The sequence below is a fragment of the Halopseudomonas bauzanensis genome (genome assembly GCF_900114735.1).
GTDB lineage: Bacteria > Pseudomonadota > Gammaproteobacteria > Pseudomonadales > Pseudomonadaceae > Halopseudomonas > Halopseudomonas bauzanensis.
In genome coordinates this window covers 491,500-722,185 of record NZ_FOUA01000001.1, presented here as the reverse complement: position 1 = coordinate 722,185, position 230,686 = coordinate 491,500, and the positions used below count along the sequence as shown (strand labels likewise).

Sequence of the window (230,686 nt, the reverse complement as noted above, 5' to 3'; positions counted from 1 at the left end):
GCAGCAGATCACCGGCAAACCAGCGCAGGCGCTGGTGTTGTGGCGAGTCCAGCAACACGGGCTGCGCCGCGCTGGCGTGGCGCGATAAACGCTCAAGCTGCACTGGCTGGCGGTCGAACCAACTGACCAACCCTTCGTAATAATCATCCCCGTCTACCGCCACCACACGCCATAACACCGTATTGAAGGGCGTAGGAGAGGTGAAGGTGGCTTGCGGCTGGATGCCCGCATTGGCCAGGGCTTGTTCCAGCCGGTGATCGGCCATCTGCTTGCCCGCCAGGGTGCTCGCCAGATACAGGCTGCTGAAGGCCAGCGCGGCATATTGCAGACGCAGACCGCTACGCCTGCGCAGCCCCAATACCAGCCCGGCGATAACCGCCAGCAGTAACGGCAGGGTGTACAGCGGATCGATGATGAAGATGCTGGAGATCGCCACCGGTGGCGTCGTCAGCGGCCAGAACAGCTGGGTGCCATAGGTAGTGAAGGCATCCAGTAACACATGGGTGATCAGGATCAGCCAGATGCAGAACCAGAGCCGGACGCCGCTGTACTCAGGATGCGGACGAAAACGCCGCACTGCCCAGGCCAGCAGCACACTCACGACGCTCAGCACCAGCAGGGAATGGCTGAAACCACGGTGATAGGTCATGTTGGCGACGGCATCGCCGTAGTCCAGCACGACATCCAGATCCGGCAGCGTGCCCAGTATCGCTCCATACAGCAGAGCCTTGCGGCCCTGCCAACGTCCGAGCAGGGCGCCCTGTATCGACGCGCCCAGCACTACCTGAGTGATGGAGTCCATCAGAGATTATGCAGCTTGTCTTCGGCGATCGACTGATCCAGCAACTCCAGCAGCGCCTTGCGGGTCTTCAGCTTGGTATTGCGATGGGCAGTCATGTTCAGCTTGGTCAGCTGCGCGGCCATGGCCATGGTTTCAGTCTCCAGTGCCTCGGCAGGGACCACCCGATCGAGGAAGCCTGCTGTCACCGCGTCGGTGGGCGAGAACAGCTCGGCGTTGATCACTGAACGGGTGAAGGCGCTGTGGGTCAGACGTGCCCGGGCCAGTTCAATGCCGACATGGTGCATGGTCATGCCGATGGCCACTTCATTGAGACCAATCTTGAATGGGCCTTCGACGCCGATACGGTAATCAGCTGACAGCAGCAAAAAGGCGCCTTTGGCAATGGCGTGGCCGGTGCACATTGTCATTACCGGATAGGGATGGGCCAGCAGGCGACGGGACAGTGTCGAGCCAATGGCAACCAGCCCCTTGGCCGCTTCGGGGCTGGAGGTCATGACCTTGAGGTCATAACCGCCGGAGAAGATCCCTTCCTTGCCCTTGATGACTACCACCGCACGGTCCTGCTCGGCCCGGTCCAGGGCGGCATTGAACGCCTCGAACAGCTCGGGCGACAGGGCGTTGGCCTTGCCATTATCCAGCGCCAATACGGCAACACCATCGGAAAAACTGTAGGAAACCAGCTCGCTCATCCAGGAACCCTCATCGATTATTATCAGCCAGCCACGAGCCAGCATACGTCTGGCAGTTTACCAAGTTAGCAGTGACTGGCGAGTCTCTAATACATTGCCCTTTGAGCAGGGTTTCCGCATCGTCCATTGGTGCGCTTGTCAGGCAACATCTTCGCTCCATGCGCCGAAGGGATCGGGCAACTGCTCCCAGCTGGCCAACCCGGCCGCCATTTCCTGATCATCCAGCAGGCAGGCGTTCAGCTCGGCGGTCAGTTGTTCGAAGTTGATGTTCTGGCCAATGAACACCAGTTCCTGGCGGCAATCGCCTGTCTCACCATCCCAATGAGCAAGGATGGACTGTAGTGCTTCCTCGTCCTGCGGCCATTGAGCTTTCGATACAAAGCGCCACCAGTTTCCTGCCAGGCCATGGCGCATCAGCCCGCCTGCCTGGGACCAACTACCTGCTTCACGGTATTTGCTGGCCAGCCAGAAATAGCCCTTGGAGCGCAGCAACCGACCGTTTTGCCAGGGACGAGTGAGGAAATCGTAGAAACGTTCGGGATGAAAGGGGCGACGGGCGCGGTAGGCGCAAGAAGCGATGCCATATTCCTCGCTTTCCGGGACGTGCTCGCCACGCATTTCCTGTAGCCACCCCGGAGCCTGGGCGGCACGCTCGAAGTCGAAACGGCCGGTATCGAGAATCTTCTCCAGCGGTATTCGCCCCATACTCATAGGCAAGACTTCCGCGTGGGGGTTGAGGCTATGGAGTATGGCCGACAGCTCGTTGAACTCGACGCTGGAGATCAGATCGATCTTGCTGATCAGAATCACATCGGCAAACTCGACCTGCTCGATCAACAGGTCAGTGATAGTGCGCTCATCTTCCTGGCCCAGCGTCTCGCCACGGCTGGCCAGGCTTTCCGAGTCGTGGAAGTCACGCAGGAAATTGACGCCGTCGACGACGGTGACCATGGTGTCCAGGCGTGTCAGGTCCGACAGGCTAGAGCCCTGCTCATCACGGAAGGTGAACGTCTCGGCCACCGGTAGTGGCTCGGAGATACCGGTGGATTCGATCAACAGATAGTCGAAGCGTCCCTCTCGGGCCAGGCGACTGACTTCCTCCAGCAGGTCCTCGCGCAAAGTGCAGCAAATACATCCATTGCTCATCTCCACCAGCTTTTCTTCAGCGCGATTCAGGGTCACCTCGCGCTGTACCTCGCTGCTATCGATATTGATTTCGCTCATATCATTGACGATCACCGCGACTCGGCGGTTGTCGCGATTCTTCAGTACATGGTTGAGCAACGTGCTTTTGCCGGCGCCAAGAAATCCGGACAGTACAGTAACGGGAAGTTGGTGAATCATTAGATAAATCTCGATGTCGGTTGGGAGGTGCAATCGTTCAGTGGTTATCGAATTGTTATAATGTAACATATAATTAAAGTGTTTGTAGCTGATCGATGGGAGATTTTCAGCTGGATCCTGGCTCGTTGGCGCCCGGCAGCCGTTTTATCGCCGACCTTGGTGGCTCTCATGAAACGGCTCTGGACCCAAGGGTGCGATCGCGCCGGCAGTGGGGCGGCATCTTCAAATAGCGTTTGCCAAACCGGCTTGGTTTAGGTACATTAGCGCGCCTCGGAACAGGGGAAACCCAGTACCGAGATTGCGGAGAGCTGTCCGAGTGGCTGAAGGAGCACGCCTGGAAAGTGTGTATACGTTAATAGCGTATCGAGGGTTCGAATCCCTCGCTCTCCGCCAGATAAACGTAACAAAGCCCCTTAACAGGGGCTTTGTTGTTTCTGCTCAGTTAGTCTTGTCCTGCCTGCTGCGGATTATCGGTCTGTTGCACTCTCCCTGCGCTCTTCTTCATCAGCATTCTCCACATCGCCAACTTCGCCACTCTCTGGCTCGGTAGTTTGCTCGAAGGTTTCGCTGCTGCCCTCGGTCGCCTGTGCTTCACTGCTGTCGTCTGCGGCCATATTGGCCAGAATAAACGCTTCCTGGCCCTCCAGCTCCAACGCCCGCGCGGTATTGAGTCGTACCTCGCGCAACAGCTCCGGATTATCCGCCAGTTTCATATCCAGCGAAGGGATGATTTCCTTGAGTTTGGTTTGCCATTCTGCGCTTTCGACCCGATCAGGAAATACCCGCGTCAGTAGGTTGAGCATGATCGGTGGTGCGGTGGATGCGCCAGGGGAGGCGCCCAACAGGGCGGACATGGTGCCATCCTCGGACACGACCGCTTCGGTACCAAACTGCAATTTGCTGCCATCATCGGTTTTCTTGATGATCTGCACCCGTTGGCCGGCGGTCCAGAGCTGCCAGTCGTCAGGGTTGGCCTCGGGATAATATTCACGCAGCGCGTCCAGGCGATCCTCACGGTCCTGCATCACTTCTCCCACCAGATAACGCACCAGACCGAAATTGCTCAGCCCGACTTTCATCATGGGCAGCACATTACTGAAGGTCATGGAATCGAAGAGGTTGGTCCAGGAACCTTCTTTCAGAAATCTGGTGGAAAACGTAGCGAAGGGACCGAAGAACAATGTTGGTGTTCCATCCAGGTAACGTAGATCCAGATGAGGTACGGACATGGGCGGCGAGCCCTCCGCAGCCAGGCCGTAGACCTTGGCCTGGTGGCGTGACACGACGTCTGGGTTGGTGGTGTAGAGGAAGGAGCCACCTACAGGGAAACCGCCGTAGTGCTTGGCTTCGGGGATACCGGATTCCTGCAGCAACAACAGGGCCGCTCCCCCCGCTCCGTTGAACACGTAGCGGCTGTTGACGATAGTCTCTTCGCCGCTATCGACATCCGCGACCGTGATCCGCCAGGTATTATCTTCGTTGCGCTCCAACTCGCGCACTTCGCTGCCGGTAGTCAGCGTTACGTTCGGCTGGTTGGCCAAGTGGTCTGCCAATTGACGTGTCAGCACACCCCAATTGACCTCGGTGCCGAGGTCCATACGAGTGGCCGCCATGGGGGTATTGTCTTCACGACCGTCCATGACCAGTGGCATCCACTCGGCGATAGTGGCGTTGTCTTCGGTATATTGCATGCCGGCATACAGCGGGATGCTCGACATCTTCTGGTAACGCTCGCTCAGGAAATCGATATTCTCCTGGCCCCAGACAACGCTCATGTGCGGAACTGTGGAAATAAAACTCTGCGGGTCACGGAGCGCGCCTCGTTCGACCTGGTGCGCCCAGAATTGGCGCGATATTTCGAACTGCTCGGTGACATTGATGGCCCGGGCAATATCAACGCTTCCATCTTCATCCTGGGGGGTGTAATTCATCTCGCAGAAAGCCGAGTGTCCCGTCCCAGCATTGTTCCAGCCGTCGGAGCTTTCCTGAGCGATGCCGTCCCTGCGCTCGTAAAGTCGGATATTCCAGTCGGGCTCCAGCTCGTTTAGCCAGGTGGCCAGCGTCACACTCATGGTGCCGCCGCCAATCAGGGTGATGTCGACGATCTCGCCGCCGCCCCGCGCGCCGTCCCCGCTCTGGGCAAAGGTATGCCCAGGAAGCAGGCAGAGAGAGAAGCATAGCGCTGCAACAATATTGTTTTTCATAGCAGTCTCGATTTGCTGGATGGCTGAAAACCTTCCGCTAGTTGACCTGTCCGTCGCACGCCGAGGAGAGCGGAAAGTACACGCAATACTATGGACTGCGTGAACGCTGGATCAGTTGCAAAGATTAGCCCGTGCAGGCGTCAGTGGCGCTGAATCAGTACGCAACGGCTCAGCCACCAGGGACCGTGAAATCCGGTCAGTCGCCCACTATTGTTTTGTTATAGTATAACATGGTAGTGTCTCGGCCCTTCCTCTATAGCCATAAGGACGGACCCCATGACCTACTCCCAAGCTAGGCATCTTCTATTGCTGCCATTGGCCGCGATGCTGCCAATCTCAGCCGCTGCTGATGTGCTCACCCTGCAATCCCGGGTGGTGACGGCTACCAGCACTGAACGTTCGCTGCAGGATGCGCCGGCGACTATTACGGTGATTTCCCGCGAGGAGTTGGCTAGTCGACCGGTGCAAGACCTGGAGGATGCCCTGCGGGGCGCGCCCGGCCTGCAATTCACCGGTATCGGGCTTGGGCGACGGGGAGTGAGTATCCGGGGCATGGGTGCCGAGCAGACGCTGATACTGGTCAACGGGCAGCGTATCAACACCGCCGCCAGTGCGATCGCGCATGCCGATTTTGATCTCGGTTGGGTGCCGGTAGAAGCTATTGAGCGCATCGAGGTGGTACGGGGGCCGATGTCCGCGCTGTATGGTTCCGAGGCGCTGGGCGGCGTGGTCAATGTGATTACCCGTACGGCTACTGACCACTGGCGGGGTAGTCTCGCTGTTAATGGCGGTGTACCAGATCATGGGCAGGGTGGTCAGACCCATCAACTGGGCGTATATGCCGGTGGCCCGTTGATCGAGAACGTGCTGGGGCTGAGTTTCACAGGCGAAAGCCGCAAGCGTCAGGCAACAACCGACCGGGACGACCCAGCGTTGTCCGAGCTGGAAGGGCGCGAATCGCAGAGCGGCAGAGTGACCTTGCACTGGACTCCGGACGCGGCGCAGCAGGTCGACCTCATGCTGGCGAGTGGCCGCGAGGATCGCTGGCGCAATACCAGCAGCCCGGCCGGACCGAATAGTCGGGTGGAATACGAATCGCAGGATGATATCGAGCGTGATCAGTGGTCATTGAGCCACACGGGTAACTGGAGCTGGGGCAAGACCACGGTGCGCGCCTATGGCAACACCTTGAACCGTGGGAGCAGCGATAGCCGCCCGACCTCCAGCAAGTCATGGCAGAAGATGAGCGATGATATTGCCGATGCCACCGTCAGCCTGCCCCTGGCGGGCAATCATTTGCTCAGCCTCGGTGGCGAGTGGCGTCGCGAGCGGCTGGAGGATGACAGCCTGGCCAGCGGCAAGGGCAAGGCAACGCATCGGGCAGTGTTTCTGCAGGATGAAATCCAGTTGCATGAGGACTGGTCGCTGCTGCTGGGCAGTCGCTTTGACCAACATGAGGAGTATGGCTGGCAGAAGAGCCCGCGTGCCTATCTGGTATACAGCCATAGCGACTCGCTGACCATCAAGGGGGGTGGCGGACGTGGCTTCAAGGCGCCCACCTTGAAGCAGCTGTCGCCCGGTTACTCGGCAATCGGTGGCGGCGGCCAGTTCACCATCCGCGGTAATCCCGACCTGAGTCCGGAACTCAATACCACGTATGAGTTGGCAGCCGATTACGTCGGTGATGGCTGGTCTGCCTCCGCCGGCATTTTCCAGAACAACCTGAAGGGGCTGATCCAGACCGTCTGCGTAGCCGACTGCGGCATTCGCGGGCGTGAGCTGCGCAATTACGAGAACGTCGACCGGGCGCGCATCCGTGGTATCGAGCTGGGGACGGAACTGGATCTGCCACTAAACCTGCACTGGGGCATCAACTATACCTATCTGGACGCCATCGATCGCAGCGCCGATCAGCGTCTGGCCGGCCGCTCGCGGCATCTGGCCAACACGCACCTGAAATGGTCGCCCACGCCAGGGTTCGACGCACAGCTGCGTGGCGAGTATGTCGGCAGCCAGCTCGGCTACAGTCGCAACGTCGCTTATGGATTGCCGGCCTACAGCCTCTGGCATCTGGAACTGAGTCAGCAATTGACGCCTGACCTGACCCTGCGCGGGGGTATCGAGAACCTCAGCGATGAGCGGCTGGCGGATGACAACGTGCTGTTCAACTATCCCGAGCCAGGCCGCACCTACCACGTCGGCCTGAGCATGAGCTTCTGACCATGGGCAGACTGCTAGTGATGCTGCTATTCATACTGGGCAGCAGCCCGGTATGGTCGGAGAGCGGGCCCGATATCCGTGTGCTGAGCAATGACTTCGTGTTGTCGGGCAAGCTGGCGCGGCTGCAGCGGTGGGCAGGAGACGCCGGTCTGCAACTGGACAGTCGCTATATTAGCGGCGAGGCCGAGCCAGCAGACCTGTTGACCGGTCTGTTGATTCTCGATACGCCCCGGCCCGGTGATCTGGCACAGATGCAGGCCTTTCTCGGCGACCTGCTGGAGCGCAGCGATACGCCCTGGATCCGGGTCGGCGGTGGTGCACCGGCTTTCGGTAACCTATCACCACCGGTTGCCCGGCAATTGATCGGTTATTACAGCAATGGCGGCGAGACCAACGTGCGCCACCTGTTTGATTACTGGCAGTTGCATCGCTCGGGTGAGAGCACAGCTTCGGTCCCGCCTGCTGCACCGCTGCCGGCGGCGGGCTTCTACCATCCCGATGCGCCAGCGCCATTCGAGAATGTGCGGGACTATCTGCAGTGGGGGAACGATCGCTGGCCTGAGCAGGCGCCGCGCATCGGCTTCATCACCCATGGCAGTAGCATTGCCGATGCCGAACTGGCGTTACTGGACGCGCTGATCTACGCCAGCGAGCAGCGCGGCCAGGCACCACTGGTGTTCTGGATCGACAGCCAGAATCCGCAGGCGCTGAGTGAGGTGGTCGAGCCCGCGGATGTGCGGGTGCTGGTCAATCTGACCCACATGCAAAATGGCACGGCGCGCCAGGCCGAGATACGGCAGCTCGGTATCCCGGTATTGCAGGGTTTTATCCAGCGTAGCAGCCTGGAAGATTGGCAGCAGTCCAGTTCGGGCATTGCTACCCACGCCGTAGCCACGCTGCTCGGCGTGCCGGAAACCTGGGGTCTTAGCGATCCGCTCGTGATCGGCGTGGTGGAGCAGGGCGAGCCCCGGTTGGTACCGGCACAGGCTGAAGCTCTGCTGGGCAAGATCGACCGGCTGGTACGCCTGCAGGATTTGCCGCCAACGGACAAGCAACTGGCCCTGCTCTTCTGGAACCATCCGGGCGGCGAGCGCAACCTGTCGGCCTCGAATCTGAATGTGCCGCGTAGCCTCGCTGCGTTAAGTGCGGCTCTGGCCGAGGCGGGCTACCGGGTACCGGCCACCGATGAGCAGCAGTTCATCCATCTTGGCCAGCGCTTGCTCGCCGGTTATTACCGCCCCGACACCCTGGATGCCCTTTACCGCGGCGAGTTGGCAGCGGCATTGCCTCTGGTTACCTACCAGCAGTGGCTACACAGCCTGGCCGCATCGGTGCAGCAGGAAATGCAGGAGCGCTGGGGCGATCCGGCCAGTCATTGGGCGCTGCGCCAGATCGACGGTCAACCACATTTCATCATTCCCCGGGCTCAGCTTGGCACGTTGCTGGTGATGCCGCAGCCGCCCCGGGCCGGCCGTCCGGGCGAGTCCTATCACGATACCGCGCTACCGCCGGACCATATCTATCTGGCGGCCTATCTTTGGTTGCACGACCAAGCCGATGCGTTGATCCACTTCGGCACCCATGGCACTCAGGAGTGGTTGCCGGGCAAGGACCGCGGACTGGCAGTGGAGGATTATCCATTCCTCGCGCTGGGTGATCTGCCGGTGTTCTATCCCTATATCCAGGATAATATCGGCGAGGCCATGCAGGCCCGGCGACGCGGGCGCGCAGTGGTGGTCAGCCACCAGACGCCACCCTTCGCCCCCGCCGGGTTGTATGACGAGCTGCGCGAGCTGCATGACCTGATCCACCAGTATCAGCAGCTGGAAGAAGGTGCGGTACGTGAGCAGACGGCTGAGGCCATTCTGGAACAGGTGGCCGAGCAGGGCATGCTCGCCGACCTCGGCTGGGATGAAGCAAGCGCAGCACAGGACTTTCCCGGCTTCTTTGCTGCCCTGCATGATTATCTGCATGCCCTGGCGGCAGACAGCTTGCCACTTGGCTTGCATACCTTTGGACAGCCCGCCGCTATCGAGCATCAACTGAGCACCGTGATTCAGCAGCTCGGTCCGTCCTATCTGCAAGCGGTGGCGGCTGCCAATGGTACGCCGTTCGATAGTGATGAGCCTGCTGCGCTGGATTTTGCCGAGTTGCAGGGCAGCCCTGCCTACCAGTTACTCGCACGGCATTTGCTGCATGGAGAGTCGATCCAGCAGATGGGTGGTACCGAACTGCATGATTGGTTGCTAACGGCCCGCGAGCAGCAGCAGAACCTGGCCGAAACCGGCGAGATCGAGGCGCTGCTGGCCGGATTGGCCGGTGGCTTCATCGCCCCGGGGCCGGGCGGTGACCCGGTACGCAATCCGCAGGTGCCCAGTGGCCGCAACCTGTATGCCTTCGAGGCCGACAAGCTGCCTACCGCCAATGCCTATGACGCCGGTGAGCAAGCTCTGGAGCAATTGCTGCAAGCCTATCGCGACGAGCACGATGGCCAGGCGCCAACCAAGCTCGCTTTCAGCCTCTGGTCGTCCGAGGCCATGCGCCATCTGGGTATTCTCGAAAGCCAGGTGCTGCATGCGCTGGGTCTGCGTCCGGTATGGGATAGCGGTGGCCGGGTACGCGCGCTGGAAATTATCCCGCGCAGCGAGCTGGGGCGGCCGCGCATCGATGTGGTCTTGCAGGTCACCAGTGTCTACCGCGATCAGTTCGATGGTTTCATGCTGTTGCTGGCCGACGCCATCGACCGACTCGCGCAATTGAATGAGCCGGACAACCCGCTCGCCAGCAATAACCGCGCCTTGATCGAGCGGCTGGAGATGCAGGGGCTGGATAGTGAGCAAGCCTCCCGCCTGGCCAATGTACGGATTTTCAGCAATGCGCCCGGCGATTATGGCACCGGTGTCACCCAGCTGACGCTGGACTCCACCACTTGGGAAGATGAGTCGGTGCTGGCCGAGCAGTTTCTGCAACGTCTGCAGCATGGCTACGGCAGCAGCGGGCTGGTCGCACCGCCTCCCACTGGGAACCTGTTTGCCGAACAACTCAAGGGAGTGCAAGCCGCGGTGCTGGCGCGATCCTCCACGGTCAATGGATTACTGTCCACCGACCATCCCTTCGAGTACCTCGGTGGGCTGTCGCAGGCGGTGCGGCAGATCAACGGCCAGGCGCCGGCGCTATATATCAGCGATCTGCGTCAGAACACCCCCAAGACCACCGGCGCTGCCCAGTTTCTCGCTGGCGAATTGCGCAGTCGCTATCTCAATCCCCAGTGGATCGGCGCCATGCAGCAGGAGGGCTACGCCGGCACACTGGAGCTGTTGAATATCGTGAACAATCTGTGGGGTTGGCAAGCCACCGATAGCGACATGGTGCGCGACGATCAGTGGCAGGCGGTACACGACAGCTATGTGCGGGACAGTCGTGAGCTGGACCTGAACGCCTGGTTCGAGCAACACAATCCGACGGCCCAGGCGCAACTCATCGAACGTATGGTCGAGGCGATCCGCAAGGGCCACTGGGACGCCGACCAGCAAACCCGCCGCGAACTGGTGGAGCGCTGGCAGGCCCTGATCGAAGAGCATGGCGCCGATAGCGGCGCGGCGCTGACCGTGGAATTCATCAGCGATATGGCCGCCGGCTTCGGCCTTGGTGGAGCCACGGCGAATGAGCCGCATGACCGGGCAGTCTCCGCCGAACAGGCCGCCAGTCAGCCCGCTGACAGCACCTCGGTGCGTGGTCAGGTCATGCAGGAGGTCTCGCCCCAGAGCGAGACGCAAACGCCCTGGCGTATCTGGGCCGGTCTGCTGGGCATGCTCGGTTGCATTCTCTTCGGCGCCTGGAAGCAGCAGCGGGCCAATCGCAATACCCCCATCAATACATATCAAGTGGAAGCAACATGAACGCTCTGGAAGTCGGACTATACGAACTCACCCGCTGGTTTCTCACACCGGTGCTGCTGTTGATTATCGCCGCACTGATCTACTCGCTGATTGCCTTGGGCAGCTTCGCTATGGAAGCCTGGCAGCGTCGGCGGGGTTGTTATCGACCGCTGCTTGCGAGCTGGCAGCAGAGCCATGGCGGTACCAGTGACGATCTGGAGTTGCATATCATGCAGCGCCTGGAATGGTTGCGTATCACTTCACGCAGCACTCCCATGCTGGGGCTGGTAGCTACCATGATCCCGATGGGACCGGCGCTACTCGCGCTGACCCGCAGCGATGCGCAGGGCATCGGCGATAATCTGGTGGTGGCCTTCTCCGCAGTGATACTGGCGCTGCTGGCCGCCAGTATCAGTTACTTTATCCTGACTGTTCGCCGCCGCTGGCTGTTGCAGGAATTGCGTAGCATGGAACGCGCCGGGGAAAATGTCTGATGCGCTTTCTTGAAGAAGACGAAGACGATCCGCTGCTGTCCATGGTCAACCTGATCGACCTGTTCCTGGTTGTGATTGGCATTCTGCTGGTGATCATCGTCCAGAACCCGCTTAATCCCTTCACCGAGGAAAGCGTGATAGTGATCGAGAATCCTGGGCAAAGTGATATGCGAATGACGATCAAGGACGGCGAAGAGCTGACCCGCTACGAAGCCAGCGGCGAAGTAGGAGAAGGCCAGGGCAGCCGCGCCGGTGTCACCTACCGGCTCAATGATGGACGCATGATCTACATACCGGAGGGATAGGCCGGCCGGTGAGTGTTTATCACAACGGCCCCGCTCCCATGGACGAAGCGGGGCGCATCATTGCTGCCAGCAATAGCGCCGCAACGGCCAGTATCAAGGGCGCGAACGACACCCAGAGCACCGTGTCCCAGCCATGGGCCGTCAGCAGGCCGCCGGAGGCGAACGAGCCCACGGCCATGGTGCCGAACACGATGAAATCATTGAGCGCCTGCACGCGGGTTTTCTCTTCCGGTCGGTGACATTCAAGCACCATCGCCGAGGCGCCGATGAAGCCGAAGTTCCAGCCCAGACCCAGCAAGATCAGCATGATCCAGAAGTGCGGAATATCGATACCGGCCAGGCCGATGGCCGCCGAGGCGCCGATCAGGACGAGGCCCGAGGTGACGATCCGGCCGGCGCCGAACCGGGTGATGAGCCTGCCGGTGAAAAAACTCGGCGCATACATGGCAATCACATGCCATTGCAGGCCGAGGTTGGCATGTTCCTGGGTGTGCCCGGACATGCGCATGGCCAGCGGTGCGGCGGTCATCAGGAAGTTCATCAGCAGGTAGGAAACGGCGCCGCAGATGACGGCAATGATGAAGCGCCGTTGGCGCACCAGTTCAATGAGCGGACGCCCGCCGGCTATTTCGGCGGCGGTGGGCATGGGCAACCGCACGCCGGCCAGCACCATTGCTGACAGGCCTGCCACCAGCGCCTGGGCGAGGAAGGTGGCGGCGAACATGGGCGGCTCCCACAGATGCATGGTGTAGGTCACCAGCTGCGGCCCGAACACACCGGCCGCCACACCACCGGCCATGACGATGGATAGGGCACGAGGCCGCCATTCGGGTTCGACGCAATCCGCTGCGGCAAAGCGGAAAGACAGCACCACGGCGGCATAGGCGCCGCCAAAGAACGTCGCCAGGCAAAATAGCCAGAAGGACCCCAGCATTACCGCCAGCATGGCCAGCAGACCGGCCAGTACGCCGCAAGCACTGCCGGCAAGAAAGGAGGCGCGACGGCCGTAGCGGCGGGCGATTCTGCCGGTCGGCAGGATGCAGGCAGCCATCCCGACCACGAAGATCGAAATGGGCAACGTCGCCAGCGCCTCGATGGGCGCGAGCGTGGCGCCGATAATGGCTCCCGTCGCATAGATCACCACCGAATTGGCGCCTGCCAGCGCCTGGGCTATCGCTAGCCGCCAGATAGTGTTGCGCTGTTCCTGGCGAGTGCCCAACATCGGTTAGTCTCCTTTCTCGCTTGAGCACTTCATCTGCTCACCATTCGGTGCCGCTACTATAAAGAACTACGGCTTGCCCGGCTCTGGATTATTCGATCGGACCGGCAATGTGCGGCAACAGCGAATCCGGCGCACCGGTCTGCTTGTGCAGCTTGCCGCTCTCATCCAGCCAGACCACCGCCGGTGTGGCGCGCAGACCCAGCTCGGCCATCAGGGTGTGATTGGCATCCAGTTGGGCCTGGATCGGCGCAGGAATCCCGGCCATTGGCGGCACGCCTTCGTCGCTGATGGGACGTATCCGACCATCGCCGGCTTCCATGTGCAGGCGCGCGTGCTCCCCCAACTGCTGCTCCGCATTCTCGGCGGTCAGCAGGGTGGCCGCCTTGGCGGCGCTGTTCTCGCGAATGATGCCGACCAGTACATGCCGCAGCTGCAGTTTTCCGCTGTCGATCCAGGGCCGGGCATCGACCCATAGCTTGTTGCAATAGGGACAGTTCAGGTCGGTGAAGACATAGGCCACCATGGGCGCGTCTGCTGCGCCATCGGTTATCCAGTTGCTCTGGGCCAGGCGTTCCCAGATATCCGTGGACATATGCGAGCCGACCTGCTGCTCCAGAGCGGTCTGGTTCACGTCGCGGCCTTCGGCGTCCAGGATTCTGCCGAGAATGATATGTTCGCCGTCCGGCGCTTCGTAGACCGCCAGTGGCTGGTCACCGTGATAGCCGGCCCAGGCGGTGAGACCACCCTTGGCTGGGAAGGTCCCGGTGAACTGTACGCCCATATCCCGTAGTTGCTGCAGTGCTGCCGGCTCCGGTGCGGCAGTCAGGGTTGGCGAGGCCAGCAGGCCGACCAGGAGTGCACCGGTCAGCCGGTGATTGATCTTGCCCATGGTTATTTTTCCTCCGATAGAAGTTCTGGTGTCAGGGCGTCCAGCCGTTGGGCCAGGCTGCCGCGCGACAGCTCACCCAGGCGTATGTCTTCCAGATTGCCTTCGGCGTTGAAGAACAGCGTCACCGGCAGCCCGCGTTGTCCCAGCGACTGGCCCATATCGGCCATCCGGTCCAGCAGCACGTTATCCAGGACCAGACCGGTATCGCGCAGGAAGTCCTGTACCGTTGCACCATCTTCGCCCTGATTGAGGAAGACGAAATGAATATCCTCGCGTTCTGCCTGGGCTTGCTCGAACACCGGCATTTCCCGGCGGCACGGTGGGCACCATGAGGCCCAGAGATTGATCACGGTCGGCTTGCCGGCGAAGTCGGGCAGCCTCACGCTGTCGCCATTCAAGGCAGTCACCGGCAGATTGGGCAGTGGTCGGTTGGCGCTGGTGGGCAGTGCATCGAGGGCAATGCTCAGCAACAGGATCAGACTGAAGGTCGAGATGCCCTTGAGCATGGGTTGGCGCAATGCCGGGCGTCGGTGGATGATCAGTAGGGTGCACGCCCAGACGGCGGCCAGGCCCCACCAGGCATTCCAGCCCCCGTCCCGGATATCGAGCAGGCTCAATGGTTCGGCAAGGTAGACGTCGGCGTAGTTGAAAACAAAACCCAGGCGTGCGACCACCAGGCCACTCGCCAGTGCGAGCCACACCGCCCCCTCGCTGCTGATCCCGAGACGCTTGGCATGCCGCGCGGCGATCCATGACCCCAGCACAGCCGCAATCATTACCAGTAATGCATTCAATGGCAGGGAGAAAGGGCCGATCGGGACGAACAGAGTCATTGGGAATATCCTTGAAATTCGGTGATCAGGGCAAGGCTGTCGAGCAATTTCTGCTCATCGAAGGCTCCTACCAGGCGTGCCTGTCGCTGCTCCTGCCCCTGTGGATTGAAGACCATGACCGTCGGCGGCCCGGCGATCTGGAAGTGGCGCATCAAGGCGCGCTGCTCAGCGCTGTGGTCGGTCACATCGATCTGCAGCAAGGTGATGCCATGGGTGCTCCGTAGCACGCTATCGGCGGTATAGACGTCCCGCTCGATCACCTTGCAGTACACACACCAGTCAGCCGTGAAGTCGACCATGACCGCCTGCCCCTGGGTTTGCGCCAGCTGCAACCGCTGCTGCAATTGCGGCAGGCTGGTCACCGGCTCGAACTGGAGCGACCCCGCAGGGTCATCGGCTGGTGATGCACTAGGTTGTGCCCAGCTCAGAGGGCGCAATGGATCCACCGCGCCTGCCGAGGCGCCCAGCAACTGCGCGCCACCCCAGATACCCAGCGCAACGCCCAGAGTGCGCAACAATAGCATTGATGACGGTCGCCGTGTCGTTGCCAGATGAGCCAGAGATAATCCCAGCGCGAGAAGCAAAACTCCCCACAGCGCCAGCACCAGCGGCGCTGGCAGTACCCGTTCCAGCATCCAGATGCCGGTGGCCAGCAGGGCGAAGCCGAAGGCCGCTTTTACCAGATCCATCCAGGGCCCGGGCCGTGGCAGGTAACGGGCTCCCAGAGTGCCGATCACCATGAGCGGCAGCCCCATTCCCAGGCCCATGCTGAACAGCAGGCCGGTGCCGATGCTGACATCGCCGGTTTGCGCCACATAGAGCAGCACGGCGGCCAAGGGTGCGGTCATGCAAGGGCCGACCAGCAGCGCCGAGAGCACACCCAGCAGCGCCGCGCCGATATAAGTGCCACCCTGGGTGCCGCGGCTCAGCTCATCCAGTCGCGTGCGCAGGCCGGAGGGTAACTGCAGGGTGAAAATACCGAACATGGCCAATGCCAGCACCAGGAACAGGCCCCCAAGAGTGCCGATGACCCAGATGTTCTGCAGTATTGCCTGCAATTGCGCGCCCAGCAGTGCTGCAACTGCACCCAGCAACGCGTAGGTGGCGGCCATGGGCAGCACGAAAGCGGTGGTCAGACGCAGCGCTTGGCCAGTCGATACCTGGCGACCCAGAATCAGGCTGGACAGGATTGGCACCATTGGCAGCACGCAGGGAGTGAACGTCAGTGCCACGCCGAGCAGGAAGAACACGGGGAGGGTCAACAGCAGCGAGGAGTTTTGCAGCCAGTCGAATATCCGGCTTTCACTGGCGCTGGCGAGGGTCGTCAAGGGTTGTGCAGCAGGGGCCACGCTGAGGTTGCCACTGGCAGTGGTAGCTATTCTGGCGCTGGCAAACTCGATCCGATGCTGCTGAGGCGGATAACACAGGCCACCATCGGCGCAGCCCTGCCAGATAATATCCACTGCGGTGCTGTCACGGGACTGCAATTCCCACTGCACTGCATTGCGCAGTATGCTGGTCGGGCCGAAGGTCATATCCTCGATCATCTCGCCAGCCGGCAACTCGCCGGCCTCCACCGTGCCACCAGCCGTTGGCCTTGCGGCGAACTGGTCGCGATACAGGTAGTAGCCATCGGCGATATCAAAGTGCAGCAGCAGCCGTCCGGTCTCTGCATCCTGCTCCAGCACCTGCAGGCGGAATGCCTGCTCCGGCGCAAGAAAGTCATCGCCATGGGCCAGGCCGGCCAGCGTCAGTAGCAGTAAAAGGCAGAGTCTGCTGCTCTGCTTCAGCAGTTGTCTTGAACAGCGCATACCCATGCTGCCACTCCATAACCCAGTAGAATGGGGACTGAGCTTGTCGGCGGCAGATTAACCTCAGGTTAAGCCGATTCTTAATGGCGACTTCATTTTCGGGTGCGATCTTCTACCCCTAGCCAACAAAGGTAGTGAATATGCATGTACTGCTGGTCGAGGATAATGCGCTGGTGGCCAGTGGCGTCAGCGCCGGGCTGCGGCTCCACGACTACTCCGTCACCACGGTGCACAGCGCCCGGTCGGCTGACAATGTGCTCAGGTCTACCCACGTCGATCTGGTGATTCTCGATCTCGGCCTGCCGGATGAAGACGGCATCACACTGCTGCGCCGTTGGCGATCCGGTGGTCGCGATCTGCCGATCCTTATCCTTTCCGCCCGCGACGCCGTGGCACACAGAATCGCCGGGCTGAGCGATGGAGCGGATGATTATCTGACCAAGCCCTTCGACCTGGATGAGCTGCGCGCTCGCCTGCAGGCGCTGCTGCGCCGCGCCAGCGGGCGCACGGCCAGGGAGATCCGCTGGCGGGATATTCGGCTGCTCCCCGAACAGGGGCAGGCCTGGCGCTCCGGCGAGCCGGTTGAGCTGACTCGCCGGGAATTTGCCCTGCTGCAGGTGTTCTTCCAATATCCCCGGCAGATCCTGAGCAACGCCCAGCTCGAAGACAGCATCTATGGCCTGGAGCAGAATGTGGAGAGCAATGCCCTCAGCGTCCATATCCATCATCTGCGCCGCAAGTTGGGCCAGGACATCATAGAAACCGTACGTGGGCAGGGCTACCGGCTTGGGCCGGGGGAGAGCGGGGCATGAGCCTCAGGCTGCGGTTATTGCTGGTCATCGGCATCTCGCTCAGCGTCCTGTGGAGCATCATGGCCGGGTGGCTATTCCTGGATATGCGCCGGGAGTTGCAGTCGGTACTGGATAACCGCCTGCAGGCATCGGCGCAGATGGTGGCGGGGCTGATCGAACAGATGCCGAGGGATGTGCTGAACATGGAACCCAGCCAGCCGCAGATCGATATTGCTACCCTGGACGGGTTGGCCTGCGAGGTGAGCATCATGCGCGGGCAGATCACCAGCACGCTGCTGCGCACGCAGGGCGGACCGGTCATTGCCGATGTCGAACCCGGTTTTGGCACCTATGTACGTGATGGTAATGTCTGGCGGGTTTATGTGCTGCAGCAGAGCGGCCTGCGTATCGCCGTGGCAGACCGGATGGGCGTTCGCAGTGCGCTGCTGAGGGATATGGCCCTGTCTGTTGGCTTGCCGTTCGCCTTTGCGCTGATCGGCAGCCTGATCCTGGTATGGTGGGCAACCACGCAGGGACTGCGTCCCTTCGACCGGGTACGGGCAGCCCTGGCCGGGCGTGATCCTGCCGATCTGACCCCGCTGCCGGCGATCGATGCGCCTGCCGACCTGCAACCGCTGATCGACACCGTGCATGAGTTGCTACAGCGGGTGGCCGCGGCCATACGCCGGGAAAGACGCTTCACGGATGATGCCGCCCATGAGCTGCGCACGCCGCTCACCGCCGTCCGCACCCATCTCCAAGTAGCGCGGATTGCGCTTTCCAGAGGCAATGACACCCAACTGGTCCAGGATTCCGTGGCCTGCGCCGAGCAGGGGGCTGTGCGGTTGCAGGAAACCCTTGACCAACTGTTGCTGCTGGCGCGGCTGGACAGCAACCAGCCGTCTCCCGAAGCCCAATCCACCTCCGTTGCCGATGCGGCGCGACAAGCCTTGGCGGAACTGGAGCCCCTGGAGCTGGATGCCGGCTCGCGGGTCAGCCTGGTCGAGCCGCCGGGGGGGACGGAGATCGCTGCGGTCATTCCCGCTTCGCTCTTGACCAGCGCGCTGCGCAATCTGCTGGATAACGCGCTGCGCTATTCACCGCAGGGCAGCCCGGTGACGGTCGAGTTGCATCGCGAGCCTGATTTGCGGGTCCGTATCCGGGTGCGTGATCAAGGCCCGGGATTGGCGGCGGAGGACATACCCGAAGTGGCTGCGCGCTTCTGGCGGGCGCAGCATGATGGCGCCGGCAGCGGATTGGGGTTGTCCATCGTCCAGTTGATTGCCGAGAAGCACCGAGGCAGCTTTTCCATCAGCAATCATCGCGATGGCGGGTTGGTTGCCGAACTGGTGCTACCGGCGGCCGGTGACATCACGTCAGTCCCATAGCCATCCAGAAGTGCATCATGGCCCGGTTAGCGCAGAGCGACCGACCCGCCGTCACTCAGGCGAAGCTCATCACCCGGAGAAGTGCCCCGCATAGGCGGTCAGAAAGGCGCCTTCCTGAAACTGCTTCAGCCCTGTATCAGCGAAGGGAACGGGCAGGGGATTGGCTGACAGGACACTCTTGATCTGCGTCGGCGAGAGCAGGGTGACCTCGATGTCCGAATCCGCAATCAGCTGGATTGCCGCCTCCAGCTTGAAGCTGATGGCGCCCCCGGCGAACTTGCCCTTCTGCATGCGTTCCTTGATGACCACGCGCTCCACTTTGTAATCCCTCAGAAACTGCACCAGCTCCTTCTGGAATCGCTGCAAGTCGGCGCGAGCGTGCTCCTTCTTCAATGTCAGCTTGCGGATGCGGCTGTCCGGCAGATTGAACAACCCCTGTTCCCCGTTGAGCAAGCACACCACGGCTTCATTGCCGGTCAACTCGATACCACAAATACGCATACTGATTCTCCGTTGCTGATCGCAGCACTCGCTGAATAAAAAACATCGTCATGAACAGCAGCCATTCTCGACTAAAACGCAGGCGGGTGCATCCACGCAACGGATAAGTCGCCCGAAACAGGCATGTTGTCAGCTGTCCGGTCGGCCATAGCTGCGGCTGATGAAGGTCGGCTCGATCAACCCGCGCCGCTTGTTGATAACCAGCGTCAACATAAAGAAGAAGTTGCACAGCATATTGCACATGCGCGGCAGCAGCATGGGAACTTCCTTGCCTTCCGCATCGACCCGAACCATGGCGCGGATGGCTTTCTTGCAGGCGGAGCGGGCCAGGTGCAGCTGTGGAATGGGTGGGGTGCCGCGGGGCAGAACGAAACCGCCCAGGCGGTCGGCAACTTCCTCTTTATAGTGGTTCAGGCGTGCCTGCAGCCAGGCCTGATCCTCCTCGCTGACAGCCAGCCGGCCACGGATCGAGCCATTGATATGGAAGGCCAGCGGCTGGACCTGCTCCAGATCGGCGGCGATGTCCGGCATGTCGTCCGGCAGGTGGGAAATGATGGCGCCGATATGGCCGCACAGCTCATCGGTGATGACTTCGAAGTCGCAGAGCGACGAGCTTTCGTACATGAAGGGATAACACATCTCGTCGAAGTTCTTGCCGAACTTGAAGGCCATGGTCACTTACCTCGGGATAATGATGGGTGGGTCGCTATCCAGATCGATATGCGCATCGACCTGGAACGCCTGCTGCAGATGCTGGCCGGTCAGTACCTCGGCAGGTGTGCCGATAGCAAGCAGTTGACCTTCATGGAGCAGGCACAGGCGATCACAGTAACGGGCGGCCAGTGACAGGTCGTGGATCGACAGCATCACCCCACGCCCGCTCTGGGCATAGCGGCGCAGCAGACGCAGTACGTTCTGCTGCTGGAACAGGTCAAGACTGGCCACTGGCTCATCGGCCAGCAGCACCCGCGGTTGGCCGGCCAGCACACGGGCCAGCCAGACCCTGGCCTGTTGCCCGCCGGAGAGCTGATCGATCTGGCGATCCAGCCAGTCTTGCACCTGGGCGGCGGCAGCGGCCTGGGCGATGGCCTCGGCATTGGTATCCCCCCAGGGCAACCGCCCGAGACTGATCACATCGCGCACCGACAATGCCCAGGCGCTGTGACTGCTCTGCGGCAGGAAGCCCAATTGCTGCGCTCGCTGGCGCTCGGCAATCGAGGCCAGCGGCGTACCTGCCAGCCGAATATTGCCCTGATACGGCTGGATGCCCGCCAGGCAATGCAACAGGGTGGATTTGCCTGCACCGTTGGCGCCAATGATGCCGAGCATTTCCCCGGCCACCAGGTTCAGGTTGACGTTCACCAGGCGCTGGCCGACGCTCAGGTGGCGGGTATCGATCAGATCCACCGTTTACGCTCCTTCCATACCAGCCAGATGAACAGTGGCGCTCCGAGCAGCGAGGTCAGCACACCCAGCTTGAGTTCCTGGCCCGGTGGCAACAGGCGCACGCCGATATCCGCCAGGCAGACCAGAATGGCACCGGCCAGCGCCGCCGGGATCAACAGCCGCTCCGGGCGATGCTGTACCAATGGGCGCAGCAGATGTGGCACCAGCAAACCGACAAAACCGATACTGCCGGCCACCGCCACCGAGCTGCCGACTAGCATGGCGGCACCCAGCACGATCATGATGCTGCCATTGCGGTAATTCAGTCCCATGCTGCGGGCTACCTGATCGCCCAGGCTCAGGCCGCTGAGCAGTCGGCGTTGGCTGATAATCAGCGCGCTACCTACCAGCAACGCCGGCAGCAGCAGCCATAAATGCTCCAGCCCACGCTCGGAAACCGAGCCGAGCAGCCAGAACACCAATTCCTGCATGGCGTAGGGGTTGGGCGCGAAGTTCAATACGGTAGCCAGCGCCGCACCGCACAGCGTGGAAATCGCCAGCCCGGCCATGATCACCATATGCGAGCGAGCCGAGCCGGCCAGGGCCAGCATCAACAGCAACGCGATGGCCGCGCCGATCAGGCCGGCTACACCTGGCGCGGCAGCGCCCAGACCGGGAAACAGGCCGAAGTAGAATACGCTGGCCGCGCCCAATGCTGCGCCCTGGCTGGCACCGGTCAGACTGGGCTCGGCCAGTGGGTTGCGCAGCAGTCCCTGTAGCGCTGCACCACTCAGGCCCAGTGCGGCGCCCACCGCCAGTGCAATCAGCGTGCGTGGCAAGCGAACCTCACCGATGACAATGGCGTCCAGGCTGCTTTGGCCGGTAAGGAAGTCGGCCAACCCTGCCAGTACGGCCACCGAGGTTGAGCCGACTGACAAGGAGGCCAGCGCCGTCACCAGCAACAACGCCAGCAGGGCGGGAGTGATCAGTCGAGCCATTGATTGAGTTGCCTTATCAGGTCCCAGGTCCAGGGGCCGGGACATTGCCAGCGCCAGTAGTCGGTGGTGAGCCAGCCGTCAGCCGGGATGCTGCGGCGCAGCACCGGATGTTCGGCAAAGCGGTTGGCCAGCGCCTGGTGTTCGGGGGCCGCGAACAGAATGGCGTCCGGCGGATCGCTGGCGATCTGTTCCAGGTCCAGTTGCACATGCCCCGAGTCGGTCAGATAGTTGCGCCAGCCGGCCTGTTCGATGATTTGATGCTCGAAGGTATCACGGCCAGTACCGATACCGTTGGAACCGAGCAGCAACAGGCGTTTGGCGTCGGGCTGTGGCGTGTGGCGAACGGGTGCCGGTTGCGCGAGGTCAGGGTTGCGACCGATCAGCGCCAGCAATTGGCGCTCATAGGATTCCACCTGCCCCAGCGTAGTGGGTAATGGCAGTACCTCCACTCGATAATTCAGGGTTCGCAGACGCTCGCGCAACAGCAGGGCGCTGTACTGGCCGGCCAACACCAGGTCGGGCTGCAGACTTACCACCTGTTCCAACGAACCGTCATGGGCAGGCCAGCGAGCGTCGATCCAGTGGATCGGGTAGCGCAGATGCATAGGCGACAGTGCAGCCACCCGGGCCGGATCGGCGTGATGAGCCAATGCCCAGTCCATGCATAGATCGAGGGAGACGATGCGTTGGGGTGATTCAGGCGTCGCTGCCAATGCAGGCAAGCCAACTGGCAGCAGGATCGCTGCCAGGCAGAGCACCCACCGGCGCAGCCGCCCCCCTGCCCGAACGATGAGGGCTGAGGCAAAGGAGCAGCGTTCAGCATGCAGCTGATGGCGGGGGTGTGTAGTCATTCCATTCAGAGGTCAGGGGTCCAGGTGACTCCAAGCATAGCGGTGAAGGGCAACTCCCGGTAACCGTAACCCTGTCCGGCATGGGTATACATCAAGCGGCTGTAGTCCTTGTCCATTACGTTGGCAAGCTTCATGTCGAAGGCCACTTCGCTGCTGGCCTGCCAGCTGGCACGCAGATCCAGTACGCCGTACCCGGACAGCTCGGTGGTGTTGTCACCGTTGCCGTAACTGCTGCTGACGGCGGTAAAGCTGGCACCCACACCGATATCGCCGAACTGGCGATCCAGGTTCAGGTTCAGGGTACGTCGGGCGCGGTTGGGCAAGGTGTGGCCATTTTCACGGCTGCGTGGATCGATGATGCTGATACCCAGATCACCCTGCCAGCCGAAGAGTTCCTGCTTCAGAGTGGCTTCGAAGCCATTGACGCGGGCGCGATTGATGTTGTCCACGGTGCTGAAATCGCTGGTGGTAACGATCAGGTCACGGAAGTCGGTGCGGTACAGCGAGGCTTCCAACTGGGTAGTCGGGGCAAGCTGGCTGCGCCATTGCAATTCATAGCTGCGGGATTTCTCCGGTTTCAGTTCGGGGTTGCCACCATAGAAACCATCGAAGGGCCAATAGAGATCGGCAAAGGTCGGTACCCGGAAGCCTTCGGCGTAGGACAGAATCAACTGGTTATCCGGATCAAGCCGGTAGCTCAGCGCACCGTTGAAGGTGTTTTCGTTGCCGAACTGCTGGTTGTCGTCATGCCGCATGCCCAGTTCGGTGCCAAAGCGCGCTCCCTGGAAGCTGTGCTGGGCGAATACCGCTTTGTTGTCCCGGTTGCTGACCTGGAAATCATTGCTGCTGCGTACCTTGTCATTCAGGTAGTCAGCGCCCAGACGCAGACTGTGTCCATTGCCCAGGGTCAGGGTGTTGAGCCAGTTCAGCGAATCGCGGTAACTGTTATTCACCGTGCTGCCGGGAAACAGTTTGTCGAAGTTCTCCTGCTTGTCCTCGCTGTGGCCCAGTTCGATACGGCTGCGCCAGATATCATTGATTCGCCCATCCAACCAAAGCGTGCTGGTGCTGATGATGTACTCGTCATAGGGAGCAGCTGGAGCGCCCCAGTTACCGAACGGGTTATCAAACTCGGTCTTGCCACGCTGATCCAGTACGGTGAACCCACCTTCAAATGCATCGGTGAACTGGTGACTCAGGCTCAGCGCCAAGGAGCGGTTGCGGTAACCATCATCATCCGCGTCACTGGCGAAAGAAGTGCGGGTGCGATCGATACCGGCAGTTTCCTCTAACCCGGCGGATAAATTGAAGCGCGTGCGCTCGTTGCCGCCGGAGAGACCAAGGTTGCGCTCCCAGGTACTGTCACTGCCACCGGCGATGCGCGCGTAGGGGCGCAGGCCTTCGCCCTCGCTTCGGCGGGTGAAGATCTGGATAACCCCGCCCATGGCGTCCGCGCCATGAATCGCTGAGCGCGAGCCGCGCAGCACCTCTATACGCTCGATCTGGTCGACACTGAGAAACTGCAGGGCGGCTCCGCCCATGGTGGCTGAACCGGCCCGCACACCGTCGATCAGCACCAGGGTCTGGCTGGTATTGGTGCCACGGATATACAGGCCGTAGGTCGCGCCGCGGCCCCCATAATTGGCGACCTGCACGCCCGGCACCTGGGTCAGCAGATGCGGCACGCTGGCCGGGCGCAGCCGTTCGATATCTGCACGGGTGAACACCGTACTGGCGGCGCTGCTGTCGCTGCGCTGTTCCACATCGCGGTTGGCGGTGATCAGGGTGTCGGAGAGTTTCAGCGCTTGTTCATGGGAAGCAGGCTGGGCAGCCAGTGTCAGGCTCGGGGCCAGGGCGACAGCAAGGGCAAGACGGGACAGTTTCATTATGAATCCTCAAAAGGTCGGATGACTTTCGAGGAGGGCAGATAAGCAAGTGCGGACGGGGCAGATAACAGACAAACCGGCACGGCACTTGACGGTGATGCCCTCCGCAACACCAGTCGATATTGCATGCGGGCCGGCCTCCGGACTCTCGACGCCCATCCGCTCACCTTCCCATGCCGTGGCACAGTGGTCTTGAGCGGACGCCGATCCATGATCGGGGTCGATTACCGTTGCGGGGGCAGTGCCGGGATTGCTCGACCTGAGCGAGCGCACCGGCTTTCCGTTTCATGCCTGATATCAGGCACACCTGCATGAATAGCGGCGCATCTTATGCCCCTGATCGGGGAAACACAAGCGACCGGATGGCACAGGGCTAGCTGCGGCTGGAGTGCGCCGGGCGGGCAGGGCATACTGCCCGTATCTTCGCCATCGTTGTTGGCCGCCGAGCATGCTGTTATCCGATACCGTCCCTTTTGCCGAGACCACCGTTGCGCAGCTGCGTGATTACACCGAGTGGCACCGTGGCCGCAGCCGCTATGCGATCTGGATGATCCCGATCAACTGTCCCCGGGCGCTGGCCCATATCGACCAGCTCACGGCCTCGCTGGCGGACCTGCTGCATCCCAGCCGGCGGCAGCCGCATATCACCTTGTTTGTCTGTGGTTTCGAAGGACAAAGTGTCAGGTACGACGACGATTTCACGTCAGCGCAGCTGCAGCGCCAACTGACGGGCCTCGACCGGTTGGCATTGCCGCCCTGCGAGCTACGCATAGGCGCGCCGGATAGCTTTGCCAGCGCAGCCTTTCTGACAGTGGACGACCCGCAGGGCCACCTGCCGCGCTGGCGCGAGGCGCTGGGCGCAGGCTGTAGCGAAATTCGGCAGACTAGTTACGTGCCGCACATCACCCTGGGGTTATATCGCCGAGCGATCAGTGCCACAGAGCTGCGCCAGCGGTTGCAATCATTGGTGATACCGGACACCTTACCGCTAGCGGTGGAATGCCTGGAGTATGCGACTTACAGCAGCCGTGACATGTTGGGGCCGCTGGAATGCCAATGGCGGGTAGCTGTCAGCAATAAGGAGGCCAATAGTCCATGAAACACCCTTTTTGCCTTGCCTGCCGCTTTGATTGATCCTTGACTGTTATCACCGGACCAGAAAATAAAAGGAGCAGCAGATGAGAACCGTGGCCCAGGTTATCCAGACCAAGCAGATCCAGCAGGTGCATACCATCGGGGCGGATGAGACGATGCTCAGGGCCTTGCAGTTGATGGCCGAGCATAATATCGGCGCGCTGCCGGTCACCGAGGGCGGTCAGGTGATAGGCGTGATAAGTGAGCGCGACTACTCTCGTAAATGTGTGCTCAAGGGGCGGGCGTCGGTGGGCACCATGGTACGCGAAATCATGAGCAGCCCGGTGACGACCGTGACACCGAAGCAGAGCGTGTCCGAATGCCTCTCGCTGATCACTGACCTTCACCTGCGCCACCTCCCGGTGGTGGAAGATGGGCGACTGGTGGGGCTGGTGTCGATCGGTGACCTGGTCAAGGAGACCATCGCCGAGCAGCAGGAGCTGATCCAGCAGCTGGAGCAGTACATCCGCGGCGAGGTGTAGCGCCACCCGATTGGCGCGTCCCGTTTCGGGGCTGCGGCTGCGCGGTGGGCCCGAACCTCCCGATGGGGTGACGGGCCGAACAGCTATACTGCGGATTTAAACGCCAGGGGGCTGTGTTGTGAAAAAGAACGTCGTGATATTCAATCGTCTTGCTCAGGATCTGATCGAGCGTCTGGCAGCCAACTTCAATGTCGTTCAATTGAGTGCAGCCAGCGAGCTGGCGGATGCGCTGGCTGCCGGTCCGGTACACGGCCTGATTGGTGCCGGCTGGCAGCTTGGCCGCCCACAGCTTGCTGCGGCTTCAGGCTTGGAGGTGGTTTCCAGTATTTCGGTCGGGTATGACAACTACGACCTGGATTATCTGAATGAGCGCGGCGTTCTGCTGACTAACACTCCCGATGTATTGACCGAGACCACTGCCGACCTGGGGATGACACTGATGCTGACGGCTGCGCGGCGGATCGTCGAACTGGACGGTTGGATGCGCGAGGGTAACTGGCGGGGCGGGCTGGGGCCGGAGTATTTTGGTTGCGATGTGCATGGCAAGACGCTGGGCATTATCGGCCTGGGCAATATCGGCGCGGCGATTGCCCGGCGCGGCCATTTCGGTTTCGGCATGCCGGTGCTGTACACCAGCAATAGCCGCAAACCGGAGCTGGAGCAGGAGTTGGGCGCTGAGTTTCGCGACCTTGATGACCTGCTCGGCGAGGCCGATTTTGTCTGTGTCGTCGTTCCGCTCAGCGAGCGTACCCGCAAGCTGATCGGCCAACGTGAACTGGCGCTGATGAAGTCCAGCGCCATTCTGGTCAACATCGCCCGCGGCCCGGTGGTTGACGAGGCAGCCCTGGTCGAAGCGCTGCGCGACGGACAGATCCGTGCCGCCGGGCTCGATGTCTACGAGCAGGAGCCGCTGTCCGAGTCACCGCTGTTCGCGCTGCCCAACCTGGTCTGCGTACCGCATATTGGCTCGGCCACACATGAGACGCGTCGGGTCATGGCGGAGCTGGCGGTGCAGAATCTGGAACGGGCGCTGCTCGGGCAGACGCCCCGGCATATGGTCAACCCGCAGGTGCGAACAGGCTGATCAGACCGAGCCGTTCAGGGCTCTGCCCGCGCAACGGCGCCAAGCCAGATGCCGGCGGCGGCGACCAGCCCCAGCGCCAGGCAGGACAGTACGTCATACCAGCCATCCCCCAGCAGGGCGACGATCAGCCCGGCGGCGCTGACTGTGCCGAACAATACGGGCCAGCGCCAGATTTGCATTGCCGAGTTGCCGGTGCCTTTCATGGCTGTAGCCTCGCGTCGGTCGAAGACTGGTTGGTGCGGGCCAGAGCGGACGCACCGGCTTTTCGCCTGCCGCGTTTGGCAAGCCATAGATAGAGTCCGCTGGCCAGCACGATGATGGTCAGCACATCCAGCACCGCCCAGATGATCTGCAACGCCTTGCCGCCGTAATCACCGAAGTGCAGCGGCCGGGATAACTGCAGCGCGTTGAAATACCAGGGCAGAGGCCGGCTGTCGGTCACCTGGGCAGTGCTGGCATCGACCAGCACCGGTTGCGACAGGTGGGCGGTCAATGCCTGATTGCCATGCATGAAGACGCCGTAGTGATGCGGGCTGGAGAAGCTGGTGCCGGGAAAGGCGACGAATTGGATCTGCATGTCCGGCAGATAGGCGCGGGCGGATTGCACAGCCGCTTCCAGTGAACCGCGTTCCTGCGGCGGCTGGCCGTGGTAGGGCGCCAGCATGGTGCTGAGCTGGTCGTTCTGCCAGGCCTTGACGATCAGATCGGCCCAGGCGTTGAGCACCCCGGTAGCGCCGACCACCAGAAACCATACCAGCGTAACGATGCCCAGCAGGTTGTGCAGGTCCAGCCATTTGAGTCGCTTGGTGCGCTGGCGCCGGACCTCACCGAAAGCCAGTTTCTGCATGAAGGGGGCATAGAGTACCGCGCCGGATATCAGCGAGATCAGCAGCAAGACGCCCATCAGGCCGAGAAACAACATCCCCGGCAGGCCGGCGAACAGGTCGATGTGCAGAGAATTGACGATATACATGAAGCCGCTTTCCAGCTGCGGCTCGCCGAGGATCTCGCCGGTGCGGGCGTCAATGGCCACCTGATGCAGGCCGCTGGTGGACGTCGGCGTGTCGGCCATGGTCAGGTACCAGACCCTGTCGTCATCGGGCTCGCGGGAAATGAACATGCCGCCCTGGCTGGGATGGCGTGCCTCGCCGATCTGCAGTATCCGATCCAGGCTGATATGCGGTGTATCCGCCGGCATCTCGGGCGCCTCGATTTCGGTGCCCAGCAGATGGCCAATTTCATGATGGAAGATCAGCGGCAGGCCGGTCAGACACAGCAACAGCATGAACAGCATGCAGACGAGGCTGGTCCAGGTATGCAGCCAGGACCAGACTTTCATGGATCGGACAGACATCAATAGGCTCCGGGCGGTTTCAGAAGTCCAGTGTGCTGGACAGAATGAAGGTGCGCGGTGCGCCGACAATCAGCGAGCCATCACCGGGATAGCCGCCGGCCGTGGCCCAATATTTCTTGTCGGCCAGGTTTTCCACACGGGCGCGCAGGGTCACCTGCTGATCGCCATCAAGCAACAGGCTGTAACGCACACCGGCGTCGAAGCGGGTCCAGGAAGGGACTTTCTGCTGGTTGTCGATGGCGGCATACTGGCTGCCGGTATGGATGGCTCGTGCATCCAGCGCTAGGCCACTGACGGTCGGCACCATCCAGTCGACGCCCAGATTGGCCTGCACTTTCGGTGCGCCGATGGCGTCGTTGCCTTCCACATCGCTGTCCAGCAGGCTGACCCCACCGAGGATTGACAACTGCGGTGTGGCCTGGCCGTACAGCGACAGCTCCACGCCGCGGTTGCGCTGATGGCCGATAACCCCGTAAACGCCGTTTTCCGTGCCTGCCATCTGCTTGCGACTCTGGTACAGCCCCAGACTGCCCCCGATACGGCCGCCGTCATACTTCATGCCCACTTCGTTCTGCCGGGTCTTGTAGGGAGCCAGGATCTCGCCGGCATTGTCTACCGGCTGGCCGCCGGCCTCGGTGGGTGCCACATCGCCCTTGACCAATCCCTCAATATGGTTGGCGTAGAGCGACAGCTCCGGTGTCAACCGGTACAGCACGCCGGCTACCGGGGTGATCTCACTCTCCGAGTAGGCACCCGTGCGTACGCCGCTGTTGTAGTCATAACCGTAACTGCGGATTTTCTGGTAACGCGCACCGAGGGTGATCTGCAGGCGCTCATCCATGAATGACAGTACATCGGCCAGCGCCACGCTGGAGGTCCGGGTCTTGTCGGTAAGCAATGGATGATCGAAGGTGCCGCCGATCAGCACCGGAGGTGGCGAGGGAACGTCGACCGGCTGGTAGATATTGCCTGGGAAGCCGGCGAAGTCGGAGAACTCATAGGCATTGCGCGAGTCCATGCGGTAGATCGAACTGGACAGGGTCACCTGATGGCCAACGCTGCCGGTATGAAAGGCGCTGCGTACACCGGCTTCGCCGGTCTTCACGGTATCTTCACGCACATTACTGAAACGGTTGGCAGTGCTGTCGCCGTTGGCATTGTTCACGGTCGGTTCGGAGAAGCTGCCGGACTCATCCCCCTTGCGCATGCCGGCCGCCACCCAGCCGGTGAAATACTCATTGAAATCATACTCGGCGCGCAGCGTGCCGAACGTATCCCGGGCGTTGGAGAAGGTCCAGGGCTGGGCGATGCTCTTGTCGGGATCGGGGACGGAAGGGATATCCACCCCGGGTGCGATGCTGATGGCTGGCTGGATATCATCCAGCTGGTGATCCTGATGGCCCAGGTCGGCGGAGATGCGCAGCCGGTCGCCACGGTAGTCGACACCCAGGGCAAACAGGCTCAGCTCATTGGACTCGCCGTCGACGGCGGTATCGCCATCGCGGCGGGCAAAATTGAGCCGCACCCCGATCCGGTCATCGGCCAGGCGTCTGGCGAAGTCGCCAGTAACATAGGTTTGCGTACCTGAGCGCACGCCGGCGGTGATCTGGTTGAGCGGCTGGTTGGGCGCGCGCTTGGGCACGATGTTGATCGCACCACCCAGACCACTGCCGCCGGGCGCGGCGCCATTGAGAAAAGCATTGGCGCCGCGCAGGACTTCCACGCGCTCGATCAACTCCGCGTCCAGATACTGTCTGGGCAACAAGCCATACAGGCCGTTGTAGGACATGTCGTCGGAATAGATCGGCAGGCCGCGCACCATATACACCTGCTGAAAATTGCCGAAGCCGCGGGCGGCACGCACCGCCGGATCGTTCTCGACAATATCGGCGACGCTGGCCGCCTGCTGATCCTGGATCAGCATCTGGGTGTAACTGGTGAGCTGGAATGGGGTTTCCATATTATCCTGATTACCCAGTAGTCCGACCCGACCACCCCGGGCCACCTGGCCGCCGGCATAAGCCGGTGGTAAACCGCCAGCGGAAGCATCGGCACTGGCGCGAACTTCGGTCGACGGCAGTGCCAATGGGCTATTGGCGTTGTCCTCGGCCAGAAGCGGAAGGGCATGGAGCGCCAAGGGCAATGACAAGGCGGTTAGGGTCAGCCGAAATGGGTGCATGGTGCTGGGCTCTCTGCAGTTGGCAGTATTTGTAATGCGAATCCTTATCATTGTAATTTGATTTTGTAAGTAATTGCTACAGCTGATCGAACGACGCCCAGCAACTTGGCCAAACTTTTGCCCGCCAGGGGCGTCCCAGCTAATGGGTCTATCGCAAGGGGGCGACATGTCATTTTTGCAGCTGCGCAATGCCGGTGTTTTTACCGTTTTGAAGCGAACCGCGAAGGAATTCAGCGATGATGATATGTCGACCTATGCCGCGGCGTTGGCATACCGGGCGCTGTTTTCCATTTTCCCCTTTGTCCTGTTTCTCATGGCGGTGCTCGGTTTCCTGCATTTGCCGAACTTCTTTGATTGGCTGCGAGCCCAGGCGGCGATAGTCCTGCCACCGGTGGCGCTGGATCAGGTCAACCCGGTGATCGATCAATTGCAGGAAAGCCAAGGTGGGCTGCTGTCGTTCGGCATCCTGCTGGCGCTGTGGACCGCGTCGATTGGCGTGCGCTCACTGATGAACGCGATGAACAAGGCCTACGACGTCAAGGAGGGGCGACCCAGCTGGAAGCTGTTCATCCTGTCCATTCTTTACACCATAGGCATTGCCATAATGCTGCTGCTGGCGGCCGGCTTCATGACCCTGGGGCCGCAGGTGATGGCCTGGCTTGCTTCGCAGATCGGGCTGGAGCAGGTGCTGGTCGTGGTCTGGAGCTGGCTGCGCTGGCCGGTGGCTATTCTGCTGCTGATGCTGGCCGTTGCGCTGATCTATTACGCTACGCCCGATGTCGAGCAGGAGTTTCGGTTCATCACTCCGGGTTCGGTGGTGGCGGTGATCGTCTGGCTTGCCGCCTCGGTCGGCTTCGGTATCTATGTGCAGAACTTCGCCAACTACAATGCGACCTACGGCAGTATCGGGGCGATTATCGTATTGCTGTTGTATTTCTACATTACTGCCGCCGTCCTGCTGCTGGGTGCTGAGCTCAATGCGGTGATCGAACATCTTTCCATGGAGGGCAAGGACGAGGGGGAAAAGGAAATCCCGCAATAAGGGTCTGGCGATGTTCATCTACTCCGTCATCCTCGGCTGCGCCGGGGATGACGGAAGGCGAGCCGGGTTACTTCAACGGCAGTTTCCAGCCTTGCGGTAACCCTGCTGCTGCGCTTCGGCTTCGCTGTTGAACCGCTGGATATTGCGGGCACTGACCTGACCGTAGCTCGGGCAACCCTGGGGCAAGTGATAAACCTTGCTGTTGCGGTTGCCGATGATGCGGTTGTCTGCTGACGCCGGGGCACGCTCAGTCGAGCGGGTCGAGGCGACCACTCCGGCACCGCTGTTGTGATGGTTCAGCGTCCATTGCCGCGCACCGGTGACGAAGGGATTGTCATGACCCATCAACCGGCTGATACGCTGATTGCGCTCCTGTTCCCAGATACTTACCGGCTGTTGCCGGTCCCAAGCCATCAGCAACCGTTGTTGCTGACTGGACATGGTCAGATCGTAATGATCGTGCATGTAGAACCAGACCCGGGCGATCTGCCCCTTCACTTCATTTCGCGGCTCCACGGTCCGCTCGGAAAACGCCACCTTGAAATCGCACTGACCATGTTGATAGGGCGTACCCGGTAGCATGCCGAAACGAAAGTTGCTGCGATCGGCATTGGTTTCACCGATGGCCGGCGTGAGGTTGTGCAGGTCGGCTTCCATGGCACTGAACACCGGGTCGGTCTTCTTGCAGTTGCTGCGACCGCCCTGCTGCCAGCACTGACGCTGCTGGCCGAACAGCGAAGCGGGGACGATATGCTCCCATTCGATCCGGGCGGCACGGTTGGGTTGGGCGCGGGTGCGGTAGCCGCAGCTGGCTGCATCCACTACGCCGCCGGAGCGGCCAACCCATTCCCAGCTGCAGCCGCAATAGAAGCTGCCATGGTCATTGCGGTCGTGGTACACCTGTTGGCGAGCCAGCGTCTTGGCGGACTCGAAAGTCGCCGGCGCAGCGGACAGGATGGATGGGAACAGAAAAGCGAAGAGACAGAGTGCGAGGGTACGACAGGATCTGGACATTGAACGACTTATAGCAATGAGAACCGGGGTATCCGATACAGCGGGCGCCATTGTACCGAAAGGCTAACGGAAAGTGTCCGTTCAGACGCAATCGGCTCGCATTTGAGTCAGATAATCTGCTGGCGCATATTCATATCCTGAATGCCGCCTATGGACGGGTTTCGTTTTTATTCGACGGGGCTTTTGCGTAATGTAATGGGCCGTTCAGTCCCTGCCGGTAGCCGCTGTAGTAACTGGTCCGGCGTATAAATACGATGATTTGGAGAGGAAATCATGGCTTCGTTTGAAGACATCAAGCAGGTAGGTGTAATCGGTGCCGGTACCATGGGACGTGGCATCGTCATGAACTTTGTCAACGCTGGTTACCCGGTGGTCTGGCTGGACGTGAATGGCGAGATGCTGGAGAAGGGCCTGGTCGAGATCGCCAATGTGTATAAGCGTTCGGTGGCCCAGCAACGTTTTGATGAGGCTGAGGCCCAGGCTCGCGTACAGCGCATCACCACCACTCAGGACTATGCCGCCCTGGCCGACATGGATCTGGTGGTCGAGGCCGTGTATGAAAACATGGACCTGAAGAAGACCATTTTCGCTGAGCTGGACAAGGCGGTTAAGCCATCTGGCATTCTGGCGACCAACACCTCTTATCTTGATATCGACGAGATTGCTTCCGCCACCCAGCGTCCGGCGCAGGTGCTGGGCCTGCATTTCTTCAGCCCGGCACACATCATGAAGCTGCTGGAAGTGGTGCGTGGCAAGGCCACAGACCAGGATGTGCTGGATGCCTGCCTGGCGGTCGGCAAGAAGATCGGCAAGGAAGCGGTACTGGCTGGCAACTGCCACGGTTTCATCGGTAACCGCATGCTGTCGATGTATTCGCGCCAGTCCCGTGAAGTAGTGCTGGAAGGTGCCACGCCCTGGCAGGTGGATCAGGCGCTCCAGGGCTTCGGCATGGCCATGGGCCCGTATCGTATGTATGACGTGGTCGGGGTGGACCTGGGCTGGCGTTCGCGGCAGTTGGCCGGTGTTGGCCGCGGCGAGCCGATCGTGTGGCTGGACAACCGCCTGTGTGAAATGGAGCGTTTCGGTCAGAAAAGCGGCCATGGCTTCTACCGTTACGAGCCGGGCAGCCGTCAGGCGATTCATGATCCAGAAACCGACATGATGGCCCGCGAAGTGGCCGAAGAAGCCGGTTATACCGCCCGCGACGTGGCTGATGAAGAAATCGTCCAGCGTTGCATTCTGGCACTGGTCAATGAAGGTGCGCGTATTCTGGATGAGGGCTTTGCCGAAAGCGCCGAGGATATCGATCGTGTTTACCGTTTCGGCTACGGCTTCCCGGCCGAGCGTGGCGGGCCGATGACCTATGCCGACAGCCTGGGGCTGGACGTGGTGCTACAGCAGATCCGTGAGCTGGAAGCGCGTCAGGGCGAGTTCTGGAAGCCGGCCGCTGGTCTGGTCAAGCGTGCCGAGGCCGGTGAGAAGTTTATCGGTTGAGTGTTGACCGGACACTGCCATAGCCTGAGAAGGCTATGGCACCGAAAAGCAGTACCTGCGGTAATTGAAAGCAGGGGAGCGGCAATCCGAAAGTGGTGGGATGCCGTAGGAACTGATGAGGCCGCAGGTTTCGGGGCGTAGCGCACCTGCGCTACGCCAATGGCCCTTTGGCCGCGCAGCGTCCGATCTTGCTGTCAGTCACTCTTGACCGGCGTGCCGATCACCGGCTCGCCATCCAGCGTCGCTTCCTTGAGCATGATCTGATAATGCTGACCGTCAGTCTCAATCTGGCTCAGGCGGACCAGCAGATACTGCCAATCCTTGGCGAACCACAAGGTTGTCTCCCGCTTGGCGTCGGGCTCGCGTACGCGTTCGACCTCCACGGCGTCAAACTGCCCGGCGCGGGTGGTGACGCGTTTCTCACCGGTGACGCGGAAGCGGTATTCCTCTATCTCGTCTTCATCCGCTACCCGATAACTCATCTCGGTCTTGCCTGCCATCAGATCGCGCTGCAGGGCCAGTTGATAAGTGGTGCGGTCGAGCAGTCCGGGTTCGGCCGGCAGGCTGAAGGATTCCTTCTTATGCTCGCCGGTGACTACGCCGGCTTCCCAGTCAAAGTTCTGTGTGGTCACGCGGCCACGGCCCAGGCCCTTGCGCTCGTAGCGATAACTGAGCGGGATCAACTGGTCGTTCTCCAACCGCAGCTGGCTTTCCTCGTTCAGCCTTGCGACGAACATGCCGGCATGGAAGGACAGGGTCCAGGTACCGTCGGGGTTGGCCTGCAGGCTGTGCGTGGCCTCGCCGTTGACCGGAATCTTCTTCATGTCGGCAGCGTAGCTGGCGGTAAAGGGAACCAGCTCCTGCGCGTGGACCAGGCTGCTGCCGAGAGCCAGTACCGCGGCGGCCAGCCAGCGGCCCGGGCGACGGAACAAGAGCGAACTGCTGTCAATCATGCAAATGACCTCGCGTATCTGCTTCGAATTGATCCAGCCTGAGGCCACAGGGAGCGATAGGTGTGCCATCCAGGCAAGCTTGGCCGTCCTCCAGCCGCAGGCGACCGCTGACGTACAGCATAGCAGCCAGTGGATAGAGTCGATGTTCTGTGTCCCGCACCCGTGCAGCTAGGGTGTCGGGCGTATCATCGGCCAGCACCGGCACATGGGACTGCATGATAGCCGGGCCGCCATCGAGCTCCTCGGTGACGAAATGCACCGTGGCGCCATGCTCGCGGTCGCCGGCCTCCAGTGCCCGCCGGTGAGTGTGCAGGCCGGTGTACTTCGGCAGCAGCGACGGATGGATATTCAGCAGGCGCCCCTGATAGTGCTGAACGAACTCGGAGGTGAGGATGCGCATGAATCCGGCCAGAATGACCAGGTCGGGCGCATGGGTATCGATGAGCGCGGCGAGTGCCTGATCATAGGTGGCTCGGTCGGCGAATTCTCGATGATCGAGAACGGCGCCAGGAATACCGGCCCTGGCGGCGCGCTCCAGACCGAAGGCATCGGCGCGGTTGGAAATCACCGCGACAATGTCAGCCTGCCGGGCATGCAGAGTATCGATAAAAGCCTGCAGGTTGCTGCCTGATCCGGAGATCAGGACGACGATGCGGCAGCTCATCCGCGGCCGTTACGCAGTACTACAGCCTCACCGTTGGCAGCGGCATTGTCGATGGAACCGATGATCCAGGGTTGCTCGCCGGCGTCCTTCAGTACCTGCAAGGCGTTGTCGGCCTGATCGGCCGCGACGCAGATGACCATCCCGACGCCGCAGTTGAGCACGCGGTGCATCTCGGTTTCGTCGACGTTGCCCTGTTCTTGCAGCCAGTCGAATACCGCCGGGCGCTGCCAGCTGCTCAGATCGATGATGGCGCTGGCACCTTCTGGCAGCACGCGGGGAATGTTCTCCAGCAGGCCGCCACCGGTGATGTGAGCCATGGCTTTCACTGCGCCGGTCTGCTTGATCAGCTGCAGCAGGGCCTTGACGTAGATGCGCGTTGGCGCCATCAGCAGGTCGGTCAGCGGCTGGCCATCCAACTGCACGTTCTTGATGTCGGCACCGGCGACTTCGATGATCTTGCGAATCAGCGAGTAGCCATTGGAGTGCGGGCCGGAAGAGGGCAGGGCCAGCAGCACGTCGCCGGGCTGGACCTTGGTGCCATCAATGATCTCGGCCTTTTCCACTACGCCGACGCAGAAGCCAGCCAGGTCATAGTCATCACCTTCGTACATGCCGGGCATTTCCGCGGTCTCGCCACCCACCAGGGCGCAGCCGGCCAGTTCGCATCCAGCGCCGATACCGGTGACCACCTGGGCGGCGACATCGACATTCAATTTGCCAGTGGCATAGTAGTCAAGGAAAAACAGCGGCTCAGCACCACAGACCACCAGGTCGTTCACACACATGGCCACCAGGTCGATGCCGATCTGGTCATGTTTGTTCAGGTCCATCGCCAGGCGCAGCTTGGTGCCGACGCCGTCCGTGCCCGAGACCAGTACCGGCTGGGTGTAGCCCGCCGGGATTTCACAGAGCGCCCCGAAGCCACCCAGCCCCCCCATGACTTCCGGGCGCGCGGTACGTTTGGCGACATGTTTGATGCGATCGACAAGGGCATTTCCGGCGTCTATGTCGACCCCGGCGTCCTTGTAGCTGATGGAAGGCTTGGCGGGCTTTTGGCTGCTCATGCGTGGGTCTCGAGTGATCAAAGTGGGGAACGCGCTAGTGTACCAATTCATCGCGCAGGCGACCATGCTCCGACGACTTTACACCGCTACGGTTGCTGCCGCTCCAGTGCTTGTTTAATGTATGCGCTTTAGGGCCGCTGTTTCACCGCCGTTTCGAGGCTGACAGTCGCATTCACCAGATGGAATTACCCATGCGTTTCAAGCAAAGAGTCCGGCTGCTTCTATTGTGCGTTGCTGCCCTGGCGTCGTTCAATCTCAGCGCTGCGGTGCTGGATGATCTCTATCGGGTGCAGGTCGCTCAGGCCGAGGACCAAAGCCGGGACGACGCGCTGCGGGGGGCCACCCGGGTTATGTTCCAGCGTCTGGTGGGCAGTGATGTGGAACTGCAGCGTGGCCCCTTGGCCAATGCGATGAAATCGCCACAAGACATGATGCGCCGCATTGGTACAGCGGAGGGTGGCCAGCTTCGCATTGAATTCGACTCCCAAGCGCTGACCAAGCTGGTGCGCGAGGCCGGGTTGCCCGCCCTGGGCCGCAACCGTCCGGGTATCGTGCTCTGGGCGGTAGAAGCCAACGAGCTGGGTGATCGTACTCTGAGCCCGGTCAGTGCCTGGGCATTGACCTTGAAAGAAGCGGCGGCGCATCGCGGCGTTGCCCTGAGTTTTCCGCTGGGTGACCTGCAGGACATGAGCCAGGTCGACGAGCAACTGATCCGTCAGGCCAGCCGGGACGAGCTGCTGGCGGCCAGTGAGCGCTATCCAGTAGAGGGCACCTTGGCGATGACGGTGACGGGAGAAGGGGATCAGAGCGCGCTGGACTGGACATTGTGGCTGAATGACCGGAGCGATTCGGGGCGCATCACTGGCACCGCCGAGGCCGCCGCGGATGAGCTGATGGTCGCTATCGCCAATGCGGTATTCACTCAATATGCGACACCCGCCGGCGCTGCCGACGGGGCGTCCGGCTGGCGTTTGCATGTCGAGGGCATCAATAGCGTGGCCGATTATGCCGGTCTGCTGCGTTCGGTGAATCAACTGGGCTCCCAGACTCCGCAGTTGATCGCCATCGAGGGTGACAAGGTGCAGCTGCAAGTGAGTTTCCCCGGCAGCGAAGCCCAGCTGGAACGCTTGCTCAATCTGGATATGCGTCTGCAACGCATGCCTGAGCCAATAGTTGAGCAGCCTGTTGCTACCGAGCTGCCGAGCGACCCGGCAGATGTCGGGATGGCGCCCGAGGAGGATGTCGGTCTTGCTCAGGAGCCTGGCGCCGAGCCGGCTGAAGCCCCGCTGCCGATTGCTGAGCCCGAGCAGAACCAGCCCGCGGTGCCTGCCACCCCGACGCTACCCACCTTATATTTCCGCTGGCGTGGCTGATGATGACGCATCGGCTGCTGGGCAGCGGAGCGACACATAAGGTGGAATCGGTCTGATGGCGCAACCCATGCAGCTGCCCCTGGGCGTCAAACTCCGGGACGAAGCCACCTTCGACAATTATTATCCCGGCTCCAATGCCGGCGTGCTGGCAGCGCTGCAAGTCCTGGCCGACGTCCAATCTGCGCCGGCCGAGCTGTATATCTACCTGTGGGGGGCGTCTGGCAGCGGTCGTTCGCATTTGTTGCAGGCCGCCTGTCACCGGATGGCGGAAACAGGCGGCCTGGCGATGTATCTGCCGTTGGCCGAGCTGCTGGATCACGGTCCGGGATTGCTGGAAGGTATGGAGCAGTTCGACTTGTTGTGTCTGGATGAACTGGATGCGCTGGCGGGCCGGGAGGAGTGGGAGGAAGCCCTGTTCCACCTCTACAACCGCATTCAGCAACGCCAAGGGCGGCTGCTGATTGCCGCCGCCGCCGCGCCCCGGGCGTTGCCATTGCAACTACCGGACCTGGTCTCGCGCCTCGGTTGGGGGCTGGTATTCCAATTGCAGGTGTTGGATGACGACGGCAAGCAGCAGATGCTCAAGTTGCGCGCCGAGCGGCGCGGCCTGCAAATGCCCGATGAGGTGGCGCGCTATATTCTCAGTCGTGGCGCGCGGGGCATGAGTGAGCTGTTTTCCGCCCTTGAGCAGCTGGACCAGGCATCCCTGCAGGCCCAGCACCGATTGACCATTCCTTTCGTCAAACGGGTAATGGGTTGGTAATCAGGCTCCGGCGGGGTGTAATGCACGTACCCGCTGCGCCTGGAAACTCCAGCGTACATAGCCCAGTGCAGTGATGAAATACAGCACGCTGGTACCCACCAGAATGGCGCCATAGAGTTCACGCCCCGGCTGAAAGCAGGTCTGTACCCCATAGATGAAATACAGGTTGATGGCAAAGCACAGCCAGGCATGGGCGCGCACATTACCCAGGGCAATACCCGGCAGAAAGATCAGCAGCGGTACCAGCAATACACCGATGATTACCACCGGATTGGCACCATGCAGGTCGGCGATGAAGGCGTTGTAGATGAACAGGCACAGCAACAGCCCGGCATAGCCCAGCGCTGCGAGCAGGCGGCTGATACGTATGCGCGGTTCCAGGTAATGCAGTGATGGCAAGGGTTTGTCAGCTTTGGACATGAACGGCTCCGGCCAGTAGCTGACGAGTGACCGTGGCCACGCGTTTGCCGAGTGCCCGGCACAGGGCAGTCTCGTGACTGTCCAGCGGGCGGGAGCCGTCGCCACCGGCCAGATGGCTGGCACCATAGGGTGTACCACCCCCGCGGGTCTCGGTGAGTGCGGCCTCGCTGTAGGGCAGGCCGACCAGCAGCATGCCATGGTGCAGCAGCGGCAGCTGCATGGAGAGCAGGGTGCTTTCCTGCCCGCCGTGCATGCTGGCGGTGGTGGTGAATACGGCGGCTGGCTTGCCGGACAGGCTGCCAGACAGCCACAGGCTGCTGGTGCCGTCGATGAAGTATTTCAGCGGCGCTGCCATGTTGCCGAAGCGGGTTGGACTGCCGAGTACCAACGCCGCGCAATTCTTCAGGTCATCCTCGGTGCAGTAGAGCGCGCCGCTGTCGGGGATTTCCGGAGCGCTGGCGCGAGTCTCGGTGGTTACCTTGGGAACCGTGCGCAGGCGCGCTTCCAGGCCGGCCTGCTCGATACCTTCGGCAATCAGACGGGCCATCTTGGCGGTAGCGCCGTTATGGCTGTAATACAGCACCAGAACATAGGGATCATTCATGCGTACAGCTCCAATACCCGCTCCGGCGGGCGCGCAATGATGGCCTTGCCGTCACGGATGACGATGGGACGCTCGATCAGGCGTGGGTAGTCCACCATGGCCTGAACCAATTCGGCTTCGCTCAGATCGGGGTCGTCCAGCTGCAATTCCTTGTAGACATTTTCTCCCTTGCGCATCAGCTCGCGTGCGGAGAGGCCCAGTTGCTGCAGCAGGGCGCTGAGGGTGGCGCTGTCGGGCGGTGTGTCTATGTACTGGATGACTTCCAGTTCATCGCCTTGCTGTTCCAGCAGCGCCAGTGCCTGGCGTGATTTGGAGCAGCGGGGGTTGTGATAGATGCTTACCCTGGACATGGCAATCTCCGTTCAGGTCGGATTCGATCCGCCGCGCTGTGGCCGGGGCGGGGTATGAAGGCTATTCTAAGCGCTTGAAGACCATTGACAACCACCCCGTCTCGCCAGGGAGGCAATGGACTATGAGGGTATCGTTTTTCAGGGAGTCTGAATGCCGCGTCAACTGCAACTGCTATGGTACTTCTGCCGTTATCTGTTCCGGCGGTTCGGCGAGGACAACTGCGCCAAAAATGCCGCAGCTCTGACCTATACGACCCTGTTCGCGGTAGTGCCGGTGATGACGGTTACCTATGCGATGCTGGCGGCAATACCGGCATTCAATCAGGTGGGCGGGCAGGTCGAGACCTTCATCTTCGACAATTTCGTTCCTTCCACCGGGGCGACCCTGCGTGAATACCTATCCGAGTTCTCCCAGCAAGCCCGGCAGCTGACCGGCATTGGCGTGGCGCTGCTGATGGTGACCGCGCTGCTGATGTTGCTGAACATCGAGAAAGCATTCAATGCCATCTGGCGAATACGCTACCCGCGTCGGGGCATTTCCAGTTTCCTGCTGTACTGGGCGGTGTTGAGTCTGGGGCCGCTGCTGCTGGGAGCAGGGTTTGTGGTCAGTACCTATCTGGCATCTTTGTCCTTTCTATCCGGCGATGCGGTGTTGGCATCTGCCTGGCGGCAACTGCTGGGCTGGTTGCCGCTGCTGCTGAGCATCGCGGCCTTTACGCTGATCTATGTGGCGGTGCCCAATACCCGGGTGCGGCTCAAGCATGCTTTTGCCGGGGGGCTGCTGGTGGCCCTGCTGTTCGAGGGGGCCAAGGCCAGCTTTGCTCTTTATGTGGCGTTGTTTCCGAGCTTTCAGCTGATCTATGGTGCCTTCGCGGCGTTTCCGCTGTTTCTGCTGTGGATCTACGTCAGCTGGATGATCATTCTGTTCGGCGCCGAACTGGTCTGTAATCTGGGCAGCAGCTCTGCCTGGCAGCGTCCGACCTATCCCCGGCTGATCCATCTGCTGGCGTTGCTGCGCGTGTTTCTCCTCGCGCAGCGGCAAGGGCATACAGTGGACCTGGCACGGGTGAATGCCGCCGGTTGGGGTGTGCCGGAAGATCTGTGGCTGCAGTTGACCGAGTGGCTTGAAACCCGGCGCATCATCACTCGTGCTCAGCAGGGTGGCTATGTGCTGAGTCGGGACCTCGATCAAATGGAGCTGACGGAATTGCTGGACGCATTGCCGGAGGCTGTGCCCAGCGTGGCCTCGTTGCCGCTGTTGTTGCATGGGGATGACGTCTGGTATCCGGCGGTACGCGAAGCGCTGGTCGAGCTCGAAGACAATCGCCGCCATATCCTCGCCGGCAGTGTAAAAAACTGGCTGGGTGGGGATGGCAGGGGCGCATCGATTACTGGGGAGGAATAATGAGAACTGCTTTGTTGGGCGTCATTCTGGGCGCCGGGGTACTGCTGGCTGGCTGCGGTGAGGAGCGCTGGCTGGATCATCGTGGTGAGAGCGTCAGTCGGGCAGATCTGCAGGACCGCTGGATGGTGGTGAACTATTGGGCCGAATGGTGCGCACCCTGCCGACATGAATTGCCCGAGTTCAACAGTCTGGCAAAAAGACCGAACGTGGCGGTATTCGGCGTTAACTATGATGGCATCAGCGGTAATGAGTTGCATGAGCTGGCAGATGAAATGGATATCGAATTTGCCGTGATGGGGCAGGACTTCGTCGACAGCTTTGGCCTCGAACGTCCGCAGGTATTGCCGACCACTTACGTCTTCAACCCCGATGGGAAGTTACTGCACAGCCTGGCGGGACCACAGACCGAGGAGACATTACTGGCGCTGCTGGAATAGGGGCTAGTCCTTTACATACCAGTACCGATACCAGTACTCCTGTACCTTGTCCGGATAGCGGTGACTGCCCAGGCTGCCGTTGTAGCGTGCCAGGGCTCGGCGCAGATCGCCTTTTTCCAGGTCGAGATAATATTTGAGGATGGTGCAGCCGTAGCGCAGGTTGGTCGCCAGATCGATCAGATTATCGTCGGGGCGGCCCAGCTCGTTTTTCCAGAATGGCATCACCTGCATCACACCCTGGGCGCCGACGCGGGACAGGGCGTAGCGGTCGAACAGGCTTTCCACATGGATCACCGCCAACACCAGGTCGGGTTTCAGGCCGGCCTGACGGGCTTCCCGATGCACCAGCTGCAGAAAACGCAGCCGTTCCGCTTCGTCGGGCAAATAGCGGCGCAGCCGGGTAGACATATCCAGCAACCAGACTTCGGCATCGAAGGCGTCGGCGAAGCTGTCTGCCTGGGACACGGTATGCATCAGCAGGGCCCGCAGATCGGGATCGACCGGTGAGTGCGGCTGGTTGGCCGCCGCTGCCGCCGGGGCGAGGCTCATGGCAAGGCAGAACACAATCCATGTGTAGCGTGGCATATCAGGGCTGCTTGCCGCCCTCCAGTGTTTGCAGGAACTCGGCCTGCAACTCGGGATCACCGACCGTCAACACGATGAGCATGTTCTCCAGCTGGTTGGATTCCTCTTCCAGGCCCAGGGCATCGAGACGGCGGATACGATAGACCCACTGTTCGACGCCGCTTTCCTCCAGGTTGTCATGCACCAGCATCACCGCTTCGCGCAGGACCGAACGCAGCTCACGACTGATAAGCAGCGTCTGCTCGGCAACCACACCTGGTCCGGCGCGGGCGATAAGCTGAACGGCGCGCAGGTTCTCGAAATCGAGTTCAACGAATTGCTCGTCCAGCAGGTTCAACCGCAGCACGCCATCATGGTTGGTACGCAATGCGAAACGCCGATCTTCGGCGATCATGCTGACCAGCTGATTGTCCCACGGCAGTGCCTGGTAGCTCTCATGACTGTTGGTCAGCCGATCACGGTCATCAAACTCAGTTACCCGGTGCAACCATTGCTCGGTCACCCGGATATTGCGTTGGGGAGAAGCCAACACCCGTTGTTCGCCAGCATCGATGTGCAGATTGTGGCTGACCAGCTCACGCTCCACGCGCACGGTCGCGGCCCCCGAGGGCTGCGGCTGACTGCTGCAGGCCGTCAGGGTCAGTCCGGCGCATAGCCACAGGGCCCAGGGCAGCATCGGTTGACGCATTCCAAGTGATCTCATTGGGTGCAGGTGCGTTCAAGCAGGAAGTTGAGCATCTCGGCTGCTGGCACGCTGCTTGCTTCCTGATCGCGGCGGTATTTGTATTCCAGCTGCCCTTCGGCCAGTCCGCGATCACTGATCACCACGCGGTGGGGGATGCCGATCAGATCCATATCGGCAAACTTCATACCGGGGCTCACTTTCTTGTCACGATCATCCAGCAGCACTTCGACGCCGGCTTGCTGCAGGCTCTTATACAGCTGCTCGGTGGCTTCGCGTACTGCCTCGGAGCTTTCCATCTTCATCGGCACCAGTGCCACCTGGAAAGGCGCCAGCGCGTCCGGCCAGATGATTCCGCGGGCGTCATAGTTCTGCTCGATGGCCGAAGCGACCACGCGGGATACACCGATACCGTAGCAGCCCATGATCAGGGTCGACATCTTGCCCTGCTCATTGAGCACGTTGCAGTTCATGGCTTCGCTGTACTTTTTGCCCAACTGGAAGATATGGCCGACCTCGATACCGCGCTTGATCACCAGGGTGCCATTGCCATCCGGGCTGATATCGCCTTCGACTACGTTGCGCAGGTCCGCCACTTCGTCGAAACGGGCATCGCGTTCCCAGTTCACGCCACGCAGATGCTTGCCGTCCTGGTTCGCCCCGCAGACAAAGTCCGCCAGATGGGCAGCGCTGTGGTCGGCAATGACATGCATGTTCAGGGCGATCGGTCCGATGGAGCCAGGCTTGCAGCCGATGGCCTGCTGGATCTGCGCTTCACTGGCGAAGGTCAGCGGGGCATGGATGGCAGGGTGGTTCTCGGCCTTGATCTCGTTCAGCTCATGATCGCCGCGCAGGACCAGTGCCACCAGCGGTTGCGGTGCGCCTTCTTCCTTGGCCACGCCCAGCACGATCAGAGACTTGACGGTACGCTCGGCCGGCAGGCCGAGGAACTCGCATACAGCGTCGATGGTCTGCTGGTTCGGGGTGTCCACCAGCGCCTTGTCTTCGGCGGCAGCAGGGCGCTCACCTTGCGGGGGCTGGGCCGTGGCCTTTTCTATATTGGCGGCGTAGCTGCCGGTGTCGGAAAAGACGATGGCATCTTCGCCGGAATCGGCGAGTACATGAAATTCATGGGAGCCTTCGCCGCCGATCGAGCCGTTGTCAGCCACCACCGGGCGGTAATCCAGCCCCAGACGGCTGAAGATATTGCAATAAGCCTGATACATGCGGTCGTAGGTCTGCTGCAGCGAGCCCTGCTCCAGATGGAAGGAGTAGGCGTCCTTCATGCTGAACTCGCGGGACCGCATCAGGCCGAAGCGTGGACGGATCTCATCGCGGAATTTGGTCTGGATCTGATACAGGTTGAGCGGCAACTGCTTGTAGCTGCTGATCTCGTTGCGCGCCAGATCGGTGATGACTTCCTCATGAGTCGGCCCCACGCAGAATTCACGGCCATGACGGTCCTGCAGGCGCAGCAGTTCGGGGCCGTATTGTTCCCAGCGGCCCGACTCCTGCCACAGCTCCGCCGGCTGGATCGCCGGCATCAGTACTTCGAGCGCACCGGCACTGTCCATCTCCTCGCGTACCACCTTCTCCACTTTGCGCAGTACCCGCAGGCCCATCGGCAGCCAGGTGTACAGACCTGAGGCGATCTTGCGGATCATGCCGGCCCGCAGCATCAACTGATGACTGATAACGGTCGCGTCGGCGGGAGTTTCCTTGAGGGTGGAGATCAGATATTGACTGGTACGCATGGGCGGAGAAGGTCCTGAGGGCAGAATCGAAGAATGCGGCTTATTGTACGTTCGTCCCCTGACGGCGTATAGCCTGCCACAGGGCAGACCACGGTGCTGCTGCAGCTGTTCCGTCGGACGGTCAGGCAAGAAAAAACCCGGCCAGGGCCGGGTTCTTTCTTGCAGCTGGGTTGCTTAGAGCAGATTCCAGGTGTAGGAAGCGATCAGACGGTTTTCGTCGATGTCGCCGCCGAGTGCGCTGTCCTGACGGACCGTTGCGTTACGCCATACCAGGTTGACTCCCTCCAGGAAGCCGCGCTGCACGGTATAACGGATATCGGTATCACGTTCCCAGCGAGAGTCGCTGACGCCCGGTGCTGTATCGATATTGTCACCAGTGATATAGCGGGTCATGAATGTCAGACCGGGAATGCCTACACCTTCGAAGTCATAATCGTAGCGGGCCTGCCAGGAGCGCTCATCCTTGGCGTTGAAGTCGAGCACCTGCACCGAGTTGGCCAGATAGATGCCAGAGTCGAAATATTCGAAGCCGGCATCGCCGCCCATACGCTGATAGGCCAAGGTGAGATCATGGAAGCCTGCACCCAGAGTAAATGCCAGCGACGTGGCGTCGTTGTCATATTCTTCGGCAGCGGGGCTGTCATCCGAGGTCTTGTAGTGAGACAGATCGGTGGTCAGATCCAGGCCATTACCCAGATCAAGGGTGTGGGTAATCCCTGCGTAATGACGCTTCCACAGGTCTTCAGCCTTGGAGGTGTACAGCGAGGCGCTGAGGGTGTCAGCAAACTCATAGGTACCACCCAGGTAGTCGACCTTCTGGTCCTCGTCTGCAACGAAACCGCCTTCGCGTTGGGAGGACATGCCCATTTCACCGCGATCAGTCATGCGGCCGGCTTCCAGGAACAGGCCATCGAGCGAGGTATTGGAAATGCTGTAACCGAAATAATGGTTCGGCAGCAGGCGCGCATCTTCATAGTTGATGACCGGGTTTTCGGTCAGGTGTACGCCATAACGCAGAGTAGTATCACCGGCAATATTGGCTTTCACTGCGCCGCGGATCTCGGCATATTCGGCAGCGGTATCGCCATTGGAGTCGGTCGGCAGCATGTTCAGGCGACCGTTGTGACCGCCGCTGCTGTCCAGTTTGATGCCGGCTAGCGCCAGCACGTCTGCGCCCAGGCCGACCGGACCTTGGGTGTAGCCGGACTGGAAGTTGAGAATGAAGCCAGTTGCAGTTTCTTCTGCGCGGCTCATGTTGCCGGTGTTCTGGTTGGCTTGACCAGGGTCTCGGTAATCACGGTTGAAATACAGGGTGCGGCTTTCCAGCGTAGCGGTAGCACCTTCAACGAATCCTTCGCCCTGGGCTACAGCCTGGGTGGTAACAAGCCCGTTTGCCATGGCGACAGCCAGGGCGACGGAACTCCATTTGATAGTCTCTTTCATATCCTGTGCTCCTTCCTGTAATAAAGAAATGTGCTCTGGTTACAATCCCCGGGCGCAGCTTCTTCAAATCGTATCGCCTTGATTAAAGCAGTAAAGTTCCATAAATGCGAAAGCGATACGCAAAAAAACTGTCCGGCGTTCCATCACCCGGCCTCGGCTACCATTCGGCCTGGTGTATTATTGTCATGCACAGCAAGAGCTTAGCGGCTCCCTTCGCTATTTCCTTGACCTGCCTCAGATTTCGGCAGATTTTTACGCAACTTGATCCCTGTAAGGAAGTCCTATGTACCGTCTTCATCCGCAACTCGTCAATGATGGCATTTGGGTAGGCGACTTCAGTTTGAGTACGCTGTTACTGATTAATGATGTGCAGTATCCGTGGTTTGTGCTGGTGCCCAAGCGCGAGGATGTGTCTGAAATATTTCAACTAGATCAAGCTGACCGGCAGCAATTGCTGAACGAATCCTGCTGGTTAGCCGAGGCGCTGAAAGATGCTTTTTCCGCACACAAGATCAATATCGCAGCGCTGGGTAACATGGTCAGCCAGTTGCATGTACATCATATAGTTCGATATCGGCATGATCCAGCCTGGCCTGCGCCGGTATGGGGGAAGTTGCCACCGATAGCCTATACCGAGGAACAATTAAAGGATTGTATCAAGCGTTTGCAGCGCGTACTGACATCCAACATTGTCTATGCGGAGCGGTTTAGATGAATGACCAACTGATTGCGCGGATGGATGAATTGGAAATGCGGTTGGCATTTCAGGACGACACCATACAGGCGCTGAACGATGTGGTGAGCCGTCAGGAGTCGCAGCTGGAAAGATTGCAGCGGGCGCTGGAGTTGCTGGCTCGCCGGCAGGCTGATCTGGCGGCATCCATGCCGGGGGAGACGGAGGACGATCAACCTCCGCCTCATTATTGAGCAGTTGGTCTCAATCCAGCGGCTCGACATCCTCAGCCTGCAGACCCTTCTCGCGCTGGGCTACGATGAACTCCACGCGTTGACCCTCCAGCAGAACCCGATGCCCCTCGCCACGGATGGCGCGAAAGTGCACAAAGACGTCTTCGCCTTGATCCCGGGAGATGAAGCCGAAGCCTTTGCTGGTGTTGAACCATTTGACCGTGCCCATTTCACGCGGACCGGTGTTGGTGCGTCTTGCGCCACTGGAGAGCATCGCGGTCAGTGTGAGTACAGCGAACAGGCAGACAGCGGCCACGCTGATGCCTACTGCCAGGGTCAATAGGGTGGCGGCGGCTGGGTTGGCCAGCACGCTGACCAATGGAATCAGCGCGCCGATCAGCAGTAGTACCGAACCCACTACCGCCAGGGCGTTGCGCGCCGGCGAGCGGCTGCGGTTGCCATTGCTGAATTGTTGAATGTTGATGAGGCCCAGCAGCAGGGCGGTGATTGCCGAGAGATCAATGAGACCCTGCTGGCTGAAAAAAGGCATGCTGTAGTACAGGCCGGACAGCAATGCTGCCAGACCGACGATCAAGTGAAGATAACGGATATTGTTCAAAACGATTCATCCTATTGCAACTGTGGCTATGAAGGCCGGCGATAGGCCGGGTGCGCACTCTAACCCGAAACGCGTGCAGCCACAAAGAGGATAGGAGAGGGGGCGGGAGAAGCGGAGCGGGCGCAGCCCACCCCGCCTCGGCTGTTACTTTTCCAGCAGGCTGCGCAGCATCCAGGCGGTCTTTTCATGGGCTTGCATGCGCTGGGTCAGCAGGTCGGCGCTGGGCTCGTCGCTGGCCTTCTCACAGGCGGGGAAGGCCTCGCGCGCGGTACGGGCGCAGGCTTCCTGACCTTCCACCAGCAGGCGGATCATGTCGGAGGCATCCGGCACGCCATCCTCTTCCTTGATCGAGCTCAGCTCGGCGAAGGCCTTGTAGGTGCCCGGTGCCGGGAAGCCCAGGGTGCGGATACGTTCGGCAATCTCGTCGACCGCGGTCGCCAGCTCGGTGTACTGGGTCTCGAACATGGTGTGCAGGGTCTGGAACATCGGACCTTTGACGTTCCAGTGGAAGTTGTGGGTTTTCAGATACAGGGTGTAGGTATCCGCCAACAGATGGGATAGACCTTTGGCGATTTGTTCCCGATCCTTCTGGTTGATACCGATATCAATCTTCATTTTGATCTCCAGGGTTGCAGCGGAAAATGTTCACCCAGTATATGCCGTAGCAGCCCTTGCTCAAGCCCTGTTTGCTAATGGTCGGCATTGGCAGCGGCTATGGGAGATGGACATTGCGCCGGCAACGCTCGCCTGGGACAGGTGACATCGGGTATATTATGGCGCTTTTATCTATCCGCGCTGACGGATGACCAAGGTGCTTGGTCAGGACGCAGCCGCTCTGTCGAAAACAGGATTCCACACACATGATGCGTACCCACTATTGCGGCCAGTTGAACGAAACGCTGGCGGACCAGGAAGTGACACTCTGCGGTTGGGTTCACCGCCGCCGTGACCATGGTGGGGTGATTTTTCTCGATATTCGTGATCGCGAAGGTCTGGCCCAGGTGGTGTTCGACCCGGACCGTGAGGATACCTTCGCGTTAGCTGATCGGGTGCGCAGCGAGTATGTGGTCAAGGTGCGTGGCAAGGTACGCCCGCGCCCGGCCGGTGCGGTCAACCCGAACATGGCCTCCGGCGCCATCGAGGTGCTGGGCTATGAGTTGGAAGTGCTGAATCAGGCCGATACCCCACCATTCCCGCTGGACGAATATTCCGACGTTGGCGAGGAGACCCGCCTGCGTTACCGCTTCATCGACCTGCGCCGTCCGGAAATGGCCGCCAAGCTGAAGCTGCGCTCGCGTATCACCAGCAGCATCCGCCGCTATCTGGACGACAACGGCTTCCTGGATGTGGAAACGCCGATCCTGACCCGTGCTACGCCGGAAGGCGCTCGCGACTATCTGGTGCCGAGCCGCACCCATCCCGGCAATTTCTTCGCCCTGCCGCAATCGCCCCAGCTGTTCAAGCAATTGCTGATGGTGGCCGGTTTTGATCGCTACTATCAGATCGCCAAGTGCTTCCGTGACGAAGATCTGCGTGCCGACCGCCAGCCGGAATTTACCCAGATCGACATCGAGACCAGCTTCCTCGATGAAAAGGACATCATGGGGCTGACCGAAGGCATGATCCGCGGTCTGTTCAAAGAAGTGCTGGACCTGGATCTGGGCGAGTTCCCGCACATGACCTTCGAAGAAGCCATGCGCCGCTACGGTTCGGACAAGCCGGATCTGCGCATCCCGCTGGAACTGGTAGATGTTGCTGACCAACTGACTGAAGTCGACTTCAAGGTGTTCAGTGGCCCGGCCAATGATTCCAAGGGCCGCGTTGCCGCGCTGCGCGTACCGGGCGGCGCCGCCATGCCGCGCAAGCAGATCGACGACTACACCAAGTTCGTCGGTATCTACGGCGCCAAGGGCCTGGCCTACATCAAGGTCAACGAGCGCGCCAAGGGCGTCGAGGGTCTGCAATCGCCGATCGTCAAGTTCATCCCCGAGGACAATCTCAACGTCATTCTGGATCGTGTTGGCGCGGTAGATGGTGACATCGTGTTCTTCGGTGCCGACAAGGCGAAGATCGTCTCCGAGGCGCTGGGCGCGCTGCGTATTCGTCTGGGGCATGACCTGGAGCTGCTCACCTGCGAATGGGCACCGCTGTGGGTAGTGGATTTCCCGATGTTCGAAGAGAACGACGATGGCAGCCTGAGCGCGCTGCATCACCCGTTCACCGCGCCGAAATGCTCGCCGGAAGAGCTGCAGGCCAATCCGGGGGCGGCGTTGTCCCGTGCCTACGACATGGTGCTCAATGGCACCGAACTGGGTGGCGGCTCCATTCGTATCCACCGCAAGGAAATGCAGCAGGTGGTGTTCGATATTCTGGGTATCAGCGCCGATGAGCAGCAGGAGAAGTTCGGCTTCCTGCTTGATGCGCTGAAATACGGTGCGCCGCCGCATGGTGGTCTGGCCTTCGGTCTGGACCGTCTGGTGATGCTGGTAACTGGTGCGCAATCGATCCGTGAAGTGATTGCCTTCCCGAAAACCCAGAGTGCCGCCTGTGTCATGACCCAGGCCCCGGGTGCGGTAGATGCCAAGGCGTTGCGCGAACTGAGCATCCGTCTGCGTGAGCAACCGAAGGTCGAGTAAGCTGCTCGCTGCCATGGCTGGCGAAGTTTGCGGGAGATTTGTAGGAGGCTTGCGGGAGCAAGCCCGCTCCCACAGGGTATAGGCGGCGTGGCGTGGTGCGCTGCTCAATACAGGTTTTGAAGTAAGTACGGAGGATTTCATGGCTGGTCATTCCAAGTGGGCGAATATCAAGCATCGCAAGGCGGCGCAGGACGCCAAACGCGGCAAGATCTTCACCAAGCTGATTCGTGAGCTGACGGTGGCGGCCAAGTTGGGTGGCCCGGTGCCGGCAGACAATCCGCGGTTGCGCGCTGCGGTGGACAAGGCGCTGACCGCCAACATGACCCGCGACACCATCGACCGTGCCATCGCCCGCGGTGCCGGCAGTAACGATGCCGATAATATGGAAGAGCTGACCTATGAAGGTTACGGCTCCGGTGGCGTGGCGGTGCTGGTCGAGGTCATGACCGACAACCGTAATCGCACCGTCAGCGAAGTGCGCCATGCCTTCAGCAAGTGCGGTGGCAATCTGGGTACCGACGGCTCGGTCGCGTATCTGTTTACCCGCCGTGGCCAGATCAGCTACGCGCCGGGCATCGATGAAGATGGGCTAATGGAAGCGGCGCTGGAAGCCGGCGCCGAGGATGTGGTCGGCAATGATGACGGTTCTTTCGATGTGTTTACCGCATTCGAGGATTTCGGCGCGGTGAAGGATGCGCTGGACACGGCGGGATTTGCCAGCGAGGCAGCGGAAATCAGCATGATTCCCTCGACTACCACGCCGCTGGACCTGGAAACGGCGCAGAAGGTTATCCGGCTGGTCGACATGCTCGAAGACCTGGATGATGTGCAGAACGTCTACTCCAACGCCGAGATCTCGGATGACGTGCTGGAGCAGATGGAATAATCGAGGACTTCTCGATAAAAGGGAGGCGTTGCCTCCCTTTTTCTTGTCACCCCCAGGAAGGTGGATAACATGGCATTGATTCTCGGCATCGACCCCGGCTCGCGGATTACCGGCTTCGGTATCGTCCGTGAGGGGCGCAATGGCTGCGAATATGTCACCTCCGGTTGCATCCGCCTGGGTGACGGGCCGTTTCCCGAGCGCCTGAAGCAGATCTTCGACAGTCTCGGTGAGCTGATCGGCAACTATCGACCGGAGGTGCTGAGCATCGAGCAGGTATTCATGGCCCGCAACCCCGATTCTGCCCTCAAGCTGGGCCAGGCCCGTGGCGCGGCAATCGTCGCGGCGGTACACGCCGGGTTGGAAGTGCACGAATATACCGCGCGCCAGGTAAAGCAGGCGGTGGTGGGTACTGGCGCTGCGGACAAGGCCCAGGTGCAGCATATGGTTACCCAGCTGCTGGGGCTGTCCGGTACGCCCCAGGCCGACGCCGCTGATGCCCTGGCTATCGCGCTGTGTCATGCTCACTCCAGGGTCCTCAAGGAACAGGTGGGCGGCGGTGGGTTGCTGGGATTGCGCAATGGCCGCATGCGGCGTCGCTAAGGAGTAGAGAGATGATAGGTCGGCTTACAGGTGTTCTGCTGGAGAAACAGCCGCCGCACATGCTGCTGGATGTGAACGGTGTGGGTTATGAGGTGGATTCGCCCATGAGTACCTTCTATCGCCTGCCGGCAATCGGTGAGAAAACTACCCTGCATACGCACCTGGTGGTACGCGAGGATGCCCAATTGCTGTATGGCTTCGCCGAAAAGCGCGACCGCGAACTGTTCCGCGAGTTGATCCGGCTCAACGGGGTGGGTCCGAAGCTGGCGCTGGCGCTGATGTCCGGGCTGGAGGTGGATGAGCTGATTGGTGCTGTGCATGCGGAAGACGCCACTGCGTTGACCCGCGTACCGGGCGTCGGCAAGAAGACCGCCGAGCGGCTTCTGGTCGAGCTCAAGGGTAGGTTCAAGGCCTGGGAAAGCCTGCCCGGCGGGACCGCCCCGCTGGCTGCCGGCAGTACCGCTGCGATGCCAGCCTCCGGCACTGCGGACGCGGTCAGCGCGCTGATCGCGCTGGGCTACAAACCCCAGGAAGCCAGTCGTGCGGTGGCCAACATCAAGGAAGATGGACTCAGCAGTGAAGAGTTGATTCGCCGTGCCCTCAAGGGCATGGTTTAATTCCCGTATTGATCACCCGTCAATCGAAGCACCACGGAAGCCCCATGCTGGAAGAAGACCGTTTGATCGCTGCCGCACCTCGGCAGCAGGAAGAAATCATTGATCGGGCCATCCGCCCATATCGACTGGCTGATTACATCGGTCAGCCGGCGGTGCGCGAGCAGATGGAGCTGTTCATGGCGGCCGCCAGGGGGCGTAGCGAGGCGCTGGATCATGTGCTGATCTTTGGTCCGCCGGGCTTGGGCAAGACCACGCTGGCCAACATTATCGCCCAGGAAATGGGGGTGAAGATCAAGAGTACCTCCGGGCCGGTACTGGAACGGGCGGGTGATCTGGCGGCAATGCTGACCAGCCTGGAAGCCGGCGATGTGTTGTTTGTCGATGAGATTCACCGCCTTTCCCCGGTAGTCGAAGAAATTCTCTACCCGGCAATGGAGGACTATCAGCTCGACATCATGATCGGCGAAGGGCCTGCGGCGCGCTCGATCAAGCTCGACCTGCCACCTTTCACCCTGGTCGGTGCCACTACTCGTGCCGGTATGCTGACCAATCCGCTGCGTGACCGCTTCGGTATCGTCCAGCGCCTGGAGTTCTATGGGACTGAGGACCTGGCCACCATCGTTTCCCGTTCCGCTGGCATCCTGGGTCTGAAAATCCATCCTGAAGGCGCCTTCGAGATCGCCCGGCGCTCCCGTGGCACCCCACGAATTGCCAATCGCCTGCTGCGCCGGGTGCGCGATTATGCTGAGGTGCGGGGGCAGGGCAGCATCAGTCAGGACATCGCCGACAAGGCGCTGGACCTGCTCGATGTGGATGCCCAGGGCTTCGACCATATGGACCGCCGGCTGCTGCTGGCGATGATCGACAAGTTCGATGGCGGGCCAGTGGGTATCGACAGCCTGGCCGCGGCCATCAGTGAGGAGCGGCATACCATCGAGGACGTGCTTGAACCCTTCCTGATCCAGCAGGGCTTCATTATGCGCACACCGCGCGGGCGGGTGGTCACGCGCCACGCCTATCTGCATTTCGGCATGAATCTGCCTGTGGCGATGGAACAGCAGCCCGATCGGGATCTGTTCAGCCAGTGACCCTTTATCGCACGACGGTCCCCGGATAAAAATATTTTCAATTTGGAGGCAAACCCGCTATGCAAACCACCGACTTGGCTCTACATTATGTCGCCTGACATTCCCGGGTCTGTCCAGACCCCAGGGCAGCCGTTCGAGCTCCGCGCCCGTGTCTACTTTGAGGACACCGATGCCGGCGGCATTGTTTACTACGTCAATTATCTGAAGTTCATGGAGCGCGCCCGCACCGAGCTGGTCCGTTCCCTGGGGTTTGATCAAAGCGCGCTGCAACGCGAAAACATCATCTTTGTCGTCCATTCGGTAGCTGCCCGTTATCATGCACCGGCGTGCCTGGACGATGAACTTGTGATCAGTGCTGCTGTCTTGGAACTCAAGCGTGCAAGTGTCCGCTTCGCTCAGCAGGTTCGGCGAGCGGATGGCAAGTTGTTGTGTGAAGGGGAAGTGTTGGTGGCCTGCGTCAGCGCCGATCGCTACAAGCCCAGAATGATTCCTGCTGCCCTGGGCGCCGCCTTCGGGACGCGACAAAGCAGCCAAGAAGGAGAAGTGGATAGTGCAACCTGATCAAATGTCGATGTGGCACCTGATAAGCGGTGCCAGTGTATTGGTACAGCTGGTGATGCTCACCCTGCTGGCGGCGTCTATCGCCTCCTGGGTGCTGATTTTCCAGCGTAGCGCTGTATTGCGTGCGGCGAAGAAGACGCTGGATGACTTCGAGGACCGGTTCTGGTCCGGCATCGACCTGTCCAAATTGTATCGCCAGGTTACCGGAAATCCTGATCCTGACTCGGGCCTGGAGCAGATCTTCCGCGCCGGCTTCAAGGAATTCTCGCGCATGCGCCAGCAGCCGGGTGTGGACCCCGAAGCCGTGATGGACGCCGTGCAGCGCTCCATGCGCGTGGCCATTTCCCGCGAGGAGGAGCGGCTCGATCAACACCTGCCATTCCTGGCTACCGTCGGCTCCACCAGTCCTTACATTGGTCTGTTCGGTACCGTCTGGGGGATCATGAACTCTTTCCGCGGTCTGGCCACAGTGCAGCAGGCGACGCTGGCGACCGTGGCGCCGGGTATTGCCGAAGCGCTGATCGCGACGGCCATCGGTCTGTTCGCGGCGATCCCTGCAGTCATCGCCTATAACCGCTTCTCGGCCCGCTCGGAAACCCTGATCGGTCACTACTACACCTTTGCCGATGAGTTCTCCAGCATCCTGCATCGCCGCGTGCATGCCAGCGAAGGGGAGTGAGCATGCAACCCAGAGGCAGACGGCAGAAACGCAAACCGGTAGCCGAGATGAACGTCGTGCCCTATATCGACGTGATGCTGGTGCTGCTGGTGATCTTCATGGTGACCGCGCCCATGCTCAACCAGGGGGTGAAGGTCGACCTGCCGCAGGTATCCAGCGAGATTCTGCCCTCCGACGCCAACCAGCAGGTATTGACCCTGTCGGTACTGGCTGACGGCACCTACTACTGGAACCTGGGCGAAACCGTGGATACCGAAAATCAGACTGACAGCGCCGTCTCGCTGGAGGAAATGACCGACGGTGTGACCAAGATCATGAACGCACGGCCGGACACCCTGGTTTACATCCGGGGCGACCGTGACGTGAATTACGGCGTCGTCGTCACTGCCATGGCATCGCTGCAACAAGCTGGCGTACCCAATGTCGGCCTGATTACCGAGGCACCGTGAGTAACCGCGACCGTATGCCGGAACCCGGTCAGGAGCGTTTCACTGCCTCCATTATCAAGGCGGTGGGGCTGCACCTGCTGGTATTGATCTTGCTGTTCGTGTCCTTCAGTTCGGCGCCGGAATTCGAGCCGGCCAAACCGATCGTGCAGGCCACCCTGGTGCAGCTGAACTCGAAAAGTCCGGCGACCACCCAGACCGACCAGAAGATTGCCGGCGAAGCCGAACGCACTGCTGCCCAGCGCCACGAAGCCGAAGAGTTGCAGCGCGAGCAGCAGCAACAGCAGGAGGCGCAGGAGGCGGCCCAGCGCGCGGCAGCAGAACAGCGCCAGGCTGCGGCGGCAACCGCCAAGGCCGCGGAAGAACAGGCTGCTGAGGAACGTCAGCAGGCTGAGCGGGTCGAACAACAGAAGGCCGAGGAGGCCAAACGCAAGGCTGACGCGGCGAAGAAACTGGCTGAGGAAGAAGCGGCCAAGCAGAAAGCGGCCGAGGAAGCAGCCAAACGCAAAGCGGCTGAAGATGCGAAAAAGGCCGCGGAAGACGCCAAGCGCAAGGCCGAAGCCGAGGCGGCGGCCAAGCAGGCGGAGGCCGACCGGGTCGCCAAGCTCAAGCGTGAGCAGGAAGAAGCCAAAGCGAAGGCGCTGGCAGAGCTGTTGGCGTCCGAGACACAATATCAACAGGCGCAGGCTGATCAGTTTGGTGATGAGGTGGCAGCCAGCTACGATGATGTGATCCGACGTTATGTGAGTGAGCAGTGGCGTCGCCCGCCGACCGCACGTAACGGCATGGTGGTTGAGGTGCAAATCAGTATGCTGCCATCGGGTGACATCACCGATGTGGTGGTAGTGCGCTCCAGCGGCGATGCGGGCTTCGATCAATCGGCGGTGCAGGCTGTGCGGAACGTGGGCCGTATCCCGGAAATGCAGCAACTGTCCCGGGAAAGTCCGTCGACCTTCGATCGTATGTACAGACAGCGTACCTTACGCTTCAAACCAGAGGATTTGGCATTTTGATGAAAACCATGAAGTACTGGCTGACATGTGCCGCCATGTTGCTCCTGGCCCAGTTTGCACTGGCGCAGGACGCCATCGAAATCACCCGTGGCAGCGACCGGGCCACGCCCATCGCGGTCGTTCCTTTTGGTTGGCAGGGCGGAGCGCCGCTGGCCGAGGATCTCGCCGAGATCACCGGCAATAATCTGCGCAATTCCGGTATGTTCACGCCTTTCGATCGGGCAAACATGCTGAGCCACCCGACCCGTGCCGAGGAAATCTTTCCCCGTGACTGGAAGATGCTGGGCGTCGAGTATGTATTGGCCGGCGAGGTAACCAGTACCGGCGCGGGGTATCAGGCTCAATATCACCTGTACAATGTGGCACGGGAGCAGGTGCTGCTGTCGCGCACCGTGAGTGGCAGCGAGAGCCAGCTGCGCGACATGGCACACAAGATCAGTGATGAGGTATTCGAGCACATCACCGGCATCAAGGGCGCATTCAGCACCAAGTTGCTGTACGTGGCGGCGGAGCGCTTCTCGGCTGACAACACCCGTTATACCTTGCAGCGCTCGGATTATGACGGTGCCCGCGCCGTCACCCTGCTGCAGTCGCGTGAGCCGATCCTGACACCCTCCTATGCGCCGGACGGGCAGCGCATCGCCTATGTCTCGTTCGAATCCCGGCGTCCGGAAATTTTCGTGCATTACATCCAGACCGGGCGGCGCGAACGCATCACCAGTTTTGAAGGGCTCAACGGTGCGCCAGCCTGGTCGCCGGATGGCAAGCGCCTCGCATTCGTGCTGTCACGTGACGGCAACCCGGAAATCTACGTCATGGATCTGGCAAGCAAGCAGATGCGCCGGGTAACCAATCACTATGGGATTGACACCGAGCCAGCCTGGCTCGATGACAACACCCTGGTGTTCACCTCCGATCGTGGAGGGCGGCCGCAGATCTATAAGCAGGGTCTGAATAATGGAAATACGGAACGCCTAACGTTCGTGGGCAACTATAATGCCAATGCCAAGCTATCGGTTGATGGCCGGACCATGGTCATGGTTCACCGGCAGGACGGCTACAGGAATTTTCATATTGCCACCCAGGATCTGGAACGCGGCAACTTGAAAGTATTAACAGAAACGTCGTTGGATGAGTCGCCTACTGTCGCACCTAACGGCACTATGTTAATTTACGCTACCCGTCAACAGGGACGGGGTGTACTTATGCTGGTTTCGACCAATGGTCGTGCGCGCTCGGAGATTCCGACGAAGTTCACAGACCTGCGCGTGCCATCATGGTCCCCATACCTGCCATAGGGTATACCAACACTAAACCAAACGGGGTTTATCAGGAGTCTATGATGGAAGTTATCAAGTTCGGCAAGTTTGCAGCTCTGGTTGTCGCTTTCGGCGTTGTGGTTGGCTGTTCTTCCAAGGGCGGTGATGCTGCCGGCACCGGCGCGGTCGATCCGAATGCTGGTTATGACAGCTCCACTTCTTCTTCGGCGGGTGCCGGTAGCGTCAGCAGCGAAGAAGCTGCTCTGCGCGCCATCACCACTTTCTACTTCGAGTTCGACAGCTCTGAGCTGAAGCCCGAAGCCATGCGCGCCCTGGACGTACACTCCAAGGATCTCAAGGCGCAGGGTAACCGCGTAGTGCTGGAAGGCCACACCGATGAGCGTGGTACTCGTGAGTACAACATGGCTCTGGGTGAGCGTCGTGCAGCCGCCGTTCAGCGCTACCTGGTTCTGCAGGGCGTTTCTCCCGCTCAGTTGGAGCTGGTCTCCTACGGCGAAGAGAAAGCTGCTGTGACTGGCACTGGCGAAGAAGCCTGGGCTCAGAACCGTCGCGTAGAACTGCGTAAGTAAGAGGTCGCATGAAAGGGTATCAGGGATTAGCGCTGGGTTTTCTGCTGTTGCCGGTCGCGGCCATGGCTCAGGTTCCGGTAATGGAAGGCAGTTCGGGCGGCAACGCACCGAGCTACCAAACGCAGGCCCCATCGCTGCCCGATACCCGATCGTCCTCGGCTGGCCTCTCGGTAGAGGGCCAGCTCATGCAGCAGCTGTATCAGATGCAGCAGGAAGTTTCCATGCTGCGTGGCCTGCTCGAAGAGCAGGAGCATCGACTGAAGAAACTGGAAAAGGATCAGCTTGATCGATATCAGGATATCGACCGGCGACTTTCCGCAATTTCCGCAGGTTCGCCCGTGCCGTCAGGTTCGAGCGGACCCGCCAATGGCAATAACCTGCCGCCGGTAACTCCGGCCACCCCCGGGGCGACCTCCGACACCGCGCCCCAAGCGCCGGCCGAAGCCGATCCGGCGCGCGAGAAACTGCTTTACGAGGCGGCCTTCGATCAGGTCAAGGCGCGCGACTTTGAAAAGGCCGAGATGGCCTTTAGCGCCTTCCTGCGCCGCTATCCCAACAGTGATTACGCTGGTAATGCGCAGTATTGGTTGGGGGAGGTCTACCTGGTCCAAGCGGACCTGGAATCCGCCGGCCAGGCGTTCGCCAAGGTCATCAGCCAGTACGCCGGTCATCGCAAGGAGGCTGATGCGCTCTACAAGCTGGCCGAAGTGGAACGCCGTATGGGGAATTCCAGCAAGGCAGCGCAGCTGTATCAGGAAGTCTTGACCAAGCACCCGAATGCCTCTGCGGCACAGTTGGCGCGCCGCGAGCTGAACAACCTGCAATAGAATGTCTTGCGGACAAGAAAAAACGGTGTGCAACGATCAGGCACACCGGAAAATTATTCAAAAAAATTCTTGAGTTTCGGTGATAAATCAGTAAGATATCGCGCATCCAAAGGGTCGTTAGCTCAGTTGGTAGAGCAGTTGGCTTTTAACCAATTGGTCGTAGGTTCGAATCCTACACGACCCACCATTTCCTGGATGTTCTGATTGCCTGGCGCTGCTCAGGCTGCCTTCTTCAGATTGTTTTTCTTCTCCTCCATCTGCTTTCCCAATGTCTCCAGTTGCTCTTTGCTCATCAGCTTGGCAGCATCGGTGAACATCTCCTGTTCTTCCTCTTCGATGTGATGCTCCAGCAACTCCTTCAGCACCTTGATTCGCCCCGAGAATTCGACGCTGCCTGGCTCGGTGTTCAGCAGGTCCGGTAATACCAGCGACTCCACAGCCCGATGTTCTTCCTTGGCTTCGTGATACATCTTCAGCTCATCTTTCGCCCCTGCCTCCTTGAAAGCAGGGTAGAAGTCTTCTTCTTCGATGGTGGTGTGGATGGTCAGCTCGAGCTTGATTTTCTGCAATAGCTCCTCGCGTTTCTTGACGGCACGCTCGGTGGTGGCGCTGATCTCTTCCAGCAGTTGCTTGACCGTTTCGTGGTCTGCTTTCAACAGCTCTATGGCATTCATTTTTCATTATCCTCATCAGGGTGGTACCCATGAAGTTGGACGATTGGCGGCTGCTGCTGTTCAGATTATTTGCATCGTCGACCATCGGTGAAATCAGGTTGAACCGGCTCCGCATGCGCAAGGTCACTTGTATACCACTCAGCGTAAGAGCAGGAGTTGATTCATGAATGCCATTGATTCTAAAGAAGTGATTTCCACCCTGAACGATCTTATCGAAACCAGCAAGGATGGCGAGGAGGGCTTTCGCACCTGTGCTGAGGATATCAAGCGCCCGGAGCTGAAAAACCTGTTCAGTGAGCGTGCGGCAGAATGTGCCAAGGCCGCTCAGGAGCTGCAAGCGATAGTGATTCGCCTGGGCGGTGACCCGGAGGACAGCACTAGTGTCAGCGGCGATCTCCATCGGCGCTGGGTCGATCTGAAGTCGTTGGTCACCGGCAAGGATGATGAGGCAATCCTCAACGAATGCGAGCGTGGCGAGGACGTTGCCAAGAGAAGCTATCGCAAGGCACTCGATAAAGCGTTGCCGGAAGATATTCGCCAAGTGGTCCAGCGCCAGTATGACGGCGTTCTGCGTAACCACGACCAGGTGAAAATGCTGCGCGATGCTGAACGGGCTCGCAGTTAAGCCGCATACGCCAAATGAAGCCGGCGGGCACGCAATCTCCCGACGGGTGCCCGCCGGCGTTACATTATGTGACTGACAGCGCGCCGGGTTTCAGCCGCAGAATGCTCAATGGCGTGGCTGCCTACTTCGATGAACGGGGCCGCCGCATTCGCGATAAAGCGGTAATTGAACGTATCAATGCTCTGGCTATTCCACCTGCTTACCGGGAGGTCTGGATTTGCCCAGACGCGCTAGGTCATCTGCAGGCTACCGGGCGGGACGCTCGCGGTCGCAAGCAGTATCGTTATCATCCCCTGTGGCGAGAAGTGCGCGACGCGGCCAAATACGAGCGGCTGCTCGCCTTCGGTAATGCCCTGTCACGCCTGCGCCGCGAGCTGGATCAGCGGCTCAGAACCCGCCAGCTGAGCCGGGAGAGGGTGATTGCCGCCGTCATCCTGCTGCTCGACCAGACCTGTGTGCGAGTGGGTAATCAGGAGTATGCCAGGCAGAACAAATCCTACGGCTTGACTACTCTGCGTAACCGCCATGTCACCCTGCGCGGCGACGACATCAGCTTCCACTTTCGGGGCAAGAGTGGAGTGAAGCATGAAGTCAGTCTGCGTCATCCGCGGTTGGCCCGGGTTCTACGCCGCTGCCGGGAGTTGCCGGGGCAGCCTCTGTTCCAGTATCTGGATGCCGATGGCCATTCCTGCTCGGTCAGCTCTTCGGACATCAATGAGTGTCTGCATGACATAGCCGGTGCCGACTTCACTGCCAAGGATTACCGTACCTGGGCTGGCAGTACCCTGGCGCTCGCCAGCTTGCGGGAGCTCACCGCACAGGGGCGCGCGCCGAGCAAGCAAGCGGTCGCCGAGGTGGTGAAGCAAGTGGCTGTGGAGTTGGGTAATACGCCGGCGGTGTGCCGCAAGTGCTACATTCATCCGGCCATCATGGCTGCCTATCTTCAAGGCGATCTGGACAAGGTGCGCTGGAGTGCCGGTCGAGCCAGACGGCGCTGGCTCAAGCCGGCAGAGGTCGATCTGATCGTTTTTCTGCAGACTTGCGCGTCGTCCCCGTCGTCAGGGTGACAATTGCTCGACGCGACGCTCCTCGATGCCCTGGTACTCACCGGGCGGCGAAATCGCCCGCCAGCTTTCCAGATAGAAAAGCCCGACACAGAGCATGGTCAGCAAACCCACGGCAAGAATGCAGGTGGCATAAAAATAAGCCTTTGACTTGCTCAGTTGCATGTAAATGGGCAGCCCCAGATATAGATGCAGCGCCGAATAGCCGCCTACCAGCGGAATGACCAGCAGGATCAGCCAGCGCTCCGGGAGCAGGGCTGCCAGGGCGCCTAGCATGAAGGGCACTGAAAGAAATGTGGCAAACGCCATGCCACGCAATGCCGACGGGCGTACGGGCGTCCGGAACAGTACCCAGCGGATCATCCAGCCCATGATAATGACGTTGGTGACATAGGCCAGCCACACCGCCAGCGCGAGCATGGCTGCACTGCTCTGGCTGAGAAATTTCTGTTGTTCCGAGCCGAACAATGACCACCCGGCTATCGCTGCCCCGTAATAGATACACAATGCGGGAATCAGTGAGCCGATCAACAGCAGCGGCAGGAAACCGCAGGGGCTGTGTTCAATATCATCGTGAATGCGATTCCAGGTGGCGCTTGGCGCATAGAATAGACCGGGTACGTGTCTGAACATGGGAATCCTGCCTTGTTGTATGTGCGTGTCCCAGAAGGTGCGAATGCAGCCCCTTCCTAATCCTTGACTCGCCTCGTTGCCGGGAGTTCCAGTGGGGCAATCGGTAGAACAGGACGACCGTGGTATGATATTGCCCGTTCCATTCCCGGAGGGGTTGTTAGATGTCTCAGATTTCCGAAAGGTTGCTGGTGCAGGCCCATCTGGCCGCAAAGCAGCCTGCGCCATTGAACGATGCCGAGAAAGCCGACTACAAGGCACGCATCGCTACGGCCCTGAAAGCCCACGACGCGGTACTGGTCGCACACTATTACACTGATCCGCTATTGCAGGAACTGGCAGAGGAAACCGGTGGCTGCGTATCCGACTCACTGGAGATGGCGCGCTTCGGCAAGAACCATCCGGCCAGCACCCTGGTGGTGGCCGGCGTACGCTTCATGGGCGAAACTGCCAAGATTCTCAGTCCAGAGAAGCGGGTACTGATGCCTACGCTGGATGCCACCTGCTCGCTGGATATCGGCTGCCCGATCGATGAGTTCTCGGCCTTCTGCGATCAGCACCCGGACCGTACCGTGGTGGTCTACGCGAACACCTCGGCGGCGGTGAAAGCGCGCGCCGACTGGGTGGTGACTTCCAGTTGCGCCCTGCCGATCGTCGAGAGCCTGATGGACCGGGGCGAGAAGATCCTCTGGGCCCCGGACAAGCACCTGGGTGGCTATATCCAGAGCAAGACCGATGCCGACATGCTGCTGTGGGACGGTGCCTGCATCGTGCATGAGGAGTTCAAGGCCAAGGCGTTGATCGATCTCAAGGCGGTCTACCCTGATGCGGCGATCCTGGTACACCCGGAATCCCCGGCAGCGGTGGTCGAGCTGGCCGATGTGGTGGGTTCCACCAGTCAGTTGATCAAGGCGACGCAGGAGCTGCCAAACTCGACCTTCATCGTGGCCACTGACAAGGGCATCTTCTACAAGATGCAGCAGGCGGCGCCAGGCCGTCGGTTGATTGACGCGCCTACCGCGGGTGATGGAGCTACCTGTCGCAGCTGCGCCAACTGTCCGTGGATGGCCATGAACACCCTGCCACGGGTGTTGCAGAGCCTGGAGCAGGGTGCCAACGAGATTCTGGTGCCGGAAGAGCTGATTCCTGCTGCGGTGCGACCGTTGGAGCGGATGCTCGAGTTCACCAGCAAGCTCTGATCAGAAACCCTTGAGGATCTCCCGCCGACGCGCGACTTCTTCCTTGCGCGCGTTGATGCGGGAGCTTTCCACGAAGTTGTCGGTGCGCTTGAGCGCCTGATCCAACTGTTGGTCGGCCTGATCCAGATCGCCGGCGAGCATGAAGTATTCCGCCCGGGCCTGGTGCACACCCAGGATATTCTTCGCCAGACCGCGGATCTCTGATACCAGATACCACACGTCCGGATCCTCGGGGCGCAGCCGCGCCAGCCGATCGGTCACCCGCTCGGCGCCGGTATAGTCGCGTTGGCGCAACAGGATATCGGCCTTGGCATTCAGCAGAGGGTAGCTGTCGGGTCGGGTCTTGAGCAGGTTATCGAGACGCGTCAGCGCCTCATTCTGGTGCCCCTGACTGCTGTCGAGCTCGACTTTGGCCAGTTGCACGGCGATGTTATCGGGGTGCTGTGCCAACAGCGGATCCAGCTCCTGCGCCGCCTCGTCTGCCTGGCCGCTACGGATCAAGGCCAGGGCCAAACCGTAGCGCGCCGCGGCATGCTCGCCCTGATGCTCGTCCAGCAGTGCGCGAAAGCGCTGCGCCGCCAGACCGGGGCTGTCTTCATAGAACAGCTGCACGCGGGCGCGCATCATCTGATAATACAAGCTGTCCTGGCGGCCATCATTGCTGAGTTGTCCGGCGCGGTTGCGCGAGTCGGCAATCCGTGACTGGTTGACCGGGTGCGTCAGCAGGAACTCCGGCGGGGTACGGCTGAAGCGGCTCAACTTGGCCAGCCGCTCGAACATCTCCGGCATGGCGTTGGGATCGAAACCCGCCTGTTGCAGGTTGAGCAGACCAATGCGGTCGGCCTCTTGTTCATTCTGTCGGGAAAAACGCCGCTGCTCCTGAATTGCCGCCGCCTGGGTCGAGGCCAGGGCAGCGAAGCCGGCATCGCCACCGCCACTGGCGGCGAGGATAACGCTGGCGAGCATGGCGGTCATCAGCGGGATACGGTTCTGCTGTTGATGCTGCAGACCGCGGGCGAAGTGCCGTTGCGACAGGTGAGCCAGTTCGTGAGCCATCACCGACGCGAACTCCGCTTCGGTATGGGCATGCAGAAACAGTCCGCCATTGACCCCGATGATGCCGCCGGGGGCAGCGAAGGCGTTGAGCTGCGGGCTGTCGATTGCGACGAAGGTCAGGCGCCGGTCATCCAGCTGGCTGGTTTCCGCCAGCCCGAACACGTGACCCTCGATGTAATCCTTGAGCAGCGGATCTTCCAGCGTGCGTACCGAGCCACGGAGCATGGACAGCCAGGCGCGACCGAGCTGGTATTCCTGCTCGCGGGACATGATCGAGGAACTGGTGTCGCCCAGTGAAGGCAGATTGAACTCGGACGCGACTGCCGGCATGGGTATCGGCACCGCGATGGCGGTCATCAGTGAAAACAGTAGCGCTTTGGCAGGCACGCGGGCCGCTTTGATACATTGCATGAAAACACTCTAACCCGTTTCTGTTTCAATTGTCTGCCAATCGTCCTGCGAGGGTATACTCGCTGGCTCAACGGGAGTGTAAGCATGGTTGACGAAAAAAGTGAACTGCGGGCTGACCAGTTGGTAGATGCCCGCGGGCTATCCTGCCCGCTACCGCTGCTGCGCGCCAAGCTGGCGCTGAACAGTATGCAGGCGGGACAGGTATTGCACCTGACGGCCACGGACGCGGGCTCGCAACGGGATATCACCCGCTTTGCCGAACTCGCCGGGCATGCTCTGTTGCATGCCAGCGAGCAGGAGGGGGAGTTTCATTACTGGTTGCGCAAAGCGCAAGCTTGATCAGGCCAGTTCGCGCGCCGCTTCGAGCACCTCTGCGACGTGGTCGGGCACTTTCACCTTGCGCCATTCACGGCGCAATACGCCCTCGCGGTCGATCAGGAAGGTACTGCGCTCGATGCCTTCGTATTCCTTGCCGTACAGCTTCTTCTTGCGGATCACATCGAACAGCCGGCACAGGCTCTCGTCTGGGTCGCTGATCAAGTCGAAAGGGAAGCTTTGCTTGGTGCGAAAATTCTCGTGGGTGCGCAGGCTATCGCGGGAAACCCCGAACACCAGGGTATCGGCTGCCAGAAACTGGTCATGCATGTCGCGAAAGTCCTGGCCCTGGGTAGTGCAGCCAGGGGTGTGATCCTTGGGGTAGAAGTAGATCACCACCTTCTTGCCGGCCAGTTCCGAGAGAGTGACGGTCTTGCCGCTGGTGGCCGGCACGGTGAAGTCGGGCAGGGTGGAATCCAGTTTTATGCTCATTGACAGTCTCGCGGTCGGTATCAGTGAAGGGGACGCCAGGGTTCCATCACGGCGTCCAGGTTGAGTTCGTCGCAGAAGTCGAGGAACTGCTCGCGCAACCAGCTCAGTTGGGTTTTCACCGGAATGGCAATGGTCAGCGTCAGATTCAACATGGCGGTGCCGGTGTGCTGAGCCATGTAGGTAAAGCTGAGCATTTCCTCGATGTCAATTTCCAGATGCTGGAAGAAGGCGCAGAGTTCAGCGACCAGTTCGGGGCGTTGGGCTGCCGTTACGAAGACGTTGTAGGGCAGCGCCGAGGGGCGTTCTTCCAGCGCACTGCTGCGGTACATGGACAGCGTGAAATGTTCGCGCTTGGCCAGCGGTGGCAGCAGGGTTTCCAGTCTCGCCAGGGCGTCCCAGTTGCCGCTGACCTGCAGCAGCAATGCGGTGCAGGTGCCGTGCCGGCTCATGCGGCTGCTGACGATCAGGCAGCGCTGCTCCATGCACAGGCGGGTCAGCATGCTGGCCAGAGCGGTGGTTTGCTGCCCCATGGCATTGATCACCAGGAATTGCTCCCGGGGGCTGGGCACTGTGGACATAAGATTCCTCGAAGACTGAATTGCCGGGTCGTGACGTCAGCATGATGGCGTTGCGACAAGCTGTCTATTGTCCCTGTCTGTCGTCGGCGGTTCAACCATCAGTTTTATTGCCCTGCAGCGCTTAACGAAGCCGGCCTCCCTTGTGCTGAACCCATGGCGAAAGTACCATTGCCGATTAACGTATACCTTGTGGAGCCCCTTGCATGATTTCAGGCAGCCTTGTAGCGCTGGTAACCCCCATGGACTCGCGTGGCAGCCTGGACTGGCAGGCGCTTGAGCGTCTTATCGATTTCCATCTGGAGCAGGGCACCGATGGCATCGTGGCGGTGGGCACCTCCGGTGAATCCGCGACCCTGGACATGGACGAGCACAAGGAAGTCATCCGCCGCGTGGTAGATCAGGTTGCCGGCCGTATTCCAGTCATTGCCGGCACCGGTGCCAACTCCACCAGCGAAGCGGTTGAGCTGACCGAGGCGGCGCGCAGTGTGGGCGCCGATGCCTGCCTGCTGGTCACGCCGTATTACAACAAGCCGACTCAGGAAGGGCTCTACCAGCATTTCAAGTTCATTGCCGAGGCGGTGGCCATTCCCCAGATCCTGTACAACGTGCCGGGACGTACTGCCTGTGACATGTTGCCCGATACCGTCGTGCGGCTGGCTGACATCCCCAACATCATCGGCATCAAGGAAGCCACCGGCGATCTGCAGCGCGCTCGTGAATTGATCGAACGCGTCGGTGAGCGCATGGCCATCTATTCCGGTGACGACCCGACCGCAGTTGAGCTGATTCTGCTCGGCGGCAAAGGCAATATCTCGGTTACCGCCAACGTCGCCCCCAAGGCGATGCATGATCTGTGCGTTGCCGCCTTGCAGGGCGACGCCGACACTGCCCGCCGTTTGAACGATATGCTCATGCCGTTGCACGAAAAGCTGTTCATCGAGTCCAACCCGATTCCGGTGAAGTGGGCGCTGCACGAAATGGGTCTGGTTGATGACGGTCTGCGCCTGCCATTGACCAGCCTCAGTGAAGATTGCCAGCCCGCAGTACGTGAGGCCCTGAAGCAGTGCGGCCTGTTGTGACTCCGAGGAACCATACCATCAAGGAATTCCAAATGAAGCCTGTGCTCAACGCACTGACCCTGGTAATGATCAGCGCCGGCCTGAGCGGCTGTGGCTACCTGTTCGGCGAAGACGGCTATTTCCGTGATCGGGGTTCCGATTACCGCACCGCTGTGGTGGAGCCGAGAATGACGGTCCCGGCCGAATTGAACAGCAAGCCCATCGGCGATTTGCTGCCGGTACCCGGCCAGCGCGGCGCCAGCACCAGTGAAGGTAAGTTCGAACTGCCGCGGCCCCAGGGGCTGAGCGTCGCTGCGGATTTCAGTGAATACTCCATGCAGCAGAATGGCGGCGAGCGCTGGTTGCAGGCGCAGCGCGCACCGACCAGTCTGTGGCCGCAGGTGCGTCAGTTCCTCAGTGAATACCGGGTGCCGGTTGCTACCGAGTCCACCACCATCGGCGAAATGGAAACCGGCTGGCTGGCCTTTGACCAGGATGCCGATAACCCGCTGATGCGCCGGCTGCTGCCTGCGGTCGGTGCCAATCGCCGCACTGATGGGCAGGAACAGCGCTTCCGCATCCGTGTGGAGCCGGGCGTGCAATCCGGCAGCAGCGAAATCAAGGTGCTGCACATGCAGCGCAGCCAGGGCAGCGACCGCAGCGAATGGCCTTCGGTCTCGGACAACAGCAACCTCGAGCGTGCCCTGCTGGCCGAGTTGGAAACCTACCTGAGCCAGGCCGGTGAGCTGGATTCGGCAGCCCTGTCGACAGTCGATGAAGCACCAGCGGCTCGCCGCACTACGCTGGATCAGGACGGTGCCGGCAATCCGGTGCTGAACATGTCGACCGATTTCAACCGCGCCTGGGCGGCGGTGGGTCAGGCACTGGCCAAGGCGGACGTGCAGATCGCCGATATCAACCGCAGCGCGGGTGTCTACTACGTCAATCCCGATCAGAGCGCCGAGGCGGACAAGCCCGGTTTCTTCGGCCGGCTGTTCGGCCGTGACGCCAAGCCTGAGCAGGACAACGCGCAGCGCACCCAGGTACGACTGACGCCGGTGGGCAACCGTATCCAGGTCACTGTGGAAGACAGTATCGATACCAGCACCGATTCCAGCCAGGCCAGGGAACTGCTCCGCCGGATCCACGACAACCTGAACTGAAATGCGCTATTGCTCGCTCGGGAGTGGCAGTCGGGGCAACGCCACTCTGATTGAATATGGCCGGACCCGGCTGCTGGTGGATTGCGGCTTCAGTCTGCGCGCCACCGAGCAACGGCTGGCCGCAGCGGGGCTGAGCCCGCATCAGCTGACCGCGATACTGGTCACCCATGAACACTCTGATCACATCAAGGGTGTCGAGCGTCTGGCGCAGCGCTATCGTCTGCCGGTGTACATGACCGCTGGCACCTATCTGGGCATGGGTGAGACGGCGTTGCCGGTGGAGTTGATCCGTTTTGGTCAGGAGTTGGTTATCGGCGAAATCCGGGTCACCCCGGTGCCGGTACCCCATGACGCGCGCGAGCCCTGCCAGTTCATCTTCGATAGCGGTAGTCATCGCCTGGGTGTGCTAACCGACACCGGTATGATCACTCCGTTGATTACGGAAATGTACAGCGGTCTGGATGCGCTTTTTCTCGAAGCCAACTATGATCCGCTGATGCTGGCCAACGGACCTTATCCGCCTTTTTTGCGGGCTCGGGTTGGCGGTCAGCTCGGCCATCTGAGCAATCAGCAGGCTGCGGGATTGCTCGAAGCGATCGACATGAGCGCGCTGAAATACGTCGCGATCGCCCATATCAGCGAAAAGAACAACCGACCGGAGCTGGCCCTCGGCGAGTTGTCCAGAGTACTGGATGGCTGGGAGGGCGAGCTGCGGCTGGCAGTACAGAATCATGGCCTGCCGTGGCAGGACATTACAGGTAATACCCAACCTCATTTGGCGCATATCGGGAGCCGATAATGGAAAAACGCACAGAACTCTACCGCGGCAAGGCCAAGTCGGTTTATACCACCGATGATCCGGATCGCCTCATCCTGCTGTTCCGCAACGACACCTCGGCCTTCGATGGCAAGAAGATCGAACAGCTGGAACGCAAGGGCATGGTCAACAACCGCTTCAATGCCTTCATCATGCAGAAACTGCAGGACTCCGGCATTCCGACCCAGTTCGACAAGCTGTTGTCCGACACCGAATGTCTGGTCAAGAAACTGGACATGGTCCCGGTTGAATGTGTGGTGCGCAATTACGCGGCCGGCAGCCTGGTCAAGCGCCTGGGCATTGAAGAGGGCAAAGAGTTGCTGCCGCCGACCTTTGAACTCTTCCTCAAGGACGACGCCAAAGGCGACCCCTTCATCAACGAATCCCATGTCGTCACCTTCGGCTGGGCTACAGCCGAGCAACTGCAGCGCATGCGTGAACTGACCCTGCAGGTCAATGACGTTCTCAAGCAGCTATTCGATGACGCCGGCCTGCTGCTGGTGGACTTCAAGCTGGAGTTTGGCCTGTTCAAGGGTGACGTCGTCCTCGGCGATGAATTCAGCCCCGACGGCTGCCGCCTGTGGGACAAGGAAACCCGCAAGAAGATGGACAAGGACCGCTTCCGCCAGGGCCTCGGCGGCGTCATCGAAGCCTATGAAGAAGTCGCTCAAAGACTGGGTGTTCCGCTGTCCTGACCCTTTAACGGCCGCAGCGAAGCTGCTATGATGCGCGCCGACTTGGAGAGTTGCCGGAGTGGTCGAACGGGACGGATTCGAAATCCGTTGTACCCGCAAGGGTACCCAGGGTTCGAATCCCTGGCTCTCCGCCATATGACGTGGTAATCAATGACTTCGACAGTTTTTGATTGCTATCAGACAAAAAGCCCCACAACCTGAAAACGGTGTGGGGCTTTTTTGTTTCTACTGGTGGCATAGCGCCTTGGCACAGAGGTAACAATGAACGAAAAATGGTTGGCGGCTTTACCCAAGGCGGAGCTGCATATGCATCTCGAGGGATCCCTCGAGCCAGAGCTGCTCTTTCAGCTTGCCGGGCGCAACGGTATCAAGCTGCCATGGGCGGATGTGGATGATCTGCGCCGCGCTTATACCTTTGGCAATCTCCAGGAGTTCCTTGATCTCTACTATCAGGGCGCGAACGTCCTGCGCACGGAGCAGGACTTCTACGATCTCACCTGGGCCTACCTGCAGCGCTGCCAGGCCCAGGGAGTAGTACATGTCGAGCCGTTCTATGACCCTCAGACGCATACTGAGCGGGGCATTGCATTCGAGGTGGCTCTTGAGGGGATAACCACAGCACTGCGTGATGGCAAAGAGCAGCTGGGTATCGAGGGTGGGCTGATCCTCAGCTTTCTGCGACACTTGAGTGAGGATGACGCCTTCGAGACGCTCGCCCGGGCTTTGCCGTATCGGGATGCTTTTTTTGCCGTCGGGCTCGACAGTTCAGAGCTTGGTCATCCGCCCAGCAAATTCGAACGGGTCTTTGCCAAGGCCCGTGCCGAAGGGCTCCTGGCAGTTGCTCATGCGGGCGAGGAGGGGCCGCCGGACTACATCTGGCAGGCGCTGGATCTGCTCAAGGTCAGTCGCATTGATCACGGCGTACGTGCAGCGGAAGATCCTGTACTCATTGAGCGGTTGATCGACGAGCAGATCCCGCTGACCGTGTGCCCATTGTCCAACATCAAACTGCGTGTGTTTGACGATATGCGAGATCACAATATTCTGAGCCTGTTGGAACAGGGCGTTAACGTCACCGTGAACTCTGACGATCCGGCTTACTTCGGCGGTTATGTAAATGAGAATTTCATGGCTTTGCATGAAAGCTTGAGGATGACAGAAAGCCAAGCCAAGCGCCTGGCTCAGAACAGCCTGGACGCCCGGTTGGCATAAAGCTGAACCCCAAAGGCCTGGGCAGGCTCGAATAGTGAACAGCTGGCCTGCCTGGCGGACCGGCAATGTTTATTGGACGGATATTATGCTGAGATCGAAACTGCCTGGGTTTGTTGTGTTGATGCTGGCTCTGCTGTTCATGCCGGTCGCTGCGGTGTCGGCACAAACGGCTGACCAAAAAGAGCTGGACCCGGCACAAGCGCGACAGGTGCTTGATACGCTGCAGGATGACGAGCGGCGGAATGAGGTGGTGCGGGCGCTGGAGGTTATAGCCAGCGAGGCGCCGGCCGATGATGAAGCGCCGGCTGTGGAGGAGTCGCCGTTAAGCGCCATAGTGCCGCTGGAAGCTGGTGGTCTGGTTGCGCGCACCATGGATCAAGTCGGTGATTGGGCTGATGGGCTGCATGCACAGCTGGTGCGGATTGCCCGGGCGCTGGCTGATCTGCCCGCCTGGTTCCAGGCCACCTTCCTCAATGAGGTGGGGCGCATGTTGGCGCTGCAGACGCTGATGGATCTGACTATCGTCTTTGGCGTCGGCTTTTGTCTGGAATGGCTGCTGCGCCGCGCGTTGCGCAGATCTGTGCGCAGCCTGTTGACCAGCGCCAACCAGGCAGAGTTGCGGGCGCCCGCGCCTGTATCTGTTCCCGTATCTGCTCCGGATACCACCGACCCTGTTGCCCTTGCTGCACTGCGTCCGCTGGATAACAGCACTGCGCTGGTTCAGACTCAGCGCGATGGGGTTGAGTATGTGGAAGCAGTACCGGTCGGTCCCCATGCTTCCGCTGCAGACTCGCCCGTGGAGTCTGCCAACGGGGCCGCTTCAGCGGCAGTCGCCACTGCCGCGGCCTCGACTGCTGCTTCCCCCGTCGAATCCGAACTGAAGGCATTGCGCCGATTGCCCTTTGCCCTGGCCGGCTTCGTACTGGATCTGTTGCCATTGGGGCTGTTTTTTGGCATCGCGGCGCTGGTCCTGCAGCTGTTGCCGGGACTGGATGCGCGTACCCATCTGGTGACTCGTGAGTTTGTTTACGCCTATGTGATCACCCGTGTCGTCATGGCCGTGGTGCGCCTGTTGCTGGCACCAAAGGATGCCTGCCTGCGTATCATCCAGGTGGGCGATTTCGCCGCTGAGCAGATACATCGGTGGACGCGTCGGCTGGTTGTTCTAGCGACCTTTGGTGTCGCGACTGGTAATGCACTTGGCATCCTCGGCACCGACCCCGAGGCCCAGCTGGTGATTGTCAAAACGACCTCCCTGATGGTGCATCTGGCCCTGATCTTTCTGGTGTTTCGTTTCCGCCAGCCGGTGGCCGTGTGGATCGCCGGTTCACCCGAGCGTGACGGTGCAGCATATGCGTTGCGACGCTGGCTGGCGGGTGTCTGGCCGCTGTTGATGGCGGTGTTGATCATGGGCGGCTGGGTGGTCTGGGCGCTGCGCATCGAAGATGGCTTCACCAAATTGCTGGAGTTCATCGGCATTTCCGCCGCCATCATTGTATTGGGCCGGCTGGCCGCTGTATTGGCGCTGGGGGCCCTGGGGCGTTTGGCGGGTATCAGCGAGGATGTGTCGGATGAGCCCAGCCCGGATAGTTCGGCCAATCTGCGCAGTCAGCTTGCCGAGCAGTACTACCCGCTGCTGCGTTGGTTGGTCTCGCTGGTGATTACGGTAGCCACCCTGGTTGCGCTGCTGCAGGCCTGGGGGCTGAATGCGTTGCAATGGTTTGCACCTGGCACCATTGGTAGCAGCCTGGCTTCCGCTTTTGTCACCATTGTCATTGCTGTGGCGATTGCACTGGTGGTCTGGCAAGCGACCAACGTCTCCGTTGAGCGGCGTATTGCCCGCTGGCGTGAGCAGGGCGACCTGTTACGTGCGGCGCGCCTCAATACACTTCTGCCCATGCTCCGCGCCGGGCTGTTTCTGGTTATTGCGCTGATCGTCGGCCTGACGGCGTTGAACCAGATCGGCGTCAACACCACGCCGTTGATCGCTGGTGCGAGCATCATAGGTGTAGCCATTGGTTTCGGCTCGCAGAAGCTGGTGCAGGATTTCATTACTGGGATCTTCCTGCTGATGGAGAACGCCATGCAGGTTGGCGATTCGGTGACGGTCGCCGGTGTGGCGGGTACCGTGGAAAACCTGTCGATCCGCACTGTGCGTCTGCGCGCCGGTGATGGCTCGCTGCATATTGTGCCGTTCAGCTCGGTGACCACGGTCAACAATGCGCACCGCGGCCTCGGCAATGCGGCTGTGCGTATCAGCGTCAGCTATGACACTGATATCAATCAGGCCATCGGAGAACTGAAGGCGATTGGCGCAGCACTGCGTAACGATCCGGTTTTCTCACCACGGATTCTGGCGGATATGGAAGTCTGGGGCGTGGACGCGGTGGATGGTTCCATGGTCACTTTGGCTGGCCAGATGCGCTGTACCGACAAGGGCCGTTGGGGTGTCCAGCGCGAGATCAATAGACGCATTCTGGAACGCTTCCGCCAGCTGGGTATCGATATCGCCGATCCGCGCGAACGGCCGCTGGTACCCTCTACTGTCATTCCTGAATAGTGGTTGTTATAGATAATCTTGTGTCGCAGAGTTTTCTGCAGTTTCGATCAGTGTTCATAGCTGAGTAGTCATCGGCGCATTGAAAACGCGTATTGATGTTGAAGGTCAGATATACGGTCTTGTTTTCATAGGTAAGGGTCGGATCAAAGCGGCAACAGGTCCTAACGCAAAATGATCATTCCAATAAAAATGTTATGGAGCACAGTGCATGAAGTTGACAACGAACCCCATCATGGCAGCGGTAGTTGCTGGTACTTTATTAGGCGCAAGTGCACCTGTTGTGCTGGCGAGCGAAGATTGGCAAAAATCGAAGTGGGGCGAGGAAGATACGATTGGTGCCGCTAATTACCTTTCCGCAGAGCGTACTCTGGAAGCGGCACGCCTGGTTACTGACGGCAAGACCTATTCGCTGGGTGTGGAGCTGAATCGCGACTTCCCGGCCTATGGCGCACGTTTCTTTGATATTACCGTGATGGAACCCAGAGCTGGCGGCAAGCCTCTGGGACCCACCAAGTTGACCAGCACTGATGACATTCTGCATACGTGGCTGGGCGTTGGCAGTCAGATCGACGGCTTTGGTCATATTGGTATCGATCACAAGCATTACAACGGACTGGCAGCTGAGGATATCGTGGCGGTTGATGGCCTGAAGAAGCTCGGTACTGAAGGCATTCCTCCCATTGTTACCCGTGGCGTACTACTGGACATGACTGAGCACTTCGGCCAGAGCATGTTGACCGAGGGACAGGGTTTCAATAGCGAAGAGATCCTCGCTGCCGCGAAAGCCCAGAACGTGAAAATTCAGGAAGGCGACGTGGTACTTTTCCATACCGGCTGGCTCAGCCTGGTCGGTGAGGATAACGAGCGATTTGGAAAGGCTCAGCCGGGCCTCGGCGTCGACGGGGCGAAATACCTGGCTGAACAGGGAGTCGTTGCTGTGGGGGCTGATAATTGGGGACTCGAGGTCATTCCCTTCGAGGACGGCACCGGCGTGTTCGAAGTTCATCAAACACTGCTCGCAAAGCATGGCGTTTACATCCTCGAAAACATGAACACCGCCGAGTTAGCCAGGGATAATGTTCATGAGTTCATGTTCGTCCTGGGACAACCGAAGATTAAAGGGGCCGTACAGATGATGGTGAACCCGATTGCCATCAAGTGATAACTGACTGGCACCAGCACCCTTTATCCGATTCGCAGATACCCTGAGCTGTTACTGCCAGCAATCGCTTACCGCCGAAGATGAGCCGGATCCCCTCCGGCTCATCTGCTGACCGATCTCCCACCAACGTTTGAGTTTCTTGCCTTTCTCGGGGCGAGGCGCACCAAAGGCGAGCCCTGTGTGCGCTGGGTTGCCCTGCCATGGTTCAATCAGGGGCCTCTTTCTCTGCTACGCGCAGGTCGTCCAGTATCCTCTCATCGCCTGGAAAACCCTCCAAACCCAGTGTTCGTGCGGCATTGCGGGCAGACCTGAGCCGCGATACTGCTGTCTGGCATGCCCCTTGCTCTAGTTCCTGCATAACTTGGTTTGAGCGAAGAGGGAAGGCTTATGAGCGGGGATGTCATTTCAACCCGGCGGGAAACGCTGGTGGTTATTGGCAACGGCATGGTGGGCCACCATTGCGTCGAGCAATTGATCGCGCTGGGCGCCTTGTCTCATTACGAAGTCCATATCTTTGGTGAAGAGCGCCAGCGGGCCTATGACCGGGTGCATCTGTCCGAGTACTTCGGCGGGCGCGATGCCGAGTCGCTGGCAATGGGGGAGCAAGCGCTCTACCAGCAGCCGGGTGTACATCTGCACCTTGGTACGCCGGTGTTGGAGATCGACCGTGATCATCGGCAAGTAGTCACGGCCAGCGGCCGCACTGCTTACGACCAACTCGTGCTGGCGACCGGCTCCTTTCCCTTCGTGCCACCGATCCAGGGCGCCGAAGGTACTTCAAGGCTGGTCTACCGGACCCTGGATGATCTGGATGCCATTCGGCAGGCGGCTGATGGCGCCCGTCGCGGAGTGGTGGTCGGTGGTGGTCTGCTCGGACTGGAGGCGGCGAACGCGCTGCGATCCCTGGGGCTGGAGGCCCATGTAGTGGAGTTCGCGCCGCGGTTGATGCCGGTGCAGCTGGACGCTGAAGGCGGCGCCGCGCTGCGAGCGCGGATCGAGGCGTTGGGCGTGGCGGTGCATTTGTCCCGCGCCACCAGCGCGATCATCCGGGGTGACGAGTACCGCTGGCGGATGAATTTCGCCGATGGCGAGCATCTGGAAACCGATCTGGTGGTGTTCTCCGCCGGCATCCGGCCGCAGGATGCGCTGGCACGCAGCGCGGGACTGAACATGGCGGAACGGGGCGGTGTGGTGGTGGACAATCACTGTCGCACCAGCGACCCGGCCATCCATGCCATCGGCGAGTGCGCCAGCTGGAATGGGCAGGTATTCGGGCTGGTCGCGCCGGGCTACCAGATGGCCCGGCTGGTGGCGGCGCGATTGCTTGGCCAGACCGGCGAGCCGTTCACCGGGGCGGATATGTCGACCAAGCTCAAGCTGCTCGGCGTGGATGTTGGCTCTATCGGTGATGCCCAGGGCGCTACCCCCGGATCGCGCAGTTACCGTTTTATCGACGAGGCCACCGCCGCCTATCGTCGGCTGGTGGTTTCTGCGGATGGCCAGCATGTGCTCGGTGCGGTACTGGTCGGTGATAACAGTTACTACGATACCCTGCTGCAATATGCGCAGAACGGTATCAAGCTGCCGCAGGAGCCGGCCAGTCTGATCCTGCCGCAGTCCGGGGGCAGCCCGGCGCTGGGCGTCGATGCGCTGCCGGCGGCGGCCACCATCTGCTCCTGCCACAACATCAGCAAGGGCGCGGTGTGTTGCCAGGTCGACGCTGGCGTCACCGACCTCGGCGAGCTGAAAGCCAATACCAAGGCCGGCACCGGCTGCGGCGGCTGCAGCGCGCTGCTCAAACAGGTCTTCGAGCATGAGCTGAGCGCACGGGGCGTGGTGGTCGATCGCAGCCTGTGCGAGCACTTCGCCCATACCCGCCAGGAACTCTACGACATCATCCGCGTAGAGGGTATTACCCGTTTCGAACAGGTGCTGGCCCGGCATGGCAAGGGCGAGCTCGGCTGCGACATCTGCAAGCCGGCAGTGGGCTCGATCCTCGCCTCCTGCTGGAACGAGCCGGTCATGGATCCGGCGCTGGTGCCCCTGCAGGACACCAATGACACCTTCATGGCCAACATGCAGAAGAACGGCACCTATTCGGTGGTGCCGCGCATCGCCGGTGGCGAAATCACCCCGGAAAAGTTGATCGTGCTGGGCGAGGTGGCGCGCAAGTACGATCTCTATACCAAGATCACCGGCGGCCAGCGCATCGACCTGTTTGGCGCCCAGTTGCATGACCTGCCGGATATCTGGGGCGAGCTGATCGCAGCCGGCTTCGAGACCGGTCACGCCTACGGCAAGTCGCTGCGCACGGTGAAATCCTGCGTGGGCAGCACCTGGTGCCGCTACGGCGTACAGGACAGTGTCGGCATGGCTCTGCAGCTGGAGCATCGCTACAAGGGCCTGCGCGCGCCGCACAAGATCAAATTCGGCGTATCCGGCTGCACCCGCGAATGTGCCGAGGCGCAGAGCAAGGATATCGGCGTGATCGCTACCGACAAGGGCTGGAACCTGTACGTGGCAGGCAACGGCGGCATGCGCCCGCGCCACGCCGAGCTGTTTGCCACCGATCTGGATGACCAGACCCTGGTGCGCTACATCGATCGCTTCCTGATGTTCTACATCCGTACCGCCGACCGGCTGCAGCGCACCTCGACCTGGCGCGAAAGCCTCGAGGGCGGGCTGGACTACCTGAGAGAAGTGATTATCGAGGACAGCCTGGGACTGGCCGCCGAGCTGGAAACCCAGATGCAACTGGTGGTTGACCGCTATGAATGCGAGTGGACCAACGCCATCAATGACCCGGAAAAGCTCAAGCGTTTCCGCACCTTCGTCAACGACGGGCGCGGCGATCCGGACATCCATTTCGTCAAGGAACGTGGCCAGCGCCGTCCGGCGCGCGCCACCGAGCTGACGCTCATCCCGGTTACCGAGGAGGCACTCTGATGACCCAGGCACAAGCACTCAGCATCGAACCGAACGACCCAGTCGCCCATTGGCACACGCTGTGCCATCGGCAGGATCTGGTGGCCAATTCCGGCGTGGTCGCCTGGTTCGCCGGTGCCCAGATTGCACTGTTTCATCTGCCGCAGGGCGGATCGGGTGGGCAGGTCTACGCCATTCACAATCGCGATCCGCAATCCGGTGCCAATGTTATCGGTCGAGGAATGGTAGGCCGCATCAAGGATGCGGCGGTGGTGGCGTCGCCGCTCTACAAACAGCATTACCGGCTGGAGGACGGGCAGTGTCTTGAGCAGCCAGACCAGGCGCTGCAGGTGTGGCCGGCCCGGCTCAGGGGGGATCGGGTGGAGATCTACGCGCCCGGTAATCGCAGTGCGATGAACATCTGACCCTTACATAAGGAAGCAACCCATGTCCTATCTCGTTCCTGTTGAATTCGTTACCAAGATGGTTGATGCCGGTGAGTCCAAGCTGTTCATGTCCACCCGCGACACGCTGATCCGGGCCTTCATGGCCGGCGCCATTCTTGCCCTGGCAGCGGTGTTCGCCATTACCGTGACCATCCAGACCGGCTCGCCATTGCTGGGCGCGGTGCTGTTTCCGGTTGGTTTCATCATGTTGTACCTGATGGGGTTCGACCTGCTCACCGGGGTCTTCATGCTCACGCCCCTGGCTTTGCTGGACCGGCGCCCGGGGGTAACCGCGGGCAATATTCTGCGCCACTGGGGCTGGGTATTTCTCGGCAACTTTGCCGGTGCATTGACCGTGGCGTTCATGATGGCCTTCGTCTTTACCTATGGCTTTTCCATTGAAGCGGGGGAGATCGGCGCAAAGATCTCGCATATCGGTGAAAGCCGTACCCTGGGATATGCAGAGTATGGTGCGGCCGGCTGGGCGACGATCTTCCTACGCGGCATGCTGTGCAACTGGATGGTCTCGCTGGGCGTGGTCGGTGCGATGATTTCTACTACCGTCGGTGGCAAGGCCATCGCCATGTGGATGCCGATCATGCTGTTCTTCTACATGGGCTTCGAGCATTCGGTGGTAAACATGTTCCTGTTCCCCTTCGGCATGATCATGGGCGGTGAGTTCTCGGTGATGGACTACATGATCTGGAACGAGATCCCCACCGCACTGGGCAACCTGGTGGGCGGCCTGGCCTTTACCGGACTGACGCTCTACACCACCCATATCCGCACCGCACCCAAGCGTGCGCAACTGCGCCAGGCGGCATGACACTCACCAGGCAAGCCCGACCGGATGGCGGTCGGGTGTCACCGTCGCCGCGTCTGGATATCGCCCTCGGTCAGGCTTCTGACCGAGGGCGCAAGGACATCAATCAGGACTTTCATGGCGCCTGCCTGCCGGCCGAGCCCCAGCTCAGCACCAAGGGCACGGTGGTGGCGCTGGCCGACGGCATCAGCAGCAGCGCGGTCAGTCATATTGCCAGCCAGACAGCGGTGGCGGGGTTTCTGGAGGACTACTATTGCACGCCCGATGCCTGGTCGGTACGCAAGTCGGCGCAGCGGGTGCTGGCAGCGATCAACGCCTGGCTGCATTCGCAGACGCGCCAGGGTGAATATCGGCATGACGCTGACCGCGGCTATGTCTGTACCTTCAGCGCGCTGATCATCAAGTCCGCGACCGCCTACCTGTTCCATGTGGGTGATGCGCGGATCTACCGGCTTCGGGGTCATGATCTGGAGCAACTTACCCGGGATCACCGCCTGCGCGTATCGGCTGACACCAGTTACCTGGCCCGCGCCCTGGGCGTCGGCCCGCACCTGGAGATCGACTATCTGGCGCTGCCTCTTGAACGCGGCGACCTGTTCATTCTGGCCACCGATGGCGTGCACGAGCATATCGATGCGCCGCGGCTTGGGAGCTTGATCAGTGAGCATGAAGAGGCCTTGCAGGCGGCCGCCGAGGGCATCATTGAACAGGCGCTGGCGCGGGGCAGTGATGACAACCTGACTGTACAGCTGCTGCGAATTGATGAGCTGCCGGCACCGACCGTGCTCGAACACAGCCGGCAACTGACTGAGTTGCCGCCAGCGCCCTTGCTGGAAAGCCGTGCGGTTTTCGATGGCTACACCATTGAGCGCGAGCTGCATGCCAGCAGCCGCAGCCATGTTTATCTGGCCACGGATAACGAGTGCGGCGAACGCGTGGTGCTGAAGGTGCCGTCCATCGACCAGCGCCAGGATCTGGCCTCGCTGGAGCATTTGATGCTGGAGGAGTGGGTCGCCCGGCGGCTGCACAGTCCCCATGTGGTGAGAGCAGCGCCGGCCCGTCAGCGCCGCTATCTGTATGCCGTCAACGAGTTCATTGAAGGCCAGACCCTGCATCAATGGATGCTCGACAACCCGCTGCCAGAGCTGCAGCGGGTGCGCGACATCGTCGGGCAGATCGCCCAGGGGTTGCGTGCTTTCCATCGCCTGGACATGCTGCACCAGGACCTGCGGCCACAGAACATCATGCTCGATCACGCCGGCACGGTTAAAATCATCGACTTCGGCTCGGTGCGGGTCGCCGGTATCGATGAGATTGACGGCGGGGCCCCGCAGAACCCGGTGCCAGGCACGGTGCAATACGCGGCGCCGGAATATTTCCTGGGCTTGGGTGGGTCGCCGCGCTCAGACCTGTTCTCGCTGGGTGTGATTGCCTACCAGATGCTCACCGGCACGCTGCCCTATGGCACCGAGGTGGCCAAGGCATCCACCCGGACGGCGCAGTTGCGGCTGGGCTACCGGAGCGCCTTGCAATACCGGCAGGATCTGCCCGTCTGGCTGGATGAGGTGTTGAAGAGAGCTGTGCATCCCGACCCCAGCAAGCGTTACGCCGCGCTATCCGAGTTCACCTTCGACTTGTGCCAGCCCGGCGGCGCACGCCTCGCCACGCAGCGCCCATCCCTGCTGGAGCGCAACCCCGTTGCCGTATGGCAGAGCGTTGCGCTGCTCTTATCAGTGGCGCTGCTATTGGCGCTTTCCAGGATCGCCGGCAGTTGATATCACCAGGCGATCATTGTGCCTTCTTTTGGTCTCCAAACCTTCATTCAATAGTCGTTCAGCTTTCATCTGCCGCTTGCATCCTCTAGCGATCATAACCATAGCCTGCAGAGGGAAGATCGGATGTCTGAGGAAAATCGCAACAATGTCATCATCGTCGACAACGGCAACGGTGATGAGCCGCAGCTGGATTACTCTGGTAACAGAAGCTTCGCCAGTGTCCTAGAGGCGCGGCTGGCTCGGCGCACCGTACTGAAGAGCACCGCCGGTGCCGCGGCGCTGGGTTTCATGAGCCTGGGGCTGGCCGGTTGCCTGAGTAGCGATAATGATGACGATGACCGCGCTCCGGGCGGCGGTGATGGCGGCGAAGCCGGCCCACTGCTTGGCTTTACTGCAATACCGACCAGCGAGTCTGATGACATCGTGGTGCCCGAAGGCTACAGCTTCCAGGTGATCTTGCCTTGGGGGGCGCCGATCCTGGGTGCCATGCCGGCGTTCGCCATCGACAACACCGGCGAAGACCAGGGCATGCAGATGGGTTCGCACCATGACGGCATGCACTTCTTCCCGATCGAAGGCGAAGAGCCGTTCGAAGGCAGCTCCGATGAAGGTCTGCTGGTAATGAACCACGAATACGTCGAGCCGCGTTTCATGCACGCTGACCATATCGGTGTGACTTTAAGTAGCGGCGCCGTTGTCATGCGTGATGATGGTACCCGTGACCGCGATCAGGCGCTCAAGGAACTGAACGCCCATGGCGTCTCGGTGGTACACGTGCAAAAGCGCAGTGACAACCGCTGGGAGCATGTGCAGAGCGACTACAACCGTCGCATCACCGGTCTGACGCCCATGGAGATACATGGCCCGGTGCGCGGCAGCAATCTGGTGAAAACCAAGTACAGCCCGGAAGGGTTCGCGACCCGCGGCACCCTGAACAACTGCGCCATGGGCGTTACCCCTTGGAACACCTACATGGCCGCCGAGGAGAACTGGGCTGGCTATTTCGGTAATCGCGACGAGACACTGCCCCGTGAGCACCAGCGTTATGGTATCCGTGCCAGCGACAGCCGCTACCGCTGGGCCCTGGCCAACGGCGGTGGGGAGGAGTTTACCCGTTTCGATGCCACCAGCACGGGTGCCTCCGCTGCCGACGATTACCGCAATGAGCCGAATTGCTTCGGCTGGATGGTCGAGATCGATCCCTTCGATCCGCAAAGCATCCCCAAAAAGCGCACCAGCCTCGGCCGCTTCGGCCATGAGGGTGTGGTCTTCGGCCCGGCCGTGGACGGTGAGCCGGTGGTCTGCTATTCCGGTGACGACTCGACCAATGAGTTCATCTACAAGTTTGTCAGTGAGCAGCCGTTCCAGAAAGGCGTTACTGATGGCTCCATTCTGGATACCGGTACGCTGTATGTCGGTCGTTTCAATGACGACGGTAGCGGTGATTGGCTGCCCCTGGTGCACGGCCAGAACGGCCTGACTGCACCTGAGTTTGCCGATCAGGCCGATGTACTGGTCAATACCCGCCTGGCAGCCGGCATTGTTGGCGGCACTCCGATGGACCGTCCGGAATGGGGTGCTGTCGACCCGAACAACGGTGACGTGTACTTCACCCTGACCAACAACAGCGGCCGCTCAGAGGCCAACGGTGCCAACCCGCGTACCCAGAACCGCCATGGTCATATCGTTCGCTGGGCTGAAGCCGACGGCAACCATGCCTCAACCACGTTCGCCTGGGATATCTTCCTGTTCGGCGGAGACGCCGGTCAGAGTGGCGTGGATAACCTCAAGGGTAAAGGGCCCGACGGTGAGACGCTGACCGCTGACAACCTGCTCAGCTCGCCGGATGGTCTGTGGATCGACAAGGACAGCCGCGTCTGGATTCAGACCGATATCGGTGAAGGCAGCCAGAACAGCGGCGTATTCGAGGTGTTCGGCAACAATGCCATGCTCTGTGCCGATCCCAAGACCGGTGAGATGCGCCGCTTCCTGACTGGTCCCGTCGGTCAGGAAATCACCGGCGTGATCACCACCCCGGATCAGAAAACCATGTTCATCAACGTGCAACACCCGGGCGCCACCACCACCCCGGAAGAATGGGGCGCGGGTCAGCGCTATGTGCGTAGCTCCTGGCCGGACCGCAATCCGGTTCGCGTGCCGCCCCGTTCCGCCACTGTGGTGATCTGGAAGGATGACGGTGGTGTGATCGGCAGTTGATCCAGGCATTACCTTCAGAATGGCTGCGGCGCAGTTAGGCCGCAGTCATCCCTGAATCCCCTCCCAGGTATTCTGCTTCACCTTCTTGCCACCCGATCGGTACGTTTTAGCATGATGACCGTGGCGGCGGCATGAGACATCTATCCCATTTTGTTTCACCCAAACAGGTTATTGAGCACGGTCTTGCCGGGCCGGTAGCGTGCTGGGGCTCTGCTATGCAAACAAGGGGGTTGCCGGTGTGTGGCAAATTCGTGACAATCATGCGACTGAAAGCGCATTTCAGGGATATAACAATAAAACTGCAAAGAAAGATCGGTAGCCTTTGGCGGCTGATCGTGTGGCCCTTCGGCCACTGGCTTTGCCTGGAGAACGCATGCCACTGGTAGCCCGCTTCACACTGGATTCTGTGGTCAGGTTTTCAACCTTCGTGTTGGTGGCTATCACTGCTGTTTTGCTGGGACGTTTGACCTGGGCCGTGCTGGAGCCCGCAAGCATCCTGCCGGCAGCCGACGCCCCAATGACCATGAACTTGCCTGCAGAAACCGCGCCTGTTCGCGGCGGTTTCGCTGAACTTGCCAGCCTGTCGGTATTTGGTACCGCCGCCGTCAAGGCTGGTAGCCGTGCGCTGAACGCACCGGATACCTCTCTTAGCTGGTCGCTCAAAGGGGTGCTGTCCGACCCCGATCCGAGCCGCAGCGCGGCCATTCTTCTGCCCCGCGGTCAATCTGAGAAATTGTATCGCGTGGGTGCCAGCCTGCCAGGGGACGTGACCCTGCAGGAAGTGCTGGCCGATCGCGTTATCCTCAATCGCGGCGGCCGTCTGGAAACCCTGCGACTGAAACGCCATGACACTGCCGGCTCCACTGCCGGCAGTCGCCGGGCGCCGGCGCTGCCCTCGACCCCATCCGCTGCGCTCGCTGCCGATGGCGGCGAGCCGCGTATCGACCGGAATGCCTGGATCGACAATCCCCAACGCTTCCTTGATGTGATCAGCGCCAACCCGGTGATGCAAGACGGTGCGCTGTACGGCCTGGAGGTCAGCCCGGCACGCAATGCCCGCGAATTCGAAGCAGCGGGGCTGGTTGCCGGTGATGTCATCACCGAGGTCAACGGCAGCCCGGTATCCGACATCAGCGATTACCGTGATCTGCTGCAGGAACTTGCCGACGCCAGTTCGGTATCAGTGTCTCTGGAACGTAACGGAGAACCGATGAACATAACGATTAGCATGGACTGAGACCAGGATGCCTATGTTGTTTGCGAAAAGCCGTTACACCTTGCCGCTGGCCTTGAGCCTGAGTCTGCTGAGCGGTGCCATCATGGCTCAGGCGCCGGTGGAGCGGGGAGACGGTGACGAGCTGGTACTGAACCTGAGGGATGCCGATATCAATGGCTTGATCGAGATCGTCAGTCAGGAAACCGGGATCAACTTCATTGTCGACCCGCGGGTGCGCGGCCAGGTCAATGTAGTCTCCGGCCAGGCAATCAAGCGCGACGAACTTTATGATCTGTTTCTGGGGGTGCTGAAATCCTACGGCTTCGCTGCAGTCTCCGGGGCTGAGGGCACAGTGCGTATTGTCCCCGAGGTACAGGCCAAGGAGAACGAGGTGGGCACCCTGGAACGCAACAGCCGGGGGGATGAATTCATTACCCATGTGATCAGCGTACGGCACCTCGATGCCAGCCAACTGGTGCGTATCCTGCGGCCGCTGGTGCCCAAGGGTGGGCACCTGGCGGCGGCCGCTGAATCCAACTCGCTGGTGATTGCCGATACCGCGGCCAACGTACGGCGGATTGAAGCGTTGATCCAACGGATCGATCAGGAATCCATGGAGGAATTCGAGGTGATTGCGCTGGAGCACGCCTCGGCGTTGGACCTGGTGCGTATCACCGAAGGCCTGCAAGCCTCATCACCGGAGGAAAATGCCTCCAAGCGGGTGCGCATGATTGCCGACGAGCGCACCAATACCGTGGTGCTGCTGGGCGATCCGCAGAGGCGTCTGGCCTATCGCGCGATGATCCGCCAGTTGGACGTGGCTGGGGATGAGGGCAATACCCAGGTACATTATCTGCGCTACGCCAAGGCCGAGGATGTTGCCGAAGTGCTGAGAGGGATCGCTGAAGGCCGCGATGTGGAAAACGGCGCAGTGGGTAGCAGCAGTTCATCGAGCAGCGGCACATCATCCGGCTCCTATGGGTATGGCAATCAGAGCAGCCGGGTGCGCATCCAGGCGCACGATAGCACCAACTCGGTGGTCATCTACGGGCCGGCCGAGCTGACCCGGGAGATGTCGCAGATCATTCGCCAGCTGGATATCCGCCGGGCCCAGGTTCTGGTTGAAGCGGTGATTGCCGAGGTGTCCTACGACCGCGCCAAGGAACTGGGTGTGCAGTGGGGCTTCGCCAATGAGGGTGCGGGTGTGGGCGTGATCAACTTTGCCCGCGGCGGCGGCGGTATTCTCAATCTGGCGGCTGGTATCAATGGCTTCCTGGAGGGCGATGTCACCACGCCGCCGTCGCTGTCTGATGGCGCTACCCTGGGCGGAGTGGGCACCATCGGCAGCACCCAGATCGGGCTGCTGATCAATGCCCTGCAGGGCGACAGTTCAAGCAACATTCTGTCTACCCCGAGCTTGCTGACGCTGGATAACGAGGAGGCGGAAATCGTGGTCGGTCAGAACGTGCCCTTCATTGTCGGTCGCTCGGTGGAAAACTCCGGTCAGGCCTTCGATACCATCCAGCGTGAGGACGTGGGTATCAAGCTGCGGATTCGTCCGCAGATCAACGAGGGTAACGCGGTGCGCCTGGAAATCGCCCAGGAAGTGTCGCAGATTGCTCCCGGCGCCAGCGGTGCGGCGGACCTGATCACCAACAAGCGCAGCCTCAATACTCACGTCATGGTCGATGATAACCAGCTCATCGTGCTGGGTGGTCTGATCGATGACCAGATGGTAGAAACCCGTGACAAGGTGCCACTGCTCGGTGATATACCAGGTCTTGGCCGGCTGTTCCGCTACGATACGGCCAACGTGGAAAAGCGTAATCTGATGGTCTTCCTGCGGCCGGTGATCGTGCGCGACACCGCCGTGGCAGAAAGCCTGACCCATGCGAAGTACAGCTACATCCGCGATCAGCAATTGAAAGAGCAGGGCCGCAATGACAGTCTGTTGCCGCGTAGCGACATGTCGGTACTGCCGGACTGGAACTACCTGCTGACCCTGCCGCCGCCCTTTGAGAACGCCAGCTCGGACAACCTGGCGGTGAAAGCGCCGATTCCCGCACCACCGGGGGCAAGATGACGGTGCCGGTGAGCGACGCTGATATCAGCGCGGTGCTGCCCGAGGTGGCGCTGCAGGCCGAGACCGATTACCGGTTCGCCCGGCGATTCGGCGTGCTGCCCGGCCAACTGCGCGAAAACCAGTTGGATGTGTTCGTTCGTGCCGACTGCGACCCGCAGGCGCTGCTGGAACTGCGCCGGCTGGCTGGGCACCCGTTGCGCCCCATCGTGCTGGATGATGATGCCTTTGCCGCTCGCCTGCGAGACCGCTATGAGCGTTCGGCCAACGATGCCATGCAGTTTGTCGAGGGCCTGGGCGAAGACGCTGACCTGATGTCCGTGGCCCAGTCCCTGGCCGAGCCGGAAGACTTGCTCGAATCCCAGGACGAGGCCCCGATCATCCGCCTGATCAATGCGCTGTTGTCCGAAGCGGTCAAGGAGAACGCCTCGGATATTCATATCGAGCCCTTCGAGAATCGCCTGTCGATCCGCTTGCGGGTCGACGGTGTGCTGCGTGAGGTATTGGAGCCGCCCCGGGCGCTGGCGCCGGTTATCGTCTCGCGGATCAAGGTCATGGCCAAGCTGGATATCGCCGAAAAACGCCTGCCCCAGGATGGCCGCATCGGCCTGCGACTGGTCGGCCGGGCGGTGGACGTGCGGGTGTCGACACTGCCGTCCGGGCATGGCGAGCGGGTGGTGCTGCGTCTGCTGGACAAGCAGGCCGGGCGGCTCGAACTGCGACATCTGGGCATGTGCGATGAGCATTATCAGTCCATGGAGCGGGTTATCAGCCGGCCCCACGGCATCGTGTTGGTGACCGGGCCGACCGGTTCGGGTAAGACCACCACGCTGTATTCGGCGTTGATGCGCCTGAACGACCGCAGCCGCAATATCCTCACCGTGGAAGATCCCATTGAGTACTACCTTGACGGTATCGGCCAGACCCAGATCAACACCAAGGTCGACATGACTTTCGCCCGGGGCCTGCGCGCTATCCTCCGTCAGGACCCGGATGTGGTCATGGTCGGCGAAATCCGCGACGTGGAAACCGTACAGATCGCCATCCAGGCCAGTCTCACCGGTCACCTGGTATTCTCGACGCTGCACACCAATACCGCCGTGGGTGCGATTACGCGCTTGCGGGACATGGGCATCGAACCTTTCCTGTTGTCGTCCACCCTCAACGGGGTGCTGGCCCAGCGACTGGTGCGGACCCTCTGTCCGGACTGCCGCAAACCGCATACGGCCACGCCCAGCGAGTGTCGACTGCTGGGCGTGGAGCCGGCCGCCGCGCCCACTCTGTATAGTCCGGTGGGCTGTTCGCAGTGTAACGGTGGGGGCTATCGCGGGCGGACCGGTATCTACGAACTGATCGAAATCGACGATACCCTGCGTGGTCTGATCCACGACGGTGCCAGTGAACACGCCATGGTGCGGCATGCGCGACTGGCCCAGATGGGCATTCGGCAGGATGGTTTGCGCCGGGTACTGGCCGGCGATACCACGCTGGAAGAAGTTCTGCGCGTCACCCGGGAGGACTGAGCATGCCGGCTTTTGAATACGTCGCGCTGGATCAGGCTGGCCGTACCCGCAAGGGGGTGGAGGAGGGCGACTCCTCCCGTCAGGTACGTGGTCGCCTGCGCGAGCAGGGGTTGATGCCCATGGCGGTGAACGAGGTCGCCGAGAAGACCTCGGTGCTGCGCATGCCGGTCCTGCAACGGCGGATCAAGCCGCTGGAATTGTCCCTGGCAACCCGGCAGATGGCGACCCTGGCCCGGGCCGGCATGCCGATCGAGGAAGTGCTTGGTACTGTCGCCCGGCAAAGCGAGTCGCCCAAGGTCAAGGCCACGCTCTCAGCGGTACGTACGCGGGTCATGGAAGGCCTGCCGCTGGCCCATGCCATGGGCGAGTTTCCCTCGGTATTCCCCGCCATCTATCGCACCACCATCGCCGCCGGTGAGCAGGCCGGGCGTATGGACGTCGTGCTGGAACGGCTGGCTGACAACGTCGAAGCACAGAATGCCATGCGCCAGAAGATCCAGCTGGCCATGTTCTACCCGGCCATTCTCACCGTGGTCGCGCTGCTGGTCGTGGTCGCTCTGTTGACCTATGTGGTGCCGGAGGTGGTGCAGGTGTTTGCCGGCATGAACCAGCAATTGCCCACCCTGACCCGTGCGCTGATTGCCACCAGCGACACCGTGCGAAACTGGGGTTGGCTCATGCTGCTGGGGATTGTGGCGTTGGTGACCTTGACCCGGCAGTTACTCAAACGTCCTGCGGCGCGCTTGAGCTGGGATCGGGGCATGCTCAAGCTGCCGCTGATCGGACGACTGATCCGGGGGCTGAATACCGCCCGCTTTGCCCGTACGCTGAATATCCTCGCTGGCAGCGGCGTACCGCTGCTGGATGCACTGAACATGAGTGCCAGCGTCATTAGTAATACGCCGATGCGCGATGCGGTCAGTGACGCGGCGAAAAAGGTCCGGGAAGGGGCAGGCGTGGGGCATTCGCTGGAACGCAGCGGCTATTTCCCACCGATGACCCTGAGCCTGATCAAGAGTGGTGAAAGCAGCGGCACCCTGGACAAGATGCTCGAACGCGCCGCGGAAACCCAGGAACGGGAACTGGAAGCACGGATTGCCATGGTCATGGGCGTGTTCGAACCCTTGCTGATCCTGGCGATGGGAGGCGTGGTACTGATCATTGTACTGGCCATCCTGTTGCCCATCTTTGAACTCAACCAACTGGTCAATTGATATGCCTACAGTACATAAAGCCTCCCTTGCACAACGTGGTTTCACCCTGATCGAGGTCATGGTGGTGGTGGTCATTCTCGGGATTCTCGCCGCAGTAGTGGTGCCGCGGGTGATGGACCGGCCTGATCAGGCGCGGATCACCAAGGTGCAGAATGATATCCGCGCCATGGAAAGCGCGCTGAACCTGTATCGCCTGGACAATTTCAACTATCCGACCACCGAACAGGGCCTGCGCGCCCTGGTGGAGCGGCCCAGCGGCAACGACACCGCGCGCAACTGGCGCGCCGGAGGTTATATCGACCGCTTGCAGAAGGACCCGTGGGGTAACGAATACCAGTACCTGCGCCCGGGCCGCGATAACCGCGAATATGACCTGTACAGCCTGGGCGCCGATGGCCGTCCCGGCGGCACTGATGCCAACGCCGATATCGGCAACTGGAACGTGGAAGATCCCGAGCGTAGTAACTGATCATGGGGATCCAGCGTCGCCATCAGCCGCACCCGACACGCTCTCCTGCCGAGAGAGACCAGGGTGGCTTCACCTTGATGGAGTTGCTGGTGGTGCTGGTGCTGATCGGCGTCGTGGCGGGGCTGGCCAGCCTGTCCATCGGTGACGGTGCCGAGCGCAAACTTCGCTCTGAAACCGAGCGGCTGGCCGCGACCCTGAGTCTGGCGCGGGACGAACTGCTGATTACTGGCCAATCAGATCGCGCTCTGGGGCTACGCCGCGATGGCTACAGTTTTCTCGAGCTGGTGATGCTTGATGACAGTACCCGCGAATGGCGGCCGCTGGTTGATCCGCAACTGGGGCCCCGGCAATTCGACCAGGAGTTGATCGAAGTGGAGCTGGAACTGGATGGGGAGCGCACGCCGCTGCCCCAGACCCGGGGCTGGGAGCCGCATATCCGGCTGGGCAATACCGGCGAGATGACGCCGGCACTGATCACCTTGCGGGTACCCGGAAAGGATCTGGTGCGGCATATGAGAATCGGGCTGGAAGGCCGTGTCGAGGTATTGGATGCCATCCCCCAGAACTAGGCGTGATGCCGGTTTCACGCTGCTGGAAGTGCTGGTGGCATTAACCATTCTGGCCGTCGCGTTGGCGGCGCTGGTCAAGACCGGGGCGGACCATGCACGCAATACGGCCTACCTGCAGGAGCGCACCCTGGCGCACTGGGCCGGGCAGAACCTGTTGACCGAATATCAGACCGGCATGCGCGCCGTTGCCGAAGGCGGGCGCACTGGTGAGGTGACCATGGGCCCTTATCGCTTCGGCTTCGAGGTGGAGATGAGCGACTACACGGCACAGTCGCCCTTCCCGCTGCCGGCAGTGAGAAGAGTGGATGTACGTTTGTGGTTAGCCGACCGTGGTGAGGATGCGCAGCGTGCCACCGCCAGCGCGTTTTTGCTGCCATGAAACAGCGTCAGTCAGGCTTCACCTTATTGGAGATGCTGATTGCCATGGCGGTGTTCGCGGTCATGAGCGTGGTGGCTTATCAGGGTTTGCGTGCGGTCTTGAGCGCCGATTACATCACCCGTGAGCAAGGGCAGCACCTGGCGGACCTGCAGGTGACCCTGAGCGTATTGGAGCGTGATCTGGCCCAGGTAGTGGATGTCACGGTGCGTGACGAGTTCGGTGATCCCCTGCCGCCACTGCGTTTACGCCCAGGCGCCGATGAGCATCTGTTGGAGTTGGTGCGAGCCGGTGCCGGCGGGGAGCAGCGCCTGCGCCGCACCGCCTGGCAGATCACCGATCGGGGGCTGGAACGCCGACTGTGGCCGGGGGTGGATATAGTGGATACCGAGGCGATGCGTATCCGGCCGTTTGCCGAACTGGCGGATGAATCGCGCCTGCTCGGGGCCAATAGCGCCTTTGTTTTCATCGTGCGCACACCCTCGGGCCTGGAGCGAGTCGATGCCTGGCCCTTGCCGGACGCTGACCCTGAGGCAGGAGGGCTGCCGGTGGCAGTGGAAGTGGTACTGGATCTGCCTGGCCTGGGGGAGATACGACGGATGATGGCGGTGGGCTTATGACGTCCCATCGCGGGCAACAAGGAGTGGCGCTGATAACCGCGCTGCTGGTGATGGCACTGGCGGTGGTCGCCGCGGTGGGCATGGCGATGCGCGGCCAGGCCGATATCCGGCGTACATCGGCGGTATTCGAGCGGGACTTCTCGCGCCAGGTGGCGCTGGGCGCCGAGAACATGGTGCTGCAACTGCTGGAGCGGGCCAAGGGGCCGGAAGATCTGCTGTGGGATACCTGTCGCTCGCCGGTTTTGCCCTTCGAAGTGGATGGTGTGCGGCTGGAGGCCACCCTGGATGACATGCGCTGTCGCTACAATCTGAATGCGCTGGCTGGCGCCGATGAAACCGAGCAGGGCTATTTCGCCCGGCTGGTAGACCAGGTCGGCCAGGAGAGTGGCGTGAGGATGCCGGCCGGAGCGCAGCTCGCCATGGCGGTAAGCGACTGGATGAACCCGGAAACCGACGACCCCGTCTATCGCCTGGAGACGCCGGTCAGGGTATCGGGCAATCGGCCCATGGTAGTGGCATCGGAGCTGAACAGCGTCAGCGGCATGACCGCTGAAGCCTGGCAGGCACTGGCGCCCTTCGTAACGGCCTATCCCGGCACGGCCAGCCCGATTGATCTGGAGCGCAGCCATGAGCTGATGCAGGAGATTTTTGCCGACCGGGCCGCCGGCGAGAACGCACCCTGGTACATGCGCCTGCAGGTCATGGCGGAATTCGCCGAACGGCGGTTCTATCAATGCACCTTGCTGGACGCACCGAATGGAAAAGTGGTTATCAGAGAACAGACGGCCTGCGAGCCATGACCGGTATTAATCGACGGATGAAAACATGCTGATAGTGCTACTGCCTGATTTTCCGGGCATCGAGACGCTGGAACCCACCCGCCTGCAATGGTGGCGCACCGGGCGTGATGGCACCCTGGAAGAATCGGGGCAGGACCCTCTGACCCAGTTGCGCAGCCGTTTCCCTGCGGAGCGCCTGCGCGCACTGGCGCCAGCCACTGCGGTGAATCTGTATCGTGTCGCCATCCCGGTCCGCCGGACCGCGGCCGCCCGCGCTGCGCTGCCCTATGCTCTGGAAGACCAGCTTGGTCAGGAACTGGAGGAGTTGCATCTGGTGGTGGGCCCGCGCCGCGGCGATGGTCGTTTTGCTGCGGCGGTTACCGAACAGCGCCATATGCAGGCCTGGCTGGAGGAATGCCAGGACGCCGGCTGGCGCCTGGAAGCGCTGTTGCCTCAGGCCAGCCTGCATGATGAGGCGGCACCTGAGGTGGGGCTGCATGTACAACCCTCGCCATGGCCCGATGATGTTGACCAGGCGCTGGTAACCAGTACCGATCAGGAGCCAGTGCTGATCGAGACCAGCATGCTCGGTTTCTGGCTCAAACAGCGGGTGGCGCAACTGGATGAAGAGCAGCGGGTGCTGCATCTGCACGGTTTCCAGCCGGCTGACCTGGGACTGACGGAAGGGAATGCCGAGCTGCGCCAGACGGAGCCGCTGGCGACTCTGGAGGCAGCGCTCAAACGTGCTCAGCAACCCGCGCGCGCGCTCAACTTGCTGGTCGGGCCCTACACCAACGGCATGGCAACGCCACCCTGGCGCAAGCTGCGGCCGGTGATGATCGCTGCCGGCGTGTTACTGGCGGCGCTGGTCGGTCAACTGGTGCTTGAAGGTATGGCCCTGTCCGGTGAACGCGAACGGCTGCGGACTGAAATCGATTTGTTGTTCGACCGTACCTTGCCGAAAAGCCGGCGGGTTGATCCCGTCACCCAGTTTCAGCAGGCGTTGGCCGGTGGGGATGTACAGGCGGGAGAGAACGGTACCGGGAGTCTGTTGTACGACGTATTGGCTGTGGTGGGCGAGGGCGAGCCCGGCAGGATCAGGCAGTTCCGGGCGACACCGACGGAGATCGAGCTGGAGCTGCAGTTGCCATCCTTCGCCGAACTGGAAGGTATCCGGGCCAAGCTGGCAGCCGGCCCGGGTTTGAGCGAGACCCTGCAAGGTGCGGATTCAGGGACAGACGGGGTAACCGCCCGATTGCGAGTTCAGAGAGGTGGATCATGAATGCCTGGTGGGCGGGGCTGGCCCCGCGGGAACGTATCATTCTGGCTGGCGGAGCGGTGCTGCTGTTCATCCTGGTGCTCTGGTTGTTGATCTGGGAGCCGTTGGCCCAGAAACGTGAGCAGTTGCGGACAGATATCAGCGCCTTGTCGGCGGACCTGAGCTGGATGCAGCAGGTCGCGACGCAGGTCAAGCGCCAGGCGGCGCAACAAGATCGTCCGGGCAATGGCGCGGCAGCAGGCGGCTCGGTGTTGACCCTGGTGGAGGTCTCCGCCAGCGCTGCCGGTATCCGCGAGACGATGGAGCGGGTCCAGCCCGAAGGGCAGGGCGCACGGCTGTGGTTCAGCGAAACGAGTTTCGACAGGTTGGTGTTGTGGCTGGCGGAGCTGGAGCAGCGCCACGGATTGCAGGTCAGCCAGTTGGCGGTGGATGCAGGAGCGGCGCCGGGGCAGGTATCGGCCCGGGTCAAGGTGGAGCCGCGGTCATGATCAAACGCTGGAATATCAAGGCCATGCTGGTCTGCGCCCTGTTGTTGTACCTGCTGACCCTGCTGTGGAATCTGCCGGCGGCCTTTGTCTGGAAGCGCCTGGAAGGGCAATTGCCCGCCGCAGTGACCCTGCATGGGCTGACCGGCACGCTGTGGTCCGGACAGGTGGCGCGAGTGGAAGTGGATGGGGTTGATCAGGGACGGCTCAGCTGGGATTGGCTGCCGTCCCGTCTGCTCGGCGGTCAGGTCGGTCTTGATTTGCTCTGGCAGCCGCGTAACGGCAACGTCAACGCACAACTGAACGCTGGGCTGGGCTCGCTGACGCTCACCGATATCCACGGCACGCTCGATGCCGCGAGCATGGCAGCCATTAACAATGCGCCCTTCGTGCTGCGCGGCGCCTGGTTGCTGGATGTGCCCCAACTGGCACTGGAGGATTTCGAGTCAGTGGTTGCAGCCAACGGCCGCCTGGTATGGCAGGATGCGGCGGGTGGCTTGCCCCAGGCGATGCCATTCGGGCATCTGACCGCGACACTGGGGAATGCGGACGGCTGGTTGACCCTGGATCTGCAGGATCAGGGCGGGCCTTTGGGGTTGATGGGGGATGCGCGCTGGCGTCCAGGTCAGCCAATGAAACTCAATGTGCAATTGCAGGCGCGGGCAGATGCCGAACCCATGCTGTCCGAGGGGCTTGGCCTGCTTGGCCGACCGAACCCGCAGGGTTGGGTGAGCTGGCAGGCGCAATTACAGTGAAACGGAACCATAGCCGTGATGGCAGAGGAAATTCGATGCGTTTATGTGTAGTGCTGTTGCTATTGGCCGGTCTGGCCGGGTGTGCGAGTACGGGCTCGCAGCAGCGTCAGGAGGAAGGCCTGGTTGATGCCCGGGCGAAGATCAGCATGGGGCGTTGTGACACCAAACTGATCTCGGATCTGCGCCAACACCAAGCGCCCGAGCTGGAACAGCAAGCCGCCTATGTCTGTCTTCAGCAGGGTGAAGTGGTGGCGGTGGAGACATTGCTCAATGATTACCAGAAACGGCACGTGGAGCCCCCTTACCCGGACTATTCCGCCTATCTGTTGACCCTGGCGCAATATGCACGCTTCGAGATGACTGCCGATGATGATGCACTGCGTCTGAAAGAGGGCCGCAAGGTTCACGCGCAGTTTGCCGACTTTGTCCGCCGCTACCCCGACTCCGACTACCGCACCGAGGTTGCACCCCGGCTGCACGAGCTGCTGGAGGATATGGCAGGAGCCGAATACCGGCTCGCAATGCAGGCCGCCGAAGCGGGTGACCGGCAGACTGCCGAGCAACGCATGAATTATATTGCCCGGCACTATGCGCACACCGCTTCCGGTCGGGAAGCCAACGCCTGGCTGGATCGGATGCGAGAGAAGTGAGTATTGCATCTATCTAGTTGGAAGGTTTTGCCCGGCCCGTCAAGAGCGTACGGCGGTTTTTATCGGGGTTTTTTTAACGATTTTTGAGACGTGGGCGCTTGACATTGTGCACAGCGGAAGGGCGGGACCTTCGGTGGTGGATAAAATGCCAGTCTAACTAACTGAAATATCACGCATGTTTGTAACTTGTTGATTTTATTGCAAAAAACATGTGGTTATATTTTGAGCATTTTGACTCGCAGCCACGTATTACTTGCTGCGGGGAGAGTTTTAGGCAGGCTATCCACAGAGTTTTCCACAGCTTTTGTGGATAGCTTGCCCAAGCCCCGTTATAGCTGGGCTGGTGGTCAGATACCTTGCGGAATATCTTCGCCGCCCAGTGCCGCAGTCAGGGCCGGAAGCAGTTCCGACAGGGTGCGGGACATGATGACGAAGCTGGCATCCAGTTGGCCGGCCATGTCGTCGCCACCCTGATCATCCGCTTCATCACGCAGCAGCTCTTCGAAGCGCAGGCGTTTGACCGCGAGTTTGTCATCCAGCGTGAAGGACAACTTGTCATGCCAGTGCAGCGCCAACTGGCTGACCTGCTTGCCGACCGTCAGGTGCTGCTGAATTTCGTCGCTGGACAGATCCTGGCGCTTGCAGCGGATCACACCGCCATCTTCACCGGTGTCGCGCAGCTCGCATTCATCGGAGATCAGCAATCCTTCGGGGGCCTGGCCGGTCTTGACCCAATCGGTCATGCAGGCGGCGGGGGCCATCTTCACGTTCATCGGCCGCACCGGCAGGCTGCCGGTACCTTCACGCAGCAGACTGAGCAGGTCTTCAGCGCGCTTGGCGCTGGAAGTGTCGACGGCAATCCAGCCTTCCTTAGGGGCGATGCAGGCCAGGGTGGTCTGGGTGCGAGTGAAGGCGCGCGGCAGCAGGGACATGATGATGTCGTCCTTGAGGGTATCGCGCTCTTTCTTGTAGACCTTGCGGGCGTCGCGGGCTTCGATCTCTTCCACTTTCTCGGCCAGGGCGTCCTTCACCACGCTGCCGGGCAGGATCCGTTCTTCCTTGCGCAACGCGACCAGCCAGTAACCCTCGGCAACCTGCAACAGATTCTCGGAGTGACGACCGAAGGGGGTGGTCCACCCCAGAGTGTGGGTTTCCTGGCTGGCGCAGGGGCGAGCGGGGCGTTGTTCAAGGGCGGCGAGCAGTTCTGCTTCGTTAAAAGGGACGTCCTGGCTGAAACGGTAGAGCAATAGATTACGAAACCACATGGGCAGTCCTTGTGATGATGCATGAATTTGGAAAATGGGAAGGGCGGGCATTATTGCGCGTGAGGAGATTTTCAGCCAGTCCCGCCGGACGACTGCATAACATATTGAAAGAAAGCGGGATTTATTTCACAAAAGGTATTGCCAGACGTCTTAAACCTGCCTAGAATGCGCCCCACTTCGAGAGCAAATGGGTGATTAGCTCAGCTGGGAGAGCATCTGCCTTACAAGCAGAGGGTCGGCGGTTCGATCCCGTCATCACCCACCACTCGAGGTAACGCGCAGTGGTAGTTCAGTTGGTTAGAATACCGGCCTGTCACGCCGGGGGTCGCGGGTTCGAGTCCCGTCCACTGCGCCATATCCGAAACCCTCGCATCGAGAGATGCGAGGGTTTTTTCGTTCCGGGCTCCTGTTAGACTCCTGACTGGTCTGTCACCGGGAGCCGGAATGAAACTGCCACTGTTTGGTCGCTATACCTTCTTTGCCCTGTGCGTGCTGCTCACCCTTCTCAGCCTGCCGTTCCTGTCCACTATCGGTTGGTTGTGGCCGTTGACTCTTGTTGCCGCTGCGCTCAGTCTGCTCGGGATTTTCGACTTGTTGCAGCATCGGCACGCCGTGCGGCGCAATTATCCGATTCTTGGCAATATCCGCTATCTGGTGGAAAGCATTCGCCCGGAGATCCGTCAGTATCTGATCGAGAGTGACAACGAGCAGTTGCCGTTCTCCCGGGCGCAGCGCTCGCTGGTCTATGCCCGGGCCAAGAATCAGACGGCTGATACCCCGTTTGGCACGCTGAAAGACGTCAACCACACCGGGTTCGAGTTCATCAGCCATTCGATGCTGCCGGTGGTGCATGGCAACCCGGACGAGTTCCGCGTGACCGTCGGTGGCCCACAGTGTCGTCAGCCGTATTCGGCGTCGGTACTGAATATTTCGGCGATGAGTTTCGGCTCCCTGAGCGCCAACGCCATCTCGGCGCTGAACAAGGGGGCGCAGCTGGGCAACTTCGCCCATGACACGGGGGAGGGCAGCATCAGCCCCTATCACCTGGAGCATGGCGGGGACCTGATCTGGGAGCTGGGTAGTGGCTACTTCGGCTGCCGTGACGACAACGGGGCATTCGATGCCGAGCGCTTCGCGGTCCAGGCGCGCCGGCCGCAGGTGAAGATGATCGAAATCAAGCTGAGTCAGGGCGCCAAGCCCGGGCACGGTGGGATTCTGCCCAAACACAAGATCAGCGCCGAAATTGCCGCGACCCGCGGCATTCCCCAGGATCGCGATTGCATCTCGCCAGCGCGGCACACGACCTTCTCCACGCCCATCGAATTACTGCAGTTCATTCAACACCTGCGCGAATTGGCCGAAGGCAAGCCGGTCGGTTTCAAGCTGTGCCTGGGCCATCCGTGGGAATTCATGGCGATCGCCAAGGCTATGCTGGAGACCGGTATCGTGCCGGATTTCATCGTGGTAGACGGCAAGGAAGGAGGTACCGGCGCCGCGCCTTTGGAGTTCACCAATCACCTGGGCGTGCCGCTGCGTGAGGGCCTGATGTTCGTCCATAACACTCTGGTTGGCGTGGGGCTGCGTGACCAGATCCGCATCGGCGCCAGTGGCAAGATCATCAGCGCGTTTGATATCGCCTCGGTGCTGGCGATAGGGGCGGATTGGGTCAATTCTGCGCGCGGCTTCATGTTCGCCATTGGCTGCATCCAGTCTCGCACCTGTCACACTAACCGTTGTCCTACCGGCGTCGCTACCCAGGATCCGCTACGCCAACGTGCCCTGGTGGTGCCGGACAAGGCTGAGCGGGTGTATCACTTTCATCGCAATACCATGATTGCCCTGGCGGAAATGCTGGCGGCGGCAGGGTTGTCCCATCCCGCGCAACTGGAGCCCCATTTTCTTGTGCACCGATTGTCCGCCACTGAGGTCAAACTGTACTCGCAGATGCATGCCTTTCTCGAACCGGGTGCCTTGCTCAAGGGCGAGGTGCAGGGGGAATTCTATCGGCGAATGTGGTCCATGGCGCGCTCGGACAGTTTCGAGCCGGCTGCGCCAGTGGCGGTCAGTTGACGACAGGGGAAATCAGTTTGGGAGGGGTGGTTCAGAGCCACAAACCAAGAGGCCCGACATAAGCCGGGCCCCATTATCAAGCGCGTCCGATATCAGGTATCCGGAGTGGACTCGACCAGTGCCTGGGCCTGTTTCAGGTGTTCCTTGAGCTTCGGCAGGGTTTCCTTGGCGAAACTGGCGATCTCGGCATCATCCGAGCGGGCGGCCCGTTCGAACAGTTCGATGGTCTGCTCATGCGCCGCGACCTGGTTGTTGGCATAGGCGGCATCGAAGGATTCGCCGTCACGCGCATCGAGAATCATCGCCTTGGCTTTGTCCATCAGCGTGGCTTCATCGGATATTTCCAGGTCTTTCGAGGCAGCCAGTTCGGCCATTTTCTCGTTGGCTGCCGCATGATCCTTGATCATCATGTTGGCAAATTCCTTGACCTGTTCCGATTGGCCCTGTTCCAGCGCCTTGCGCGCGGTTTCGATTTCCGCAACGCCCTTGGCTGAGGCTTCCTCAAGAAAATCATTCGCATCAATGGTGTCGTTATCGGTATCCATGCCGGCCATGCCACCATCCACATCGTTATCACGAATGGCGCCGGTGGTATCGGCACTGCCACCGTCACCGGTAGTGGCAGGCGTGCCGGTTGGGCCCGAGGTCTGCGTGGATCGGTCAATGTCGGCTGGTGCGTCCTGTTGTGCATGGACAGCAACGGCGGTACAACCCAGGGCCACTGACATGACGGCGCAGGCCAGTAATTTCAAATGCGTCGGTTGTTGTGCGTTGTGCATGATTCACCTCTGCTACTGGGGTATGTATCTGAATAGATGAATTTCCGGCCCGCAAGGTTCAACCTAAATCGTCGTCTACCTTAAGTATGGCGCGGGCTCAGGACAGGTGACCGATCCGGTCGCCGATGATCATCTCGCTGATCCAATTGGTCAGGATGCTGGTATAGGCCTGCTGACAACGTTCAGAGGACAGGCCATGATCGGCGCCATCAATGATGCGGTGGGTCATGGAGTGCGCTCTGCGGCAGGAGGAGCGGTAGTTCATGATGGTTTCGTGGGGCACATGCTCGTCGTGTTCGGATTCGACGATCAGCACATCCCCTTCGAAGGTGGCGCAGGCGCCCAGTGCGCGATTATCCAGAGGACCGAGAGTGCTCTGGCGATAGCGCATCAACTCTGCGCGATCCAGTTGCTGCTTGGGCAGATTCCATTGTTCGTCCCAGTACAGCGCGGGCACGCGCATGGCCAGCCAGCGCACCGGCCGTAGCGTGGTCAGGATGGTTGCCAGATAACCGCCGTAACTGGTGCCAATCACGGCGATACGCTCAGGGTCCGTCGCCGGATGCTGGGCAAGACGGTCGTAGGCCACCAGAATATCTTCCAGGTTCTGCCCGCGGGTCACCCTCTGCCGGTGCGCCATGGTCTTCTCGTGGCCGCGCAAGTCGAACGTCAGGCAGACACAGCCGAGGCCGGCGACACCCCGTGCGCGCATCATGTCGCGGCTCTGGCTGCCGCCCCAGCCGTGCACGAAAAGCAAACCGGGCATCTGTTTCTGGGGGGAGAGCAGAGTGCCGGCGATCTGTTCGCCTTCTACTGTCAGTTCGATGTAATCACTGGTTGCTGCCATGGGGTAACCCTTACTCCGATGGTGATGGGGCCGGTAGCCGAGGCATCACCCTGATACAACAGGGTGACGTCCGGCGGGATGACTGGCGCCTCGCCGTAGATCTCACAGCTCGAAGCCTGCAGGCGCTGCAGCGCCGGTTCGGCGACGAAGGCCAACAGGGCGTAAACCTCCGCACTGCTAGCGCCGCCGATACGCCAGGATTGTTCCAGCACGCCGCTGCGTTGCTGTCCGCTCGGGTCGCGACCAACGGCAACGTCGCAATTGCGCCGTGACGCAATGAAACCGGGGAACGCCGCTTCGGCCGCCTGCTCATAGCGGTGGGCCTGGTGGATAAGCTGGCGCGCCACGGGATCGGGTATCTCTCGCAGCAGGGCGGTATAGTCGCCACGCACCAGCCACAGATCCGAGCCGCCGTACACCGCAGTGCCATCATTGGCGTCGGTCAGGTTCTGGCAACCGAAGTAGCTGATCACCATGCCGCCGATACGCAACTGGCCAACGCTGAAGGTTCTAACGGAGGTCAGGTTCACCTCCAGCACCACGCCGTCCTGTCGTACGCGGGAGGCATCCTGCTGGGCCAGCCATTTTTCCAGCTCGGGCATTGCATGGATTACCTGCTGGCCACGACCGGCACGGGCCTGCACGACCTTGACCCGTATTGGGCCCTGCTGCAATAACTGCGCGCCAGCGCGCAGTGCATCATCCAGATTGAAAGCACTGTAACCGGGCAGCACCACATCCCCGGCCAGTTCCATGAAGCGTTCGGTCCAACCGTCGGGTGCGGCGGCGTCGCTGCTGATCAGGGGATGGGAGATGGCTTTGCTGGCCATGAACGGTCGGGCCACTACGCCGCCGTACAAATCCTGATCGGAGCGGATGCCGGGCTGCGGGGTCACCAGCGTGGCATCGGGAATGACATAGATATCGGTTTCATCCAGCTGCCTGCCGTGCCGTACACCGGTAAAGCGCAGACCCAGCACACCGGCGAGCTGCTCTGCGAGATGCCGGCGCACATGGGCTTCGTGGTCCGATTCGAGCTCCTCGGTGATCAGCAGCGCGAGAGCTGACTTACCTGGCGAAGAGAGGCGGTCCATAGTCGTCCCCCGCATGGTCGTGCAATGGGCTGGCGCGCTTCAGGTGCGTGGGGCGGTAGGCGTCACCCGTTGTGCACGTACCCGGCGCAGGTGTTGCTTGGTCGAGCTATAGCCCCGCGCGCCACGGTAGACCGCCGCAGCGCCCAGAGCCAGCTTGACCAGCCGCATTGGGCCCGGTCGGGCCAGGCCCTTGCCGATCAGTAGCAACCCGCCGCCGATGGATATCCACTTCTCGGTACTGCTGACATTCTTGGTCGCCGGCGGGCGGGTCAGGTCGCGTAATATCCGGTACATATTCGCCTCATCAGTTGCTTTTGCGCAGGGCATTGACCAACTCCTGCTTGCGCATGCTGGAGCGTCCCTTGATATCCCGCGCGCGGGCTTTGGCCATCAACTGGTCCTTGGTCTGATCCTGCAGCGAAGCGGAGCGCGAGCCGGCCTTGCGGGTAGCCGCGGCCTGTTTGGCCGAATCGCTGCGGTCAGTGGCTTTGCTGCCGGAGGACTTCTTCTGGCCGGAGCCGCCAGAACGATTGCCGCCACCGGACTGCTTGTTGACGGTAGCCCAGGCACGCGACTCGGCTTCCTTATCCGAGACGCCCTTGCGTTCGTAACCCTTTTCTATGTGTTCAGCCTTGCGCTTCTGCTTGTCGGTGTACTTGTCTTTATCGCCTTGTGGCATGACGATTCTCCTCTTTGGATAAAAATCAGGGACGCAGGATGACCTTGCGGCATTCCTGCTCCTTGCGGTCGAACATCCGGTAGCCCTCGGCAGCCTGCTCCAGGCTCATGCGATGGCTGATGATGATGTCTGGATGCAGCTCACCCCGAACGATATGGTCGAGCAGTTTTGGCAGTACCGCATGCACATGGGTCTGGCCCATCTTGAAGGTCAGCCCTTTCTCGAAAGCATCGCCGAACAGGAAGCCATGGATGAATCCGGCATAGACGCCAGGAACGCTGACCGTACCGCCGCGGCGCACCGCGGCGATACTCTGGCGCAGGGCCTTGCCGCTGCTGCCTTCGAGCTTCAGGGTCTTGAGCACGGTTTCGGTGGTGCTGCCCTTGGCCTCGAACCCGACCGCGTCAATGACCGCATCGACGCCGCGCAGGCCGGCAGTGTTCTCGATAATGGCCGCCGCAGGGTCATCGTATTCATTGAAGTTGACCGGTATCACCCCATAGGTCTGGCGAGCGAATTCCAGGCGGTAGGCGTGATGGTCAACCATGAAGATCTGCTCGGCGCCCAGCAGGCGAGCGCAGGCAGCTGACATCAGGCCCACCGGGCCGGCCCCATAAATAGCCAGACTGCTGCCGGGCTTGATACCGGCATTGACTGCCGCCTGGTAACCCGTAGGCAGGATGTCGGTCAGAAACAGCACTTTCTCGTCATCCAGCTCGTTGGGGAACTTGAAGGTGCCCGCATTGGCTTTGGGCACACGCACGTATTCCGCCTGCCCACCCGGCACGCCACCATACAGATGGCTGTACCCGAACAGCGCTGCGCCCGGTGGAATCTGCTTCTTGTTGAGAATGGCACCGCGATCAGGGTTGGTGGTCTCGCAGGCGGCATGCAGGTCCAGGTTGCAGAAGAAACAATCACCACAGGCGATGACGAAGGGGACGATGACCTTGTCACCCTTGCTTACCGCCGTGACCGCACGACCGGCTTCCACCACCTCGCCGAGAAACTCGTGACCGAAGATATCGCCGTGTTTGACCTGCGGTATCGAACCCCGGTAGAGGTGCAGATCTGAGCCGCAGATGGCGGTCGAGGTCACCTTGAGAATGATGTCGTCATCTTCCAGGATGGTTGGGTCCGGCACGGTATCGACACGGACATCATGGCTGCCATGGTAGGTGAGTGCGCGCATGCGGGTTCTCCAGGCGGGTAGCGGTCAGGGTTGATAGTTGTGGCCGGGCTCCGAGTCGGGATGCAGGATCGGAGAGATGCGAATATCGGTTATCTGGTCCGAGGAACTGTCGTCGTAGCGCGCCTCGACATGCGCCCGGGCCTGCTCGGGTGTCATGTGCTCGCCGGTGCTTTCCACCTCGATGTTCATGGGCTGGCTGTCGAGAATGTAGCTGATAAGAAACCGATGCTTCTGGCCCATTGGTCTGTTCCCCCGTTTCAGGTCGGCACTGATATCGCGGTATCCATACAGCTACAGACCTGCGGAAGCGGGATGTTGGTTCATTGTTTTTTCCGCCCGGCGGCCGGGCGGTCGCGGCTGCCGTCTATGGCCTGAACTTTCCTCGTCGCCGCCTGGTCATCCGTAGACAATGGCCGGGAGCAAGGTTATGGCACGGGCAATCTGGAAAGGCGCAATCAGTTTCGGTCTGGTACACATTCCGGTATCGCTGGTGTCCGCCACCAGCTCCAGTGGGGTCGATTTTGACTGGCTGGACGAGCGGACCATGGACCCGGTGGGCTACAAGCGGGTGAACAAGGTCACCGGCAAGGAAGTGGCCCGCGAGCACATCGTCAAGGGCGTAGAGCTGGAGAAGGGCAACTATGTTGTCATCAGCGAAGAGGAAATCCAGGCCGCTTTGCCGGAAGCCACCCAGACCATCGATATCTTCTCTTTTATCGACAGCGCGGCGATTCCGTTGCTGCATATCTCCAAGCCCTATTTCCTGGCACCTGACCGGCGCGGCGAGAAGGTCTACGCCCTGCTGCGCGAAACCCTGATCAGCACCGGAAAAGTTGCGCTGGCCCACGTGGTGGTGCGCACCAAACAGAGCCTGGCGGCACTGATGCCGCTGGACTCGGCGTTGGCGCTGATCATGCTGCGCTGGCCTTCAGAGGTGCGAGACATCGCCTATCTGGAGCTGAAAAGCAGCGTCACCAAAGCCAAGCCTACCGCCAAGGAGCTGGACATGGCCAAGCGTCTGGTGGAAGACATGGCTGGCGAGTGGGAACCGGATGAGTACCGCAACACCTTCGAGGACGAAATCATGGCTCTGGTGGAGGAGAAAGCCAGTGCCGGTGAAATCCAGGCCGTGGAAACCGTCGAGCAGGACGAGGAGCGCCAAACTGCCGATGTGGTGGACTTGACCGAGCTGCTGAAACGAAGCCTGGGCGGAGCCAAGAACGCCAAGGGGAGCAAAGATAGCAAAGGCGGCAAGGGCGGGACGCGCAAGGTCAGCGATTCGGGTGCAGGTACATCTCGCCGGAAAAAATCCGGATGAACATCCTCTGAGCCCACGGAGCACTGCCGATGCCCAGACCCCTGACCGAATACAACCGCAAACGGGATTTCGAGAAAACCCGTGAGCCACCAGGGCAGACGACGCGAGGTAAGCGGGCAGCGGCGGGCTCCCTGAGCTTCGTCATCCAGAAGCATGCTGCCCGCCGATTGCATTATGATTTCCGTCTTGAGCTCGATGGCACGCTGGTGAGCTGGGCGGTGCCCAAGGGGCCGAGCCTGGACCCGAAGGACAAGCGGCTGGCGGTACATGTGGAAGACCACCCGCTGAGCTATGGCGATTTCGAGGGCAGCATTCCCAAGGGGCAATACGGTGGAGGGGATGTCATCGTTTGGGATCACGGCGTATGGCAGCCCCAGGGTGACCCGCGCAAGAGTTATAAGAACGGCAAGCTCAAGTTCACGCTGATCGGTGAAAAGCTGGCCGGCGACTGGACCCTGGTACGGACCCGGCTGCCGGGCAGCGGTGACAAGGAGCAATGGTTGCTGATCAAGGAGAAGGACCACGCTGCCCGGCCCAGCGATGAATACGACGTTGTACGCGAGCGGCCCGAGAGTGTGCTGTCCGGGGCGGTCATCGATGAAAAGACCGGCCGTACCGTTGCCGCTGAGTCATCAAGTAAGAGTAAGGCCGCCAAAGCCCAGCCCAAGGTTACTCCTCCAGCCCCCAAGGCGAAGCCGACCAAAGCCAGGAGCAACGCCAAGGCCGGGAGCTTCCCCGCGATGCTCGCACCGCAACTGGCAACGCTGGCCAGCAGCCCGCCGGCAGGTGATTGGCTGTACGAGATCAAATTCGACGGTTACCGCCTGATGGTGCGGTTTGATGCCAAGGGCAAAGTCACTGTGTTTACCCGCAATGGGCATGACTGGAGTCATCGGTTGCCGGCACAGGTGAAAGAACTGCGCATGCTGGGGCTGAAAAACAGCTGGCTGGATGGCGAGTTGGTGGTGCTGGACGAAGATGGCATGCCGGACTTCCAGGCGCTGCAGAATGCTTTCGATACCGAGCGCAGCCAGCAGATGCTGCTCTACCTGTTCGATGCACCCTTCCTCAATGATGACGACCTGCGGCAACAACCACTGGAGACCCGGCGGGCCGCGCTGGACCGGGTACTATCCACGCATGCGGGAGAGTTGCTGCGGTTCTCCGATATCTTCGATGCGGACTATGGGTCCATTTTCAAGAGCGCCTGCGCCATGTCCCTGGAAGGCATTATCGGCAAGCGGGCCGGCAGCCCTTACGTTTCCCGCCGCAGCGCCGACTGGATCAAACTCAAGTGTAAACAGCGCCAGGAATTCGTGATCATCGGCTTTACCGCGCCCAAGGGCAGTCGCAGCGGATTCGGTTCCTTGCTGCTTGGCGTACATGATGCAGATAAAAACGAGCTGGTCTATGCGGGCCGGGTCGGCACCGGTTTCAACCAGGCGCGGATCAGCACCATTCATCAGCAACTGAAGAAATTGCAACAGGAGCGCCAGCCGGTCAACGGCACCGTGCCCGATTCCCGCAGCGCCACCTGGGTCAAGCCGCAACTGGTATGCGAGGTGGAGTTTGCCGAGTGGACGGGAGCCGGTGTGATCCGGCAGCCGGTTTTCATCTCGCTGCGCACCGACAAGCCCGCCGAGGAGATCATTCGGGAGCAGCCTCTGGCGCCGGAGCAGGTGGAAAAGATCATGGGGCGCAAAAAGGTTTCCGGCAATGTCGCCGGGGTCAGGATCAGCAACGCGCAGCGGCAGATCGACCAGAGCAGTGGCGCCACCAAGGGCGAACTGGCGGCCTTTTACGAGAGCATTTCGGACTGGGCTGTGCCCCATCTGGCTGGGCGGCCGGTATCCCTGTTGCGTGCACCCGAGGGCGTGGGCGGCGAGACATTCTTCCAGAAGCATGCCGAGCGGCTGGCCATTCCCAATATTCGGCATCTCGACCCAGCGCTGGATCCCGAGCACGGCAGCTACATGGAAGTGAACAACGTCCGGGCGCTGGTCGGTGCGGTACAAATGGGCACCATCGAATTCCATACCTGGGGCGCCGGCAGCAGTAACATCGACAGACCAGATCGCCTCACGCTGGATCTGGACCCGGATCCCGACCTGCCTTGGAAAAGCATGCTCGAGGCGACGGAGCTGGTACTGGCGGTACTCGACGAACTGGGGTTGGAAAGCTGGCTGAAAACCAGCGGCGGCAAGGGTATGCACATCATCATTCCACTGGCGCGGCATATCGATTGGGAAACGGCGAAGAACTTCAGTCGGGCGATTTCAGCCTTTATGGCGCAGCAGCTACCGGATCGGTTCACCGCGAAGATGGGACCGCGCAACCGGGTCGGCAAGATCTTCATCGATTATCTGCGCAACCAGTTCGGTGCCAGTACCGTGGCCGCCTATTCTGTACGGGCGCGCCCCGGATTACCGGTATCGGTGCCCATCGCACGGGATGAATTGCAGGGGCTGCGCAGTGCGGCGCAGTGGCATATCGGTAATCTGCATCAGCGTCTGGCGCAGCTCACCGAGGATCCCTGGGCGGGATACCGTAATCGTCAACGTATCAAACAGGAGCATTGGCAGCAGCTGAATGCGAAAGCCCCCTGATCAGCAGGGGGCTTTCGGGCTGTGCCTGGCTTTGTCAGCCATTGCCTCGGTGGGCAGAAGCCTTCATCGCCAGGCGGCGCCGCTCCCACAGGCTGGCTGCACGAGTCTTGTGCAGGCGGCCATTGTTATAGGTCGGCAGACTGGATACATCGATAGTGCCGATCACTTCCCGGGTAGGGGCCTGCCCCTTTGCGAGCATAAGATCCAACTGTACCCGGCGCAGGAGCTGATGGGCACCTTTTGGATCATTGGGCAGCACACGTCTGAGTTCCTTTCCATCCGCGGACTTGACTATCAGAACAGCACTGCCATCAGGTCTTTCCTGCGTGGAAATATTGCAATCCGGCAATGCAGCGCGCCATACGCTCATATCGGTAAGCATTGTGTCCTCCAGAGTGGTTGGTGGTTGATTCAACTTAGACGAGACGATCGAGATTGCAAATTGAGGAAGTGGTAATCCGATAGAAGGAGGCCGCGTCCCGTGTCGTTATTTATAAGTTATAAGCGGGGTAATGTTTCACTCTGTGTCTCTTGGCTATCATTACGATGTTGTTGTGCTTCAGGTGTGGTTTTAATGTGCCAGCAATTATTACAGGACCAACTTTGCTGGGAAGTGAGTGTCTATTTCTGTGCGTAACAACTTCATATATTTAAGCGTAACGGAGACCTCCATGACTACGAATCAACACCCGCGAGAAAACCTGCTCGACTGGCTGCGCGATGCTCATGCCATGGAGCTGCAGGCAGAAACCATGTTGTCATCCCAATCGGCCCGGCTGGAACATTACCCCGTGCTCAAGGCCAGGATCGACCAGCATATCCAGGAGACACGTGGCCAACAGGAACGACTGGAAGCCTGTATCAAACGGCTCGGCAGCAGCCCTTCGACGATCAAGGATATCGGCGGCAAGCTGATGGCAATGGCCCAGGGCGTATCCGGCATGGTGATGGGCGATGAAGTGGTGAAAGGTGCCATGAGCGGTTATGTGTTCGAGCATATGGAAATCGCCTCCTACACCATTCTCAGTGCGGCGGCGAAAGCGGCTGGCGATATGGATACCCAGCAAGTATGCGAGCAGAATCTGCGGGAAGAAGTCGCCATGGCTGAGTGGCTGCTGCAACACCTTCCCGAAGTCACCCAGGCCTTTCTCGCACGCTCGGCCAACCCGGATACGGAAGCGAAACGTTAGTCTTTCGTGACGTTATATTCGGTAATGAAATGATGATTATTGGATATAAAAAAAGATCTGAACGAGTTCCGGTTCCTCCGGCCTATTAATAGTGAGTTCCATTGGTGGAACCCGCTATTAACTTCGAAACGAAACGGGAGAACAGAAATGACTGAACATCGTGGTGGTAAAGGTAATTTCGCTGAAGATCCCAAGCGGGCATCGGAAGCCGGAAAGAAGGGTGGACAAAACAGCGGTGGTAACTTCAAGAATAACCCGCAGCGCGCATCCGAAGCCGGCCAGAAGGGCGGTGAGAAGAGCCGGCGCAGCTGATTCGATGGCGGCGGGGAGACCCATCTCCCGCCGCCGTTTTCTATCTGGTGACGAAGCGCCGGACGAGAGTTTTGCGGTAAGCCGTCCTGGTTGGTTGTCAGGCGGTTTACTCGAAGATTCTTTCTGCATCCCCCTCGAACCCTAGCGTTTGCGACAGGAGGCATCATGCACGGTCTTTCCGGAATCCTGGACAATCAAGGCACCCCGCTGGAAAAGCAGCAATTTACCTGGAAGGAAATGGCCAGCCGGCCAATGAGCAAGCTGGACGATGATGCGTTTACCCGGGTGCGGATCATCCTCATGAATGGCGTGGAAGCGGATGCATTGCGGGTCAAGCACATGCTTGCGCGCTTCGACAAACGACTGCAGCTGCCCCTGGCCCAGATCCGCCGAGTCGAGCAGCATCAATGCACCGCAGTCAACTGGCTGCTCTCTGCGGACCATTCGCCGCTGGAAACCACGATCGCCTATGAGCAGGTGGCGATAGAAGTGACCGCTGCGGTGGCCCAGAACGAACCCGATCCCTACCAGGCGCAGACGTACCGCTTTGGCCTGCTCGAGGATTTTGATCATCTCTATCGCTATGCGGCGATGCTCGACCGGCTGGAAGGGAAGGACGCCAACAACATCCTGCAGGGTTATACCGACCTGGTGCCGGGGCGTAAAACCTCCGAACACCACCGGGCGCCGGAAAGCGACCTGCGGGAAAATTACGACAAGAACGACGCGGATTTGATCACCAAGATCCATGCGGCACTGATCACCGGCGCCGAATACCAGACCCACGACTACTACATGAACATCGGGCCGACCTTCACCGATCCGGTCGCACGCATGCTCTACGCGGAAATCGCCTCGGTGGAGGAGCAGCACGTGACTCAATATGGCTCGCTCATGGACCCTGCGGAAAGCTTGATGGAAAAGTGGCTGGTGCACGAGGCGATGGAGGTCTACGCCTACGCCAGTTGCGCCGAACAGGAAGAAAACCCCCGGATCAAGGCGTTGTGGGAACGCTTCCTCGATTACGAGTTGGGCCATCTGAATATGGCCTGCGACATCTTCAAGCAGATTGATCGGCGCGACCCGGCTGAAGTGCTGGGCGGTACCTTGCCGAGCATGATCCAGTTCAAGAGTCAGCGCGACTTCGTACGCAAGGTCCTGGCTGAAGAAACCGATCTGCGCACCTCCGGCAGCGCCTACGTACCCAAGGAGCAGGAAAGCCCGCTGTCGTTGGAATACCGTCGCCATATCAATTCCGAGGGTATCGCATCGGATATTGTCTCCGCCGGTTATGACTGGACGCCCGGTACTGAGTTGAACCGCAAAACCCCGTGAGGACCTGACAATGAATAAAGCAGCCAAACTCGGACACAACTTCACCGGGGCCCAGATGTCACCCGAAGACACCCGCAAGATGGTGGAATACGTCGGTGAGCGGCCCGCCGACGTGCCGGGCGATGCCTCGACGCTGGCCCATGCCCGCGAGCAGATGAACCGCGAAGAGGGCGATGTCGGTTCGGTGCCGATTCCCGGGTCGGTCAAAGGCATGCTGAAAAGCACCTTCGACAAGATCCTGGGCAACGATCCGGAACTGCTGATCGACAAATTGGGCGAACGGCTGGCCTTCGAGCGCACCGGGGTACGTCTGTATGAGGCGTTGATTGCCAAGGCGGGTGCCTGCGAGACCGGCGCGGAGCTGATCCCGACGCTCAGGCAGATCCGCGATGATGAAGAGGCGCACATGTTCCTGCTGGTCGATGCTCTGGAATCCCTCGGCGCCGATCCAACGGCGCAGACGCCCTGCGCCGACCTCGCCGGGGTGGTCGGCTCGGGAGCGCTGAAGGTGATCACCGATCCGCGGACCAATCTGGCTCAGGCATTGAACGCCATGCTCACCATCGAATTGACTGACAACGCCGCCTGGGAGTTGCTGATCAAGCTGGCTGATGATGGCGGGCACGCCAATATCGGCAGCAGCTTCACCCATGCTCTGACTGAAGAACAGCGCCATCTCAATACCATCCGATCACTGCTGGCCCGCGAGCTGGGTGTGAGCGGACACTGAGGAGACCCGCCATGAACGATAAACAGACACCCCCTCCGCAGCATCAGGAGGAGCCCGGTTCCGAGGAGCAGATGCATCCGCAACCGGAATTCATTTCCGAGCACTATCGGTCAGGCGGCAAGTTGCAGGGCAAGGTGGCCGTGGTAACCGGTGCTGACAGCGGCATCGGCCGCGCGGTCGTGGTGCATTACGCACGGGAGGGCGCCAAGGTCGCCTTGCTCTATCTCGACTCCCATGAGGATGCACGCAAGACCGAGGATGAAATCCGCAAGGCCGGCGGCGAAGTTATCACCCTGGCTGGCGATGTGGCTGACGAAGGTTTCTGTCGCAAGGTCGTCGAGGAGGTGACCGGCAAGTGGGGGCGGATTGATGTGCTGGTCAACAATGCTGGCGAACAGCACCCTCAGGAGAAGCTTGAAGACATCACCGCGGACCAATGGCAGCAAACCTTCCGCACCAACATCTTCGGTATGTTTCTGCTGACCAAGGCCGCGCTGCCGCATATTCCCGAGGGTGGAGCAATCATCAACACTACCTCGATCACTGCCTACAAGGGCAACCCGGTGCTGATCGACTACTCCGCCACCAAGGGCGCGATCGTCAGCTTTACCCGTGCTCTGGCAATGAACCTCAGCAGTCGCGGTATTCGCGTCAATGGCGTCGCCCCGGGTCCCATCTGGACGCCGCTGATTCCCTCGACCTTCTCGGCGGAGCAGGTATCGGAGTTCGGCGGCAACACGCCTATGGGCCGCCCTGGGCAACCAGCGGAACTGGCCCCGGCCTATGTCTACCTGGCCTGTTCCGACTCTTCCTACATGAGCGGCCAGGTGTTGCACATCAATGGGGGCACGGTCCTCAATGGCTGAGCTGCTGACAGCCGAACAGGCTGTCAGCCTGCCGCGGATCGCTATCGAGTCGATTACACCGACCGTGGAACAGGGTCGCTACGCGGCCAAGGCCGTACAGGGTCGGCCCTTGATATTGTCTGCGGTGCTGGTATGCGACGGACACGGCAAGCTGGCGGCTGAGGTCATCTGGCGCCGGGCCGATGATCAGGCGGGATGGCAACGGCTGCCGCTGGCGCCGCGAGGTAATGACCTGTGGCAGGCTGAGCTGACCCCACGGCAGGCTGACAAGCTGCATTTTGCGATAGAAGCCTGGGTGGATGCCTGGGCTTCCTATTGCGATGAGCTTGGCAAGAAATACCAGGCGGGTGTGTCGGTGGAGCTGGAGCTGCAGGAGGGGGAGCGGCTGCTGCAGGACACCCTGGCACAGGCCGAGCCGGCCCACATCGATATGCTTCAGGAGCTATTGGTGGAATTGGCTGAAGCCCGCGACACCGATGCCCAGGTAACCCTGCTGCTGAGCCCCCATACCGGGCATATCATGCGGTTGGCCGGCCAACGCGTCCAGCTGGTACGCAGTGCCGAGTATCCGCTGGATGTTGAGCGTCCACTGGCGGAATTCGCCAGTTGGTACGAGCTGTTTCCACGCTCGCAGACCGAGGACATGAATCGCCATGGCACCTTCGATGACGTCATTCAGCGGTTGCCGGATATCGCCCGCATGGGGTTCGATGTGCTGTATTTTCCGCCAATCCATCCCATCGGGCTGACCCATCGGAAAGGGCCGAACAACAGTCTGCAGGCCGGCCCGAACGACCCCGGCAGTCCGTACGCCATCGGTAGCGAGGAGGGCGGCCACGATGCCCTGCATCCATTGCTGGGAGACCTGGAGGATTTCCATCGCTTGGTCACCGCGGCTCGGTCCCATGATCTGGAAGTGGCCCTGGATTTTGCCATCCAATGCTCGCCGGACCACCCCTGGTTGCGCGAGCACCCCGGCTGGTTCAACTGGCGCCCAGACGGCAGCATCCGCTATGCGGAGAACCCGCCGAAAAAATACGAAGATATCGTCAACGTCGAATTCTATGCCGAGGACGCAATGCCGGACCTGTGGCTGGCGTTGCGTGACGTGGTGCTGTTCTGGGTCGAGCAGGGGGTGACCCTGTTTCGGGTCGACAATCCACATACCAAGCCGCTGCCGTTTTGGGAGTGGCTGATTGCCGACATCCGCCAGCGGCATCCGGGGGTGATTTTCCTGGCCGAGGCCTTTACCCGGCCGGCAATGATGGCGCGGCTCGGCAAGATCGGCTTCAGCCAGAGCTACACCTACTTCACCTGGCGCAATACCAAGCAGGAGCTGGAAAGCTATTTCACCGAACTGAACCAGCCGCCCTGGCGCGATTGCTATCGGCCGAACTTCTTCGTCAACACGCCGGATATCAACCCGTACTTCCTGCAGCGCTCCGGGCGCGCCGGCTTTCTCATCCGCGCGGCCCTGGCGACCATGGGCTCGGGGTTGTGGGGCATGTATTCCGGGTTCGAGCTCTGCGAGGCGGAGCCGCTGCCCGGGCGCGAGGAGTACCTGGATTCGGAGAAGTACCAGCTGCGGCCACGCAATTGGCACGCACCGGGCAACATCATCGGTGAGATCGCCCGGCTCAACCGCATCCGCCGCAATAACCCGGCACTGCAGACTCACCTGGGCTTTCAGGCGTACCACGTCTGGAATGACAACATCCTGTACTTCGGCAAACGCACCGCGGATCTGTCGAACTTCATCCTGGTGGCCGTCTGCCTGGATCCGTTCAACGCCCAGGAAGCACACTTTGAACTGCCGCTGTGGGAGTTCGGTCTGAATGATGACGCCACCACCCATGGTGAGGACCTGATGAATGGCCATACCTGGTTATGGCACGGCAAGACCCAGTGGATGCGTATCGAACCCTGGTATCTGCCCTTTGGAATATGGCGTATCCGACCTGCGGCCTGAGGTGTGATCATGGCAAGACGAGCCCGAGCACGAGCCTTTCTCAACGACCCGTGCTGGTACAAGGATGCAATCATCTATCAGATTCACGTGAAGTCCTTCTTCGATGCCAACAACGATGGTATCGGTGATTTCGCGGGCCTGATCCAGAAGCTCGACTACATCGTCGATCTCGGCGTGAACACGCTCTGGCTGTTGCCTTTCTACCCTTCGCCCCGGCGCGATGACGGCTATGACATCGCCGATTACCGCGGGGTGCATTCGGACTACGGCAGCATGGCCGATGTGCGCCGCTTCATTCGCGAAGCGCACAAGCGCGGCCTGCGGGTGGTCACCGAGCTGGTGATCAACCATACCTCCGACCAGCATCCCTGGTTCCAGCGGGCGCGGCTGGCACCCAAGGGTTCGCAGGCACGCAACTTCTATGTCTGGTCCGATACCGATCAGATCTACCAGGGCACGCGCATCATCTTCCTCGATACCGAAACGTCCAACTGGACTTGGGACCCGGTCGCAGGCCAGTTCTTCTGGCATCGTTTCTACTCGCACCAGCCGGACCTGAATTTCGACAATCCCCAGGTGCTGCGGGCGGTGCTGTCGGTGATGCGCTTCTGGCTGGATATGGGGGTGGATGGCATGCGCCTGGACGCCATTCCCTATCTGATCGAACGCGACGGCACCAACAACGAGAACCTGCCGGAAACCCACCAGGTCCTGAAGAAAATTCGCGCCGAGCTGGATGCCAGCTATCCCGACCGCATGTTGCTGGCCGAAGCCAACCAGTGGCCCGAGGACACGCAGCTGTATTTTGGTGGCGAGGACGGCGGCCTGGGCGACGAATGCCATATGGCCTTCCATTTCCCGCTGATGCCGCGCATGTACATGGCCATCGCCCAGGAAGACCGTTTTCCGATCACCGATATCCTGCGCCAGACACCGGACATCCCGGACAACTGCCAGTGGGCGATCTTCCTGCGCAATCACGATGAACTGACGCTGGAGATGGTGACCGATCAGGAGCGCGACTACCTGTGGAACTACTATGCGGCGGACCGCCGTGCGCGCATCAACCTGGGCATTCGCCGGCGCCTGGCGCCGCTGGTGGAGCGTGACCGGCGGCGTATCGAACTGCTCAACAGCCTGCTGCTGTCCATGCCGGGCACGCCAACACTGTATTACGGTGACGAGATCGGCATGGGCGACAATATCTTCCTTGGCGACCGGGATGGCGTACGTACGCCGATGCAGTGGTCCACCGACCGCAACGGTGGCTTCTCCCGGGCCGACCCGGCCAGCATGGTGCTGCCGCCGATCATGGATCCGCTGTATGGCTACCAGACCGTTAACGTCGAATCCCAAGCCCGCGATGCCCATTCGCTGTTGAACTGGACCCGGCGCATGCTCACGGTCCGCAAGCAGCAGCAAGCTTTTGGCCGTGGCACGCTGAAGATGCTGGCGCCGGCCAACCGCAAGGTCATCGCCTATCTGCGCGAGTTCACCACCGAGGAGGGCCGCCACGAGATCATCCTGTGCGTCGCCAACCTGTCGCGGGCGGCCCAGGCTACTGAGCTGGATCTATCCGCCTGGGCCGGCAAGGTACCAGTGGAAATGCTGGGTGGCAGCAGCTTTCCACCGATCGGCCAGCTGCATTATCTGCTGACGCTGCCGCCCTATGGCTTCTACTGGTTCGTGTTGGCGGATGAAAGCCAGATGCCCAGCTGGCATATCGAGCCGGTGCAATCGCTGCCGGAGCTGGCAACCCTGGTCATCAAGCACGATATGGCTGACCTGCTGAAGGACGCCTGCCGTCGAGTGCTGGAGCGGGAAATCCTGCCCCAGTGGCTGGCCAAGCGCCGCTGGTTTTCCGGCTCGACCGACGCCGGTGAGCCAATTCGGCTGCGCTATGCGATCCCTTTCTGCGAACAGAGCGAGCCCTGCGTGCTTTGTGAGGTGACGGTGGGAGACGCGCACTACCAGTTGCCATTGGGCTATCTGCGCAATACCGATACACCGGACATGTTCGGCCAGACCGCTGCGGCCTTCGCGCTGGCGCGTTTGCGTCGCGGACCACGACTGGGACTGCTGACCGATGCCGCCATGTTGCCGGGTTTTACCCGCAAGGTGATCGACAATATGCGTCGCCATCAGGTGGTGCACGAGCAGGGCGTGGAGATCCGCTTCAGCGCCGGGGCAAAGCTTGCGCAGCAGGAGGAGCGGCCCGAGGAGGAAATCCTGCCGCTGGCAGTGGAACAGTCCAATACCTCAGTGCTCATCGGTGAGCGGATGATGTTGAAGATCATCCGCCGGGTGATGCCCGGCGTACACCCGGAAATCGAAATGGGCCGCTTTCTCACCGAACGTGAGTTTCCCGCGATCGCACCGTTGCTGGGCCAGGTGCAACGCATCGATGAAACCGGCGAGAGCCATACCCTGATGATTCTGCAGGGTTATGTGGACAGCCAGGGGGATGCCTGGCAATGGACTCGCGACACCCTGGAGCGGGCCATCCGTGATCAACTGGCGGGTGGGCTGTCAGAGCAGGAGAACCAGTACACGGCGTTGGCCGAATTGCAGGCCTTTGCCGGCACGTTGGGCCGGCGTCTGGGCGAAATGCACCTGTTGCTGGCTGACCCGCAGGGCGGCGAGGGCTTCGGTTTCGCAGTTGCCACCCAGGCTGACTGTGCTCAGTGGGGTGAACATATCGGCGAACAACTGCAGGGCGCGCTCAACGCCATCGATCAACATCGCGCGCAGCTCGACGCGGTGGCTGCCGAACAGGCCCAATGGTTGTTGGCGCGGCGTGGAGAACTGAGCGAGGCGGTGAAAGCGCTGGCGCAACGCTGTACTGGGGGCGTGCGCATCCGCGTGCACGGCGATCTGCACCTGGGGCAGGTGCTGGTAGTGCAGGGCGATGCCTGTTTCATCGATTTCGAGGGGGAGCCGACCCGCAGCCTGCCGCAGCGGCGTGAGCGTCAGAGCCCCATGAAGGACGTCACCGGCATGCTGCGCTCCTTCGATTACGCCGGAGCAATGGCGCTGCGAAGCATCCACGGCACCGATCAGTCGGAGCAGGCACAGCAGGCCCGACAACATATCTGCGCGGCCTACCGCGAGCAGGCCGCGCACGCCTTTCTGACATCTTATCTGGAGGTTGCCAGCGACCTGCCCCATACCTGGGCGGAGCAGGGCACCCGGGCGGCGTTGGCGCTGTTCAGTATCGAAAAGGCGGCCTATGAAGTGGATTACGAGGCCCGTTACCGGCCTGACTGGTTGGACGTGCCCTTGGGAGGATTGATTGGTTTATGCAAATCGATGATGGAGAACGGCCCTGATGAGCAACCGGATGAGCACTGACAATGGGGATATCCAGGCCCTGATCCGTGCCGAACACGGCAATCCCTTTGCCTTCCTCGGCCCCCATGATCAGGATGGCGTCGTCCAGGTGCGTACCTGGCAACCGGGTGCGCTGGAAGTCCAATTGCTGGATGAGGACGGACAACTGATCGGCCCCATGGACGAGCCTGTTCCGGGCCTGTTCACCAGAGCACTCGACCAGCGTCGCCGCTACCGCCTGCGCATCCATTGGAATGGTGGAGTGCAGGAAACAGAAGATCCCTATGCCTTCGGCCCGCAGCTGGGGGAGATGGATGTCTACCTGTTCGGTGAAGGCAACCATCGCCGTCTCGGTCAATGCTTCGGTGCCCAGCCATGGGTGGCCGATGGTGTGTCTGGTGTGCGTTTCGTGGTCTGGGCGCCGAATGCCCGGCGGGTGTCGGTGGTTGGCAATTTCAACAGCTGGGATGGCCGCCGGCACCCCATGCGGCTGCATCCAGGCGGCGGCATCTGGGAATTGTTTATTCCCCGGCTTGGCCCGGGTGAGGTCTACAAGTACGAAATCCTCGGCCAGGACGGACTCCTGCCACTGAAGGCCGATCCCGTCGCGCTGGCCACCGAGAAACCGCCGGCCACCGGTTCGGTGGTAGCTTCCGGGACGGATTTCCAGTGGGGTGACCAGCAGTGGATGGACGAACGGGCGGGGCGTCAGTCCAATACCAGACCGCTGGCGATTTACGAAGTGCATACCGGCTCCTGGCGGCAGACCAGTGAAGCCGGTGGTGAGCCGCTGGGTTGGGCAGAACTGGCCGAGCAGCTGATTCCCTATGTGCAGGATATGGGGTTTACCCACGTCGAATTGCTGCCGGTGATGGAGCACCCATTCGGCGGCTCCTGGGGGTATCAACCCCTGTCGCAGTTCGCTCCCACCGCCCGGCATGGTACGCCGGCGGACTTCGCCGGCTTCGTCGACGCCTGCCACCGGGCTGGCATCGGCGTCATTCTGGACTGGGTGCCGGCGCACTTTCCGGGGGACGCCCATGGGCTGGGGCTATTCGATGGCACCGCGCTCTACGAATATGCCCATCCCTTCGAGGGCTGGCATCCGGATTGGGACACCCACATCTACAACCTGGGGCGTACCGAGGTGCATGGCTTCATGCTGGCCTCGGCGCTGCACTGGCTGCGCGAATATCATGTCGATGGGCTACGGGTCGATGCGGTGGCGTCCATGCTGTACCGGGACTACTCACGCAAGAGCGGCGAATGGATACCCAACCGCCACGGCGGCCGGGAGAACCTGGAGGCCATCGAGTTCCTGCGACACCTGAATGATGTGGTCGCCACTGAAGCACCAGGCGCACTGGTGATCGCGGAGGAGTCCACCGCCTGGCCGGGCGTCAGCCAACCGACCCGGGAAGGTGGCCTGGGTTTTACCGGCAAGTGGAACATGGGCTGGATGCACGACACCCTCAATTACATCAAGGAAGATCCGCTGCACCGCCGGCATCATCATCAGCAGATCACCTTCGGGTTGTTATATGCCTTCACCGAGCATTTCATTCTGCCGATCTCCCATGACGAGGTGGTGCACGGCAAGGGCTCGTTGCTCGGCAAGATGCCCGGCGACCGTTGGCAGCAATTCGCCAACCTGCGGTTGTATCTTTCCTTCATGTGGAGCCACCCGGGCAAGAAACTGCTGTTCATGGGCTGCGAGTTCGGCCAGTGGCGCGAATGGAGCCATGATGCGCAGCTGGACTGGTATCTGCTCAGCTATGACGACCATCGTGGCGTACACGATCTGGTGCGGGAGCTGAATCGGCTGTATACCGAGCAACCGGCATTGCACCAGCGTGACCACAGTGCCGACGGGTTCCAATGGTTGATCGGTGACGACAGCAGCAACAGCGTTTATGCCTGGCTACGGCGGGGCGAGGACGGAGCCATGGTGCTGGTGGTGCACAACTTCACCCCGGTGCTGCGCAGCGACTATCGGGTCGGTGTGCCCGAAGCAGGGGGCTGGCAAATACTGTTGAACAGTGATGACCATGCTTTCGCCGGCTCGGGTGCGGGCAGCAAGGGAGAAGTGTGGACCGAGGAGCGCGACAGCCACGGTCAGCCCTGTTCCCTGCGCCTGGACCTGCCGCCACTGGGGACGTTGATTCTGGCGCGGCCTTGAGCTGTTCTGGTAACCCTTTGGTCGAGCTGGTGCTCGACCGTCCCAGGAGGCTGGCGGGAAAGGCTTTGCGGCCAAGGCCGCTCTCACAAATTGAACGACCCCAAAGTTGATGGGTGTGGGGCAGCAGGGCTTGAGGTTTGCGGGCTGGGCTCTGGATATCAGCCTGCAGCCAGGGACAGACGAGTGCCGGCAGCTTGCACCACGATCAGCGCCAGGCTGTCCCAGGGTGAGCCGGGGCTTTGGCCCTTGATCTGTTCATCGGCTTGCTGGGCCAGGCGCAGCAGACGTTCCCAGACAGTCACCGGATGGCGTTGCAAGGCCCTGGAGAGCAGCGGCTTGCGCTTGTCCCATACCGGCGGGCGCTGGCTGGCAAAGACCTTGTCCTGGGGGATGCCCCGGGCAAGATCGTGGGCCATGTTGTGCAGGCTGCGCAGCTCGCGGCTGACCGCCCAGAGCACCACCGGCGCTTCCACACCTTCACCCTTTAGCCCATGCAGTATGCGCAGGCCATGCTGGGGTTCACCCTGGAGCAAAGCATCGGTGAGGTTGAAGACGTCGAAACGGGCACTGTCGGCGACCACCTGCTGCACTGTCTGCAGATCCAGCTGACCGCTGTCGCAAAACAGCTTGAGTTTCTCGATCTCCTGAGCGGCAGCCAGCAGGTTGCCTTCGACCCGGGCGCTGAGCAGATCCAGTGCTTCGGGCGTGGCGTGAAGCCCGGCAGCGGCCAGGCGGTCGCGCATCCAGCCCGGCAACTGCTGTGCTTCCACCGGCCAGATCTGCAGGAAGCGGCTGTGCTCATGTTCGATCAGCCCTTTGGCCCACTTGCTGCGCTGGGTACTGCCATCCAGCTTGGGCAGGGTCACCAGCAGGGTGGTATCCGGCGGTGGATTATCCAGCCACGCCAGCAGCGCCTTGCCACCCTCGTCGCCGGGTTTGCCACCGGGGATGCGCAGCTCTACCAGCCGTTGCTGGGCGAACAGTGACAGGCTGTGACTGGCGTCATGCAGCTGACCCCATTCAAAGCTGCGGTCCACATGGAATACCAGCCGCTCCTCACTGCCGGCATCACGGCAGGCCTGGCGGATCAGATCTGCCGCTTCCCCGGTGAGCAGCGGGTCATCCCCACTGACGACATAGACCGGCGCCAGGCCGTCGCCAAGCTGGCGCTGCAGCTGGGTCGCGTTGAGTTTCACGACTCAGGGAGCCTGCTGGTCGAGCTTCTGTTCGCGGGCCGCGAGGTCGCTGGCGGAAATGCTCGACAGGCGGAACATCAACTGACGGGTCAGGTCCTGACGCATTTCGCGGTGCAACAGGGCTTCCTCTTCGCTGGTGCCGATCAGGTTATCCTTGTCGTTGACGTAAACCCGATAGGTGGTGAAGGTCTCCGGCCCGATCAGGGGACGGCCCTGGCGGTCGCTGATCTGGAAGGTCAGTTCGCTGGTCAGCTCGTACTCGGCCGGGGTTGCCCGGTAGGTATAGGTGACCGCGCGGCGTTCCTGGTTCTCATTCAGCAACTGCAGGTGATAGGGCGCCGAGCTGCGCACGTACACCCCGTTGACCTGCAATGCTTCCAGCACGCTCTGGTAGGTAGGACCATAACTGTTGCGGGCGGTGACGTTCAGTTCTTCCAGCTTGACGTTATCGACCCCGGTACCGCGCAGGTGGAAGCCGCAGGCGCTGAGCAGCAGGCTGGCGCCGAGTACCGCACAGCTCAGCAGATGACGTGGACGTTGCAGTGGCATGCCGATTCTCCGTTGCGTATCAGTTGGCGACAATATTGACCAGCTTGCCCGGCACCACAATCACCTTGCGGATGCTCAGACCTTCAGTAAAGCGCAGCACGTTTTCATTGGCGCGGGCAGCAGCTTCCACTGCTTCGCGACTGGCATCGGCTGGCACCTGGATATGGCCACGCAGCTTGCCATTGACCTGGATGACCAGCTCAAGGCTGTCCTGCACCAGGGCGCTTTCGTCCAGCACTGGCCAGGGTGCGTCGATCACCGGTGTCTGCTGGCCCAATGCCTGCCACAGCGCATGGCTGATATGCGGGACGATGGGTGCCAACAGCAAGGTGACGGTTTCCAGACCTTCCTGCAGTACCGCGCGATCCTGGTCCTCGGCCTGTGGTGCTTTTTCCAGCACGTTCATCAGCGTCATCACCGCGGCGATAGCAGTATTGAACTTGTGATGCTGGCCGATATCCTGACTGGCCTGACGGATGGCCAGGTGGGTGGCACGGCGCACGTCTTTCTGGGCGTCGGTCAGGTTGTCGACGCTCAACGCGGCGGGCCGGCCGCTACCGACATGCTGCTGGGCCAGGCGCCAGACACGACGCAGGAAGCGTTGGGCGCCTTCGACGCCGGAGTCGGACCATTCCAGGCTCATGTCCGGCGGCGAGGCGAACATCATGAACAGCCGGCAGGTGTCCGCGCCGTACTGGTCGATCATCGCCTGAGGGTCCACGCCGTTGTTCTTCGACTTGGACATCTTCTCGGTACCGCCGATTTCCACCGGCTCTCCGTCGCTGGCCAGGTGGGCACGGACGACCTTGCCCTTGGCATCGCGTTCGACTTCGACATCAGCGGGGTTGAACCAGGTTCTGGCGCCCTTGGCATCGATCCGGTAGTAGGTATCGGCCAATACCATGCCCTGGGTCAGCAGGTCCTTGAACGGCTCGTCCGAGTCGACCAGGCCCTCGTCACGCATGAGCTTGTGGAAGAAACGCGCATATAGCAGGTGCAGGATGGCGTGTTCGATACCACCGATATACTGATCCACTGGCAGCCAGTGGTTGGCTGCGGCCGGGTCGACCATGCCCTTGTCGTAGTGCGGGCTGGCGTAGCGGGCGAAGTACCAGGAGCTTTCGACGAAGGTATCCATGGTGTCGGTTTCGCGCCGTGCCGGCTGGTTGCAGCGTGGGCAGGTGCATTCATAGAACTCGGGCATCCGGGCCAACGGGCTGCCGGCGCCGTCAGGCACTACGTCTTCGGGCAGCACCACGGGCAGCTGGTCGTCCGGCACCGGAACGTCACCGCAGTTGGAGCAGTGGATGATCGGGATCGGGCAACCCCAATAGCGCTGACGGCTGATGCCCCAGTCGCGCAGGCGGAACTGGGTGCGCGGCGCGCCCAGTTCCTTCTGCTTGAGCACTTCACCGATGGCGGTGAAGGCGCTGTCGAAATCCAGGCCGTCGAATTCCTCGGAATTGATCAGCATGCCCTTTTCACCGTAGGCGTCCTGCCAGGGCTCTGGCGTGGTGTCGCCAGCCGAGGTGCGGATAACCGGCTTGATTGGCAGGTGATACTGGGTGGCGAATGCAAAGTCGCGCTCGTCGTGGGCCGGTACGGCCATGACCGCGCCTTCGCCGTAGCCCATGAGGACGTAGTTGGCGATCCATACCGGCAGTTTTTCGCCGGTCAGCGGATGCTCGACGAACAGGCTGGTGGCGCGGCCCTGTTTTTCCTGGGTGGCTATGTCGGCTTCGGAAACGCCGCCGCGCTTGCACTCATCGATGAATGCAAGCAGCGATGGGTCGGTTTCGGCGGCCTGGGCGGCCAGCGGGTGTTCGGCGGCCACGGCCACATAGGTGGCGCCCATCAGGGTATCGGGGCGGGTAGTGAACACCTTGAGCTTGCCGGCGTGGCCGATGGAGGCCTGGTCGTAGGGGAAATGCACTTCCATGCCTACCGACTTGCCGATCCAGTTGCGCTGCATGGTCTTGACCTGCTCTGGCCAACCGGTGAGGTTATCCAGCGAGCTGAGCAGCTCTTCCGCGTAATCGGTGATGCGGAAATAGTACATCGGGATCTCGCGCTTCTCGATCAGCGCGCCACTGCGCCAGCCGCGGCCGTCGATGACCTGCTCGTTGGCCAGTACGGTCTGGTCGACCGGGTCCCAGTTGACGGTGCCGTTCTTGCGGTAGATCACGCCTTTCTCGAACAGCCGGGTGAACAGCCATTGCTCCCAGCGGTAGTACTCGGGGGTGCAGGTAGCGAATTCGCGGGACCAGTCGACTGCCAGCCCCAGGCTTTTCAGCTGGTTGCGCATGTAGTCGATATTGGAATAGGTCCAGGCGGCGGGGGCGACCTTGTTGTTCATCGCCGCGTTTTCCGCTGGCATGCCGAAGGCGTCCCAGCCCATTGGCTGCAGTACATTCTTGCCCTGCATACGCTGATAGCGGGCAATCACGTCACCGATGGTGTAGTTGCGCACGTGACCCATGTGTAGCTTGCCGCTCGGGTACGGAAACATCGACAGGCAGTAGTAGGTCTCGCGGCCCGGGGTCTCCTCCACCTTGAAGGCGTCGGTTTGATCCCAGGCGGTCTGGGCGGCGTGTTCGATATCGCGGGGAGAATACTGTTCTTGCATGGGCGTGGACTGTATGTCGACTCGTATGTCAGGGGAAAAAAGGAATGAGGCAGGATACACCACCGGGCCCGGCACAGGTAGGGGCTGTTGCGTCAGGTGGCCGCACGGCGGGAAGGAAAAGGCTGTCGGCCCTCAGCTACTGCCATTCGTCGCCGCTGCCGGGAGAAATCAGATGTCGGGTCTATGCTGAGGGCAAAGGATGTCCAGCTGTTCTGGGCAGTCATATTTTAGGGAGAAAACACATGAAACATGTGCAGCGGGAGATTCCAGCTGGTAGTCACGATTCCTCGTACGGACGGTTGTTGCGCCGCCTTGATCAGGCTCTCGATGTCGCGCGCACTCGGCAATGGATGGCTGGTCAGCCCTGCGTGCCGACCGAGCTGGAAGTCTATGGCCTGACCCAACAGGACATGCAGCTGCTGCGGCAGATCCTCGGTACCATGCAGCTTGATCGCCTGGCGGCATCGCCCTCAGTGCTTGCGGCGAGCGAGCATGCACACCAGGAGAGCCGCCACCACTAACGTCCCCAGAGGCCAGCTGCCCCAGCGCAACCAGGGAGTGAGTCCTTCGCGGGGCTGTACATAACCGTGCAGGGCGGCCTGGGTGAATTGTGGTATCCGGGCGGTGATGTCTCCCCGGTGGTCGATCAGTGCGGTGACGCCGTTGTTGGTGCCGCGGATCATCCAGCGCCCACTCTCGATGGCGCGCATGCGGGCCATCTGCAGATGCTGTAGCGGGCCGATGGACTCGCCGAACCAGCTATCGTTGCTGATGCTGATCAGCAGCTCGCTCTGAGCAGCCAGACGGGCGGCGAAATCGGGATAAACGGTTTCATAGCAGATCATCGGTGCCAGCCGATGACCGGCGGCCTCCAGAGGCGCCTGCTGTTGTGGGCCCCGGGAGAAATTCGACATGGGCAGGTCGAAGAACGCGATCAGCCCGCGCAGTACGTCTTCCAGTGGCACATACTCGCCGAAGGGCACCAGCTTGTGTTTCAGGTAATGGTTGGGCTGCTCGCCGGCGACCATGATGCCGTTGTAAATGCGTCGTTCGCCGTGAGCGTCGGTCTCGTCCACCGGAATCCCAGTGATCAGGGTGCTGCCCTGCTGCGCCAGATTGGCGGCCATGCCCTGAACGAAGGGCATGGCACTGCTGCTGAGTACGGGCACGGCGGTTTCCGGCCAGATGATCAGGTCGGCGCGCTGGGCGTAGCTCATGTCCCGGTAGGTAGCCAGGGTATAGTCGATGTGCGCCGGGTCCCACTTGCGGGACTGTTCGATGTCGGCCTGGATCAGCGCCACCGACAGTGGCGTGCCGGCTGGCCGGGTCCACTGTACCTGGGTGAGCAGGGCGCCGCCGCCCCAGATGGCGATCAACAGTACGGCTGCCGGCAATCCCTGGCGGGGCTTTCGCCAGAACCGCCCTTCGCTGAGCAGACAGGCAGTGAACACACTGAGAAAACTGAGCAGCCAGACGCCACCCAGCGGGGCCCAGCCGGCTAGCCAGGTATCGGTATGGGCATAACCTTGATAGAGCCAGGGGAAGCCGGTAAGAAACCAGCTACGGAAAAATTCCTGTGCCACCCACAGCGCAGCGAAACCGGTCGCAGCCAGCCAGAGACCCTTTTCAGGCCGCAGCCAGCGCGCCCATAGCCAGGCGGCGGTTGCCGGAATCAATGCCAACCCGGCAACCAGCCCGCCGGTCAGCAACGCCGCCAGTGCCGGTGGTGCATAACCGTGCACGTGAATGCTGACATAGACCCAGGATATACCGCTGAGAAACAGACCCAGCCCCCAGCACCAGCCTCGCCACAGGGCTTGCCGTCCGGTCAGCTCATGCAGGCCCTGATAGAGCAGGGCGGCCGACAGCAGACCCAGCGGCCAGATGTCAAAGGGGGTGAACGACAGGGTAGTCAACACCCCGGCGAGCAGGGCAAGCAGGTCGCCGCGCCAGCCGGGCGCGCGCAGGGTAACAAGCAATTTATCCAGCAGTAGCATGGCGACTCTCATCAAACATCCATTTTATCCGCCCTACAGATGGCCTTGTGAGTGGCGGTTTTGTGGGAGCGGGCTTGTCCGCTCCCACAAGTATGCTCGCTTCAACGTCAGGGCTGAATCAGGCTGACTCGCAGAAGGTGGACGCGACGGCTGTCGGCATTGAGAATGCGCACGCGGAAGCCATCCAGTTCGACGATCTCGTTGCGCTTGGGCAGATGCCCGAAGGCGTTCATCACCAGCCCGCCGAAGGTATCGAACTCTTCGTCGGAAAAACCGGTGCTGAAGTGATCATTGAACTCTTCGATCGGCGTCAGGCCCTTGACCAGGAAGTCGCCGGTGGGCAGCTCCTTGATGTAATCCTCATCATCGATATCGTGTTCATCCTCGATATCGCCAACGATCTGTTCCAGTACGTCTTCGATGGTGATCAGTCCGGACACGCCGCCATATTCATCAATCACCACGGCCATGTGATTGTGGGTCGAGCGGAACTCCTTGAGCAACACGTTGAGCCGCTTGGACTCGGGCACGCAGGTGGCCGGACGCAGGACGTCCTTGATATTGAACCGATCGGTGTTCTCTTCCAGCAGCAGCGGCAGCAGGTCCTTGGCCAGCAGGATACCGAGCACATCGTCGATGCTTTCGCCGATGACGGGGAAGCGGGAATGAGCTGCCTCGATCACCGAGGGCAGGAACTCGCGAGGTGTCTGGGCGGCCTTGATGGTGGTCATCTGCGAGCGCGGGATCATGATGTCGCGCACCTGCATGTCGGCGACCTGCAGTGCGCCCTCGATGATCGCCAGCGCTTCGATATCGAGAACTTCATTGCGCTGCGCTTCACGCAGCAGCTCGAGCAGTTCCTGACGGTTGCGGGGTTCATGGACAAAAGCCTGGGTCAGTCTCTCCAGCCAGGACTTATGTCCGTTGCTCGATCGATCTTCGCTCATGGGGTCGTTACTCATCACTCGTCGGTTTCAAGATAGGGATCGGCGATACCCAGTTCGGCCAGCAGCTGGCGTTCCAGCGCCTCCATTGCCTCGGCTTCGTCGTCCTCGATATGGTCGTGGCCCAGCAGGTGCAGACAGCCATGGATAACCATATGCGCCCAGTGTGCGGCAGCTGGCTTGCCCTGTTCGGCGGCCTCGCGATTGACTACCGGAACGCAGATGACCAGGTCGCCCAGCAGCGGGATATCCAGTTCGGGAGGCAGATCGGCGGGGAAGGACAGCACGTTGGTGGGATAGTCCTTGTGCCGATACTCGTTGTTCAGGGTCTGGCTTTCCTCGGCATCGACCAGGCGGATGGTCAGTTCCTGACCCGGCTTGTTCCGCAAGGCCAGGGCGGCCCAGCGGATCAGGCTGTCATCATCGGGTTGGCCGGGCGCATCGGTGGCCCTTTGTATGTCTACCTCAACGGTCATCGCGGCGCTCCTTGCGCTGCTGCTGTTCCTGCTCCTGGCGACTGTCGAAGCGGTCATAGGCTTCGACGATGCGCTGGACCAGGGGGTGGCGCACCACGTCCTTGGACTTGAAGTGGGTAAAGCCGATGCCTTTCACATCCTTGAGCACATCGATCACGTGAGTCAGGCCCGAGCGGGTGCCCCGCGGCAGGTCGACCTGGGTGATGTCACCGGTGATCACTGCGGTGGAGCCGAAGCCGATGCGCGTGAGGAACATCTTCATCTGTTCCAGCGTGGTGTTCTGGCTCTCATCGAGAATGATGAAGCTGTTGTTCAGTGTGCGGCCGCGCATATAGGCCAGTGGCGCGACTTCGATCACCTGCTTTTCGATCAGCTTGGCCACCTGTTCGAAGCCGAGCATTTCGTAGAGCGCGTCATACAGCGGGCGCAGATAGGGGTCGATCTTCTGCGACAGGTCGCCAGGCAGGAAGCCGAGCTTCTCACCGGCCTCTACCGCCGGGCGCACCAGCAGAATGCGGCGAATCTGCTCGCGTTCCAGCGCGTCCACCGCGCAGGCCACCGCCAGGTAGGTCTTGCCGGTACCGGCCGGGCCGATGCCGAAGTTGATGTCATGCTCCTGGATCGAGCGCACATAGGCCTGCTGATTTGGCCCGCGCGGCTGGATGGTCATGCGCTTGGTGCGCAGTACCACTGGCTTGTGGCCGTCGCTGTGCTGCAGCGATTCGCTGAGATTCTCCAGCCCGGACTCCTGCAGATACAAATGCACGGTATCCAGCGGTAGGTCCTTGTTGTCCCGCGTCTCGCGATACAGTTGGCGCAGGACCGCCTCGGCGGACCGCGTAATAGCAGGGTCGCCGATCAATTCGAAATGGTTACCGCGGTTGCGGACTTCGATGCCGAGGCGTTGTTCGATCAAGCGGAGGTTTTCATCAAATTGACCGCAGAGACTGGCGAAGCGCCGTGGGTCTACGGGCTCGATGCTGAAGCGATGGATAGTCAAGGGTACGTTCAAAATGGTCCGTTGGTGGCCGTGTGGCTATCAGGAAAAACACAGCATAGCGCGCAAACCGGGCTATGCAAAGATGGGCTTTCGGCCGCAGCCCGCGCGCAGCGGGCCGTGGCTCGATAGTGAATCACTGCACTGTTTCGTGCAGCAGGCTGCCGCGCAGGGAGTGGGGCAGGGCTTCGTCGATATGGACCTCGACGAACTGGCCGATCAGCAGCGGATTGGCGCAGCGGAAGTTGACGATACGGTTGTGCTCGGTGCGACCCTGGAGCATGCCCGGGTCCTTCTTCGAGTAGTCGGTAACCAGGATGCGCTGGGTGCTGCCGACCATGCGCCGGCTATTTTCGAAGCCCTGCTGGTTGAGGCGGGCCTGGAGAATCTGCAGGCGCTGTTTCTTGACCTCGACCGGGGTGTCGTCGGGCAGGTCGGACGCCGGGGTGCCGGGACGGGCGCTATAGATGAAGGAGTAGGAGAAGTCGAAACCGATCTCCTCCACCAGCTTCATGGTCTGCTCGAAGTCCCGATCGGTTTCACCGGGGAAGCCGATGATGAAGTCCGAGCTGAGGATGATATCCGGCACCGCGGCCTTGAGCTTGCGCACCCGGGACTTGTATTCCAGCGCGGTGTGGTTGCGCTTCATGCCCGCCAGGACCCGGTCGGAGCCGGATTGCACCGGCAGGTGCAGGTACTTGACCAGCTCCGGCACTTCCGCGTGGGCGCGAATCAGGCTGTCGGAAAACTCCAGCGGGTGCGAGGTGGTGTAGCGGATGCGGTCGATGCCGTCGATCTCGGCGACAACCCGGATCAGATCCGCCAGGTCGGCGATACCACCGTCATGGGTCTGGCCGCGATAGCCGTTGACGTTCTGCCCGAGCAGGGTTATTTCGCGCACGCCATTTTCGGCCCGGTGCACGCACTCGGCCAGCACGTCGTCGAACGGGCGGCTGACTTCTTCACCGCGGGTATAGGGCACCACGCAGAAGCTGCAGTACTTGCTGCACCCTTCCATGACCGATACGTAGGCGGTCGGGCCATCCACGCGAGGCTCGGGCAGGCGGTCGAACTTCTCGATTTCCGGGAAGGACACGTCGACCTGGGCGGTGCCGGTGCTGCGCGCCGCGTCGATCATCTCCGGCAGGCGATGCAGGGTCTGGGGACCGAACACCACGTCCACATAGGAGGCGCGGTCGCGGATCGCGGTGCCTTCCTGGCTGGCGACGCAGCCGCCGACACCGATGATCAGCTCGGGATTCTTTTCCTTGAGCGGCCGCCAGCGGCCCAGTTCGGAAAACACCTTTTCCTGGGCCTTCTCGCGAATCGAACAGGTGTTGAGCAGGATGACATCGGCCTCATCGGGGCTATCGGTCAGTTCCATTGCCTGGTGGTCGCCGAGCAGGTCTGCCATGCGCGAGCTGTCATACTCGTTCATCTGGCAGCCGTGGGTCTGGATAAAGAGTTTCTTTGCCATGGGGATGTGCGGGTGACTCGTGAAGAAAAACGGCGATTATACACGGATGGCGGGGACAATGTGATGGTGGCTGGTCGGAGGAAGCGGGGCTGCGGTGTGGATGAGTGGAGGATAGTCCGAGTAGGCAGCGGAGGCAGGCAGGGGCACTACAGAACTCGCACCCCGCCATCCATGGCGCTCGTCTACGGCCGTCCCTGGCCGCAGACGGTTCTGTAGTGCCCCTGCCTGCCTCCACTGCGGCTTGCTCGACATTGGCCGTACGGTTTTGCTGAGTATGCTATGATCCGCCACCTTTGGCCGGGTGTCCGGCCATCGTCAGTCCCATCCATGTTGTCCCTGTGTGAGTTTCATGAGCAAAGACAAGCAGCAACCCATCTTCCGGGTGATTTTCATCAATCAGGGCCAGGTATACGAACTGTATGCGCGGCAGATATTCCAGAGCGAGTTGTGGGGCTTTCTGGAGATCGAGGAGCTGGTGTTCGGCGAGCGTTCGCAGATGCTGGTCGATCCGGGTGAGGAAAAGCTCAAGAGCCAGTTCGAAGGCGTCAACCGCAGCTTCATTCCGCTGCAGGCCATAGTGCGCATCGACGAAGTCGAGCGGGTTGGTCAGGCCAAGATCAGCGAGGCCAAGGGCGGCAGCAATATCATGTCCTTCCCGATGCCGCCGGGGCCTGGGCCGAGTAATAACTGATCTTATGGGGCGACGGGAGCGCTGGTATCTGGCTGAAACTGGCGCAACTGTTCTTCCCGAATATGCCGTAGATAATTGCGAAATAGCGTGCCCAGTACCTGGGTAGCTGCGGCAATCTCCTCGGGGGGCATCTCCTCGGCCAGCAGATCACTGGCGTCCATCGCCGCGTCCTGACCATTGACCGCCGCCATCTTCAACATGATGTAAGCCTGCGGCAGGTTGCGCTCCACCCCTTCGCCGTTCATATGCATCAGGCCCAGGCGGTATTGGGCGTCCGGATGTCCCTGGATTGATGCTCGCTCATACCACTTCAGTGCCGCGCTCAGATCCCGCTCGGCGCGCTCGCCATGGTAGTACAGCTCACCCATCTCGAATTGCGCCTGCATATCGTCGGCCTCGGCCAGCTCCATGCAGTTTTCCAGGGCCAGGGCCAGGCTGTCGTCATCGACGCGGTTGAAGGCGCAACGCTCTTCGGTGCTGATCACCAATGGCGCCTGGGACTGGGTTTGGGCGAGGACGGCGGATGCGCCGCTGCCTGCTCCGGCCAGCATGCACAGGATGACGGTACGGCGAAAAACAGTGTTCATGGTCGACTGGCCCGCTGGCTAGGTAAGTGCATGGCGCCATTGTGCGCCGGATCGATGCTGGGGCCAACCACCAGAGCGGCTGGCGGCACCGATACCGGCGGCATTACCGAAGGCGCCCCGATCATAGGGTGGCGAATGCCCGCTCGGCGGCATCCAGGGTCAGCTGCAACTCGGTTTCGCCATGGGCGATGGAGGTGAAGCCGGCCTCGTAGGCGCTGGGGGCAAAATACACACCCTGTTCGAGCATCTTGTGGAAGAAGGTCTTGAAGCGCTCGGGATCGCTGGCCATCACGTCCTCGAAGGTCAGGATGTTGTCGGCGCCGCTGAAATACAGACCGAACATGCCCCCGGCCTGGGTGGTGACGAAGGGGATGCTGGCGGCATCGGCGCGGTCCTGTAGGCCCTGCAGCATGCGGCTGGTGTAGCTGGTCAGCTCGTCATGGAAGCCCGGGCGGCTGATCAGCTTCAGGGTAGTCAATCCTGCGGCCATGGCCAGCGGGTTGCCGGACAGGGTGCCGGCCTGGTAGACCGGGCCCAGCGGCGAGATGCATTCCATTATTTCGCGCTTGCCGCCAAAGGCGCCAACCGGCATGCCGCCGCCGACGATCTTGCCGAAGGTGGACAGGTCGGGAGTCACGCCGTAATGGGCCTGGGCGCCGCCGAGGGCAACGCGGAAGCCGGTCATCACCTCATCGAAGATCAGGACCACGCCATACTCGCTACATGCTTCGCGCAACCCTTCAAGGAAACCCGGTGCAGGTGGCACGCAGTTCATGTTGCCGGCCACGGGCTCGACGATGATGCAGGCGATATCCTCGGCCACACGGCTCAGGGTTTCGCGCACCGCGGCAATATCGTTGTAGGGCAGGGTGAGGGTGTGCTGGGCGAAGGCCGCCGGCACGCCCGGCGAGCTGGGCACGCCGAAGGTCAGTGCACCAGAGCCTGCCTTGACCAGCAGGCTGTCGGAGTGGCCGTGGTAGCAGCCCTCGAACTTGATGATGGTATCGCGGCCGGTATAACCACGGGCCAGGCGGATGGCGCTCATGGTCGCTTCGGTACCGGAACTGACCATGCGCACCATGTCCATCGACGGCACCATGGAGCAGACCAGCTCGGCCATCTCGGTTTCCATGGCGGTCGGAGCGCCATAGGACAGGCCGTGATCCAGCTGGCGGCGGACCGAGTCGAGTACGTCCGGGTGACTGTGACCGAGGATCATCGGGCCCCAGGAGCCGACATAGTCCACATAGCGCCGATCATCCTCGTCGATGATATAGGCGCCCTCGGCGTGCTTGATGAACAACGGTGTGCCGCCGACGCTGCGGAACGCGCGTACCGGCGAGTTGACGCCACCGGGGATGTGTTTCTGGGCACTGGCAAAAAGGGTTTCCGAGCGGGACATGGGCAATTCTCTCAACAAATTTTCAAGGCGGTGAATTCAAGGGCGCGGCGCCGGACCTCGGCGGCGGAGTCGGCGCCGAACAGACCGTGTACTACGGCAAGCAAGTCGGCACCGGCGTCATACAGTTGCCGGGCGTTATCAGCAGTGATGCCGCCGATGGCAATGATAGGTATAGCAAAGCGCTCCCGGGCTTCTCGCAGCAGACCGGTCGTCGCCGCAGGTGTGCCCGGCTTGGTGACGGAGGGAAAAAAGCGGCCGAAGGCGACATAACTGGCGCCGGCGGCCACCGCCTGTTCGGCGTATTCCAGGCTGGCATGGCAGGTGGCGCCGATCAGCGCATCGGGGCCGAGCTGCTGGCGGGCTTCGCGCAGGCTGCCGTCGTCCCTGCCCAGATGCACGCCTACCTGCAGCTGGCTGGCCAGCGCCAGGTCATCATTGATCAGCAAGTGAGCGTCATACTGACCGCACAGCTCCTTGAGCCGGGTCGCTTCTTCCAGACGGCGGACGGTATCGACACTCTTGTCCCGATACTGGACCAGACTGGCGCCGCCAGCCAGGGCCGCTTCTACATAGGGCAGCAGTTTGCCGTCAGTCAGCAGTGCGCTGTCGGTAATCGCATACAGGCCGCCCAGGCTCATTGGCAGAAGTCCAGCGGCAGGCGGCGTGGTACGTACTGGCCGTGGCCGGGCTGTTCCGCATCACGCAGGGTGCGCCAGGTGTAATCCAGAGCAGTTTTGACGGCGCTGACCAGCTCTTCGCCCAGCGCCAGACGGCCCGCGAGGGCGCTGGCCAGGGTGCAGCCGGAGCCATGATAGCTGCCGGGCAGGCGCGGGCAGGTGAAGGTATGAGTGCTGCCATCCCGGCAATACAACCGATTATGGATGTCCAGCTCATCGCCATGGCCGCCGGTGATCAGCAGGTTCTGGCAGCGTTGCAGCAGCTTGTCGGCACATTCATCGGCGGTGCCATTGGGCAACTCGGCGAGGATGCGTGCTTCGGGCAGGTTCGGAGTGACGATTCGGGCGATGGGCAGCAGCTTTTCACGCATGGCGTAGCCGACCTCATCCTTGCCCAGCGAGCCGCCACCGCCGGCGCGCAACACCGGGTCGCAGACCAGTGGCAGTTCGGGGTGCGCCTGCATGATCTCGACCACGGTGTCGACCATCTGGAGGTTGCCGAGCATACCCAGCTTGACGGCCGAGACCGGCATGTCATCAAGCACGGCCTTGGCCTGGGCCAGCACCCACTCGCGGTCGAGTACCCGGAAATCCATGACATCAACAGTGTTCTGCACGGTCAGTGCGGTCACCGCCGGCGCGGCGTGGCAACCCTGGGCGATCAGGGCTTCGATATCGGCCTGCAGGCCGGCACCACCACTGGGATCATGACCGGACAGGCAGAGTACTACGGGACGAAAAGGAGTAGGCGTATTCATGCGCTAAGCTTACCATCAGCGGGAGGGTATCGGTATGGTGGGTGGCCTGGGTTGTGGCATAGGCGGACCACTATCAATCAACCTTGGACTATAACAATAACCGGCGAGGGAAGCTGCTGATGAAGACGATCAATGAATGGTTTGAAGAGTATGGTGAAAGCCACCGTAATCCGGTCAACAAGCTGGTGCACTGGATCTGCGTGCCGCTGATCACCTTCAGTGTGCTGGGCCTGTTATGGGCTTTGCATCCTCTGGTCGCCGTCGGGCTGGTTGGCCTGGCGTTGGTGTTCTATGTGCTGCTGTCCTGGCAACTGGCAGCAGTGATGTTGATCCAGAGTGCGCTCATGTTGTGGATGCTGAGTCTGATGCCGCTGGTGTTCTGGCCCTGTGTGATCATCTTCGTGCTGGCCTGGATCGGGCAGTTCATCGGTCATCAGGTGGAAGGCAAGAAACCGTCCTTCTTCAAGGATGTGCAGTTTCTGCTGATCGGGCCGGCGTGGCTGATGGGCTTCGTATTTCGGCGGCTGGGCTGGCGGTACTGAGCTATCCTGTCTGGCGTGCTGGGTATATCAGGCCGGGCGCGCCAGCGCACCGTTGAGAAACATGTCTTCGAATAACCGCTGCATGTCGGCGCGAGCGATCCGGCCCCGGTACTCCGATTCGCACAACATATAGATGAAGCCGAAGAACAGGTCGGTCAACCAGCGACAGGGTACGTCCGGACGGAAGATGGCGAGCTGCTGGCCACGCAGGAAAAAATCATCCAGCCGCTGTTCATGGGCGAGACATTCGTCCGGGTAGGCCTGTTGGGTGTTGCGCTTAATATAGGGTTCGAACTGGGTGATCATGAACACGCAGAATTCCCGTTGCGCGATATAACCGGTGATCAGCTGGCGCAGGGCGTCCAGCGGCGACTGACTTTCCAGTCCGGCATCATCCAGAATGCCCGACATGACGGCCATGACATGTTGCTGCAATGTGTCGAACAGCTGTTCGCGGGTGGCGGCGAAACGGTACAGGGTAGCTCGGCTTACGCCGGCCGCCTTGGCCATCTCCTGCAAGGTGGCGCCGGGGTTTTCGGTCAAGGTCAATGCCAGCGAACGTAACAGGGTTTCTTCAGTGTCGGGTGTCATTCAATTTCATTAAACGGACAAGTGGGCGAGAGATCATCCATGGTTTGCGTGCGTCAATCGCCGCGAGTGTACACATAAGGATTGATTGAGTCATGTGAATCAAGTTTGATTCAGATGACTCCGAAGAGTAGCATCGCTTTTTTTCGGACTGTCTACGTCCGTATGCAGTATCCGTAACCCTTGACCAAGGAAGCGCACCAATGCCCATCCCACGGCATCTTTTAAGTAATACCATCCTCGTTCTGTTGGGCGCCCTGGCGCTGGCCGGCTGCCAGCAGGATCAGAGCGACGCCGCGCAAGACCAACCCGCGCCGCAGGCCAAGGTTCAGGTTATCGAGCCGGCAGCGCACATGCTGACCGGCAACCTGCCGGGCCGTATCGAGCCTGCACGCACGGCTGAGGTGCGCGCGCGGATACCGGGGATTGTGCTGGAGCGGTTATTCGAAGAAGGGGCTGATGTAAAGGCGGGCGACATCCTGTTCCGCATCGATCCGGCTCCGCTGGAGGCCGCGGTGGCGCAGGCGCGCGGAGCATTGGCCCGAGCTGAGGCGAGCATCTACCAGGCAGATAGCCTGGTACGGCGTTACGAGCCTCTGGTCGAGGCGCGCGCGATCAGTCAGCAGGAATACGACAACGCCATCGCCGCGCAGAAAAGTGCCCAGGCCGAGAAACTGTCGGCCCAGGCAGCGCTGGAAACGGCCCGGCTGAATCTGGAATACGCTACCGTGCGGGCGCCGATCGATGGACGTATCGGCCGGGCGCTGGTCACTGAAGGCGCCCTGGTTGGTCAGGGCGAGGCCACCCCCATGGCTCACATCCAGCAGCTGGACCCTATCTATGCCGACTTCACTCAATCGGTAGATGACCTGCTGCGTCTGCGCGCGGCTGCGGCCGAGGGGCGCATTGCGGTGCAGGAAGATGGCGCGGCCCGGGTGCGTATCAGCTTGGGCCAGGACGGCTTCAGCCAGGAAGGACGGCTGCTGTTTTCCGATGTTTCGGTGGACCCGAGCACCGGCCAGGTAACCCTGCGGGCAGAACTGCCCAATCCTGATGCAGTATTGCTGCCGGGCATGTATGTGCGGGTAGAGACCGAGCTGGGCATGGAGTCATCCGCGGTATTTGTGCCTCAACGGGCGGTACGACGGGGCACCGATAGCATTCCACGGGTTCTGATTGTTGATGAAGAAAACACGGTGCAGGAACGTGCGGTGACGCTGGGCGCCATGCGTGGTAGCGAATGGCAGGTGACGTCCGGCCTTGAGCAGGGCGAGCGGGTCATTGTCGATGGCGTGGCCAAGTTCCAGTCCGGCAGCATCGTCGAGCCGGTGACAGCCAACCAGCCCCAGGACCAGGCGGGCGAGTGAGCGAACTGCCAGGGTCCTGAGCCCTGGCCGCCATTCTGATTGCCAAACAGAGGAAAGAGCATGCCGCAGTTCTTCATCAATCGCCCCAATTTCGCCTTCGTGGTGGCGATTTTCATCTGCCTGGCCGGCCTGCTGGCGATTCCATCGCTGCCGGTGGCCCAGTACCCCAACGTGGCCCCGCCACAGATCATGATCTACGCGACCTATCCGGGCGCGTCGGCGACCATCCTCAATGAAACGGTGACCAGCCTCATCGAGGAAGAACTCAATGGTGCCAAGGGCTTGCTCTATTACGAGTCCTCCAGCAGCTCCAACGGCATGGCCGAAATCAACGTCACCTTCGAGCCGGGTACCGATCCGGATCTGGCGCAGGTGGATGTGCAGAACCGCATCAAGCGCGCCGAGCCCCGACTGCCGCAACCGGTGCTGCAGCAGGGCCTGCAGGTGGAGCAGGCCAGCAGCAACTTCCTGATGATCTACGCGCTGAGCTACAAGGAGGGGGACAAGGACCCCGTCGGGCTGGCCGACTATGCTGCGCGCAACATCAACAACGAGATTCGCCGGATTCCCGGTGTTGGTCGAGTGCAGATGTTCTCTTCCGAACGGGCTCTGCGCGTTTGGGTCGATCCGTCCCGGCTGGTCGGCTACGACCTGTCGATCGAGGATGTAAACCGCGCCATTGCTGCGCAGAACGTGCAGGTACCGGCGGGTAGTTTCGGCGAGCAGCCGGGCACCAGTGAGCAGGAATTGACCGCAACCCTGATGGTGCAGGGCACCCTGGAAACCGCCGAAGAATTCAGTGACATCGTGCTGCGGGCCAACCCGAACGGCTCGGTGGTACGGCTGGGTGATGTCGCTCGGGTGGAAATGGGCCGTGAGGAATATCGCTTCAGCTCCCGTCTCAATGGCCGGCCGGCCGCTGCGGCGGCTGTGCAGCTGACATCGGATGCCAACGCCATTGCCACGGCTACCGCGGTCAAGCAGCGGCTCGAGGAGCTGTCGGCGTTGTTCCCCCAGGACATGGAATACTCCACCCCCTACGACACCTCGATCTTTGTTGATGTGGCGATCAAGAAAGTGGTGATGACCCTGGCCGAAGCCGTGGTGCTGGTATTTCTGGTGATGTTCCTGTTCCTGCAGAACTTCCGCTATACCCTGATTCCGACCATCGTGGTGCCGATCTGTCTGTTGGGTACCTTTGCGGTGATGTCGGTGATCGGCTTCTCGGTCAACATGATGACCATGTTCGGCATGGTGCTGGCTATCGGGATTCTGGTGGACGATGCCATTGTGGTGATCGAGAACGTCGAGCGGATCATGGCCGAAGAGGGGCTTTCGCCCAAGGAGGCCACGCGCAAGGCGATGAAGCAGATCACTGGCGCCATCGTCGGTATCACCATGGTACTGTCGGCGGTATTCTTCCCGCTGGCCTTCATGGGCGGCTCGGTCGGCGTGATCTACCAGCAGTTTTCCCTGTCGCTGGCGGTGTCCATCCTGTTCTCCGGCTTCCTGGCCCTGAGCCTGACGCCGGCACTGTGTGTCACGCTGCTCAAGCCGATCCCCAAGGGGCATCATGCCGAGAAGAAAGGATTCTTTGGCTGGTTCAACCGCCGCTTCACTGGTCTGACCCGCAGCTACCAGCGTACCACCGGGGGGCTAGTCAGGCGCTCCGGTACCTTCATGCTGGTGTACCTGGTCATCATCGCAGCGTTGGTCTTCTCCTTCTTGCGTCTGCCTGAAGCCTTCCTGCCTGCAGAAGACCAGGGCTACCTGATCGTCGATGTGCAGCTGCCACCGGGCGCCACCACGCCCCGGACGGAACAGACCGTCGAGGCGATGGAAGAGCATTTCCTCTCCCGCCCCAGCGTGGCGGGCGTCGTCTCGGTGATGGGTTTCAGCTTCTCCGGCATGGGGCAGAACGCCGCTTTGGCCTTCCCGACCCTGGTCGACTGGTCCGAACGTGGCGCGGAAGAATCAGTGCAGGCCGAAAGCCAGCGGGCCAACCGGGCTCTGGCAGGCGTTTCTGATGGCACCATCTTCGCCGTGCAGCCACCCTCCATCGAAGGCCTGGGCACCTCCGGCGGCTTCGCCCTGCGTCTGCAGGACCGTGGCGGTCTGGGGCGCGAGGCGCTGCTGGCGGCGCGTAACGAACTGCTGCAGAAAGCCAACAGCTCGCCAGTGATCGCCTACGCCATGGTGGAAGGTCTGGAAGATGCACCGCAGCTGCGTCTGCATATCGACCGTCAGAAGGCCGAGACCCTCGGCGTCAGCTTCGGTGCGATCAGCACCACCCTGTCCACGGCCTTTGGTTCGGCGCTCATCAACGAATTCACCAACTTCGGGCGGATGCAGAAGGTGGTGGTGCAGGCTGATGTGAATAGCCGCATGACACCGGAAGACATCAGCAAACTGTATGTACCCAACCATCAGGGTGAACAGGTGCCGCTGTCTGCTTTCGTCGATATGGAATGGGAAAACGGCCCGGTGCAGTTCGTGCGCTATAACGGCTACCCCGCGTTCAAGATTTCCGGCGACGCAGCGCCAGGCCACAGCAGCGGCGCTGCCATGGCGGAGATCGAACGGATCGTTGGCGAACTGCCGAGTGGGATAGGCTACGAGTGGACGGGCCTATCCTTCCAGGAGAAGGTCGCAGGGGCGCAGGCGCCGATATTGCTGGGCCTGGCGCTGGCCGTGGTGTTCCTGCTACTGGTGGCGTTGTACGAGAGCTGGGCGATTCCGCTGTCGGTAATCCTGATCGTACCCATCGGCGCCCTTGGTGCGGTGCTGGCGGTGACCCTGCTGGGTATGCCCAATGACGTCTACTTCAAGGTCGGCCTGATCACCATCATCGGCCTGGCGGCGAAGAACGCCATCCTGATTGTCGAATTCGCCAAGGATCTGTATGCCGAAGGACGCACCTTGAGGGAAGCGGCGGTGGAAGCGGCGCGGCTGCGTTTCCGCCCGATCATCATGACCTCGATGGCCTTTATGCTTGGCGTGTTGCCGCTGGCGATCGCCAGCGGTGCCGGTGCCGCCAGTCAGCGCGCCATTGGTACCGGCGTGATCGGCGGCATGATCACGGCGACAGCGCTGGGTGTGTTGTTCGTGCCGGTCTTCTTCGTTTGGGTATTGTCGCGCCGGAAACAGGAACGGCAGGCGGCTGCGGCGGCGCAGACCAGCGAAGGCTGATCGGTTGCAGTGCGGCAAGTGAGGGGCATGTGGCCGGGTCAGAGTTCCCGCCACTGCCCCGGCTGCAGATCACCCAGCTGCCACTCGCCAATGCGCACCCGGACCAGCCGCAAAGTCGGCAGCCCCACCGCGGCAGTCATGCGCCGCACCTGACGGTTACGGCCCTCGCGGATGGTGATCGCCAGCCAGCTGGTGGGAACACTCTGACGAAAACGCACCGGTGGATGGCGCGGCCACAGCGCTGGCTCGGCTATCTGCTCCACCTGCGCAGGGCGCGTGGGCCCGTCATTCAACACCGGACCGGCGCGCAGCTGCGCCAACTGGTCCGCACTCGGTTCCCCTTCCACCTGCACCCAATAGGTCTTGGCCAATTTGTGCTTGGGATCGGTAATGCGGGCCTGCAGCCGGCCATCATTGGTCAGCAGTAACAGTCCCTCGCTATCCCGATCCAGCCGCCCGGCCGGATAGACCCCGGCGATATCCACAAAATCCTTCAGCGTCGCCCGGCCCTGGCCATCGGTGAATTGGGTAAGCACGTCAAAGGGCTTGTTCAGTGCGATCAGACGCGGATTGGCTGGCGGGGCAGCCGGAGTGCGACGGGGTTTGCCGTAAGGACGAACAGGTACGGATCTGGGTGGGCGCTGCTTCATGGTCGCTCGGGATAATGGGCGGGACGAATATGCTAGTGAGCTTTACCAGAAGCGTCCAGAAGAATGCAGGCGCTTCCACCGACACAAACGACCCACATACCATCAGCCAAACAGAACCACACAGGCCGCCCCCATTGCAGAACCGTCTGCGGCCAGGGACGGCCGTAGACGAGCGCCATGGATGGCGGGGTGCGCGCTCTGCAATGGGGCCTACCCGCCGGGCCAGACTTCACAGGTGCAGTGAAAGCTTACCCCGCCCTACACCGCACACCCGTGCTGCCCCACGCAAGCCCCCCTTACAGGGCGATCAGACCGCAAGGCCAGCTAGACCAGCCACTGTCCAAACCGGTCAGACAAGTCGATCTTTCCGAGCATTGATCCGCCCGCGCCCGGCCCTAGTATGGACAACATTCAGATATCCGCCCGCTCGGTCAGGTTTCTATCGATCAAGCGAGCGCACAGCTGAAGCCGCAGCAAGGCCCACAAGGCCCGACCAATAAAAACAAGATTAAAGGAAACGCAATCATGCAATCGGTGGACGTATACGAGCTTACCGGCAAGTCGAAATTCAACCGTTTTCACGGACTCATCCTGTTCTGGTGCGTACTGATCCTCATCATTGACGGCTACGACCTGGCCGTTGTGGGAGCTGCACTGCCCGCCATCATGGACGATATGGGCGTCGACCCCACCAGTGCCGGCATCATGGCCGGCTCCGCGCTCTTCGGCACCATGCTCGGAGCCATGTTTCTCGGTACGCTGGCCGACCGCATTGGCCGGCCAAAGATGATCGCCATCTGTGTTGCACTGTTCAGCCTGTTCACGGCAGCCTCGGGCCTCACCAATGACCCGGTCAGCTTCAGTGTCACGCGCTTTATCGCCGGCCTGGGCATTGGTGGTGTGCTGCCGGTGATGACCGCGCAGATGAGCGAATTCTCTCCGGCCAAATTGCGTGCACGGCTGGTGACCCTGGTGTTCGCTGGTTATTCGGTGGGTGGCATTCTGGTAGCCCTGACCGGTAAGCAGCTGATCGAGAGCCATGGGTGGCAGTCCGTGTTCTATATGGCCGGCCTGCCGGTGCTGCTGATTCCCTTCATTCTCAAAAGCATGCCCGAGTCGATGACCTTTCTGCTGAAGAAGGGCCGTCAACAGGAGCTGCGGACCATCGTGCAGAAGATCGAACCGCAGCTGACCTGCAGCCAGCAAACGGTCTTTGTCGGCCTGGATGCAACCGCCGCCAAGCAGGATACGCCAGTGCGTAATCTGTTCCGGGAGGGTCGTGGTTTCAGCACGGTTATGATCTGGACCGCGTTCATTACCGGCCTGTTCATGGTATATGCGCTCAATTCCTGGCTGACCAAGCTGATGGCGATGGCGGGCTTCAGCCTCGGCTCGGCGTTGAACTTCGTCATCGTGTTCAATATCGGCGCCATCGTCGGCGCGGTTGGCGGTGGTTGGCTCAGCGACCGGTTGAACATCAAGCATGTACTGGTGGTTTTCTATCTGATCGGCGCCGTGGCGTTGACCGTGCTGGGCTTTACCCGTTCCACCGGATTGCTGTTCGTGATGGTATTCATCGTCGGCGCCTCGACATTGGGAACCCAGCTGCTGGCCTACGCCTATGCCGGCGACTTCTATCCACTGTCGATCCGCTCGACTGGAGTCGGCTTTGCCTCCGGAGTAGGGCGAGTCGGTGCCATCATTGCGCCCATTCTGATCGGCTGGCTGGTATCCCTGGCATTGCCGCTGGAGCAGAACTTCATGGCCATCGCCATCGCAGGTGTGCTGGGCGCCGTCGCGGTTACCTTCGTCAACCAGACGCGATCCGACTCCGCACGGGTCAGGGCCGCGGCTACGCTCGCCAACTGATATGGGCGTAGGCCGCTAACGGCGCGATTGTCATACCCGGTGCCTTAACCACGGCAACAGAACAGCGAGCCCCTGCCCATGCTGATGCAGGCAGGGGCTCCGTTTGCTTGCGCGCCGGGCGGGCAGGATTTTTCTCCATATCGAAGAACAAGAAAGGTGAGGGAGCATGTATCAAAAGACGATCAAGGTGTTATTGGCATGCGCAATGCTGGTGGAAGCACCCCTGGTTCTGGCCGACTTTATCGGCGATGCCAAGGGCAGCCTGGAGCTACGCAACTTCTATTACAGCCGCGACTTCCGTAATGAGGGGGCAGCGCAGTCCAAGCGGGATGAATGGGCCCAGGGTTTTATTCTCAATCTGCAGTCCGGCTTCACCGAAGGTCCCGTTGGGTTTGGCGTGGATGCGCTGGGTATGCTGGGCATCAAGCTGGACTCGAGTCCGGATCGCACGGGCTCGGGCATCCTGGCGCATGACGCGCAGCGCAATGTGGAGAGCGAGTACAGCAAGCTGACCTTCACCGCCAAGGCACGGGCCGGGCAGAGCACGTTGCATGTTGGCGGGCTGCACCCGACTCTGCCGATGTTGTGGAGCAATAACAGTCGTCTGCTGCCGCAGATTTTTCGGGGCGGCCGGCTGGTCTCCCATGACCTGCAGCCGTTGAGCATCACCCTGCTGCGGCTGAATGCGGTAAAGCAGCGCAACTCGACAGACTTCGAATCCCTGACGGCCTTTGGCTATGCCCCGGTTGAAGCCGATCATCTCGACTATCTGGCGCTCGACTACAAGGTGTCACCCAATCTTTCGCTGAGCTATCACCTCGCCGAGCTGGATGATCTGTACCGTTCCCACTTCGCCGGGTTGAAATTCGATCACCCGTTGCGGGTGGGTCGATTGCTGGCCGAGGTGCGCTATTTTGATGCCAGCGAAACGGGCAACGAGAGGCTGGGTGAGGTGGACAACCGGACCCTCAGCACCCTGTTCGCCTACCGGGTGGCGGGTCATACCTTCGGCGCAGGTTATCAGCAGGCGCGGGGTGACACGTCCTTTGCCTTCGTCAACGGCGCCGACACCTATCTGTTTGCCGAGTCGCTGGCCAGCACCTTCACGGCCCCTGGCGAGCGCGTCCGGCTGGTGCGTTACGATTATGACTTTGCTGCTGCAGGTCTGCCTGGGCTGACGCTGGGTATCAAGTATGCCAAGGGTGATCAGGTCGACCCCGCGCTGCTGACCACAGCTCAGGCTGCCGAACTCCGAGCGGTAGGACAGAAGGGCAAGGAGTGGGAGCGAATGACGGATATTGCCTATACCGTGCAGAGCGGGCCGCTCAAGGATCTGTCGCTGCAGTGGCGCAACTCCACCAATCGATCGACCTACGCTGACAGCGCCGATGAAAATCGATTGATCGTTCGCTACACATTCGACTTCTGATAGCCAGGCGGCGTCTCAGCCCTATGGCCAATAGCAGCCCTCAGGCCCCTGCGTTACACTTCGCGCTCATCTGATTGATCGGTCGGTGTGTTGCGACTTGTAGCGCAGCCTAGAGAGGGCCGTTATGGCAGTGGTGCATAAAGATACCATTTCGGTTTGTCTGGTGAAGGAAGCCCTGTTGGGATTCACCCGCCCGGGGCTGGATGCCGGTGCGGTGCTGGCGAGTATCGGGTTGTCACCGTCGTTGCTGAATGGTCCTGACCTGCGTGTGCCGGTCGAGCTGTACAGCAGTATCTGGCTGCGCCTGGCGGCAGCCCATGATGACGAGTTCTTCGCCATGGCCGCGCGCCCGCTGCGGCTGGGCAGTTTCAACTTTCTCTGTCGCACCGGCATCACCCAGCCGACGGTACAACAGGCGCTGATTCATACCCTCAACTTCCTTGGCTTGATGCTTGGCAATTTCGAGGGGCGGCTGATCAGGAGTCGAAGCCTGGCGGAAGTGGTTCTGCGCGAGCCCGGCGGCCAGGCGCAGCGGCCCTTCGCCTATTTCACCTACTGGATGATAGTGCACGGACTGGCCTGTTGGCTGGCCGGGCGGCGTATTCCGCTGCTGGCGGTCGAGCTGCGGTGTACCGAGCCGGAATACATAGGTGATTACCGGGTGATGTTCTCCGAGAACCTGCGCTTTGCCCGACCGACCACGCGGATCATCTTTGCCGCCGAGGCGCTGGATCTGCCGGTCCGGCGCAGTGAAGCGGATATGCAGGCCTTTCTGGCTCAGGCACCCGCCAATATTCTGGTGCGTTATCGTGACGCCAACAGCCTGGCCAGCCAGATCAAGACCGTCCTGCGGGGACTGCGCCCTAGGGACTGGCCGATCAGTGACCAACTGGCCAGATCCCTGTGCATGTCCCCCTCAACCCTGCGCCGCCGCCTGGCTGCCGAGGGGCTGCAATATCAGGCAATCAAGGACAGCCTGCGGGAAGAGCAGGCGACCCGCTGGCTGGCCGACCCGGCGATCAGCTACGCTGATATTGCCGAGCAGCTCGGGTTTGCTGATGTCAGCGCCTTCTACAAGGCCTTTCGCAAGTGGACCGGCACCAACCCCGGGCATTATCGTCAGCTGATTCTCGGTGACGGTTGAGCCGCGAGGCAGTGTCCAAAACAGTCAGACAGGTTGCGCCAAAGGAACATTGCCGGGGCTGACGGGGGCGTACCAGAATGGCTGCATAACAAAGTGAACGGGCTATATCTCAGCCCGTGTCAGGAGCCTACATGCAGCTGAACAACCATACTTTCATGATCACCGGTGGTGCCTCGGGTTTGGGCGCAGCGGCCGCTACTCTGCTGGTCGAGGCGGGCGCCCAGGTGGCGCTGGTCGATCTCAATAGCGCTGCCTTGCAGCAGCGCGTCGAGGAACTGGGCGAGCGCGCCCGGGCCTATGTAGCCGATATTGCCGATGAACAGCAGGCCGCCGAGGCAGTGGCAGCGGCGCAGCGGGACTTCGGTGGTATACACGGCCTGGTCAACTGCGCCGGGATTGCCCCCGGGGAAAAGATCCTCGGCCGTAACGGCCCCCATGCGCTGGCCAGCTTCGATCGAGCACTGCGGATCAATCTGCTGGGCAGCTTCAATATGCTGCGGCTGGTCGTCGAGGTAATGGCGCAGGGCGGTCCGAATGAGCATGGCGAGCGCGGGGTGATCATCAATACCGCCTCGGTAGCTGCCTATGATGGCCAGATCGGTCAGGCCGCCTATGCCGCCTCCAAGGGCGGTATTGTCAGCATGACCCTGCCGGCAGCGCGGGAACTGGCGCGCCATGGCATCCGGGTCATGACCATCGCCCCGGGGATCTTCGAGACGCCGATGATGGCCGGCATGACCCAGGAAGTACGTGACTCCCTGGCCAGGGATGTGCCTTTCCCGCCACGCCTTGGCATGCCCGAGGAATACGCGGCGCTGGTGCGCCATATCATCGAAAACCCCATGCTCAATGGCGAGGTGATCCGTCTCGACGGCGCCCTGCGTATGGCGGCACGCTGAGGAGGTTCGCATGCAACAGGATCCAATCGTCATCGTCGGTAGCGCGCGTACCCCCATGGGCGCGCTGCAAGGGGAGCTGGCCGGTGTGCCGGCGCCGGAATTGGGCGCGGTAGCGATCCGCGCCGCGGTCGAACGCAGCGGGCTGTCCGCCGAGGCGGTGCAGGAAGTGCTGATGGGTTGTGTGCTACCCGCCGGGCTTGGCCAGGCGCCAGCGCGCCAGGCGGCACTGGCTGCCGGGCTGGCTAAGTCGACGGTGTGCACCACATTGAACAAGATGTGTGGCTCGGGCATGCAGGCGGCGATCATCGGGCATGACCGATTGCTGGCCGGCAGTGTCGATGTGGTGGTGGCTGGCGGTATGGAGAGCATGTCCAATGCGCCTTATCTGCTGGACGGGGCCCGTCAAGGGCTGCGCATGGGGCACGGGCGCATACTTGACCACATGTTCCTCGATGGCCTGGAAGACGCCTATGACAAGGGCCGGTTGATGGGTACCTTCGCCGAAGACTGCGCCCAGAACCACGGCTTCACCCGTGAGGAGCAGGATGCCTGGGCGCTGCAATCGGTGCAGCGGGCGCAGGCCGCCATCGAGCAGGGCCTGTTTGCCGAGGAGCTGGCCGCGGTCAGCGCTCAGGTCGGGCGCCGTGCGGTACAGATGCAGACGGATGAAACGCCGCTCAAGGTCGACCCGAACCGCATTCCCCATCTCAAGCCCGCTTTTCGTGACGGCGGCACGGTAACGGCGGCCAACTCCAGCTCGATCTCCGATGGGGCTGCCGCCTTGCTGCTGATGCGCCAATCCGAAGCGCAGCGCCGTGGCCTGCGCCCGCTGGCGGCGATTCGTGGGCATGCCGCCTTTGCCGACGAGCCGGGTCTGTTTCCAGTGGCACCGATCGGTGCCATCCGTGCTCTGCAGGAGCGCACCGGCTGGTCGCTGGACGAGGTCGATCTGTTCGAGATCAACGAAGCCTTCGCCGTGGTCAGCATGGTGACCGTGCGCGAGCTCGGATTGGATCCGCAAAAGGTCAACGTGCACGGCGGCGCCTGCGCGCTGGGTCATCCGATTGGCGCCTCGGGCGCCCGTATTCTGGTCACTCTGCTGGGTGCGTTGCGGGCCCGGCAGCAGCGCCGTGGCGTCGCGGCCATCTGCATCGGCGGGGGCGAAGCAACCGCCATGGCCATCGAATTGCTCGACTGAGGAGGCGAACATGCTGCTGACCGATGAACAACGTGAGATCGCCGATATGGCGCGTCAATTCGCCCAGCAGCGGTTATTGCCGTTTGCCGCCGAGTGGGATCGCGAGCACCAGTTTCCCGCTGACGCGCTGGCGGAAATGGGCGAACTGGGCTTTCTCGGCATGCTGGTGCCGGAACAGTGGGGCGGTTGTGACACCGGCTACCTGACCTATGCCCTGGCGCTGGAGGAAATTGCCGCCGGTGACGGCGCCTGCTCGACCATCATGAGCGTGCATAACTCGGTGGGCTGTGCGCCCATCCTGCGCTTTGGCAGCGAGGAGCAGAAGCAGCGCTTCCTGCCGGCGTTGGCCAGTGGCAGACAGATCGGCGCATTCGCCCTGACCGAGCCCCACGCCGGCTCCGACGCGGGTTCACTGCGCACCCGCGCCCGGCGCGATGGCGACAGCTATGTGCTGGACGGCGCCAAGCAGTTCATCACCTCAGGCCGTGAGGCCGGCACCGTGATTGTGTTTGCGGTGACCGATCCTGACGCGGGCAAGAAGGGCATCAGCGCCTTTATCGTACCGACGGACAGTCCGGGTTATCAGGTGGTGCGGGTTGAGGACAAGCTTGGCCAGCATGCCTCGGACACCTGTCAGATCGCCTTCGATGGTCTGCGCGTGCCCCTGGCCAACCGACTTGGGGAAGAAGGCGAGGGTTATCGGATCGCGTTGGCCAACCTGGAAGGCGGCCGCATCGGTATTGCCGCCCAGGCGGTCGGCATGGCGCGGGCGGCTTTCGAGGTGGCGCGTGATTACGCCCGTGAACGTGAGGCGTTCGGTAAGGTGTTGACCGAGCACCAGGCGGTGGCTTTCCGGCTGGCGGACATGCTGACCCAGATCACCGCAGCCAGGCAGATGGTGCACCACGCGGCGGCCTTGCGCGATGCCGGTCAGCCAGCGCTGATCGAGGCATCCATGGCCAAGCTGTTCGCCTCGGAGATGGCGGAGAAGGTGTGTTCAGCGGCGATCCAGACCCTGGGTGGTTATGGCTACCTGAAGGACTTCCCGCTGGAGCGCATCTACCGCGATGTACGGGTGTGCCAGATCTACGAAGGTACCAGCGACATCCAGCGGTTGGTGATTGCCCGCAATCTGGGTGGCGAATAAACAGAAAACAGACATATCAGCAGTAGCGGCGTAGCCGCTGCCGCCAAGCGGTTCGATAACAAAAACAAGGAGTAGCACAATGCAGAATTTCCAAACCGGCAGCATGCAGCAGTTCCCCCTCATGATCAGCAGCATTCTGCAGCACGCAGCGGCGGCTCATGGCGACCGGGAGATCGTCTCCCGGCTGGTGGAGGAGCCGCTGTGGCGCTACGACTATGCCGGCCTGGCTGATCGAGCCGGCCGCGCGGCGAACATGATCCGCCGGCTGGGGATCGGTGCGGGCGACTTCGTTTCCACTCTGGCCTGGAATACTCATCGCCATTACGAACTGTTCTTTGCCGTACCTGGCACCGGTGCTGTACTGCACACCGGCAACCCGCGACTGTCGGATGAGCAGATCGCCTATACCCTCAACCATGCCGGCAGCAGCGTGCTGCTGTTCGAGCGCAATTTCGCCGAACTGGTACAGCGTCTGCTGCCGCAACTGACCAATATCCGCCATTTCATCATGCTCGCAGATGGCGATCTGCCGGACATGCCCGGCATCGAGCTGCAGGGCTATGAGCAACTGCTGGCCAAGGAAGAGTCGTTGCGGGACTGGCCGAGTTTCGATGAAAACAACGGCGCCATTCTCTGTTATACCTCGGGCACTACCGGTAATCCCAAGGGTGTGCTGTACAGCCATCGTTCCATCGTTCTGCATGCGCTGGCGGCGGGGCTGAGCAGCGCCTTCAACTTCTCGGCCTTCGATTGCATCATGCCGTGTTCCTCGCTCTACCACGGCACCGCCTGGGGCGTGCCCTTTGCTGCGGCGATCAACGGCTGCAAGTTCGTCCTGCCCGGCGACAAGATGGATGGCGAGAGCCTGCAGGAGTTGATCCAGAATGAGGGCGTGACCTTCTCCGGTGGCGTACCGACCATCTGGACCATGTATCTGGACCATCTGGAGCGTACCGGTGAGGATGCCGGCAAGCTGACGCACCTGATCATTGGCGGCTCGGCCGTGCCTCGGGCCATGGCCGAGAAGTACCAGAACAAATACGGCGTGGCCGTGCGCCAACTCTGGGGCATGACCGAAACCAGCCCGCTGGGCGTAGTGGCCACACCCACGCCGAAGCTGGCGGAGCTGGGCGAGGAGGCGGTCAATGATGTGATCTGGAGCCGCCAGGGGCGCCTGCAATACGGTATCGAGCTGAAGGTGGTGGATGACCAGGGCCGGCGTCTGCCGGCAGATGGCAAAAGCGCCGGAACCTTGATGGTGCGCGGTCCCTGGACCGTGGAACGCTACTTCCGCAGCGAAACCAGTGCACTGGATGCCGATGGCTGGTTTGACACCGGCGATATCGCCACGTTGGATGAGAACGGCTTCATGCGCATCACCGACCGCACCAAGGATGTGATCAAGTCCGGTGGGGAATGGGTCAGTTCCATCGATATCGAAAACGCGGCGGTGGCCTGCCCCGGCGTACGCCTGGCCGCCGTGGTCGGGGTCTACCATCCCAAGTGGGAGGAACGGCCGCTGCTGATCGTCGAACCGCATCCCGGTGCCGAGGTAACCACGGCGGCCATGCTGGCGCACCTGGAAGACAAGATCGTCAAATGGTGGATGCCCGATGAAATGATCGTTGACGTGATCCCGCTGACGGCCACCGGCAAGATCGACAAGAAAGTGCTGCGCGATCGTTATTACAACTACCTGGCCGAACAGCAAATCAAGGTGCAGGCGTAGGGGAGGCCACCATGACGGCAACGGAAATGGGCGCAGGGCCGTTAGCGGGATTGCGGGTGGTGGAGTTCGCCGGTATCGGCCCCGGCCCACACTGTGCCATGCAACTGGCGGATATGGGGGCCGAGGTGCTGCGCATCGAGCGGCCGGGCGGCAACGGCTGGCCTAACCCGGTGGTTGATCGCGGGCGTACCTGCATCACTCTGGATATTCGCACCGAGGTCGGCCGTCGGCGTTGCCTGGAACTGGTGCAACGCGCCGATGTGCTGATCGAAGGTTTTCGGCCGGGGGTGATGGAGCGTCTCGGGCTGGGGCCGGATGATTTGCAAAAACTCAATCCCCGGCTGGTCTACGGCCGTATGACCGGCTGGGGGCAGACGGGCCCGCTGGCGCAGACCGCCGGCCATGACATCAACTATATCGCCCTGACCGGGGCGCTGGCGGCCATCGGTCCGCAGCAAGGGGAGGCGGTACCGCCACTGAATCTGGTGGGTGATTTCGGTGGCGGCTCGATGTTTCTCACGGTGGGTATTCTGGCGGCACTGCTCGAGCGCGAGCGCTCCGGCAAGGGCCAGGTGGTAGATGCCGCAATAGTCGATGGCACCGCCTCGCTGATGTCCTTCTTCAGCGGCCTGCTCCCAACGGGTCGGATTGACATGCGCCAAGGGCATAACCTGTTGGGCGGCGCGACACCCTGGTACCGCTGTTATCGCTGTGCCGATGGTCGGCAGATTGCCGTGGGCGCGCTGGAGCCGGCGTTCTACCACGAGCTGGTGCAGCGCAGCGGTGCCGGCGAGGCGCTGCAAGAACAAGCTATGAGCAGCGAAGGGCAGGCAGTCCAGGCCAAGCACTGGGCGCAGCTGTTTGCCCAACGCAGCCGGGATGAGTGGTGTGAATTACTGGAAGGCAGCGATGCCTGCTTCGCGCCGGTACTGGAGCTGGAAGAGGCCCAGCAGCACCCGCATATGGCGGCGCGGCAGGTTTACCAGGAAATCGACGGCGCCCTGCACAGCGCCCCGGCGCCACGCTTTTCCCGTAGCGTTTCGCAGATTCGGCCATCCGTGGTGGTCGATGCTGCACTGGATATCTGGAAGGATTGAAGTTCGCTGCGCTGAATATCAGCGCAGCCTTCACTCAGAACGGCCAGAACATCGGAATGAAGATCACCCCCAATACCCAGAAGATCAGGTTCAGCGGCAAGCCAACCTTGATGAAATCAACGAAACGGTAGCCGCCGGCGCTGTAGACCATGGTGTTGGTTTGATAGCCCACCGGTGTCGCGAAGCTGGTTGAGGCGGCAAAGGTGATTGCGATCAGCAAGGGCGTGGCGTCCACGCCCATCAGGTTGGCGGTCGATATGCCGATGGGGGTGAGAATCACAGCTGCTGCGGCGTTGCTCATGAACTCGGTGAGCACCAGTGCCATCAGATAGAGGACCGCCATTACCACCACCGGCCCCAAGTGACTGACCAGGCCCAGGGTATTGGCGACGACAAATTCCGCGGCGCCGCTCTGGCTCATGGCGACCCCCAGCGGTAGCAGACCCGCCAGCAGGATGATGATGCGCCAGTCGATGGCGTCGTAGACCTCGTCGGCATCCAGGCAGCCTGCCAGGGTCATGGCTACCGCGCCGATCAAGGCGGTAATGGCAATGGGTGCCCAGCCGATGGCGGAAGTGGCGATTACCAGCACCATGGTGGCCAGGGCAAAGGGTGCGCGCCAGCCCATCGGCTTTTCCGCGTCGCGCTGACTCAGCACAATCACGTTGGTGTCCTTGCGCAGGGCAGGCATCTCGCTTTCCGGCGTTAACATCAGTAGTACATCACCGACATTCAACCGAACATTTTTCAGTTGGTCGCGCAATACCTGACCACGCCGGTGGACCGCCAGAACCGTGGCGTCGTGTTGCCAGCGGCGGTCGAGCATCGCCAGGGTGCTGCCGATCACCCGTGAGCGGGGGGCGACCATTACCTCGGTCAGTACCTGCTGGGTGCCTTCTTCGAGGTTGCGAGCCTTGAGTTTGAATTCCGAGTCAATTTCCAGGCCGGACTGGTTCTTCAGTTCATCCAGTTTCGACCAGTCACCTCGCGCCAGCAATATGTCGCCTTCTTCCAGCGTCTGCGACCGCGGGGACCAGACCTTCTCATCACCGCGTAGCAATTCCAGAACGAATACGCCGAACTCCTCACCCAGCTTGGCTTCACCGACCGAGGTGCCGATCAGCGAGGAGCCGGGCATCACTCGTAACTCTGTAATGTATTTGCCCAGTTCGTAGTGTTCGACCAGCTCGGTGGCCCGAGTGGAAGGCAGAAGCCAGCGGCCCAGCGTAAGCAGGTAAACGCAGCCGGCGACGAAACAGATCACGCCCAGGGGCGTGAATTCGAACATGCTGAAACCGGGATGACCCAGGTCCCGCGCCATGGCATTGACCAGCAGGTTGGTAGAGGTGCCCACCAGGGTGCAGACGCCGGCCATTTGTGAAACATAGGACAGCGGGATCAATGCCCTGGACGCGGACATGCCGATGGCGGCGGTGGCAGTCATGACGATGGGCATGAACACGGCAACAACTGCGGTGTTGTTGACGAAGGGAGCCACCACTGCCAGTACGCCAAACAGAGTGAGCAGAAACAGGAACGGCGACTTGGCCTTGCTCAACAAGCGCCCTATGCCAGACAGCGCGCCGCTGTTCTGTAGCCCGGCGGCCAGAATGAACATGGCCGCCACGGTGATCGTCGCCTGGTTGCTGAAGCCGCTCAGAGCATCCCCAGGGCTGACCAGGCCAAGAATCGCCAGCCCGGACAGCACCAGCAGCGCTATGGCGTCGATACGTAATTTTTCGGTTGCAAACAGTACTACGGCGATCAGGGCGATACCCAGGACCAGCGCAATTTCTATCGTCATGCCTTGTTTTTCCCGGCCCGGAGTATGAATTGTTATGCGGCAGGCATAATTCTCGCACGAGTTGGACCAAGGCAACAAAGTATCCGCGGCTGCTGCTGGTGTTGGGGTGGCTGAGCGAAGGGCGAGAGAAGGACTGGAAGGAGGAGGGGAGCAGAAACGACAAAGCCGAGCATAGGCTCGGCTTTGTCATGAATTGGTGCCCAGGAGAAGACTCGAACTTCCACGGCCGTAAGGCCACTAGCACCTGAAGCTAGCGTGTCTACCAATTTCACCACCTGGGCGTGTCATTCGATGTCACGTTACCGGTACTGCTGGCTTCGATCAATCATGCCGACAAAGCATGTCTGCCTAAACTGAAAAACCGGACTTGCGTCCGGTTTTCGGAATTGGTGCCCAGGAGAAGACTCGAACTTCCACGGCCGTAAGGCCACTAGCACCTGAAGCTAGCGTGTCTACCAATTTCACCACCTGGGCATGTCACTTGACACGTCTGCTATGCTGAACCTATCTGGCCCGCGCTGCAACCGATGTCGTGTTGACGGCGCGAATGATACGCAGCAGGAAAAACCTTGTAAACCCCTGTTTGCAAAAAAATTATCCCTTTGGAAATAAGGTGCAAGAAATCGCGTTTCGCGGTTCAATAGGCGTCTATGACGAAAAAGACCAAACCCCAAGCCTCGATGCCCGCATCGAGCAAAGCTGCCGACCCGCACTCTGCAGGTTCGACCAGCTGGATCGATATGGATCCGGCCGCCAAGCGTGAAGCAGAGAAATACGAAAACCCCATCCCCAGTCGCGAACTCATCCTCAAGCTGTTGGCCGAGCGCGGTGCCCCTGCAACGCGGGCGCAACTGCAACAGGAATTCGGCCTGCATGATGAAGATGGCATCGAAGCCCTGCGCCGCCGCCTGCGGGCGATGGAGCGTGATGGCCAGTTGATCTATACCCGCCGCGGCGCCTATGCGCCGGTGGACAAGCTCGACCTGATCAGCGGTCGGGTTCAGGGTCACCGCGATGGCTTCGGCTTTCTGGTTCCCGATGATGGCGGCGAAGATCTGTTCCTCGGGCCGTCGCAGATGCGCATCGCTTTCGATGGCGACCGCGTGCTGGGACGAGTTACCGGCGTTGACCGTCGCGGCCGCAGTGAAGGGGCCATTGTCGAGGTTATCGAACGGGCCCACGAATTGCTGGTCGGTCGCTACTATGAAGAAAGCGGCATCGGCTTCGTGGCGGCGGACAATGCCAAGATCAAACAGGAAGTACTGATTGCGCCCGGCTGTTCCGGTGGGGCGAAGCAGGGTCAGTACGTGGAAGTGAAGGTCACTCAGTGGCCGACCATGAGTCGTCAGGCTCAGGGTGAAGTGATTGAAGTGGTCGGCGACTACATGGCGCCCGGTGTGGAAATCGAAGTGGCATTGCGCAGCTACGATATTCCCAGCGTCTGGCCCCAGGAAGTACTGGACGAGGCAGCGCGTCTGTCCGATCGCGTCAGTGAGAAGGACAAGCTCAAGCGAGTCGACCTGCGTCATCTGCCGCTGGTCACTATCGATGGCGAAGACGCCCGCGATTTCGATGATGCCGTGTACTGCGAGCCGCGCAAGGCCAGCGGTTGGAGGCTGTTCTCCGGTGGCTGGAAGCTCTATGTGGCGATTGCCGACGTGTCCCATTACGTTCCGCTGGGCTCGGCGCTGGATGCCGAAGCCGAGCTGCGTGGCACCTCGGTGTACTTCCCCAGTGAAGTGATTCCGATGCTGCCCGAGGCCATTTCCAATGGTCTTTGCTCGCTGATGCCGAATGTGGACCGCCTGGCCATGGTTTGCGAAATGACCATCTCCAAGAGCGGCGAGCTTACTGACTTCCAGTTTTACGAGGCAGTCATTCACTCCCATGCGCGCCTGACCTACAACAAGGTCTCCAGCATGCTGGAGCACCCGCGCAGTCGTGAAGGCAAGGCGCTTAGCGCGGAATATGCCGAAGTGCTGCCGCACCTGAAGAGTTTGTACGATCTCTATCAGGCGCTGGCCAAGGCCCGCCATGGTCGCGGTGCAATCGATTTCGAGACCACCGAAACGCGCATGCTGTTCGGCAAGGATCGCAAGATCACCGAGATCCTGCCGACTACCCGCAACGATGCGCACAAGATCATCGAGGAATGCATGCTGTGCGCCAACGTGGCCACTGCGCGCTTCTTGCAGGAGCTGGACGTTCCCGGTCTGTACCGAGTGCATGACGGTCCCAAGCCGGAGAAGGTTGAGCGCCTGCGCCAGTTCCTTGGCTCAATGGGATTGTCGTTGACGCGCAAGAAGGGTGACCCGACGCCGGAGGACTACGCCGCAGTGCTGGCCAAGGTCCAGGATCGCCCCGACGCCCAGTTGATCCAGACCGTGATGCTGCGCTCGCTGAGCCAGGCGGTGTATACCCCGCACAACGCCGGCCACTTCGGTCTGAATTACGAAGGCTATACCCACTTCACGTCGCCGATTCGACGCTATCCCGATCTGCTGGTGCACCGGGCCATCCGCTCGGTGATCCGGTCGCGCAAGAAGACCGATCTGGTGCAGCGCAGTGGTGCTGGCGTGCTGCCCAAGGCAGCCGTCTATCCGTACGATCTGGCCGCGCTAGAAAAGCTCGGCGAGCAGTGTTCGCAGAACGAGCGGCGGGCCGATGAGGCCACCCGTGACGTGGTCAGCTGGCTCAAGTGCGAGTTCATGCAGGACCGTGTCGGCCAGAACTTCGATGGTCTGGTCACGGCAGTCACCGGATTCGGTCTGTTCGTCGAGCTGACCGACATCTATGTGGAAGGTCTGGTGCATATCACCGCCTTGCCTGCGGATTATTATGATTTCGACCAGGTTCATCACCAGCTGGTGGGTGAGCGCTCCGGGCGGACCTACCGTCTGGGTGACTCGATTCGCGTGCAGGTAGCGCGGGTGGATCTGGATGAACGCAAGATCGATTTCGAGATGGCTTCCGACCGTCCCGCAGAACCTGATCACAACAACAGTCGTGCGGTGCGCGAGAAGCTGCTGAGCGACGCGCGCAAGGCTGGAGAGTCGGGCTCGCGGTCGGGTAAGCCGGCCAGGGGCGGCAAGACCGGTAAGGCCGGCAAGTCCGACCGGGGGCGTGGTGCTTCTGCACCGGCAGCCCGTTCGGGCGGTCGGCCGGGCGGTAGCGAACGCAAGCCTGGCGGCAAGCCGCGGGCGCCGCGTAAGCGCAAGGTGGACTGACGGAACATGAGTGATCTGGAATACATCTATGGCCTGCACGCGGTGCAGGCCATGCTCGAACGTGCGCCGCGTCGAGTAAAACAGTTGGAAGTGCAGCGCGGTCGACTGGACGCGCGCATGCAGGCCGTCCTGGATCTGGCAGCGGGCGCGGGGGTCGATATAGAGCGCGTGTTGCCTGACGTGCTTGATCGCCTGGCGGATGGCGGTGTGCATCAGGGTGTCGTCGCCCAGGTTACGCCCAGCCAGCTGTGGTCCGAGGATATGCTCGGCAGTCTGCTCGATAAGCTGGATGGCACGCCCTTGCTACTGGTGCTCGATGGGGTGACTGATCCGCACAACCTCGGCGCCTGCCTGCGCAGTGCTGATGCTGCGGGAGCCCAGGCCGTGATCATCCCCAAGGATCGCTCGGCCAGCTTGTCACCGACGGTGCGCAAGGTCGCCTGTGGTGCCGCCGAAACCGTACCACTGGTAGCGGTGACCAATCTGGCGCGCACGCTCAAGCAATTGCAGCAGCGCGGGCTCTGGGTGGTTGGCACGGCAGGGGAGGCGGATCAACTGCTGTATCAGGTAGATCTGACCATACCCACGGTGATCGTCATGGGCGCGGAAGGGGCCGGCATGCGCCGACTGACCCGCGAGCATTGCGACTATCTGGCGAAGTTGCCCATGGCTGGCGGTGTCAGCAGCCTGAATGTCTCGGTCGCTGCGGGGGTTTGTTTGTTCGAGGCGGTGCGTCAGCGTACCGCGAGCTGACAGCGTCCGAGTCTATTGGCTATGTGTCTTATGGAGGCCCTGCAAGGAACAGGCTGGCCGGCAGGGCCGTGCCGACACGCCGTGAATACGTCCCTGTAGGCTCGCGGTTGCCATCCTTGGCAACCGACGGTCGGCCCAACCCTGTCGGCCAACCTATTCCGCAAAGCCTTGTGCCGCTGAAGGTTTTGACCCCTCAGCCACGCTAAAGCCTGCCACCTTTGCGCCGCGAGCCCCCATGGATGGGTTCACGGCGTGTCGCAGGCAGGCCGCTCCCGGTGTGAAGGAAACTCGAAACATGACGCAAATCATGTGGGCGTTCTGCTTTTCCTTGCCAGTTCCACGCCACTTCCCTAGAATGGCCGCCCCAAACCTGAGTTCTACTCCTTGCCAGACCATTTTGGGTGGCTGGCTATAACCCGTAAGGAGCACAAAATGCGTCATTACGAAATCGTATTTCTGGTTCACCCGGACCAAAGCGAGCAGGTTAACGCGATGGTTGAGCGTTACACCAAGCTGATCGAAGAAGACGGCGGCAAGATTCACCGTCTGGAAGATTGGGGTCGCCGTCAACTGGCTTACCCGATCGACAAGATCCACAAAGCTCACTACATCATGCTCAACGTCGAGTGCAGCGCCAAAGCACTGGAAGAGCTGACCGAAAACTTCCGTTACAACGATGCCGTCATTCGCAACATGGTCATCCGTCGTGACGAAGCCATCACCGAACAGTCCGACATGCTCAAGCCTGAAGACACTGGTCGTGGCGAGCGTCGTGAGCGCCGTGAGCGCAGCGATGAAGACACCGATTCCGGTAAAGACGCTGACGATAGCGACGATACCGATTCCGGTGACGACGAGTAAGTTTTTCGGTTCCCATTCCAGTTAAAAGGAGACGCTGCCATGGCACGTTTTTTCCGTCGCAGAAAGTTCTGCCGTTTTACCGCTGAAGGCGTTAAAGAGATCGATTACAAAGATCTCAACACCCTGAAGGCCTACATCACCGAAACCGGCAAGATCGTACCCAGCCGTATCACCGGTACAAAGGCCAAGTACCAGCGTCAGCTGGCAGTCGCTATCAAACGCGCCCGCTACCTGGCTCTGCTGCCCTTCACCGACAGTCACGGTCGCTGAGCGGCAGCTCAAACCCGTAATCAGGGGATACCGAACCGGCATGCGTGGTTTAGCTGAGTACATCATGCGCGGTCGCAGAGAGGCTACCTTTGCAGTAGCCATCGCTGCGGCCATACCACTGCTGTTCTGGTTCAGTGCGGCGGCCCTGGCGCTGGTGATCCTGCGCCGCGGGCTGTCGGAAGCTTTGCCGATACTCGCCTGGGGCATGTTGCCGGCACTGGTCTGGACCTTTCTCGGGGACCTGACGCCCTTGCTGGTCATGCTCGGCAGTGCCGGCCTGGCCGTGGTGCTGCGTCAGCACAACGACTGGGTCCGCGTGCTGCTGTTAGCCGTACCGCTCGGCGTGGTTTACACGCTGGCGTTGCTGATGGCGTTGGCCGAGCCGTTACAGGCGATGGCCGATGGGTTCCGAGAGATGCTGCCGGAGCTGCTGCCGCAGATGGGGTTGCAGCTCGCAGAGGCAGAACAGGCCGCATTGCTGGCCCGTCTCGATGAACTGATGATACCCGTGCTCGGCGGGGTGATGGGGGCCATGCATATGCTGATGGCTCTGGTCAGCCTGATGATTGCACGGTCCTGGCAGGCCCGGTTGTACAACCCGGGCGGTTTTCGTCAGGACTTTCATCAGCTGCGCCTGCCGCCGCTTGCTGCCATCGGCCTGCTGGTGCTGGTCATCATGGCACCGCAATGGCCGCAGTTGGCCATGCTGTCGCCGGTGGCCAGCGTGCCCTTGCTGCTGGCCGGGCTGGCGTTGATGCACGGCGTGGTAGGTATCAAGAAGCTGGGTTCGGGTTGGTTGATCGGAATGTATGTGTTGTTCGTTATCTTCGTCCGATTTGCTTATCCCCTGATTGTGTTGTTGGCATTTGTAGATAGCTTGTTCGACTTTCGCTCACGCATGAGGCCACCCTCCGGGTCGCCCGGTGATGACGACCCGAACAGCCAAGGTTGAATTCAAAGAGGTCATCGCAATGGAAGTTATCCTGCTCGAAAAGATCGCGAATCTGGGTAACCTGGGCGACAAGGTCGCCGTTAAAGCTGGTTACGCTCGCAATTTCCTGTTGCCGTTCGGTAAGGCAACTCCGGCTACCGCCGCTAACGTAGAAGCCTTCGAAGCGCGTCGCGCTGAGCTGGAAAAGGCTGCTGCAGAACGCAAGGGCGAAGCTGAAGCACGCGCTGCCAAGCTGGCCGAGCTGTCCGTTACCATCAGCGCCAATGCTGGCGAGGAAGGTAAACTGTTCGGTTCCATCGGTACTCGCGACATCGCTGATGCCGTGACCGCCGCTGGCGTTGAGCTGGAAAAGAGCGAAGTGCGCCTGCCTGAAGGCCCGCTGCGCACTGTCGGTGAGTTTGACGTTGCCGTGCACCTGCACACTGACGTTGAAGCTACCGTCAAGCTGGTAGTGGTTGCCGGCTAAGCAGTACCCGCAACTGCAAGACCTGTCACCCGGTCCCGACCTATGGTCGCGATCGGGTGATTTGCTCTGGTAGACTTGCCAGCACGGCGCTTGTCCCCGACAGGCGCCGTGTTGTTTTATGTGAAGCCCGCCGATTCAGGATTCGAGCCTCTAGCCATGAGTGATCAGATTTACGCCGAGCGTCCCGAGCTTGACCTGCAGACCACTGCATTGAAAATTCCGCCGCACTCCATCGAAGCCGAACAGGCTGTACTCGGTGGTGTCATGCTGGAAAATACCGCGTGGGAGCGGGTTGCCGAGCTGGTCAGCGAAACGGATTTCTATCGTCACGATCATCGCCTGATCTTCCGTGCGCTGGTGCGTCTGGCTGGGCGCAATCAACCGTTTGATGTGGTCACCCTGGCCGAGGATCTGGACCGGGAAGGGTTGATCGATCAAGTTGGCGGCCTGGCCTATCTGGGGCAACTGGCCAAGAATACCCCCTCGGCCGCGAACATCGGCGCTTATGCGCAGATCATCCGCGAGCGCGCGACCATGCGCCAGTTGATCAGCGTCAGTACCGAAATCACCGACACCGCGTTCAACCCCAAGGGCCTGCAGCCCAATGAGGTGCTCGACGATGCCGAGCGCAAGATCTTCGCGATTGCCGAAAGCCGCCCCAAGACCGGCGGCCCCGAATCGGTCAATACGCTGCTGACCAAGGCCATCGATCGTATCGATACGCTGTTCAACAGCGAAGGTTCGATCACCGGCCTGTCCACCGGCTTCACCGATCTGGATGGCATGACCTCTGGCCTGCAGCCGGCGGACCTGGTGATTGTCGCCGGTCGTCCGTCCATGGGTAAAACCACCTTCGCCATGAATCTGGTGGAGAATGCGGTCATGGGCGGTGAGAAGGCGGTATTGGTGTTCTCGCTGGAAATGCCAGGTGAATCGCTGATCATGCGTATGCTGTCGTCCCTGGGACGTATCGACCAGACCAAGGTCCGCTCCGGTCGCCTCGACGACGAGGATTGGCCGCGGCTGACCTCGGCAGTGAATCTGCTGAATGATCGGAAACTCTTCATCGACGATACCGCTGGCCTGTCGCCCATGGAAATGCGCGCCCGGGCGCGGCGGGTGGTGCGTGAGCACGGTGATCTGGGGTTGATCATGATCGACTATCTGCAGTTGATGCGGATCGGCGGCGCCTCATCGGAGAACCGTACCAACGAGATTTCCGAGATCTCCCGCTCGCTCAAGGCCCTGGCCAAGGAATTCAACGTGCCGGTGGTGGCCCTATCCCAGCTCAACCGCTCGCTGGAGCAGCGACCGAACAAGCGACCGATCAACTCGGACTTGCGTGAATCCGGCGCTATCGAGCAGGACGCCGACGTGATCATGTTCGTCTACCGGGATGAGGTCTACCATCCCGACACCCAGGACAAGGGCATCGCTGAGCTGATCATCGGCAAGCAGCGGAACGGTCCTATCGGCACGTGCCGCATGGCCTTCATTGGTAAATACACCCGATTTGAAAACCTCGCGCCCGGTTCATACCAGGGCTACGGGGAGGAGTAGGTAATGGCGCTCAGCATGCCGGCGGCCCGACCGCTGTTCGATCATCCCCGCTATTGGGCCGAGTGCTTCGGTCCGGCGCCTTTCCTGCCGATGAGTCGTGCGGAAATGGATCAGCTGGGGTGGGACAGTTGCGACATCATCATCGTGACCGGGGATTCCTATGTGGATCACCCGTCCTTCGGTATGGCCATCATCGGCCGTCTGCTGGAGGCCCAGGGCTTTCGTGTCGGCATGATCAGCCAGCCCAACTGGCACAGCAAGGACGACTTCATGCAGCTGGGCAAGCCGAACCTGTTCTTCGGGGTCGCCGCCGGCAACATGGACTCCATGATCAACCGCTACACCGCTGATCGCAAGATTCGCTCTGATGATGCCTACACCGCTGGCGGCAAGGCCGGCAAGCGTCCGGATCGCGCCAGCCTGTCCTATTGCCAGCGCTGCCGCGAGGCCTACAAGGATGTGCCAGTGATCCTCGGTGGCATCGAGGCGTCGCTGCGGCGCATTGCCCATTACGATTACTGGCAGGACAAGGTCCGACCCTCGCTGCTGATCAACACCAAGGCCGATATCCTGATCTACGGCAACGCCGAGCGGGCCGTGGTGGAAGTCGCCCATCGCCTGAGCCGTGGCGAACCCGTTGGCAGCATGACGGATATCCGCGGTACGGCGTTCATCCGCAAGGACACGCCGGAGGGTTGGTTCGAGCTGGACTCTACCCGCGTAGACCGGCCCGGTAAGGTCGACAAGATCATCAACCCCTACGTTAACACCCAGGATACCGCCGCTTGCGCGGTAGAGCAGGCGGCGGGGGATGCGCCCGAGACGACGACCGATGCCGAGGTGCAGGTCGTCGAGCTGCTGCATCATCCGCGGTTGGAGCGCGACCGTACCGTGATCCGTCTGCCTTCCTATGAGAAAGTGCGCAATGATCCGGTGCTCTATGCTCACGCCAACCGCGTGCTGCACCTGGAAACCAACCCCGGCAACGCCCGGGCGCTGGTGCAGCGTCACGGGGATCGGGACGTCTGGTTCAATCCGCCGCCGATTCCCCTGAGCACCGAAGAAATGGATTACGTGTTTGGGCTGCCCTATGCGCGGATTCCGCACCCGGCCTATGGTGATGCGAAGATTCCCGCCTACGACATGATCCGCTTCTCGGTGAACATCATGCGCGGTTGTTTCGGTGGCTGCACCTTCTGCTCGATCACCGAGCACGAAGGTCGCATTATCCAGAGCCGCTCCCACGAGTCGATCATCAACGAGATCGAAGAGATCCGCGACAAGGTGCCTGGCTTTACCGGGACCATTTCCGATCTCGGCGGGCCGACCGCCAATATGTATCGTCTGGCCTGCAAGAGCCCGGAGATCGAGGCGTCCTGCCGCAAGCCGTCCTGTGTCTGGCCGGGCGTTTGCGATAATCTCAATACCGACCATTCCTCGCTGATCGGGTTGTATCGCAAGGCGCGCGAGTTGCCGGGCGTCAAGCGCATCCTGATTGCCTCGGGCTTGCGTTACGACCTGGCGGTACGTTCGCCGGAATACGTCAAGGAGCTGGTGAGTCATCATGTCGGTGGCTATCTGAAAATCGCTCCCGAGCACACCGAGGAAGGCCCGCTGTCGAAGATGATGAAGCCGGGCATCGGTAGTTACGACACCTTCAAGAAGATGTTCGAGAAGTACAGCCGGGAGGCAGGCAAGGAACAATATCTGATTCCCTATTTCATCGCCGCCCATCCGGGTACCACCGATGAAGACATGATGAATCTGGCCCTGTGGCTCAAACGCAGCGGCTTCCGGGCGGATCAGGTACAGGCGTTCTATCCCTCTCCGATGGCAACTGCCACAGCCATGTACCACTCAGGCAAGAACCCGCTGCGCAAGGTGGGTTACAAGACCGAAGAGGTGGGCATCGTCAAAGGTGAGAAGCAGCGTCGTTTGCACAAGGCATTCCTGCGTTATCACGATGCCAACAACTGGCCGATGCTGCGCGAGGCGCTAAAGGAAATGGGCCGCGCCGATCTTATCGGTAACAGCAAGCAGCATCTGATTCCGACCTTCCAGCCGGCGATCGAGGGCGGCTACCACAGCGCCCGGCGCAAGCAGTCCACCAAGCCGGGCACTCCCAAGGCCGGCCAGCTGCTCACTCAGCACACTGGCCTGCCGCCGCGGGAAACCGGTGCCGGCAAGAGCAAGCGGCGTGGTGGGGCAAATCGCCCGCAACGTTGAATGACCGCCCGGCTCCTGACGGAGCGGGGCGGTACTCTCTGGGCAGGTAATTCGATCTATGGCGACCATTGAAGCATTTCAATGGTCGAGGCCGTATCGTCGGGGCAGTATGGTTGGCAGTTCAAACAGGAGGAGCTGCCCCCATGTCGATCAGAACCATAGTCAACACCCTGCTGGCCAACTATGCCGTCGCCACGACGGGTGCAGCGGTCCGGCTGCATTCACAGGCGGGCTCTCAACGGTCCTTTGATCGGGGCGTTCGCTGCGCCATCCAATGATCCAGTAACGCCTTGAGTTGGGCCAGGTCGATCGGCTTGGCCATGTGGCCATTCATACCGGAGCGACGTGCCCGCTCGCGATGCTCCGGGAGGATGTGAGCGGTCAGGGCAATGATCGGAATCGGCGACAGGGCATGTTGCTGCTCCCATTGGCGGATCTGCTCCGTGGCGGTAAATCCGTCCATCTCCTGCATCTCGCAATCCATCAGGACCAGGTCATAACGATTCTGGGTAACCGCTTGCACCGCCTCCCTGCCATTCTCCACCGCCTCGCAGGCCACCTTCAGTTTTGACAGCATGCCCTGAATCACACGGGTGGAAACGGCGTTATCCTCAGCGACCAGCACCATAAAATCGGCCTGTTCCGAGCGCTGTTCCGAAGCCTGCTGCGCTTCCCGGCGCAGCGCCGCGGTGGCTTGCTCGCGACATTGCAGCCAGCCATCGATCAGGGTAGCCCGCAGTGTATGGCCGGACACCGGCTTGTTCAGCACCCGGTGGATCCCGGCATTACGGGCAACGATACGGCTGGGCAACTGGTTCACGCCGGTCAGCATGACCACCAGCAGATCATTGCTGATGATCGGGTCGTCCTTGATCTTGCTGGCCAGTTCCAGGCCGGTCATGCCGGGCATGGATTGGTCGACCACCAGGATATCGAAGGGGCTGTCAAGGTTGGCCTGGGCGCGCAGGATGGCCAGCGCCTCACGGCCGCTGGAGGCGGTGCGGGGTGCCATTTGCCAGGCGCTGGCCTGCTGCTGCAGTACCTTGCGGGAGGTGGCATTGTCATCGACGATGAGGATGCTGCGGTCGACCAGGCAGCGGCCCTGTTGATCGGCCTCCACCGGGCTGTCGATAAAGCGTGCCGGTATCGACACCCACACGGTGGTCCCGGCAGCCGCCGCGCCGCCGGGCAGTCCTCCGGCGCCTTCCTTGATACCCACCTGGCCACCCATCATGCGGATCAGCTGTTGCGAAATGTACAGCGACAACTGTCCCTGGCCTTCAAGTATGCGCAGCAGTCGCTCACCGGGGGTGGCAATGTCCAGCAGGCTGCTGCGGGCATCGGCACTCATGCCGTGACCGCTGTCCTGAATGGCCAGACGCAGCACCGGGAGGTCGGAGACCTGACGTTCCAGGCCGACGGCCAGTAGAATCTCGCCGTCGGCAGTATTCAGCGTGGCGCTGTTCAGCAGACTCATGATGACCTGCCGCAGACGGGCCGGATCACCTTCCATCAGTTGGGGGACATCCGGGTGAATAAAGCCGATGAGTTCTATTGGCTGGCTGGCGAGGCGGTTGCGATGGTTCTCGAGGCAGTCATTGATCAATGCGTGCAGGTCGAAGCGCAGGTTATCGAGCGTCAGTTGCCCGGACTCCAGCCGTGAGATGTCCAGAATATCATTGATCAGGCTCAGCAGCTCGGTGCCTGATCCATGGATGGTCTGCACGTAATCGCGCTGCTTGGACGAGAGGGCCGTGTTGAGCAGCAGCTCGGACATGCCCAACACCCCGTTCATGGGCGTGCGAACTTCATGACTGATGCGGGCCAGGAACTCCGCCCGGGCATTGCGCTGAGCCAGCAAGGCCGCTTCCTCGTGGCGCTGCCTGACGCGCTTGATCATGTTGCGTTGCAGGCGCCGGTAAAGGCTGGCGGAATAGCAGGCCAGCGCGCCCCACAACAGAAAGTCGACCAGGTGCCGGGTCAGGTCATGGGGCGGTACACCGAGCGCCTGTTCGAGCAGCCAGCTACCGATCAACAGCAGCGTGCCGCACAGAAACAACCGGTCGATATGCTCACGCCGCCACAGCATTACGGCGCTCAGCAAGGCCATGGTCAGCGGCAGACCGATGCGTACGATCGACAGCGTCTGTTCGAGCAGACCGGGCAGTGCGATGCTGAGCAGTAGTATGAGGGCGCCGACCAGCAGAATGGCGATGCGCTCACTGCGATCACCCGCGGTGCCGGGGATCGGGTACAGGCCATGCAGGGTCGCGGCAAGTACAACCAGGCCGGACAGATGCAGCAAGGCCCCGGTACGGCCTTGTAGGAACTCCAGGTTATGCAGCGCCCAACCGACGCCGCTGAGGCTGCTCAGGCCGAACAGCAGGGCGCTTATTGCCATCAGCAGATGCAGTGGGTCGTTGCGCAATGAACCCTGCAACAGGCAATTCAACGCCAGCCCCAGCAGCAGACCGACTAGCATGCCCTGCAGCGCCTGATGCCGGGTGTGGATGCGGGTGGCTTCGCTCAGTGTCACCAGACTGAGATGGGTGCTGACCGGATAATCGTTCTGTAGCCGTACCAGTAGTTTCTGTTCGGGGCTGGCCTGCACGTTGATGGGAAAGGCGAAACCCTCATGGGGCAGGGGCACCGTGGCGCGGGCATTGGTGGTGCCGCCGGTATACGCCGCGCGCAACACATCGTTTCTCAGGAGATAAACATGGATACGGGCAATGCTCGGGTTGTGCAGTTCCAGCAGGTAGGTGTCCTGATGCTGCAATGGCACCTGCACCCACAGTGCGGCAGTCCCGCCGGGCAGTTTGAAGGGGCTGCCGGTGCTGGGAACGAACAGGTTGGCGTAGCGATTGGAAAGAATGTCATTCAATGCCAGCTGACCGCTGGTATCGACGAAGGTCTGGTAGCCTGAATGCGCACTGCCAGCGTCCTGAGCCCACAGATTGTCCATCAACAGACAAAGGCCCACCAGACTGGCGCACAACAACCTCAGAGTCTGCTTCAATTTATCTGTCCTATCCTTGGGCAATGAACGACTATTCTGCTGAGCTGCACGGCCGAGTGCAAGGCTGGCCTGGTGATAGCCACGGCGTCGCCGATAACCCGCCGACCGGATCAAGGGGCGGCGGGCCGGAACTCAGCTTTCCCGCTCGATGGCGCGGTAGCCGATGTCCGAGCGGTAGAAGCAGCCATCCCAGCTGATCTTTTCGGCAAGATCATAAGCGCCCTGCTGCGCTGCCTTGACGCTGTCACCCAGTGCGGTGGCGCACAGCACACGTCCACCTTGGGTGACGACGTTGCCGTCCTGCAGCGCGGTACCCGCGTGGAATACCTTGCCATCGACGCTGGTGGCCTGATCGAGGCCGTTAATAACCTGGCCCTTGGTATAGTCGCCCGGATAGCCACCGGCCGCCAGCACCACGCCCAGGCTTGGACGGGGATCCCAGCGGGCATCGGTACGGTCCAGGTTGCCTGCGAGGGCAGCCTCGATCAGCTCCACCAGGCTGCTCTGCAGACGCAGCATGATGGGCTGGGTCTCTGGGTCACCGAAACGACAATTGAATTCGATCACCTTGGGTGCGCCCGACTTGTCGATCATCAGGCCAGCATACAGGAAGCCGGTATAGACATTTCCTTCAGCCGCCATGCCGCGCACGGTCGGCCAGATGACTCCGTCCATGACCCGCTGGTGTACTGCACTGGTCACCACCGGTGCGGGGGAGTAAGCGCCCATGCCGCCGGTATTGGGGCCGGTGTCACCATCGCCGACCCGTTTGTGATCCTGGCTGGTGGCCATCGGCAATACATGCTCGCCGTCGACCATGACGATGAAGCTGGCTTCCTCGCCATCCAGGAACTCCTCGATGACTACCCGTGAGCCGGCTGCACCGAAGGCGTTACCCGCCAGCATGTCGCGGACCGCTGCTTCGGCCTCTGCCAGTGTCATGGCAACGATCACGCCCTTGCCGGCGGCCAGGCCGTCGGCCTTGATCACGATCGGCGCGCCTTTGTCACGCAGGTAGGCCAGCGCCGGTTCGACTTCAGTGAAGTTGGCGTAATCGGCGGTGGGAATCTTGTGGCGCGCCAGGAAGTCCTTGGTGAAAGCCTTGGAGCCTTCCAGTTGGGCAGCGCCGGCAGTCGGGCCGTAGCATTGCAGGCCGCGCTCGCGGAACAGGTCGACCACGCCCGCAACCAGCGGGGCTTCAGGGCCGACGATGGTCAGCGCGACATTGGCAGCGGCAAAGTCGGCCAGCTTGTCCAGTTCCAGCACATCAATGGCCAGGTTCTCGCACTTGGCCTCGATTGCGGTACCGGCGTTGCCCGGGGCGACAAAGACTTTCTCGACGCGCTCATCCTGCGCCACTTTCCACGCCAGGGCATGCTCACGCCCGCCACTGCCGATAATCAGTACATTCATTCTGTATACCTCAAAATTGCATTTGGGGTTCCGCTAGCAACTCGAAACAAGGCCGCGCTGAAGCCAGCAGATGCGGCTTCAGCGCGGCCGTAACCCTACTCAGTGACGGAAGTGACGCATGCCGGTGAATACCATGGCAATACCGGCCTCATCAGCGGCATCGATCACTTCCTGGTCGCGCATGGAACCGCCGGGCTGGATCACCGCACGGATACCCACGGCCGCAGCGTTATCGATACCATCGCGGAACGGGAAGAAGGCGTCGGAAGCCATGACCGCGCCCTCGACCGGCAGACCGGCATGCTCAGCCTTGATGGCGGCAATGCGCGCGGAGTTGACCCGGCTCATCTGGCCGGCGCCCACACCGATGGTCTGGCGGTTGCTGGCATAGACGATGGCGTTGGATTTAACGAACTTGGCTACCTTCCAGGCAAAAATCAGGTCGTGGATTTCCTTCTCGGTCGGCGCGCGCTTGGTCACCACTTTAAGGTCGGCTTCGGTGATCATGCCGGTATCCCGGCTTTGCACCAGCAGGCCGCCATTGACGCGCTTGTAGTCCAGGTCCTGGACCCGTTCGGCCGGCCACTGGCCGCATTCGAGCAGGCGCACATTGACTTTGGCGGCAACAATGTCGCGGGCTTCGGCGCTGACGCTGGGCGCGATGATCACTTCGACGAACTGGCGCTCGACAATAGCCTTGGCTGTGTCGCCGTCCAGCTCGCGGTTGAAAGCGATGATGCCGCCGAAGGCGGATTCGCTATCGGTGGCGAAGGCCAGCTCATAAGCCTTGCGAATGCCACCTTCATCTTCCGGGACCACCGCTACACCGCAGGGGTTGGCGTGCTTGACGATGACGCAAGCCGGCTTGCTGAAGCTCTTGACGCACTCCAGCGCGGCGTCGGTGTCGGCAACATTGTTGTAGGACAGTTCCTTGCCCTGCAGCTGGGTGGCGGTGGCGATGCAAGCTTCCGCCGGCTCGGCTTCGCGGTAGAAGGCGGCACTCTGGTGCGGGTTCTCCCCGTAGCGCATGTCCTGAGTCTTGGTGAACTGGCTATTGAAGGTGCGCGGGAAGGCGGTGCGGTCATTGGTGCTCAGCGTATCGCGGTTCTGGTCGATGGTGCCCAGGTAATTGGCAATCATGCCGTCATAGGCAGCGGTGTGCTCGAACGCCTTGAGCGCCAGATCGAAACGCTGGGCGTAGGTCAGGCCACCTTGTTTGAGGCCGTCCAGCAGGCTGGCGTAATCACCAGCATTGACCACGATCGCGACATCCTTGTGGTTCTTGGCTGCCGAGCGGACCATGGTCGGGCCGCCAATGTCGATATTCTCGATAGCGTCGGGCAGGGTGCAGCCGGGTTTGGCCACGGTCGCCGCGAAGGGGTAAAGGTTGACCACCACCATGTCGATCGGCTGGATGCCATGCTCGGCCATGACCGCGCCGTCCAGGTCGCGACGGCCGAGAATGCCGCCATGGATCTTCGGATGCAGCGTTTTCACCCGACCGTCCATCATTTCCGGGAAGCCGGTGTAATCGGCGACTTCCACGGCGTCGATGCCATTGTCCCGCAGCAGTTTGTAGGTGCCGCCGGTGGACAGAATGTCCACGCCCAGCGCGCTGAGTTCACGGGCGAAATCGACAATACCGGTCTTGTCCGAGACGCTGATCAGCGCGCGGCGTACCGGCAGGCGGGTGGTTTGGTCGGTCATCTTGGATCCATATCAGGTTGGTGAAGAAACAGCTTCAAGCGGCGAGGCTTCAAGCGAAAAACAGGTTGCGCATTCAGAGCAGGCCGTACTGTTTGAGCTTTTTGCGCAGGGTGCCGCGGTTCAGCCCCAGCACCTCCGAGGCGCGGGTCTGGTTGCCGCGCACGTAGTCCATGACACTTTCCAGCAGCGGCGCTTCGATTTCCGCCAGCACCATGTTGTAGACGTCGGTGACATCCTGGCCGTCCAGATGCTCGAAATAGTTACGCAGCGCCTGTTCGACACTGTCGCGCAGGGTCTGTGTTCCGGCCAGGGGGTCGTTCGGGGGGCAGGATAGATCTGCCTCGGGGGTCTCGCTCACGGGTAGGTTTCCGTCGATCTGGGATGTATTCAGTTGGTTCATGCCGCGAGGCCTCCATCCATCAAGCGGTTGAAGAAGTCTGCAATCGCAAGGCGTTGCTGCTGGGCACAATCCATGCGGTTGAAGTGGCGGCGGAACTCTTCGGCTCCGGTGAGTGCTTCCAGTTGCCAGCCGACATGCTTGCGGGCGATGCGCACGCCCTGCTGTTCACCATAGAATTCATGCAAGGCATCAAGGTGAGTCAGCAGCAGGGTCTGCTGCCAGGCCAGGCCCGGTTCGGGCAGCGATTCGCCGTGGCACAGATAGTGTTCGATCTCGCCAAAGATCCAGGGGCGACGCTGGGCGGCGCGGCCGATCATCACCGCATCGGCGCCGGTCTGCTCCAGCACATCGCGGGCTTTCTCCGGAGAGTCGATATCGCCATTGGCGAACAGCGGGATGGAAATTGCCTGGCGGATGCGGGCGATGGTGTCGTACTCGGCCTGCCCGGTGTACAGCTCGCTGCGGGTGCGGCCATGCACGGCCAGTGCCTGGATACCGCTCTGCTCGGCGATGCGCGCGATCGTCACGCCGTTGCGGTGCTCTGGGTCCCAGCCGGTACGGATCTTCAGCGTCACCGGAATATCCACGGCGCCGACCACGGCTTCAAGAATCTCCGTCACCAGCCGCTCGTCGCGTAACAGGGCGGAACCGGCGGCCTTGTTGCAGACCTTCTTCGCCGGGCAACCCATGTTGATATCGATAATCTGGGCGCCATTGTCGCGGTTCATCCGCGCGGCATCGGCCATCATCTGCGGGTCGCCGCCGGCAATCTGCACTGAACGGGGTGCCGGCTCGCCGCTATGATCGAGGCGTTGGCGGGATTTGCGGCTATGCCAGAGGCGGGTATCACTGGTGACCATCTCCGAGACCACCAGGCCGGCACCCAGTTTCCGGCACATGCTGCGGAATGGGCGATCTGTTACACCGGCCATGGGAGCCAGGATCACGCGGCTGGTCAACTGATAGGGTCCGATGCTGATCACTGCATGTCCATCCCTGTACTCGTTGGTCAATGGTGTGCGCCCCAAAACCGCAGGACGTGTTCGGGCAGGGTCAGAAATGTGAAGAGGGCCGCTATCATACCTGCTACCGATGACCATATAAAGACTGTCTGGCTGATATTTGATCAATGGATCGACTGAGTCGTGCCAAGCCCCATTGCTCAGGGGCTGGCAAATTCCAGACTGTAGCCGCTGGCCTGCGGGCCCGGATCAAGCATATCGAGGGCCACATGGATTGGCGTCTGTGGTGGCATCAGCCGGACGCCGGCCAGTTCACCCGAGAGATACTCCTCTGGACGGAAGCGCCGGCTGGCCACATTACGACCACCGGCATCGGTGAAGTGCATCTGCAACACCGGAAACGGCTGCTCGAAATCCGCCCGGTTGTAGAGAATCACATCGATGGCCAGGGCGTTGGGAAACTCGGGATGCTGGCGCACCAGCAGATTGGCACTGCGGATACGGCTGATATCCACCCGGGCCGGTAGTTCGCATTGGGCGAGAAAGCACAGGTTCTCGAGCAGCGGCCGGCTGCGCTGGTCACGGGCCAGGGCATCGAAATTGTAATAGATGAACTGTGCCGGCAAGGCCAACAATGCCAGCACACAGAGCGTGCCCCACAGCCAGGGGCGCTGACGGCGGCGGGCCGGCGGCGTTTCCAGTAGCGCCTCATCCAATTCTGGCCAGAGCATGGGGCTGATGATCGGCTCCTGACGGTCATCAGTCCCCGGACCATCGGCCACGGTCGGGTCGGCTGCCATGGCTGCCGTCCCGGTATCGTCGCTAGTAGGCTCGGGTGCGGGTCGGGGGGTATCGGCGGGCTGGTCGCGGCGGAAGATGCCCCGGTCGGCATACTCCTCATCGACTGGTCGCAGGCTCTGGATGCCAAGCCGGTTATGGTCGAAGTCCGGGCCAAAATCCTGGGCCGGAGGCGTGGCGAGAAAGTCCTCATGCAGATCGGCGAAACCGTCGGTTGCCGGCTCGTCAGCTTGCGCCTCGACGGTGGTCTGAGTGGCTGCAGGGGGCTCGGCCGCTGCCAATTCGGTGCGCCGATGGCCGGTCATGCCACCGGGATTGACCTCATCAATGATCGACTCGTCCAACCCCAGGGCCTGCAGGTCGGGCTCATCCAGATCATCCTCAAGCAATGCGGACTGCCGTTGCGGTGCCGCCGGCTGCGGTGCTGGAGCGGGTGATGATGCAGGCACGGAGGTATCGGCAGCATGGAAGACTTCCAGGCAGGCACCACAACGCACATTGCCGGCGGCGACCTGCAATTGTTCCGGTGTCAGCCGGAAACGGGTCTGGCAAAAAGGGCATTGGGTGACCAGCAGCTCGCTCATGTGAATCCTTTACCGGCGATCAATCGGGACGCATCGCTATGCAATATGCGCGATATTGTGCCCGCAAGCACATCACGGCGCTACGTCGCGCCGTACACCGCTGACCCGAATCCAGCCATCCTTGTTGGCTACCGGGTCCAGCTCGAAGGCGTCACGGTAGGCAGCCAGGATATCCTCGGTTTGCTCGGCGAGAATACCGGATAGAGCGATGCGCCCGCCGGGCTTGACCAGGGCGGTCAACTGCGGCGCCAGGCTGACCAGCGGGCCGGCCAGGATATTGGCTACTACCAAGTCCGCCGGCTCGGCCGGCATGTCAGCGGGCAGGTATAGCGGCAGGCGTGCGTCCGCCAACTGGTTGCGCTGGGCATTGTCCCGGGAGGCTTCCAGGGCCTGGGGGTCTATATCGGTTCCCACGACCCGGTCGGCGCCCAGCAGCAGCGCGGCGATGGCCAGAATGCCCGAGCCACAACCGAAGTCGATCACCTGCAAGCCGTCCAGTTGTTGGCCATCCAGCCATTCCAGGCACAAGGCGGTGGTCGGGTGAGTACCTGTGCCGAAGGCCAGGCCGGGGTCCAGCAGCAGATTCACCGCGTCCGGCTCCGGCGCCTCGTGCCAGCTGGGTACGATCCACAGGCGACGGCCGAAGCGCATCGGCTGGAAGTTGTCCATCCAGCTGCGTTCCCAGTCCTGGTCGGCGATCTCTTCGAATTGGTGTTCCGGTAACTCGCCTGGCCAGATCTGTTGCAGTTGAGCGAGCAGGGTTTGCGGGTCGGCGTCGGCTTCGAACAGCGCCAGCAGATGAGTGTGCGACCACAATGGCGTCGTACCCAGGTCCGGTTCGAAGATCGGCTGATCCTCGGCGTCCATAAAGGTTACCGACACGGCGTCCAGCCCCAGCAGCAGGTCCTCCATCGGCTCGGCCTGATCGGGGGTAATGGCAAGACGCAGTTGGAGCCAGGGCATAATGTTTCCTTGGGAAAAAGGGGAAGCTTAAAGCTAACAGCGGAAATAAAAAACCGGGAAGCGATGCTCTGCCTCCCGGTCCGGTTGATAAGCTGACAACGAGCTTATCGGATCAGCTGATACCCAGCTTGTGTTCCAGGTAGTGGATGTTGACTCCACCCTTGCAGAACTCGGGGTCCCGCACCAGTTCACGGTGCAGCGGGGTATTGGTCTTGATGCCGTCAACCACCAGCTCATCCAGGGCGTTGCGCATGCGCATCATGGCTTCATCCCGGCTGGCGCCGTAGGTGATCAGCTTGCCGATCAGCGAATCATAGTTCGGCGGTACCTTGTAGCCGCTGTACAGGTGCGAATCTACCCGCACGCCGTTGCCACCGGGCGCGTGGAAGAAAGTCACCGTACCGGGGCTTGGCATGAAGCTGTTCGGGTCTTCGGCGTTGATCCGGCACTCGATGGAATGACCACGAATGACCACATCTTCCTGCTTGATGCTCAACGGCTCGCCGGCGCAAATACGGATCTGCTCCTTGACGATGTCGATGCCGGTAACCATCTCGGAGATCGGGTGCTCCACCTGAATCCGGGTGTTCATCTCGATGAAGAAGAACTCGCCGTTCTCATAGAGAAACTCGAAGGTACCGGCGCCACGGTAGCCCAGGTCGATACAAGCCTGAACGCAGCGGGCCTGAACCTCGGCACGGGCCTTCTCGTCGATACCGGGGGCAGGGGCTTCTTCGATGATCTTCTGGTGGCGGCGTTGCAGGGAGCAGTCGCGGTCGCCCAGATGAATGGCGTGGCCCTGGCCGTCGGACAGTACCTGCACTTCCACGTGACGCGGGTTGGTCAGGAATTTTTCCAGGTAGACCATCGGGTTGCCGAAGGCCGCGCCGGCTTCGGTGCGGGTCAGGCGGATCGATTTGATCAGCTCTTCTTCCTTGTGCACCACGCGCATGCCGCGACCACCACCACCACCGGCGGCCTTGATGATCACTGGATAACCGACCCGACGGCCGATCTTCAGGCACTCGTCCTCGTTCTCGGGCAACGGACCATCGGAGCCGGGCACCGTCGGTACGCCGGTCTTCTTCATGGCGGCAATGGCCGAGACCTTGTCACCCATCAGGCGAATCACCTCGGCGCTGGGGCCGATAAAGGTGAAGCCGGAATTCTCGATCTGTTCGGCGAAATCGGCGTTTTCCGCCAGGAAGCCGTAGCCGGGGTGGATACCGTCGGCGCCAGTGACTTCCGCCGCGCTGATGATGCGAGGGATGTTCAGGTATGACTCGGTCGCGACGGCCGGGCCGATGCAGACGGTTTCGTCAGCCATCGCCAGGTGCATGAGTTCGCGGTCGGCAGTGGAATGCACTGCCACGGTCTTCAACCCCAGCTCTTTGCAGGCGCGGATGATGCGCAGTGCAATTTCGCCACGGTTGGCTATGAGTACTTTCTGCATCGCAGCCTCCGGGTCGGGCTCAGGCGATGCTGAACAGGGGTTGATCGAATTCCACCGGCTGGCCGTTGTCCACCAGGATCGCCTGGATGACACCGGTCTTGTCCGCTTCGATGTGGTTCATCATCTTCATGGCTTCAACGATGCACAGCACGTCGCCGGCCTTGACGGTCTGGCCGACTTCAACAAAGGAAGGCGATTCAGGCGACGGCGAGCGGTAGAAGGTACCGACCATCGGCGAGCGAACCAGGTGGCCGGACGGCTCGGCCGGAGCGGCTTCGGCGGCAGGGGCGGCGGCAGCCGGAGCTGCGGCAGGTGCTGGTGCAGCGGCGACCGGGGCCTGGAAATACTGTTGGGGCATGGCGGCCTGCTGGCTGTGCCGGCTTATCCGAACGGATTCTTCGCCTTCGTGAATCTCCAGCTCGTCGATGCCGGATTCTTCAAGCAGTTCGATGAGTTTCTTTACTTTGCGGATATCCATTGGTACTTGCGCTCCAGGGCAAATGTTGATCGTTTCAGTTTTGTTCGAGTCTGCGTACAGCCGCTTGCAGAGCCAGTGCGTAACCTTCAGCTCCCAGCCCGCAGATGACTCCCTCGGCGATGTCCGAAAAATAGGAGTGATGACGGAAGGCTTCGCGTCTGTACACGTTGGAAAGATGCACTTCGATGAATGGGATGCTCACCGCCAGCAATGCGTCACGTATTGCGACGCTGGTATGGGTAAAGGCGGCGGGATTGATGATGATGAAATCGATGCCTTCGTCCCGGGCGGCGTGAATGCGGTCGATCAGCTGGTACTCGGCGTTGCTCTGCAGCACCTGCAGCTGGTGACCATCGCGCTGGGCCTGTTCGAGCAGTCGGTTGTTGATCTGCTCCAGGGTGACGGCACCATACAAACCGGGTTCGCGGCTGCCGAGCAGATTCAGATTGGGTCCATGCAGAACCAGGAAACTGGCCATTCAGAAAATTCCGGGGCGTTGGTTGGCAATTGACTCGACGGTCATCAATGGGCGAAGAGTTTGCCGGATTACTAAAGAGCTGTCCAGAACCAGTGGTATGTCATCAGATGTCAGCATGATGGCTGGGTTTTTGCGGAATTTGATTGAGGAGGGCGGAGCCCATCAACCAGCCTCCACCGCTGCATTCATATAGCGAATGAAAGTCTCGCGCGGCACTTCGCCCTGAATCCGTAGCTCTGGAATCTCCTGCCCCTGGCTATCCAGAAACAGGAACGCGGGCGGTCCGAACAGTTGTTGTTCGGTCAGCCAGGCGCGTTGGTCGGCTGTATTATCGGTCACATCCAACTGCACGCGTACGAATCCGTCCAGGCCCGCCCGCACGCTGGGATGGTTGATGATCTCCCGCTCAATCACCTTGCAGCTGATGCACCAATCGGCGGACAGCTCGACGATCGCCGGACGACCTGCTGCACGCGCCTGCTCCAGTTGTTGGCGGACCCCCTCGGCGGTGGTGACCTTGGTGAAATAGCTGGTTTCGCTGTTGTTGACTGCGGAGCTGCTGTTGGCAAGCGCGTGCAGCGGCCGCAGCGGATCGGAATTGCCGGCCAGCGCGCCGAACAGGGCAGCGGCTGAGTAGATGGCGAACAACAGCGCCGCAGCCTGGGCCACCCGGGCGATGCCGCTGCGCGGCCCCCGGTCGAACAGGCCGAGCTGGACGGCAACGCCTGCCGCCAGTGCTGCCCACAGCGCCAGGCTCAGCGGGCCGGGAATGATTCGTTCCAGCAACCAGATGGCCACGGCCAGCAAACCGAAGCCGAAGGCCTGCTTGACCTGGTTGAGCCAAGGGCCGGAGCGGGGCAGCAGGGTCTTGCCGAACATCGCTACCAGAATCAGAGGCACACCCATCCCGATGGCCAGGGCGAACAGGCGCAGGGCGCCGCCCCAGGCGTCACCAGTGGCGCTGATATAGATCAATGCGCCGGCCAGTGGCGCGGAAATGCACGGCGAGACCACTAGTGAGGACAGCGCGCCCATGACCGCCGCGCCGGGGATCGAGCCACCCTGGGCGCGATTACCGAGATTTTCCGCCGGGCCGCGGATAAAGGCGGGCAGGCGCAGGTTGAATACGTCGAACATGGCCATGGCGAAGACCACGAAGAAGACGGCGAACACGCCCAGCACCCAGGGCGATTGCAGGCGTGCCTGGATATTCAATGCGGCGCCGAACAGGCCGATCAGCGCACCGACTGCGGCGAAGGTAAGCGCCATGCCAAGTACGTAGCTGAGCGACAGAGCAAAGGCCCGCGGGCGATCGATATTCTCGCGGCCCAGCACCATGCTGGTGAGAATCGGCACCATGGGCAGCACGCAGGGAGTGAAAGTCAGCGCCAGGCCGGCGGCGAACAGCAACAGCAGCGACAGCCACAGGGAGGAGTCATTGGCAGGCGCTGTGCTGTCGGCAGCGGAGCCGGTGCTGCCTGAGGCGCTGGTGCCGCCTGCAGACGGCAGGTCCAGCAGCAGAATCTCCGGTGGATAGCACAATCCGGCATCGGCGCAGCCCTGGTACTCGACGCGCAACTGGCTGGCCGGGGCGCTGCCCGGCGCGACAGCCAGCTGCACGTTGAGGCTGTTGTAGTACACCTCGACATCGCCGAAGAACTCGTCGGTGCGGTCCACGCCATCCGGCAGTTTGACCTGGGTGATCTGACCATCGCCACCGAGCAGCTCGAATTTCAGCCGGTGCCGGTACAGGTAGTACTCAGGAGCGATGTCGAACTGCAGCTGGATGCGTTCGTCCTCCGCCTCGACAATACCGGCGCGAAAGGCCTGGTGCACCGGTAGAAACTCGGTGGTGCTGCCCACATTGGCGCTGCCGAACAGGTTATCGAGCCCGGTATTGCCTGCGGTATTGGCGCTAGCCAGGGCAGCGTTGCCGAGCAGCAGGGTAATCAACAGAAGACGTATCAACGACATGGGCATATCCGAAAAGAGCTTGCCGGTATATTAAAGGCTGGCGCCGCGAATACCAGTGACACATTGCCACCGGATTTATCAGGCACGTTCGATCCGGTCTGGATGGATGACGATGAGCCCCTGGCGGTAGAGTCCGCCGATGGCCTTTTTGAAGCTGCCTTTGCTGACGCCGAACAGCCGGGCGATTTCCGGAGCCGCGCTCTTGTCGCTGAGGTTCAGCACACCATTGTTTTCTTCCAGTGTCTGCATGATCAGCGCCTGCAGGCTGTCGCCAGCATCGCGCCCCACCGGCTGCAGGCTCAGGCTGACCTTGCCGTCCGGGCGTACTTCGCGGATATATCCCCGTTCGCGCCGGCCGGGCCGCAGGGGTTTGAACATCTCGTTCTTGTGCACCAACCCCCAGTGACGATGGTTGATGATCGCCTTGTAGCCCAGGTCCGAGGGCTCGACGATCAGCAGGTCCACGGTTTCGCCAGACTGATAGCTGGCTGGCGTCTGGTCGAGGTGGCGGTCCAGTCGCGCGGTGGCGGTGATGCGTTCGCTGTGTTTGTCGAGGTAGACATACACCACGCAATGATCGCCGACCTGGAGCGGGCGTTTCTCCTCGGAATGCGGCAACAACAGGTCCTTGGGCAGTCCCCAATCCAGAAACAGCCCGACGCGGGTAATCTCGACCACCTTGAGGCTGGCAAATTCCCCCACCTGGACCTTGGGTCGCTGGGTAGTGGCGATCAGCTTGTCTTCGCTGTCCCGATAGATGAACACTCGCAGCCAGTCGCCGATCTCGGTGGGCTGATCCTTGGGGATGTAACGATTGGGCAGCAGAATCTCACCATGTGGGCCGCCGTCGAGGTAGAGGCCGAAGCCCGTATGTTTAACGATCGACAGGTTGTTGAAGTGTCCGATGGCGGCCATGAATAGTGTCCTGAAAGGCGGGAGCAGTCATTCTAACCGAAATGGGTCAAAAGGGCCGCTCTGAACGGTCTGAGCGGTGTGAACGCCGGGCACAGATGCTATGCTTGCGGCTGCACAGAGAAGGGGAGAGGGTCGATGAAATTTTCCAGGCGTAGACGCGATACCGAGGGCGGGGCAGGCCTGCTCGATAACGAGAACAAGCGAGTGCTGGGCAAGACGATAGCCGTGGTGCTGTTGGTTTATCTGGTCGTCTGTTTGCTGCTCGGTTGGTACTGGAGTCGCGAGCCTGATCTGGAAGATCTGAACGTCGTGCCGGTGGGCAATATGGACTCGCTGACCACGGGCTCCTACACAGCCCGCACCGTCAGGGAAGTTGCCCGTACCTTGCTGGACAAGCCCGGCGGTTTTATCAGCAATGACATCACTCCGCCCGGTCTTTGGCTGGACAACATGCCCAGCTGGGAATTTGGTGTGCTGGTGCAGGTACGAGATATTACCCGCTCCATGCGCCGCGACATGGCCCGCTCGCAATCCCAGTCCACTGAAGATGCGGCTCTCTCCAAGGCCGAGCCGCTGTTCCACTTCGATCACAAAAGCTGGGCCCTGCCCGCCAGTGAAAATGAATACCGTGCCGGGATCCGGCAGCTGGATGATTACATCGAGCGCCTGGAAAGCGGCAACGCCAGTTTCTACACCCGTGCCGACAACCTGGCTGGCTGGATCAACGATGTCAGCACGCGACTGGGCTCGCTGTCCCAGCGACTGTCGGCCAGTGTGGCTCGCACTCCCTTGAACGAGGGCGGGCGTGAACGCAAGCAGACCCCATGGTTGCAGATCGACAACGTCTTCTACGAAGCCCGCGGCAGTGCCTGGGCGCTGGTCCACCTGCTGCGCGCGGTGGAGAAGGATTATGCTGACGTGCTGAACAACAAGAATGCTCTGGTCAGCCTGCGTCAGATCATCCGTGAGCTGGAGGCCACCCAGGCCCCCATGTGGAGCCCGATGATCCTCAATGGCGGCGGTTTTGGCGTGTTGGCCAATCATTCGCTGGTCATGGCCAATTATCTGTCTCGCGCCAACGCGGCCCTGATCGACCTGCGTCGATTGCTTGAGCAGGGTTGAGGCAAACAGCATTATGAGCAAGCGCCAGACAGGATTCGGCTCACTTGGCGGGCTGGTATTCTCCACCGATGCGGGGCGTATGTGCCCCGACTGTCGACAACCGCAGGATGCCTGTACCTGTGGTCAGCCGCAGATACCCGCTGGCGACGGCGTCGCCAGGGTACGCCGGGAGACCAAGGGGCGTGGCGGCAAGACGGTGACCACTATCAGTGGCCTGGCATTGCCGGCCGACGAACTCAAGACCCTGGCCAAGCGCATCAAGGCCCGCTGCGGTTGCGGCGGGTCGGTGGTGGATGGGGTAATCGAGATTCAGGGTGATCGGGCCGACATGCTTTGCCAATGGCTGATTGATGAAGGCCTCAAGGCCAAGCGCTCCGGTGGCTGATATCTGAATGCGGGACTCGATGTCTTGACCCCCTCTGGTCTGCTTACCACCGCGCGCCATCGTCTGACCCATCGCCGGGTCTGGGCGCTGGCGACGCCGATGATCCTGTCCAATATCAGCGTGCCCCTGGTCGGGCTGGTGGATACCGCCGTGGTCGGCCATCTGGATGGTGCCCATCATCTGGGTGGGGTCGCGGTGGGTGCGACGCTGATGACCTTCATTCTCTGGGCCGCCGGTTTCCTGCGCATGGGTACTACCGGTTTCGCCGCCCAGGCATGCGGGGAAAATAACGGTGACAAGCTGCGCCTGGTATTGCTGCAGCCGCTATGGCTGGCGCTGCTGCTCGCATTGCTGGTGTGGCTGGTGCACGAGCCATTGCTGACCGCGGGCCTGTATTTTCTTGATAGCAGTGCCGAGCTGCTGGAACAGGCGCGGATCTATTTCAATATCCGCCTGGTAAGCCTGCCGGCGGCCCTGGCCAACTTTGTGCTGGTCGGCTGGTTCATCGGTGCTCAGCGCGCCCGCGCGCCGCTGTATCTGTTGTTGGCGGTGAATATCACCAACGTCGTGCTCGACGTTTTCCTCGTCGTAGTGTTGGAGTGGGGCGTGGCCGGGGCGGCCTGGGCGACGGTTATCGGCGATTATGTCGGGCTGCTGCTGGGGCTGGCGTTGCTGCGCCCGGTATTGGCGCGTTATCCCGGGGTGATGCGCTGGACTGACGCGTTGCGCCTGCGTGGTGCGGCGCCGCTGATTCGGGCCAACCGGGACATACTGATCCGCACCCTGGCGCTGGAGCTGGTGTTCTATCTGCTGGTGTTGCAAGGCGCCCGGCTGGGCGACTCGGTCGTCGCAGCCAATGCGGTACTGCTTAACTTCCTGTTGCTCACCTCCCACGGACTGGACGGTCTGGCCCACGCGGTCGAGGCGCTCGGTGGGCATGCCATGGGCCAGCGCAATCGGTTGGCGTTCAAGCGCGTGCTGGTCGTCAGCACGTTCTGGTCACTGGTGGTCGGGGTGGGTTTTGTGCTGGTATTCAATCTGTTCGGCAATCAGATCATCAGCCTGTTGACCGACCTCGAGTCGATCCGCCAGGTAGCTTTCGACTATCTGCCGTGGATGGCCTGGATGCCGCTGGTGGCGGTCTGGAGCTATCTGCTCGATGGATTGTTCATCGGCGCCACCCGCGCGCGCGCCATGCGCAATGCCATGGTGCTGGCGGTGCTGCTGATCTATCTGCCGGCTGCCTGGTTGCTGCGTGATACCGGCAACCACGGAATCTGGCTGGGGTTCTATCTGTTCATGCTGGCGCGTGGTGTATTGCTCGGCGGTTGGTTCATCTGGCTGTGGCGGCGGGATCGCTGGATGCCCGCATAGGTCAATCGGCTCTCAGCCAGCAATGCAGATAGCGCCCCAGATGCCGGTAAGCCGGGTGCCGGCTATACAGCAATTCCTGCTCGATCACCTGTTGCGCATCGGCCTCGCCCTTGAACGGCTCGTGCATATAGTCATGGAATACCCGCACGCCGGTCTGCTCGCGGCGATCGAACCCCGCCGCCGCTATCCAGCTATATACCTCACGTGGGTCCAATGGCTGCTGAGGTGTCAGACTGCGCTTGCCTTCGCCGGCCAGCTGGTTGCGTTGCAGCTTGCGGAACTGGCCTTTGATCAGGTTCTTGTAGATCAGCGCGTCGCGGTTGTAGAAGGCCAGTGATACGGCGCCCGCATCGTTGATCAGTTGCCGCAGGCAAAGCAGGGCGCTGGCCGGGTCCGCCAGCCATTCCAGCACTGCGTGACAGATCACCAGGTCGTAGCGCTCGCCCCGGGCCGGCAACTGCTGTAACGGCAACTGCAGAAACTGCAACGACTGGCCCGGCTGCAGCGGTTGGCTTGCCAGGCGCTCGCGAGCGGCGTCCAGCATTTCTTCGGCAGGGTCGCTGACCGTCACGCTGTGGCCCCGCTGCAACAGCCATTCGCTGATATGCCCCAAGCCAGCACCGGCATCCAGAACCCGTAGCGCTTGACCCTCGGGCGCGAGCTCGGCCAGCCACTCCTGAAGGTCGCGAGTAAGTACCGCAAGGCGAATCGCACCCTTGGGGCCGGCGTATATCTTGCGCGCGAAATGGGTGCCCAACTGGTCGAAATACCGATCGGTCATAAAGAATTTTCTACCTGCGCATGGGCAATCACAAGCGACTGCGGACGAGAGGATTCAAGGTCTAGAAGTATATCAGGTGCCTTCACATTCATGGCCTTACGTAGCGAATCGGTAGGAAAATACGAACTTCTTTGCGGCCGGCCGGTCGGTATTTACTCAGGTAATAAACCAAGAGGAAATACCTTATGCGCCTTAGCAAAATATTGATTCCGGTTTCTGCCGTGGGATTGATGGCTGGGTCGACCTATGTTCTGGCTGCAGATCCGGTCTCCAATCTGGGCATCATCATCGCTGCTGACAAATATGAAATGAACTCGGATAACGATGATGTCGATGGTCGTGACGAGACTGTCGGCAAGGGTGGTATTTTCTACAATTACGGCAACAAGATGACGGGTGGCCCCGGCACGATTTTCCAGATTGGTGCCGATATCCGTTACGGCGAAAAGAATGACAACGAGGTCAAGGACGCCCGTGCTGAAGCGGACCTCGGTGTGCGCATGCCGTTGAGCAACAACAGCAACTTCGACATGCTGGTCGGTCTGGGTTACGACTGGACTCGCTTTGAGCTGGAACGCAGTAACGCCGACGTGGAGCTGAGTAACAAGAGCCCCTTCGCCAAGGCCGCGATCGGTTGGCACCATCAAGGTGACACCTTGACCACCCGGCTGGAGGTGGGTACCCGTTACAGCATTGAAGGCGAGGGCAAGGTGAAGCTGACCGGGTATGGCAGCGAAACCGCTGATCTGAAGAACAAGTTCAACCCCTATGCGGAGCTGAACTTCCTCTGGGACCGTGGCCAAGGCTTCCCCTTCACCGCGGGGGTGTATTACACCCAGACCAATTACGAGCTGGATGATGATTACATGCTGGCAGACAACACCGAGCTGGAAAGCAACGAGTTCGGCGTCAAGCTGGGCGTGCTGTTCTGATCCATCGCTGAGTTGTCCCCGTGATCCCGCAGCCGGTCTCGTCTGCGGGATCGTTTTTTCAGGCCCGGCGCAACTGCCGCGCCTGCCGCTTGCGCCACCAGATGATCACGCCGGTTATCGACAGCACGAAAATCGCCACACCCAGCACAGCAATCAGGATGCGCCCCGGCAGGCCGAGAATCCGTCCGCCATGGATAGGCGCCTGCAGCTGGAAGAACCGCTCGCCCCAGGTGCCCTGACCGGGGATTTCCTGCCCCAGCAAACGACCGTCCGTGCCGTGGAAGAAGATCCAGGCATTGCCTTCATTGCTGGCATGATCGCCAAAACCCGCGCCATAGAAGTTGTATTCGAAGCTGTAGTACAACTCGGTGATGGGCTCTAGCAACTGCAGCTCACGGGCATGCTCCATCGCCAATTGATAGGCTTCGCCGTAGCCATAACCGGTGATGCCCAATTCCTCGGCCGGCAATTCGCTGCGTGCTTCATAGACACTCGGCGCCACCGGCGAGACCAGCGACACCACCGGCTTGAAGATCTGCTCCGGCAGGTTCATCGCCACGCTGCTCACAGCTACCGGCAACAACAGCAACCATAGCCAGAGGCCGCCGGCGCGGTGAATATCCAGATTGACCCGCGTGGCGTGGCCGCGCTTGATCTTCCAGGCCCGTTGCCACTTCTGCCAGAACGGCCGCCCACGGGGAAAGGTCAATACCAGGGCGATGAAGCAGTCCAGCACCCAGGCGATGGCCACCAGCCCCATCAGCCACAGCCCCCAGTTGCCGGGCAGGGTCAGGTTGTAATGAAACTCCAGCATGAAGGGCACGAAGTTACGGCGGGAGAAGCAGCAATCACCCCAGTAACGCTCGCCGACCTGCTCGCCGGTGACCTGATCTAGATAGCGCACTATTGGCCTGTCGGGCCAGGGTTTGCCGGTCTCCGGGTCGGTGCGCGGGACCATCGCCAGTAGCGCGGCATGGTCGGTCTCGTCGGGAAACTCCATGTACCACACCTGCATGCGTGGCCAGGCGGTTTCTACCCGCTCGACCAGTTGCTCCGGTGGCAGTACCGGGCCAGTGGAGCTGGTGTGGTACAGCTCGGGGTTGAGCCATTCATCCAGCTCATGGTGAAAGGCGAGAATGCTGCCGGTCAGGCCCGCCAGCGCCAGAAACAGCGCCATGGCCAATCCAAGGTAGCGGTGAAGATACAACAGGATGGAACGCATGATTTTTATCCGAAATGCATAAGGCCGCCGGCAGACTGCCGGCGGCCTTATCGGGTGGTCAGAAGTCGTAGGTCAGGGTCGCCATGACGTTGCGCTCGTCGCCGTAATAGCACTGGCTCAAACTGTTGCATGCCGCCACGTAGGTTTCGTCGGTCAGATTGTTCAGGTTGACGCGCAGGCCCAGCCCGGACGCACCCAACTGGCTGAGATCGTAGCCGACCGAGGCATCGAACAAGGTGTAGGAGGGGATGCGCAGGGTATTTTCCGCGTCCGCCCAGCTCTTGCCGAAATAACGGACCCCGGCGCCCAGTTGCAGGCTCGCCAATGGGCCGCTGGTGAAGCTGTAGTCAGCCCACAATGAAGCCATGTTCTTCGCCACTGCATTGGGGGTATTGCCACGGTTATTGACGCCGGCAGTGCCGGTGAAGTCCTTCGAATACTCCACGTCCATCCAGGTGTAACTGGCCAGCACATTGACCGGCTCGATAGGTTTGAAACGGGCTTCCAGTTCGACACCACGGGAGCTGATTTCGCCCACTGCGCGGTAGAAAGACTCACCGGAATCTTTGTTAGCCAGATTCGATTGGGTCAGGTCGAACAGCGCAATGGTATACAGGTCCTGGGTGCCGGGCGGCTGGAACTTGAGGCCGACTTCGGTCTGTTCGCCTTCGGTTGGATCGAGCAGGCTGATGTCAAACACGCCGGGTGCGGTTTCGTTGTAGGCGCCGGTGGCGTTGGGGTTGAACGACTGAGAAAAACTCGCGTAGGGTGATAGGCCATTGTCGAAGGCGTACAGTAATCCGATGCGACCGGAAAATTGATCGATACGCGCATCATCAGCTTGATTGCCGTACATCGAGCGGGTCTGCTCGAAATCCATATCCACCCAGTCCTGACGCGCGCCCAGCGATAACCGCCAGTTGCCCAGGCTGATCAGATCTTGAACATACAAGCCGGTCTGCTCCAGAAAGCGGGCTTCGTCATACTGGTGATAGAACACCGGAGTGGCTGCTCCTTCGGCGCCGGTAAAGGGGTCGATTGGGGCGAGGCCATAACCGGCGTCATAAGCGACCTTGGTTTTGCGCCGCTGGTAATCCAGTCCGGTGACCAGCGTATGGGACAGCTCGCCGGTGGCAAACTCGAACTGCAGCTGGTTATCCACACTCCAGGCATGCAGCGCTTCATCGGCGCCGGTGTAATAGCGGTCCAGGTTATCGGTGCCGGGAACGTAACCATACTGGTAGACCTGACCGGAATCGACCGTCGAATCCAGATACTGGAAATTCTGCCGGGCCGATACCACATCATTGAAGCGATGCTCCAACTGATAGCCGAGCATGTACTGATGGCGCTCGAATTTCTCGTAATCCTCATCGCCTTCGAAGAAACTGCGGGAGATGCGCCGGCCGTTGTGCGACGTGACCGTACCCTGCGCCGGCAACCCTCCGTGGTAGCCGCCTTCGGGGTCATGTTGCAACATCGCCAGCAGGGTCAGGCGGGTATCCTGAGTGAAATCGATAGCCAGCGACGGCATCAGCGCGAAGCGTTCGCTCTTGATGTCATCTACCTGGCTCGCCGCATCACGCACCACGCCGACCAGGCGATAGTTTACCCGCCGCCCTTCATCCAGCGGGACGCCGATATCGAATGCGGCCTGCTTGTAATCGTGACTGCCATAGGACAGTTGCAGCTGACGATGGGTGTCATAACCCGGCTTCTTGCTGGTCATCGCCACCAGTCCGCCCGGCAGGCTGCGACCATAGAGTACCGAAGACGGGCCCTTGAGAATGTCGATCCGCTCGACAAAGTAGGGATCGACCTGCAGCGTGCTGTAGGTGGCGCTGTCGCCCAACAGCTTCTGGCCATCCAGATACAGGTTGTCGACCGAGCCGTCGGTAATACCGCGCATGGCGACATAGTCGTAGCGGCTGGTCGCGCCATAGGGCGAACTCATCAAGCCTGGGGTGTAACGCAGGGCCAGGGCTACGCTCTGCGCGCCCTGGTCATCCATCTGCTTGCGGGTGACAACGGATACGCTCTGGGAGGTTTCCAGCAGTGGCATGCTGGTCTTGGTCGCCACACTGCTATGGGTAGCGCGATAGCCTTCGGTCTCACCCAGCGCATTACCCAGGGAGCCCCTGATGTAGGTGGGCTGCAGCTCAATGCCGGTGCTTGCTTCGGCTGGTTCGCCGGCGGCCATGACCGGTAGCGCCAGGGATATGGACAGGGGCAGCAGCAACAGGCTGAAGGGAATGGCGGTGCGCGGCATGGAGGTTCCTTTTCGTTTCAGGGATAAAAACGAAAGGAATATTAATCTTACTGATAACGATTTGCATTAATTTATTTGCTGTTCAGTCAGGCGCGCTATAGTGGGTGGAGCATCGGATCAGTTCACGGGAGGCAGAACAACATGAGTACATTGACCCAGCAGCATTGCGAAGCTTGTCGCGCAGATGCGCCCAAGGTCAGCAAGCAGGAACAGGTGGAGCTGCAGCGCGAGATTCCCGGGTGGGAGATCATTGCGGAGGGCAATGAGCAACAGCTCAAGCGCGTATTCTCTTTCCGGGATTTCGCCGCCGCGCTGGTCTTCACCAACAAGGTGGCGGAACTTGCCGAATCAGAGAACCATCACCCGGCACTGCTGCTGGAATACGGCAAGGTGACGGTACGCTGGTGGACGCACAAGATCGGTGGGCTGCACCGCAATGATTTCATCATGGCGGCGCGAACCGATCAACTTGCTTCCTGATCAACCCTTGAGCTTTTCCGCCAGTGAAACGAAGCGGTCAATATAGGCTTGCAGGAAACCATGGCTGGCAGGGCCGATCTCGCCATCGCTGGTGATCAATTCCGGTTTGAACTGGATATAGGCTTCGCCGCCCAGCACCACGGAGCCCAGAATGCCCATGATCTGGCGCAGATGCTGTTGGGCGTGTGCGGCACCCATGGCACCCGGCGAGGTACCGGTGAGGGCGACCGGCTTGTCGCGCCAGACGTTCTTGTCCATCGGCTTGGAACCCCAGTCAAGAGCGTTTTTCAGCACTGCAGGAACCGAGCGGTTATGTTCGGGCGTGACGATCAGCACGGCATCGGCAGCATTGATTTCGTCGGTGAAACGGTTAACGCTCGCCGGACGCTCGACTTCCAGATCCAGGCTGTACATGGGCAGGTCGTCAATCTGCGGATAGCTCACGGAAAAGTGCGCGGGCAGCAGCTTGGCCAGCGCCTGGGCATATTGACGGTTGATGGATACACGGGTGTTGCTGCCTACCACGATTGCCAGATGGATATTGCTCATTGGTGTCTCCAAAGGGCCACGCGCAGGCGTGGCGGGGAATGATTGGGCTATTGATGGTAGCGATTATCGATCATGATCGGCGATGAATAAATCGCTTATTTTGCGTTATTCATATCAAATTAATCGATATTAAGATGGCTCAGTTGAAGGCCGTCTCAGTGAAATTCGCCCGCACGGTGACCCGCTGGTGCCAAGCGGCCAATTCCGGGTAGCGGGACCGCCAATCAATCTCGGGCAGCCGGAACAGCACATAATCCAGGGCTACGGCCGTCACGATAATGCTGAGGTCCAATGTCTGCTGACCATCATCCCGATGCTGCGAAGCAAGAGCCTGGATGCTGCGGTCAATGGCCTGCAGGCGGCGCTGGCCGAGGACTGACTGATCCGCTTCGGCATCATGCTTGCGGCCGATCACGGTAGTGAAGGCTGCTTCCATCAGACCATAGCCCAGACCGGTGCGCTGCAATACCGCGGCGAGCTCTGCCGGTGGCAGCAGCCGTGGCGACGGCGTCAGGTTGTCCAGGTACTGGGCAATCAGCAGCGACTCGGCAATGGCACGACCGTCCTCGGTAACCAGCACCGGAATGCGACCCACCGGATTGGCCTGCAGCAGCGCCGGGTCGTTCGTCCACGGATCGCTCCAGCATAGCTCCAGCTGATCCTGCAGCCCCTTTTCCAAGGCGATGATGCGGGCCACGCGGGCAAAGGGGGAAGTGGCATTCAGGTAGAGTTTCATGTCACAGGCTCCGTGGTGAGGCGGCCGGTTGAAAGCGACCGCTGAAGATGATCAGTAGCAGCCCAAGACCGAGCAGGGCGCTACCCAGGGCGAACAGTGGTTGGTAGCTGCCGAGCAGGGCGTACAGGCCGGACATGGCATAGCCCGACGCCGCCTGCAGCACGGCGAAGGCGGCCGTGGCATAGCCCCACAGGCGTTTATGCTCGGCAGGGCCACCGAGTTCGGCCAGTCGCCCGGAGGTCAAGGCCACGAGACCGGGTACCATGGCACCGACCAGGAAAGAAGAGACCGAGTTGCTGAGCAGCCCGCTGGCAAACAACGGCAGGGCAATGGCCAGGCATTTGATCAGGTAGCCAGTAGCCAGACTGCGGTGCCAGCCAAGGCGGCTGACCAGCAGTCCGGCGGCCAGCGGGCCGATGATCGCGCCGGCGCCAAACATCGCCCATTGCGCGGCCGCCGCGCTGCTCGTCTGGCCCTGCTCGCGGGCCAGATAATCCACCCAGAACACCGTATGCGGAATGAACCCGGCGGCGTCCATGGCGTAGGCCAGCATCACCAATATGATGGCGATGCTCAATACAGGGGCGCCGCCGCCGGTTCCGTTGGCGGCTGCGATCGTCGCGGCCGGCGGCAGCCGCGCCAGCCCCTGGTCACAGATAAAACCAGCCAGTAGTGATAACACGCCGAGGGTCAGCCAGCTCCACATCAGATCGTATTGGATAAGCAGCGGCAACAGCGTCGCCGACAGCAATGCGCCTAGGCCGATACCGCAGAATACCAGCGGGCCGACAACCGGGCGTCGAGCGATGGGGGCGCGGGTCAAGGCCAGCGAAGGGCCGACTACCACCAGAATCGCTCCGGTAATACCGGCGAGCAGCCGCCAGAAAAAGAACCAGGCGAAACTACCGGGCGTAGCGCTGGCGAAAAAGCTCAGGGCGATGCTGATAAAGCAGAAGGCAAGCAATTGCCGCGCGCCGAAGCGTTCGGAGAGCCGATGGGCCATCAGTGCGCCCAGCAGGTAGCCCAGCAGATTGGCGGCGCCGAGATAGATCGCGGCACTGGCATCGAACCAGCCCTGCAGCACCAGTATCGGAATCAAGGGGGTATAGGCAAAACGGGCGAGCCCGACGCCGACCAGGGTGGCCATCATGCCAGTCAGCAGGGGCGGCAAATCGTTGCGCTGAATCATAAGAGGTTACAGGCGCTCCTTCAGCGCAGGTCGATCTGATAGCGAAAGCCTTCCGCCGCGCCCCGTGACAGGCGGTATTCCAGCGGCGTGGCATCATAACCCAAGGCGATGCGTTCAACTGCCACGACCGGCTCACCGGCGGCAATGCCGAGGAGCTTCGCCATATGCTTGTCGGCTGATTCAATGGTCAGGGTTTCCCGAGCCGAGGCTATCAGTTGGCCACAGCGTTCCTCATAAAAGGGGTAGAGCATGTTGGCAAACTGGGTGGGATCAATGTCCAGCAAGGGGGAGAATCGGTCCTTCGGCAGCCAGATCTCCTCGCGAAACAGGCGATCTTCCTGAATGATCCGTTCACGCGTCAGGTATACGGTGGGTTCGTTTTTTTCCAGGGCAAGGGAGTGTCGAACAGCTTCTGGAGGCAGCTCAAGCGAGCGCGTGAGAATACGGCTCTGGGGCACCGGTTGGTTACCCGTGGGGCTGACCTGACGGAAGAACCGGAAGAACGATTCGGCAAACTGCGGTCTGCGCACAAAGGTTCCGCGCCCGTGGTTGCGTTCCAGTATTCCTTGCTTGACCAATGTATCGACAGCTTTTCTGACCGTGCCGATGGCCACGCCATGGAGCCTGGTCAGCTCCGTTTCGCTAGGAATGGGTGTGCCGGGCAGCCATTCTCCGGCGGCAATCCGAGCCAGCATTTCATCGCTGAGCTGTTGATACAACGGCAGGCGTTCGTCAGGTCTCATTCTCGCGGGCATGCGCATATCCATGTGAGCGAAGGCGCCATCTTACCACCAAGGTCGCAGGTGAAAAGATTTGACAGCCTGCTGCGTCATCAATATTGTCCTCTAGTCATATATATGAGTATATCTCTAGGCGAGCCTGCGCCATAACAACATAAAGGTATTTCCATGAAGTCCTCCCCGCTTGCAGTAACCGGGATTGATACCCATGCCCATATTTTTCGTCATGATCTGCCCATGGCGGCCGGTCGTCGTTACAGCCCTTCCTATGATGCGCTGGTGGAAGACTACCTGGCCCACCTGCTAGGCAGCGGTCTTTCCCATGGGGTGCTGATCCAGCCAAGTTTTCTTGGTACCGACAACAGCTTCATGCTCGAGGCGGTTCGCCGCTACCCGGAGCAGCTGCGCGCCGTGGTAGTGGTCGACCCGCAGATCAGCGATGCGGAGCTGGATAGGCTGGAGGCCTCGGGTACGGTCGGGGTACGATTGAATCTGGTGGGTCTGGCGCTGGAAGATTTTGCCCAGCCACGCTGGCAAGAGTTCTTCCTGAAACTGGCTCGTCGTCATTGGTCGGTTGAGATCCAGCGGGGGATGGAGGATCTGGCGCTGATTCTTCCCAGCATTCTCGAATCCGGGGTGGCAGTGGTGATCGATCATTTCGGCCTGCCCAAAGGCATGATTGATCCGGACCACAGTAGTCACGGCCGCTTCCTCAGCCTGCTGGCCCATGAACAGCTCTGGATCAAGCTTTCCGCGACCTATCGCAATAACCTGACGCTGGACCAGGCAGCGGCCAACCTGCGGGTGCTGATCAGTGCCTGTGCCGGTCATGACCGATTCCTCTGGGGCAGCGACTGGCCGCATACCCAGTTCGAGGATCAGGTCAGCTACGTTTCCCAATATTCCATCATCGAAGCGCTGCTGCCGAATCCTGAGCACCGCGCCAAGGTGCTGGTGGACAATCCCGGCAAGCTGTTCAAGTTCGCCTGATCACAACTGCAAAGGTACTTCAGCATGACGAGTTTCATTGTGGTTGCTGCCATCATTGCCGCCATCGCCCTGGGCTATAAGACCAGGATCAATATCGGCCTGTTTGCCATCGCGTTTGCCTACCTCATCGGCTGCTTCGTAATGGGTCTGAGCCCGTCCGAAGTCATCGGTATGTGGCCGCTGAAAATGTTCTTCATCATCTTCGCCGTGTGCCTGTTCTACAGTTTCGCCATCGTCAACGGCACATTGGAGAAGTTGTCGGAGCACCTGCTCTATCGTTGCCGAAACGTGCCACATCTGCTGCCCTATGCCATTTTCTTCACATCGGCGCTGATTGCCGCGATGGGCGCCGGTTACTACACGGTGCTCGCCTTCATGGCGCCGATTACGCTGATGCTGTGTGAAAAAACCCGCATGAGCCTCATTATCGGGGCGATGTCGGTCAACTATGGCGCGCTTGGCGGGGCCAACTTCGTATCCAGCCAGAGCGGGATCATTTTCCGCAGCTTGATGGTCAACTCGGGGATCGCCGAAGAAGTTGCCTTCATCAACAGCTTCGGTATTTTCGCCAGCACCATGCTGATTCCGCTGGCGGTCATTACCGTGCTGGTGTTCTTTACCGGCCACAGGAAATCCATGCAGGGTGCGAGTCTCGGAGTAAGCCTGCCGACAGCATTCAACCAGCAGCAGAAAACCACCCTGTGGCTGACCCTTTTGATGATGGCGCTGGTGCTGATGGCGCCTATTGCTCACCTGATCTTCCCGGACAGCGCCACTGCCACTTTCATCAACAGCAAGATGGATATCGGGCTGATCGCCAGTGTTTTCTCGGTGATTGCACTGTTGCTGAAGCTGGGCGATGAGCGCAAAGCCATGGCGTCGGTGCCCTGGAGCACACTGATCATGATCTGCGGTGTGGGCATGCTGATTTCCATTGCGATCAAGGCGGGCACCATCGACATGCTGGCCTCATGGATCGGTACCAACATTCCGACCAGTCTGGTGCCTCTGGCGTTTGGCGTCGTCGCAGCGCTGATGTCGCTTTTCTCCAGCACGCTGGGTGTGGTGACGCCCGCGCTGTTTCCGATAGTACCCTCCATTGCCGGCAACCTCGGCCTCGATCCGATGATCATTTTCATCTGCATCGTCGCAGGCGCTCAGGCGACGTCCATCTCGCCGTTTTCCTCCGGTGGCAGCCTGATGCTCGGTGCCTGCCCTAATGAAGAGGCACGTTCGGGCCTGTTCTCGCAACTGCTGTTCCGGGCTGCGCCCATCGGTATTGTGGCTGCGTTGATATTCAGTATCGTGTTGACGTTCTTCTTCTAATAGGAAATGCAATGAAAGAAGGGCAGCTGGAAAGCTGCCCTTCTTTGTCGCTTTACAGAGATATTACCTGACCGCGTCTGCCAGTCCGGTTTCTATGGTCGTCTCGGTCTCCGGGCCGATCTCGACAAATGTATCGTTGGACAGGTTGTAGACCGGCCAGTCCAGGCCATTGGTGCTGGGGTTTCCAGTCTTGGCGAAATTGGTCCACATCAGCATCATCTGCTGCGCAACGGCGGCGTCCTTCGAGCCCCATTCCATGGATGCATAAACATCCGCCGCATCCCCTTGGCTGCCGGTGATACCGTTGTCGTTCAGGTCGCCAATTTGTGGCCGGCTACCATCCGGGGTGGTTACCAGGCCGAGCTGGAAGTTCTGCACCATGCCCGTCGGATGATTGAACAGGTAGGGCAGTTCACAGCCATGGCAGCTTCTCAATCCCATCTCGGCCCAGCCATCGGGTACCCGGCTGAACTTGTAGATGAACTGGTTTGATTGATAGTAGTCCGAGCGCTGCTCCAGCCAGATGGGGAACGATGACCGATGGTTCAGTCCGTCGCCCGATGTAACGCCGGCCATGAGCGGAACATCGCTTGGCATGCCGTTGAGAGCATTCTGGTAATAGGTCTCGGGCTGGTAATAATGATCCGCGTTCGGCCGATAAGTCTGACGTGGGATGCTGTTGTCCGCTTCTGCCTGGACGATGGCGGTCCACGGCAGCGCCCGGGCCTCTTCGAGGTTGCTGGCACCGATCCGCTCGAACATGGCTACCCCAAGCTCCTCTGCCGAACGCAGCGATTCGGAGGGCGAGCCGGTTTCATCCATGGGCGCAAAGGCGCTTTGTACAATGGCCTTGTGAAACAGGCCGGTGGCCTGGGGAGAGTTCATCAACGAGTAGGCTTTTCCGCCACCGCCGGACTGGCCGAACAGGGTGACATTGCCAGGATCACCGCCAAACTCGGCAATATTGTCCCGCACCCATTTCAGCGCCATGACCAGATCCATCTGACCGTAGTTGCCGGAGCCACCGTACTGGCTTTCAGCGCTCAGCTGGGGATGGGCAATATAGCCGAAGGGCCCCAGGCGGTGGTTGACCGTCACCAGCACCACCCCTTCATTGGTCAAGCTGTCGGGGTTGTTGTACTGCCGAGAGTTGGCCGAAAGAATGGTGAAGGACCCGCCATGGAACCAGACCATCACCGGCAGGCCATCGGCGTCCTTGGGTGCGGTGACGTTGAGATAGAGGGAATCCTCGCTCATGCCCCCTTCGTTGATGCCTTCCAATGCCATGTCCTGCGCTGACTGGTCCGCCCAGGCGATGGCGTCGCGAACGCCTGACCAAGGTTCGGGCGGCTCCGGTTCACGCCAGCGCAGCTCTCCGAGTGGGGGAGCGGCATAGGGAATACCCAGAAACTGCCAGGTATCCTCGGTCGCTTCGAAGCCGCGCAGCTCTCCCCCGGTGGTATTGATTGTTATCCGCGGGTTGGTCGCGCGCTGGAAGTGTTCGATCGCATCCGTAGCGGAGGCGATGACGCGAGGACGGGGATCGGTATCGGAGAACGCTCCGGCGTCTTCCAATGCTGTAATCAACGGCTGGAGGCTGGTGCGAAAATCAGTCGTTGGCTGGTCGAAATCAATGTCGGGAGCATGTAAGGACACCTCAGTACTGATGGTGTCGGTGAGCTGGATGCCGTTATTCAAATCCCCATCGGCATCAAGGGTCTGCAGCAGGATCAGCTTGTTGTTCACCCGCTGATCCTGCGCCGAGCTGGCGCCTGCGGTGATGCTCAGTGGCGTCAGTATCTCTGCTCCCTCGGCGGCTCCCAATTCCAGCGCGCCGATAGAGAAGGTAATGGTTTCCCCTTGTCGATACTGAAACTGACCCTGGTCGTCCGTGGCGCTCGCGGCGGTGTCGGTGCCCTGGTAATCGAGCCCCGACACGGCGCTGTCAATGAAAGTGCCGGTAAGCACCGTGGGTTTCGAGGAGGAAGAAGAACCACCGAAACAGCCGGCCAGCAGCAAGGGTACCAAGGAGGTGGCCAATACAATCGAGCGATTGCCTGGTCTGGTCATGCGATACATGAATTGAACTCCAATTATTGTTGTTTTAAGCCTTTCGGGACAGATGCTTTGCTCCGCACCGAGAATATCCGTTGCGGGCCACATCCATGGCCTAACGAAAGAACGTTGCGTTCCGATCGGGAACGCCGGGCAGTATAGAAGCGAATAGTGAGACGTAACCCAAATTGGTTAGGCTTGGAGCACAGAAGTGCAGATGGTGGCGGGATAGAATCAGGCGGGATCGCTATGTGATTTTAAGTCATTATCAAGATATGTCTCTACTGATGCAGAGCGCCTAAGGCCATTTATGCCTGGCAAAATTGAATCAGGCCTACTTTTGATTTTCCGTCTTTATGGTGACCAAGCATTCACTAGCAGAATGATTGGTCATTAGTTGTCTTGGCTAGACTGACAGTGCCGCTCATTCACGACGGTAGGAGGAGAGCAGCCTCATACAGCAGAGGACTGCATTGGTGGTCAGGGGTGACGGCCTGCGGCAAAAACACGGTGCGCTGGATGACGCCGGCCGGGGAGCTTGGCTTAGGTCAGCGCATTTCAAACAGTTCCTGATGAAAGTGCTGGTGGACCGGGAAACCCGAAGCGGCGAAATCCCGGCGCAGCGCTTCGCCAAATTTCGCCGGGCCACAGAACCAGATACTTGCGTTACGCCATTCAGGAACTGCGGCGCGGATGCGCTCGGCAGTCAGATAGCCATCACGGGCATCGATCAACAGGTGCAGTCGCACGTCGGTACTGCTGACGTCCTCGGTCAGGCGGGCGAGTGCCTGTTCATCCACTTCGGCTGTGCTATGGAAAAAATCCACCGGCTGATTTGCCGCCGGATGCGCAGCCAGATGTTTCAAGCGGGCGACAAAGGGGGTAACACCAATCCCGCCGCCGATCCAGATTTGCCGCGGGCGCGGGTCGTCGAAGGTAAAACAGCCGTAGGGGCCTTCCAGGATGATCGGCTGGGCGACAGTCAGCCGTTCATGCAAGGTACGGGTATGGTCACCCAGCTCCTTGACCACAAAGGTGATATCCGGCTCGTTGGGGTCCCAGCTGGAGGCAATGGTGTACGGATGAAAACCTTCCTTTGCATTCGAGCTGGCAAAGGCGAACTGGCCGGGTTGATGCCCCGGCCAACCCGAGACCCTGGTCTGTATTTCCAGTGATTTGACCCCGCCATAGTAATGCAGCCCGGTAATGCTGCCCGGTACCCGGCGCTGGGCACCTACCCGACGCAACAGCGAGATCACCGCAGCCCAGCTGCCGACGACCAGCAGCAGACCAGTCAGCCAGCCAATGGGAGATTCCCAATAGCTGAACTTGAGCAGTACCAGGCTATGCATTGCCAACACCAGATAAATGATGGCCAACAGCCGGTGGACCTGGGAAAACAGTCGGTAGGGCACGCGCTTGATCAGCGCCAGGACGATGAAGATAACCGCAACATAGAAAGCCCATTCGCCCAGGCTTTCGGCGAGGCCGCGTTGGTTGTAAAAAAAAGCTTCCAGTGGTTGCTGCACAGCCTTGGGGCCTTTTTGCGGTTTTACCAGCCAGCCCCAACCCACTGCCCATTTTGGCCCTTTGGCAGCCAACCAGTGGAGAACGGAAAGAACCAATGCGCCCATGCCGAGCCATTTATGCAGCCGGTACATCTTGTCGAGTCCGTTTAGCCACCGTTCCAGCCATTTCGGCCTCAGTGCCAGCAGCATGCCAAGACTCATGCAACCTATGGCCAGCACACCGGTCAGTTGTACCAGCAGACTACGCCAGGTGAAAAACCCGCGCGTGTTGGACAGACCTGGCTCGGCAATCAGCCAGAGCAGGGCAATCAACCCCAGGCTCGACCAGAAGACCCATTTCAAGTGACGCACCGTATAACCCCTCCCGGAGTGAGCTTGAATAACAGAACTCTGAGGAGTATTAAACGCGGTTTGCTGAGGTCAGCTCATGATCGATATCAATCAGCTTGATGTTTTTTGGCCGTATATTGAGCCAGACCTCAACTTTTCACGGGAGATTGCCCATGAATCGGCTGAGTGAACAGCAGAGTATTATCAGCGCCATTGTCGTCATGGGCGTGACCGCCTGCGGTAAAAGCACCATCGCCGAGGCGATCGCTCAGCATGCTGATGGGGTACACATCGAAGGCGACCAGTTCCACAGCGCCGCCAGCATTGCCAAGATGCGCGCGGGTATTGCGCTGGATGACGCCGATCGGGAAGCTTGGCTCATTGAGCTCGGCGAGTTGCTAGCCGAAGCGGTGGCGGCGGGGCAGCGGCCGGTGCTCAGTTGCTCTGCCTTGAAGCGGTCTTATCGTGAGCAGTTGCGAGCAGCCGTACCCGGGCTGGGCTTTGTGTTCCTGGATATCGACCGGGAAGAGGTGGAGCGCCGGGTAGCCCGGCGCCAGGGCCACTTCATGTCCAGGGATCTGGTTGATAGTCAGTTCGATACCCTGCAAAGCCCAACTGGCGAGCCAGGCGTATTGACCGTGGATGCCACCTTGCCGGTCGCCGAGATCAGTTGCCAGGCAGTGGCTTGGTGGGACGCAAATAGATAATGCGCCGGTTGACACTGTTCATTCACCAAACCGATGCTGCCCACACAAGGCTGTTGATTCGTCTGCCTTTATATGGCCTTGCCAACGCGGCGCGGCTACTCTCGGGCTCTCGATAAAAATGCAACATGCCTATCAGGAGCAACCGATGAGCGAAGTAACCACCGAACTGAGTGGCGGCATACTCACCATCACCATCTCGCGTCCGGACAAGAAGAACGCCTTGACCAACGCCATGTACGGGGCGTTGGCTGATGCGCTGGAGCGGGCCGAAGCCGAGGCGGGCATCCGCGTGGTCGTTTTCCAGGCCGATGGCGAGATATTCTCTGCCGGCAATGATCTGGGCGACTTCACCAAGCAATCGACGGGTGATGGCCCAGCGGTGCGTCACGTCGAGCGTTTCCTGAATAACCTGGTCAAGGCCGGCAAACCGGTGATGGCGGCAGTACAGGGCAAGGCGGTCGGGGTTGGCACCACCATGCTGTTGCACTGTGATTACGTATTGCTGGCCGAGGATGCTCAGTTAATCGCACCTTTCATCAATCTGGCGCTGGTTCCCGAGGCTGGTTCGAGCCTGCTGATGCCGCTGCGCATCGGTCACGTCCGTGCATTTGAAATGTTCGCGCTCGGCGAGCCGGTGTCGGCTCAGGACGCTCATGCCTGGGGCATCGCCAACAAAGTTGTCAGCCGCGATACATTGCGCATGGAAGTTCAGCGCATCGCCACCCTCATCGCCGAAAAGCCCGCCGGCGCGGTGGCCTTGGCCAAGGGACTGATGCGCAACACGGAAGCCGTATTGGCGCAAATGGAACAAGAGAGCGGCATATTTTCTGCCCAGTTGCGCAGTGCGGAAGCCAAGGAAGCATTCCGGGCTTTCGCCGAGAAGCGCAAGCCGGATTTCACCAGCGTCGGCAATAACTGAGGCGAGGGAGAAATTATCCCCTCGTTATCATGACTGGTTTTATATATGGATTTGCTTGGTGAATAGTCCATTTAGGATTAGCGTTTCATAATCCGTTCACTATAGTCGTTTGTGCATTCAGAGACACTTCACTGGTTTGATCGGTGTCTTGCTGAGATGCGCCTCGACAGCATACGGATGTGGGGAGGCATATTTCGGGCCTGCCCCACGCCGGTCCGACAACATCGCAAAAAGGGACTCAATTACAAAAATAAAGCGGAGATCTGCTGATGTACCTCAATAACCGGGGCGTTCGCCCTCGTTCTGTATTCCTTACTGTTTCTTTCACTGCGCTATTGCTGCCGCTCAGCGGCTGTTTCAATGGCTCATCTGGCTCTGACGACGAGCCCAGATCCCTGACTGGTGTCTTTGTTGACAGCGCCGTCGCAGGGTTGGATTACCATGGCGAGCGCACCGCCGCCAGCATCACCGACGCCCAAGGGCAATTCACTTACCTCCAGGGCGAGACCATCAGTTTCGCCATCGGTGACCTGGCGCTGGGTTCAGCGGTCGGGGCAGAGATGCTGACACCGCTGAGCATCACCGAAGGGGCGAGCGCACCGACAGATCAGAGTGTGGTGAACAAGCTGATACTGCTGCAGACGCTTGACGCCGATGGCAACCTCAACAATGGCATCCAGATCAGCGATGCGATCCGTGGGGAAGTATCACTGGAGGCTGCCACCATCGAGTTTGACCAGCCGGCCAGTGACTTCCGAACCAGCCTCGAGCCTTTGCTGGCACGGCTGGAGGAGGCCGGGGCGTTTTCCGACACGGACCCGCGGCCGCGCACTGTGGTTGCGGTCGATGAGGCGCTGGAGCACTTCGCTCGTTCGACCGCCGAGCGTCATGTGGTCGACACCACCAGCGGCCAGCTGCGCGGCTTCGAAGCGGATGCCAATACCTGGCAGTTTCTCGGTATTCCCTATGCCAAGCCGCCGCTGGGCGACTTGCGGTGGCGCGCGCCGCAGCCGGTTGAATCCTGGGAGGGCATTCGTGAGGCTGTCGCCTGGTCGGATCAGGCCGCGCAGAACCCAGGGCTGGAGCGGTTCGGGGAAGGCGGCATGAGCGAAGACTCCCTTTACCTCAATGTCACCGCGCCCAAGGATGCCAGCGAATTGCCGGTCATGGTCTGGTTCCATGGCGGCGGGTTCACCTCTTTGACCGGCAATACCAAACCGTTCAATAACCCCGAGGCGGTAGCCAGCAAGGGCGTGGTGCAGGTAGCGGTGAACCAGCGGCTGGGGCCCTTCGGTTATATCGCCCACCCGCAGTTGAGTGCGGAAAGCGGCTACAACGGATCGGGCAACTATGGGCAGATGGATCTGATTGCTGCGCTGGAATGGGTGCAGGATAACATCGAGGCGTTCGGCGGCGATCCGAACAACGTCACCATCTTCGGCGAGTCCGGCGGTGGCCGTAAGGTGTTGTCCCTGATGGCCTCGCCCGAGGCGGCAGGGTTGTTCCACCGGGCGATCAGCCAGAGCGGCACCCTGTACCCCGATACCCGTAGCTTGGCGGCGGCAGAAGCCATTGGTAGCGAGTTGCAGACCCGGCTGGGTGCTGCCTCGTTGGAGGAAATGCGCAGCAAGAGCTGGCTGGAGGTCGTCTCCGCGGCAGCTACGCTGGTGCCCTATACCAACGTGGACAACCACTATCTGCCCCATACCGAACGAGTCAGCTTTGAAAGCGGTGTGCAGAACGATGTGCCGTTCATGTTCGTCATCAACACCAACGACACCATCGACCCGATCAATACCGTGATCGATGTGTTTCCCTGGATGGCGCCGCTCAACACTTCGCCGGTGTTTGCCACGCTGTTCAGCCATCAGCCCCGGGGCTGGCGGGAGCAGGGCGTCGAGGCTTACCACGGCGCCGAACTGGCCTACATGTTCAACATGCGGGGAAGCGTGATCACCCACTACCAGCTTGGCCTGGTTATCGACCCGGCAACCGGCGAATCGTTGGTGATCGGTGATCTTAACGGCAACGGCGTCACCGGCTCGCAGGGCGACGCGGCGGATATCTACGCCTCCGCAGGCTTCGATGCAACCGATGATGAAGTCATCGAACGCATGCTCACCATCTGGACCAACTTCGCCAAGACCGGTGACCCGAGCATTCCGGGTGAGCTTGATTACCCGCTGTATGACGGGCAGACGCAGCGCTATGTCGAACTGAGCGATCAGGCCGAAGTGAAGCTGAGGATTGCAGACGTATTTGCCGAATAAACCACAACAATAACAAGAGGTTTGATTATGATTCAGCGCAAGAGCAATCGAAGGGGCGGGCAGCGGCTCGCCACTTCGGTATCACTCGCCTGCCTATTGCTTCCCTTGGCAGGCTGCTTCGATGATTCCTCCAGTTCCGATGACAAGCCCGTAGTCAGGACAGGTATCTTTATCGACAGCGCCGTCGCCGGGCTGGACTACGGAGGCAACACCACGCCCGCCAACCGGACCGATGATGATGGACAGTTCAACTATCGGCTCAATGAAACCATCAGTTTCGCCATTGGCGATCTGGCGCTGGGCTCTGCGGTGGGCGCAGAGACCCTTACACCTCTGAGCATCACGGCTGGCGCCACCTCCGCCGACGATCAACGGGTGCTCAACAAGTTGATTCTGTTACAGAGCATCGATGCCGACGGCGATCTCAACAATGGTATCCAGATTACCGATAGCATTCGCGAGGAGATATCGCTGAACGCCGGCGTCCTGGAATTTGACCAGACCACCGCTGATTTTCGGGCGAGTCTGGCGCTGTTGCTGGAGACCCTGGAGGAGGCGGGTGCCTTCTCTGACACTGACCCGCGCGCGCGGTCCGTAGTGACGGCCACCGATGCGCTGGAGCATTTCAACCGGGCAACCGGCGAACGGATAGTGGTGACCACCACCGGCGGCGAGCTACGCGGCTTCGCCGCCAACGAGGACACCTGGCAGTTCCTCGGTATTCCCTACGCCAAGCCGCCGCTGGGTGAGCTGCGCTGGCGACCACCGGTTGCTGCCGAACCCTGGACCGGGGTACGGGAAGCGGTGTCCTGGGCTGACCAGTCGGCTCAGGATATGGCGCTGGAATCGATCAACAAGGGCGGCATGAGCGAAGATTCGCTGTACCTCAACATCACCGCGCCCAAGGATGCTGCTGATCTGCCGGTGATGGTTTGGTTCCATGGTGGCTCCTTTGCCATCCTGTCGGCGAACTCCAGCCAGTACAACAACCCGGATGGTCTCACCAACAAGGGTGTGGTGCTGGTGACGGTCAACCACCGTCTGGGCCCGTTCGGTTATATCGCTCATCCGCTGCTGACTGCCGAAAGCGAGTACGGTGGCTCGGGCAACTATGGCCAGATGGATCTGGTGATGGCGCTGCAGTGGGTGAAGGATAATATCGCCGCCTTCGGTGGTGATCCGGGCAATGTCACTCTCTTTGGCCAGTCGGGTGGGGGCGGGAAGACCTATTCGCTGATGAACTCACCGCTGGCTACCGGCCTGTTTCACAAGGCTATCGTCCAGAGTGGCGCCTCGCCGCTGGACACGGTAAACGGGCCGGAGCACTCGCTTGCTGAGTCCGAGGCCATTGGTGCGGCGTTATTTGCCCGGACCGGGGTGAGCACGTTGGAAGAAGCGCGTGCATTACCCTGGACGGCTTTTGCCCAGGCGGATAAGGAAAACGGCATCCCGCGTCAGACCTATCGGCCCAATGCGGATTTCTATTATCAAACCAAGACCTACTACGAGAACGTGCTGGAGGGCATGCCAAGTGATGTTCCGCTGATGGCCGGCGTGACCAACGGCGATTACCCTGACCTGCGTGCTGCGCTGCCGGTCTGGCTGTCGCAGCGTTCGGCAGAGTACGAGTCGGACCAGTATGTGTACAAGTTCAGCCGCGTTCCGGATGGCTGGCGGGATATGGGCCTCAGAAGCTGCCACGGCTGTGAGCTGCCCTACCTGTTCAGTCACCCGGCGGGGATGGTGCAGAACTTTCAGCTCGGGCTGGTAACGACGGCGGAAGGGACGCGGCCGACAATCGGTGATCTGAATGGCAATGGTGTCACCGGCAGCCAGGGCGACGCGGAGGACGTATACGCATCGATGGAGTACGGCGCCGACGATGTGACCATCGAGGAGCTGATGATGACCATGTGGACCAACTTCGCCAAGACCGGCAATCCCAGTACTGAAAGTCTGGACTGGCCGGTGTATACGGAGTCCGCCGACACCTTCGTTGAAATCGGACCTGGCACCGAGGCGACAGTGGAAACTGGCCTGGCCGAGTCGGTTGATTGAGTCTGAGGTGATCGTTAGGTGATAGACAAAGGGCAGCTTCGGCTGCCCTTTGTGCTAATCCTGCGCCGATCTCAGCGCAGTGCGGCCAATGCCTGGGTTTCCAGCTCGCTTTTCAAGCCGGGCTCCAGTTTCAGCTGGCGGGCCAGCTCATCCAGGTAGGCGCGTTCCATATAGCTTTCCTCATCCACCATGATGATGCTGGCCAGGTACATCTCGGCTGCAATTTCCGGGGTGCGCGCCGACTGCGCAATATCGGACGGGTCCAATGGCTTGCGCAGTTCCTGATCGAACCATTGCTTGAGCTGCGGATCGTTGGTGAGCTTGGCTACTTCACCGTCGATCAGTTCCCGCTCGCGATCATCGATATGGCCATCGGCCTTGGCGGCGCCGATGACGGCGCGCAGGATAGCCTGGCTGTGTTGTTCCACCTCCAGGGGAGGCACACGATCCACGGTGCGCGGTGGCGTTTCGAGCACGGGAGCGCCTGGCTGGTTCTGCTTCGTCTGCCAATTGCTATAGGCCTTGTAGGCCACCACGCCCAACGCTGCCAGACCGCCGTAGGTGATCACCTTGCCACTCATCTTGCGCGCCTTCTTGCTGCCCAATAGCAGGCTGACCGCGCCGCCACCCAGCGCGCCACCGCCGATGCTGCCGAGCAAGCCGCCCAGCGGTGAATTATTGCCGGCCGCAGCGGGCTGGCTGGGTTGGCTGGACTGACCGCCATTCTGGTTCTGCAGCAGGTCCTTTCCGGCGTTGAGCAATTGATCAAGCAGACTGCGTGTGTTCATGATGACCTCTGTGGTGACTTGAGCAAGGGGTGGCTCGTTGTGGTGTTTCCATTATTCTGCAGCTAATGTTGGTACACGCTGGTGCGCCACGGTTCCCCAAGCCTATACCTCTTCAGAATCGATCAGGAGCAAAGAATCCATGTTCAATTATTTCAAACGGTGGTTGCCGGGGGTGGGGTTGGCCTTATTGGCCGCATCGGCCCAGGCATTGGAAGTGGGTGATCCGGCGCCGGACTTCGAATTGCCCGGCTCGGATGGCGAGACGCATCGATTGGCGGATTACCGCGGCAAGCAGGCGGTGGTGCTGGCCTGGTTCCCCCGAGCCTATACCTCCGGCTGCACCATCGAGTGTAAATCTCTGGCGGAGAATGGCCACCTGATCCGCGAATACAACGTTGCCTATTTCATGGCCAGCGTCGATCCTCTGAGCAAGAATAAGGGCTTTGCCGCCGAAACGGGTGCGGATTTTCCGCTGCTCAGTGACGAGGACAAGTCGGTGGCAAAGGCCTATGGCGTGCTGCACCCGCTGGGGTTCGCCAGGCGTCATACCGTCTACATCGGCAAGGACGGCCAGGTGCTGAAGATCGATACCGATGTGGAGCCGGCCACCTCCGCTGAAGATATGGCTGCGACCTTGGGTGAACTAGGGGTTGAACCGAGCCGGTCCGAGCAATAACGCGGGCTGAGTCTTATTTCAGCTCGCAGACCCAGATGGTATGGCGTGCGCCGCGGTTGCCATGGGCGAATACCTGTACTTCCTCGGCCTTGAAACCCGCTTTTGCGAGGCGGTTGGAGAACTGGCGATCGGCACTGGCGGACCAAACCGTCAGCATGCCGCGCGGTCGTAAAGCGCGAGCGCAGGCGCTCAGGCCGTCGAGGGAATACAGCCAGTTATTGGTGCTGTGGGTCAGGCCCTCCGGGCCGTTGTCCACATCCAGCATGATGGCATCAAAACTCCTGGGTTCGGCCTGGAGAATTTTCGCCACGTCTTCATTGAGAACCCGGGCGCGCGGGTCCTGCAAGGGATTTCCGGCCTTGGCGCCGAGCGGTCCCCGGTTCCACTCAATCACGCCGGGAACCAGCTCCGCTACCTGAACTTCAGCATCTGCCCCGAGGTGCTGCAGTGCCGAGGCCAGGGTAAAGCCCATGCCCAAACCCCCAATCAGTACTCGGGCGCCTGCCCGCGCCGCGATCCTCTTGCAGGGAATCGCGGCCAGCGCATCTTCCGAACCGTGCATGCGGGTATTCATCAACTGTCCGCCCTTGCCGCCTTCCAGCTTGATAACGAAATCCTCGCCGTATTCAAACAAGCACAGGGCGCCACCGTTATTGGGGATGGGGGCAGTATCCAGCAGGACGAAGCGTTTCATGGTCGGCTCTCTAGCGGTCGATATCGATGTTCTTGGTTTCCTTGCCGACAATCAATGCCAGCAGCGTAATGACCGCCATGGAAGCCAGATAGATTCCCACCAGGAAGGGGCTGCCATCACCCATTCCCCACAGCCAGACGGCAATGAACGGGGCGACAGCGGCGCCGAGGATGGACGAGACGTTGTAGGAAATCCCCGAGCCGGTATAGCGCACGTTGGTCGGGAACAACTCCGGCAGCAGGGCGCCCATGGGGCCAAAGGTCATGCCCATGAGACTGAAGCCGAGGATCAGCCAGGCCATCACTCCGACAAAGCCCATATTGAGCAGCGGCACCCACAGCAGGCTGAAGATGATGATGCCCAGCGTGACCAGGATCAGCGTCTTGCGCCGGCCCAGCTTGTCCGCCCAGGGGCCAGACAACAGCGTGAATATGCCAAAGAACACCACGCCGATGATCAACATCAACACGAAATTGTTATAGCTGTACCCCAGCCCCGACAACTGACCTGGGCCAGGTTCGATCGGCGCGCGACCGTAGCTCAGCGAGAAGGTGGTCATCAAATAGAAGAGCACATAGGTGGCGAGCATGTAGAAAGTGCCAAGGATCAGCTCGCGCCAGTTCTTGCGCACTACCTCGCCCAGCGGCAGCTTGACCACCTTGCCGGCGGAAACGGCCTTGGAGAAAGTGGTGCTTTCCACCAGGTTCAACCGGATCCACAGGCCGATGATGACCATCACCGCGGAAAACAGGAAGGGAATGCGCCAGCCCCAGTCCAGAAAGGCCTCGGAGGGCCGCGACGGGTTATCCGAGGGCAGGGCGGCTGCAACGATCAGGAACAAACCATTGGCGATGATGAAACCCAACGGCGCACCCAGCTGCGGGAAGGTGCCGAACAGGGCGCGCTTGCCAGCCGGTGCATTTTCGGTGGCCACCAAGGCAGCGCCTGACCACTCACCGCCAATGGCAAACCCCTGCGCCAGCCGGAGGATAACCAGCATCAGCGGTGCGAACCAGCCGATGGCATGGTAGGTGGGCAGCAGGCCAATCAGGAAGGTGGCAATACCCATGGTCAGCAAGGCATAGATCAGCGTCGTCTTGCGCCCGACCTTGTCGCCCAGATGACCGAAGAACACGGCGCCCAGCGGGCGGGCGATCATGGCTGCGCCGAAGATGGCAAAGGAGGCCAGCAGCGCGGTAGTCTCGTTTCCCGGCGGGAAAAACAGGTGCGGGAACACCAGCACCGCTGCCGTGGCATAGACGTAGAAATCGTAGAACTCGATGGTGGTGCCGACCAGGCTGGCGAGCATGACGCGGGAGCGGGAGTTGGCGGGTGTCTGGGTGGCGCTGGTATTGGACATGGGCAATTGATTCTTGTGGGAGATAAACCGCTACCTGTGCGGTACGGACAAAAAACAGGGAAGCTATCTTCGCCTATCCGCGGCGTCTGCGGTAGCGTTGACCGCGACAGGGGCTCATTCTTTAGTCTTGAATTGCATACATAAAAAAGCCCGGCTTGTGGCCGGGCTCCTATTCGGCAAAACGCTTATTTTTGGTAAGCGTCTACTGCCTTTACAATTTCCGCACGGGCTTCGTCAGCGTTGCCCCAGCGGTCGATCTTGACCCACTTGCCGGCTTCCAGATCTTTGTAGTTCTCGAAGAAATGCTGGATCTGCTGGATCAGCAGTTCGGGCAGGTCGGTGTATTCCTTCACGTCCTTGTACAGAACGCTCAGCTTGTCATGGGGTACGGCAACCAGCTTGGCATCGCCGCCGCCATCGTCAGTCATGTGCAGTACGCCCACCGGGCGGCAGCGGATGACCGAGCCTGGAGCAACCGGGTGTGGGGTGACTACCAGCACGTCCAGCGGGTCGCCGTCGTCAGCCAGGGTGTTCGGAATGAAACCGTAGTTGGCCGGGTAGAACATCGGGGTCGCCATGAAACGGTCGACGAACAGGGCGTTGCTGTCCTTGTCGATCTCGTACTTGATGGGCGCATGGTTGGCCGGAATTTCGATGGCGACGTAGATATCGTTGGGGATGTCTTTGCCGGCTGGGATCTGGTCGTAGCTCATGGGTTACCTGATGCGGGGCATGTTGAAATGGGAACGGTGTCCGCCATTGCCGGCGACACCAGGAAAAATATGGGCGGAGATTATAGGCGTTCGCGTCATCTTTACCAAGTGAAACCTATGGCGCACGCTGAGTCGGGTTCGCCCCGACGCGCTGAAAAGCGCGGCGGGGCTGAGCCGGTTCAGACTTTGAACGGTGCCAGCTTGCGTTCGACCGGCAGGTTCTGCAGCCGTACATAGTCAGGCAGGCCGTTCTTGAACGGCGGGATATCCTCGCCCTGGATCAGCGGCGACAGATACTGACGGCAGGCATCAGTGATGTGGAAGCCGTCATCGGTAATGAAATCGCGCGGCATGAACTTCTCGACGTTGGCCACATCCTTGAGCGGCGCTTCGATGATGTCCCAGCTGTACGGTGCGTCTTCCAGGCGACGGATCGCCGGCATGATGGCGTTCTTGCCTTCCAGGGCGACGCGTACCGCAGCCTGACCGAGGGCGTAGGCCTGGTCCACATCGACCTTGGAGGCGATGTGGCGCGCGGCGCGCTGCAGGTAGTCAGCCACGGCCCAGTGGTACTTGTAGCCAAGCTTGTCGCGTACCAGGTTGGCGATGGTCGGCGCTACGCCGCCCAATTGGGCGTGACCGAAGGCGTCGGTCAGGCCGGACTCGGAGAGGAACTTGCCGGCTTTGTTCTTGATGCCTTCGGAAACACCGATCACGCAATAGCCGTGGGTCTTCACGCACTCATCGACGCGGGCCAGGAAGGCCGCCTCATCGAACTCGATCTCGGGGAACAGCAGGATGTGCGGCGCCTCGCCTTCGGCTTCGCTGGCCAGACCGCAGGCGGCGGTGATCCAGCCCGCATGGCGGCCCATGACTTCAAGAATGAAGACCTTGGTGGAGGTGGCGGACATGGAGGCGACATCGTAGCCGGCTTCGCGGATGGATGTGGCGACGTACTTGGCGACCGAGCCAAAGCCGGGGCAGCAATCGGTGATCGGCAGGTCGTTGTCCACGGTCTTCGGCACATGAATGGCCTGGATCGGATAACCCATGGTTTCGGCCAGCTGCGATACCTTCAGGCAGGTATCGGCGGAATCACCACCACCGTTATAGAAGAAGTAACCGATATCGTGGGCCTTGAACACTTCGATCAGGCGCTCGTATTCGGCGCGGTTGGCTTCGAGGCTCTTGAGCTTGTAGCGGCAGGAGCCGAAGGCACCGGAAGGGGTATGGCGCAGCGCAGCAATGTTCTCGGCAGATTCGAGGCTGGTGTCGATCAGGTCCTCGGTGAGAGCGCCAATAATGCCATTGCGACCCGCATAGACTTTGCCGATACGGTCCGGGTGCTGACGCGCAGTTTCAATCACCCCGGCGGCCGAGGCGTTGATGACTGCGGTGACACCGCCTGATTGAGCATAAAAGGCATTCTTGACGGTCATGCTGACTCCATGATGTGTGGGCTGATGTCAGATACGACAACCGGACCAGCGGAACGGTTGCACTGACGGCAGAACAATAGTCGGGTGAAGAATGGCGCGCATAATAGCTGAATGAGCGATGCTTTGCATGGTTGGCTGTCCGGAAGACGAAAGGGGGAAGCCGTTGGGACCTACCCAGCTGCATGGTAGTATCGGCCCCTTGACGGATTGATTACAGGGTTGGCTGATGCATCTGCACATTCTTGGTATCTGCGGTACCTTCATGGGTTCGCTGGCGCTGCTGGCGCGGGACCTGGGGCACCAGGTCAGTGGTTCCGATGCCAACGTCTATCCGCCAATGAGTACCCAGCTTGAAGCCCAGGGCATTCAGTTGATGGAAGGCTATTCGCCGGAACATCTGGACCCCGCTCCGGACCTGGTGATCATCGGTAACGCCCTGTCCCGCGGTAACCCCGCGGTGGAGCATGTACTGGATAAGGGCATACCCTACGTCTCCGGGCCCGAATGGCTGGCGCGGCACGTGCTTCAGGATCGTTGGGTACTGGCCGTGGCTGGCACCCATGGCAAGACCACCACCTCCAGCCTGCTGGCCTGGCTCCTGGAAGACGCCGGCATGGCGCCGGGCTTCCTGATTGGCGGCGTGCCGCAGAACTTTGGCATCTCTGCGCGGCTGGGCGACACGCCGTTCTTCGTGGTCGAGGCCGATGAATACGACAGTGCCTTTTTCGACAAGCGCTCCAAGTTCGTCCACTACCGCCCGCGCACCGCTATTCTCAACAACCTCGAATTCGATCACGCCGACATTTTCCCGGACCTGGCGGCTATCGAACGCCAGTTCCACCACCTGATCCGCACCGTACCCGCCAGCGGCCTGATCATCTATCCGCAACAGGAACCTGCTCTGCAGCGGGTTATCGACATGGGTTGCTGGACGCCATGTCAGACCACCGGGGAGGGCGGTAACTGGCAGGCGCGCCTGCTGGCCGAGGATGGTTCGCGTTTTGAAGTCTGGCTGGACGGTGAGCTGCAGGGCGTGGCCGAGTGGAGCCAGACTGGCGCGCATAGCGTCGCCAACGCGCTGACCGCCTTGGCCGCAGCGCGGCATGTCGGCGTCACGCCGCAGCAGGGCATCGCCGCACTGGCCGGCTTCGCCAGCCCCAAGCGGCGGATGGAAAAACTCATCGAAATCAACGATATCATCCTGTACGACGATTTTGCCCATCATCCCACTGCGATTGCCACGACCCTGGCTGGGCTGCGTGCGCAGATCGGTGAGCAGCAACTTATCGCGGTAATCGAGCCACGCTCCAACACCATGCGTCTGGGCAGTCACATGGCTGCCTTGCCGGCCAGTGTGCGGGGCGCCAGCGAAGTGATCTGGTATCAGCCGGCTGGGCTGGACTGGTCGCTGGATTCGGTCGTCGAGCAAAGCCCGGTACCGGCCCAGGTGGCAACGGATATTGATGCCATTATCGATCAGGTGGTAACCAGGGCTGCGCCGGGCACTCGTATTGTCATCATGAGCAATGGCGGCTTCGGTGGTATCCACCAGAAGATGAAGCGCGCACTGGAGATCAGACATGGCTGAGCGGCGCGTTACCCTGGCGGTGACCGGCGCGTCCGGCGCGCAATATGCCCTGCGGTTATTGGAATGCCTGGTGCAGGCCGAGGTGCAGGTGTTGTTCCTGATCTCCCAGGCCGCGCAACTGGTGGTCGTCACCGAGACCGAGCTGCAACTGCCGCCCAAGCCCCAGGCGTTGGAGCAGTTTCTTACCGAGCGTTATCAGGCCAAGCCGGGGCAGATCCGCGTTTACGGCAAGCAGGATTGGATGTCGCCTGTCGCCTCCGGCTCCGGCGCCCCCTCGGCCATGGTCGTCTGTCCGTGCAGCACCGGCACCCTGTCGGCGATCGCGACCGGCGCCAGCAACAACCTGATCGAACGTGCCGCTGACGTTGCCCTCAAGGAGCGCCGGCAGCTGATTCTGGTCCCCCGCGAAAGTCCATATTCGACCATCCACCTGGAAAACATGCTCACGCTGAGCCGCATGGGTGCGGTGATCCTTCCAGCCAGCCCTGGCTTCTACCACCAGCCACAGTCCATCGATGATCTGGTCGATTTTGTGGTGGCGCGGATACTCAGCCAGCTGGGTATCGAGCAGACATTGCTCAAGCGTTGGGGAGAGTAGCGCGGGAAAGAAAATCAGACGTTATTCTTCTCGTGGAGTAAAAACTCTAATTCTGCTTGGTGGCAGGGAAGTTATGGGCTAGACTCCTTCCCAAGACGAGGCGGGACTGCTTGCATTGCGGTCCTTTTCAGAGCCTCCCCTGCATTGGTCACGATGCCGAAATAATAACAAGAGTCTTGATGAGCCATGATCAGAAGACGTCTGTGGCTGCTGGCACCTTTTATTCTATTTGGTCCTGCGGAGTTAGCCCCGGCTCTCGATGGGGTACCGTCTGCCGCCTTGCCAGCAACTCAGGAATGGGTGGATGAAGCCAGTTGCCAGAGTTGCCATGCCGAGGAGACTACCGACTGGCTGAATTCTCATCATCAATTGGCCATGCAACCGGCCACTGAAGACACCGTGCTGGGCAACTTCGACCAGCAATCCTTGACCAGCGATGTTGAAACCAGCCGCTTTTTCCGCCGTGACGGTGGTTTCTGGATAAATACCCCAGGTGCTGATGGCAAACCAGCTGACTATCAGGTGGCCTATACCTTTGGCTTGGAGCCGTTACAGCAGTATCTCCTGCAACTGACCGACGGCAGCCTGCAGTCCCATGGCGCTGCCTGGGATGTGCCAGAGCAGAGTTGGTTTCATCTGTACGACGGCGAGGCCGTGGATCATCAGCACCGGTTGCACTGGAGTGGGGCGCAGCAGAACGCCGACTTCATGTGTGTGGAATGCCACACCACCGGTTTTCAGCGCGATTACGACCCGGTAGCCAATACCTATTCCAGCCAGTGGCAGGCGTTGGGCGTGGGGTGCCAGAGTTGCCATGGTCCGGCTTCGGGCCACCTGCAATGGGCGGAAAGTGAAAATAAAGCTGCGACTGGGAAGGGCTTCGAGGCGAACTTGATGGGCACCGTCAGCGAGCCTGAAACCTGCGCCCGCTGCCATAGTCGCCGCATGCCGCTGGATAATGGCTACAGCCATGGCAACCAACTGCTGGATGATTACCTGCCGGTGATCCTCAGCGCCGACCTCTATGAGGTTGACGGCAAGATCCGGGATGAAGTGTTCGAGTACGGCTCCTTTCAGCAAAGCCGTATGCACGCTGCTGGGGTAGTCTGCTCGGATTGCCACAACCCCCATAGCGCCGAGTTGCGGGCGCCGGCCAATGCCGTCTGCACCCAGTGCCATAACCCGACCGGCAAGGCAACGAGGGCCGGAATCGACGCCAGCGGATTGCAGGCAAAGAACTATGATCATCCTTCCCATCACCACCACGCTGTCGGGTCGCAGGGTAGCCAGTGCGTCAGTTGTCATATGCCCGGCAAGCTGTACATGACCAATGACCTGCGCCATGACCACAGCTTCACCTCGCCAAATCCGCAACAGGCGCGCCAGTTGGAACATTCCGACGCCTGCCTCGGCTGCCATCAGCAAGCCGAAGATCAGATCGTCGCAGCCTTTGGCCAGTGGTACGCCGATGCCCAACCCCGAGATGGCGGTTACGCCCGGGACCTCCATGTGGTCCGGCAAGGGGGGAAGGGCGCCGCGCAGGCGTTGACGCGGCAACTGGAGCGCACCGATCTGGCGGATATCCGCCGTGCCACCCTGCTCAGCGAGCTGCCCAACTATCCATCAGCCGCTGCCCAGCGTGCCGTAGTCGAAGCGTTGAGTTCATCCTCCCCGCAGGTACGTCACACCGCCGCTGGGCTGCTCGGCTCGTTGGTCACGCCAAACCAGCAGATCAGCTTGTTGACCAGCCTGCTGGATGACCCGGTGCGGGCGGTCCGGTTGGAGGCCGCCTGGCAGTTATTGCAATTGGCTGCCGAATCCAACGTCGAACCGCAGGTGTTGCGGCAACTGATCAGCGAATACGAGCAGAGCCAGCGCAGCATGCTCGAACGGGCCGAATCTCAGTTCAATCTGGCTGGCGTCTATCAACTGACCGGGCGCCTGGCGGAGGTTGAGCCAGCGCTGCAGCAGGCGCTGCGCCAGGATCCGACCTTCCATCCCGCACGGATCATGCTGGCGCAATGGCACGAGCAAGCCGCCGGCGACCCCGCAGCCGGGATGAGCCTGCTGCGTGAAGGCACCGAACAGTATCCCCAGGACCCCTCTCTGCAGCATGCCTACGGTTTGGCGCTGGTGCGCCAGAGCGAATATGGGCAAGCGTTGCGGGCCCTGCAACGTGCCCATGAACTGGCACCGGAGCAGGCCGAGTACGGCTATGTATTGGCCGTCGCCCTGCATGGCAATGGCCAGGTAGACGCCGCGCTGGAGCTGTTGCGCAGCCAGGTGCAGGCGCAGCCGACCAATCGCAGAGCCCGGCAAGCCTTGATCAGTTATCTGCGTTCCGCAGGTAATCAAGTGGAGGCAGACTCGCTGTTGACGGAGCTGGCTGCACAAAACCCCGGTGACCCGCTGCTGTGACAGTCGGGCCTCTGACCGATAAAAAAAGCAAGAGAGGGATATGCCATGCAGTTCAAACTTTTACGTCAAGGTGCGTTGCTGGTTGCTTCGATGTCGCTGGCGTCCTGTTGGCTCGACAGTGACAGCAGCTCTTCATCATCCAATGATCCACCGGCAGCCGATCAGCCGCCGAATATCCTGTTCGTCATCATGGATGACGTCGGTATCGACCAGATGGAATCCTTCGGCTATGGCGGTAACAAGCCGCCAGCGGTGCCGTCCATCGACGCCATTGCCGACAGCGGCATACGTTTCCGTAATGCCTGGGCCATGCCTGAATGCTCACCGAGCCGGTCGACCTTCATGACTGGCCTCTATCCGATGCGCACCGATGTGCTGCAGGCCATCGGGCCAAGTGATCTATCCAACTCCCATGTCTCACCCTGGGACATGACCATTGCCAAAGTACTGGCCACCGCCGGTTATGAGAGTGGCATGTTCGGCAAGTTTCATTTGGGCGGTCCGGAGAACAACCCGGCCGAGAACAGTGCACCTGCCGCCCTGGGCTGGGAATACTTCTATGGGTGGGGTGGACTGCCGGGTTCGATCGATACCACTGCCGGTGGTGTCGGTGACGAAGGCGATTACTCCTGCGGCTTCGTACCCGGTGAAGACGATCCGGGTGGTGCTTACGGGGGAGCCTGCTTCGTGCCCAATCCGGGTGGCAGTGCCAGCTGCAGCGACATCGCCGGTGTCAACAGCTTCGGTGAGCCGGCCGGTTTGCAGTGCCTGACTCAAGGCGGGGTGCTGGTGCCGGATGCTACCTGTCAGGATGGGCAGCCAAGCTATGTGAAGTTCGATCAGGAAAACGGCCACTATGTCTCCCCGCTGCTGATCAACTGGGATGGCGAGGTGGAGGAGGTTAGTCTGGCTGATCCTCGTTCCAGAGGCTATCGTGCAACTATCGAGGTCGATTCGGCTATCGACTGGATCAACACACGCAGTGACGATACCCCATGGATGGCCACTGTGAGTTTCAGCTCGGCGCATACTCCGCTGCAGCATGCTCCCGCCGCTCTGGTGCCCTCCGGTGCTACGCAGATTCTGAGGGCCGACTGTACGGCTGATGCACCACTCAATCAGAAGAACATCACCGACACGATGATTGAATCGCTGGACACCGAGCTGGGACGCCTGCTGGTGGAAACCGGTATCGCCACCCGAGCCAATGACGGCAGCCTGAACTATGACCCGCAAGCTACTGACGTCATGGTGGTTGTGGTTGGCGACAACGGCTCCTTTCCGCTTACAGTCAAGGAAGGCTTCGACCCGCAGCGCGCCAAGGGTACCGCGTACCAGACCGGTGTGTGGGTGCCGCTGGTGGTGTCCGGGCCCATGGTCGAGCAACCCAGCCGCAACGTGGAGCACATGGTTAACGCCGTTGACCTGTTCCAGTTGTTTGCGGACGTAGCAGGGGTAGATCTAGCCGAGGTAGCCCCCCAGGGCAATGATGCCGAAGAAATGTTCTCCTACCTGAGCAACCCGAGCCAAGGCAGTGTGCGCGAGCTCAACTTTGCCCATGGCGGGCTGAATATCCAGGCCAATGATGGTGTGAACGGGCCCTGCGTGTTCAACGGCGCGCTCTGCTCCCACACACCCACCACCAAATCCGTTTGCGGAGACAACGGCGGGGTCTGGTGGGGGGCGGAGGCTGACGTTGGAGTGGATGGTGTTCTCAAGGAGGTGGAACACTGCTGGCAGGTCAACCAGGCAATCCATGAAGACAGCCCTGCCGACTATGAGCAGAACAAGATCGATATGGCAGCCACCGAGTACATGGCCATGCGCAATGATGAGTTCAAGCTGGTGCGCAACCTGGGGCTGGACTACGATCCCCTCACGGATGGTAGCAAGAGGATAGCAACCGAGGAGTTCTACCGTATCGACCAGGCGGCGCCGCAAGCCACTCTGGATGTCGACGGAACAGATCTCCTGGAAGGTTCGCTAACGGCCATCGAGCGGGAAAACTTCGAAGAGCTGGAATACCAACTCGATCTGTTGCTGAGCTCGCACAAAGCCTGTCCGGGCGATGGCAATGGTGATGGTGTGGTCGATCAGACTGATATCGACAACTATCAGCAGCTCAATGCGGAGTGGGGCAAGTCCAGCATGTACGACTTCAACCATGACGGCCTGACCGATGGGCAGGATCTGGCCATCATCCAGGCCAATCTGGGCGATTGCCCGTAGTAACAAGGCGATAACCGGTGCCCCGGTGTGATTCGATCGGGGGCCGGGAGGCAAAGCTGTCCAAGCAGGGCAGGGCGAAAGGCTCTGCCCTGCTTGTTGCAGCATGCTCAGTCTGGCTACTTTGGTCAGACTCTGGCATCGTCACTCATCCCTTTTCATCAAGGAGAACAGGCGATGGCCAATATCGTCATTACCGGTGCCAACCGTGGTATCGGACTCGCTCTGGTCAGAAACTATGTGGCCCGCGGCGACCGCGTCTACGCACTCTGCCGCGATCCGGACCAGGCAACCGAGCTCAAGCAGATCGCCAGTAGCGCTGCCGGCAAACTGACGTTGCATCCGGTTGATATGGCCGACGGCCAATCGATCGACAACATCACCCAGGCCCTGGGCAATACTGCTGTCGATGTTTTGCTGAACGTCGCCGGCATTATCGGCGGCCGAACCGACAGTTTGACGCAGGCCCCGTTCACTGATGAGGATTTTGCCGCCTGGCGCGAGGCGTTTGAAGTCATGACCATCGGCCCATTTCGACTGGTACAAGCGCTGCTGCCCAACCTCATCGCGGCCAAGGGCAAGGCACTGACCGTCAGCAGCCAGATCGCTGCCTCCACCTGGCCCTACGGCGGGATGTATGTCTACGGTGCCACCAAGGCTGCGGTCAATCGGCTGATGTTGAGCCTGGCCATCGACCTCAAGGACAAGGGCGTCAGCATCGCCACGGTGCATCCCGGCTACGTTCAGACCGACATGGGCGGCCCCAACGCCGACATCACACCCCAGGAAAGCGCCAGTGGCATCCAGTCCGTAGCGGATAACCTGATACTGGAGAGCAGCGGCAGCTTCTTCAAATGGAATGGCGAACTGCATCCCTGGTAAGGCAAGCATAGATCGCCCTTATCGAGCCCCGACCTTGGGCTTCTCCTGGGAGGGACGAGCATCAGCTCGTCCACATCTCTCAGGACCCAACCCACCCAAACCCTTGCTAGACTCTCTCCCATAGCACCAGCACCCCTTGTCCTACAGCCAGGAGTTCTTCATGTCGCGTAACATCCTCGTCCTTGGCGCCGGTATGGTCGGCGTTTCCGTTGCCTGGCACCTCGCGCGCCGCGGCCATCGCGTGACGCTGGTCGACCGCCGCGAGCCAGGCCGCGAAACCTCCTTCGGCAACGCCGGCATTATCCAGCGCGAAGCCGTGCGCCCCTACGCTTTCCCACGGGATCTCGGCACCCTGTTGCGCGTACTGCCCAACCGCGAAGTGGACATCCGCTACCGCCCCACCGGCATGGTCAGCGCCGCCGTCCCCTTGTTGCAGTACTGGCACAACTCCGGAGGGGCGCGCTACGACCGCATCGTCAAGGAATGGGCCTCGCTGATCATGCGTTGCCAGGATGCCCACGCCCCCATGATCGAAGCTGCCGGCGCTGAAGACCTGATCCGCAAGGGCGGCTGGTTGGAGCTGTACCGCACCCAGAGCGCATTGGATGAGCGCGTGGCAAAGGCCCGCGAAGACCGCGAGCGCTTCGGCGTGGAATACGAAGTGCTTTCAGCCGAACAGCTCCAGGCAGCGGAACCCTACCTGGCCAGGGAACTGGTCGGCGCCATCCATTGGACCCAACCGTGGATGGTGTCGGACCCGGGCGCCCTGGTACAAGCCTATGCGCGCAACTTCGAAGAGCAGGGCGGTCGCCTGTTGCAGGCCAGTGTCGAGGGCATAACCCGGGAAGGCAATGGCTGGCACGTGACCACCAGTGAAGGCGCACTCGAAGCCGATCAGGTGGTGGTCGCCCTCGGCCCCTGGTCCAGCGATGTGCTGATGCAACTGGGCATTCGCGTCCCGCTGTTCGTCAAGCGCGGCTATCACATGCATTACTCGACAGAGCAGGGCGCCACGCTCAATCACTGGGTGATGGACGCCGAACGCGGTTTCCTGCTCGAACCCATGCGCGCCGGCATTCGCCTGACCACCGGCGCAGAACTCGCCGACCTCAACGCCCCACCCAAATACAAACAACTCGCCGCCGCCGAACGCGCCGCCCGCAACCTCTTTCCGCTTGGTAAACGCCGCGACGCCGAGCCCTGGAAAGGCGCCCGTCCATGCATGCCGGACATGAAACCCGTCATTGGCCCGGCACCGGGCAAAGACGGCCTGTGGCTGGCCTTCGGGCATGGTCACCAGGGCTTTACCCTGGGGCCGGCGACTGGCGAATTGCTGGCGCAGATGATGGATGGGGAAACGCCGGCGATTGATATGACGCCGTTTGCGGTGGACCGGTTCTGACGTGTCTGCCCTTATGTAAGTGCTCGGGCCACGCTGTTGTCGTCCTGAAGACGACGCCACTGGTCCGGGGATACTCCATTCCAGCGCTTGAAGGCCCGTGAAAAACTGGCGGCCTCGGCATATCCCAGTTGTTGCGCGATGCTTTCCAGCCCCAGCATGCTGTCACGCAGCAGCCGTTCCGCCAGATTGCGTTTGACCCGATCGTGCAATATGCGGAACGGCTGTTTCTCATCCGCCAACCGGCGATGCAGGGTGCGCTCTGACATGCCCAGGCGGGCGGCTATCTCGTCGGCACGGCATGGTTTGCCGGAATGACTCATCAATTGTTGCAGTACCCGCCGTGCCAGCGTGCCCTGTATATCAGCCAGCCCGTCGCAGAGACGCTCGCATAGCAGCGCGCAGCTGCGCTGGGTCTGGGTGTTGGCAAGAGGCAGCGGGCTGTCCAGATCCTGCCGGGCGATCAGCATGCCGTCATGGGATTGCGCGAGCGCAATGGGACAGCTGAAATAATCGCGGTAACGATCGGCCAGCGCCGGCCCCGACCCAGACAGGGATATCCGCAAAGGCATGAAGGGGCGCTGCAGCAATTCGCCGAATAGCCGCAGCCAGGCCGTCAGCCCACGCCCGACCACCAGGTCGCGAGCATCCTCGGGCAGCACGCTGCTATCCAGAGACATCCACACTCCCTCTTCGCAGAGCGAAAGCGTGACCGGGCAGATCGCCAGCGACAATGAGCGAAAACGGCTGCTGATCCGGATTGCTTCCCAGAGATTGGGGCTGGACAACATGGCATAGCCCAGCAGCCCCAGGCAGGTCAGGTGATAGCAATCCCCCATCTGCATCCCGAGGCCGGGATCTGGCCGGAGCGCTACCAGATTGCGAATGGCAGCCAACTCCTGCCACAGCTGGTATCCACTGCCTTCAGCCAATCGTTGCTGCTGCAAACCGGTATTTGCCAGGCAGGCATCGGCGGATATACCAGCGGTTGCTGCTACCTGTAACAGGTAGCGGATATTGGTGTTGTCGCGTTGCTGTCGCCAATCCATATGATGCTCCCGGCAGGATGGCAGTAAAAGTCATGGGATGGCAGTAATTATCATGGTTTGCTGCGGCAGCTTCCAGCACTGTAGCCAAAACACAACAAGAGAACGCCGCCATGCGTGAATTCTTCTATACCACTGCAGCCAACAATCCAGCCCGGGATTATCACCATTTCATCGCAACGCCAGTGGCTGGTTCACTGGGCGCCGATGTGACGGGTATCGACCTCAACCAGCTGTCAGAAGAAGGCCAGGCAGAACTGCGCCAGGCATTGATGGATCACCAGGTTCTGTTTATCCGGGACCAGCAGCTGAGTCTCGACCAGTTCGAGGCGGTGACCCAGCGCTTTGGCGAATTCGGCAAGGAACCTTACGTCAAGACCATGGCTGATCACCCGAATCTCGTCCACGTAGTCAAGGAAGCAAGCGAAGGTTCGCCGGTCATCTTCGGCGGCGCCTGGCATACCGACTGGACCTTCCAGGAACGCCCGCCGGCCTTCACCTTGCTCTATGGCCATGATGTGCCGGCCAGTGGTGGCGACACCCTGTATGCCAATATGTATCTGGCCTACGAGTGGCTGTCTCCGGCGATGAAAAAGATGCTGCACAACCTGCGTGGCGTTCATAGCCCGGAGGCCGCCTATGGCCCCAACAGCCGACACAATGCGGGTCTGGAAAGCATGAACATACGCTATGGCGAGTCGGTGGACGATGAGGTGCGCTCCCATCCCCTGGTAACCAAACACCCCGAAACCGGCCGCAGCGTCCTGTTCGCCAATCCAGCCTACACCCTCGGTATCGAGGGCATGAAACCCGAGGAGTCTCGTCCGATCCTCGATTACCTGTTCTCGGTGGCCTCGGCGGCGACCTTCACCTGTCGTATGCGCTGGGCACCAGGCACCCTGGCGATCTGGGACAACCGCTGCACCTGGCACTTGCCATTGTCGGACTATCATGGGGCACGCCGGGAAATGTTCCGTAGCACCGTCGTCGGCGAGGCGCCGGAACAGGCGGATCAGCCATGAGCGAGGACTTCCAGCCAAACGCTCTCGCTGATGAGCTCTACCTGGCCCGACGGCAACGCCAGCCCGGAGTAGGGTTGGCCGAGCGCTATCCATTGGCGACGCTGGAACAGGCGCAACAGGTAAGTGAATGCCTGATAACCCGCTATCTGGCCGATGGACAGACCATTGCCGGCAGCAAGCTCGGGTTGACCGATACGCGCATGCAAGCGGCGCTGGGGTTGGATAGTCCGTTGATTGCGACGCTGCTTAGCGGTTGGCAGGTCAATGGCGGCTCGCTGGACATCAGTCAGTTCCTGTTGCCCAAGCTTGAGATGGAAGTGGCATTCCTGTTTTCCGCTGCCATCGATGATCCGGAAATAACTGATGTGGCCCTGCAGCAAGCGATCTCCGGCGTAACGGTTGCGCTGGAAATCTGTGATTCGGCCTATCAAGGCGGCCCTCGTTCATTGTTCGAGGCGGTCGCTGACAACCTGTCATCGGGCGGCTTCATGTTGGGAGAACAGTACCACCCAGCTGATCCCCTAGCGCTGACAGAACTGAGCGCCACCCTGACCAATCACGGCAAGCCAATAGCCGAGGGCAATGCCAGCCAATGCATGGGTAGCCCCTGGAACGCCTGTCGCTGGCTGGTGCAAGAGCGGGCGCGTGACGGCAACCCGGTACAGGCCGGAGAAATCCTCCTGTCCGGCTCACTGGGGCCAATGGTACCGATTCAGGCCGGCGACCGGTTGGAGCTGGAAATGGGTTACCTGGGCAGGCTTGGTTGCGCCGTAGTCTGAGCCCGGGAAAGCGTACCTGGCCCTTTTTCTGCTACCGCTCGCGCGTAAGCGGTAACACTCGAACGGGGTGAAAGGTATCACTTGGCCCATTCGGGACTGGCTTCGGTATTGCTGATTTTTAGTAACTTATTGATTTTAAACGTAATGTTAAAGGTGGCACGCTATCTGCTTTGTATTTGATCACAATAAAAATAATAACGCTAAGCGCAAAACTCAATAACAAAAACAAGATTCAGCTCCACACATAACAAGAACAAAACGTGCGAGTGCAGCAAACTGATTTTTTTGGAGAATGGGGGAACAACTTCCTGCGCATCCAAAGCAATCCGCTTGCTTTAAGCAACCCGGGATGGGTTCCAGGGCGGCAATGCCACCGGCTTAAAAGAACAAGAAAAGCTCAAGAACAACAAGAACACCATTAAGGGGAGCGAAAGCTCCCCTTTGAGCTTTATGGCTGCATACTCATCAAGCAGGTGCAGGTATTTCGGATGGTATCGATGGCACTCGTTTGCCAGCCTGGCGAGCGCTAGCCAAACCTTCTGGATGGAACTCCCCTTTATCAGACCTGAAGATCAATCCCGGGAAAGGTGGTTGGTCGAGTAGAGGCTACGCATCGTCCCGTGCTATTTGCCAGCTGGGGAATGTAGCTGATCCCTTTTCCTGCAATCACCCTAAAGCTTTCTCCGTCCCGCCCGATAACCCCTACATCGGCGACAGCTGCTTCCCAGCCTGTCAAGGCACCGCGAAAAGTTTTTTGAAAAATGATTAAAGCTCTTCGCCAGCACGCCGATACAGAAACTGAATGCGAACACTATGGTTGCCTGAGGTGATGGGCACATGAGTCGCAAGCTCAGGCAAACATTATTTCGGTCTAATTGGAGAATTACCCATGGCCCTGACAGTAAACAGCAACATTGCTTCCCTGAACGCTCAGCGCAACCTGAGTGGTTCTACCAATGCCCTGTCCACCTCGCTGGAGCGTCTGTCTTCCGGTTCGCAGATCAACAGTGCGAAAGACGACGCAGCCGGCCTGCAGATTTCCAACCGTCTGACCAGTCAGATCAACGGTCTGAATGTTGCTGTCAAGAACGCCAACGACGGTATGTCCATGGCACAGACCGCTGAAGGTGCCCTGCAAGAATCCACCAACATCATGCAGCGCATGCGTGACCTGGCTCTGCAGGCTTCCAATGGTTCCAACTCTGCGGAAGAGCGCAAGGCTTTGAACCAGGAGTTCAGCAACCTGTCTGGTGAGCTGACCCGTATTGCTGAAACCACTACCTTTGGTGGTAAGAGCCTGCTGAACGGTACTTTGTCCGGTGAGAGCTTCCAGGTTGGTTCCAATGCTGGTGAAACGCTGTCTTTCAGTATTGGTGATATGAGTGCCAAAGGCCTGAGTGGCCAATCGACTCTGGCCAGTGCCGCGGGCAGCGCAGTGGAAACAGGTGTAACTGATGCTGATGGGGTCGTTACCACTCTTGGTTTTGAAGACAATAAGTTGAATGACGCGACCAGCGTCAAGCTGAATGGCACTCTCGTCAATTTTGAAAAAGGTGATACTGTTGACAAGATTGTTGACAAGATCAATAACGCAAGTACCGGTGTAACGGCCAGCAAGAGTGATACTGGTGCTATTGATCTGAGTTCGCTAAGCGATTTCACAGTTGACGGTGCTGGCGTTGATGCACTTGGGTTGACAGCTGCCACAGATACGCCTACTTGGGGAGCTACCGGTGGTACGTACGGAACTGTTGGTACTGATGAAACTCTTGTCATTAATAGTCATAACGTCGTAATTGCAGCTAACACGACCCTTAGTGACGCTGTTGATCTTATCAACGCCGAAGCAGATATTACCGGTGTAAGAGCTTCTGAAGAGTCGGGCGCTATCGTTTTGAGTTCTGCTGAAACGTTCACAGTGACAGGCGGCACAGCTGCCACTGGGTTGGATAATGTGACTGCAGCAGAAGTGGCGGCTACTGGCCCTGTCGTGGCGAGCTCTAGAACTCACACCCTGGATAGTCTGGATGTCCTCAATGTCGAAAACGCTCAAGTAGCCATCCAGGCCCTGGACGACGCGATTGCCTCGGTAGACAGCACCCGTGCTGACCTCGGTGCCGTGCAGAACCGCTTCGAGTCGACTATCAGCAACCTGCAGAACATTTCTGAAAACGCTTCCAACGCACGTGGTCGCATCATGGACACCGACTACGCAGCCGAGTCTGCCAACCTGGCCAAGAACCAGATCATGCAGCAGGCTGGTACTGCGATGCTGGCTCAGGCCAACCAACTGCCGCAAGCAGTCCTCAGCCTGCTGGGCTAAGGTAAGTTAGCGGTATGACTGGCGGGGGAAGGGGCGACTCTTCTCCCGCTTTGTCCTGTGTGGAGGAAAAACCATGGATATGGGATCGCTCAACAACAGGGCTGGGGTAGGGGCTGTCGCGCCTGCTGCCAGAACGAACGAGATAACAGCCGCGACTGTCGCCCAACCGGTGACCGAGGTGCGGAAGAATGACAGCATGACCGAACCGGATCGTGAGCAGGTGCTGACGGCGGTGGCGGATATGCAGGATTATGTACAGGCGGCCGGACGCAATATCCAGTTTCAGGTGGATGATGACAGCGGCCGCATGGTGGTGAAAGTGACCGAGGCGAGCACGGGGAATGTTATCCGCCAGATGCCCTCGGAGGAAGCGTTGCGGCTGGCGGAGAACTTGTCAGAGATTCGCAGTGTATTGTTCAGTGGCGAGGTCTGATAGCGGCGAAGCTGTCGGAGCGGGCTTGGCCGCGAATGGTCGGGCCAGAAGGGCTTCGCGGCCAAGGCCGCTCCCACAAGATCCTGGTATGCGTCCTCGCCGGCCTGGCCTGTAGAGGCTGGCATGATTTCTGCTTAGGTAGTGTGAGGTTTCATTTTCAGCGGCGAACCGTCAATAAACGGTCGTAGAGGGTAGGATTATGGCAATTACCGGTATCGGCTCAGGTATGGATGTTAACGGCATGGTCAAGGCACTGCTCAATGCAGAGGCTGCGCCAAAGACCGCCCAACTTGATCGACTGGAAAAATCTACCACCTCCAAGGTCTCGGCACTGGGGCAATTTCGCAGTGCCTTGTCGACCTTCCAGGATGCCCTCGGCAAGCTGAATGATGCCTCTCTGTTCGAGAAGCGCAGTGCCACTTCCAGCGCAGCTGGCATTGTCAGTATCACCGCCGACTCCAGGGCGGTTGCCGGCAATTACAACGTGCAGGTGTTCAACCTGGCGCAGACCAGCAAGGTCGCGCTGGCCGGGTTCGACAACGCCAGCGATGCGCTGGGTACCGGTACCCTGACTATCAATGTCGGCGACGAATCACTGGATATCGACGTGGGCGAGGGTAACAACAGCCTGACCGGTATCCGCGATGCGATCAACGCGGCCGGCAAGGAGATGGGGCTGAGCGCGACCATCGTCAATGACCCGAGCGGTGAGGGCGGTGCCCGATTGGTGCTGAGTTCAACGGCATCGGGTACCGACAATGACATCAGCGTGGCGGTGTCGGACGCAACAGGTGAGTTGGGCGCGCTGGCATTTGCGCCGCCGTCTGGCACTGACGCAGACTTTCAGCCAACTCCTGTGGATGCTGACAACCCCCGCGCGGCCCGAGTAATCAGCTATTCCCGTGATGCGAATTTCGCCATTGACGGTATCAACCTGAGCAGTGCCAGCAATACTGTTGAAGATGCCATCGAGGGTGTGACACTGACTCTCAAGGCGGCGCAGTCGCAGGAAGCGCTGGATAATGCCGAAACCGTCAATCTCGGCGTGGCAGTGGACCAGGCCGGCGTCAAGAAATCCATTACCGAGTTTGTCGACGCTTATAACAAGATGCTCGACAGCGTCAATGCGCTGACCAATGTGACGCCAATCGCCGATGGAGATTCTGAACCCCTCACAGCCGCTCTGGTGGGTGATTCATCGGTACGCTCCTTCATGAACGCCATGCGCAGCGAGTTGGGATCACCGGCCAGCGGCGAGGGCATACGCATCCTGGCAGATCTGGGCATCAGCACCGAGCGCGACGGCAAGCTGAAGCTGGACAATGACAAGCTGGACAAGGCACTGGATAACAATCTGGAGCAGGTCAGCAGCTTCTTTACTGGTGAGCAGGGCTTGATGGGACGGTTGGAAGAGAGGGTCAAGCCCTTCACCGAAAGCGGCGGCATTCTGGATAACCGCACCAAGGCTCTGCAGAACACTCTCACCGGTCCCGGCGGTGTTGATGATCAGCGGGAAACGCTGGCCATGCGGCTGAGCAAGATGGAAACGCGCCTGTTCGCCCAATTCAACGCCATGGATGCGCTGATTTCACAAATGAACAGCACCAGCTCCTTCCTGACCGCCCAACTCGACAGCCTGCCCGGCGTCGTCAACCAGAACAAGAAGTAAACCATGAAAAGCCCTATCGATACCTACAAGCAGGTCAATCTGGCGCAGGAAGTATCCCAGTACCGCGCGGTGCAATTGTTGCTGGCTGGTGCAATCGAGCGCCTGAAGCTCGCTCGTCACGCCCAGGCGACCGGCAACCCGGAGCGGCGCGGTACAGCGGTGAGCAGCACCATCAGCATTATCGGCGCGTTACAGGCTTCGCTGGACAAGGATCTGGGCGGCGAGATTGCCGAGAACCTGGATGGCCTCTACGACTACATGACCCGCAAACTGGCAGGCGTGGCGTTGGACGATACGCCGCGTTCGCTGGATGAAGTGCAGCAGCTGCTGGAAGAACTCAAGGAAGGATGGGATGCGATTGAGCCCAAGTGATTTCCGGCGTAGCGCAGGCGCGCTACACCCCGGGAGAGTACGGAGCTGCTGAAATGAACCCTGGCTTTGGCTGGGGTTTGTTGTTTTTGGGAGTGGAGGTTCAGTGAGTTGGTGTTCTCCCTGGGAGTCCCTCACAGGGGGGAGGCTCTCGGCAGGGCCTGGGGGTGTAGCGCGTCTGCGCTACGCCTGTGATTTTGAGCGGCTGAGGGCTGTCGGCGAGCAGGGGCTCGCCGACCCGAGGGATGAGCCACTCATCAAGTGGCTCAGTGGAGGGTGAAGACTTCTTCGAGGGTGTGGGCTTCGAGGATGTTGTCGGCCCAGCGCTCAAGCTCGGCAGCCGTTGCCCTCTGCAGGCGAGCTTCGGTGGGAGCGTCCAGTGGGCCGAAGCGGCGAGTCAGTTGACGATACAGTAGGCTGCGTTCGCCTTGCTCTATGCCTTGAGCAATTCCCTGTTCCTTCCCCTCACTCAACCAACGCTCTCGCAATCCACTCATCTTGTTTGTCTCCTGCGGGTAACGCTCTTGATATTCACGCATGTCATTATCATCCAGGGCGGTGTAGATGTCGATGAAGTCCAGATACTTGACCTGTTTGTCCAGGTCTGGCTCCATTTCTTGCAAGCCGCGTACGGCGCTGGCGTAGATGTCGATCTTCTGTTCCGGTTGCCAATGCATGTTGGGCAGGTTGAGGCGGGCGACCAGGTTGGGGCTGTGCAGCCAGTCGTTGGCCTCCAGCCTGGACAGTTCGCAGCTGAGGTAGTGGAAGGACAGGTAGGTGTGGCGGTCGCCACCCAGCTCAAGATATCTTGGAATATGCTTGCTGGTTCGCAGGAAGATCACCACCGGCACGATCCGGTCGGTTTTCATCAACTCGGTCAGGTCGAGGCAATAGTGGGCCAGTCTGCGAATGGAAAAGCGTGTAGGGTCGGTTTCTTCTTCGATGGCGAATAGCAGTGTCTCCCGGCGTCCGTCCGGCCATTCAACCAGTAGCGGTACGTCGAGTTCGCGAAAATGGTCGCCGAGGCGCTCCTTGAGTTGTTCCTGACGGACCGCGGTAATCCGTACCTGTTGATCCAGACCAACTGCTTCCTGCGCGGCGAAGAACTCCAGTGCCTGCTGGGGATAGTCCAGGATCAGATTCTTGAAATTCTGATCGTGGCTGTGGGCCATAGCGCTTCCTTGATGGGCGGTATGTGAGTGCAGGATTGCAGGAGTGACGGGATATGGACAGGATCAATGCGGCAGGGTGTGATGGGGTTGGCAGGTTGATTCTGTCGGCGAGCGGGGGCTCGCCAACCCGGGGGACCGGGCTTCCGGTTTGCATATCCTTGATTGCAGCGGGTGTGTAAGAAGGCGTGAGCTGCATTCCGGGCAATGTGCTGGCCTGAGATGGCGCTGACCGGGATGGAACCCGGCCGTCCATGGCGTCGGTGTTGCCGGAGGGGTTAGATCCGGCAGTTATTCCCCATATTGGCTTCGATGATGATTCTGTCGTCTTCGTCGGTCAGGCCGTCGTGGTTGAAGTCGTACCAGCTGGAGTAGCCGCCGCCTTGTGCCGGGTCGCTCCAGTAGGTCCATTGGTCCAGGTCGGTCTGGTTCACCTGCAGGTCGCCGTTGCCATCGCCGGGACAGTCGATTCCGCTGGCTAGGAGTGTGGTCAGTTCGTCGCGCAGCGCGGTGAAATTGGCCTGTTGTTCGTTGGTCAACTGATCGGGCGGGGTGTTTGCCAGCAGGTCTTGGTCTTGACGGTCGAGCTTGAGCTGGGCTGGGTTGGTGCTTTCGTTTACCTCGTAGAATTCCTCGGTGCTCATCAAGGTGTCGGTGGCGCAGTCCAGGCGGCTGATGCGCACCAGTTTGAAATCCTCATTACGCAGGGCGCTCTGGTGTTGGGGGAACAGCACGGTGGCGGGTTGGCCCTGGCTTTCCAGATAGGCATTGACCGCGCAGCAGGAGCTGAAACCGTTCGGGTCGATGTCGCTGCCGGGGCCGTACCAGACGCCGCTCTGGTCTTCGCAGACGCCCTGCTGCGGGAAGATCTGCACGCAGGTGTTGGCGGCGGGGATGACGCAGGGGGCCGGGGTGGTGGCGCTGATGTTGGTGCCCTGCTCGGTAAAGTTGCTGGTACGAATGGCGCTCTGCTCCGGTTCGGTCAGGTAAGACATGACCGGCTGGGCGTCGAGTTGCAATGCGTTGGGCAGGCTGCTGGCGTCGATGCCGGCGATTTCATGGAACAGGCTGTACAGGTCTGTGCTGTTGATCATGTGTGGCACGTCGCGGTCGCTCTGGTTGACCATGGGGCCGGCGACGATCAGCGGTACCCAGACCCCGGTCTGGTACAGCGAACCCTTGGCCCGCAGGGGATCGAAGGGCAGTTTGACGGTGGGCATGTAGGTGCCGTTGTCGCTGGTGATCACTACCACGGTGTTGCTGTCGGGGTTGTAGGTCAGGCTGCCGTCATCCTGTTGCAGCGCGATACCGGTGGTGACCAACAGGCGACCGATTTCATGGTCGACGGCCTCCAGCATGTGTTGGGCCACCGCCCGTTGCTGGGCGAAGTCGGCCAGGTCGATCGGCTCCACCGGCAGGATGCCAAGGTCCGTCAGGGACTCAGCCACCGGGGTGCCGCAGCCGATCAGGCTGAGAGTGGCATCGGGGTTGGGCAGCAGACTGGCTGGCGGCGGCTGCAGTGGGGCGTGCAGGGTGGAATAGCCGAGGCTGAGCATCCAGGGGGCATTGGGTTGTTGCTCGCTGGTCTGCTCGATCCAATCGATGGCCATGTCGGTTTCCAGGGTGGTGCGGTAGCCGCGGGCACCTGGCTGGTCGACGGTCAGGTGCTGGTTGCTGCCATCGGCGTGGTTGATCTTCCAGTCACCGGTGTAATGGCCGTTCTGCACATTGAAGTTCAGCTCGGCGTGCCGCGCTGGATTGTAGGCGCTGCTGCGTGGGTCGAGGATGCCGCCCAGTTCCAGGCAAGTACGGCCGGGTGTGGGGTAGCTGTCCGGATCGGTCATCAACAGATGGCTGCCGCCGGTATGCCCGTCGGGCAGGTAGCAGACACCGTAATCGGCGCCGATGGCGGCGTCGGCGGTGGTATTGGGTACGAAACCGCACTGGTAGGTGCCTTCGGGGCCGACCCCGCCGGCGGTGGTGTCGATCGGGTAGGGCGCGCCATCCAGGTAACCGGCAAAGTAATCCCAGCCCAGTTCGCGCATGGCGTCATCACCCAGCGGGTGGTTGTCCGGGTTCAGGTCGGAGCCGGTCAGGTGCATCTTGCCGATCAGCGCGCTGACGTAGCCGGCCTGCTCGCGAAGCAGTCTGGGGGTGGTCAGGGTGTAGGGTGATACTTGGGAGTTGGCCAGGTCATTGGAGACGATGGCGTTACGTACGCCGCTGCGGAACGGATAGCGGCCGTCGAAGAAGGTGGAACGGGTCGGCGAGCAGGTGGGCATCGACCAGGTATTGCGAAAGCGCACGCCGGCCTGGGCTATGGCGTCGATACTGGCGGTCTGCGCCGGTTGCGCGCCGCCGTAACCGAAGCTGGCGAACTGGTCCACACCGGCGTCATCGATGACGATGAAGAGAATGTTAGGCGGGGTATTCGGAACTGGGGTGGTATCGGAACTGGAGCTTGAACCGAATTTGCAGCCGGTGAAGGCCAGCAGGCACAAGCCGGCCAGAAGAGTGTGGCGCGTACTCATTGTCGATTCCCTGTTATCAGTACCGCGATCGCTGTTCCACCCCAGTGCCTGCAGATGGCCATAGGTGAAAAATAGTAGCGGTTTGCCATCGGGTCAAATGCGCGCTGGGAGAAATTTTCTTCTCAAGTTTCCCGCTCGCTGCCGATAGCTGAAGTATGTGAAACACATCTTCAGGAATCCTGTCCCATGAATGCCTATGCCATGAAGCAATACCAGACCGTCAACGTCCACGCTCAGGTGACCGAGGCTGATCCGCATCGGCTGATCCAGATGCTGCTGGAAGGCGGGCTGCAGCGGATTGCGCAGGCGAAGGGGGCGATGGAGTATGGCAATATCGGATTGAAGGGTGAGCTGATCGGCAAGGCGATGGGTATTATTGGTGGTTTGCGTGATGCAGTCGACACCGAGAAAGGTGGCGAAATAGCAGCAAATCTGGATAATCTCTATGCCTTCATGCAACAGCGGCTGAGCCAGGCGAACCTGAAGAACGATCCGGCCATGCTGGAGGACGTCGCCAAACTGTTGCGTGAGATCAAAGAGGGTTGGGATGGCATTCGCCAGTCCTGAGCCACCCGGGAGATTAGTCATGGCCGTTGCCGTTGAACAATTGCAGGAAACCCACAAGGCGCTGATCACTGCAGTGCAGGCGGGAGATTGGCAGCAAGTGGGCGAGCTTGATCGGCTGTGCCGCGAGCAGGTGCAGCAGGCCATGGCCCAGCCGGACCGGGATGAAGTGGCGTTGGCCGAATTGCTGAGTTCGCTGTCCGAGACCTATCGCGAGGTGATTGGTCTATGCCAGGCGGTGCAGGGCAAGCTGGCCGAGGAGCTGCAGGGCGTGCAGCGCAGCCGGCAAGGCGCCAAGGTTTATCAGATGTTCAGCTGAGTTTCGCTCTCCCACTTAATAGTTGGTCGGTAGGCTGGATCCTCGGCTTGCGCCGAGGATGATGATAGGGGTGATGATTGTCATAGATCATCTATCCGATCAGTAGCACCATAAAAGTGCGCCAAGTATTTGACTCGTACCTTCAATCCCTCTACCTTTACTTCTGTACCCGCAGTTATGGCTCTATGCCATTGCTTTGTGCGTGTAACTGGAAAAAGGACCTCCTGCCTCTCATGCAGCTCAATAGCCATATCCTGCTGATCGATGATTGTCCGCGTAGCCGCCATGATCTCAATCTGATTCTCGGATTTCTCGGGGAAGATACACTGTCCGCCAATTCGGCTGCGTGGCAGGAAGAAGTTGCCACGCAACTGTCCTCTGCTGCGGCGGTCAAATGCGTGATCGTGGGCCAGTGCGAGCATCCGGTGGGGACGGATGCGCTGATCAGCCAGCTCGATAAGTGGGATGCCCACTTGCCGGTGGTGATGCTGGGCCGCGAACGTATAACCAACTGGCCGGAACAGCTGCGCCAGCGCCTGTTGAGTGTGTTGGAGCCGCCACTCAGCTATAACCAGTTATTGGATACCCTGCATCGGGCACAGGTCTATCGTGAGGTCTTCGACGACGGGCAACGCAAGCGCCAGCGCGAGCCGAACCTGTTTCGCAGTCTGGTAGGCACCAGTCGGCCGATTCAGGCCGTGCGGCAGATGATGAAGCAGGTGGCCGATACCGAGGCCACGGTGCTGATTCTCGGCGATTCGGGCACCGGCAAGGAAGTGGTGGCGCGCAATCTGCATTACCATTCCCAGCGCAAAGATGCCCCGTTCGTACCGGTCAACTGCGGGGCGATTCCCGCGGAGCTGCTGGAAAGCGAGTTGTTCGGCCATGAAAAGGGCGCCTTCACCGGGGCGATTACCAGCCGCGCTGGGCGTTTTGAACTGGCTGCTGGCGGTACTCTGTTCCTGGATGAAATCGGCGACATGCCAATGAGCATGCAGGTCAAACTGCTGCGGGTATTACAGGAACGCACCTTCGAGCGGGTGGGCAGCAACAAGCCGCAGAAGGCGGATGTGCGGGTGATTGCCGCCACGCACAAGAATCTGGAACAGATGATCATCGACGGCACCTTCCGCGAGGATCTGTACTACCGTCTACACGTTTTCCCCATCGAGATGCCGCCCCTGCGCGAGCGTATCGAGGATCTGCCGTTGCTGCTCAATGAGCTGATCACCCGGCTGGAAAAGGAACGGCGAGGCTCCATTCGTTTCAGCAGCGCGGCCATCATGTCCCTGTGTCAGCATCCCTGGCCGGGCAACGTGCGGGAGTTGGCCAACCTGGTCGAGCGTATGGCAATCATGCACCCCCATGGGGTGATCGGAGTCGGCGAGTTGCCGCGTAAGTTCCGTTATGTTGACGACGACCATGACGACCTGCGTCAACTGCACAAGGAGGGGGAAGAAAACGTCTGGCAACCCGGCGCACCATCGCTGGACAATCCGGCGGGCTTGCCTCCTGAGGGGCTCGATCTGAAGGACCATCTGGCTGGTCTGGAGCAGTCGCTGATTCAACAGGCGTTGGACGAAGCCAATTATGTCGTTGCGCGCGCTGCGGAGCGGTTGCGTATTCGCCGCACCACTTTGGTGGAGAAAATGCGTAAGTACGGTATGCAGCGTGATGGCGATGGCGGCGGCGACAAGGAAGCGTCAGAAGCCTGACGGTATAATCAGTTGTATATAGCCCAACCTATTGATTTATAGCTAATTATTTTTAATGGCACAGCCCTTGCTTGAGTCCCCCGAGTAGTGTTTTTATCAGGGGATTGTGATGGTTGCCACTGCTCCAAATCTGCCGCAGGACACGCAGGAAAAGGAAAATCTGGAACAGGCTTACGGCCTGTTCAGCCAGATGTCCGATCAGTTGCGCGAGTCGCATGGGCTGCTCGAACAGCAGGTTGAGCAGTTGCAGGCGCAACTGCTCGAGGTCAATGCCCAGCGCACCCGCGAGTTGGCCGAGAAAGCCTGCCTGGCCGGCCGTCTGCAGAACCTCCTGGACCTATTG

The 230,686-nt window shown here is 60.7% G+C and carries 206 protein-coding genes, 7 tRNA genes and 1 riboswitch (2 of these 214 running past the window's edge); of the genes, 123 read left to right on the top strand and 90 right to left on the bottom strand.

Going from position 1 to position 230,686, the window contains the following annotated elements; all coding sequences use genetic code 11:
• The 3 genes from BM267_RS03400 to zigA form a co-directional block, all read right to left on the bottom strand.
• On the bottom strand, nt 1-802 hold the 5' portion of the coding sequence (locus BM267_RS03400) for a metal-dependent hydrolase (RefSeq protein WP_036988547.1). 263 nt of this gene lie to the left of the window's left edge; only the first 802 of its 1,065 coding nucleotides appear in the window; its start codon is at nt 800-802; the stop codon falls past the left edge of the window.
• The gene (locus BM267_RS03395; protein WP_036990008.1) at nt 802-1,491 is read right to left on the bottom strand and encodes a crotonase/enoyl-CoA hydratase family protein; all 690 of its coding nucleotides are present in this window, start codon (nt 1,489-1,491) and stop codon (nt 802-804) included. The genes BM267_RS03400 and BM267_RS03395 overlap by 1 nt, the downstream gene beginning before the upstream one ends.
• Nucleotides 1,492-1,629: 138 nt before the next feature.
• The gene (gene zigA / locus BM267_RS03390; RefSeq protein ID WP_036988549.1) at nt 1,630-2,835 is read right to left on the bottom strand and encodes a zinc metallochaperone GTPase ZigA; all 1,206 of its coding nucleotides are present in this window, start codon (nt 2,833-2,835) and stop codon (nt 1,630-1,632) included.
• A gap of 302 nt (nt 2,836-3,137) precedes the next feature.
• Here zigA and BM267_RS03385 point away from each other — a divergent pair.
• Nucleotides 3,138-3,228, top strand: a tRNA-Ser gene (locus tag BM267_RS03385).
• A gap of 74 nt (nt 3,229-3,302) precedes the next feature.
• On the opposite strand, the gene mqo is transcribed toward BM267_RS03385, so the two are convergent.
• Nucleotides 3,303-5,039 (bottom strand): malate dehydrogenase (quinone), encoded by a 1,737-nt coding sequence (gene mqo / locus BM267_RS03380; RefSeq protein ID WP_036988550.1) that lies wholly within the window; start codon nt 5,037-5,039, stop codon nt 3,303-3,305.
• 276 nt (nt 5,040-5,315) lie between these two features.
• Between mqo and BM267_RS03375 the strand changes: the two genes are divergently transcribed.
• The 4 genes from BM267_RS03375 to BM267_RS03360 are packed head-to-tail and all read left to right on the top strand — an operon-like array spanning nt 5,316 to nt 11,936.
• Entirely contained in the window at nt 5,316-7,259 is a 1,944-nt protein-coding gene (locus BM267_RS03375) for a TonB-dependent receptor domain-containing protein (RefSeq protein ID WP_074777897.1), read from the top strand.
• 2 nt (nt 7,260-7,261) lie between these two features.
• Nucleotides 7,262-11,158, top strand: a complete 3,897-nt coding sequence (cobN, locus tag BM267_RS03370; protein WP_074777899.1) for a cobaltochelatase subunit CobN — start codon at nt 7,262-7,264, stop codon at nt 11,156-11,158.
• A complete protein-coding gene (locus BM267_RS03365) occupies nt 11,155-11,631 on the top strand; it encodes a MotA/TolQ/ExbB proton channel family protein (RefSeq protein ID WP_036988553.1) in 477 nt (158 codons plus the stop codon). The genes cobN and BM267_RS03365 overlap by 4 nt, the downstream gene beginning before the upstream one ends.
• Nucleotides 11,631-11,936, top strand: coding sequence for a DUF2149 domain-containing protein (locus BM267_RS03360; protein ID WP_036988554.1), 306 nt, complete (start codon nt 11,631-11,633; stop codon nt 11,934-11,936). Before BM267_RS03365 ends, BM267_RS03360 begins: the two co-directional genes overlap by 1 nt.
• A 19-nt stretch (nt 11,937-11,955) precedes the next feature.
• Here BM267_RS03360 and BM267_RS03355 read toward each other — a convergent pair whose 3' ends face one another.
• From BM267_RS03355 to dsbD (BM267_RS03340), 4 genes are all read right to left on the bottom strand, one after another.
• Complete coding sequence (locus tag BM267_RS03355) at nt 11,956-13,158, bottom strand: MFS transporter (RefSeq protein ID WP_036988555.1); 1,203 nt, start codon at nt 13,156-13,158, stop codon at nt 11,956-11,958.
• A gap of 88 nt (nt 13,159-13,246) precedes the next feature.
• Entirely contained in the window at nt 13,247-14,047 is an 801-nt protein-coding gene (gene dsbG, locus BM267_RS03350) for a thiol:disulfide interchange protein DsbG (RefSeq protein WP_036988556.1), read from the bottom strand.
• A 2-nt stretch (nt 14,048-14,049) separates the two neighbouring features.
• Nucleotides 14,050-14,880: a TlpA disulfide reductase family protein gene (locus BM267_RS03345; protein ID WP_074777901.1), complete on the bottom strand. Its 831-nt coding sequence runs from the start codon at nt 14,878-14,880 to the stop codon at nt 14,050-14,052.
• Nucleotides 14,877-16,697, bottom strand: coding sequence for a protein-disulfide reductase DsbD (dsbD, locus tag BM267_RS03340; protein ID WP_051610696.1), 1,821 nt, complete (start codon nt 16,695-16,697; stop codon nt 14,877-14,879). Before dsbD (BM267_RS03340) ends, BM267_RS03345 begins: the two co-directional genes overlap by 4 nt.
• 134 nt (nt 16,698-16,831) lie before the next feature.
• On the opposite strand from dsbD (BM267_RS03340), the gene BM267_RS03335 reads away from it, so the two are divergent.
• Complete coding sequence (locus BM267_RS03335; RefSeq protein WP_036988558.1) at nt 16,832-17,503, top strand: response regulator; 672 nt, start codon at nt 16,832-16,834, stop codon at nt 17,501-17,503.
• Nucleotides 17,500-18,870, top strand: a complete 1,371-nt coding sequence (locus BM267_RS03330) for an ATP-binding protein (protein WP_036988559.1) — start codon at nt 17,500-17,502, stop codon at nt 18,868-18,870. The genes BM267_RS03335 and BM267_RS03330 overlap by 4 nt, the downstream gene beginning before the upstream one ends.
• Before the next feature lie 69 nt (nt 18,871-18,939).
• On the opposite strand, the gene BM267_RS03325 is transcribed toward BM267_RS03330, so the two are convergent.
• The 6 genes from BM267_RS03325 to BM267_RS03300 form a co-directional block, all read right to left on the bottom strand.
• Nucleotides 18,940-19,371, bottom strand: coding sequence for a DUF3010 family protein (locus tag BM267_RS03325; protein WP_036988560.1), 432 nt, complete (start codon nt 19,369-19,371; stop codon nt 18,940-18,942).
• 129 nt (nt 19,372-19,500) lie between these two features.
• Nucleotides 19,501-20,043, bottom strand: coding sequence for an ATP:cob(I)alamin adenosyltransferase (locus BM267_RS03320; RefSeq protein ID WP_036988561.1), 543 nt, complete (start codon nt 20,041-20,043; stop codon nt 19,501-19,503).
• A gap of 6 nt (nt 20,044-20,049) precedes the next feature.
• A complete protein-coding gene (locus BM267_RS03315) occupies nt 20,050-20,778 on the bottom strand; it encodes an ABC transporter ATP-binding protein (RefSeq protein WP_036988562.1) in 729 nt (242 codons plus the stop codon).
• Nucleotides 20,769-21,755, bottom strand: a complete 987-nt coding sequence (locus tag BM267_RS03310; RefSeq protein ID WP_036988563.1) for a FecCD family ABC transporter permease — start codon at nt 21,753-21,755, stop codon at nt 20,769-20,771. Before BM267_RS03310 ends, BM267_RS03315 begins: the two co-directional genes overlap by 10 nt.
• On the bottom strand, nt 21,743-22,606 hold the full coding sequence (locus tag BM267_RS03305; RefSeq protein WP_235818226.1) for an ABC transporter substrate-binding protein: 864 nt from the start codon (nt 22,604-22,606) through the stop codon (nt 21,743-21,745). Before BM267_RS03305 ends, BM267_RS03310 begins: the two co-directional genes overlap by 13 nt.
• 5 nt (nt 22,607-22,611) lie before the next feature.
• Nucleotides 22,612-24,492 carry a TonB-dependent receptor domain-containing protein gene (locus BM267_RS03300; RefSeq protein ID WP_036988564.1) on the bottom strand — a complete coding sequence of 627 codons (1,881 nt, stop codon included), beginning with the start codon at nt 24,490-24,492 and terminating at the stop codon, nt 22,612-22,614.
• Between the two features lie 114 nt (nt 24,493-24,606).
• Nucleotides 24,607-24,818: riboswitch (cobalamin riboswitch) on the bottom strand.
• 122 nt (nt 24,819-24,940) lie between these two features.
• Between BM267_RS03300 and BM267_RS03295 the strand changes: the two genes are divergently transcribed.
• From BM267_RS03295 to BM267_RS03285, 3 genes are all read left to right on the top strand, one after another.
• Nucleotides 24,941-25,591 carry a 2'-5' RNA ligase family protein gene (locus tag BM267_RS03295; protein WP_051610697.1) on the top strand — a complete coding sequence of 217 codons (651 nt, stop codon included), beginning with the start codon at nt 24,941-24,943 and terminating at the stop codon, nt 25,589-25,591.
• A 79-nt stretch (nt 25,592-25,670) separates the two neighbouring features.
• Entirely contained in the window at nt 25,671-26,108 is a 438-nt protein-coding gene (locus BM267_RS03290) for a CBS domain-containing protein (protein ID WP_036988565.1), read from the top strand.
• Nucleotides 26,109-26,226: 118 nt separating this feature from the next.
• Nucleotides 26,227-27,192: a 2-hydroxyacid dehydrogenase gene (locus BM267_RS03285; RefSeq protein ID WP_036988566.1), complete on the top strand. Its 966-nt coding sequence runs from the start codon at nt 26,227-26,229 to the stop codon at nt 27,190-27,192.
• 14 nt (nt 27,193-27,206) lie between these two features.
• Here BM267_RS03285 and BM267_RS03280 read toward each other — a convergent pair whose 3' ends face one another.
• Genes BM267_RS03280 through BM267_RS03270 form a run of 3 tightly spaced genes read right to left on the bottom strand, consistent with a single transcriptional unit; the run spans nt 27,207 to nt 30,725 of the window.
• Complete coding sequence (locus BM267_RS03280; protein WP_074777902.1) at nt 27,207-27,395, bottom strand: hypothetical protein; 189 nt, start codon at nt 27,393-27,395, stop codon at nt 27,207-27,209.
• On the bottom strand, nt 27,392-28,546 hold the full coding sequence (locus BM267_RS03275; RefSeq protein ID WP_036988568.1) for a PepSY-associated TM helix domain-containing protein: 1,155 nt from the start codon (nt 28,544-28,546) through the stop codon (nt 27,392-27,394). Before BM267_RS03275 ends, BM267_RS03280 begins: the two co-directional genes overlap by 4 nt.
• Nucleotides 28,547-28,565: 19 nt before the next feature.
• Nucleotides 28,566-30,725, bottom strand: a complete 2,160-nt coding sequence (locus tag BM267_RS03270) for a TonB-dependent receptor (protein ID WP_074777904.1) — start codon at nt 30,723-30,725, stop codon at nt 28,566-28,568.
• 166 nt (nt 30,726-30,891) lie between these two features.
• Between BM267_RS03270 and BM267_RS03265 the strand changes: the two genes are divergently transcribed.
• Nucleotides 30,892-31,767 (top strand): YihY/virulence factor BrkB family protein, encoded by an 876-nt coding sequence (locus BM267_RS03265; RefSeq protein WP_036988569.1) that lies wholly within the window; start codon nt 30,892-30,894, stop codon nt 31,765-31,767.
• Between the two features lie 72 nt (nt 31,768-31,839).
• Here BM267_RS03265 and BM267_RS03260 read toward each other — a convergent pair whose 3' ends face one another.
• Nucleotides 31,840-32,781: an endonuclease gene (locus tag BM267_RS03260; RefSeq protein ID WP_036988570.1), complete on the bottom strand. Its 942-nt coding sequence runs from the start codon at nt 32,779-32,781 to the stop codon at nt 31,840-31,842.
• Nucleotides 32,782-33,054: 273 nt separating this feature from the next.
• Between BM267_RS03260 and BM267_RS03255 the strand changes: the two genes are divergently transcribed.
• Complete coding sequence (locus BM267_RS03255; RefSeq protein WP_074777906.1) at nt 33,055-34,275, top strand: 3-hydroxyacyl-CoA dehydrogenase; 1,221 nt, start codon at nt 33,055-33,057, stop codon at nt 34,273-34,275.
• 194 nt (nt 34,276-34,469) lie between these two features.
• On the opposite strand, the gene BM267_RS03250 is transcribed toward BM267_RS03255, so the two are convergent.
• From BM267_RS03250 to purM, 3 genes are read right to left on the bottom strand one after another with little or no spacing between them, the layout of a single operon-like run.
• Nucleotides 34,470-35,228 (bottom strand): DUF3108 domain-containing protein, encoded by a 759-nt coding sequence (locus tag BM267_RS03250; protein ID WP_051610699.1) that lies wholly within the window; start codon nt 35,226-35,228, stop codon nt 34,470-34,472.
• Nucleotides 35,221-35,892, bottom strand: a complete 672-nt coding sequence (purN, locus tag BM267_RS03245) for a phosphoribosylglycinamide formyltransferase (RefSeq protein ID WP_074777908.1) — start codon at nt 35,890-35,892, stop codon at nt 35,221-35,223. Before purN ends, BM267_RS03250 begins: the two co-directional genes overlap by 8 nt.
• On the bottom strand, nt 35,889-36,956 hold the full coding sequence (gene purM / locus BM267_RS03240) for a phosphoribosylformylglycinamidine cyclo-ligase (protein ID WP_036988572.1): 1,068 nt from the start codon (nt 36,954-36,956) through the stop codon (nt 35,889-35,891). Before purM ends, purN begins: the two co-directional genes overlap by 4 nt.
• A gap of 191 nt (nt 36,957-37,147) precedes the next feature.
• Here purM and BM267_RS03235 point away from each other — a divergent pair, with 191 nt between their 5' ends.
• Together BM267_RS03235 and hda are read left to right on the top strand one after the other, a co-directional pair.
• Entirely contained in the window at nt 37,148-38,329 is a 1,182-nt protein-coding gene (locus BM267_RS03235; RefSeq protein ID WP_036988573.1) for a DUF2066 domain-containing protein, read from the top strand.
• A 55-nt stretch (nt 38,330-38,384) separates the two neighbouring features.
• Complete coding sequence (hda, locus tag BM267_RS03230; RefSeq protein ID WP_036988574.1) at nt 38,385-39,092, top strand: DnaA regulatory inactivator Hda; 708 nt, start codon at nt 38,385-38,387, stop codon at nt 39,090-39,092.
• Here hda and BM267_RS03225 read toward each other — a convergent pair whose 3' ends face one another.
• Genes BM267_RS03225 through arsC form a run of 3 tightly spaced genes read right to left on the bottom strand, consistent with a single transcriptional unit; the run spans nt 39,093 to nt 40,466 of the window.
• Nucleotides 39,093-39,512, bottom strand: coding sequence for a DUF2069 domain-containing protein (locus tag BM267_RS03225; protein WP_036988575.1), 420 nt, complete (start codon nt 39,510-39,512; stop codon nt 39,093-39,095).
• Nucleotides 39,499-40,116 carry an NAD(P)H:quinone oxidoreductase gene (wrbA, locus tag BM267_RS03220; RefSeq protein ID WP_036988576.1) on the bottom strand — a complete coding sequence of 206 codons (618 nt, stop codon included), beginning with the start codon at nt 40,114-40,116 and terminating at the stop codon, nt 39,499-39,501. Before wrbA ends, BM267_RS03225 begins: the two co-directional genes overlap by 14 nt.
• Nucleotides 40,113-40,466, bottom strand: a complete 354-nt coding sequence (arsC, locus tag BM267_RS03215; protein ID WP_036988577.1) for an arsenate reductase (glutaredoxin) — start codon at nt 40,464-40,466, stop codon at nt 40,113-40,115. Before arsC ends, wrbA begins: the two co-directional genes overlap by 4 nt.
• Before the next feature lie 151 nt (nt 40,467-40,617).
• Between arsC and BM267_RS03210 the strand changes: the two genes are divergently transcribed.
• A complete protein-coding gene (locus BM267_RS03210) occupies nt 40,618-41,871 on the top strand; it encodes a YihY family inner membrane protein (RefSeq protein WP_074777910.1) in 1,254 nt (417 codons plus the stop codon).
• A complete protein-coding gene (locus tag BM267_RS03205) occupies nt 41,871-42,308 on the top strand; it encodes a TlpA family protein disulfide reductase (protein WP_074777912.1) in 438 nt (145 codons plus the stop codon). The genes BM267_RS03210 and BM267_RS03205 overlap by 1 nt, the downstream gene beginning before the upstream one ends.
• Before the next feature lie 3 nt (nt 42,309-42,311).
• Here BM267_RS03205 and BM267_RS03200 read toward each other — a convergent pair whose 3' ends face one another.
• From BM267_RS03200 to BM267_RS03185, 4 genes are all read right to left on the bottom strand, one after another.
• Nucleotides 42,312-42,893: a lytic transglycosylase domain-containing protein gene (locus BM267_RS03200; protein WP_074777913.1), complete on the bottom strand. Its 582-nt coding sequence runs from the start codon at nt 42,891-42,893 to the stop codon at nt 42,312-42,314.
• A gap of 1 nt (nt 42,894) precedes the next feature.
• Entirely contained in the window at nt 42,895-43,581 is a 687-nt protein-coding gene (locus BM267_RS03195; RefSeq protein ID WP_074777915.1) for a hypothetical protein, read from the bottom strand.
• Between the two features lie 11 nt (nt 43,582-43,592).
• Nucleotides 43,593-45,329 (bottom strand): proline--tRNA ligase, encoded by a 1,737-nt coding sequence (locus tag BM267_RS03190; RefSeq protein ID WP_074777917.1) that lies wholly within the window; start codon nt 45,327-45,329, stop codon nt 43,593-43,595.
• 174 nt (nt 45,330-45,503) lie between these two features.
• Nucleotides 45,504-46,772 (bottom strand): OprD family porin, encoded by a 1,269-nt coding sequence (locus tag BM267_RS03185; RefSeq protein ID WP_036988586.1) that lies wholly within the window; start codon nt 46,770-46,772, stop codon nt 45,504-45,506.
• A 283-nt stretch (nt 46,773-47,055) separates the two neighbouring features.
• Between BM267_RS03185 and BM267_RS03180 the strand changes: the two genes are divergently transcribed.
• Together BM267_RS03180 and BM267_RS03175 are read left to right on the top strand one after the other, a co-directional pair.
• The gene (locus BM267_RS03180; RefSeq protein WP_074777919.1) at nt 47,056-47,487 is read left to right on the top strand and encodes an HIT domain-containing protein; all 432 of its coding nucleotides are present in this window, start codon (nt 47,056-47,058) and stop codon (nt 47,485-47,487) included.
• On the top strand, nt 47,484-47,699 hold the full coding sequence (locus tag BM267_RS03175) for a SlyX family protein (RefSeq protein WP_074777921.1): 216 nt from the start codon (nt 47,484-47,486) through the stop codon (nt 47,697-47,699). Before BM267_RS03180 ends, BM267_RS03175 begins: the two co-directional genes overlap by 4 nt.
• 10 nt (nt 47,700-47,709) lie before the next feature.
• Here BM267_RS03175 and BM267_RS16950 read toward each other — a convergent pair whose 3' ends face one another.
• Complete coding sequence (locus tag BM267_RS16950) at nt 47,710-48,297, bottom strand: cold-shock protein (RefSeq protein ID WP_280164520.1); 588 nt, start codon at nt 48,295-48,297, stop codon at nt 47,710-47,712.
• Nucleotides 48,298-48,441: 144 nt separating this feature from the next.
• On the bottom strand, nt 48,442-48,912 hold the full coding sequence (locus tag BM267_RS03165; RefSeq protein ID WP_074777923.1) for a Dps family protein: 471 nt from the start codon (nt 48,910-48,912) through the stop codon (nt 48,442-48,444).
• Nucleotides 48,913-49,157: 245 nt separating this feature from the next.
• On the opposite strand from BM267_RS03165, the gene aspS reads away from it, so the two are divergent.
• From aspS to BM267_RS03100, 13 genes are all read left to right on the top strand, one after another.
• Nucleotides 49,158-50,933: an aspartate--tRNA ligase gene (gene aspS, locus BM267_RS03160; RefSeq protein ID WP_036988594.1), complete on the top strand. Its 1,776-nt coding sequence runs from the start codon at nt 49,158-49,160 to the stop codon at nt 50,931-50,933.
• A gap of 139 nt (nt 50,934-51,072) precedes the next feature.
• Nucleotides 51,073-51,819 carry a YebC/PmpR family DNA-binding transcriptional regulator gene (locus BM267_RS03155; RefSeq protein WP_036988595.1) on the top strand — a complete coding sequence of 249 codons (747 nt, stop codon included), beginning with the start codon at nt 51,073-51,075 and terminating at the stop codon, nt 51,817-51,819.
• A 69-nt stretch (nt 51,820-51,888) separates the two neighbouring features.
• Nucleotides 51,889-52,419: a crossover junction endodeoxyribonuclease RuvC gene (gene ruvC, locus BM267_RS03150; protein ID WP_036988596.1), complete on the top strand. Its 531-nt coding sequence runs from the start codon at nt 51,889-51,891 to the stop codon at nt 52,417-52,419.
• Nucleotides 52,420-52,430: 11 nt separating this feature from the next.
• The gene (ruvA, locus tag BM267_RS03145) at nt 52,431-53,036 is read left to right on the top strand and encodes a Holliday junction branch migration protein RuvA (protein ID WP_074777926.1); all 606 of its coding nucleotides are present in this window, start codon (nt 52,431-52,433) and stop codon (nt 53,034-53,036) included.
• Between the two features lie 44 nt (nt 53,037-53,080).
• Complete coding sequence (gene ruvB, locus BM267_RS03140; protein ID WP_036988598.1) at nt 53,081-54,124, top strand: Holliday junction branch migration DNA helicase RuvB; 1,044 nt, start codon at nt 53,081-53,083, stop codon at nt 54,122-54,124.
• Nucleotides 54,125-54,211: 87 nt separating this feature from the next.
• Nucleotides 54,212-54,685: a tol-pal system-associated acyl-CoA thioesterase gene (gene ybgC / locus BM267_RS03135; protein ID WP_051610702.1), complete on the top strand. Its 474-nt coding sequence runs from the start codon at nt 54,212-54,214 to the stop codon at nt 54,683-54,685.
• Nucleotides 54,686-54,689: 4 nt separating this feature from the next.
• Complete coding sequence (gene tolQ, locus BM267_RS03130) at nt 54,690-55,364, top strand: protein TolQ (protein WP_036988599.1); 675 nt, start codon at nt 54,690-54,692, stop codon at nt 55,362-55,364.
• A gap of 2 nt (nt 55,365-55,366) precedes the next feature.
• Complete coding sequence (gene tolR / locus BM267_RS03125) at nt 55,367-55,813, top strand: protein TolR (RefSeq protein WP_036988600.1); 447 nt, start codon at nt 55,367-55,369, stop codon at nt 55,811-55,813.
• A gap of 14 nt (nt 55,814-55,827) precedes the next feature.
• A complete protein-coding gene (gene tolA / locus BM267_RS03120) occupies nt 55,828-56,823 on the top strand; it encodes a cell envelope integrity protein TolA (protein ID WP_074777928.1) in 996 nt (331 codons plus the stop codon).
• Between the two features lie 8 nt (nt 56,824-56,831).
• Entirely contained in the window at nt 56,832-58,121 is a 1,290-nt protein-coding gene (tolB, locus tag BM267_RS03115) for a Tol-Pal system beta propeller repeat protein TolB (RefSeq protein ID WP_136869018.1), read from the top strand.
• Nucleotides 58,122-58,165: 44 nt separating this feature from the next.
• On the top strand, nt 58,166-58,672 hold the full coding sequence (pal, locus tag BM267_RS03110; RefSeq protein WP_036990021.1) for a peptidoglycan-associated lipoprotein Pal: 507 nt from the start codon (nt 58,166-58,168) through the stop codon (nt 58,670-58,672).
• 8 nt (nt 58,673-58,680) lie between these two features.
• A complete protein-coding gene (ybgF, locus tag BM267_RS03105; protein ID WP_036988604.1) occupies nt 58,681-59,499 on the top strand; it encodes a tol-pal system protein YbgF in 819 nt (272 codons plus the stop codon).
• Between the two features lie 111 nt (nt 59,500-59,610).
• Nucleotides 59,611-59,686, top strand: a tRNA-Lys gene (locus tag BM267_RS03100).
• Nucleotides 59,687-59,717: 31 nt separating this feature from the next.
• Here the strand turns inward: BM267_RS03100 and BM267_RS03095 are convergent.
• Nucleotides 59,718-60,173: a hemerythrin domain-containing protein gene (locus BM267_RS03095; protein WP_036988605.1), complete on the bottom strand. Its 456-nt coding sequence runs from the start codon at nt 60,171-60,173 to the stop codon at nt 59,718-59,720.
• A gap of 163 nt (nt 60,174-60,336) precedes the next feature.
• Between BM267_RS03095 and BM267_RS03090 the strand changes: the two genes are divergently transcribed.
• Both BM267_RS03090 and BM267_RS03085 read left to right on the top strand, forming a co-directional pair.
• Nucleotides 60,337-60,798, top strand: a complete 462-nt coding sequence (locus BM267_RS03090) for a ferritin-like domain-containing protein (RefSeq protein ID WP_036988607.1) — start codon at nt 60,337-60,339, stop codon at nt 60,796-60,798.
• 14 nt (nt 60,799-60,812) lie between these two features.
• On the top strand, nt 60,813-61,865 hold the full coding sequence (locus BM267_RS03085; RefSeq protein ID WP_074777930.1) for a DNA topoisomerase IB: 1,053 nt from the start codon (nt 60,813-60,815) through the stop codon (nt 61,863-61,865).
• Here the strand turns inward: BM267_RS03085 and BM267_RS03080 are convergent.
• Nucleotides 61,857-62,495, bottom strand: a complete 639-nt coding sequence (locus BM267_RS03080; RefSeq protein WP_051610704.1) for a Yip1 family protein — start codon at nt 62,493-62,495, stop codon at nt 61,857-61,859. The two genes, BM267_RS03085 and BM267_RS03080, sit on opposite strands and share 9 nt — an antisense overlap.
• Before the next feature lie 161 nt (nt 62,496-62,656).
• Here BM267_RS03080 and nadA point away from each other — a divergent pair, with 161 nt between their 5' ends.
• A complete protein-coding gene (gene nadA, locus BM267_RS03075) occupies nt 62,657-63,691 on the top strand; it encodes a quinolinate synthase NadA (protein WP_036988609.1) in 1,035 nt (344 codons plus the stop codon).
• Here nadA and BM267_RS03070 read toward each other — a convergent pair whose 3' ends face one another.
• Complete coding sequence (locus BM267_RS03070) at nt 63,692-65,158, bottom strand: M48 family metalloprotease (RefSeq protein ID WP_407920264.1); 1,467 nt, start codon at nt 65,156-65,158, stop codon at nt 63,692-63,694. It abuts the gene before it with no gap.
• Nucleotides 65,159-65,242: 84 nt separating this feature from the next.
• Between BM267_RS03070 and BM267_RS03065 the strand changes: the two genes are divergently transcribed.
• Entirely contained in the window at nt 65,243-65,497 is a 255-nt protein-coding gene (locus BM267_RS03065) for a sulfurtransferase TusA family protein (RefSeq protein WP_074777932.1), read from the top strand.
• On the opposite strand, the gene BM267_RS03060 is transcribed toward BM267_RS03065, so the two are convergent.
• Together BM267_RS03060 and BM267_RS03055 are read right to left on the bottom strand one after the other, a co-directional pair.
• Nucleotides 65,498-65,965, bottom strand: a complete 468-nt coding sequence (locus BM267_RS03060) for a peroxiredoxin (RefSeq protein ID WP_036988615.1) — start codon at nt 65,963-65,965, stop codon at nt 65,498-65,500.
• A gap of 20 nt (nt 65,966-65,985) precedes the next feature.
• A complete protein-coding gene (locus BM267_RS03055) occupies nt 65,986-66,543 on the bottom strand; it encodes a glycine cleavage system transcriptional repressor (RefSeq protein ID WP_036988616.1) in 558 nt (185 codons plus the stop codon).
• A gap of 203 nt (nt 66,544-66,746) precedes the next feature.
• On the opposite strand from BM267_RS03055, the gene dapA reads away from it, so the two are divergent.
• The 26 genes from dapA to bamD all read left to right on the top strand — a co-directional run bounded on the left by dapA (nt 66,747) and on the right by bamD (nt 95,411).
• The gene (gene dapA, locus BM267_RS03050) at nt 66,747-67,622 is read left to right on the top strand and encodes a 4-hydroxy-tetrahydrodipicolinate synthase (protein ID WP_036988617.1); all 876 of its coding nucleotides are present in this window, start codon (nt 66,747-66,749) and stop codon (nt 67,620-67,622) included.
• A gap of 32 nt (nt 67,623-67,654) precedes the next feature.
• A complete protein-coding gene (gene bamC, locus BM267_RS03045; RefSeq protein WP_036988618.1) occupies nt 67,655-68,764 on the top strand; it encodes an outer membrane protein assembly factor BamC in 1,110 nt (369 codons plus the stop codon).
• Between the two features lies 1 nt (nt 68,765).
• Nucleotides 68,766-69,563 (top strand): MBL fold metallo-hydrolase, encoded by a 798-nt coding sequence (locus BM267_RS03040; protein WP_051610705.1) that lies wholly within the window; start codon nt 68,766-68,768, stop codon nt 69,561-69,563.
• Nucleotides 69,563-70,276 (top strand): phosphoribosylaminoimidazolesuccinocarboxamide synthase, encoded by a 714-nt coding sequence (gene purC, locus BM267_RS03035; RefSeq protein WP_036988619.1) that lies wholly within the window; start codon nt 69,563-69,565, stop codon nt 70,274-70,276. The genes BM267_RS03040 and purC overlap by 1 nt, the downstream gene beginning before the upstream one ends.
• 44 nt (nt 70,277-70,320) lie before the next feature.
• A tRNA-Ser gene (locus BM267_RS03030) sits at nt 70,321-70,410 on the top strand.
• A 127-nt stretch (nt 70,411-70,537) separates the two neighbouring features.
• Complete coding sequence (locus BM267_RS03025; RefSeq protein ID WP_036988620.1) at nt 70,538-71,488, top strand: adenosine deaminase; 951 nt, start codon at nt 70,538-70,540, stop codon at nt 71,486-71,488.
• 85 nt (nt 71,489-71,573) lie between these two features.
• Nucleotides 71,574-74,048, top strand: a complete 2,475-nt coding sequence (locus tag BM267_RS03020; protein WP_143063004.1) for a mechanosensitive ion channel family protein — start codon at nt 71,574-71,576, stop codon at nt 74,046-74,048.
• Between the two features lie 208 nt (nt 74,049-74,256).
• Complete coding sequence (locus BM267_RS03015) at nt 74,257-75,210, top strand: cyclase family protein (RefSeq protein WP_083392374.1); 954 nt, start codon at nt 74,257-74,259, stop codon at nt 75,208-75,210.
• Nucleotides 75,211-75,597: 387 nt separating this feature from the next.
• Nucleotides 75,598-78,156: a nitrite reductase large subunit NirB gene (nirB, locus tag BM267_RS03010; RefSeq protein ID WP_074777934.1), complete on the top strand. Its 2,559-nt coding sequence runs from the start codon at nt 75,598-75,600 to the stop codon at nt 78,154-78,156.
• On the top strand, nt 78,156-78,560 hold the full coding sequence (gene nirD / locus BM267_RS03005) for a nitrite reductase small subunit NirD (RefSeq protein ID WP_036988625.1): 405 nt from the start codon (nt 78,156-78,158) through the stop codon (nt 78,558-78,560). Before nirB ends, nirD begins: the two co-directional genes overlap by 1 nt.
• A gap of 22 nt (nt 78,561-78,582) precedes the next feature.
• Nucleotides 78,583-79,407, top strand: coding sequence for a formate/nitrite transporter family protein (locus tag BM267_RS03000; RefSeq protein ID WP_036988630.1), 825 nt, complete (start codon nt 78,583-78,585; stop codon nt 79,405-79,407).
• Nucleotides 79,404-81,179 carry a bifunctional protein-serine/threonine kinase/phosphatase gene (locus tag BM267_RS02995; RefSeq protein WP_051610706.1) on the top strand — a complete coding sequence of 592 codons (1,776 nt, stop codon included), beginning with the start codon at nt 79,404-79,406 and terminating at the stop codon, nt 81,177-81,179. Before BM267_RS03000 ends, BM267_RS02995 begins: the two co-directional genes overlap by 4 nt.
• A gap of 123 nt (nt 81,180-81,302) precedes the next feature.
• A complete protein-coding gene (locus BM267_RS02990) occupies nt 81,303-83,396 on the top strand; it encodes a PhoX family protein (RefSeq protein WP_036988631.1) in 2,094 nt (697 codons plus the stop codon).
• A 373-nt stretch (nt 83,397-83,769) separates the two neighbouring features.
• Nucleotides 83,770-84,633, top strand: coding sequence for a type II secretion system protein GspC (gene gspC, locus BM267_RS02985; RefSeq protein ID WP_051610707.1), 864 nt, complete (start codon nt 83,770-83,772; stop codon nt 84,631-84,633).
• A 13-nt stretch (nt 84,634-84,646) separates the two neighbouring features.
• Nucleotides 84,647-86,695 (top strand): type II secretion system secretin GspD, encoded by a 2,049-nt coding sequence (gene gspD / locus BM267_RS02980; RefSeq protein WP_051610708.1) that lies wholly within the window; start codon nt 84,647-84,649, stop codon nt 86,693-86,695.
• Nucleotides 86,696-86,703: 8 nt separating this feature from the next.
• Nucleotides 86,704-88,215 (top strand): type II secretion system ATPase GspE, encoded by a 1,512-nt coding sequence (gspE, locus tag BM267_RS02975; protein WP_051610906.1) that lies wholly within the window; start codon nt 86,704-86,706, stop codon nt 88,213-88,215.
• Between the two features lie 2 nt (nt 88,216-88,217).
• Nucleotides 88,218-89,429, top strand: coding sequence for a type II secretion system inner membrane protein GspF (gene gspF / locus BM267_RS02970; protein ID WP_036988632.1), 1,212 nt, complete (start codon nt 88,218-88,220; stop codon nt 89,427-89,429).
• Nucleotide 89,430: 1 nt separating this feature from the next.
• Nucleotides 89,431-89,898 carry a type II secretion system major pseudopilin GspG gene (gene gspG, locus BM267_RS02965; protein ID WP_074777939.1) on the top strand — a complete coding sequence of 156 codons (468 nt, stop codon included), beginning with the start codon at nt 89,431-89,433 and terminating at the stop codon, nt 89,896-89,898.
• Between the two features lie 2 nt (nt 89,899-89,900).
• Nucleotides 89,901-90,467, top strand: coding sequence for a GspH/FimT family protein (locus BM267_RS02960; protein ID WP_083392375.1), 567 nt, complete (start codon nt 89,901-89,903; stop codon nt 90,465-90,467).
• Nucleotides 90,448-90,846 (top strand): type II secretion system minor pseudopilin GspI, encoded by a 399-nt coding sequence (gspI, locus tag BM267_RS02955; protein ID WP_074777941.1) that lies wholly within the window; start codon nt 90,448-90,450, stop codon nt 90,844-90,846. Before BM267_RS02960 ends, gspI begins: the two co-directional genes overlap by 20 nt.
• A complete protein-coding gene (gene gspJ, locus BM267_RS02950; RefSeq protein WP_074777943.1) occupies nt 90,843-91,463 on the top strand; it encodes a type II secretion system minor pseudopilin GspJ in 621 nt (206 codons plus the stop codon). Before gspI ends, gspJ begins: the two co-directional genes overlap by 4 nt.
• The gene (locus BM267_RS02945; RefSeq protein WP_074777945.1) at nt 91,460-92,263 is read left to right on the top strand and encodes a type II secretion system protein GspK; all 804 of its coding nucleotides are present in this window, start codon (nt 91,460-91,462) and stop codon (nt 92,261-92,263) included. The genes gspJ and BM267_RS02945 overlap by 4 nt, the downstream gene beginning before the upstream one ends.
• A gap of 25 nt (nt 92,264-92,288) precedes the next feature.
• Nucleotides 92,289-93,524 (top strand): type II secretion system protein GspL, encoded by a 1,236-nt coding sequence (gene gspL, locus BM267_RS02940; protein WP_074777947.1) that lies wholly within the window; start codon nt 92,289-92,291, stop codon nt 93,522-93,524.
• On the top strand, nt 93,521-94,009 hold the full coding sequence (gene gspM / locus BM267_RS02935; protein ID WP_074777949.1) for a type II secretion system protein GspM: 489 nt from the start codon (nt 93,521-93,523) through the stop codon (nt 94,007-94,009). The genes gspL and gspM overlap by 4 nt, the downstream gene beginning before the upstream one ends.
• On the top strand, nt 94,006-94,761 hold the full coding sequence (locus BM267_RS02930) for a type II secretion system protein N (protein ID WP_036988640.1): 756 nt from the start codon (nt 94,006-94,008) through the stop codon (nt 94,759-94,761). Before gspM ends, BM267_RS02930 begins: the two co-directional genes overlap by 4 nt.
• A gap of 35 nt (nt 94,762-94,796) precedes the next feature.
• Nucleotides 94,797-95,411 (top strand): outer membrane protein assembly factor BamD, encoded by a 615-nt coding sequence (gene bamD / locus BM267_RS02925; RefSeq protein WP_074777951.1) that lies wholly within the window; start codon nt 94,797-94,799, stop codon nt 95,409-95,411.
• A gap of 347 nt (nt 95,412-95,758) precedes the next feature.
• Here bamD and rdgC read toward each other — a convergent pair whose 3' ends face one another.
• Nucleotides 95,759-96,676: a recombination-associated protein RdgC gene (gene rdgC / locus BM267_RS02920; protein WP_074777953.1), complete on the bottom strand. Its 918-nt coding sequence runs from the start codon at nt 96,674-96,676 to the stop codon at nt 95,759-95,761.
• A gap of 189 nt (nt 96,677-96,865) precedes the next feature.
• Here rdgC and BM267_RS02915 point away from each other — a divergent pair.
• From BM267_RS02915 to BM267_RS02905, 3 genes are all read left to right on the top strand, one after another.
• Nucleotides 96,866-96,941, top strand: a tRNA-Val gene (locus BM267_RS02915).
• A 13-nt stretch (nt 96,942-96,954) separates the two neighbouring features.
• Nucleotides 96,955-97,031, top strand: a tRNA-Asp gene (locus BM267_RS02910).
• 89 nt (nt 97,032-97,120) lie between these two features.
• Nucleotides 97,121-98,746: an FMN-binding glutamate synthase family protein gene (locus BM267_RS02905; RefSeq protein WP_074777955.1), complete on the top strand. Its 1,626-nt coding sequence runs from the start codon at nt 97,121-97,123 to the stop codon at nt 98,744-98,746.
• A 92-nt stretch (nt 98,747-98,838) separates the two neighbouring features.
• Here the strand turns inward: BM267_RS02905 and BM267_RS02900 are convergent, their stop codons facing one another.
• The 7 genes from BM267_RS02900 to BM267_RS02870 form a co-directional block, all read right to left on the bottom strand.
• Nucleotides 98,839-99,300 (bottom strand): DUF4142 domain-containing protein, encoded by a 462-nt coding sequence (locus BM267_RS02900; protein WP_051610908.1) that lies wholly within the window; start codon nt 99,298-99,300, stop codon nt 98,839-98,841.
• Between the two features lie 322 nt (nt 99,301-99,622).
• The gene (locus tag BM267_RS02895; RefSeq protein ID WP_036988645.1) at nt 99,623-100,372 is read right to left on the bottom strand and encodes an alpha/beta hydrolase family protein; all 750 of its coding nucleotides are present in this window, start codon (nt 100,370-100,372) and stop codon (nt 99,623-99,625) included.
• Nucleotides 100,342-101,466, bottom strand: coding sequence for a DUF3182 family protein (locus BM267_RS02890; RefSeq protein ID WP_074777957.1), 1,125 nt, complete (start codon nt 101,464-101,466; stop codon nt 100,342-100,344). The genes BM267_RS02895 and BM267_RS02890 overlap by 31 nt, the downstream gene beginning before the upstream one ends.
• Before the next feature lie 39 nt (nt 101,467-101,505).
• Nucleotides 101,506-101,760, bottom strand: coding sequence for a DUF2892 domain-containing protein (locus tag BM267_RS02885; RefSeq protein ID WP_051610712.1), 255 nt, complete (start codon nt 101,758-101,760; stop codon nt 101,506-101,508).
• A 10-nt stretch (nt 101,761-101,770) separates the two neighbouring features.
• Nucleotides 101,771-102,145 (bottom strand): Rho termination factor N-terminal domain-containing protein, encoded by a 375-nt coding sequence (locus BM267_RS02880; RefSeq protein WP_074777959.1) that lies wholly within the window; start codon nt 102,143-102,145, stop codon nt 101,771-101,773.
• Between the two features lie 25 nt (nt 102,146-102,170).
• Complete coding sequence (locus BM267_RS02875; RefSeq protein ID WP_036988650.1) at nt 102,171-103,337, bottom strand: zinc-dependent alcohol dehydrogenase; 1,167 nt, start codon at nt 103,335-103,337, stop codon at nt 102,171-102,173.
• A 24-nt stretch (nt 103,338-103,361) separates the two neighbouring features.
• Entirely contained in the window at nt 103,362-103,577 is a 216-nt protein-coding gene (locus tag BM267_RS02870) for a hypothetical protein (RefSeq protein WP_074777961.1), read from the bottom strand.
• Nucleotides 103,578-103,764: 187 nt separating this feature from the next.
• Between BM267_RS02870 and ku the strand changes: the two genes are divergently transcribed.
• Nucleotides 103,765-104,655 (top strand): non-homologous end joining protein Ku, encoded by an 891-nt coding sequence (ku, locus tag BM267_RS02865; RefSeq protein WP_074777963.1) that lies wholly within the window; start codon nt 103,765-103,767, stop codon nt 104,653-104,655.
• Between the two features lie 29 nt (nt 104,656-104,684).
• On the top strand, nt 104,685-107,261 hold the full coding sequence (ligD, locus tag BM267_RS02860; protein WP_074777965.1) for a DNA ligase D: 2,577 nt from the start codon (nt 104,685-104,687) through the stop codon (nt 107,259-107,261).
• A gap of 34 nt (nt 107,262-107,295) precedes the next feature.
• On the opposite strand, the gene BM267_RS02855 is transcribed toward ligD, so the two are convergent.
• Nucleotides 107,296-107,643: a DUF3509 domain-containing protein gene (locus BM267_RS02855; protein ID WP_074777967.1), complete on the bottom strand. Its 348-nt coding sequence runs from the start codon at nt 107,641-107,643 to the stop codon at nt 107,296-107,298.
• Nucleotides 107,644-107,932: 289 nt separating this feature from the next.
• Here BM267_RS02855 and BM267_RS02850 point away from each other — a divergent pair, with 289 nt between their 5' ends.
• From BM267_RS02850 to glgB, 8 genes are all read left to right on the top strand, one after another.
• Entirely contained in the window at nt 107,933-108,451 is a 519-nt protein-coding gene (locus BM267_RS02850) for a ferritin-like domain-containing protein (RefSeq protein ID WP_036988658.1), read from the top strand.
• 147 nt (nt 108,452-108,598) lie between these two features.
• Complete coding sequence (locus tag BM267_RS02845; RefSeq protein ID WP_036988660.1) at nt 108,599-108,763, top strand: con-10 family general stress protein; 165 nt, start codon at nt 108,599-108,601, stop codon at nt 108,761-108,763.
• A 165-nt stretch (nt 108,764-108,928) separates the two neighbouring features.
• Complete coding sequence (locus BM267_RS02840; RefSeq protein WP_036988663.1) at nt 108,929-110,098, top strand: hypothetical protein; 1,170 nt, start codon at nt 108,929-108,931, stop codon at nt 110,096-110,098.
• A gap of 10 nt (nt 110,099-110,108) precedes the next feature.
• On the top strand, nt 110,109-110,828 hold the full coding sequence (locus tag BM267_RS02835) for a DUF892 family protein (protein ID WP_036988665.1): 720 nt from the start codon (nt 110,109-110,111) through the stop codon (nt 110,826-110,828).
• 11 nt (nt 110,829-110,839) lie between these two features.
• Nucleotides 110,840-111,694, top strand: coding sequence for an SDR family oxidoreductase (locus BM267_RS02830; RefSeq protein ID WP_036988667.1), 855 nt, complete (start codon nt 110,840-110,842; stop codon nt 111,692-111,694).
• The gene (locus BM267_RS02825) at nt 111,687-113,663 is read left to right on the top strand and encodes an alpha-1,4-glucan--maltose-1-phosphate maltosyltransferase (RefSeq protein ID WP_074777969.1); all 1,977 of its coding nucleotides are present in this window, start codon (nt 111,687-111,689) and stop codon (nt 113,661-113,663) included. Before BM267_RS02830 ends, BM267_RS02825 begins: the two co-directional genes overlap by 8 nt.
• Before the next feature lie 9 nt (nt 113,664-113,672).
• Nucleotides 113,673-117,014, top strand: coding sequence for a maltose alpha-D-glucosyltransferase (gene treS, locus BM267_RS02820; protein ID WP_074777971.1), 3,342 nt, complete (start codon nt 113,673-113,675; stop codon nt 117,012-117,014).
• Complete coding sequence (gene glgB, locus BM267_RS02815; protein WP_074777973.1) at nt 116,992-119,172, top strand: 1,4-alpha-glucan branching protein GlgB; 2,181 nt, start codon at nt 116,992-116,994, stop codon at nt 119,170-119,172. The genes treS and glgB overlap by 23 nt, the downstream gene beginning before the upstream one ends.
• Before the next feature lie 158 nt (nt 119,173-119,330).
• Here glgB and holA read toward each other — a convergent pair whose 3' ends face one another.
• Genes holA through leuS form a run of 3 tightly spaced genes read right to left on the bottom strand, consistent with a single transcriptional unit; the run spans nt 119,331 to nt 123,543 of the window.
• Nucleotides 119,331-120,368 (bottom strand): DNA polymerase III subunit delta, encoded by a 1,038-nt coding sequence (holA, locus tag BM267_RS02810; protein WP_036988677.1) that lies wholly within the window; start codon nt 120,366-120,368, stop codon nt 119,331-119,333.
• 3 nt (nt 120,369-120,371) lie between these two features.
• Nucleotides 120,372-120,917, bottom strand: a complete 546-nt coding sequence (locus tag BM267_RS02805; protein WP_074777975.1) for an LPS-assembly lipoprotein LptE — start codon at nt 120,915-120,917, stop codon at nt 120,372-120,374.
• A 19-nt stretch (nt 120,918-120,936) separates the two neighbouring features.
• Complete coding sequence (gene leuS, locus BM267_RS02800) at nt 120,937-123,543, bottom strand: leucine--tRNA ligase (protein WP_074777977.1); 2,607 nt, start codon at nt 123,541-123,543, stop codon at nt 120,937-120,939.
• A gap of 242 nt (nt 123,544-123,785) precedes the next feature.
• Between leuS and BM267_RS16650 the strand changes: the two genes are divergently transcribed.
• Nucleotides 123,786-124,064, top strand: coding sequence for a hypothetical protein (locus BM267_RS16650; protein WP_036988679.1), 279 nt, complete (start codon nt 123,786-123,788; stop codon nt 124,062-124,064).
• Here BM267_RS16650 and lnt read toward each other — a convergent pair.
• From lnt to miaB, 5 genes are all read right to left on the bottom strand, one after another.
• A complete protein-coding gene (gene lnt, locus BM267_RS02795; protein ID WP_235818227.1) occupies nt 124,014-125,552 on the bottom strand; it encodes an apolipoprotein N-acyltransferase in 1,539 nt (512 codons plus the stop codon). The two genes, BM267_RS16650 and lnt, sit on opposite strands and share 51 nt — an antisense overlap.
• A 95-nt stretch (nt 125,553-125,647) precedes the next feature.
• Nucleotides 125,648-126,487 carry an HlyC/CorC family transporter gene (locus BM267_RS02790; RefSeq protein ID WP_036990042.1) on the bottom strand — a complete coding sequence of 280 codons (840 nt, stop codon included), beginning with the start codon at nt 126,485-126,487 and terminating at the stop codon, nt 125,648-125,650.
• A 14-nt stretch (nt 126,488-126,501) separates the two neighbouring features.
• Nucleotides 126,502-126,960: an rRNA maturation RNase YbeY gene (gene ybeY / locus BM267_RS02785; protein ID WP_074777979.1), complete on the bottom strand. Its 459-nt coding sequence runs from the start codon at nt 126,958-126,960 to the stop codon at nt 126,502-126,504.
• On the bottom strand, nt 126,950-127,972 hold the full coding sequence (locus BM267_RS02780; RefSeq protein WP_036988682.1) for a PhoH family protein: 1,023 nt from the start codon (nt 127,970-127,972) through the stop codon (nt 126,950-126,952). The genes ybeY and BM267_RS02780 overlap by 11 nt, the downstream gene beginning before the upstream one ends.
• A 121-nt stretch (nt 127,973-128,093) precedes the next feature.
• Nucleotides 128,094-129,434 (bottom strand): tRNA (N6-isopentenyl adenosine(37)-C2)-methylthiotransferase MiaB, encoded by a 1,341-nt coding sequence (miaB, locus tag BM267_RS02775; protein WP_074777981.1) that lies wholly within the window; start codon nt 129,432-129,434, stop codon nt 128,094-128,096.
• A 349-nt stretch (nt 129,435-129,783) separates the two neighbouring features.
• Here miaB and BM267_RS02770 point away from each other — a divergent pair, with 349 nt between their 5' ends.
• Nucleotides 129,784-130,125: a DUF1820 family protein gene (locus BM267_RS02770; protein WP_044498275.1), complete on the top strand. Its 342-nt coding sequence runs from the start codon at nt 129,784-129,786 to the stop codon at nt 130,123-130,125.
• Between the two features lie 2 nt (nt 130,126-130,127).
• Here BM267_RS02770 and BM267_RS02765 read toward each other — a convergent pair whose 3' ends face one another.
• From BM267_RS02765 to BM267_RS02750, 4 genes are all read right to left on the bottom strand, one after another.
• The gene (locus tag BM267_RS02765; RefSeq protein ID WP_083392376.1) at nt 130,128-130,712 is read right to left on the bottom strand and encodes a tetratricopeptide repeat protein; all 585 of its coding nucleotides are present in this window, start codon (nt 130,710-130,712) and stop codon (nt 130,128-130,130) included.
• A 121-nt stretch (nt 130,713-130,833) separates the two neighbouring features.
• A complete protein-coding gene (gene hemL / locus BM267_RS02760) occupies nt 130,834-132,114 on the bottom strand; it encodes a glutamate-1-semialdehyde 2,1-aminomutase (protein WP_036988684.1) in 1,281 nt (426 codons plus the stop codon).
• Between the two features lie 11 nt (nt 132,115-132,125).
• Entirely contained in the window at nt 132,126-132,752 is a 627-nt protein-coding gene (gene thiE, locus BM267_RS02755) for a thiamine phosphate synthase (protein ID WP_074777984.1), read from the bottom strand.
• The gene (locus BM267_RS02750) at nt 132,749-133,549 is read right to left on the bottom strand and encodes a hydroxymethylpyrimidine/phosphomethylpyrimidine kinase (RefSeq protein ID WP_074777986.1); all 801 of its coding nucleotides are present in this window, start codon (nt 133,547-133,549) and stop codon (nt 132,749-132,751) included. The genes thiE and BM267_RS02750 overlap by 4 nt, the downstream gene beginning before the upstream one ends.
• A gap of 119 nt (nt 133,550-133,668) precedes the next feature.
• On the opposite strand from BM267_RS02750, the gene BM267_RS02745 reads away from it, so the two are divergent.
• Nucleotides 133,669-134,091 carry an Mpo1 family 2-hydroxy fatty acid dioxygenase gene (locus BM267_RS02745; RefSeq protein ID WP_036988688.1) on the top strand — a complete coding sequence of 141 codons (423 nt, stop codon included), beginning with the start codon at nt 133,669-133,671 and terminating at the stop codon, nt 134,089-134,091.
• A 27-nt stretch (nt 134,092-134,118) separates the two neighbouring features.
• On the opposite strand, the gene BM267_RS02740 is transcribed toward BM267_RS02745, so the two are convergent.
• Nucleotides 134,119-134,682 carry a TetR/AcrR family transcriptional regulator gene (locus BM267_RS02740; protein WP_036988689.1) on the bottom strand — a complete coding sequence of 188 codons (564 nt, stop codon included), beginning with the start codon at nt 134,680-134,682 and terminating at the stop codon, nt 134,119-134,121.
• Nucleotides 134,683-134,882: 200 nt separating this feature from the next.
• Between BM267_RS02740 and BM267_RS02735 the strand changes: the two genes are divergently transcribed.
• Both BM267_RS02735 and BM267_RS02730 read left to right on the top strand, forming a co-directional pair.
• A complete protein-coding gene (locus tag BM267_RS02735) occupies nt 134,883-136,046 on the top strand; it encodes an efflux RND transporter periplasmic adaptor subunit (protein ID WP_074777988.1) in 1,164 nt (387 codons plus the stop codon).
• Nucleotides 136,047-136,106: 60 nt separating this feature from the next.
• Nucleotides 136,107-139,235, top strand: coding sequence for an efflux RND transporter permease subunit (locus tag BM267_RS02730; RefSeq protein WP_074777990.1), 3,129 nt, complete (start codon nt 136,107-136,109; stop codon nt 139,233-139,235).
• Nucleotides 139,236-139,273: 38 nt separating this feature from the next.
• Here the strand turns inward: BM267_RS02730 and BM267_RS02725 are convergent, their stop codons facing one another.
• The gene (locus BM267_RS02725) at nt 139,274-139,885 is read right to left on the bottom strand and encodes a pseudouridine synthase (protein ID WP_074777992.1); all 612 of its coding nucleotides are present in this window, start codon (nt 139,883-139,885) and stop codon (nt 139,274-139,276) included.
• 525 nt (nt 139,886-140,410) lie between these two features.
• Here BM267_RS02725 and BM267_RS02720 point away from each other — a divergent pair.
• From BM267_RS02720 to BM267_RS02685, 8 genes are all read left to right on the top strand, one after another.
• Entirely contained in the window at nt 140,411-141,754 is a 1,344-nt protein-coding gene (locus BM267_RS02720; protein WP_074777994.1) for an MFS transporter, read from the top strand.
• 166 nt (nt 141,755-141,920) lie between these two features.
• Nucleotides 141,921-143,183, top strand: coding sequence for an OprD family porin (locus BM267_RS02715; RefSeq protein ID WP_074777996.1), 1,263 nt, complete (start codon nt 141,921-141,923; stop codon nt 143,181-143,183).
• A 124-nt stretch (nt 143,184-143,307) separates the two neighbouring features.
• Nucleotides 143,308-144,327, top strand: coding sequence for an AraC family transcriptional regulator (locus BM267_RS02710; RefSeq protein ID WP_036988695.1), 1,020 nt, complete (start codon nt 143,308-143,310; stop codon nt 144,325-144,327).
• A 131-nt stretch (nt 144,328-144,458) separates the two neighbouring features.
• Complete coding sequence (locus tag BM267_RS02705; RefSeq protein WP_074777998.1) at nt 144,459-145,226, top strand: SDR family NAD(P)-dependent oxidoreductase; 768 nt, start codon at nt 144,459-144,461, stop codon at nt 145,224-145,226.
• A 10-nt stretch (nt 145,227-145,236) separates the two neighbouring features.
• Nucleotides 145,237-146,424, top strand: a complete 1,188-nt coding sequence (locus tag BM267_RS02700) for an acetyl-CoA C-acyltransferase (RefSeq protein ID WP_074778000.1) — start codon at nt 145,237-145,239, stop codon at nt 146,422-146,424.
• 10 nt (nt 146,425-146,434) lie between these two features.
• Entirely contained in the window at nt 146,435-147,571 is a 1,137-nt protein-coding gene (locus BM267_RS02695) for an acyl-CoA dehydrogenase (RefSeq protein ID WP_074778002.1), read from the top strand.
• Nucleotides 147,572-147,674: 103 nt separating this feature from the next.
• On the top strand, nt 147,675-149,300 hold the full coding sequence (locus BM267_RS02690) for a long-chain fatty acid--CoA ligase (protein WP_074778718.1): 1,626 nt from the start codon (nt 147,675-147,677) through the stop codon (nt 149,298-149,300).
• An 11-nt stretch (nt 149,301-149,311) separates the two neighbouring features.
• Nucleotides 149,312-150,397 carry a CaiB/BaiF CoA transferase family protein gene (locus BM267_RS02685; protein WP_036988699.1) on the top strand — a complete coding sequence of 362 codons (1,086 nt, stop codon included), beginning with the start codon at nt 149,312-149,314 and terminating at the stop codon, nt 150,395-150,397.
• Between the two features lie 34 nt (nt 150,398-150,431).
• Here the strand turns inward: BM267_RS02685 and BM267_RS02680 are convergent, their stop codons facing one another.
• The 3 genes from BM267_RS02680 to BM267_RS02670 form a co-directional block, all read right to left on the bottom strand.
• Nucleotides 150,432-152,201: an SLC13 family permease gene (locus BM267_RS02680; RefSeq protein ID WP_074778004.1), complete on the bottom strand. Its 1,770-nt coding sequence runs from the start codon at nt 152,199-152,201 to the stop codon at nt 150,432-150,434.
• 194 nt (nt 152,202-152,395) lie between these two features.
• Nucleotides 152,396-152,482: transfer RNA gene (locus BM267_RS02675), tRNA-Leu, on the bottom strand.
• Between the two features lie 106 nt (nt 152,483-152,588).
• Nucleotides 152,589-152,675, bottom strand: a tRNA-Leu gene (locus tag BM267_RS02670).
• Nucleotides 152,676-152,941: 266 nt separating this feature from the next.
• Here BM267_RS02670 and rnr point away from each other — a divergent pair.
• From rnr to BM267_RS02630, 8 genes are all read left to right on the top strand, one after another.
• Nucleotides 152,942-155,428, top strand: a complete 2,487-nt coding sequence (gene rnr, locus BM267_RS02665) for a ribonuclease R (protein ID WP_074778006.1) — start codon at nt 152,942-152,944, stop codon at nt 155,426-155,428.
• A gap of 6 nt (nt 155,429-155,434) precedes the next feature.
• Nucleotides 155,435-156,181 (top strand): 23S rRNA (guanosine(2251)-2'-O)-methyltransferase RlmB, encoded by a 747-nt coding sequence (gene rlmB / locus BM267_RS02660; RefSeq protein WP_074778008.1) that lies wholly within the window; start codon nt 155,435-155,437, stop codon nt 156,179-156,181.
• Between the two features lie 432 nt (nt 156,182-156,613).
• A complete protein-coding gene (gene rpsF / locus BM267_RS02655; protein ID WP_036988703.1) occupies nt 156,614-157,042 on the top strand; it encodes a 30S ribosomal protein S6 in 429 nt (142 codons plus the stop codon).
• 39 nt (nt 157,043-157,081) lie between these two features.
• Nucleotides 157,082-157,312, top strand: coding sequence for a 30S ribosomal protein S18 (gene rpsR, locus BM267_RS02650; RefSeq protein ID WP_036988704.1), 231 nt, complete (start codon nt 157,082-157,084; stop codon nt 157,310-157,312).
• A 40-nt stretch (nt 157,313-157,352) separates the two neighbouring features.
• Nucleotides 157,353-158,264: a YybS family protein gene (locus BM267_RS02645; RefSeq protein WP_036988705.1), complete on the top strand. Its 912-nt coding sequence runs from the start codon at nt 157,353-157,355 to the stop codon at nt 158,262-158,264.
• A 19-nt stretch (nt 158,265-158,283) separates the two neighbouring features.
• Complete coding sequence (gene rplI, locus BM267_RS02640) at nt 158,284-158,730, top strand: 50S ribosomal protein L9 (protein ID WP_036990051.1); 447 nt, start codon at nt 158,284-158,286, stop codon at nt 158,728-158,730.
• 156 nt (nt 158,731-158,886) lie between these two features.
• Nucleotides 158,887-160,290, top strand: coding sequence for a replicative DNA helicase (gene dnaB / locus BM267_RS02635; RefSeq protein WP_036988706.1), 1,404 nt, complete (start codon nt 158,887-158,889; stop codon nt 160,288-160,290).
• A gap of 15 nt (nt 160,291-160,305) precedes the next feature.
• Nucleotides 160,306-162,516, top strand: coding sequence for a YgiQ family radical SAM protein (locus tag BM267_RS02630; RefSeq protein ID WP_074778720.1), 2,211 nt, complete (start codon nt 160,306-160,308; stop codon nt 162,514-162,516).
• 235 nt (nt 162,517-162,751) lie between these two features.
• Here BM267_RS02630 and BM267_RS02625 read toward each other — a convergent pair whose 3' ends face one another.
• The 12 genes from BM267_RS02625 to BM267_RS02570 form a co-directional block, all read right to left on the bottom strand.
• Nucleotides 162,752-165,535 carry a response regulator gene (locus BM267_RS02625; RefSeq protein ID WP_143063006.1) on the bottom strand — a complete coding sequence of 928 codons (2,784 nt, stop codon included), beginning with the start codon at nt 165,533-165,535 and terminating at the stop codon, nt 162,752-162,754.
• A gap of 132 nt (nt 165,536-165,667) precedes the next feature.
• Complete coding sequence (purD, locus tag BM267_RS02620) at nt 165,668-166,948, bottom strand: phosphoribosylamine--glycine ligase (RefSeq protein WP_074778010.1); 1,281 nt, start codon at nt 166,946-166,948, stop codon at nt 165,668-165,670.
• 99 nt (nt 166,949-167,047) lie between these two features.
• Nucleotides 167,048-168,655 (bottom strand): bifunctional phosphoribosylaminoimidazolecarboxamide formyltransferase/IMP cyclohydrolase, encoded by a 1,608-nt coding sequence (gene purH, locus BM267_RS02615; protein ID WP_074778012.1) that lies wholly within the window; start codon nt 168,653-168,655, stop codon nt 167,048-167,050.
• Between the two features lie 73 nt (nt 168,656-168,728).
• Nucleotides 168,729-169,055 (bottom strand): DNA-binding transcriptional regulator Fis, encoded by a 327-nt coding sequence (fis, locus tag BM267_RS02610; RefSeq protein WP_036988711.1) that lies wholly within the window; start codon nt 169,053-169,055, stop codon nt 168,729-168,731.
• Nucleotides 169,052-170,068, bottom strand: a complete 1,017-nt coding sequence (gene dusB, locus BM267_RS02605) for a tRNA dihydrouridine synthase DusB (RefSeq protein WP_268873967.1) — start codon at nt 170,066-170,068, stop codon at nt 169,052-169,054. The genes fis and dusB overlap by 4 nt, the downstream gene beginning before the upstream one ends.
• A 149-nt stretch (nt 170,069-170,217) precedes the next feature.
• A complete protein-coding gene (locus BM267_RS02600; RefSeq protein ID WP_074778016.1) occupies nt 170,218-171,399 on the bottom strand; it encodes a zinc-ribbon and DUF3426 domain-containing protein in 1,182 nt (393 codons plus the stop codon).
• A gap of 72 nt (nt 171,400-171,471) precedes the next feature.
• Complete coding sequence (gene prmA, locus BM267_RS02595) at nt 171,472-172,362, bottom strand: 50S ribosomal protein L11 methyltransferase (RefSeq protein ID WP_074778018.1); 891 nt, start codon at nt 172,360-172,362, stop codon at nt 171,472-171,474.
• 112 nt (nt 172,363-172,474) lie between these two features.
• Nucleotides 172,475-173,815, bottom strand: coding sequence for an acetyl-CoA carboxylase biotin carboxylase subunit (gene accC / locus BM267_RS02590; protein WP_074778020.1), 1,341 nt, complete (start codon nt 173,813-173,815; stop codon nt 172,475-172,477).
• A gap of 19 nt (nt 173,816-173,834) precedes the next feature.
• Nucleotides 173,835-174,293, bottom strand: a complete 459-nt coding sequence (accB, locus tag BM267_RS02585) for an acetyl-CoA carboxylase biotin carboxyl carrier protein (protein ID WP_036988715.1) — start codon at nt 174,291-174,293, stop codon at nt 173,835-173,837.
• Between the two features lie 34 nt (nt 174,294-174,327).
• The gene (gene aroQ, locus BM267_RS02580; protein WP_074778022.1) at nt 174,328-174,771 is read right to left on the bottom strand and encodes a type II 3-dehydroquinate dehydratase; all 444 of its coding nucleotides are present in this window, start codon (nt 174,769-174,771) and stop codon (nt 174,328-174,330) included.
• 162 nt (nt 174,772-174,933) lie between these two features.
• Nucleotides 174,934-176,745, bottom strand: a complete 1,812-nt coding sequence (gene dsbD, locus BM267_RS02575; RefSeq protein ID WP_235818230.1) for a protein-disulfide reductase DsbD — start codon at nt 176,743-176,745, stop codon at nt 174,934-174,936.
• A 78-nt stretch (nt 176,746-176,823) separates the two neighbouring features.
• A complete protein-coding gene (locus tag BM267_RS02570) occupies nt 176,824-177,660 on the bottom strand; it encodes a CvfB family protein (RefSeq protein WP_074778026.1) in 837 nt (278 codons plus the stop codon).
• A 135-nt stretch (nt 177,661-177,795) separates the two neighbouring features.
• Between BM267_RS02570 and BM267_RS02565 the strand changes: the two genes are divergently transcribed.
• The 3 genes from BM267_RS02565 to BM267_RS02555 are packed head-to-tail and all read left to right on the top strand — an operon-like array spanning nt 177,796 to nt 180,541.
• On the top strand, nt 177,796-178,782 hold the full coding sequence (locus tag BM267_RS02565; protein WP_036988721.1) for a DUF2333 family protein: 987 nt from the start codon (nt 177,796-177,798) through the stop codon (nt 178,780-178,782).
• A gap of 13 nt (nt 178,783-178,795) precedes the next feature.
• Complete coding sequence (locus BM267_RS02560; protein ID WP_074778028.1) at nt 178,796-179,167, top strand: translation initiation factor Sui1; 372 nt, start codon at nt 178,796-178,798, stop codon at nt 179,165-179,167.
• A gap of 24 nt (nt 179,168-179,191) precedes the next feature.
• Nucleotides 179,192-180,541 carry an MATE family efflux transporter gene (locus BM267_RS02555; RefSeq protein ID WP_074778030.1) on the top strand — a complete coding sequence of 450 codons (1,350 nt, stop codon included), beginning with the start codon at nt 179,192-179,194 and terminating at the stop codon, nt 180,539-180,541.
• A 1-nt stretch (nt 180,542) separates the two neighbouring features.
• Here BM267_RS02555 and BM267_RS02550 read toward each other — a convergent pair whose 3' ends face one another.
• The gene (locus BM267_RS02550) at nt 180,543-181,322 is read right to left on the bottom strand and encodes a methyltransferase (RefSeq protein WP_074778032.1); all 780 of its coding nucleotides are present in this window, start codon (nt 181,320-181,322) and stop codon (nt 180,543-180,545) included.
• A gap of 185 nt (nt 181,323-181,507) precedes the next feature.
• On the opposite strand from BM267_RS02550, the gene BM267_RS02545 reads away from it, so the two are divergent.
• The gene (locus tag BM267_RS02545) at nt 181,508-182,254 is read left to right on the top strand and encodes a hypothetical protein (RefSeq protein ID WP_036988726.1); all 747 of its coding nucleotides are present in this window, start codon (nt 181,508-181,510) and stop codon (nt 182,252-182,254) included.
• 58 nt (nt 182,255-182,312) lie between these two features.
• Here BM267_RS02545 and BM267_RS02540 read toward each other — a convergent pair whose 3' ends face one another.
• Entirely contained in the window at nt 182,313-183,476 is a 1,164-nt protein-coding gene (locus tag BM267_RS02540) for a PepSY-associated TM helix domain-containing protein (RefSeq protein WP_074778034.1), read from the bottom strand.
• Nucleotides 183,477-183,534: 58 nt separating this feature from the next.
• Complete coding sequence (locus tag BM267_RS02535) at nt 183,535-185,745, bottom strand: TonB-dependent siderophore receptor (RefSeq protein ID WP_083392380.1); 2,211 nt, start codon at nt 185,743-185,745, stop codon at nt 183,535-183,537.
• A 141-nt stretch (nt 185,746-185,886) separates the two neighbouring features.
• Between BM267_RS02535 and BM267_RS02530 the strand changes: the two genes are divergently transcribed.
• Nucleotides 185,887-186,225: a 4a-hydroxytetrahydrobiopterin dehydratase gene (locus BM267_RS02530; RefSeq protein WP_074778036.1), complete on the top strand. Its 339-nt coding sequence runs from the start codon at nt 185,887-185,889 to the stop codon at nt 186,223-186,225.
• On the opposite strand, the gene BM267_RS02525 is transcribed toward BM267_RS02530, so the two are convergent.
• The 4 genes from BM267_RS02525 to BM267_RS02510 all read right to left on the bottom strand — a co-directional run bounded on the left by BM267_RS02525 (nt 186,226) and on the right by BM267_RS02510 (nt 189,454).
• Nucleotides 186,226-186,774: an NADPH-dependent FMN reductase gene (locus tag BM267_RS02525; RefSeq protein WP_074778038.1), complete on the bottom strand. Its 549-nt coding sequence runs from the start codon at nt 186,772-186,774 to the stop codon at nt 186,226-186,228. It abuts the gene before it with no gap.
• Between the two features lie 139 nt (nt 186,775-186,913).
• A complete protein-coding gene (locus BM267_RS02520) occupies nt 186,914-187,510 on the bottom strand; it encodes a glutathione S-transferase N-terminal domain-containing protein (protein ID WP_074778040.1) in 597 nt (198 codons plus the stop codon).
• A 1-nt stretch (nt 187,511) separates the two neighbouring features.
• Nucleotides 187,512-188,699 (bottom strand): YbfB/YjiJ family MFS transporter, encoded by a 1,188-nt coding sequence (locus BM267_RS02515; RefSeq protein ID WP_074778042.1) that lies wholly within the window; start codon nt 188,697-188,699, stop codon nt 187,512-187,514.
• Between the two features lie 20 nt (nt 188,700-188,719).
• On the bottom strand, nt 188,720-189,454 hold the full coding sequence (locus BM267_RS02510) for a GntR family transcriptional regulator (RefSeq protein WP_211242657.1): 735 nt from the start codon (nt 189,452-189,454) through the stop codon (nt 188,720-188,722).
• 153 nt (nt 189,455-189,607) lie between these two features.
• On the opposite strand from BM267_RS02510, the gene BM267_RS02505 reads away from it, so the two are divergent.
• On the top strand, nt 189,608-190,429 hold the full coding sequence (locus tag BM267_RS02505) for an amidohydrolase family protein (protein ID WP_074778044.1): 822 nt from the start codon (nt 189,608-189,610) through the stop codon (nt 190,427-190,429).
• A gap of 24 nt (nt 190,430-190,453) precedes the next feature.
• Complete coding sequence (locus tag BM267_RS02500; RefSeq protein ID WP_074778046.1) at nt 190,454-191,755, top strand: SLC13 family permease; 1,302 nt, start codon at nt 190,454-190,456, stop codon at nt 191,753-191,755.
• A gap of 63 nt (nt 191,756-191,818) precedes the next feature.
• Here the strand turns inward: BM267_RS02500 and BM267_RS02495 are convergent, their stop codons facing one another.
• Nucleotides 191,819-193,834 carry a carboxylesterase/lipase family protein gene (locus BM267_RS02495; protein ID WP_074778048.1) on the bottom strand — a complete coding sequence of 672 codons (2,016 nt, stop codon included), beginning with the start codon at nt 193,832-193,834 and terminating at the stop codon, nt 191,819-191,821.
• Between the two features lie 524 nt (nt 193,835-194,358).
• On the bottom strand, nt 194,359-195,690 hold the full coding sequence (locus BM267_RS02490) for a ferredoxin reductase family protein (RefSeq protein WP_074778050.1): 1,332 nt from the start codon (nt 195,688-195,690) through the stop codon (nt 194,359-194,361).
• Nucleotides 195,691-195,842: 152 nt separating this feature from the next.
• Between BM267_RS02490 and BM267_RS02485 the strand changes: the two genes are divergently transcribed.
• From BM267_RS02485 to BM267_RS02470, 4 genes are all read left to right on the top strand, one after another.
• The gene (locus BM267_RS02485; RefSeq protein WP_074778052.1) at nt 195,843-196,376 is read left to right on the top strand and encodes a gluconokinase; all 534 of its coding nucleotides are present in this window, start codon (nt 195,843-195,845) and stop codon (nt 196,374-196,376) included.
• Nucleotides 196,377-196,521: 145 nt separating this feature from the next.
• Complete coding sequence (locus tag BM267_RS02480) at nt 196,522-197,295, top strand: enoyl-CoA hydratase (RefSeq protein WP_074778054.1); 774 nt, start codon at nt 196,522-196,524, stop codon at nt 197,293-197,295.
• A gap of 269 nt (nt 197,296-197,564) precedes the next feature.
• Nucleotides 197,565-199,565, top strand: a complete 2,001-nt coding sequence (locus BM267_RS02475) for a carboxylesterase/lipase family protein (protein WP_083392382.1) — start codon at nt 197,565-197,567, stop codon at nt 199,563-199,565.
• Between the two features lie 27 nt (nt 199,566-199,592).
• Complete coding sequence (locus BM267_RS02470) at nt 199,593-201,623, top strand: carboxylesterase/lipase family protein (RefSeq protein ID WP_074778058.1); 2,031 nt, start codon at nt 199,593-199,595, stop codon at nt 201,621-201,623.
• Nucleotides 201,624-201,694: 71 nt separating this feature from the next.
• On the opposite strand, the gene BM267_RS02465 is transcribed toward BM267_RS02470, so the two are convergent.
• On the bottom strand, nt 201,695-202,411 hold the full coding sequence (locus BM267_RS02465) for a tellurite resistance TerB family protein (RefSeq protein ID WP_036988744.1): 717 nt from the start codon (nt 202,409-202,411) through the stop codon (nt 201,695-201,697).
• 139 nt (nt 202,412-202,550) lie between these two features.
• Between BM267_RS02465 and BM267_RS02460 the strand changes: the two genes are divergently transcribed.
• Complete coding sequence (locus BM267_RS02460; RefSeq protein WP_036988745.1) at nt 202,551-203,087, top strand: peroxiredoxin; 537 nt, start codon at nt 202,551-202,553, stop codon at nt 203,085-203,087.
• 13 nt (nt 203,088-203,100) lie between these two features.
• Here BM267_RS02460 and BM267_RS02455 read toward each other — a convergent pair whose 3' ends face one another.
• The 4 genes from BM267_RS02455 to BM267_RS02440 all read right to left on the bottom strand — a co-directional run bounded on the left by BM267_RS02455 (nt 203,101) and on the right by BM267_RS02440 (nt 207,293).
• Complete coding sequence (locus BM267_RS02455; RefSeq protein ID WP_074778060.1) at nt 203,101-203,781, bottom strand: spermidine synthase; 681 nt, start codon at nt 203,779-203,781, stop codon at nt 203,101-203,103.
• Between the two features lie 10 nt (nt 203,782-203,791).
• The gene (locus BM267_RS02450; RefSeq protein ID WP_036988748.1) at nt 203,792-205,141 is read right to left on the bottom strand and encodes an MFS transporter; all 1,350 of its coding nucleotides are present in this window, start codon (nt 205,139-205,141) and stop codon (nt 203,792-203,794) included.
• A 185-nt stretch (nt 205,142-205,326) separates the two neighbouring features.
• Nucleotides 205,327-205,854 (bottom strand): inorganic diphosphatase, encoded by a 528-nt coding sequence (gene ppa, locus BM267_RS02445; protein ID WP_036988749.1) that lies wholly within the window; start codon nt 205,852-205,854, stop codon nt 205,327-205,329.
• Between the two features lie 179 nt (nt 205,855-206,033).
• Nucleotides 206,034-207,293 carry a 6-phosphofructokinase gene (locus BM267_RS02440; RefSeq protein WP_036988750.1) on the bottom strand — a complete coding sequence of 420 codons (1,260 nt, stop codon included), beginning with the start codon at nt 207,291-207,293 and terminating at the stop codon, nt 206,034-206,036.
• Between the two features lie 226 nt (nt 207,294-207,519).
• On the opposite strand from BM267_RS02440, the gene mpl reads away from it, so the two are divergent.
• The 6 genes from mpl to BM267_RS02410 all read left to right on the top strand — a co-directional run bounded on the left by mpl (nt 207,520) and on the right by BM267_RS02410 (nt 216,407).
• A complete protein-coding gene (gene mpl / locus BM267_RS02435) occupies nt 207,520-208,881 on the top strand; it encodes a UDP-N-acetylmuramate:L-alanyl-gamma-D-glutamyl-meso-diaminopimelate ligase (protein WP_074778062.1) in 1,362 nt (453 codons plus the stop codon).
• Nucleotides 208,874-209,479, top strand: a complete 606-nt coding sequence (locus BM267_RS02430; RefSeq protein ID WP_074778064.1) for a flavin prenyltransferase UbiX — start codon at nt 208,874-208,876, stop codon at nt 209,477-209,479. The genes mpl and BM267_RS02430 overlap by 8 nt, the downstream gene beginning before the upstream one ends.
• A 186-nt stretch (nt 209,480-209,665) precedes the next feature.
• The gene (locus BM267_RS02425) at nt 209,666-211,897 is read left to right on the top strand and encodes a tetratricopeptide repeat protein (protein ID WP_083392383.1); all 2,232 of its coding nucleotides are present in this window, start codon (nt 209,666-209,668) and stop codon (nt 211,895-211,897) included.
• Between the two features lie 45 nt (nt 211,898-211,942).
• Nucleotides 211,943-214,126: a sulfatase-like hydrolase/transferase gene (locus BM267_RS02420; protein WP_074778066.1), complete on the top strand. Its 2,184-nt coding sequence runs from the start codon at nt 211,943-211,945 to the stop codon at nt 214,124-214,126.
• 174 nt (nt 214,127-214,300) lie between these two features.
• The gene (locus BM267_RS02415; RefSeq protein ID WP_074778068.1) at nt 214,301-215,005 is read left to right on the top strand and encodes an SDR family oxidoreductase; all 705 of its coding nucleotides are present in this window, start codon (nt 214,301-214,303) and stop codon (nt 215,003-215,005) included.
• A gap of 160 nt (nt 215,006-215,165) precedes the next feature.
• Nucleotides 215,166-216,407: an NAD(P)/FAD-dependent oxidoreductase gene (locus BM267_RS02410; protein ID WP_074778070.1), complete on the top strand. Its 1,242-nt coding sequence runs from the start codon at nt 215,166-215,168 to the stop codon at nt 216,405-216,407.
• A gap of 11 nt (nt 216,408-216,418) precedes the next feature.
• On the opposite strand, the gene BM267_RS02405 is transcribed toward BM267_RS02410, so the two are convergent.
• The gene (locus tag BM267_RS02405; RefSeq protein WP_074778072.1) at nt 216,419-217,453 is read right to left on the bottom strand and encodes an AraC family transcriptional regulator; all 1,035 of its coding nucleotides are present in this window, start codon (nt 217,451-217,453) and stop codon (nt 216,419-216,421) included.
• A 110-nt stretch (nt 217,454-217,563) separates the two neighbouring features.
• Between BM267_RS02405 and BM267_RS02400 the strand changes: the two genes are divergently transcribed.
• The 6 genes from BM267_RS02400 (at nt 217,564) to fliS (BM267_RS02375) (ending at nt 224,048) form a co-directional block, all read left to right on the top strand.
• Complete coding sequence (locus BM267_RS02400; RefSeq protein WP_074778074.1) at nt 217,564-218,472, top strand: TauD/TfdA dioxygenase family protein; 909 nt, start codon at nt 217,564-217,566, stop codon at nt 218,470-218,472.
• Nucleotides 218,469-219,251, top strand: coding sequence for a 2-keto-4-pentenoate hydratase (locus BM267_RS02395; RefSeq protein ID WP_074778076.1), 783 nt, complete (start codon nt 218,469-218,471; stop codon nt 219,249-219,251). The genes BM267_RS02400 and BM267_RS02395 overlap by 4 nt, the downstream gene beginning before the upstream one ends.
• 889 nt (nt 219,252-220,140) lie before the next feature.
• Nucleotides 220,141-221,574 carry a flagellin gene (locus BM267_RS02390; RefSeq protein ID WP_074778078.1) on the top strand — a complete coding sequence of 478 codons (1,434 nt, stop codon included), beginning with the start codon at nt 220,141-220,143 and terminating at the stop codon, nt 221,572-221,574.
• Nucleotides 221,575-221,647: 73 nt separating this feature from the next.
• Complete coding sequence (locus BM267_RS02385; protein WP_083392384.1) at nt 221,648-222,007, top strand: flagellar protein FlaG; 360 nt, start codon at nt 221,648-221,650, stop codon at nt 222,005-222,007.
• A 199-nt stretch (nt 222,008-222,206) separates the two neighbouring features.
• Nucleotides 222,207-223,676, top strand: coding sequence for a flagellar filament capping protein FliD (gene fliD / locus BM267_RS02380; RefSeq protein WP_074778080.1), 1,470 nt, complete (start codon nt 222,207-222,209; stop codon nt 223,674-223,676).
• Between the two features lie 3 nt (nt 223,677-223,679).
• Complete coding sequence (fliS, locus tag BM267_RS02375; protein ID WP_074778082.1) at nt 223,680-224,048, top strand: flagellar export chaperone FliS; 369 nt, start codon at nt 223,680-223,682, stop codon at nt 224,046-224,048.
• 263 nt (nt 224,049-224,311) lie between these two features.
• Here the strand turns inward: fliS (BM267_RS02375) and BM267_RS02370 are convergent, their stop codons facing one another.
• Nucleotides 224,312-225,217, bottom strand: coding sequence for a DUF4351 domain-containing protein (locus tag BM267_RS02370; protein ID WP_074778084.1), 906 nt, complete (start codon nt 225,215-225,217; stop codon nt 224,312-224,314).
• Nucleotides 225,218-225,492: 275 nt separating this feature from the next.
• On the bottom strand, nt 225,493-227,745 hold the full coding sequence (locus tag BM267_RS02365) for a sulfatase-like hydrolase/transferase (RefSeq protein ID WP_074778086.1): 2,253 nt from the start codon (nt 227,743-227,745) through the stop codon (nt 225,493-225,495).
• 186 nt (nt 227,746-227,931) lie between these two features.
• Between BM267_RS02365 and fliS (BM267_RS02360) the strand changes: the two genes are divergently transcribed.
• The 4 genes from fliS (BM267_RS02360) to BM267_RS02345 all read left to right on the top strand — a co-directional run.
• Nucleotides 227,932-228,312 carry a flagellar export chaperone FliS gene (fliS, locus tag BM267_RS02360; protein ID WP_074778088.1) on the top strand — a complete coding sequence of 127 codons (381 nt, stop codon included), beginning with the start codon at nt 227,932-227,934 and terminating at the stop codon, nt 228,310-228,312.
• Nucleotides 228,313-228,331: 19 nt separating this feature from the next.
• Nucleotides 228,332-228,628: a flagellar protein FliT gene (locus BM267_RS02355; RefSeq protein ID WP_036988792.1), complete on the top strand. Its 297-nt coding sequence runs from the start codon at nt 228,332-228,334 to the stop codon at nt 228,626-228,628.
• 233 nt (nt 228,629-228,861) lie between these two features.
• On the top strand, nt 228,862-230,343 hold the full coding sequence (locus tag BM267_RS02350; protein ID WP_074778090.1) for a sigma-54 dependent transcriptional regulator: 1,482 nt from the start codon (nt 228,862-228,864) through the stop codon (nt 230,341-230,343).
• 109 nt (nt 230,344-230,452) lie between these two features.
• Nucleotides 230,453-230,686: the 5' portion of a sensor histidine kinase gene (locus BM267_RS02345; RefSeq protein ID WP_074778092.1), read on the top strand. The gene runs 957 nt beyond the window's last position; only the first 234 of its 1,191 coding nucleotides appear in the window; its start codon is at nt 230,453-230,455; the stop codon falls past the right edge of the window.

Coding starts and splice junctions, on each gene's coding strand:
- BM267_RS02960 (WP_083392375.1), top strand. CDS start 89,901: ATGGGGATCCAGCGTCGCCATCAGCCGCACCCGACACGCTCTCCTGCC.
- BM267_RS02505 (WP_074778044.1), top strand. CDS start 189,608: ATGAAGTCCTCCCCGCTTGCAGTAACCGGGATTGATACCCATGCCCAT.
- BM267_RS02545 (WP_036988726.1), top strand. CDS start 181,508: ATGCGCCTTAGCAAAATATTGATTCCGGTTTCTGCCGTGGGATTGATG.
- BM267_RS03190 (WP_074777917.1), bottom strand. CDS start 45,329: ATGCGTACCAGTCAATATCTGATCTCCACCCTCAAGGAAACTCCCGCC.
- rnr (WP_074778006.1), top strand. CDS start 152,942: ATGGATCCGGCCGCCAAGCGTGAAGCAGAGAAATACGAAAACCCCATC.
- BM267_RS02990 (WP_036988631.1), top strand. CDS start 81,303: ATGTCTGAGGAAAATCGCAACAATGTCATCATCGTCGACAACGGCAAC.
- BM267_RS03290 (WP_036988565.1), top strand. CDS start 25,671: ATGAGAACCGTGGCCCAGGTTATCCAGACCAAGCAGATCCAGCAGGTG.
- BM267_RS03185 (WP_036988586.1), bottom strand. CDS start 46,772: ATGAAAGAGACTATCAAATGGAGTTCCGTCGCCCTGGCTGTCGCCATG.
- BM267_RS03055 (WP_036988616.1), bottom strand. CDS start 66,543: ATGTCCACAGTGCCCAGCCCCCGGGAGCAATTCCTGGTGATCAATGCC.
- BM267_RS02540 (WP_074778034.1), bottom strand. CDS start 183,476: ATGCGTTCCATCCTGTTGTATCTTCACCGCTACCTTGGATTGGCCATG.
- BM267_RS03275 (WP_036988568.1), bottom strand. CDS start 28,546: ATGTCTGTCCGATCCATGAAAGTCTGGTCCTGGCTGCATACCTGGACC.
- BM267_RS02455 (WP_074778060.1), bottom strand. CDS start 203,781: ATGAAACGCTTCGTCCTGCTGGATACTGCCCCCATCCCCAATAACGGT.
- BM267_RS03330 (WP_036988559.1), top strand. CDS start 17,500: ATGAGCCTCAGGCTGCGGTTATTGCTGGTCATCGGCATCTCGCTCAGC.
- BM267_RS02425 (WP_083392383.1), top strand. CDS start 209,666: ATGATCAGAAGACGTCTGTGGCTGCTGGCACCTTTTATTCTATTTGGT.
- BM267_RS03175 (WP_074777921.1), top strand. CDS start 47,484: ATGAATGACCAACTGATTGCGCGGATGGATGAATTGGAAATGCGGTTG.
- BM267_RS03375 (WP_074777897.1), top strand. CDS start 5,316: ATGACCTACTCCCAAGCTAGGCATCTTCTATTGCTGCCATTGGCCGCG.
- BM267_RS02500 (WP_074778046.1), top strand. CDS start 190,454: ATGACGAGTTTCATTGTGGTTGCTGCCATCATTGCCGCCATCGCCCTG.
- BM267_RS02680 (WP_074778004.1), bottom strand. CDS start 152,201: ATGACGATAGAAATTGCGCTGGTCCTGGGTATCGCCCTGATCGCCGTA.
- gspI (WP_074777941.1), top strand. CDS start 90,448: ATGCCATCCCCCAGAACTAGGCGTGATGCCGGTTTCACGCTGCTGGAA.
- BM267_RS03225 (WP_036988575.1), bottom strand. CDS start 39,512: ATGTCCAAAGCTGACAAACCCTTGCCATCACTGCATTACCTGGAACCG.
- dapA (WP_036988617.1), top strand. CDS start 66,747: ATGATTTCAGGCAGCCTTGTAGCGCTGGTAACCCCCATGGACTCGCGT.
- BM267_RS02560 (WP_074778028.1), top strand. CDS start 178,796: ATGAGCAAGCGCCAGACAGGATTCGGCTCACTTGGCGGGCTGGTATTC.
- BM267_RS03180 (WP_074777919.1), top strand. CDS start 47,056: ATGTACCGTCTTCATCCGCAACTCGTCAATGATGGCATTTGGGTAGGC.
- BM267_RS03255 (WP_074777906.1), top strand. CDS start 33,055: ATGGCTTCGTTTGAAGACATCAAGCAGGTAGGTGTAATCGGTGCCGGT.
- BM267_RS02395 (WP_074778076.1), top strand. CDS start 218,469: ATGAGCGAGGACTTCCAGCCAAACGCTCTCGCTGATGAGCTCTACCTG.
- BM267_RS02830 (WP_036988667.1), top strand. CDS start 110,840: ATGAACGATAAACAGACACCCCCTCCGCAGCATCAGGAGGAGCCCGGT.
- BM267_RS02700 (WP_074778000.1), top strand. CDS start 145,237: ATGCAACAGGATCCAATCGTCATCGTCGGTAGCGCGCGTACCCCCATG.
- prmA (WP_074778018.1), bottom strand. CDS start 172,362: ATGCCCTGGCTCCAACTGCGTCTTGCCATTACCCCCGATCAGGCCGAG.
- pal (WP_036990021.1), top strand. CDS start 58,166: ATGGAAGTTATCAAGTTCGGCAAGTTTGCAGCTCTGGTTGTCGCTTTC.
- BM267_RS02390 (WP_074778078.1), top strand. CDS start 220,141: ATGGCCCTGACAGTAAACAGCAACATTGCTTCCCTGAACGCTCAGCGC.
- nirB (WP_074777934.1), top strand. CDS start 75,598: ATGAGCGGGGATGTCATTTCAACCCGGCGGGAAACGCTGGTGGTTATT.
- BM267_RS02405 (WP_074778072.1), bottom strand. CDS start 217,453: ATGGATTGGCGACAGCAACGCGACAACACCAATATCCGCTACCTGTTA.
- BM267_RS02475 (WP_083392382.1), top strand. CDS start 197,565: ATGTACCTCAATAACCGGGGCGTTCGCCCTCGTTCTGTATTCCTTACT.
- BM267_RS02600 (WP_074778016.1), bottom strand. CDS start 171,399: ATGAGCGAGCTGCTGGTCACCCAATGCCCTTTTTGCCAGACCCGTTTC.
- BM267_RS02905 (WP_074777955.1), top strand. CDS start 97,121: ATGAAACTGCCACTGTTTGGTCGCTATACCTTCTTTGCCCTGTGCGTG.
- BM267_RS02550 (WP_074778032.1), bottom strand. CDS start 181,322: ATGACCGATCGGTATTTCGACCAGTTGGGCACCCATTTCGCGCGCAAG.
- BM267_RS03395 (WP_036990008.1), bottom strand. CDS start 1,491: ATGAGCGAGCTGGTTTCCTACAGTTTTTCCGATGGTGTTGCCGTATTG.
- BM267_RS03310 (WP_036988563.1), bottom strand. CDS start 21,755: ATGGCTCGACTGATCACTCCCGCCCTGCTGGCGTTGTTGCTGGTGACG.
- purD (WP_074778010.1), bottom strand. CDS start 166,948: ATGAATGTACTGATTATCGGCAGTGGCGGGCGTGAGCATGCCCTGGCG.
- rlmB (WP_074778008.1), top strand. CDS start 155,435: ATGAGTGATCTGGAATACATCTATGGCCTGCACGCGGTGCAGGCCATG.
- BM267_RS03265 (WP_036988569.1), top strand. CDS start 30,892: ATGTCATTTTTGCAGCTGCGCAATGCCGGTGTTTTTACCGTTTTGAAG.
- BM267_RS02385 (WP_083392384.1), top strand. CDS start 221,648: ATGGATATGGGATCGCTCAACAACAGGGCTGGGGTAGGGGCTGTCGCG.
- BM267_RS02450 (WP_036988748.1), bottom strand. CDS start 205,141: ATGTCCAATACCAGCGCCACCCAGACACCCGCCAACTCCCGCTCCCGC.
- BM267_RS02690 (WP_074778718.1), top strand. CDS start 147,675: ATGCAGCAGTTCCCCCTCATGATCAGCAGCATTCTGCAGCACGCAGCG.
- BM267_RS02415 (WP_074778068.1), top strand. CDS start 214,301: ATGGCCAATATCGTCATTACCGGTGCCAACCGTGGTATCGGACTCGCT.
- BM267_RS03085 (WP_074777930.1), top strand. CDS start 60,813: ATGAAGCCGGCGGGCACGCAATCTCCCGACGGGTGCCCGCCGGCGTTA.
- BM267_RS02995 (WP_051610706.1), top strand. CDS start 79,404: ATGACACTCACCAGGCAAGCCCGACCGGATGGCGGTCGGGTGTCACCG.
- BM267_RS02735 (WP_074777988.1), top strand. CDS start 134,883: ATGCCCATCCCACGGCATCTTTTAAGTAATACCATCCTCGTTCTGTTG.
- BM267_RS03320 (WP_036988561.1), bottom strand. CDS start 20,043: ATGGCCTTCAAGTTCGGCAAGAACTTCGACGAGATGTGTTATCCCTTC.
- BM267_RS02730 (WP_074777990.1), top strand. CDS start 136,107: ATGCCGCAGTTCTTCATCAATCGCCCCAATTTCGCCTTCGTGGTGGCG.
- ruvB (WP_036988598.1), top strand. CDS start 53,081: ATGCTGGAAGAAGACCGTTTGATCGCTGCCGCACCTCGGCAGCAGGAA.
- BM267_RS03200 (WP_074777913.1), bottom strand. CDS start 42,893: ATGCCACGCTACACATGGATTGTGTTCTGCCTTGCCATGAGCCTCGCC.
- ybeY (WP_074777979.1), bottom strand. CDS start 126,960: ATGACCGTTGAGGTAGACATACAAAGGGCCACCGATGCGCCCGGCCAA.
- BM267_RS02410 (WP_074778070.1), top strand. CDS start 215,166: ATGTCGCGTAACATCCTCGTCCTTGGCGCCGGTATGGTCGGCGTTTCC.
- BM267_RS02870 (WP_074777961.1), bottom strand. CDS start 103,577: ATGGGCCAGAAGCATCGGTTTCTTATCAGCTACATTCTCGACAGCCAG.
- mpl (WP_074778062.1), top strand. CDS start 207,520: ATGCATCTGCACATTCTTGGTATCTGCGGTACCTTCATGGGTTCGCTG.
- BM267_RS03295 (WP_051610697.1), top strand. CDS start 24,941: ATGCTGTTATCCGATACCGTCCCTTTTGCCGAGACCACCGTTGCGCAG.
- BM267_RS02420 (WP_074778066.1), top strand. CDS start 211,943: ATGCAGTTCAAACTTTTACGTCAAGGTGCGTTGCTGGTTGCTTCGATG.
- tolA (WP_074777928.1), top strand. CDS start 55,828: ATGCCGGAACCCGGTCAGGAGCGTTTCACTGCCTCCATTATCAAGGCG.
- BM267_RS02495 (WP_074778048.1), bottom strand. CDS start 193,834: ATGTATCGCATGACCAGACCAGGCAATCGCTCGATTGTATTGGCCACC.
- nirD (WP_036988625.1), top strand. CDS start 78,156: ATGACCCAGGCACAAGCACTCAGCATCGAACCGAACGACCCAGTCGCC.
- BM267_RS03155 (WP_036988595.1), top strand. CDS start 51,073: ATGGCTGGTCATTCCAAGTGGGCGAATATCAAGCATCGCAAGGCGGCG.
- BM267_RS02945 (WP_074777945.1), top strand. CDS start 91,460: ATGACGTCCCATCGCGGGCAACAAGGAGTGGCGCTGATAACCGCGCTG.
- purM (WP_036988572.1), bottom strand. CDS start 36,956: ATGAGCAGCCAAAAGCCCGCCAAGCCTTCCATCAGCTACAAGGACGCC.
- cobN (WP_074777899.1), top strand. CDS start 7,262: ATGGGCAGACTGCTAGTGATGCTGCTATTCATACTGGGCAGCAGCCCG.
- miaB (WP_074777981.1), bottom strand. CDS start 129,434: ATGGCAAAGAAACTCTTTATCCAGACCCACGGCTGCCAGATGAACGAG.
- BM267_RS02715 (WP_074777996.1), top strand. CDS start 141,921: ATGTATCAAAAGACGATCAAGGTGTTATTGGCATGCGCAATGCTGGTG.
- BM267_RS02530 (WP_074778036.1), top strand. CDS start 185,887: ATGAGTACATTGACCCAGCAGCATTGCGAAGCTTGTCGCGCAGATGCG.
- thiE (WP_074777984.1), bottom strand. CDS start 132,752: ATGAGCCTGGGCGGCCTGTATGCGATTACCGACAGCGCACTGCTGACT.
- BM267_RS03060 (WP_036988615.1), bottom strand. CDS start 65,965: ATGAGCATAAAACTGGATTCCACCCTGCCCGACTTCACCGTGCCGGCC.
- BM267_RS02850 (WP_036988658.1), top strand. CDS start 107,933: ATGACTACGAATCAACACCCGCGAGAAAACCTGCTCGACTGGCTGCGC.
- BM267_RS02890 (WP_074777957.1), bottom strand. CDS start 101,466: ATGGACCGCCTCTCTTCGCCAGGTAAGTCAGCTCTCGCGCTGCTGATC.
- zigA (WP_036988549.1), bottom strand. CDS start 2,835: ATGATTCACCAACTTCCCGTTACTGTACTGTCCGGATTTCTTGGCGCC.
- BM267_RS02480 (WP_074778054.1), top strand. CDS start 196,522: ATGAGCGAAGTAACCACCGAACTGAGTGGCGGCATACTCACCATCACC.
- fis (WP_036988711.1), bottom strand. CDS start 169,055: ATGAACCAACTGAATACATCCCAGATCGACGGAAACCTACCCGTGAGC.
- BM267_RS03015 (WP_083392374.1), top strand. CDS start 74,257: ATGAAGTTGACAACGAACCCCATCATGGCAGCGGTAGTTGCTGGTACT.
- dsbD (WP_235818230.1), bottom strand. CDS start 176,745: ATGTCGTTGATACGTCTTCTGTTGATTACCCTGCTGCTCGGCAACGCT.
- hemL (WP_036988684.1), bottom strand. CDS start 132,114: ATGTCCCGCTCGGAAACCCTTTTTGCCAGTGCCCAGAAACACATCCCC.
- dnaB (WP_036988706.1), top strand. CDS start 158,887: ATGAGTGATCAGATTTACGCCGAGCGTCCCGAGCTTGACCTGCAGACC.
- BM267_RS03025 (WP_036988620.1), top strand. CDS start 70,538: ATGAACGAAAAATGGTTGGCGGCTTTACCCAAGGCGGAGCTGCATATG.
- BM267_RS03095 (WP_036988605.1), bottom strand. CDS start 60,173: ATGAATGCCATAGAGCTGTTGAAAGCAGACCACGAAACGGTCAAGCAA.
- gspD (WP_051610708.1), top strand. CDS start 84,647: ATGTTGTTTGCGAAAAGCCGTTACACCTTGCCGCTGGCCTTGAGCCTG.
- BM267_RS03325 (WP_036988560.1), bottom strand. CDS start 19,371: ATGCGTATTTGTGGTATCGAGTTGACCGGCAATGAAGCCGTGGTGTGC.
- BM267_RS02710 (WP_036988695.1), top strand. CDS start 143,308: ATGGCAGTGGTGCATAAAGATACCATTTCGGTTTGTCTGGTGAAGGAA.
- BM267_RS02570 (WP_074778026.1), bottom strand. CDS start 177,660: ATGGCCGCCATCGGACACTTCAACAACCTGTCGATCGTTAAACATACG.
- aspS (WP_036988594.1), top strand. CDS start 49,158: ATGATGCGTACCCACTATTGCGGCCAGTTGAACGAAACGCTGGCGGAC.
- ku (WP_074777963.1), top strand. CDS start 103,765: ATGGCACGGGCAATCTGGAAAGGCGCAATCAGTTTCGGTCTGGTACAC.
- BM267_RS03235 (WP_036988573.1), top strand. CDS start 37,148: ATGCGTTTCAAGCAAAGAGTCCGGCTGCTTCTATTGTGCGTTGCTGCC.
- BM267_RS03080 (WP_051610704.1), bottom strand. CDS start 62,495: ATGTTCAGACACGTACCCGGTCTATTCTATGCGCCAAGCGCCACCTGG.
- lnt (WP_235818227.1), bottom strand. CDS start 125,552: ATGAGAGTCGCCATGCTACTGCTGGATAAATTGCTTGTTACCCTGCGC.
- gspG (WP_074777939.1), top strand. CDS start 89,431: ATGCCTACAGTACATAAAGCCTCCCTTGCACAACGTGGTTTCACCCTG.
- BM267_RS02685 (WP_036988699.1), top strand. CDS start 149,312: ATGACGGCAACGGAAATGGGCGCAGGGCCGTTAGCGGGATTGCGGGTG.
- BM267_RS03270 (WP_074777904.1), bottom strand. CDS start 30,725: ATGCACCCATTTCGGCTGACCCTAACCGCCTTGTCATTGCCCTTGGCG.
- mqo (WP_036988550.1), bottom strand. CDS start 5,039: ATGAAAAACAATATTGTTGCAGCGCTATGCTTCTCTCTCTGCCTGCTT.
- ybgC (WP_051610702.1), top strand. CDS start 54,212: ATGTCGCCTGACATTCCCGGGTCTGTCCAGACCCCAGGGCAGCCGTTC.
- BM267_RS02645 (WP_036988705.1), top strand. CDS start 157,353: ATGCGTGGTTTAGCTGAGTACATCATGCGCGGTCGCAGAGAGGCTACC.
- BM267_RS02770 (WP_044498275.1), top strand. CDS start 129,784: ATGAGCAAAGACAAGCAGCAACCCATCTTCCGGGTGATTTTCATCAAT.
- BM267_RS02365 (WP_074778086.1), bottom strand. CDS start 227,745: ATGAGTACGCGCCACACTCTTCTGGCCGGCTTGTGCCTGCTGGCCTTC.
- wrbA (WP_036988576.1), bottom strand. CDS start 40,116: ATGAATGATCCCTATGTTCTGGTGCTGTATTACAGCCATAACGGCGCT.
- purH (WP_074778012.1), bottom strand. CDS start 168,655: ATGACCGACCAAACCACCCGCCTGCCGGTACGCCGCGCGCTGATCAGC.
- bamD (WP_074777951.1), top strand. CDS start 94,797: ATGCGTTTATGTGTAGTGCTGTTGCTATTGGCCGGTCTGGCCGGGTGT.
- BM267_RS02740 (WP_036988689.1), bottom strand. CDS start 134,682: ATGACACCCGACACTGAAGAAACCCTGTTACGTTCGCTGGCATTGACC.
- BM267_RS02440 (WP_036988750.1), bottom strand. CDS start 207,293: ATGACCGTCAAGAATGCCTTTTATGCTCAATCAGGCGGTGTCACCGCA.
- BM267_RS02350 (WP_074778090.1), top strand. CDS start 228,862: ATGCAGCTCAATAGCCATATCCTGCTGATCGATGATTGTCCGCGTAGC.
- BM267_RS02630 (WP_074778720.1), top strand. CDS start 160,306: ATGCCGGCGGCCCGACCGCTGTTCGATCATCCCCGCTATTGGGCCGAG.
- BM267_RS02880 (WP_074777959.1), bottom strand. CDS start 102,145: ATGCCACAAGGCGATAAAGACAAGTACACCGACAAGCAGAAGCGCAAG.
- accB (WP_036988715.1), bottom strand. CDS start 174,293: ATGGATATCCGCAAAGTAAAGAAACTCATCGAACTGCTTGAAGAATCC.
- rpsF (WP_036988703.1), top strand. CDS start 156,614: ATGCGTCATTACGAAATCGTATTTCTGGTTCACCCGGACCAAAGCGAG.
- tolB (WP_136869018.1), top strand. CDS start 56,832: ATGAAGTACTGGCTGACATGTGCCGCCATGTTGCTCCTGGCCCAGTTT.
- BM267_RS03020 (WP_143063004.1), top strand. CDS start 71,574: ATGCTGAGATCGAAACTGCCTGGGTTTGTTGTGTTGATGCTGGCTCTG.
- BM267_RS02470 (WP_074778058.1), top strand. CDS start 199,593: ATGATTCAGCGCAAGAGCAATCGAAGGGGCGGGCAGCGGCTCGCCACT.
- BM267_RS03335 (WP_036988558.1), top strand. CDS start 16,832: ATGCATGTACTGCTGGTCGAGGATAATGCGCTGGTGGCCAGTGGCGTC.
- tolQ (WP_036988599.1), top strand. CDS start 54,690: ATGTCGATGTGGCACCTGATAAGCGGTGCCAGTGTATTGGTACAGCTG.
- rdgC (WP_074777953.1), bottom strand. CDS start 96,676: ATGTGGTTTCGTAATCTATTGCTCTACCGTTTCAGCCAGGACGTCCCT.
- BM267_RS02900 (WP_051610908.1), bottom strand. CDS start 99,300: ATGGCCGGCATGGATACCGATAACGACACCATTGATGCGAATGATTTT.
- BM267_RS02535 (WP_083392380.1), bottom strand. CDS start 185,745: ATGCCGCGCACCGCCATTCCCTTCAGCCTGTTGCTGCTGCCCCTGTCC.
- BM267_RS02825 (WP_074777969.1), top strand. CDS start 111,687: ATGGCTGAGCTGCTGACAGCCGAACAGGCTGTCAGCCTGCCGCGGATC.
- treS (WP_074777971.1), top strand. CDS start 113,673: ATGGCAAGACGAGCCCGAGCACGAGCCTTTCTCAACGACCCGTGCTGG.
- BM267_RS02790 (WP_036990042.1), bottom strand. CDS start 126,487: ATGAGCGAAGATCGATCGAGCAACGGACATAAGTCCTGGCTGGAGAGA.
- BM267_RS03165 (WP_074777923.1), bottom strand. CDS start 48,912: ATGAAGATTGATATCGGTATCAACCAGAAGGATCGGGAACAAATCGCC.
- arsC (WP_036988577.1), bottom strand. CDS start 40,466: ATGTCCAGGGTAAGCATCTATCACAACCCCCGCTGCTCCAAATCACGC.
- rplI (WP_036990051.1), top strand. CDS start 158,284: ATGGAAGTTATCCTGCTCGAAAAGATCGCGAATCTGGGTAACCTGGGC.
- ligD (WP_074777965.1), top strand. CDS start 104,685: ATGCCCAGACCCCTGACCGAATACAACCGCAAACGGGATTTCGAGAAA.
- BM267_RS02370 (WP_074778084.1), bottom strand. CDS start 225,217: ATGGCCCACAGCCACGATCAGAATTTCAAGAATCTGATCCTGGACTAT.
- rpsR (WP_036988704.1), top strand. CDS start 157,082: ATGGCACGTTTTTTCCGTCGCAGAAAGTTCTGCCGTTTTACCGCTGAA.
- ruvA (WP_074777926.1), top strand. CDS start 52,431: ATGATAGGTCGGCTTACAGGTGTTCTGCTGGAGAAACAGCCGCCGCAC.
- BM267_RS02895 (WP_036988645.1), bottom strand. CDS start 100,372: ATGGCAGCAACCAGTGATTACATCGAACTGACAGTAGAAGGCGAACAG.
- BM267_RS03070 (WP_407920264.1), bottom strand. CDS start 65,158: ATGCAATGTATCAAAGCGGCCCGCGTGCCTGCCAAAGCGCTACTGTTT.
- BM267_RS02485 (WP_074778052.1), top strand. CDS start 195,843: ATGAATCGGCTGAGTGAACAGCAGAGTATTATCAGCGCCATTGTCGTC.
- BM267_RS02765 (WP_083392376.1), bottom strand. CDS start 130,712: ATGAACACTGTTTTTCGCCGTACCGTCATCCTGTGCATGCTGGCCGGA.
- fliS (WP_074778088.1), top strand. CDS start 227,932: ATGAATGCCTATGCCATGAAGCAATACCAGACCGTCAACGTCCACGCT.
- purC (WP_036988619.1), top strand. CDS start 69,563: ATGGAAAAACGCACAGAACTCTACCGCGGCAAGGCCAAGTCGGTTTAT.
- bamC (WP_036988618.1), top strand. CDS start 67,655: ATGAAGCCTGTGCTCAACGCACTGACCCTGGTAATGATCAGCGCCGGC.
- BM267_RS16650 (WP_036988679.1), top strand. CDS start 123,786: ATGAAACATGTGCAGCGGGAGATTCCAGCTGGTAGTCACGATTCCTCG.
- glgB (WP_074777973.1), top strand. CDS start 116,992: ATGAGCAACCGGATGAGCACTGACAATGGGGATATCCAGGCCCTGATC.
- dsbG (WP_036988556.1), bottom strand. CDS start 14,047: ATGGGCAAGATCAATCACCGGCTGACCGGTGCACTCCTGGTCGGCCTG.
- purN (WP_074777908.1), bottom strand. CDS start 35,892: ATGAGCTGCCGCATCGTCGTCCTGATCTCCGGATCAGGCAGCAACCTG.
- BM267_RS03065 (WP_074777932.1), top strand. CDS start 65,243: ATGGTTGACGAAAAAAGTGAACTGCGGGCTGACCAGTTGGTAGATGCC.
- BM267_RS02510 (WP_211242657.1), bottom strand. CDS start 189,454: ATGCCCGCGAGAATGAGACCTGACGAACGCCTGCCGTTGTATCAACAG.
- BM267_RS02745 (WP_036988688.1), top strand. CDS start 133,669: ATGAAGACGATCAATGAATGGTTTGAAGAGTATGGTGAAAGCCACCGT.
- BM267_RS02400 (WP_074778074.1), top strand. CDS start 217,564: ATGCGTGAATTCTTCTATACCACTGCAGCCAACAATCCAGCCCGGGAT.
- BM267_RS02805 (WP_074777975.1), bottom strand. CDS start 120,917: ATGCCACTGCAACGTCCACGTCATCTGCTGAGCTGTGCGGTACTCGGC.
- BM267_RS03345 (WP_074777901.1), bottom strand. CDS start 14,880: ATGACTCTGTTCGTCCCGATCGGCCCTTTCTCCCTGCCATTGAATGCA.
- BM267_RS02565 (WP_036988721.1), top strand. CDS start 177,796: ATGAAATTTTCCAGGCGTAGACGCGATACCGAGGGCGGGGCAGGCCTG.
- BM267_RS03305 (WP_235818226.1), bottom strand. CDS start 22,606: ATGACTACACACCCCCGCCATCAGCTGCATGCTGAACGCTGCTCCTTT.
- BM267_RS02355 (WP_036988792.1), top strand. CDS start 228,332: ATGGCCGTTGCCGTTGAACAATTGCAGGAAACCCACAAGGCGCTGATC.
- BM267_RS03210 (WP_074777910.1), top strand. CDS start 40,618: ATGCCGCGTCAACTGCAACTGCTATGGTACTTCTGCCGTTATCTGTTC.
- BM267_RS02930 (WP_036988640.1), top strand. CDS start 94,006: ATGATCAAACGCTGGAATATCAAGGCCATGCTGGTCTGCGCCCTGTTG.
- BM267_RS02515 (WP_074778042.1), bottom strand. CDS start 188,699: ATGATTCAGCGCAACGATTTGCCGCCCCTGCTGACTGGCATGATGGCC.
- BM267_RS03205 (WP_074777912.1), top strand. CDS start 41,871: ATGAGAACTGCTTTGTTGGGCGTCATTCTGGGCGCCGGGGTACTGCTG.
- BM267_RS02835 (WP_036988665.1), top strand. CDS start 110,109: ATGAATAAAGCAGCCAAACTCGGACACAACTTCACCGGGGCCCAGATG.
- BM267_RS03355 (WP_036988555.1), bottom strand. CDS start 13,158: ATGTTGGGCACTCGCCAGGAACAGCGCAACACTATCTGGCGGCTAGCG.
- BM267_RS02430 (WP_074778064.1), top strand. CDS start 208,874: ATGGCTGAGCGGCGCGTTACCCTGGCGGTGACCGGCGCGTCCGGCGCG.
- ybgF (WP_036988604.1), top strand. CDS start 58,681: ATGAAAGGGTATCAGGGATTAGCGCTGGGTTTTCTGCTGTTGCCGGTC.
- BM267_RS03365 (WP_036988553.1), top strand. CDS start 11,155: ATGAACGCTCTGGAAGTCGGACTATACGAACTCACCCGCTGGTTTCTC.
- BM267_RS02875 (WP_036988650.1), bottom strand. CDS start 103,337: ATGCGCGCACTCACCTACCATGGCAGCCATGATGTCCGTGTCGATACC.
- nadA (WP_036988609.1), top strand. CDS start 62,657: ATGTCTCAGATTTCCGAAAGGTTGCTGGTGCAGGCCCATCTGGCCGCA.
- BM267_RS02845 (WP_036988660.1), top strand. CDS start 108,599: ATGACTGAACATCGTGGTGGTAAAGGTAATTTCGCTGAAGATCCCAAG.
- BM267_RS03195 (WP_074777915.1), bottom strand. CDS start 43,581: ATGCGTCAACCGATGCTGCCCTGGGCCCTGTGGCTATGCGCCGGACTG.
- BM267_RS02750 (WP_074777986.1), bottom strand. CDS start 133,549: ATGAATACGCCTACTCCTTTTCGTCCCGTAGTACTCTGCCTGTCCGGT.
- BM267_RS02525 (WP_074778038.1), bottom strand. CDS start 186,774: ATGAGCAATATCCATCTGGCAATCGTGGTAGGCAGCAACACCCGTGTA.
- ppa (WP_036988749.1), bottom strand. CDS start 205,854: ATGAGCTACGACCAGATCCCAGCCGGCAAAGACATCCCCAACGATATC.
- hda (WP_036988574.1), top strand. CDS start 38,385: ATGGCGCAACCCATGCAGCTGCCCCTGGGCGTCAAACTCCGGGACGAA.
- dsbD (WP_051610696.1), bottom strand. CDS start 16,697: ATGGGTATGCGCTGTTCAAGACAACTGCTGAAGCAGAGCAGCAGACTC.
- gspF (WP_036988632.1), top strand. CDS start 88,218: ATGCCGGCTTTTGAATACGTCGCGCTGGATCAGGCTGGCCGTACCCGC.
- BM267_RS02460 (WP_036988745.1), top strand. CDS start 202,551: ATGTTCAATTATTTCAAACGGTGGTTGCCGGGGGTGGGGTTGGCCTTA.
- BM267_RS03000 (WP_036988630.1), top strand. CDS start 78,583: ATGTCCTATCTCGTTCCTGTTGAATTCGTTACCAAGATGGTTGATGCC.
- BM267_RS02885 (WP_051610712.1), bottom strand. CDS start 101,760: ATGTACCGGATATTACGCGACCTGACCCGCCCGCCGGCGACCAAGAAT.
- BM267_RS02465 (WP_036988744.1), bottom strand. CDS start 202,411: ATGAACACACGCAGTCTGCTTGATCAATTGCTCAACGCCGGAAAGGAC.
- gspC (WP_051610707.1), top strand. CDS start 83,770: ATGCCACTGGTAGCCCGCTTCACACTGGATTCTGTGGTCAGGTTTTCA.
- gspL (WP_074777947.1), top strand. CDS start 92,289: ATGCTGATAGTGCTACTGCCTGATTTTCCGGGCATCGAGACGCTGGAA.
- ruvC (WP_036988596.1), top strand. CDS start 51,889: ATGGCATTGATTCTCGGCATCGACCCCGGCTCGCGGATTACCGGCTTC.
- BM267_RS02725 (WP_074777992.1), bottom strand. CDS start 139,885: ATGAAGCAGCGCCCACCCAGATCCGTACCTGTTCGTCCTTACGGCAAA.
- tolR (WP_036988600.1), top strand. CDS start 55,367: ATGCAACCCAGAGGCAGACGGCAGAAACGCAAACCGGTAGCCGAGATG.
- BM267_RS03300 (WP_036988564.1), bottom strand. CDS start 24,492: ATGAAACTGTCCCGTCTTGCCCTTGCTGTCGCCCTGGCCCCGAGCCTG.
- BM267_RS03250 (WP_051610699.1), bottom strand. CDS start 35,228: ATGATTGACAGCAGTTCGCTCTTGTTCCGTCGCCCGGGCCGCTGGCTG.
- BM267_RS02840 (WP_036988663.1), top strand. CDS start 108,929: ATGCACGGTCTTTCCGGAATCCTGGACAATCAAGGCACCCCGCTGGAA.
- BM267_RS02720 (WP_074777994.1), top strand. CDS start 140,411: ATGCAATCGGTGGACGTATACGAGCTTACCGGCAAGTCGAAATTCAAC.
- BM267_RS03280 (WP_074777902.1), bottom strand. CDS start 27,395: ATGAAAGGCACCGGCAACTCGGCAATGCAAATCTGGCGCTGGCCCGTA.
- fliD (WP_074778080.1), top strand. CDS start 222,207: ATGGCAATTACCGGTATCGGCTCAGGTATGGATGTTAACGGCATGGTC.
- gspM (WP_074777949.1), top strand. CDS start 93,521: ATGAATGCCTGGTGGGCGGGGCTGGCCCCGCGGGAACGTATCATTCTG.
- BM267_RS03090 (WP_036988607.1), top strand. CDS start 60,337: ATGAATGCCATTGATTCTAAAGAAGTGATTTCCACCCTGAACGATCTT.
- BM267_RS03360 (WP_036988554.1), top strand. CDS start 11,631: ATGCGCTTTCTTGAAGAAGACGAAGACGATCCGCTGCTGTCCATGGTC.
- gspJ (WP_074777943.1), top strand. CDS start 90,843: ATGAAACAGCGTCAGTCAGGCTTCACCTTATTGGAGATGCTGATTGCC.
- BM267_RS02695 (WP_074778002.1), top strand. CDS start 146,435: ATGCTGCTGACCGATGAACAACGTGAGATCGCCGATATGGCGCGTCAA.
- BM267_RS03260 (WP_036988570.1), bottom strand. CDS start 32,781: ATGTCCAGATCCTGTCGTACCCTCGCACTCTGTCTCTTCGCTTTTCTG.
- accC (WP_074778020.1), bottom strand. CDS start 173,815: ATGCAGAAAGTACTCATAGCCAACCGTGGCGAAATTGCACTGCGCATC.
- aroQ (WP_074778022.1), bottom strand. CDS start 174,771: ATGGCCAGTTTCCTGGTTCTGCATGGACCCAATCTGAATCTGCTCGGC.
- fliS (WP_074778082.1), top strand. CDS start 223,680: ATGAAAAGCCCTATCGATACCTACAAGCAGGTCAATCTGGCGCAGGAA.
- BM267_RS02520 (WP_074778040.1), bottom strand. CDS start 187,510: ATGAAACTCTACCTGAATGCCACTTCCCCCTTTGCCCGCGTGGCCCGC.
- leuS (WP_074777977.1), bottom strand. CDS start 123,543: ATGCAAGAACAGTATTCTCCCCGCGATATCGAACACGCCGCCCAGACC.
- BM267_RS02855 (WP_074777967.1), bottom strand. CDS start 107,643: ATGCTTACCGATATGAGCGTATGGCGCGCTGCATTGCCGGATTGCAAT.
- BM267_RS03040 (WP_051610705.1), top strand. CDS start 68,766: ATGCGCTATTGCTCGCTCGGGAGTGGCAGTCGGGGCAACGCCACTCTG.
- BM267_RS02705 (WP_074777998.1), top strand. CDS start 144,459: ATGCAGCTGAACAACCATACTTTCATGATCACCGGTGGTGCCTCGGGT.